The sequence below is a fragment of the Azospirillum largimobile genome, from assembly GCF_977007025.2.
The window spans coordinates 680570-911255 of sequence record NZ_CDRMUA020000001.1; the positions used below are offsets into that span (position 1 = coordinate 680570).

The following is a 230686-nucleotide window of genomic DNA, read 5'->3' on the forward strand; positions in this document are numbered from 1 at the left end:
GCCGGTCAGCCCAACACAATCCTCCAGCACGCGGGCGAGGGAGCAGGGGGCGACGTTGGGGTCGCGCTTGCGCACGAAGTCGTGGATTCGCCGCACCACCTGCCCGGCGCGCTTGGCCTGCGCGGCCAGCTTCTCCAGCGCCGCGGCGACCTCGTCGGTGTCGAACCGGCCGGAGCGCAGGCGGTTCAGGCAGCCGGTGCAATAGCTGGCGATGGCCGACAGCGGCTGGTTCAGCTCATGCGCCAGGGTGGAGGCCATCTCGCCCATCGTGATCAGGCGGGAGGTCTGCTGCAGCCGCTCCTGCTGCTGGCGGGCCAGCTCCTCGGCATGCTTGCGTTCGGTGATGTCGAGGACGGAGCCCATCCAGCCGGTCTGGCGCCCGTTGGCGTCGATCAGCGGCGCCTCGTAGATCAGCGCGTCGAACCGCTCGCCGTTGGCGCGCCGGAACCGCATCTCCAGCCCGGTTTCCGGCGCGCGCCCGGCCAGCACGTCCTGCAGGGCGGCCTCCGCCCGGTCGATCTCCTCCGGCAGCCAATAGGGCATCGGCGGGCCGCGCCCGACCAGATCCTCGGCCGCCAGGCCGACCATCCGGCAGAAGGCCGGGTTGACGTAGGTGATGCGCCCTTCCAGGTCGCGGGCGCGCATGCCCACGGTCAGGCTGTCCTCCATCGCCTTGCGGAAGGCATGCTCCTCTCGCAGGGCCTCCTCGGCGCGCAGGCGACCGGCGATGTGGCGGCGCAGCGACCACAGGCTCCACAGCGCCGATCCGGTCAGCGCGAAGATCGCCGCGACCAGGACGGTGCGGGTGACGTTGGACTCGCTGGGGTAGGCGGTGGCGACCAGAGCCAGCCCGTGGCCGGGCGGATCGAAGGGGATGACATGGCTCCTGGCCGGATCGGGTGCCGGACCTGTCATGGACCCGGGCACCACCATGCGCGATTTCGCCCCCAGCACGGTGCCTGTGACGTCGATCACCTCCAGCTGGTAGCGCTGGGCGAACCACCAGGGGACATGGTGGGTCAGCATCGCCTCGAACGAGAAGACGCCGACCAGCGCACCGGCGAAGACGCCGTCGCGGAACAGCGGGAAGGCGACGTCGAACCCGCGGTCGGTGACGTCGATCCGGTAGGGCGCGCCATAGGCCCTGAGGCCGGTGGACCGGGCGATGCGCATCGCGTCATGGCGGGTCAGCCTGTCGTCGGGCGGGCCGTCCGCGCCCGGCGTGCCGTCCTGGGGCAGCGGCGGCTCCGCCAGCATGGTGCGGCCCTGGGGGTCGAGCCAGAGCACCCGTTCGATCGCCGGGTTGGTGTTCACCACCAGCCGGGCCATTGCGGCGAACTGCCGCAGGTCCACCTCCGTCCGGCCCAGCGTCTCCGCCAGTCTCTCCAGCTTGTCCTCGTCGGATGCCAGCTGGAAATGCAGGTTCTGCTCCACCCACAGCGCGTCCTTGATCAGGGCCAGCGCCTCCTCGTCCCGCTCGTTGCGCTGCAGCAGCCACAGGAAGGCACCCAGCAGGACGACGACCAGCGCCATCGCCACCAGCGGCATGGCGTGCGGCACCGCCCGCCCGGATCGGGAGGCGGGCAGGGCGGCGGAGCCGGGGGTGCGGTCGGGCTGCGGCATCGGGATCGACACGAAAGTGTGGAGGCGGAGGACGATAGGGCCGGACGAAAGTGGGATAGGCCGACTCTGCGGATATCCACAATAGCCGCAATTCGTCAGATCATGAACAATGCGCAACAAGTTCAAGGCGGGACATTCCGCCCGACGGATAATCAACACCAGAGGGGAACGCACCTATGAAACTCGTGAAGCTCCTGTGCGCGGTGGCGGTCGGCGGCATGATGTCGGCCCCGATGGCGTTGTCCACGGCCTGGGCCCAGGACCAGATCGTGATCAAGTTCAGCCACGTCGTCGCTCCGGAGACGCCGAAGGGCAAGGGTGCCGAGAAGTTCAAGGAACTTGCCGAGAAGGCGACCAACGGCAAGGTCAAGGTCGAGGTCTATCCGAACAGCCAGCTCTACAAGGACAAGGAAGAACTTGAGGCTCTGCAGCTGGGCGCGGTGCAGATGCTGGCCCCGTCGCTGGCCAAGTTCGGTCCGCTGGGCGCCAAGGAATTCGAGGTCTTCGACCTGCCCTACATCTTCCCGAACAAGGACGTCCTGCGCCGCGTGACCGAGGGTCCGATCGGCAAGCAGCTGTTCCAGAAGCTGGAAACCAAGGGCATCATCGGCCTGGCTTATTGGGACAACGGCTTCAAGATCATGAGCGCCAACAAGCCGGTCACCAAGCCGGAGGACGTGAAGGGCCTGAAGATGCGCATCCAGTCGTCCAAGGTGCTGGACGCCCAGATGCGCGCGCTGGGCGCCCTGCCGCAGGTGATGGCCTTCTCCGAAGTGTACCAGGCGCTGCAGACCGGCGTCGTCGACGGCACCGAAAACCCGCCGTCGAACATGTACACCCAGAAGATGCATGAGGTGCAGAAGAACGCCACGCTGACCGACCACGGCTATCTCGGCTATGCGGTCATCGTGAACAAGAAGTTCTGGGAAGGCCTGCCGGCCGATGTCCGCACCGGCCTGGAAGGTGCGATGAAGGAGGCGACCGCCTACGCCAACGACATCGCCCAGAACGAGAACGACGTCTCGCTGGCCCAGATGAAGGCGTCGGGCAAGACCGCCTTCCACACCCCGACCAAGGAAGAGCGCGAAGCCTGGATCAAGGCCCTGAAGCCGGTCCACAAGGACGCCGAATCCCGCGTCGGCAAGGACCTGATCGAATCGATCTACAAGGAAGCCGCCGCCGCCGGCTTCAAGATGTAAGGGCTTGCGGGCGGGCGGCGTCTTCCCGCCGGAAGGCGCGCCCGCACCGAACCGGCATCCGCCTCATTCGGCCGTCATTCCCGCGAAGGCGGGGATCCGGACTTCCCGATACGTGAGCTCCGGCAGCCGCCCGGATCCCCGCCTTCGCGGGGATGACGGCCGAATGGCGCGCCGCGGGTTGTGCCGCGGCTCTCCAGCATACCTGACACCATCTCCGCCGACCGGGAGATCCCCCCGACATGCTTATGAAAATACTCGACCGCCTTGAGGAGACGTTGATCGCCTCCCTCATGGCGGCGGCGACGCTCGTCATCTTCGTGGCGGTCATGCACCGCTATTTGTCCGGCGTGGCCGTCATCCAGGATTACGTCATCCACTGGAACCTCGCCTGGGCCCAGGAAGTCTGCATCTACATGTTCGTGTGGATGGCCAAGTTCGGCGCCGCCTATGGCGTGCGCACCGGCATCCATGTGGGCGTGGACGTGGTGATCAACCGGCTGCGGCCGGACATCCGCGGCCGCTTCGTCGTCTTCGGCCTGCTGGCCGGCGCCCTGTTCACCGGCGTCGTCGGCGCTCTCGGCGCCAATTTCGTCTACCACATCGCCGAGACCGAACAGGTGTCGGCCGACATGGAACTGCCGATGTGGCTGGTCTATCTGGCCATTCCGCTCGGTTCCTTCCTGATGTGCTTCCGCTTCCTCCAGGTCGCCTGGACCTTCATCCGGACCGGCGAACTGCCCCACCACGATCATGCCCAGGTCGACGGCATCGACCCGGTCGAAGCCGCCAACGAGGGAGGCCCGGCGTGAACGCGCTCATCATCTTCGGGCTGCTGATTGCCCTCATGCTCACCGGCATGCCGATCTCCATCTCGCTCGGCCTGACCGTTCTGTCCTTCCTGTTCCTGATGACCGACGTGCCGGTCGCCGCGGTGGCGCTGAAGCTGTTCACGGGCATCGAGAAGTTCGAGATCATGGCGATCCCGTTCTTCATCCTGGCCGGCAACTTCCTGACCCATGGCGGCGTCGCCCGGCGCATGATCAACTTCGCCACGTCCATGGTCGGGCACTGGCACGGCGGGCTCGGCATGGCCGGCGTGCTGGCCTGCGCCCTGTTCGCGGCGGTGTCGGGCTCCAGCCCGGCGACGGTGGTCGCCATCGGCTCCATCATCCTGCCGGCCATGGTGGCGCAGGGCTTCCCGCGGAACTTCGGCGCCGGCGTCGTCACCACCTCGGGCGCGCTCGGCATCCTGATCCCGCCGTCGATCGTGATGGTGATGTACTGCGTCGCCACCACCGGCCATCCGCAGGCGCCCTCCATCGGCCAGATGTTCCTGGCCGGCGTGGTGCCGGGCCTGATGCTGGCGGCCTTCCTCGGCTTCACCACCTGGTACCGCGCCCGCAAGTTCGGCTATCCCCGCCTGCCCAAGGCGAGCGCCCGGCAGCGCTGGCTGGCGTTCCGGGAGAGCTTCTGGGGCCTGCTGCTGATCGTCGTCGTGATGGGCGGCATCTACACCGGCATCTTCACCCCGACCGAGGCGGCGGCGATGGCCGCGGTCTATGCCTTCATCGTGGCGGTGTTCATCTACCGCGACATGCCGCTCACCCGCGTGCCGAAGGTGCTGCTGGACAGCGCCAGCATGTCGGCGATGCTGCTCTACATCATCACCAACGCGGTCCTCTTCTCCTTCGTCATGACGTCGGAGCAGATCCCGCAGAGCATGGCGGCCTGGATCCAGGGCCAGAACCTGAGCGTCTGGGTCTTCCTGCTGGTCGTGAACATCGTGCTGCTGATGGCCGGCAACTTCATGGAGCCGTCGTCCATCGTCCTGATCATGGCGCCGATCCTGTTCCCGGTGGCGATGTCGCTGGGCATCGACCCGGTGCATTTCGGCATCCTGATCATCGTGAACATGGAGGTCGGCATGTGCCACCCGCCGGTGGGCCTGAACCTCTACGTCGCTTCGGGCATCACCAAGATGGGCATTACGGAGCTGACGGTCGCGGTGTGGCCGTGGCTGCTGACGATGCTGATCTTCCTCGGTCTCGTCACCTATGTGCCGGCGATCTCGCTTTGGTTCCCGCGCCTGATCGGCGTGATGTAAAGCCGCAAGTCGTCTGGGGATTTTTCGCCCGAGCGGTTGGGGCCGCGAAGTTCGGAAGGGGACTTCGCGGCCCCTCTTTATTGTACCCATACATTGTTGTGCATTGAAGCGGGCGCGCGGCAGGGCCTAAACTTGCAGTTCTCCCGCCGCCAGCCAGACCAGAGGTTAGCCTTGTCGGCCCAGTTCCTGCCCACAGCCTGCCCGCACGACTGCCCCAGCACCTGCGCCCTGGAGGTGGAACGCCTCGCCCCCGATCGCATCGGCAAGGTGCGGGGGGCGGCGGAGAACAGCTACACCGCCGGCGTCATCTGCGCGAAGGTCAGCCGCTATGCCGAGCGCGTCCATTCCCCCGACCGGCTGAAGACCCCGCTGCTGCGGACCGGCCCCAAGGGCTCCGGCCAGTGGGCGGAGATCGGCTGGGACGAGGCGCTGGACCGCATCGCCGATGCCTTCCTGACCGCCGAGCGCACTCACGGCCCCGAAGCCGTCTGGCCCTATTTCTACGCCGGCACCATGGGTCTGGTGCAGCGCGGCGCCATCCAGCGGCTGCGCCACGCCAAGGGCTATTCGCGCCAGACCAGCACCGTGTGCGACACGCCGGCCAACATGGGCTGGCTCGCCGGCTATGGCGACATCCGCGGCGCCGACCCGCGCGAGATGGCGGAAAGCGACCTGATCGTCAACTGGGGCGGCAACCCGGTGGCGACCCAGGTCAACGTCATGACCCATGTCAGCCGCGCCCGCAAAGGCCGCGGCGCCAAGCTGGTCACCATCGACCCCTATCGCACCGGCACGGCCGAAGTTTCCGACCTGCACCTGATGCTGCGGCCGGGCACCGACGGGGCGTTGGCCTGCGCGGTGATGCATGTGCTGTTCCGCGACGGCTACGCCGACCGCGCCTATCTGGACCGCCTCGCCGCCGGCACCGACCGGCTGGAGGCGCATCTCGCCACCCGCACCCCCGAATGGGCGGCCGGGATCACCGGCCTGACCGTGGCGGAGATCGAGGAGTTTGCCCGCCTCTACGGCACCACCAAGCGCAGCTACCTGCGCGTCGGCTACGGCCTGTCGCGCGCCCACAACGGCGCGGCGCAGGTTCATGCCGTCTCCTGCCTGCCGGTGGTCACCGGGGCGTGGCAGCACAAGGGCGGCGGCGCGCTCTACTGCTCGTCCGGCATCTACAAGCTGGACAAGACCCTGTCGGAGGGGCTGGACCGTCTCGACACGTCGGTGCGCAGCTTCGACCAGTCGCGCATCGGTGCGGTGCTGACCGGCGACCCGCGCGACCTGACCAGCGGCCCGCCGGTGACGGCGATGCTGATCCAGAACACCAACCCGGTGACGATCTGCCCGGATTCGACCCGGGTCCGCCAGGGCTTCCTGCGCGAAGATCTGTTCGTCGCGGTGCATGAGCAATTCATGACCGACACGGCCAAGCTGGCCGATCTGGTGATCCCCGCCACCACTTTCCTGGAGCATGACGACATCTACCGCGGCGGCGGCCAGATGCACATCCTGATCGGCCGCAAGGTGATCGAGCCGCAGTTCGAGGCGCGCGAGAACCACTGGGTGATCTCCGAACTCGCCCGCCGCGTCGGCGCCGAGCATCAGGGATTCGGCAAGACCGCGCTGGAGATCATCGACGCCATGCTGAAGGCGTCCGACCTGGGCGACGCGGCGACGCTGACCGAGCAGCGCTGGATCGACGCCCAGCCGGATTTCGAGACTTCGCATTTCCTCAACGGCTTCGCGCATCCCGACGACAAGTTCCGCTTCGCCCCCGACTGGGCGGCGCTCGGCCCCTATGGCGGCATGCCGGAGCTTCCCGACCACATGCCTCCCGGCCGCGATGCCGACGCCGAGCATCCGTTCCGTCTCGTCACCGCCCCGGCGCGCCAGTTCCTCAACACCTCCTTCACCGAGACGCTGACCGCCCAGCGCCGCGAAGGCCGGCCCACCGCGCTGATCCACCCGGACGACGCGGCCGGGCTCGGTCTGGCCGACGGCGACGCGGTGCGGCTGGGCAACCCGCAGGGCAGCGTCGTGGTCCATGCCAAGCCCTTCGCCGGCGTGCCGCGCGGCGTGGTGATCGTCGAAGGCATCTGGCCCAACAGCGCCTTCGTCGAGGGCATGGGCATCAACAGCCTGACCTCGCCGGAGCCGGTTCCGCCCGCGGGCGGCGCGGCGTTCCACGACACGGCGGTGTGGATGCGGGCGGCGTAGGTTCTGTAGCGGGTGCCCCCTCCCTAACCCTCCCCCGCGTTCCGCGGGAGAGGGAACTCCGCCACACTCCCGCAAAGCTCCTACTCCCTCTCCCGCGAAGCGGGGGAGGGATGGGGAGGGGGCACCCAACTCGACAACTCCCCACCCCCACATCCCACCCTTGCCCACACCCGCCGTGCGCCGCGCGCCCATCTCTGCTATGGCTGTGCCCCCATCCCAGAGAGACCGTGCAGCACCGCCATGACCGAAGCCGCCGCCTTCCTCAACGTCGCCAACTCCCTGTCCGGCAAGCGCTGGCAGGCGCGGCCCTGCGACGAGCGGCAGGCGCAGGCGCTGACCCAGGGGCGCGGGCTGCCGGAGATCGTCGGCCGGGTGCTGGCCGCCCGTGGCGTCACCGACGAGACCTGCGACACCTTCCTCAACCCGACGCTGAAGGCTCTGCTGCCCGACCCTTCGCGCTTCCGCGACATGGACCCGGCGGCCGAGCGCATCGCCCGCGCCATCCGCGACGGCGAGCCGGTGGCGGTGTTCGGCGACTACGACGTCGACGGCGCCACCTCCGCCGCTCTGCTGCGCCGCTTCTTCCGCGCGCTCGGCGCCGACATCCGCGTCTATGTCCCCGACCGGATCACCGAAGGCTATGGCCCGAACGCCGCGGCGCTGCTGCGGCTGAAAGGGGAGGGGGTGCGGCTGGTGGTGACCGTCGATTGCGGCATCTCCGCCTTTGCGGCGCTGGAGGCTGCCGCCGACGCCGGGCTGGAGGTCGTCGTTCTCGACCACCACGCCGCCGAACCGCGCCTGCCTCCCGCCGTCGCCCTGGTCAACCCCAACCGGCTTGACGAGGACGGCACCTATCGCACGCTCTGCGCCGCCGGTGTCACCTTCATCACCATCGTCGCCGTCAACCGCGCCCTGCGCCAGTCCGGCTTCTACAGCGGCCGGACAGAACCCAACCTGATGGAATGGCTGGACCTCGTGGCGCTCGGCACGGTGTGCGACGTGGTCCCGCTGACCGGCCTCAACCGCGCGCTGGTGGCACAGGGGCTGAAGGTGATGGCGCGGCGCGCGAACCCAGGCCTTGCCGCCCTGTCCGATGTGGCCGGGGTAAAGGACAAGCCCGACGCTTACCATGCCGGCTACGTCCTCGGCCCCCGCGTCAATGCCGGCGGCCGGGTGGGGGCGTCCGACCTTGGCGCCCGCCTGCTCTCCACCGACGATCCCATCGAGGCGATGGAACTCGCCCAGCGGCTGGAAGGCCACAACGCTGAACGCCGCACAATCGAACAGGCGGTTCTCGACGAAGCGCTTGAGCGCGTCGCCGCCGAGGCCGGGCGCGAGACCGATCTGGTCTTCGTCACCGGCGTCGGCTGGCACCCCGGCGTCATCGGCATCGTCGCCGCCCGCCTGAAGGAGCGCTACAGCCGCCCTGCTTGCGTCGTCGCCCTGGAGGAAACCGCCGACGGCACCGTCATCGGCAAGGCGTCGGGCCGCTCCGTGCGCGGTGTCGATCTGGGATCCGCGGTGATCGCCGCCCGGCAGGAAGGGCTGCTGCTGGCCGGCGGCGGCCACCGCATGGCGGCCGGCTTTACCGTGGCCGGCGACAAGATCGACGCGTTGCGCGATTTCCTGCACGGCCGCATCTCCGAACAGGTGGCATCCGCGCCGCTGGTGCCGACGCTGGAACTGGACGGCGCCCTGTCGGTCGGCGGCGCCAGCGTCGGTCTGGTGACCACCCTCGACAAGCTCGGCCCCTACGGCACCGGCAACTCCGAACCGCGCTTCGCCATCGCCGACGCCCGCGTCGTGCGCGCCGACGTGGTTGGCGCCAACCATGTCCGCTGCATCCTGCAGGGGAATGACGGCGCCCGGCTGAAGTCCATCGCCTTCCGCGCGTTGGACAGCGACATGGGGCAGGCGCTGCTCACCGGCCGCGGCACCCCCTTCCACCTCGCCGGGGTGCTGCGCATCGACCGCTGGAACGGGTCCGAGGGCGTGCAGTTGTTGATCGACGACGCGGCGCCTGCGCGGTCGGCGTAGAGGAACATCGTCGGCTGGCGATACCCCCACCTAACCTCCCCCGCTGGGCGGGGGAGGGACTGCCGCTGCCTTTCCAAACAAGCACTTGTCCCCTCCCCCGCCCAGCGGGGGAGGGTTAGGGTGGGGGGTTAACTTTGCCGACCGCCTGGAAGACCTCCTCAAACACCGCCACCAATGCCGATCCCCATGACCTCCATGACACCACGCCCACAAAAAAGTATCGGAGGATGCGAAAAAGCGCTTGCGCTCCCCGCCTCCGATCTTTAGAAACCGCGTCACCGCGAACGACGTCCCCGTCGTCTAGAGGCCTAGGACACCGCCCTTTCACGGCGGCGACACGGGTTCGACTCCCGTCGGGGACGCCACCTTCTCGAAGGTGCGCGACAAGCTTAGAAGGCCCGGCTGCATAGCCGGGCCTTTTGCTTTTGGCGAGTTTTGCGTCCGGCGGTTGCTCGCCGATCCTGTTTCGCCCATCCTGATTTTTCCGGCCGCAGCAGAGCTGACCGCTATGACCGCTCCGAACCCGTCCACCCCCGCCATCCCCCTCAGTGTCGCCCCGATGATGGACTGGACCGACCGGCATTGCCGGTACTTCCACCGTCTGCTGTCGCGCTCGACCCTGCTCTATACCGAGATGGTGACCACGGGCGCCGTGCTGCATGGCGACCGCGAGCGGCTGCTCGGCTTCGACGCGGCGGAACACCCAGTGGCGCTCCAACTCGGCGGCTCCGACCCGGCCGACCTCGCCGCCTGCGCCCGCATCGCGCAGGAGTGGGGCTATGACGAGGTGAACCTGAACGTCGGCTGCCCCAGCGACCGTGTGCAGTCCGGCCGCTTCGGCGCCTGCCTGATGGCGGAACCCGATCTGGTGGCCCGGCTGGTCGGCGCCATGCGCGATGCCGTCTCGATCCCCGTCACCGTCAAGTCGCGCATCGCCATCGACCAGATGGAGGAATGGCCGACGCTCGACCATTTCATCCGCACCGTCTCCGCCGCCGGCTGCAGCCACTTCATCGTCCATGCCCGCAAGGCCTGGCTGAAGGGCCTCAGCCCCAAGGAGAACCGCGACATCCCGCCGCTGCGCTACGACCTCGTCCACCGGCTGAAGGCGGAATATCCGCATCTGACCATCGCCATCAATGGCGGCATCAAGACTCTGGACGAGGCTTCGCTGCATCTCGGCAAGGTCGACAGCGTGATGATCGGCCGCGCCGCCTATGAAACCCCCTACCTCCTGGCCGATGCCGACCGCCGCCTGATGGACGGACAACCCGGCCCCGACCGCCATGCGGTGATCGAGGCCATGCTGCCCTACATCGAGGCGCGCATGGCGCGAGGCACGCCGCTGTCCTCCATCACCCGCCACATGCTGGGCCTGTTCCAGGGGCTGCCCGGCGCCCGCGCCTACCGCCGCCACATCGCCGAGAACGCTCACCGCCCCGGTGCCGGGCCGGAGGTGCTGGAACGCGCCGCTTCCCTGGTGCGGCGGCGTGCGGCCGATGAAATGACGGACGGGGCGGTGGAGGAGGCCGCGTGAAAGGCGCAGGCCCGGATGGAACACTGAACAGCCCCCGGAAAACCGTTTCACGGCGTTCCAAACGTTCCATCGGTTCTCACCGGGCGCCCCAACCGGACGGAATATGCGCCGTGCGTCCCGCATCGCTTGCGTGCGGGCAGGGTCCTCGCTAACTATGCCCACTTCATCGGACGGAGTGTAAGCGGTGCGGTACGTCAGCACGCGGGGCGCGGCCCCGGTCTTGGGTTTCGAGGACGTCCTTCTTGCCGGGCTGGCGCGCGACGGCGGCCTCTATGTGCCGGAGACCTGGCCGCAGTTCACGGCCGACGACATCCGCGCCATGCGCGGTCTGCCCTACAGCGAGATCGCCGTCCGCGTGATGCTGCCCTTCCTGGGCGGCGCCATTGCGGAGGACGACTTCCGCGCCATCGTCCGCGACGCCTATGCCAGCTTCGACCATGCCGCCGTGACTCCGCTGGTGCAGGTCGATCCGACCACCTGGGTGCTGGAGCTGTTCCACGGTCCGACGCTGGCATTCAAGGACGTGGCGCTGCAACTGCTCGGCCGCCTGTTCGACCATGTGCTGGCCAAGCGCGGGCAGCGGGTGACCATCGTCGGCGCCACCTCCGGCGACACCGGCTCCGCCGCCATCGAGGCCTGCCGCGACCGCCAGAACGTCGACATCTTCATCCTGCACCCCAAGGGCCGCACGTCCGAGGTGCAGCGCCGGCAGATGACCAGCGTGCTGTCGTCCAACGTCCACAACATCGCGCTGGACGGCACCTTCGACGACTGCCAGGACCTCGTGAAGGCGATGTTCAACGACGGCGCCTTCCGCGACCGGATGGGGCTGTCGGCGGTGAACTCGATCAACTGGGCCCGCATCATGGCCCAGATCGTCTATTACTTCACCGCCGCGGTGGCGCTGGGTGCCCCCGACCGCAAGGTCGCCTTCACCGTGCCGACCGGCAATTTCGGCAACGTCTATGCCGCCTATGGCGCCCGCGCCATGGGGCTGCCGGTGGAGACGCTGGTGGTGGGGTCCAACAGCAACGACATCCTGGCGCGCTTTTTCGCCAGTGGGAGCATGGTCGCGGCGCCCGTCGTGCCTACCTTGTCTCCCAGCATGGACATCCAGATCTCTTCCAACTTCGAACGGCTGCTGTTCGACCTGCTCGACCGCGACGGCACCGCGGTGACGGAAGCGCTGAACCGCTTCCGCGCCGAGGGCAAGTTCGCGGTGACCGACGCGCAGCTCGCCCGTGCGCTGGACATCTTCTCCGGCCACCGGGTGGACGAGGCCGCCACCATGGCGACCATCGCCGACACCTGGAAGGGCAGCCTCTATCTGCTCGACCCGCACACGGCGGTCGGCATCGGGGCGGCCAAGGCCGCGGTCGCGGCCGGCCGGGTCGATCCGTCCGTTCCCATGGTGGTTCTCGCCACCGCCCATCCCGCCAAGTTCCCCGATGCGGTGGAAAAGGCGACCGGCCGCCGGCCGGACCTGCCGCCGCGTCTGTCCGATCTTTATGTGCGCGAGGAGCGCCTGTCCGAACTGCCGAACGATCTGGCGGCGGTCCAGGACTTCGTCATCGCGCGCGCCCGCGCCGCCCAGGAGGCCGCATGAGTTCCATTCGTGTGACGACGTTGCCCAACGGGCTTCGCGTCGCGACCGACACCATGCCCGACGTGCAGTCCGTTTCGCTCGGCTGCTGGGTCGGGGTTGGCACCCGCAACGAGGCGGCGAGCGTCAACGGCGTCGCCCACCTCGTCGAGCATATGCTGTTCAAGGGCACCCGCCGCCGTTCGGCCTTCCGCATCTCCGAAGAGATCGAGAATGTCGGCGGGCAGCTGAACGCCTACACCACCCGCGAGCAGACGGCCTATTACGCCAAGGTCCTGCACGAGGATGCGCCGCTGGCGCTCGACATCCTGTCCGACATGATCCAGCACTCCACGCTGGACGCCGAGGAACTGGTGCGCGAGCGCACCGTGGTGCTTCAGGAGATCGGCCAGAGCGCCGACACGCCCGACGACATCATCTTCGACCATTTCCAGTCCACCGCCTATCCGGGGCAGGCCATCGGCCGTCCGGTGCTGGGCTCCGCCGAGATCGTCGGCGCCCTACCGCGCGAGGCGCTGGTCGACTACATCGCCGGGCATTACGGCGCCCCTGGCATGGTGCTGAGCGCCGCCGGCCGGATCGAGCATGACCGCATGGTCGATCTCGCATTCAAGGCCTTCGGCGACCTGCCGAGCGGCGCCCCGCCAAAGCCGGAGTCGGCCCACTATGCCGGCGGCGACTTCCGCGAGGACCGCGACCTGGAGCAGATGCACCTCGTGCTCGGCTTCGACGGGGTGGGGGTCCATGATCCCGACTTCTACGCCCATTCGGTGCTCTCCACCCTGCTCGGCGGCGGCATGTCGTCCCGGCTGTTCCAGGAGGTGCGGGAGAAGCGCGGGCTGGTCTATTCCATCTACACCTTCACCGGCGGCTACCATGACGGCGGCCTGTTCGGCGTCTACGCCGGCACCGGCGAGGACGAGGTGGCGGAACTGGTCCCGGTCGTCTGCGACGAGATCGCCAAGGTCGGCGCCGACGTGACGGAGGACGAGGTCGCCCGCGCCCGCGCCCAGCTGAAGGCCGGGACGCTGATGGCGCTGGAAAGCACGATGTCGCGCTGCGAACAGTTGGGCCAGCAGATGCTGATCTACGACCGCCCGGTTCCGGTGGAGGAGATCGTGGCGAAGATCGACGGTGTCGATCGCGACGCCGTGGTCAAGGCAGCCAGCCGCCTGCGAGCCAGCCGCCCGACCGTCGCCGCCCTCGGCCCGATCGCCAAGCTGGAAAGCTACGACCGCATAGCGGAGCGTCTCGCCTGACGATGAAGACGGTGGCCGCCTCCCCTCTGCCCCCGGGCTGTTCCCCCTCTCCCCCCCGGGGAGAGGGTCGGGGTGAGGGGGATGCATTGCGTGGATCGTTCGGCCAGCGGATCCCCCTCACCCTAACCCTCTCCCCGGGGGGGAGAGGGGATACAAAGGTGGGAGAGGGGCCGCAATCATGATCCGCCTTCTCGGCAGCGGCCTCATCAGCCCGCCCGCGGTCCGGCTCGACGGTCCGCATTGCTACATCCGGCCGCCGTTGCCGCGCGACTGGCGGGAATGGGCGGATCTCCGCGCCGCCTCGCGCGACTTCCTCACCCCGTGGGAACCCACCTGGCCGGCCGATGCCCTGACGCGGACCGCTTTCTCGCGTCGGCTGCGGCGGCAGGCGCAGGAGTGGCGGGACGATCTCGGCTACAGCTTCCTGATCTTCGACCGGGGAACCGATGCGCTGGTCGGTGGGCTCGGCCTCACCAACATCCGGCGCGGCGTCGCCCAGATGGGGACGCTCGGCTATTGGGCCGGCCAGCCCTACGCCCGCAACGGCTATGTGTCGGGCGGTACCCGGCTGGTCCTGGAGTTCGCGTTCGGCCAACTCGGACTGCACCGGGTCGAGGCCGCCTGCCTGCCGACCAACCTGCCGAGCCGCGGCCTGCTGGAAAAGGTCGGCTTCAGCCACGAAGGCTATGCCCGCGGCTATCTGCGCATCGACGGCGCATGGCGCGACCATGTCCTCTACGCCATCCTGCGCGAGGAATGGAAAGGCTGACCCCTCCGGTCCTTATCGCTGGTCCAGCTTGATCTCGATCCGGCGGTTCTTCGCCAGCGCCTCGTCCGAGGTGCCGGGGTCGATGGGCTGGAATTCGCCGAAGGCGGCGGCTGCCAGCCGTTCCGCCGGAATACCCTGGTCGATCAGGAATCTCACCACCGACAGCGCGCGTGCCGACGAGAGTTCCCAGTTGGAGGCGAACTGGAAGCGCACCGGCTTGATGTCGGTGTGGCCGTCCACCCGCAGGACCCAGTTGATATCGGACGGGATCGCCTTGCCGATCTCGATCAGCGTGCGGGCAAGATCGGCCAACCGCTGCTTGCCGGCCTCCTCAAGGGTCGCCGAGCCCGAGGGGAACAGCAGTTCCGACTGGAAGACGAAGCGGTCGCCGACGATCCGCACGTCCGGCCGGCTGCCCAGCGCCTCGCGGACCCGGCCGAAGAACTCCGACCGGTAGCGGGCGAGGTCCTGAACCTTGGCGGCGAGCGCCTGATTGAGACGCGCCCCCAACTCCGCGATCTGCACCTTCTGCTCGGCCGACGCCTTTTCCGACACCTCCAGTGCCGCCCCGATGCGGGCGAGCTGCTCGCGGAGCGCCAGAAGCTGCTGGTTCAGCAGGTCGATCTGCTGCCTGCTCCGGGTGCCCTCGGCCTGCTCGCCGGTCAGGGAGGCCATCAGGTCGCGGATGCGGATGTCGCGCTGCTCCAGATCCTTCCGGGCCTGGGTTTGATTGTCGGTCAGCTGCGATTCGAGCGACTTCAGCCGGATGTCGCGCTGGTCGATCTCCTTCTGCGCCAGCATCGTCTTCTCGGCGGCGGAGGCGAGTTCCGATTCCAGCGCCTTCGCCCGGTCACGGGTGGTGCCGAGTTCCGCCAGCAAAGCCTGACGCTGCTGTTCGGTCAGCTTGGCGGCGGCAGCGGCGGCGGCCAGTTCGCCCTCCAGCTTCTGCCGGGCGTCGCGCAGGGCCTTGATGTCGGCCTGCAGGCTGAGGATCTCCTTCAGCTTCAGGTCCAGCGTCTCGCGGTCGACACGGACGTTGCGCTGCAATTCCTCCAGCGTGCGGGCGGTGCGGTCGCGGTCCTCCTGCAACTGGCTCAGCGACAGCGTCATGTCGTCGCGCGCAGCGACGGAGGTCTGCAGCTCGGTCGACAGCTGGGTGATGTTGATGCGCAGGTCGGCGTTCGCCTCTCGCTCCATCGCCAGCAGGTCGTTCATCTCCGCGATCTTGCGGTTGAGCACGGTCAGCTGCTCGTCACGGCCGGTCAGCGCGGTGGCGAGGTAGAACTGGGTGACGATGAAGACCATCAGCAGGAAGATGACGACCATCACCAGGGACGACAGGGCGTCGACCCAGCCGGGCCAGGCGCTGGCGTCGCGATGGCCGTTGCGGCGGCTGATGCTGGCCATGGGGGCTCCCGGCGTTGGCCTTGGGGGTTCTGGGTGTCAGCGCTGCTGCTGGTCGGCTTCTTCGGCCAAGGCCGCGATGGTGCGGGCCAGCAGCTTGATCTCGCTGCGGATCTCCTGCACCGCCTGGACGCGGCCGTTGGAGGATTCCTCGACGATGCGGGCAAGGTAGATGTCCATGTTGCGCAGATGCTGGCGCGAGGCGTCGTCGAAGCCGCCCCCGGCGGTTTCCGCCAATCGGTCGAGCAGGCTTCTCACCTCCAGCTGGTTTTCGCCCAGCCGCAGGAGAAGCTGCTGTTCGGCCCGCATATGGTCGGTGAGGCTCGACAGCCGCTCGGTCAGCGCCATCAGGTTGGCGTTGGCGGCGCGCCGGCCTTCCTCGGCAGTGGCGACGGTACGCTGGAGGGAGTCGAGATTCTCCGCGGTCTGCTCCAGCAGGGCGGTCAGGTAGGCCGAGGCCGAGTGATCACCCGACTCGAGGCCGCTGGCCGCACCGCTCGACAGCCGGGTGGCGCTGGACAGCCAGTCCTCCAGATCCTGGAAGAAGCGGTTGTGGGCCTGGCTGGCCTGGAGTTCCAGGAAACCCAGCACCAGCGACCCGGCAAGGCCGAACAGCGAGGAGGAAAAGGCCGTTCCCATGCCGACCAGCGGCGCTTCCAGCCCCTGCTGGAGATGGGAGAACATGGTACCGACGTCGCCGCCCTGCACCGACAGGCTGCCGATCACGCCGCCCACCGATTGCACCGTGTGCAGCAGGCCCCAGAAGGTGCCGAGCAGCCCGAGGAAGATCAGCAGCCCGATCAGGTAGCGCGACAACTCCCGCGATTCGTCCAGGCGTGAGGCGATGCCGTCCAGCAGCGAGCGCATCGACAGCGCCGACAGGGTCAGCCGGCCGCGCCGCTCGCCCAACATGCGGGCCATCGGGGCCAGCAGCACCGGCTCCTGCAGCGAGGCGGGAGCGACGCCGCTCTGATACTGCTCCAGCCACGCCACTTCCGGGCGCAGCATCAGGACTTGGCGGAAGATGAAGGCGATGCCGGCGAGCAGCGTCGCCAGGATGACGCCGTTCAACGGCGCGTTGTTGAGGAAGGCGGCGCGCAAGGCCGGGAACAGCAGTCCGCACACGGCACCGACCACCACCAGGAACAGGATCATCCGGGTCAGGAACCGCTCCGGGCGTGTCATGAGGGAGGATACCTCCAGCGGTCGGGTCGTCGGGGTTGTGGCGGTCATGATGCTCCGAAGGGGTGTTCCGATCAGACCTCGCCCACGGGTGGGCCCACGGGTGGAGCGCTACTCGTTCAAGAAGACAACATCGATCCGGTCCGGCGTTCCGCCGGCCTCGTCGAGCCCCAGCGCGCGGACATCGACCCGGCTGCTGCGGATGCCGAAGGCGGTCAGCCGCTCGCGCAGGGCCAGCGCCCGGGCGAGCGACCGCTGCCGTGCCTCACGCGCCGTGTCCGCGGTGCCGCTGGCGTAGGAGCGCAGCTGCAGACGGGCGGTGTCGCTGGCGCGCAGCCGTTCGACGATCCGGTCGACCGTGGCGTCCGCGGTATCCGGCAGATTGGTGGTGTCGGCCGGGAACACAAGGCTCAAAACGCTCGAAGGTGGCAGCGTCGCCGCAGGAGGTGCCGCTTCCGGGGGAGGGGGCAGCGCCGCGGTGTCGGTCCGCGGAGAGGCCGGCTCGGTTCCGGGCATCGGTGCGGGGACTGCCTGCGTCGGCGCGGTGGCGACGGCCGGGGCGGACGGCGCTGCCGGCTGGGAGGCCGGCGGCTGGGCCGGGCCTTCGGTCATCTCCGGCGGGGGAGGTGCTTCGATCGGCTGCGGCAGGACGAGGCGCGGCGGCGCCTTCACGGCCGGCGGGGTGCGCAGGTTGGGGCGGGGCGGCACGGACAGCGGAACCGCGTTTTCCAGCGTCAGCCCGGCGGCAATCTGTGCGTTCGCCGGAGCCGCTTTCGCCGGTGCTGCGGCCGACAGGGCGGCAGGATGCAGCGCCCAGGCCGCGCACAGCGCGGCGGCGACGGCACGGTGTTTGCGGTCGGCGTGTCCCCAGCGGCCCAAAACGATGCGTCCCGTTAAACCCTTGTCTTGCAAACCATAGCCTATCGATCGCACCAGCGACAACCGCTCATCCGTCCCGCCCCGGTGTGGGGCAGGGCGGGCGGGCCGGTGCGGGCGAGGGGCTCAGCCCTTGGCGGACTTCAGCAGGCGGGCGACCGGGACCTGGAGGTGGCTGTTGGCGGCCAGCACATTGCCGGTGAACACCGGGTTGCGGCCACCCTCGATCTCGCCGACGAAGCCGCCGGCCTCGGTGACCATCAGCACGCCGGCCGCACAGTCCCACGGAGCCAGTCCGCGCTCCCAGTAGGCGTCGAATCGGCCCGCGGCGGTATAGGCGAGGTCGAGCGAAGCGGCGCCGAAGCGGCGAATGCCCGCGACTTCCTTCATCACCGCTTCCTGTTCCTTCAGGAAGGCGGCGTGGTCGCCCCGGCCCTTGAAGGGGATGCCGGTGGCCAGAACGCAGTCCTCCAGCCGGCGCCGTTCGGAGACGCGCAGGCGGGTGTGGTTGACGAAGGCGCCGGCACCCTTCTCGGCCCAGAACAGCTGGTCGCCGATGGGGGCGTAGATGACGCCGGCGACGATCTCGCCGTTGCGCTCGGCGGCGATGGAGATCGCCCAGTGCGGCAGGCCGTGCAGGAAATTGGTGGTGCCGTCGAGCGGATCGACGATCCAGCGCGCCTCGGCGTCGCTGCCCTTGGACGCGCCGCTCTCCTCCATCAGGAAGCCGAATTCGGGACGCGCCTTCTGCAGTTCCTCGCGCAGGGTGCGTTCGGCCTTCAGGTCGGCGGCGGACACGAAGTCGGCCGGCCCCTTGCGCGACACCTGGAGGTGTTCGACCTCGCCGAAGTCGCGGACGAGACCCCGGGCAGCCTTTTCGGCGGCGCGGACCATGACGTTGATGAGAGCGGAGCGGGTGGCCATGGGTGTTGGTGTACCGTTTTATGCAGGAACCAGAAAACAATACACCGGCCTCCGCGCATGGCGAAGACCGGTGATGGCAGAACCGACCTGGGAAGGATCAGTCCTTCGCGCGCTCGACATACTCGCCGGTGGCGGTATCGACGACGACGCGGGTCCCGGCCTCGATGTGCGGCGGAACCAGGATCGACACGCCGTTCTCCAGCTTGGCCGGCTTGTAGGAGGAAGAGGCCGTCTGGCCCTTCACCACCGGGTCGGATTCGGTGATCAGCAGCGTGACCTTGCCGGGGATCTCGACGCCCAGCGGCGAGCCTTCATGGCTCTGCACCGTGACTTCCATGCCGTCCTGCAGGAAGACGGCCGGCTCGCCGATGATGTCGCGCGGGATGGCGACCTGCTCGAAGCTTTCCTTGTCCATGAAGGTGAAGCTGTCACCTTCGGCGAAGAGGAAGGTCATCTCATGCTCGTCCAGGCGAGCGCGCTCAACGGTCTCCTGGGTGCGGAACCGCTCGATCGACTTGTTGCCGGTGCGAACGTCCTTCATTTCCAGCTGGATGAAGGCGCCGCCCTTGCCAGGCTGCACGATGGCGGTTTTGGTGATGACCCAGAGCTTACCGTTGTGCTCCAGCACATGGCCGGGGCGCATCGTGTTGGCATTGACCTTCATGGCGTACTCGTGAATTCCAGAATCAGGGCGGCGCGGACCCTACCAGCTTGACCGCCCATAGGCAACGGCGCGGAACGGTAACGGCGGGCGATCCGGGCGATTCGCAAACGATTCTTCAGCGAATCGGGGCGGCCAGTTTAGAATTTTTCCAGCGATGCGACGTTTGAAACGGTTTTGCCGCCCCTGTTCACTGTTCCATTCGTCCCGATCGCCACGGCTGGCCCGCGATGGGCGGAGTTTACCACGGTGCGGCCCCCGGCGGTAAGCGGGGGCGGCAAAACTGTGGGGCAGGGCCGGGGGCTGTGACCAATGGCGAGCCGGCTTGAGTACGCCGCCCGTGGGTGCTCTGATGCGCCGGCACCCCTTTCGACTTTGCAGAAGAGCGCGCCGCATGCCCGCCCACCGATCCCCCGAGCTTCCCCCCTGGCACCCCGAGGCGCTGGCTCGGCGCCGGCCCTATCTGGCAGCGCGCGGCCGGGTGCTGAACGCCGTCCGCCGCGTGTTCGAGGAGCTTGCCTTCGTCGAGGTCGACACGCCCGCCCTGCAGGTGTCGCCGGGAATGGAGCCGCATCTCCGGGCCTTTGCCACCGAACTGCAGGGTCCCCATCCGGACGACCGCCGGCCGCTGTACCTGCACACCAGCCCGGAATTCGCCATGAAGAAGCTGCTGGTTGCGGGCATGCCGCGGCTGTGGCAGCTGGCGCATGTCTACCGCAACGGCGAACGGTCGGGCACCCACGCGCCGGAATTCTCCATGCTGGAATGGTATCGGGCGGGCGACGGCTACCGCACCCTGATCGAGGATTGCCAGGAGCTGCTGCGGGCCGGGGCGGAAGCCGGCGGGCGGCGGAGCTTCACGTTCCGCGGCATGACCTGCGATCCCTTCGGCGTCTGGCGGGTGCTGACCGTACCGGAGGCGTTTCGGGAATATGCGGGCATCGACCTGATGGCGACCTATGACGGCAGCCACGATCCCGATCCGGCGGCGCTGGCGGCGGAGGCCGCACGCATCGGCATCGCCCCCCATCACGGCGACCGCTGGGAGGACATCGTGTTCCGCATCATGTTCGACCGGATCGAGCCGCATCTGGGCGACGGCGTTCCCTGCGTGCTGACCGACTATCCGCTGTGCATGGCGGCGCTGTCGCGGCCGAAGCCGGAGGATCCGCGGCTGGCCGAACGGTTCGAGCTGTATGCCTGCGGGCTGGAACTGGCGAACGCCTTCGGCGAGTTGACCGATCCGGCGGTGCAGCGCGCCCGCTTCGAGGCCGACATGGAATTGAAGGAGCGGCTGTACGGCGAGCGCTTCCCGGTGGACGAGGATTTCCTCGCGGCGCTGGAGCATGGCATGCCGCAGAGCAGCGGGATCGCCATGGGCTTCGACCGGCTGGCGATGCTGTGCAGCGGGGCCGAGAGCATCGAGCAGGTGCTGTGGCTGCCGGTGGCGGGGGTGTGAAGGAGGTGGGGGTGTCCCCCTCTCCCCCCTGGGGAGAGGGAAGGGGTGAGGGGGATGCACATGGTGAACTTTTGAGGAAAGCCTGGCACCGCGATTCTTGAAGATCCCGGCAACGAGTCCCCCTCACCCCAACCCCTCTCCCGCAAGGGGAGAGGGGCTTCTGCCAGAGATGGGAGAGGGTACTTAACTTCAGAACGTGAACTTCGCCTGCAGGCCGATCAGGTCGATGCCGTTCTTGTACTCCGCGGTCAGGTTGCCGCGGCCGGCTTCGGGACCGGTCAGGTCGTCGGTCAGGTTGACGGACGCCTTCGGCACGAAGACATGGGAGTAGGCGGCGTCGATGCGCAGGCTGTCGGTCACCTGATAACCGGCGCCCACCGACAGCCAGTAACGGTTCTGCTCCGGAATGCGGGGCGTGCGGAATTCGACGTCGACCGCACTCTTGTCGAAGGCGATGCCGCCGCGCAGCGTCAGCTTGTCGGTCACCTTGTAGGAGGTGCCCAGCGCGTAGTACCAGGTGTCCTTCCAGTGCTCTTCCGTGACCGAGGTGAGCGCCGGGTTGGCGATGTTGACGCGCAGTTCCTTGAAGCGCGACCAGTTGGTCCACTGCACGTCGGCCATCACCGCCCAGCGGTCGTTCACCTCGTGGTACAGGCCGATGGAGGCGATTTCCGGTGTGATCAGGTCGGCATTGGCGCTCTGGGAGGGCAGGGCGCCCGCCAGCGCCGGCGGCAGGCCGGTGAAGGAAATGTTGCCGGTCAGCGTGTGCTTGACCGCCGACCGGTAGCCGATGCCGATGCGCGTGCCCTTCACCGGCTCGATCAGGGCGCCCAACGAGACGCCCCAGCCCCAATCGTCGCCGTTCACGTCGCTCTTGACGTCCAGCGCGCCCGGACGGCCCAGCCGGCTGGCGCCGAAGTCGGACGACTGCGACAGCTTGGCCTTGGCGTATTGGATCTGCACGCCGCCGCCGATGGTGATCATCGGGTTGATCCGGTACGACACCGTCGGCACGAAGTTATAGGTGCGCAGGTCCGACCGGATGCCGTGATAGCGGCCGATCCAGCTGTCGCCGTAATCGGTGACGAGGCCCCAGGGGCCGTTGGCCGACAGGCCGACCTTCAGGTCGTCATTGATCGAATAGACGAAATAGCCGGCCGGGACGATGGCGTCCTGCGCGATGTCGCCGGGCGACGCGTTGCCGCTGATCGCGGTGCCGCCCAGCCGCCGGGCGCGGGTGGCGCTGGCGCTTTCGACCTTCGACTTCACGATGACGCCGGTGGCGGTCTGCACCGCCTCGATCCCCGTGACCAGGCCCATGGTCGCCGGATTGTAATACATGGAGCTGGCGTCGCCGTTGCCGCCGGCGGTCACGCCGGCAAAGGCGGTGCCCTGGCCCGATACGCTCTGCTCCTTCAACGCGAAACCGGCGGCGAACGACGTGGAGGCGGTCGCGATCGGTGCGGTCACCGCAAGGGCGGCAGCGGCGGTCATCAGGCGTGTCTTGAGCGTCATCGGAGACATGGTTCCTTCCCCAAATTGTGTTGTTGACGCAATGATACACAAACTGACGCTTACGTAAAGAGCCGCCCACCACTTTTTGTTGGCTGCACAAGCAGTGTTGCGGCCCTGCATCGGAAGCGGAAGTCGGCAAAGGGAAATAGCCGCAAGGCGGCACCACCGGCGGGAGAGGGGGCTCCGGCCGTGGCGCCGCCAGGCGGCGAAATTATCCAGTGATCTCAGTGGGAAAAAACGTGGGCGAAGCGCGGCGCGTCAGGCGATCCAGGCAACCGCGGCCGCGAAGATCTCGCGCAGGATGTTGTGCTCGTCGCTCCAAACCAGCTTTGCGGTGATGACGATGGAGGCGACGACCAGCATCGGACGGACGACTCGGGCGCCGTTGCGGATCACCATATGGGCGCCGAGCTGGGCGCCGACGTATTGCGCGACCCCCATCAGCAGCCCCACCGTCCACAGCACATGGCCGCCGACGATGAAGAACAGCAGCGAGGCGACGTTGCTGGTCAGGTTCAGCACCTTGGTGTGGGCGGTCGCCTTGCGCAGGTTGTGACCCAGCAGCGAGACGAAGGCGATGGCGAAGAAGGTGCCGGTGCCCGGCCCGAAGAAGCCGTCGTAGAAGCCGATGCCGGTGCCGATGCTGAGCGCGAAGGCATGCTCGCCGATGCGCTGGTGGGCATCGACGTCGCCGGCCTTGGGCGACAGCAGCAGATAGATGGCGATGCCGATCAGCAGGACCGGGATGACGTCGCGCAGGAAGCTGGCGTCGAGCATCTGCACCAGCGTGGCGCCGATGGCGGCGCCGATGAAGGTACAGACGATCATCGTGCGCATCGCCGCCGGATTGACCTCGCCGCGGCGGACGAACTTGATGGTGGCGGACAGCGACCCGAAGCTGGACTGCAGCTTGTTGGTGGCCAGCGCCTCGGCCGGCGACATGCCCGACGCCAGCAAGGCGGGGATTGTCAGCAGGCCGCCGCCGCCGGCGATCGAGTCGACGAAGCCGGCCAGCAGGCCGACGGCGAACAGGATGCCCAGCGACTCGGGCGTCAGAAGATCCATGATTTTGGGGAAGTCCAGGTAATCGGCCGGGCAATCGTCCAGCTCAGCCGGCGAGTGCGGCCCCGGTGGAAGCCTCGATGGCGGCGTTCAGCGCCCGGACCCCGGCGCCCGGACCCTGGGGGTGGCCCCAGACGGCGTTGACGACGGCCAGGAAATCGGCGCCGGCCGCGACCAGCGGGGCGCAGTTTTCGGCGGTGATGCCGCCGATGGCCACGCAGGGGACCTCCATCAGCTCCGACCACCAGCTCAGCAGTTCCGGCTCCGCCTTGTACTCGGCCGTCTTGGTGGCGGTGGGGAAGAAGGCGCCGAAGGCGACGTAGTCGGCCCCCTCCTCGCCGGCGATCATGGCGAGATGGCGGCTGTCATGGCAGGTGACGCCGACGATGGCGTCGTTGCCCATGATCTTGCGGGCGTCGCGATAGGGGGTGTCCTGCTGACCGACATGGACGCCGTCGCAGCCGGTCTCCCGCGCGAGGCGCGGATGGTCGTTGAGGATGAAGGCCACGTCACGCTCCTGCGCGATCGGGCGCAGCAGGTCGCAGGCGCGACGGATGTCGTCCTCGGAACAGTCCTTGAGGCGCAGCTGCACGCAGGCGACGTCGCCGGCATCCAGCGCTTCCCGAAGAAGCGGCGCGAACGCCGCCGGCTCCAGGGCCGGCGGCGTCACGAGGTACAGACGGCAGGCGGGAGGTTCCGCCTGCGCCGGCTTTCCCTTGGCCAAGTGTTACTCCCGGCCCTGGTAGATCTTCATGATCCGGTCGAGCAGCTTGAGGGCATCCTCGCGCGGGCGCTGGAAGGCGTTGCGGCCGATGATCGAGCCGTTGCCGCCGCCGTCACGGATGGCGCGGGCATCCTCGAACACCGCGTCCTCGCCCTTGGTGGCGCCGCCGGAGAAGACCACGATGCGGCGACCGTTGAAGGTGCACTGCATGATGTGCTTCACCCGCTCCGCCTGGGTGGCGATCGGGATGTTCTTGGACTCGTAGATCTTCTTGGCTTCGGCCTGCTCCAGCGTGGCCGACGGCAGCTTCACCTTGATGATGTGGGCGCCCAGCAGGGCGGCCATGTGGGCGGCATAGCCGATCACGTCGATGGCCAGCTCGCCGTCCTTGGTGACGGCGCCGCCGCGCGGGTAGGACCACAGCACGGTGGCGAGGCCGTAGGACTTCGCCTCCTTCGACAGCTCGCGGAACTCCTCGTACTGGGAGTACATGGCGTCGGAGCCGGGATAGATGGTGAAGCCGATGGCCGAGCAGCCGAGGCGCAGGGCGTCCTGGACCGAGGCGGTGACGGCCTGGTCGGCCGCTTCCTTCTGGGTGGACAGCGAGTTGGCGCTGTTCATCTTCAGGATCAGCGGGATCGAGCCGGCGAAGGTGCCGGCGCCGGCTTCCAGCGAGCCCAGGGGGGCGGCGTAGGCGTTGCAGCCCGCGTCGATGGCCAGCTGGTAGTGGTAGTGCGGGTCGTAACCGGCATCGTTCGGGCCGAAGCTGCGGGCGGGCCCGTGCTCGAAGCCCTGGTCGACCGGCAGGATCACCAGCTTGCCGGTGCCGCCGAGCTTGCCTTCCATCAGGATGCGGGCGAGGTTCGCCTTGGTGCCGGGATTGTCGCTCTCGTAGTTGGCGAGAATGTCTTTGACGCGGCGCGTGAGCTTCATTGTGGCTCTTCCCTGGGGCATTCTTGGAATGGCGCCGTATTAGCCCGTATTCGGCCGTTTTGCAACGGCGGGAGGGGCATAAAGCGGCCATTTGCCACGTCTGAACGGCCTAGGGCATGCGGAGTGGCCGGTCCCGCATGGTGGGTGCGGCCTTCACCAAGGAGTTAGGGCAGAAGGGTGTGCAGTGCGATGTACAACCCGTAGCCGGCACCGCCCAGCACCGCCCAGGCGCCCGCCGTCAATCCGATCCAGACCGCCAGCAGGCGGATGCCGCGCATCTTCTCCGGCCCGGCGCCGGGACCGGTGGCCCCCAGCCCGCTTCGGTCCGCCGGCCGGCCGCTTGCGGCGTGCCCCGGACGGCGAGGTTGCGCGATCGTCTGGTCCGGCGTGGTCAGCGAGGTGATGCTCATGGGCGGGTCATCCGGCATCGGAGGGAGGGTGTCGTGTCACAAAAATATCCTAACGCGACGGTACACCACCTTTGCGCGGCGAGGCTGTGCGAAAAAGCGGTAGTCCCGCCCTAACCTTGGTCGCGTGCCAGCCAGCCGCGCCATAGTGCCTCCAGCGACGGGCCGCGGTGCCGGCCCCGACCTTCGGCGGAGGATTGTGCGGCGAGGTCGAGGGCTGGCGGGCGGCGGGTCAGCAGCGTCGCGCCGCGCGCGGCGGCGATGGCGGCCAGCCGGCCCGCCATGTCGGGTCGGCCGGTGAACAGGACCAGCCGCAGCCCGGCCGCCAGCGCCCCCTGCGCCTCGCCGGCGCGGTCGCCGCAATCGAGCAGGCCGGCGACCTCCAGCCCCGGGTGAGCCTTGCGGACCCGCTCCACCACCCCGCGCAACCATAGGGCGCCGGCCGCGGGCGGGGCCATCAGCACGAGAGGCTTCCCGGTCGAGTCGGCGGCGGCGGCGGCGGCCAGCGCGTCGTCCAGGCCGCGAATCAGGATGGGGTGGATTGGCGGAGGGGCGGTCATCGGCGCATTGCGGCGGCGGGGGAGGGCGGCGGCGGGGGAGGGCGGCGCACTCTAGCCGCGACCGGAAGCGGCGGGAACGGGCGAATCGGAGATCCGGTCGGGCGTGATCTTGCGGTTGAGAGAATTGAGGCAGGTCAAACCCTATGATCGCGGTCCCGGAGTATGGTTGGTCACATCGGACCCAATCTCTGGGGACAGGGTGCCAGCGCGCCGGGTCCGTTTCATGGGAATTGATCCCCCGGGAATGCCGCGATGATGGAATACAAGGGTTACAAGGCCCAGATCGACTTCGACAACGAAGCGGGCGTCTTCGTCGGCGAGGTCATCAACACCCACGACGGCATCACCTTTTCCGGCCGGTCTGTGGACGAACTGCGCGAGTCCTTCCGCCGTGCGGTGGACGATTATCTCGACCTTTCCTGCGACATGGGCGGGGATGGGGAGCAGCCCTTTTCCGGCCGCCTCGCCATCCGCATCAACCCCATCCTGCACCGGGCCATCGCCGATTGCGCCGCGCGCGAGGGCAAGAGCCTGTCGGCCTGGATCGCCGAATGTCTCGGCCGCGCGGCCGGGGTGACGAAGGTGAAGGCGGGCTGAAGATTCGCAAAATGCGATGCCGATTGCCTGCGCCGATCCGGCGGCTTGGCATTTTGGCATTCAGGCTGCGGGCGGGGATTGCGCGCATGCGTTGAGATGCATGGGTATGTTCCTCTTGCCGAACTGGCATTGCGCTTGCTCATATCTCCCCAAAGGTTAAAGGGGGATTGCCTATGAGCGGACTGAAACTGACCCTGCGGACGAAGCTTTGGGCTCTGGTCGGGCTGGCCGGCGCCATCTGCATCGCGCTCGCCGCCTCGGCGCTGTGGCTGAACCAGCGCAGCACGCTGGAGGACCGCAAGGAGACGCTGCGCTCCGTCGTGCAGACCGCCCATGGGCTCGCCGCCGGCTACGATGCCGAGGTGAAGGCCGGACGCCTGACCCGCGAGCAGGCGTTCGAGCGGTTCAAGGCGAACATCAACACGATGTTCTACAACGGCAGGGACTATCTCTTCGTCCTCGGCACCGGCTATCAGGCGGTCATCCACCCGGTCCGCCCCGACGTGATCGGCAAGGACCAGCGTGACATGAAGGATGCCAACGGCGTCTTCTTCTCCCGCGAGATGGTCGACACCGCCCGCAACAAGGGCGAGGGCTTCGTCGGCTACAGCTATCCCAAGGCAGGCGGCGACCAGCCGCTGCCCAAGCTCAGCTACGTCAAGATGTTCGAGCCGTGGCAGGTGATCATCGGCACCGGCGTCTACATCGACGACCTGGACGCCCGCTTCATGCGCAGCCTGTGGACCATGGCGGCCATCGTCGGTGGGCTGGCGCTGCCGGTGGTGGCGCTGATCGCGCTGGTCGGCAACTCCATCAGCCGCCGCATCCGCCGCCTGTCCGACAGCATGCGCAGCCTCGCCGACGGCAACCTGTCGGCCGCCGTTCCCGAGACCGGCAGCGGCGACGAGCTGGGCGACATGGGCCGCGCCGTGGAGGTGTTCAAGCTGAACGCCGAGGCGAGCCGGCGCCTGGAGGCCGAGCAGGCCGAGGCCGCCCGCCGGGCCGAGGAGGACAAGCGGCAGGCGATGGACCGGCTGGCAGCCCGATTCGAAGGGACGGTCGGCGGCATGATCCGCTCGGTCTCCACCACCACCGATGCGCTGGGGCAGAAGGTGCGGGCGATGTCGCACGCGGCCGAACAGACCAGCCAGCTTGCCGGGCTCGTCGCCAGCGCCAGCGACGGCACCGCCGCCAACGTGCAGACCGTGGCCGCCGCGTCGGAACAGCTGTCCAGTTCCATCGTCGAGATCGGCCGGCAGGTGTCGGAGGCCAGCCGCGTCGCCAACGAGGCCGTCGGCATGGCGCAGGAGGCGACGGGCCGCATCGGCAGCCTGGCCGAGGCGGTGGACCGGATCGGCACGGTGGTCGGGCTGATCAACTCCATCGCCGGCCAGACCAACCTGCTGGCACTCAACGCCACCATCGAGGCGGCGCGGGCCGGCGAGGCGGGCAAGGGCTTCGCGGTGGTCGCCAGCGAGGTGAAGGCGCTGGCCAACCAGACGGCGAAGGCGACCGACGAGATCGGCGGCCAGATGAACGGCATCCAGTCGGTGACCGGTCTGGCGGTGACGGAGATCCAGAAGGTGTCCGCCGTCATCGAGCGGCTGAGCGCCATCGCCACGACGATTTCCGCCGCGGTGGACCAGCAGAACGCCGCCACCGCGGAGATCTCCCGCTCGGTCCAGCAGGCCGCGGCCGGAACGGGGGAGGTGTCGTCGAGCATCTCCGGCGTCACCGCCGCATCGGACGAGAGCGGCCGCACCGCCCGCGAACTGGTGGAGGCGCTGGGCAAGCTGTCCGACGAGGCCGCCGGGCTGAACGCCCAGGTTGGGACCTTCCTGGCGACGGTGCGGGCGGCGTGAGGCAAGGCGTCGGCTTGCGAATGCCCCCTCCCTAACCCTCCCCCGCGTTCCGCGGGAGAGGGGACTGCCGCCGCCCCGCGAATCTACCCTCTCCCGCGAAGCGGGGGAGGGAGGGACCCACGCGCCAGCGTGGGAGGGAGGGGGCCCCGAACCCCACCCAACAAAAAAGGCGCCTCCCTTGCGGAAGGCGCCCTTTTCTTGGTCCGGCGAGGCTTACTTGGCGTTCGCCATGGCGACGGCGGTGTCGCTCATGCGGTTGGAGAAGCCCCACTCGTTGTCGTACCAGGTCATGATGCGGACGAAGTTGCCGTCGATGACCTTGGTCTCGTTCAGCGCGAAGATCGAGCTGTTCGGGTCGTGGTTGAAGTCGGTCGAAACCAGATCTTCGGTGTAGGCGGCCAGCACGCCCTTCAGCGGGCCGTTGGCGGCATCGCTGATCGCCTTGGTGATCTCTTCCACCGAGGTGGCGCGCTTGGACGTGAACTTGAAGTCGACGACCGACACGTTCGGGGTCGGAACGCGCATGGCGGTGCCGTCCAGCTTGCCCTTCAGTTCCGGCAGCACCTTGCCGACGGCCTTGGCGGCGCCGGTGGAGGTCGGGATCATGTTCAGGGCCGCGGCGCGGGCGCGATGCAGGTCCTTGTGGTTGGTGTCGACGATCCGCTGGTCACCCGTGTAGGAGTGGATCGTGGTCATGAAGCCCTTCTCGATGCCCACCAGGTTGTGGAGGACATGGGCGACCGGCGCCAGGCAGTTGGTGGTGCAGGAGGCGTTCGAGACGATCTTGTGCTCGGCCGTCAGCTTGTCGTGGTTGACGCCGTAGACGACGGTGATGTCCTCGTCGGTGGCCGGGGCGGAGATCAGCACCTTCTCGGCGCCGGCTTCCAGATGCTTGGCGGCATCGGCGCGCTTGGTGAAGATGCCCGAGCATTCCATGGCGATCTGGACGCCCAGGTCCTTCCACGGCAGCTTGGCCGGGTCACGCTCCTGCACGACCTTGATGGAGTGGCCGTTGACGATCAGGACGCCGTCACCCGTCTCGATGGTGCCGGGGAAGCGGCCGTGGACGCTGTCGTACTTCAGCAGGTGCGCGTTGGCCTTCAGATCGGCCAGGTCGTTGATCGCCACGACCTCCACGTCCTTGCGGCCGCTCTCGTAGATGGCGCGCAGAACCAGACGGCCGATGCGGCCAAAACCGTTGATCGCTACCCGTACAGCCATGACTTCCTCCAGTTGGATATGGGGCGCCCGAATTCGGCTGGACGCCCCTTCGGCTTCTCTCAGAGACGCGCCTTAACGGCGTCCACGACCGCTTCGGCGGTGATGCCGAAGTGCTTGTACAGTTCCTGGTAGGGGGCCGATTCGCCGAAGCCGGCCATGCCGACGAAGGCGCCGTTCGCGCCCAGCCAGCGGTCCCAGCCCAGTCGGATCGCCGCCTCGACGCCGACGCGCACGCCGGAGCCCAGCACCGATGCCTTGTACGCATCGTCCTGACGCTCGAACAGTTCCCAACTCGGCATAGACACAACGGCGGTGCCGATGCCCTGGGCCTGCAGGGCCTTGCGGGCCTCCATCGCCAGCGAAACTTCCGAACCGGTGGCGAGGATGGTCGCCTTGCGCTCGCCCTCGGCCTCGGCCAGGACGTAAGCGCCGCGGGCGGCCAGGTTCTCGGCCGTATGCTCGGTGCGCAGGGTCGGCACGTTCTGGCGGGTCAGCGCCAGAACCGACGGGGCGCCGGTGGCCTCAAGCGCGATCTGCCAGCACTCGGCGGTCTCGACCGCGTCGGCCGGGCGCAGAACCAGCAGGTTCGGGATGGCGCGCAACGCCGCCAGATGTTCCACCGGCTGGTGGGTCGGGCCGTCCTCGCCGAGACCGATCGAGTCGTGGGTCATCACGAAGATGGTGCGCTGCTTCATCAGCGCGGCCAGACGGATCGACGGACGGCAATAGTCGGCGAACTGCATGAAGGTGCCGCCGTAGGGGATGACGCCGCCGTGCAGCGTCATGCCGTTCATCAGCGTCGCCATGCCGTGCTCGCGCACGCCGTAACGGACGTAACGGCCGGCGAACTCGCCCTTGCCCTTCACGTCGGCGGTGTTCTTGACCTTGGTGTTGTTCGACGGGGTCAGGTCGGCGGAGCCGCCGATCATCTCCGGGATCGCCGGGACCAGAACCTCGAGCGTGTTGCCCGACGCGACGCGGGTCGCCCAGCTCGGCTTGTCGGCGCTGACCTTCTCCTTGAACGCGACGATGGCGTCGGTCAGGGCGGAGGGAACGCCGCGGCCGAAGGCCTCGTCGAAGGCCTTGCCGGCGGCCTCGGTCAGGCCGGCGCGGCGGCCGGCCCAGGCGGCGTAGGCGTCGGTGCTGCGGGTGCCCGCGGCGCGCCAGGCGGCCAGAACCTCGTCGGGAACGACGAAGGCCTCATGGGTCCAGCCGATGGCCTCGCGGGTCGCGGCGACCTCGTCGGCGCCCAGCGGCGAGCCGTGGCAGCCGTGGGTGTTGGCCTTGTTCGGCGCGCCCTTGCCGATGATGGTGCGGCAGGCGATCAGCGTCGGCTTGTCGGTGGAGGTCCGGGCCTGGGCGATGGCCTTCGACACGGCGTCGGTGTCGTGGCCGTCGACGGCGATGGTGTTCCAGCCGTAGGAGCGGAAGCGCGCCTGGGTGTCGTCGGTGAAGCTGAGGTCGGTCGAGCCGTCGATGGAGATGTGGTTGTCGTCCCACAGCACGATCAGGCGGTTCAGCCCGAGATGGCCGGCCAGCGAGCAGGCCTCGTGGCTGACGCCCTCCATCAGGTCGCCGTCGGAGGCGATGACGTAGGTGTAGTGGTCGATCAGCTCGTCGCCGAAGCGGGCGTTGGTGATCCGCTCCGCCAGCGCCATGCCGACGGCGGTAGAGACGCCCTGGCCCAGCGGACCGGTGGTCATCTCGATGCCCAGGCTGGGATCGACTTCCGGGTGGCCGGGGGTCAGGCTGCCCAGCTGGCGGAAGTTCTTGATCTCGTCGATGGTCATCCGCTCGTAGCCGGTCAGGTAGGCCAGCGAGTAGATCAGCATCGAGCCGTGGCCGGCCGACAGCACGAAGCGGTCGCGGTCAGGCCAGGACGGGTTCTTCGGATCGAACTTCAGATATTGGGTGAAGAGGACCGTGGCGACGTCGGCCATGCCCATCGGCATGCCCGGGTGGCCGGACTTCGCGGCCTCGACCGCGTCCATGGAGAGCGCGCGGATCGCGCTGGCCATCGTGTGGAGGGAGGGCTGGGCGGAGGCAGCGGACATCTGGCGTTTCCTGCGGAATCGGGCGCGGTGCGGCGTCGGCAACGATGGTTGCGCGGTCGCCTTGACAAGGCGCCGCGAAACGGGCGCACCATGCAGAACCGCCGTCCGGAGGTCAACATGGGAATGGGGTAGGAAATGGTATGGCAGAGGCCCCTCTTCCGTGTGGGAGGCGCTCCGTCCGGCATTGTTTGGTCACTGTCGCATCCGCTGCGGCCTTCCGTCACGTCCCGGTACTCCGTATGGGCATTCGGTGGAAGACTCCGTCGTGACGGTTGACGCGGCCGCTGTGCCGGCCCAACTCTATCCGCTCCGAACAGCAGCGGCTCGGCTTGGCGGACAGCCGGTCGGGCTCCGCCTGCCCCATGAACATGACGTGCCCACAGGTCGAGGTTGACGTCCATGGATTCCCTGAAAGCCGCTCTCGACCGTCTCGGCCGCTCCGTGGACCGGCTGGAACATGCCGCTGCGGCGCGCGAGGAGCGGGTCGGCCGGCGCGAACAGGACCTGTCGCAGGCGCTGGAAACCGCGCGGGCAGATCGCGCGACCGCCCAGGCCACCGCCGAGGCGGTGTCCCAGCGGCTGGAGGTCGCCATCGCCCGGCTGCAACAAGTGCTGGAGAGCTGACGCCATGGCCCAGGTCGACATCGAAGTGAACGGCCGTTTCTATCGGATGCTGTGCGAGGACGGGCAGGAGGCGCGGCTGCGCGAACTGGCGGCTTACGTCGACGACCGGCTGCGCCGTCTGACCGGCGGCGGGCGCAGCGGGTCGGAGGCGCAGATGATGCTGATGACCTGCCTGGTGCTGGCCGACGAGCTGCAGGACGTGATGTCCAACAAGGGGATCGCCCCCGCCGTGGACGAGGTCGCGGTGGTCGGCGAACTCGATCGTGTGGCAAAACGCATCGAAGAGGTTGCCGCGCGGCTCGAGCGCGCCTAGATTGGTACACGGAAGGACCGCTGCCTGGTTCGACAGGCTGCAATAATCCCCAGGGCCGATAACCTTGATCTCTAGGGAGCTGTCCCTGTCCGGCCCATCGGGCCGGGTATATGGCGCCCACCTGCTCATGCAGGCCATGGAGGATAGGCACATGGCCACCGGCCGAGGCGGCACCTTCCACCCTTTTCTTCCCCTGCGCAGTCCGCGATGACCGATCCGCAAGCCAAGGACGCCGCCCGACGCGAGGCGCGCGTCCGGCGCGACGCCATCGCCGTTTCCGACCGCCCCGCCGCATCCGCCGCCGTGCGCGACCGCATCGCCGAACTGGCGCGCGGCGGTCATCTGCCGCGCGGCGACGCCGGGGGATATTGGCCGCTCGGCTCCGAACTCGACGCGCGGCCGGCTTTGCTCCATCTTAAACACCTTGGTCACTCCGTCGGGCTGCCGGTCTCTGGGCCGCGCGGCACCGCGCTGGTCTTCCGGGATTGGGATCCGGAGGCACCGATGTCGGCCGGCCGCTACGGCATCCACGAGCCGGAGGAGGGTCGTGCCGTGCTGCGCCCGTCGCTGCTGCTGGTGCCGATGCTGGCCTTCGACCGCGGCGGGCACCGGCTGGGCTATGGCGCCGGCTATTACGACCGGACGCTGGACAGCCTGCGGGCGGGTGGGGCGGTTCTGGCGGTGGGCGTGGCCTTCGCGGCGCAGGAAATGCCGGCGGTGCCGGTGGACGTGCATGACGAGCGGCTGGACTGGATCGTGACGGAGCGGGAAACGCTCCGCATTCGTAAGTGAGATTATCGGGAAGGTTGGGGCGATGCGGATTCTGTTCTTCGGCGACGTGGTGGGCCGGGCCGGGCGCGATGCGGTGCTGGCGCACATGCCGATGCTGCGCGAGCGGCTGGACCCCGACCTGACCGTTGTGAACGGCGAGAATTCCGCCGGCGGCTATGGCGTCACGGTCAAGATCGCCGAGGAGTTCTTCGCCGCCGGTATCGACGTGGTCACGCTGGGCAACCACACCTGGGACCAGAAGGAACTGGTCGGCACCATCGAGCAGCAGCCGCGCATCATCCGCCCGCTGAACTACCCGGAGGGCACGCCCGGCCGCGGATTCGTCCTGCTGCAGGCGCGCGGCGGGCGCAAGGTGCTGGTCATCAACGTGCTGCTCCGCCTGTTCATGGAGCCGATGGACGACCCCTTCGCCGCGGTGGACCGGGTGCTGAAGGCGCATCGCCTCGGGCCGGGGGGCGTGGATGCCGTGCTGGTCGACATGCATGGCGAGGCGACCAGCGAGAAGATGATCATGGGCCATTTCTGCGACGGCCGCGCCTCGCTGGTGGTGGGCACCCACAGCCATGTGCCGACGGCCGACCACATGGTGCTGCCGAAGGGGACCGCCTATCAGTCGGACGCCGGCATGTGCGGCGATTACGACAGCGCCATCGGCATGAAGAAGGAGGTGGCGCTGGCCAAGATGGTGCGAAAGCTGCCGACCGAGCGGCTGTCCCCGGCGGAAGGGGAGGGCACCGTCTGCGGCTGCTACGTCGAGACCGACGACCGCAGCGGGCTGGCTGTCCGCATCGAACCGTTGCGCATCGGCGGGCGGCTGAGCCAGACTTTGCCGGAACGGATGCAGTAGGGCGTTCACGGCTTAGGCCCGGCCGCGCCGCAATCTCGCCATATTGACTTTCTAATCCCGTGGGTGTCGTCTCCCGCGCCGAAAAGGTGCGGTGGGGCGGCAGACCTGTTACATGTGTCGTGCGCTCACCCCGCCCGATTGACCATCTTCCGTTTCGAGGCTCGTTCGACCCATGGCCGGTCATTCCCAGTTCAAGAACATCATGCACCGCAAGGGCGCGCAGGACGCCAAGCGGTCCAAGATCTTCAACAAGCTCGCCCGCGAGATCACCGTCGCCGCCAAGAGCGGCCTGCCGGACCCGGCGGCCAACCCGCGCCTGCGCGCCGCCATCCTGGCCGGACGCGCGCAGAACATGCCGCGCGACCGCATCGACCGCGCCATCAAGCAGGGTACGCCCGGCGGCGGCGACGACGCGAACTATGAAGAGGTGCGGTACGAGGGCTACGGTCCCGGCGGCGTCGCGCTGATCGTCGAGGCGCTGACCGACAACCGCAACCGCACCGCCGCGGAAGTGCGCTCCAGCTTCACCAAGTATGGCGGCAGCCTGGGCGAGACCAACTCGGTCAGCTTCATGTTCAGCCGCATCGGCGCGATCTATTACCCGGCCGCCGCGGCGGATGCCGACGCCGTGTTCGAGGTGGCGCTGGAGGCCGGTGCCGACAACGTCGAATCCGACGAGCAGGGGCATGAGGTCACCACGACCGTCGAGAACTTCGGCGCCGTGCGCGACGCGCTGGAGGCCAAGTTCGGCGGTGCGGAGAGCGCGCGGCTGACCTGGCGTCCGCTGAACACCGTCGCCCCGTCCGAGGATGCCGCGGCCAGCCTGCTGAAGCTGCTGGACGTGCTGGAGGACAACGACGACGTCCAGGTGGTCGAAGGCAACTTCGACATCTCCGACGAACTGATGCAGAAGCTGACTGCGTAACATCGACGCGGGTCTTGCAGGCGGAGTGCGGGTGCCGTGTTTGCGCGGGCAGGACGAACTGAGGCGGGGGTGCCCTCGCCGGTGCGGCTGCTGGGGATCGATCCCGGCCTGCGCCACACCGGCTGGGGCATCATCGACGTGGCGGGCAACCGCCTGAGCCACGTCGCCGACGGCGCGGTGCATTCCGACGACTCCTGCCCGCTGGCCGAGCGGCTGGTGCAGCTTCACGACGCCCTGTCTGCGGTGGTGGAGCGCTACCATCCCGACGAGGCGGCGGTGGAGGAGACCTTCGTCAACAGCAACGCGGTGTCCACCCTGAAGCTGGGGCAGGCCCGCGCCGTGGCGCTGCTGGTGCCGGCCCAGGCCGGGCTGGCGGTGGCGGAATACGCCAACAACATGGTCAAGAAGGCGGTCGTCGGCCAGGGCCGCGCCGAAAAGGCGCAGGTCCAGACGATGGTGCGCCTGCTGCTGCCCGGCTGCGAGATCGGCAGCCCCGACGCCGCCGACGCGCTGGCCGTGGCGATCTGCCACGCGCACCACCGCGCCAGCTGGACGATGTGGCGGAAGAACGCCGAACCGATGCGACAAACCCTCTCCCCCCCGGGGAGAGGGCAGGGTGAGGGGGACGCGCGGCGTGCCTCCCCCAAGACGCCACGCAACGCCTCCCCCTCACCCCGACCCTCTCCACGGGGGGGAGAGGGGGGGAACGCCCTTGAGCGAGTGGGGGACATGGCGCGGGTTGCGAAAACGAAGCCCACCGAATACATCACGGAACGCGCGCGCGACCTGCGGATGAATGCCACGGATGTGGAAAAGATCGTCTGGCAGAAGCTGCGCAATGCCCAGCTCGGTGCGAAATTCCGGCGGCAGGAGCCGATCCTTGGCTTCGTTGCCGACTTCGTCGCCCATGACCATCGCCTGATCATCGAACTGGACGGCGGCCAGCACGCCGAGCAGCGCGCCGCCCATGACGAAAGGCGCGCGCGCATGCTGGAGCAGGCCGGCTTCCGCATCCTGCGCTTCTGGAACACAGATGTGATCGACAACCTTGACGGCGTGCTGGAGACCATCCGCGCGCGTCTCGAAGAGACCCCCATTCTTCGCAGCCAGCCCTCGGGCCGGGAGTTCCCATGATCGCCAAGCTGACCGGCATCGTCGATTCCACCGGCACCGACTGGGTCGTGCTCGACGTGAACGGCGTCGGTTACCTGTTGTCCTGCTCCAACCGCACGCTGTCGCGTCTGGCGGTGGGGGAGCGGGCGTCGCTGGTGGTGGAGACCTTCATCCGCGAGGAACGCATCGTCCTGCACGGCTTCGGCGATCAGGCGGACCGGGAGTGGTTCAAGCTGCTGACCACCATCCAGGGCGTCGGCGCGCGGCTGGCGCTGTCGATCCTCGGCGTGCTCGACCCCGACCAGCTGACCCGCGCCATCGCGTCGCAGGACAAGACCGCGCTGGTGCGGGCCGACGGCGTCGGGCCGAAGGTGGCGGCGCGCATCCTCAACGAACTCAAGGACAAGGTCGGCAATCTGGCGCTCGGCCCCGCGGCGACCACGGGCGCGCCGGCCGGCAAGGGCGCCCCCGCCGCCGTTCCAGGCGCCAGCCCGGCGCTGGCCGATGCAGTGTCGGCGCTGGTCAATCTCGGCTATGGCCGGTCGGAGGCCTTCGGCGCGGTCGTCGCCGCCGGGCGGGTGCTGGGCGATGATGCCGGCGTGTCCGATCTGATCCGCCAGGGCCTCAAGGAACTGAGCCAATGAGCGACCCCAATTCCGACCGTCTGGTCCAGCCGGGCCAGGGCCACGGCGATTCGGCCGAGGCGTCGATCCGTCCGTTGACGCTCGCCGAGTTCATCGGCCAGCGGCAGGCGCGCGAGAACCTGTCGATCTTCATCCAGGCCGCCCGCTCCCGCAACGAGGCGCTGGACCATGTGCTGCTGTTCGGGCCGCCTGGCCTCGGCAAGACCACGCTGGCGCAGATCGTGGCGCGCGAGCTTGGGGTGGGCTTCCGCGCCACCTCCGGGCCGGTCATCGCGCGGGCCGGCGATCTGGCGGCGCTGCTGACCAACCTGCAGCCGCACGACGTCCTCTTCATCGACGAGATTCATCGCCTTAATCCCGCCGTGGAAGAGGTGCTCTATCCCGCCATGGAGGATTTCCAGCTCGACCTCATCATCGGCGAAGGCCCGTCGGCACGGTCCATCCGGATCGATCTGCCGCCCTTCACCCTTGTCGGCGCCACGACGCGCAGCGGCCTGATCACGCGCCCCTTGCGCGAACGCTTCGGCATTCCCGTGCGTCTGCAGTTCTACGAGCCGGACGAGCTTGAACTGATCGTGCGCCGCGCCGCCGGCGTGCTGGGCATGGGGATCACGCCGGAGGGCGCGCGCGAGATCGCCAACCGGTCGCGCGGCACGCCGCGCGTATCGGGGCGGCTGCTGCGCCGGGTGCGTGATTTCGCCGCAGTGGCCGGGGTGGAGGAAGTCGACAAGCGGGTCGCCGACGCCGCGCTGACCCGGCTCGAGGTCGACCGGCTGGGGCTGGACAGCATGGACCGCCGCTACCTGGGGCTGGTCGCCAACAATTATGGCGGCGGGCCGGTGGGCGTGGAGACGCTGGGCGCTGCCCTGGGCGAGCAGCGCGACGTGCTGGAGGAGGTGGTGGAACCCTACCTGATCCAGCAGGGCTTCCTGCAGCGCACGCCACGCGGGCGCATGCTGACCGACCAGGGCTTCCGCTATCTCGGGCTCAACCCGCCGTACGCGCCGATCCGGCAGCTCGATCTGCTGGACCGGGTTCCCGACCCCACGGAGGGGGACGGCGATGAGTGAGCGCGCCGCCTCGCTGTCCGGCTGGTTCGCGGAGGACGGGACACACCGTTATCCGTTGCGGGTCTATTACGAGGACACCGACGCCGGCGGCATCGTTTATCACGCCAACTACCTCCGCTTTGCGGAGCGGGCGCGGACGGAGATGCTGTACCTGATGGGCTTCCGTCAGAAGGAGATGGCGGAGGGCTCGAGCGATGTCACAGGTGTGTCATTTGCGGTACGGCGTCTGACCATCGATTTTGACGCCCCTGCCAAGCTGGAGGACACGCTTGAAGTGGAAACCCGAATCGTCGATATCCGCGGTGCCTCCTTCGCAGTTGCACAAGTCATCCGCCGCGACGGTCGCGTGCTGGCGCGCGCCGACCTGCAGCTGGTGACGATCAGCCAAGCCGGCAACCGCGCCGGGCGGGCCGTGCGCCTTCCCGATGCGGTGAAAGCGGCGATGGAGACACTGCATGCAAAGCAATCCTCTTCACTGCCTGCCTGACCGCTCGACCCTTTCCCTTCCACTCCCCGTGCCAACAGCGCAAACGCGAGATTGACTGCGATGGACGCCCTGCAAACCGCCCAACTGGCCGGCAACGCCGCCGCCACGACGGCACATGAGATCACCATCCTTGGCCTGTTCTGGCAGGCGGATGCGGTCGTCAAGATCGTGATGCTGATGCTCATCGTCGCCTCGGTCTGGTGCTGGGCGATCATCATCGAGAAGCTGATGCGCATCCGCCGCCTGAACGCCCAGGCCGACGCCTTCGAGGAGGCGTTCTGGTCCGGCGGTTCGCTGGATGCGCTGTACGACCGCATCGGCCAGTCGCCGGCTGACCCGATGGCCGCGACCTTCGCCGCCGGCATGCGCGAATGGCGCCACGCCGCCGACCGCGGCATCGCCGGCACCATGAAGGGCTCGCTGCAGCAGCGGGTGGAGCGGGTGATGGCGGTGACCATCGGCCGCGAGATGGCGCGGGCCGAACGCTACATGACCTTCCTGGCCTCGGTCGGCTCCACCGCCCCCTTCATCGGCCTGTTCGGCACGGTGTGGGGCATCATGAACTCCTTCACCTCCATCGCCGGATCGGGCAACACCAGCCTCGCCGTGGTGGCGCCCGGCATCGCCGAGGCGCTGTTCGCCACCGCGATGGGCCTGCTGGCCGCCATCCCGGCGGTGCTGTCCTACAACAAGTTCTCCACCGACCTCGGCCGCTACGCCGACCGGCTGGACACCTTCTCGGGCGAGTTCTCGGCGATCCTGTCCCGCCACCTCGAGGAGCGGGGAGCCGCCTGAACCATGGCCGGACAACTCGCAGGCAAATCCCACGGGCGCGGCAAGCGCCGGGGCTATCGCGCGATGGCCGAGATCAACATGACGCCGTTCATCGACGTCATGCTGGTCCTGCTGATCGTCTTCATGGTGGCCGCCCCGATGCTGACCGTCGGCGTGCCGGTCGACCTGCCCAAGACCAATGCCGCTCCGCTGGAGCAGCAGAAGGATCCGCTGTTCGTCACCGTGCAGACCGACGGCCGCGTCTTCGTGCAGGAGACGCCGGTCGATCTGGGCAACATGGTGCCGCTGCTGATCGCGGTGACCAACAACAACCCCGAAGCCCGCATCCTGGTCCGCGGCGATGCCAAGATCGCATACGGCAAGATGCTGGAGGTGATGGGCACCATGAGCGCTGCCGGCTTCAAGAAGGTCGGTCTGGTCGCCGAGATGCCGAACGGTCCGACCGCGTCCAGCGCGCGGGTCGGCGCACCCAAGCCGGCGCGTTGAGGCGGGCGGAACTCCCATGCGCAAGCCCCTGATCGCCTCGGCGGTGCTGCACGTCGCGCTGGTCGCGCTGATGGTGCTCGGCATGCCGCCCAGCGATCGCAAGCTCGAAATCGCCTCCTCGATCCCGATCGAGATCGTCGACGTCGGCGAGGTCACCGAGGCCGCCCGCGTCGAGAAGGGCGAACCGAAGCCGGCCGCCAACGCCGCGCCGCGTCCGCCCGTGCCCGAAGCGAAGCCGGCGCCGCCGGCGCCCGAGCCGCCGGACGAGGAGGACGAACCGCCCCCTCCGCCCCCGCCGCCTGCCAAGACGCCGGAGCCGCCGAAGGTCGCCCAGGTGCCGCCGCCCCCGCGCGAGCCGACGCCTCCGCCCAAGCCTGCTCCGACGCCCCCTCCGCCTCCGCCGCCACCCCCGCCGCCGCCGCCCCCGGATCCGGCGCCGTCGCCGACTCCGAAGCCGCCCGAGCCGCCCAAACCGGAACCGCCGAAGCCTGAGCCTCCGAAACCGGAGCCGCCCAAGCCCGAGCCGCCGAAGCACGAGCCGAAGCCGGAACCGAAGAAGCCCGAGCCTCCGAAGCCGGAACCGCCCAAACCGGAGCCGCCGAAGGCCGAGCCGAAAAAGCCGGAGCCGCCGAAGGAGCCGCCCAAGGAGGTCGCGAAAGCCGAGCCGGCGAAGGATGCCAAGGCCGAGGCGAAGAAGACGGACGCTCCCGCCAAGCAGCCGGAGAAGCCGTCGGCCAAGACCGACCCGCTGTCCGACCTGCTGTCGAACGTCGGGAAGATCAAGCCGTCGGACAACCCGAAGGCGGACGGCAAGGCATCGGCCAGCGCCAACAGCGACGCCAAGCCCAGCCAGAAGACCGCATCCGCGGCTCCGGCCGGGGCGGCGAAGGCGACGACCGGTCCCGACCGGCCGTTCAAGCCGTCCGGCCGCGCGCTGGACGCCATCCGCGGGCAGCTGAGCAAGAACTGGAACTTCGACAGCGGCCGCAAGGACGCGGCCTCGATGCAGATCGAGATCCACGTCGAGGTCGGCCGCGACCACAGCGTGGTCCGTGCCTGGATCGACGACAAGTACCGGTCGCGCTACATGAGCGACGCCGCCTTCCGCGCGTCGGCGGATGCCGCCGTGCGCGCGGTCAAGCGGTCGAGCCCGCTGGAGTTGCTGTCCAGCGAGTTCACGGCGGATACTTACGAAAGCTGGCGCTACATCGTGTTCAATTTCGACCCGAGGGACATGTTCTGACCATGACGACGAAGACGAGGCTTCTGTTGAAGCTGGCCGGGGCCACCGGCGCGCTTCTCCTCTCCCTCGGCGTTGCCGCTCCGCAGGAGGCGCGCGCCGAGTTGCGCATCGACATCACGCGGGGCGTGTCCGAACCGCTGCCCATCGCGATCACCAGCTTCGCCGGATCCGGCGGGCGCGATGCGCAGATGGGCGCCGACATCTCCAAGGTCATCTCCGACGACCTGGAGCGGTCCGGCCTGTTCAAGCCGCTGGACCCGCGCGGCTTCCTGCAGACCCCCGACCAGCTGCGCACGGGTGAGCCGCGCTACCAGGATTGGAAGGCGCTGGGCGCCCAGGCGCTGGTCGCCGGCAACACCACCACGGGCGCCGACGGCCGCATGAAGGTCGACTTCCGCCTGTGGGACGTCGCCGCCGGCCAGTACATGCAGGGGCTGAGCTACAGCGCCTCGCCGCAGGAATGGCGCCGCATCGCCCATATCGTGGCCGACGCCATCTACAAGCGCCTGACCGGCGAGGACGGCTATTTCGACACGCGCATCGTCTATGTGGCCGAATCCGGCCCGGCGAATTCGCGCAAGAAGCAGCTGGCCATCATGGACCAGGACAGCGCCAACCATCAGTTCCTGACCGACGGGCAGACGCTCGTCCTGACGCCGCGCTTCTCGCCGACGTCCCAGGAAATCACGTACATGTCGTACTTCAACAAGAAGCCGCGCGTGTACCTGTTCAACATCGACACCGGCCGCCAGGAGGTCCTGGGCGACTTCCCCGGCATGACCTTCGCCCCGCGCTTCTCGCCGGACGGCAACAAGGTCATCATGTCGATGGCCCAGAACGGCAACACCGACATCTACACGCTGGACCTGCGCACCCGCCGCCAGACGCAGCTGACCGACGCGCCGGGCATCGACACCGGTCCCAGCTATTCGCCGGACGGCCAGCGGATCGTCTTCGAATCGGACCGCGGCGGCACCCAGCAGCTCTACACCATGAGCGCCGACGGGTCGGGCGTGAAGCGGCTGACCTTCGGCGAGGGCCGCTACGGTACGCCGGTGTGGTCGCCGCGCGGCGACCTGATCGCATTCACGCGCCAGCGTGGTAGCAGCTTTGCAATCGGCGTAATCCGTCCGGATGGGACGGGAGAACGAATCCTGACCGAGTCGTTCCACGTCGAAGGCCCGACCTGGGCGCCGAACGGCCGTGTTCTCATGTTCTTCAAGGACTTGCCGTCGGGTGACGGCCGTGGCCGCAATGCCAAGCTGTACAGCATCGACATCACCGGCGCCAACGAGCGCCGCGTCAGCAGCCCGGTCGACGCGTCGGACCCCGCGTGGTCGCCCTTGATTCCCTAGTGGAGTAGCCCTATTTTGCGGCCACGCGAGAGCAATGCTCAAGACATAGGTCGGACGTCGTCTTTTCGTCGGGGCTTGGCGGAAAGAAGCGGTTCTCGCGCTGACTAAGGATCCGGCCAATCAACAAGTTTCGTTCAAGGGGTCCCTGAACATGCGTATGAAGTTCCTCGCTCTCGCCGCGGTCGCTCTGCTCGCCGCTTGCGAATCCACTCCGAACGACGCCGCCAACGGCGCGAACACCGGTGCCCAGCAGTCGTCGGTCCGTCCGGGCTCGGCGGAAGATTTCGTCGTCAACGTCGGCGACCGCGTCTTCTTCGGCCTGGACCGCTACGACCTGTCGCCGGAGGCTCGCGCCACCCTGGACCGCCAGGCCAAGTGGCTGCAGACCTACGGCTCGGTCACCGTCACCGTCGAGGGCCATGCCGACGAGCGCGGCACCCGCGAGTACAACCTGGCTCTCGGTGAGCGCCGTGCCAACTCGGTGAAGAACTACCTGGCCGCCAAGGGCATCACCCCGAACCGCGTCAATGTCGTGTCCTACGGCAAGGAGCGTCCGGCGGTGGTTGGCTCGAACGAGGCCGCTTGGTCGCAGAACCGCCGTGGCGTGACCGTCGTCAACTAATGACGCCGGTCCCCGCCTGACGGGGAATGGGATAAGGCGCCGCTGCCGGGCAACCGGTGCGGCGCCTTTTCTTTTGGCGCCAGAGATTTCCGGCATGGGCATAGGACGACGGCGGTTCTTTGCGCCGCCGCGAAACTTCTGCTAAACAGCGGCCATTGCGTCGCCTTTTTCGTTTGCCATGGTCGCCGCGGGTGTTTCCGCCCTCCGGCCTCAGATCTCCTCAGGATCCCACGCGCATGACCCACATCCGTCCCGTCGCCGCCCTGCTGCTGGGTGGCATGTTCGCGGCAAGCCCCGCACTGGCCCAGTCCAAGGGGCAGATCGAGCGGCTGCAATCGCTGGAAACGCAGGTCGCGGCGCTGGGCGGGCCGGTGGAGGTGGCGCAGCTGTCGCCCTCCGTCGCGGCGGATTTCGAGATCCGGCTGCAGAACCTGGAACGCTCGATGCAGGAGCTGACCGGCAAGTACGAGGAGTCGACCTACCAGATCACCCAGCTGCGCGAGCGCCTGGAGAAGATCAACGGCGACATCGATTTCCGCCTGAAGGACCTGGAGAAGGGCGGCGGCGCCATGGGGGGTGCGATGGGCGGTGCCATGGGTGGCGCGATGTCCGACGCCGCTCCGCCCAAGGCCGCCGCGAAGGCGGACGACAAGAAGCCTGCCGACAAGCCGACGCAGACCGCTGCCGCCAACCCGCCGTCCACCGCCGGGCTGTCGCCGGAAAAGCAGTATGAGCAGGCTTTCGAACTGCTGCGCAACTCCGATTACGACCGGGCGGAGAAGGCGCTGCAGGAGTTCATCGTCAAGAACAAGAGCCATGCCTATGCCGGCAATGCGCAGTACTGGCTGGGCGAGAGCTATTACGTCCGCAACAAGTATCCGGAAGCGGCCCAGGCCTTCGCCGAAGTGCTGTCCAAGTACCGCACCAACCCGAAGGCGGCGGATAGCCTGCTGAAGCTTGGCATGACGCTGCAGCAGATGAACAAGAAGTCGGATGCCTGCACCGCCTTCAGCCAATTGCTGACCAAGTTCCCCGAAGCCTCGGCCAGCGTGAAGCGCCGCGCCGACACGGAGCGCAAGCGCATCAATTGCCCGGCCTGATGGCCGGTGCGGGCACCGCGTGGGGCGACGCTGCCCCGGTGACCCCGGGGGAGTTCGCCCGCGCGATGGCGGCGCTGGACGGCTTCGAGCCGGCGCCTGCCGTGGCGGTCGGCCTGTCCGGCGGCGGCGACAGTCTGGCGCTGGTCCTGCTGCTGCGGCATTGGGTCGCAGAGCGGGGCGGCAGTCTGCTGGCGCTCACCGTCGATCATGGTCTGCGCGCCGAGTCCGCTACCGAGGCGGTGTCGGTTGGACAGGCGATGGCCGGGCTCGGCGTTTCCCACCGCATCCTTCGCTGGGAGGGTGACAAGCCGGCCGCCGGACTGCAGGCGGCGGCACGGACGGCGCGACACCGGCTGCTGGCCGATGCCTGCGTCGAGGCCGGCATTCTGCATCTGGCGCTGGCCCATCACCGCGACGATCAGGCGGAGACTGTGCTGCTGCGGCTGGCCCGCGGCTCCGGCACCGACGGGCTGGCGGGAATGGCGGCGGTGCGCGCCGACGGCGCCGTTCGGGTGATCCGTCCGCTGCTGGGCTTCTCCCATGGCCGGCTGCTGGCGACCTGCCACGCCGCCGAATTGGAGTGGATCGAGGATCCCTCCAACCACAACCCGCGCTTCGCCCGTGCCCGCCTGCGTGCCGCCCGCGATCTGCTGGGCGGGGAGGGGCTGGACGGCGACCGGCTGTGCGAGGTCGCCCGCCGGGCCGGTCGCGCCCGCGCCGCGCTGGAACAGGCGACCGCGGATTTGCTGGCGGAGACCGCGACCATCCATCCCGAAGGCTGGGTTACGCTGGCCCCGGCCCCGCTGCTGGCCGCGCCGGAAGAGATCGCGTTGCGGGGGCTGGCGCAGGCACTGGCGACGGTCGGCGGACCCGGCCCGGTGCGGGACGAGGCGTTGGACCGTCTGCTCGGCTTGCTGGCCGATGGGCAGGGCGGGACCTTGGGCGGATGCGTGGTGCGGATGCGCCGCGGTGCGGTCATGGTCGCGCGTGAACCGGCGGCGGTGGAACGGCGGCTGGTGCAGCCCGGCAGTCGCATCCTGTGGGATGGGCGCTTCGACCTGCGGGTGTCGAGCCGATGGGATCAGCCCGTCGAAGTCGCGGCACTTGGAGCCGCGGGATGGCGCAAAGGGGCGGGGCAGGGTGGGCATTCGGGATTGTCCGACCTGCCGGTTCCGGTGCGCGAATCGCTGCCAAGCCTTTGGTTGGGAACGGAAATGCTTGCCATACCGACGATCGGTGGCGCATACGGGGTCGACGCGGAAGGACAGGCCCCGATGGATCGCGCGAACTTCCGTCCAATTTCGCCGTTGGGAAGACCAGCTTTTACGGTTGTTTCGGACCGGCGCGGCATTATTTAATCTGGGAACGTGCCCGTAGGAGTCCGGGGTGCGGCCTTGTCGGCGCACCGCATGGCGATGGGTTCGCAGAAAGGCGTGTGACGTGAACAATTTCGGCAAGAACCTCGCGCTCTGGATCATCATAGGGCTGCTGCTCGTGGCCCTGTTCAATCTGTTCCAGAGTTCCTCCACCCGCAGCCCGCAAACGACCGTTCCGTTCAGCGAGCTTCTCGCCGAAGTGGACCGGGGCCAGGTCGCCGACGTGACGATCAAGGGCAACCAGGTTTCGGGCCATTTCTCGGACGGCCGCTCCTTCAGCACCTATGTCCCGCCCGAGGCGGGGCTGGTCGAGCGCCTGACCAACAAGAACGTCCGTATCAACGCGGTCCCCGACGACAGCAACGTGCCGTCGCTGTTCTCGGTGCTGCTGTCCTGGTTCCCGATGCTGCTGCTGATCGGCGTCTGGATCTTCTTCATGCGCCAGATGCAGTCCGGCGGCGGCAAGGCGATGGGCTTCGGCAAGTCGCGGGCCCGCCTGCTGACCGAGAAGGTCGGGCGCGTGACCTTCGACGACGTCGCCGGCATCGACGAGGCCAAGCAGGAGCTGACGGAGATCGTCGAGTTCCTGAAGGACCCGCAGAAGTTCCAGCGGCTGGGCGGCAAGATTCCGAAGGGCTGCCTTCTGGTCGGCCCGCCGGGTACCGGCAAGACGCTGACCGCCCGCGCGGTCGCCGGCGAAGCCAATGTCCCGTTCTTCACCATTTCCGGTTCGGACTTCGTCGAAATGTTCGTCGGTGTCGGCGCCAGCCGCGTCCGCGACATGTTCGAACAGGGCAAGAAGAACGCCCCCTGCATCATCTTCATCGACGAAATCGACGCGGTCGGCCGCCATCGCGGTGCCGGCCTGGGCGGTGGCAACGACGAGCGTGAGCAGACCCTCAACCAGCTGCTGGTCGAGATGGACGGCTTCGAGGCGAACGAGGGCGTCATCCTGATCGCCGCGACCAACCGTCCGGACGTTCTCGATCCCGCGCTGCTGCGTCCGGGCCGCTTCGACCGTCAGGTCGTGGTGCCGAACCCCGACGTGCTGGGCCGCGAGAAGATCCTCAAGGTCCACATGCGCAAGGTGCCGCTGTCCCCGGACGTCGACGCCAAGGTCATCGCCCGCGGCACCCCCGGCTTCTCCGGCGCCGATCTGGCCAACCTGGTCAACGAGGCGGCGCTGCTCGCGGCCCGCATCGGCAAGCGCGTCGTCGGCATGGCCGAGTTCGAGGCCGCCAAGGACAAGGTCATGATGGGTGCGGAACGCCGCTCCATGGTGATGACCGAGGACGAGAAGAAGCTGACCGCCTACCACGAGGCCGGCCACGCCATCTGCGCCATCCATTGCGTCGACAGCGACCCGGTCCACAAGGCCACCATCATCCCGCGCGGCCGTGCGCTGGGCATGGTGATGCGCCTGCCGGAAGGCGACCGCATCAGCCTGTCGCAGGCCAAGCTGCTGGCCGACCTGTGCGTCGCCATGGGCGGCCGCATCGCCGAGGAGCTGATCTTCGGCAAGGAGCGGGTGACCACCGGCGCCTCAGGCGACATCAAGATGGCGACCGAAATGTCGCGCCGCATGGTGACGGAGTGGGGCATGAGCGACAAGCTCGGCCCGCTGCTCTACGGCGAGCCGACGCAGGAGGTGTTCCTGGGCCATTCCGTGACCCAGCACAAGAACATGTCCGACCGCACCGCCCAGTTGGTCGACGAGGAAATCCGCCGCATCGTGGACGAGAGCTACGAGCGCGCCCGGGTGATCCTGACCGAGAACATCGACCAGCTGCACACCCTGGCCAAGGGCCTGCTGGAGTACGAGACGCTGAGCGGCGACGAGATCAACCGTCTGCTGCGCGGCGAACCGATCCTGCGCGACGACGACCGCGACACGGTCGCCGCTCCCCCGCCGCGCCCGACCGCCGGCGGCCGCCGCTCCTCCGTTCCGCCCAGCAGTGGGCAGGAAAGCGGTGGCATGGGTCCGGAGCCGCAGGGTACGTAAGGCTTCGAATAGCTAGACATGAAGAAGGCGGCGCTGCGAGGCGCCGCCTTTTTTCTTGATGGGATGTTCGCAGTGGGTGAGCACATTGCCCCCTCCCTAACCCTCCCCCGCTTTGCGGGAGAGGGAACTTGGCAGCTCTTGTGCTTGCCCCCTCTCCCGCGATCGGACCGGCCTTCGGCCGGCCGAGAGCAGGGGAGGGATGGGGAGGGGGCAGGCTGGCGGAAAAGCCCTCAGAACGCGCCCTTCTGCTCGCGGCGGCGGTCGAGAGCCACGTCGAACTGGCGGAGCAGCTTCTGCATGCCTTCGAAGTAGAGCTTGCGCGAGGGCGTGTTCTTCATGCAGCGGGCATCCAGATGGGCGACGCTGGTCAGCGCCGAGACGCAGTAGCCGAGCAGCCAGTATCGTGAGCGGATGCTGCGCAGATAGTCGCGGAACGGTTCCGGCTGGCCGTTCATGAAGCTGCTGAAGGCGGTCTCGTAGTCCGACAGGATGGTGCGGATGTCCATCAGCGTCGTTTCCAGCAGCTTGCCCACCTTTTCGATGTGCATCAGCAGCTGGGTCTCGTAGGGCTTGTGCATGCGGATGTCGACCGGAATGCATTCCCGCGACTTCAGCCAGGTCAGGATGATGCGGGCGCGCGGGGCGATGCGGCGCAGCTGGTATTCGTAGAAGGTGGTGCCCTTCCAAGCGCTGAAAATGGTGTCGGCTTCCGACCGTTCGATGCCGAAGGCGGACACGAACAGGCCGGCTTCCTCCAGGTTCGGATTCCAGATCGCTTCCAGGAAGCGCTCGATGCTCTGGGCGCTGCCCTGGCTGCCGGACAGCGCCTTGCGGACGATCGGCTCGATGCGGGCGCGGATCAGGCGGCGGAGCTGGTGGTCCTCCTCGTTGCTGATCAGCCAGTGGCGCGGATCGACGTTGACCTTCTCCCCCTCGAAGCAGGTCTTGAGCAGGAAGGCGTCGAGCGACGGGACTTCGTCGATCATCTGCAGCATCTTCATGTCGCCGATGATGCCGTTTTCCTGCGGCCCGTGCTTGATGCCGAACTGCTCTTCCAGCAGCGCCTCGCTGTTGCGGCCGCGCAGATAGACCGCGACACCACCGGATTCGGGCGACTTGGCGTTGTGCGGCACATAGATGCCGGTCTCCACCGGCCGGCTGCCGCCCTCCAGATCCTCGTCCTCCGCCATCGGATCGCCGCCGTCGTCGTCGCGGTCGTCGAAGTTCGGATATTTGAAGAGGATGCAGTTGTTCAGGCCCTGCGCCTTGAACATGCGCTGCTCTTCGGGGATCTCGCGCGTGATGGCGATGAGATTCATCGACACGCTGGAGCCGCCGTAAAGGATCTGCTCAAGAATCGGAGAAACCGAGTCCATTTTCTTACGAGCGCGCATGAATATTACCCAAGTCCGCGAATATTGCGCAAATCATAAACGCCGCCCTCGCAAACGCAAAGAGGGATCGGCGGGCCGATCCCTCTCTTCTTCATGCGATTGCAGGCGCGTTGCCGCCGATCAACCGGGCTGGCCTCAGCCGGCCTTCGGCGTGCCGCCCAGCGAGCCCAGCAGGCTGGCGACCTCGGCCGCCTCGTCCACCGCGACCATGCCGACGGTGTGATAGCCGCTGTCGACATGCATCACCTCGCCGGTGACGCCGCTGCCGAGATCCGACATCAGGAACAGGCCGGCGCCGCCGACCTCCTGGATGGTGACGTTGCGCTTCAGCGGGGCATTCAGCTCGTTCCACTTCAGGATGTAGCGGAAGTCGCCGATGCCGCTGGCGGCCAGGGTCTTGATCGGACCGGCGGAGATGGCGTTGACACGGATGTTGCGGCCACCCAGATCGACGGCCAGATAGCGCACGCTGGCTTCCAGCGCCGCCTTGGCGACACCCATCACGTTGTAATGGGGCATGACGCGCTCGGCGCCGTAATAGGATAGAGTGAGCAGGCTGCCGCCGTCCTTCATGAGCGGCACGGCGCGTTGCGCCACCGCGGTGAAGGAATAGCAGGAGATGTCCATCGTGCGCAGGAAGTTGGCCCGCGTCGTGTCCAGGTACAGCCCGTCCAGTTCGTTCTTGTCGGAAAAGGCGATGGCATGAACCACGAAGTCCAGCCTGCCCCATTCCTTTTCGATGGCGGCGAAGGTCGCATCGATGCTGCCCTCGTCCGTCACGTCGCAGGGCAGGACCAGCTTGGCGCCGACCTGTTCGGCCAGCGGCTTCACCCGCTTCAGCAGCGCATCGCCCTGATAGGTGAAGGCAAGCTCCGCCCCGTGCTGGGCCAGGGTGGAGGCGATCCCCCAGGCGATCGAACGATCGTTGGCCACGCCCATGATCAGGCCACGCTTGCCGGCCATGAGCGGCATCGGATTGGACATCGGAACCTCGTGAACGACGGATGTGCCGCGGCTCCAGCCGCGAAAAGTGCGGCGCATCCTACACGAAAGCGCCCACCGGTCAAACCGACGCGGGTGGTCTTGCCGCAGGAGGCGTCGCATGTCTCTCCTTAAGGACAAGCCCCGCCCCGAGGAGGAGGAGCGCAGCCGCATCTTCGGCGGCCTGAGGGAGCTGGGCGGCTTCTTCGGCCACTCGATGCTGCGCTTCTACAACGACAACTGCTTCCAGACCGCGGCGGCGCTGACCTACACCTCGCTGCTGGCGATCGTGCCGATCATGACCATCGGCTTCGCCATCTTCTCGGCCTTTCCGGCCTTCAGCGCGCTGCAGATGCGCATCCAGACCGCCGTCATCAAGAATCTGGTGCCGGAGATCGGCGACGCGATCCTGGAATATCTCGGCCGCTTCATGGCGAATGCCGGCCAGATGCCGATCTTCGGCGTGATCGGGCTGGCGATATCTGCGGTTCTGCTGATCTGGACCATAGAGGGGTCCTTCGCCACCGTCTGGCGGGTGCGGGAGCCGCGCTCCTACGTCACCCGCATCCTGTCCTTCTGGGCGGTGGTGTCGCTGACGCCGCTGCTCGCCGGGGCCAGCCTGTCGCTGTCCAGCACGCTGTGGACCGCGCTGGAACTGGCGCATCTGGAGGGCGTGGTCCATCCGCTGGCCGGCATCGGCATGCTGCTGCCCTTCGCCCTGCAGCTGATCGGCTGCACGCTGCTGTATCTCGTCATTCCCAACCGCGACGTCTTCTGGCTGGACGCCCTGTGCGGCGGCGCCATCGGATCGGTCCTGCTGGAGGGATCGAAGGCGATCTTCGGCTGGTACATGCGCGAATACCCGGCCTACCAGACCATCTACGGCGCCTTGTCGGTGGTGCCGATCTTCCTGTTCTGGCTGTACATCGCGTGGTCGACGGTGCTGTTCGGCGCGGTGGTCGCCGCCTCCCTGCCGGAATGGCGGGCCGGCAAGGTCACCCGCGGCGGCATGGAGGGGCTGCTGCCGGCCCAGCGGCTGGCGCTGGCGCTCGCCGTCCTGCACGAACTGATGGAGGCGAGCCGGCTGGGGGTGGGCCTGCGCCGCCGTACGCTGGTCGGCCGCGTGCCGGTTGGCACGCTTCTGATCGACGGCATCCTGGAACAGCTGCGCGACGCCCATTGGGTCGCCCACACCACGCGCGACGCCTGGGTGGTGACCCGCGACATGGGCGAGGCGACGCTGCTGGAGTTGATGAAGGCGTTGGGCATCGGCATGCGCGGCTCCGTCCATGGGCTGGGCGGGCTGAACCTGCCATGGCAGGAGCGCACCGCCCGGCTGCTGGATGCTGCGGAAGCCAGCCAGACCGACCTGCTAAGCGTGCCGCTGAAAACGCTGCTGAACGATGACCTGCCGCCCGAAGGGCAGCCGGCCGGGCAGGGGGATCGGCAGGGCGATCGGCAAGGGGCGGCGGGGCCGGTGCCGCTGCGGGCGGTGAAGAAGTAGGCGGTCAGGCCACTGCGGTCGAGCCGGCGGTCGACTGCGGCGGCGGGCCGAACCGGTTTGCCGCGGCATCGCCCTTGGTCACCGTCCAGATCAGGAGGATGATCCAGCCAATCACCGGAACAATCGCCAGCAGCAACCACCAGCCGGACCGGCCGACATCGTGCAGGCGGCGGGCCGACACAGCCAGACCCGGCAGCAGAAGCGCCAAGTTGGTGATGGAACTCAGGGGGCTGACATCGTCGAACGGAAAGAGTGCGACATCGATGATGCTGGTGACGATGCTGAGCAGCACGGTGAACAGGACCCAGAACCAATATTCGGATCGCAATGCGCGACCTGAGAACCCGACATATTGGGAAAGCACCGACCTGACGGCGTCGAAGAAATTCATTGTCCACTACCTCGGCGAATGGCCTGCCGCGATTGGAAAGCCTGATGACGTCACGATCCGCAGGCAATCGGTGCGGTGCAACACTCTCGGTCGACGCAAGTCGGCCCTGGCAGCGGCGTGGTGCCGCGCATCAGGGGTCGGCGCATACGAAAACGGCCCGCCCCGGAGGGCAGGCCGCCTGTCGAAGCCGCCGCATGCACGGCGACCCGATGCTCTCGCTTACTCCAGCCCAGCCTTCTTGCGGACGTCGTAGCTGCGGGTCTTGGCCCACTGTTCGACGAACTTGACCAGTTCGGCATCGGGCGGGTCGGGCAGGACGACCTTCAGCTTCACATACTGGTCGCCCGGCTGCTTGGTGGCTTGGTTCACCACCCCCTTGCCGCGCAGGCGCAGGACGGAGCCGGTGTTGGCGCCGGGCGGCACCTTCACCGCCACCTTGCCACTGATGGTCGGGACATTGACGGTGGCGCCCAGCACCGCCTCGTTCAGGGTGATCGGCACCTCGACGTGGATGTCGCTGTCCTGCCGGGTAAAATGGGGGTGGGATTCGACATGCACCTCGACGATGGCGTCGCCGTTGGGCATGCCGCCCATGCCGGGCAGGCCCTGGCCCTTCAGGCGAAGCTTCGTCTCGTTCTCCGTCCCCGGCGGAATGGCGACGTCGATGCTCTTGCCGTTGGACAGGTTGATGCGGCGCTTCGATCCGTTCGCCGCCTCCACGAAGGGGACGGTGACCGAATAGGAGATGTCGCTGCCGCGAACCTTCGGCCCCGTGGAACCGCCGGTGGAGCCGCCGCCCATCCCGGCCCCGGCCGCGCCGGGGCGGCGCCGGCCGCCGCCGAACAGGTCGGAGAACCAGTCGTCACCGCCGCCGAAGAAGCTGTCGTCGGCGGTGCCGCTGTAGGCCTTGCCCCTGCTGGTCCGGCCGCGGTTGCCGAAGCCCGCGTGCCGCTCCTGCCCCGATGGGTCGATCTCGCCCCGGTCGTAGCGGGCGCGCTTCTCGGTATCCGACAGCAGCGTGTAGGCGGCCGAGATTTCCTTGAACCGCTCCTCGTTGGCGGCATCGCCCGGCTTCAGGTCCGGGTGATGCAGCTTGGCGAGCTTGCGGTACGCCTTCTTGATGTCGTCGGCACTGGCGGACCGGCTGACGCCGAGAACGCTGTAGGGATCGCGCGTAGCCACGGGCAGAGAATTCCCGCCCCAAGGGGGCTCAAGGGTTGCAGGTCGGACGTGTTACGAGTTGCCGATGATCTTCCACGTACCGTCGGCCTGTTTGCAAGTGGTTCCGTACGCCTGCTCCGTCCGGCCCTTGACCACGATGGTCTGCTGGAACTCGCGGCAGTAGGTGCCGGTGTTGCTGTAGCCGTCGCGGGTGGTGACGATGGTGCCGGAATTGCCCGACTGCGGGTTGTTCCAGTTGATGCGGTCGCCGACCGGTGCGGCATAGGCCTGACGGGCCGCGGTTTCGGCATAGCCGGCATCGGCCTTGTCGAGAGAGCTGCCGACCTCGCGGCCGATGAAGGCGCCCAGCAGCGTGCCGACGCCGGTCGCCACCAGCTTGCCCGTTCCGCCGCCGATCTGCGAACCGATCAGGCCGCCGGCGACCGCGCCGCCGACCGTGCCGACCGTTTCCTTCTGACCGCCCGTCTGGCATCCGGCCAGCAGGCCCACGACGATCACGGCCGGAACGACTTTCTTCACGAACATCCTTGCGCCTCGAAAAGGTTGGTTGCCGCGGCACCTTATCGGTGGCTTCGCGGTAGACAGTGATATAAGCGACCCTATCCTTGCTGTGAATTGTGATGAGGCTGTGACCCTTTCGCTTTTGCACAAAGGAAAGCCCCCGCACCCCGCCTGCGGGCGGTGCGGGACCCATCGAAACAGGATCCACCGGCATGACCGACAGCAGCGAGCGCGACCCTTACGAACTCTTCTCCGAATGGATGAAGGAAGCCGAGCAGAGCGAGCCCAACGACCCCAACGCCATGGCGCTGGCGACCGCCGATGCCGGCGGCATTCCGTCGGTGCGCATGGTGCTGCTGAAGGGCATCGATCCGCGCGGTTTCGTCTTCTACACCAACTCCGAAAGCCGGAAGGGCGAGCAGATGCTCGCGAATCGGAACGCCGCCCTGTGCTTCCATTGGAAGACCCTGCGCCGGCAGGTGCGGGTTGAAGGGGCGGTGGAGGTCGTGACCGACGCCGAGGCCGACGCCTATTTCGAAAGCCGCGCGCGCGAAAGCCGCATCGGCGCCTGGGCCTCGCAGCAGTCGCGCCCGCTGGAGGGCCGGTGGGAGCTGGAAAAGCGCGTGGCCCAGTTCACCGCGAAATACGCCATCGGCACCGTGCCGCGGCCGCCGCACTGGACCGGCTTCCGCGTCCTGCCGTTGCGCATCGAGTTCTGGCGCGACCGGCCCTTCCGCCTGCACGACCGGCTCGTCTACCGCCGGGCCGCGGAGGCGACGGACGCGACCTCGCCGGTCTGGACGACCGAGCGGCTCTATCCCTGAACAGAAGCCCTGAACGAAAGCCCGGAAAAGAAGGCAGGTCGTGAGCGAAACCCTGGACAGCGGCGCTCGGGCGGACCGCCTGCGCCGTCGCGCCACCTATGCCAGCGTGGCGGTGGCCTCCACCCTGATCGCGGCGAAACTGGCAGCCTATCTGCTGACCGAATCGGTCAGCATCCTGTCGTCGCTGATCGATTCGAGCACCGACCTGATGGCGTCGCTGGTGACGCTGCTGGCGGTGCGCCAGGCCTTGCGGCCGGCCGACGCCAATCACCGCTACGGCCATGGCAAGGCGGAGGCGCTGGCGGCGCTGGCCCAGGCGGCCTTCATCGCCGGTTCGGCCGTGCTGCTGAGCGTCGAGGCGGTGCGGCGCCTTTTCCGGCCGGAGCCGATCGCCGAGGGGACGATCGGCGTTGCGGTGATGCTGCTGTCGATCGTGCTGACGGCCGGCCTCATCACCTTCCAGCGCCGGGTGCAGGCGGCCACCGGCTCCGTCGCCATCGGGGCCGACCGGCTGCATTATGCCGGCGACCTGCTGATGAACAGCGCCGTCATCGCCGCCATCCTGCTGACGGAAGCGACCGGGCTCGCCATCGTCGATCCGCTGTTCGGCATCGGCATCGCGCTGTTCCTGCTGAACGGTGCCCGCGGCGTGGCGCGCGACGCGCTGGACGTCCTGATGGACCGCGAACTGGGGCAGGACGAGCGCGACCGCATCGCCGCGCTCGCCCGGGCCGAGCCGGGCGTGCGCGGCCTGCACGACCTGCGCACCCGCAACGCCGGCACCGGCTGCTTCATCGAGCTGCATCTGGAACTGGACGGAGCCCTGACCCTGACCGCTGCGCACGAGATCGCCGACCGGGTGGAGCGGCGGCTGCGGGACGCCTTCGTCAACGCCGAGGTTCTGGTCCATCAGGAGCCCGCCGGGCTTGCCGACGACCGGCTGGACAACCGCATCGCCGGCTGAGGGCTTGCCTGCGCGGCCGGCCCTTTCCGCTTCCCTGGAACGCTTGCGGGATGGCCCGTGTGATACGGATCCGTATTGCGGGTAGATCCGTATTCCGCGATCAACCTGTTATGCTGCACAATCCCCAGGCGTAGCCTCTCCTAAAGGTATCCTACCAAAGGACAGGGGGTGCCGGGCCCGTCTCGGACCGCCGGTTCATTGCGAACATGTCTCAAAAGCGCAATAATAGTGCTTGGGAGAAAGCGCTCGGTTATAAAACAGCAAGAATGGTGGGCATAATGGATGGAAGCTTTACGCTTCGGCCGCATCTGATCGCGGACATCGCGACGGAAGCCGGCAATCTCGGCATCGAGATCGCGGACATCGCCGGCCACATCGAGGATGTGAACGCCCGCGTCACCCACCAGTCGGAGGTCTTCACGCAGTTGCGGGACACCGGCGCCAAGATGTCGCGCAGCACGCAGCGCATCTCCGAAGCCTCGTCGGTCGCGCGGTCGGTGACGGAACAGGCCCGGCAGGAGGTCGACAGCTCGCACGACCGGGTGCAGCGGTCGCTGTCCGACATCCATGCGCTGGTGTCCTCGGTGACGGGGATCGAGGGGCAGATCGCCGGGCTGCGCGACGCGCTGGACCGCGTCGGCAAGGTTGCCAAGGAGATCTTCACCATCGCCAAGCAGACCAACCTGCTGGCGCTGAACGCCACAATCGAGGCGGCGCGGGCCGGCGATGCCGGGCGCGGCTTCGCCGTGGTCGCCAACGAGGTGAAGTCGCTGTCCACCAAGACCAGCGAAGCGACGACGGAGATCGACGCGACGCTGAAGTACCTCAACGAGCAGGCCCAGCGCCTGATGACCGAAAGTGCCGCCAGCGCCGCCAAGGCCCGTGCGGTCAGCGAGGGCACGACCGCCATCGGCACGGTGATCGAGACGGTGGGACGCGCCATGCGCGAGCTGAACGGCGAGACCGACAAGATCGACGCCGCCTCCGCCGAGATCGGCGCCAATTGCGGCGAGCTGGAGCACGAGATCGCCGATCTGGCCGCCGGCGTGAAGCTGTCCAGCGACAACCTGGCCCAGGCCCGCGACCGCGTGAACAACCTGGTCGGCATGAGCGAGCGGCTGATCGGCGTCACCGCGGAGCTGAACATCGAGACGGTCGACACCCCATTCATCGCCGCGGTGAAGGACGCCGCCGCCAAGGTGTCCGCCGCCTTCGAGGAGGCGCTGGCCCGCGGCGACATCAGCGAGGCCGATCTGTTTGACCGCAGCTACCAGCCGGTCGCCGGATCGGATCCCCAGCAGGTGATGACCCGCTTCACCCAGCTGTGCGACCGCCTGCTGCCCGGCATCCAGGAACCGGTGCTGTCCTCCAGCGGCCGGATCGTCTTCTGCGCGGCGGTGGACGACAACGGCTATCTGCCCACCCACAACCGGCAATTCAGCCAGCCGCAGGGGCGCGACCCGGTGTGGAACGCCGCCAATTGCCGCAACCGGCGCCTCTTCAACGACCGCGTCGGGCTGGCCGCCGGCCGCAACACCAAGCCCTTCCTGCTGCAGACCTACCGCCGCGACATGGGCGGCGGGAAATACGCCCTGATGAAGGACGTCTCCGCGCCCGTCACGGTGCGCGGCCGCCATTGGGGCGGGCTGCGGCTGGCCTACAAGGTGTGAGGAAAGTCTAGGATCGCGGCTTTCCCCCTCCCTAACCCTCCACCTTACGGTGGGAGAGGGAACCTCGCCCTTCTTGCACTCAGCCCCCTCTCCCGCGCGAGCGGGGGAGGGTCGGGGGAGGGGGCAAGCCCGCTTCGACTTCCTCCCAAGGCTCCTACGGCACCACCATCGTGTACATGGCGGTGAATCGCGCTAAACTCGGCCGACAAAGGGGTTGAGACGGCGCGAACCGGCGCTCTGGAGGCGGGGGAATGGGCTTTACGGTTACCTTCTGGGGCGTGCGCGGCACGATTCCCTGCCCGATGGCCTCGCATCTGGGCTTCGGCGGCAACACCTCCTGCGTCGAGGTGCGGGCCGGCAAGCAGTGCATTATCATCGACGCGGGAACCGGGCTGCGCGCGCTGGGGCGCAAGCTGCTGGCCGAGGGAGTGACCAGCGCCACGCTGCTGCTGAGCCACACCCACCTGGACCACATCAGCGGTTTTCCCTTCTTCGCACCGGCCTACACCAAGGGATTCAGCCTGCGGGTGATCTCCGGCCATCTCACCGGCAGCCCGGACATCGAATCGGTGATGGCGCGCCAGATGGAGCGTCCGCTGTTCCCGGTGCCGCTGCGCACGATGGGCGGCGACCTCAGCTTCCTGGAGGTGCCGCCCGGCCACAGCTTCAAGCTGGAGGGCGGGGTGCGCATCCACACGGCGGCGCTGAACCACCCGGACGGCGCCACCGGCTACCGCATCGAGTATCAGGGGCACTCGCTCGCCTATGTCACCGACACCGAGCATGTGCCGGACCAGCCCGACCGCAACATCCTGAACCTGGTGGATGGGGTCGACCTGCTGCTCTACGATTCGACCTACACCGACGACGAGTGGGCGCAGCGCGTCGGCTGGGGCCATTCCACCTGGATGGAGGCGGTGCGGATCGCCCGCGCCGCCCATGTGAAGACGCTGGGCCTGTTCCACCACGATCCCGACCACGACGACGCCACCATGGAACGGATCGAAGCCGCGGCGAAGGCGGAATTCCCCGACTGCTTCGCCGCGCGCGAGGGCACGACGATCTCACTGATTTGAATGCCCCGATAAAATGACGGCCACAATCCTGATCCTGTTCGGCGCCACCTATCTGGGCATGGCGCTGGGCCGCTTTCCCGGTCTCAGCATCGACCGAACCGGCATCGCGCTGGTCGCCGCCATCCTGCTGCTGGCGATCGGGGCGCTCGACACCGGCCAGCTGGTGGAGGCGGTCGATTTTCCGACGATCTTCATCCTGCTGGGGCTGATGATCCTGTCGGCGCAATATGCCGGCAGCGGCTTCTACGACTGGTGCGCGCTGAAGGTGGCGCAGGCGGCGCGGTCGCCGGCGCGGCTGCTGGCGGTGATCGTGCTGGTCGCCGGCGGGCTGTCGGCGGTGCTGGCGAACGACGTGGTCGTCTTCGCCATGACGCCGATGCTGTGCCTGGGCCTGCTGGCGCGCAAGCTGGACCCGCGGCCCTACCTGATCGCGCTGGCGGGTGCAGCCAATGCCGGATCGGCGGCGACGGTGATCGGCAACCCGCAGAACATCCTGATCGGGCAGGTCGGGCATCTCGATTTCTGGCGCTTCCTGGCGGTGTGCGGCGGTCCGGCGCTGGCCGCCATGCTGATCGTCTACGCCACCGTCTGGCTGGTCTGGCGCGGCCGCTTCGGCGAGCCCGAAGGGGTGGAGGCGAGGGAGGTGGCGCCGGTGCCGCTCGACCGCTGGCAATTGGCCAAGGCGGTGGCGGCGACGCTGGCGCTGCTGGTGCTGTTCACCCGCGACATCCCGCAGGAGCATTCGGTGCTGCTGGTGGCCGGCGTGATGATGGTCAGCCGGCGCATGGCCAGCCGCGACATGCTGGGCATGGTCGATTGGCACCTGCTGGTCCTGTTCGCGGCCCTGTTCGCCGTCAACCATGCGCTGGGCCTGACCGGCATCCCGGCGGCGCTGGTCGGCGACCTCCAGGCGGCGGGGTGGCTGCCCGACCGGCTGGCGGTGATGGTGCCGCTGGCGCTCGCCGGCAGCAACAGCATCGGCAACGTGCCGGCGGTGATCCTGCTGCTGGCCGCCTGGCCGAACCCGCCGGAAGGGGCGCTGTACGGGCTGGCTCTGCTGTCGACGCTGGCCGGCAACCTGCTGCTGCCGGGAAGCCTCGCCAACATCATCGTGGCGGAACGGGCGGCGGCGTCCGGCGTCCGGCTGGGCTTCGTCGAGCATGCCCGCTGCGGCGTGCCGATGGCGCTGCTGTCGATGGCGGTGGCGGCGGTCTGGCTGTGGGCCGGCGGCTGGATGGCCCCGTAAGCGCGAAATTGCAGCCGAAGAGCTGTGACCTGTGATCGTATCGTAACTTTTTAAAGTGCAAGGCTCTTCTTCGAACTGCGACAATTGGGGTAATCTCTTCGCGCACCGGGGGAGGGCGCGCTGTGAGTTTGGTCGTCCAGTTCATGGAATTTATCGAGAGCGCGCCGAATCAGTCGCTTCGCGCGCTGAGCGACCGCGTGCTGCGCAAATGCCGCGAGGTGACGGGGGCAGAGGCCGGAACGGTCTTCATGCTGCGCGGGCAGGGGCGAAGCCGCCATCTGGAAGCGGTCAGCGCCCAGAACGACGTGATCCGCGCCAAATCCGCCTTGTTCACGATGCCGGTGGACCAGACCTCCATCGTCGGCTATGTCGCGGCCACCGGCGAGACGCTGCTGCTCGACGACGCCTACGTGATTCCGGAGGAGCGGCCCTACCGATTCAATCCCGCCTTCGACCAGCGCACCGGCTTCCGTACCCGCTCGATCATGGCCTTTGCGCTGAAGGGGGCCCGCGACCGGCCCATCGGGGTGGTGCAGCTGATCAATCGCCGGCCGGTGCCGGGGGAGGCGGGGCCGCCGGCCTTCCTGTCCGACCATGAGCAGATGATCGCCCCGGTCAACCACATCGTCGGCCGTGCCCTGGAGCGTGCCGCGACGCTGGAGCGGCTGACCGAGCGCAACCGCGCCCTGACCAGGGAGCGCCGCCGCGTCGCGGAACTGCAGGCGGAGACGGAACGCGCCTTCATGGTGTCGGTCAACCTGCTGGCCCGCGCCGCCGAGGTGCATGACGAGGACACCGGCAACCACATCCTGCGCGTCAACGAATATTCCTACGCGCTTGCCGGCTGGGCCGGCTGCAGCCGCGCCTTCTGCAAGGAAATCCGCTTTTCCGCCGCCCTGCACGATGTCGGCAAGATGAGCGTCGATCAAGCGGTCCTGCACAAGAAGGGCCGGCTGGACGAACGTGAACTGGCGGAGATGCAGCGCCATCCCGTCTACGGCCACGACATCCTGATTGCGTCCGACCGGCTGAAGATGGCCGCGGACATCGCGCTGTGCCATCACGAGCAGTGGGCCGGCACCGGCTATCCCCACGGGCTGAAGGGGGAGGAGATCCCGCTCGCCGCCCGCATCGTGGCCATCGCCGACTGCTACGACGCCCTGCGCAGCGCCCGTCCCTACAAGCCGTCCTTCAGCCATGAGAAGACGGTGGACATCCTGTTGAACGGCGACGACCGGCTGGACCCGAAGGTGCATTTCGACCCCCGCCTGCTCGCCCTGTTCGCCGCCCGCCATGCGGAATTCGATGCGATCTGGGTGGCGCTGAAAGACCAGGAGAAGGTCGAAGCCTGAAGAAGGGCGGAGGCGAAAGGCCGCCCATGACGGACACTCCCCTTGATCCGTATCAACGCAAACGGTCAGTGTTGCGGGTGAAATGGCGGGGCAGAGGGAGCGACCATGAAGTATGTCGAAGAGTTCCGTGATCCGGTCCTTGCCCGCAACGTCGCCGCCGCCATCGCGCGGGAGGTTCGGGCCGACCGCTCCTATCATCTGATGGAGTTCTGCGGCGGGCACACCCATGCCATTTCCCGCTACGGCATCCCCGATCTTCTGCCAAGCAACGTCCGCATGATCCATGGGCCGGGCTGCCCGGTCTGCGTTCTGCCGGTGGGGCGGATCGACGATGCCATCGCGCTTGCCCGCCGGCCGGAGGTGACGCTGTGCACCTATGGCGACGTCATGCGTGTGCCCGGATCGGGACGGCTCAGCCTGCTGAAGGCCAAGGCGCAGGGCGCCGATGTCCGCATGGTGGTGTCGGCCGACGCCGCGGTGCGCATCGCCGCGGAGAATCCGGGCCGCCAGGTCGTGTTCCTCGCCATCGGCTTCGAGACGACGACCCCGCCCACCGCGCTGGCGGTGCGGGCCGCGGCGGCGCAGGGGCTGACCAACTTCACCGTCTTCTGCAACCATGTGCTGACCCCCTCGGCCATCCAGGGCATCCTGTCGGGTACGGAGGAGGGACTGTCGCTGGACGGCTTCGTCGGCCCGGCCCATGTGTCGGTCGTCATCGGGTCGGAAGCCTATGCCCCGGCCGCGGCGGAGCATGGCAAGCCGGTGGTGATCTCCGGATTCGAACCGCTGGACGTGCTGCAGTCGATCCTGATGCTGGTCCGCCAGATCAACGACGGGCGGGCGGAGGTGGAGAACCAGTTCACCCGCGCCGTCACCGCCGACGGCAACCGCAAGGCCCAGGCGCTGGTGGCCGAAATCTTCGAGACGCGCCCGTCCTTCGAATGGCGCGGCCTGGGCAGCATCCCGCACAGCGGGCTGAAGCTGCGGGACGCCTATGCCGCCTTCGACGCCGAACGGCGCTTCCCCATCGCCGGGGCCAGCGTTCCCGACCACAAGGGCTGCGATTGCGGCGCAATCCTGCGCGGCGTGAAGCGGCCGGTCGACTGCAAGCTGTTCGACACCGTCTGCACGCCGGAGAATCCGATGGGCTCCTGCATGGTCTCGGCCGAAGGGGCTTGTGCCGCGCATTACACCTATGGGCGGTTCCGAGACGCCTGACCGGACGGCATCCGGCCGGCCGGGCGGTTGCGACCTTTCACCGCAGACCGTCCACCGCAGGCTGGACGAATGCCATGCGGTTCAACATGATGCATATGAAACAATCCGCCAGACCCCTGATCGGTCCGGTGGAGAACGGCAGACGTCGAAAGACATCGCACTTCATTCCGGGAGGGTCCGCATGACCTACAAGCACATTCTCGTCCACCTCGACAGCAGCCCGCATGTCGAGGCGCGGCTCGACGCCGCCATCGCGCTGGCGCAGCGCCACGGCGCTTTCCTGCGCGGGCTGTTCGCCCAGGGCGACCGCAACGCCACCAGCGTGATCGCCCGCCGGTCGAGCGACCATCTGGTCGAAGCCTCGGCACGCAGCGAGGCACTGTTCCGGGAGAAGCTGGCGGCGGCCGGTCTGCAGGGCCAATGGCACGGCCTGACCCACGGCGAATACAACCACGTCATCCGCGAGGTCATCATCTGGTCGCGCTTTGCCGACCTGACCGTGCTGGGCCAGTATGATCGCGAGGCCGGATCGCAGGCGGCGCCGGAGGAACTGAACGAGCAGGTGGTGCTGAACTCCGGCCGTCCGGTTCTGGTCGTTCCCTATGCCGGCCGCTTCCCGGTGATCGGCAAGCGCGTCGCCGTCGCCTGGAACGCCGAGCGCGAGGCCGCCCGCGCCCTGTCCGACGCCATGCCGATGCTGGAGAAGGCCGACGAGGTGACGGTGATCACGGTTCTGACCCAGGCCTCGGGCTCCACGGCGGAGGCGCCGCGGGTCGGTCTTCTCGACCATCTCGCCTTCCACGGCGTGACGGCGGAGCAGACCCATTTCACCGTCACCGACATCGGCGCGATGGACGCCCTGCTGGCCCGCGCCATGGACACCGGCGCCGACCTGCTGGTGATGGGCGCCCACGGCCATTACGGCTTCCCGTTCCTGCACCGCGGCAGCGGGACCCGGCACGTCCTGCGTACCTGCCCGGTGCCGCTGCTGCTGTCGCATTGAGCGTGGGGATGGGGGCTGAGGTGAGAGCGTGCCCTTTTGCCCCCTCCCCATCCCTCCCCCGCTTCGAGGGAGAGGGGGCAGGACGCTTGCGGGAGTTCTGCAGGTGAGCGGCGGAAGTCCCCTCTCCCGCTCTCGGCGGACCGAAGGTCCGTCCGATGGCGGGGGAGGGTTAGGGAGGGGGCAAATCGCGCCCTCCTCCCCCAACAGGTCACGCCATCTTCACCCCGCCCAGGAAGCTCTCCACCTCCTGGCGCAGGCGGGTGGATTCGCTGCTGAGATGGTCGGCGACGCTGCGGACCTCCCCGGCGGCGCGGCCGGTATCGCCGGCGGCGCGGGTGACACCGACGATGTTGCTGGTCACCTGCTGGGTGCCCTGCGCGGCTTCCTGTACGTTGCGGCTGATTTCCTGGGTCGCGGCGCTCTGTTGTTCCACTGCGGAGGCGATGGTCGCGGAGATCTGGCTGATCTCCGTGATGATGCGGCCGATCTCGTCGATGGCGGCGACAGCCTCGCGGGTGGCGCCCTGGATGGTGGCGATCTGGCCGGTGATGTCCTCGGTCGCCTTGGCGGTCTGGTTGGCGAGGCTCTTCACCTCGCTTGCCACCACGGCGAAGCCCTTGCCGGCCTCGCCGGCGCGGGCGGCCTCGATGGTCGCGTTCAGCGCCAGCAGATTGGTTTGCGACGCGATGTTGTTGATGAGGTCAACCACCTCGCCGATCTTCTGGGCGCCTTCGGCAAGGCTGGAGACGACGGTGTTGGCGCGGCCGGCGCCGCTGACCGCCTGTTCGGCGACGCGGGTCGATTGCGAGACCTGGCGGCCGATCTCGGCGATGGAGGAGGACAGCTCTTCCGCCGCCGCGGCGACGGTCTGGACGTTGGCGGAAGCTTGCTCGGCGGCCGACGCCACCGTGGTGCTCTGGCGGTTGGTCTCGTCGGCGGTGGAGGTCATCGTTCCGGCAGACTGCTGCATCTGGGTGGCCGCACCCGACAGGCTCTGGACCACCGCGGTCACATTGCTTTCGAAGGCGCGCGTCAGCTCTTCCAGCCGGGCGGCGCGGCGGGCCTTGGCCTCCTCTTCGGCGCGCTGGGCGGCGGCGAGGCGGTCGGCCTCGATGGCGTTGCGCTTGAACACGTCGACGGCCTCGGCCATGGCGCCGACCTCGTCGCCGCGGCCGACGCCGGGAACCTCGACCGACCGGTCGCCGCCGGCCAGCCGGCTCATCGCGGCGGTCATGGCGACGATCGGGCTGGCGATGGCGCCGCGCAGGAGCATGCCGGCGGCGATGGCGACCAGAACGGAGGCGAGCGCGCCGACGATGGCGGTTGTGTAGCCGGTGGAGAAGGCAGACCGCTGTTCGGCACTCCGCTCGCTCAACAGCGCACGTTCCGCATCCTCGATCTGCACCACCAGCGCGCGGATGCCGTCCATCGACGATTTGCCGAGCGCCTTGGCCTCCATCGCGCGGGCTTCCTCGCGCGTTTCGGCCTTGGACATCAGGGCGATTTCCTTCTCGGCCACGGTCCGGCGCCAGGTTTCGGCGTGCTTGCGCAGATCCTCCAGCCGGGCCTGCTGCTGCGGATTGTCGGCGGTCAGCGACTTCACCTCCGCCAGCGCGCGGTCAAAGTCCTGCCCGCCCTTGCGATAGGGGGCCAGGAACGCATCGTCACCGCTGACCAGATAGCCGCGCAGGCCGGTTTCCTGGTCGATCATCGCCGCCAGCACCGCATCGGTGGTCTGTAGCACCCGGTAGGTGTGGATCGTCCAGCCGATCGAGGACTGGATCGAAGATAAGGTCGAATAGTTGGCGATGCTGATGATGCCGGTGATGGTGATCAGGGCGGCAAAGGCGGCAAGAAGCTTTCCGCCGATACGAAGGTTGATGAACCAGGACATCTTATTGCGCCTCATGTGACCGAATGGGCTACTTGCGTGCGCGGACAATCGCCTCGCCCGAGGAATTGGACCCGAACGGGTAAGTTCCTAACCCGATCGAATGTTCCGTCTGATACGGCGGCGGCCCTGATTCCGATCATCGAAAATTTTACGTATGTCGAAATCTTCGGTCTATTACATAGAGACTATACCAGTTTTCCAGGTCAAGCGGCAGCAACGGTCCGGCACCGTCCTGCAGCCGAGGAACGCGTTATTTGCGATACAGGGGGATGGATAGGTCAAAGTGTCGCATGGACTTGGCGACAGCCTGGATCAGCGACGCAGCCGCATGTCGATGTGGGGAATCCCGAAATCGTCGTAGGACTCGGTGATGCGGACGAAGCCGAATCCGCCGTAGAAACGCTCCAGATGCTGCTGTGCACCGATGACGACATCGCGCTCCGGCCAGCGCTCCGCCAGCACTGCCAGGGATTCGGCGACGAGCGCGCGCCCCAGTCCGGTGGAACGCTGCGACGGATCGACCGCCAGCCTCCCGAAAGAGACCGGGGCATCCGGGCCTTCCTCTTCGGGATCGAGACAGCGGGCGCAGCCGACGACGGCGCCGGACGCGTCGGTGGCGATCAGGTGCAGGGCGCCGGGATCGCGGCCGTCGATGTCGGGATAGGGCGAGGCCTGCTCGACCACGAACACCCGGCTGCGCAGGGCCAGCAGGTCATGGAGTTCGCGAAGGCCGAGCGCGTCGAAAGCGACGCGGCGGATGGGCGGACTGGACATTGGGACGGTGTACCGGTCAGGCGATCGCGTTGCGGATCATGTAGTCGGCGATGTCCTTGGGCTTGACCTTGACCTCGGTCAGCGGCTCGTCGGCGGTCATCGCCTTGGCGACCAGCAGGCTGTTCTGCACATTGGTCATGGCGATGCGGAAGACGCCGGCGGCGCCCTTCAGACGCGGGTAGTAGGTGGGGTCGATCACCTTCTCGCGCCGGCCGAGACGGGCCAGCGCGGTCTCCTCGTCCAGCCCGTCGATCTCCTTGGACTCGATCAGCTTCCAGTCGGTCTCGCCGCCCCAGCCGGCGGAGACGGCGGATTTGACCGCCGCCTCATCCTCGGCGACGCCCAGCTTGAAGATGTGCTTTCCCTGTCCGACGTCGGACGCCCATTTGGTCAGGGCGGCGCTGCGCGCAACGAAGACGACGGCCATGACGACTCGATCCTCTTGAGGAGAAAAGGTTGGAAGCGGGTTACTGCAGCGACGACTGGCGCGCGATCGGCGTGATCAGGATGCGGGTGACCACGTCCTTGCCGAACATGGCGACCACCGATTCGTCGATGCGGCGGCGCAGGGCCGGGACGTTGGCGATGTTGCCGCGGACGATCCAGCCCTCGTCGATGCCCTTGTAGATGGCGGTCAGCACGGCGTCGTGCAGACGGGGAATGCTCAACTGCACCTCTCCCAGCCGCAAGGCGTCGCCGATCTCCAGGTTCACTTCCACCTGGGTGTATTTCTCGATCCGGCCGGCGTTCACTACCGGAACCATCAGCGGCTTGATCCGCACCGACGGGGGCAGGGCGCCCGGCGCCCCTTCGGCCGCGGACGCGGGCAAGGCGGCGGTCAGGACGCCGGCCAGCGACAGCACTCCGACCAGAGCGGCGCGGGCGGCGCCGGAAAAGCAGCGGGCCGGCGTGCTGTTCGAAAGGAAATCGGCAGGCTGAAGGCTGCGCATCAAGGAGCACCGCGAAGGACCGGAAGGTGTTGAATCCTACCGGTCCGGCGCGGTGCTTGCAACCTTGGCCCGGGCCCCTGGGGTCGGCCCTGATGCGGCCGGTCAGCGCATAGGCGCGTTCGTCAGGCGGCCTTCTTGCCGCTGGCGGCGATGGCCTTCTTGTTGACGTCGCCGATGGCCAGCTTGTTCAGCAGCGAGTCCGTGTCCTTCTCTTCCTGGAGGGTCTCGTCCAGCAGCTGGGCGACCTTGTCCAAGCCGCAGGCGGTGGCATAGGCGTGCAGCGTGCCGTAGCTGGCGATCTCGTAATGCTCCACCTTCTGGGCGGCGGCGATCAGGGCGGCGTCCTGCACCTCCGGGGCGAGGCCCATTTCGAGGATTTCCTGGGCTTCGCTGATCAGCCCCTCCATCGCGTCGCAATGCTTGCCGCGGGGGCGGGTGTCCAGTTCCTCGAAGACCTGCTGAAGCCGCTCGATCTGGCCGTTGGTCTGTTCGAGGTGGGTTTCGAAGGCCTGGCGGAGCTGGTCGGAATGGGCAGCCTTGATCATCTTGGGGAGGGCCTTCGTGATCTGCTTCTCGGCGTGGTAAATGTCGCGGAGATCCTCGATCAGCAGATCCTGCATCGTCTTGGCAGCCATGGTGACGGTCCTTCCTCGCTGTGGATGTCCGTCCGGCGGGCGTTTGCGGAGCGGGGAGCTCCTGCGCGCCGGATCGGCAGCGTGGACAACAGCGGCGACGGCCGGGTGTTGCAGTCTCGAACGGGGACTGGCCATCGGGCAAATGGGCAGGCGAATGGGTGCCGAAGGAGGGTTCATATGACGGCAGGCAATGGGGACGGCGAGGTTCTGTTCGAGTTTCAGCGGGTCGGCAGCTATCTGCGGGTCACGGCCATCGACGCCCAGACCGGCGTGGAGGTGACCGTGGCCGGTCCGGCCACCGGCAGCCAGGAACTGCTGAAGCGGACGGCGATCAACAAGCTGCGCTTTGTTCAGAACAAGGGGGTCCAGAACAAGGAGGCCCAGAACAAGGAAGCCAAGGCGGCGCCGGGCCAGAAGCCGGGCACCAAGACGCGGCCGGGCGGGCTCTACTGACTTTCGAACGGGGCCAGAAATCGGAAAGCGCGATCGGAAAAAAGAAAACGCGCCGCCGGTCGGGACCGGACGGCGCGGATCGAAGTCTGGCTTTGCTGATGGTGAGCGCCGGCATGCCCCCGCCGACGGTCCAAGCTGTAACGCCGGATCGCCGGTCGTAGAGCGAACCGCTCGACCCCGACAGTAGACCTATGCCTGCCCGTTGGCACTGGCGCAGGGGGTGTAACGCTTGTAGAACCGCGCATCGCTGAACGAATGGCGCATAAGAAGGGCGTTCTTCCGCGCCGTCCGTTCGGATCGCGATCGGCGGATTTGGGCGGATCGCTTCCGGACCGACCTCGCGGGGGCGGCTGTTCTCCGGAGCAAAGGACCGAAACACCAGAGGATCGAGGCCATGGTTCGTGTGACGGCTTTCCTGCGCGCGTCATTCATGTCGACGGCGCTGGCGGCAACCCTGCTGGCTTCCCAGGCGGCGATCGCCGCCGGGCCGGTGCAGGGCGGACAAGGACATGGCGGGCAGGCGGGTCCGCGGTCCGGCGGCGACAAGCAGGCCGGCCCGGCCAACGCGGCGCCGCTTTCCACGGCTCCCCAGCCGACGACGCCGGCCGCCGGTTGCCTGAAGCCGGGTGTACCACTGTGCATGGACGATCAGGCCACCTTCCTCAGCGCCGACAGGATGTCGTCCTGCCAGGGCGAGGTGAAGGAGTATGTCGACAAGTCGATGGCCTACCTGACTTGCCTGAATGACGAGAATATCGCCACGGGGCGCGAGTTGAGCCGCAATGTCGACCGCTTCAACTGCCGCCTGTCGGGCCGGAAGGGCTGCGCCAACTGAGACGCGCCGCCCGCCGGCCGGGTGGGCCCGAACATTGTGCCGGTTCTTGACGCCGACCAATGGCGACCGTGAGAGTCGGTCGCGTCTTCAATCAATCCGATATGGCCTGTACCGGCCGGACACGCACACGGGCCGGATCCCGGCAGGGACCGGCCCGCGTTGCATACGGACTTTACTCGTTCAGCCGGCCTTGCGGCGGGTCTGGCGGCCGGAGCTGCGGCCCAGGCCGATGCGCTTGGCGAATTCCGAACGCTGCGCGGCATAGTTCGGCGCGACCATCGGATAGTCGGGCGGAAGTCCCCAACGGGCGCGGTACTCGTCCGGCGACATGTTGTAGGTCGAGCGAAGGTGCCGTTTCAGCATCTTCAACTTCTTCCCGTCTTCCAGGCAGACGATGTATTCGGGCGTCACCGACTTGCGAATCGGAACGGCCGGCTTCAGCGGTTCCGCCGCGACCTCGCGGGGCTGACCATTCAGTCCGGTCAGCGACGAGTAGACCGTATTGATCACGTCGGGGATTTGCTGAGCAGGCAACACGTTCTTGCTGACATACGCCGATACGATGTCGGCGGTCATCCGCAGCAGCGCATTGTCCGGTACATCGGCGCGAAGCTGGTCGCTCATTGCACTGTGTCCTGGTTTTTCATTTGTCCGTACGAACCAAGTTGCATACCGTGATTTGGGTGTCAATATAATTTCGGCAAGCGTCAAATTAGTTGCTCTTGCAATTCAGAACAAAGGAGCAAGGTGCAAATCAGCTTTCGCTGAAAACCGTCATCGCGTCGTGGCTGTGTCGCGGCTTTAAGGGGCGTCTAGTAAGCGCCGGCTTGCGATTTTCCGACGACAGGGATGCGGTAATTGGCTGATTTCCCACTCCTATAACGAATCGGTTATCTCCCTTGCTTCCACGGTTCGGCAACGAAGGGGTGAAAACCGTGTCTAAACTTTCGCGGGAGTTGGGGTGCCACGCCGCTTGGAGCCGATTGAGGCCGGCGGGGAGGGGGCGGGACCTGTGCGACAGGTCCGTCCAAGCGGGCCGGACCCCGCCCCGATCCTAGCCCCGATCCTAGCCATGCATCCACGTCATGGTGTGGCTGTGGCGGTTTGCACCGACATCTGGTAGGGTGCGGGCGTCTTTTCCCCGCTTCGCCCATCACCGCACCCGCGACCGCACGCACCGGAGTTTCCGTCGTCATGACCGTCAGCACTGTGGCACTCGCCTCCGATCACGCCGGCTACGAGCTGAAGGCTCAGATCGCCCGGCAACTGGAGGCCGCCGGCTACACCGTCCTCGATCTCGGCACCGACGGTCCGGCTTCGGTCGACTACCCGGATTTCGCCGCGGCGCTGGCAGCCGCCGTCACCGACGGCCGGGCACAGCGGGGCGTGCTGATCTGCGGCAGCGGCATCGGCATCAGCATCGCAGCCAACCGCCATCCCGGCATCCGTGCCGCCCTGGTCCATGACGTCACCACCGCGCGCCTGTCGCGCGAGCACAACGACGCCAACGTGATCGCGCTGGGCGCCCGTATCATCGGGCCGGAAATTGCCAAGGATTGCGTGGACGCCTTCCTGAAGGCCGAATTCGAAGGCGGTGAGCGGCACAGCCGCCGCATCGCCAAGATGGGCTGAGCGCGCCGCCGGCGCCGCCCTATCCTGGCCCAGCATTCGGCCGCAGAGGCCCGCAACCGGGGCGCGACAGAACCCGGACCGACCAGCATGGAAGCCGCCAGTCCGGGCCGCCCGGACCGCTTCATGCCCTGCGATGAGGAACCTTCCGCCATGACCAGCAGCAACACCGCCGAGATCGGCCGCTTCTTCGCCGCCTCGCTTGCCGAGACCGATCCCGAACTGGCCCGCGCGGTGCGCGACGAGCTGGTCCGCCAGCAGGAGCAGATCGAACTGATCGCGTCCGAGAACATCGTCTCGCAGGCGGTGCTGGAGGCGCAGGGCTCGGTCCTGACCAACAAGTATGCCGAAGGCTATCCGGGCAAGCGTTACTACGGCGGCTGCGAGTTCGTCGACGTGGCGGAGAACCTGGCGATCGAGCGCGCCTGCAAGCTGTTCGGCTGCGAGTTCGCCAACGTTCAGCCCAACTCCGGCTCCCAGGCCAACCAGGCGGTGCTGCTGGCCCTGCTGCAGCCGGGCGACTGCGTGCTGGGCATGTCGCTGGCCGCCGGCGGCCACCTGACCCACGGTGCCGCGCCGAACATGTCGGGCAAGTGGTTCAAGGCCGTGCAGTACGGCGTCCGCAAGGACGACCACCTGATCGACTTCGACCAGGTCGAGGCGCTGGCCCGCGAGCACAAGCCGAAGCTGATCATCGCCGGCGGCTCCGCCTATCCGCGCGTTCTGGACTATGAGCGTTTCCGCGCCATCGCGGACGAGGTCGGCGCCATCTTCATGGTGGACATCGCCCACTATGCCGGCCTGATCGCCGGCGGCGTCTATCCGAACCCGTTCCCCTACGCCGACGTGGTCACCACCACCACCCACAAGACGCTGCGCGGCCCGCGTGGCGGCATGGTGCTGACCAACAAGGAAGACATCGCCAAGAAGATCAATTCGGCGGTGTTCCCCGGCCTGCAGGGCGGCCCGCTGATGCATGTCATCGCCGCCAAGGCGGTGGCCTTCGCCGAGGCGCTGCGTCCGGAGTTCAAGACCTACGCCCAGGCGGTGGTCGACAACGCCCAGATCCTGGCCAAGACGCTGATCGCCGGCGGGCTGGACATCGTGTCGGGCGGCACCGACAGCCACATCGTGCTGGTCGACCTGCGTCCGAAGAACCTGACCGGCAAGGCGGCGGAAGCCAGCCTGGAGCATGCCGGCATGACCTGCAACAAGAACGGCGTGCCCTTCGACCCGCAGAAGCCGATGATCACCTCCGGCGTCCGTCTGGGCAGCCCGGCGGCGACCACCCGCGGTTTCGGCACCGCCGAGTTCAAGCAGGTCGGCGAGATGATCGTCGAGACGCTGGACGGGCTGGCCGCCAGCAACTCCGGCGACAACACGGCGGTGGAAGCGGCGATGCGCGAGCGCGTGCGCGGCCTGTGCCGTCAGTTCCCGATCTATCCGACCCTCTGACGCGACAAGGTGATCGACAGATGCGCTGCCCGTTCTGCGGAAACGAGGATACCCAGGTCAAGGACTCGCGCCCGACCGAAGACAACTCGGCAATCCGCCGGCGGCGCTTCTGTCCCAGTTGCAGCGCCCGCTTCACCACCTTCGAACGCGTCCAGCTGCGCGAACTGACGGTGGTGAAGAGCAATGGCCAGCGCGAAGCCTTCGACCGCGAGAAGCTCCTGCGGTCGATGCGCATCGCGCTGCGCAAGCGCCCGATCGATGCCGACCGTATCGACCGGGTGGTGAACAGCATGGTCCGCCAGTTGGAGTCCTCCGGCGAAAGCGAGATTCCGTCGAAGCAGATCGGCGAGAAGATCATGGAGGCGCTGCAGACGATGGATCAGGTCGCCTACATCCGCTACGCCTCGGTCTACAAGGACTTCCGCGAAGCCTCGGACTTCAACGAGTTCGTCGAACAGTTGGCGCCGGAAGCCTCGCCGGGGATGTGAGGTGTCGAGGGAGGGGGCGTGCGGTTGCCCCCTCCCTGACTTCTCACCCGAACTGCGCCAGGATCGCCAGCAGCAGGATCGCCACGATGTTGGTGATCTTGATCATCGGGTTCACCGCCGGGCCGGCGGTGTCCTTGTAGGGGTCGCCGACGGTATCGCCGGTCACCGCCGCCTTGTGCGCGTCGGAGCCCTTGCCGCCGTGGTTGCCTTCCTCGATGTACTTCTTGGCATTGTCCCAGGCGCCGCCGCCGGACGTCATCGAGATGGCGACGAAGATGCCGGTGACGATGGTCCCCAGCAGCATCGCGCCCAGCGAGGCGAATCCCGCCGCCTGACCGCCGATGGCGGCGATGACGAAATACAGAACCACGGGGGCCAGCACCGGCAGCAGCGAGGGGATCACCATCTCCTTGATCGCCGCACGGGTCAGCATGTCCACCGCCCGGCCGTAATCGGGCTTGGCGGTGCCCTCCATGATGCCGGGGATCTCGCGGAACTGGCGGCGCACCTCCACCACCACCGACCCGGCGGCGCGGCCGACGGCGGTCATGCCCATGGCGCCGAACAGGTAGGGCAGAAGACCGCCCACCAGCAGGCCGACGACGACATAGGGGTCGTTCAGCCGGAACTCCACCGGCACGTTCGGGAAGTAATGGCCCAAGTCCTGGACATAGGCCGCGAACAGGACCAGCGCCGCCAGTCCGGCGGAACCGATGGCGTAGCCCTTGGTCACCGCCTTGGTGGTGTTGCCGACGGCGTCCAGTGCGTCGGTGGTGACGCGGATGTTGGCGGGCATGTCCGACATCTCGGCGATGCCGCCGGCATTGTCGGTGACAGGGCCATAGGCGTCGAGTGCGACCACCATGCCGGCCAGCGCCAGCATCGTCGTGGCGGCGATGCCGATGCCGAAGACGCCGGCCTGACCATGGGCGATCAGGATGCCGGCACAGATGACGATCACCGGCAGGGCGGTCGATTCCATCGACACGGCCAGCCCCTGGATGACATTGGTGCCGTGCCCGGTTTCCGATGCCTTGGCGACGCTGCGCACCGGGCGGAAGGCCGTGGAGGTGTAGAACTCCGTGATCCAGACCAGCAGCCCGGTGACGCCCAGCCCGACCAGGGCCGAGACGAACAGGTTGAAGCCGGTGATCGCGGTGCCGTCGGACATGGGGATGGCGCGGGTGAAGCCGAACAGGATCGCGGTGACGATCAGGATCAGCACCAGCGACAGCCCTGCCGCGACGATCAGCCCCTTGTACAGCGCCTTCATGATGGCGTTGTCGGCACCGAGCTTCACCGCGAAGGTGCCGGCAATGGAGGCCAGGATGCAGACCGCGCAGATCAGCAGCGGATAGATCAGCATCAGCCGCAACCCGTCCCCGGAAAAGAAAATCGCCGCCAACAACATGGTGGCGACGATCGTGACGGCGTAGGTTTCGAACAGGTCGGCGGCCATACCGGCACAGTCGCCGACATTGTCTCCGACATTGTCCGCGATGACCGCGGGATTGCGCGGGTCATCCTCCGGAATGCCGGCCTCCACCTTGCCGACGAGGTCGGCGCCGACGTCCGCCCCCTTGGTGAAGATGCCGCCGCCCAGCCGCGCGAAGATGGAGATCAGCGACGCGCCGAAGCTGAGCGCAACCAGCGCCTCCAGGATCGTGCGGACCTCCACCGGGTCGCTGATCCGGTAGATCAACGTCAGGACGCCGAAATAGCCGCCGACGCCCAGCAGACCCAGCCCGACCACCAGCATGCCGGTGATCGCCCCCGACTTGAAGGCGATGTCCAGCGCCGGTGCCAGTCCATTGGTCGCGGCCTGTGCCGTGCGGACGTTGGCGCGGACCGACACGTTCATGCCGACATAGCCGGCGCTGCCCGACAGCACGGCGCCGATCAAAAAGCCCAAAGCCACCGGAAAGCCCAGCGTCACCCACAGGATGACCAGCAGGACGGCGCCGGCGATGGCGATGGTGGTGTATTGGCGGTTCAGATAGGCACGCGCCCCTTCCTGCACCGCTGCGGCGATGGCCTGCATCCGCTCCGACCCCGGCGAAGCGGCCATGACTTCTTTTCCGGTGCGAAAACCGTAGGCCAGCGCGAGCAGGCCGGCGGCGATGATGACGATGAACGCTAAAGCCATCGCATCCCCCGATTGATTTCAAGGACGCGCCCAGGAAAGGCTGTCTCCCATCCGTAATCAAATGGGGGAGAAGTCGGGCGCAAGTATTCCCGGAAAAAGCATGCTCCCGGTGCCGCCGCTTTGCAACCGCCGGCCGGTCAGAGGCGACGCGGCGAAATGGCCGTAGGGGGGCCTGGCCTTTGCTGGGCGGCCTGTTCTTCTGCACTGCACAATAGGCGCGGATTTCAGGCAAATAAGCGGCAGATCAGAGATTACGTTGCGTAACCGCCTGAACCAGAACGTCCTGAACGGCGTCCTTGCCGATGACTTTGCCGGCCGCCTCCACCAATTTGGCCTTTACGGCAGGAATATTGACCAAAGCGCCGTTGAGGATCGACTGGTCGGCGATGCCCCCGTAAAGGGCGGTCAGGAAAGCGTCGGTCAGGCGCGGCTGATTGGCTTGGGCCATTGGCTGCTTGTCCAGAAGCACCTCGACCGCCACGACGACGGTCACGAACTGCTCGACTCGGGATGGGCCGATCATCGGCACCACCAGCGGGGCCAAGCGGACGAAGGCGGTGGGCGGCTTCGGCGGCGGTTCCACCTTCTTCGGCGGCGCGTCCGGATGTTCGGTGAAGTATTTCTGATAGACGAACCAGCCGCCGAAACTGGCGCCGCCCAGCAGCACGATGCCCAGGACGAGAACGATCAGGGCCTTGACCACCGCAGCACACCTTCGCAGACACCGAACCGCCGCACCCTGCGCCGGTCATGCTTTCGATTGTCTTAAAGAAGCGGGGAGGGTAACAGGCGGTCAGAAATGGTCCCAGCCGCGGCGGGCCAGCGGCAGGGGGGCTCCGGCGGCGTCCAGCACCGTGACCTCGCCGGGCGGGCCGGGATTGAATTCGCCGATCTCGGTGATGGCGACCCCGCTGTCTGCGGCGAGGGCGGCGAGCGCATCGCTGGCCGACGGCGGAGCGGTGAACAGGAGCTCGTAATCGTCGCCGCCGGTGATGGCGAGCGCCAGCCGGACGGGATCGCCGTCGATGGCGCCACGCGCCGCGTCCGACAGCGGCACCGTGCCGGCTCGCAGCAGGGCGGCGCAGCCCGACTCCTCGCAGAGATGGCCGAGGTCGGCGACCAGCCCGTCCGATACGTCCATGGCGCCGCTGGCGAGCCCGATCAGGCGCGTCCCCACCGTCGTGCGGGGGTCCGGCCGGCGCATACGGCGCAGCAGATGGGCGCGGGTTTCCTCATCCGGGATGTCGAGCCGGCCATAAGCGATCTCCAGCCCCAGGGCTGCGTCGCCGATGGTGCCGGTGACGAAGACGCGATCGCCCGGACGCCCACCCCAGCGCGGCAGGGCGCGGCCGGTGGGAACCAGCCCGAATGCGGTGACCGACAGCGTGATCGGACCGGCTGTGGAGACCGAATCGCCGCCGGCCAGCGCGATGCCGAACTGCCGCTGGTCCTCGCCCAGGCCGGCCGCGAAGGCCTCCAGCCAGGATTCCTCCAGGCCGCGGGGCAGGGCGGTCACCAACGTGTAGGCCAGCGGTTCCGCCCCCATGGCGGCGAGGTCGGACAGGTTGCTGCGCATCAGCTTGGCCGCGATGTCGGCCGGCGCGTCGTCGGGAAAGAAATGCACCCCGGCCACCATCGCGTCGGTGGTGACCACCAGCTCCCGCCCCTCCGGCACGCCGAACACGGCGGCATCGTCCCGCAGGCCGCGGGCACCGGGAAACCCGGCGGCCAGCGGCTTGAAGTAACGGGTGATGCGGCCGAACTCGCCGAGGGTGGGGGTGGTCATGGCGATGGGCAGCCGAAATCCCCTCTCCCCTCCGGGGAGAGGGTCAGGGTGAGGGGGATGCAATGTGTGGTGTATGCCGGAAACCTGCAATCAGCAAACGCGCGTTCCCTCACCCGGCTGCTGGCGCAGCCACCCTCTCCCGCAAGCGGGCGAGGGTCCGCCCCCCTCACCCGGACGGCTATCGCCGTCCGACCTCTCCCCGGGGGGGAGAGGCTAAAGTGAGGAGGGTTGCGCATGTTCACTCCTCGGTCGTGCCGCGGCCGGGGTCGGGCTTGGCGAGGTCGTCGGCGCGGAGCGCGCGGGCGACATGGTCGAGCACGCCGTTCACCATCGCCGGCTCGCGGCCGGAGAAGAAGGCGCGGGCGACGTCGACATACTCGCTGATGAGGATGCGCGGATGGGTGTCCATATGGACCGCGATCTCATAGGCGCCGGCGCGCAGGATGGCACGCAGCAGCAATTCCAGCCGGTCGAGCGGGAAGCGCGGGTCGAGCGCGGCGCCCAGCACCCCGTCCACCTCGGCCCGGCGATGGATCGCGCCGCGGACGATGTCGGCGAACAGCTGCGGATCGCCGGAAACGAACTTGTCGCCGTCGATCTCCTCGCCCAGCCGGTGGGCGACGAACTCGCCGACGACATTCTCGACCGGGGCCTGGGCCAGATCGATCTGGTACAGCGCCTGGGCCGCGGCCAGACGGGCGGCCTTGCGGCGCGCCTTGGCGGAGCCGCCGCCGGTCTTGTTCTTGCGGGACTTCGATTTGCCCTTGGAGTCGCCGCCCTTGGGGGCGTGATCGGGTGTCACGGGGCTGCCCGCGTCGTCGTTGCTCATGATCTGCAGTCGCTAAAAGAGAGGAGATGTCGGGATCAGCGCGGATAGAGGCGGAATTTGCGCTTCAGGTCAATCATGTCAAGACAGGCCCGTGCGGCGCGGCCCCCCATATTGACCGATCCGACATTGGCACGCGCCCAGGCCTGCTCGCGGTTTTCCACCGTCAGGATGCCGTTTCCGACCGCCAGACTGTAGCGCAGGGCAAGATCCTGCAGGCCGCGGGCGCTTTCGGCACAGATCGTTTCGTAGCGCGTGGTCTCGCCCCGGATCACGCAGCCCAGCGCGACATAGCCGTCGAAACGCTTGCGGGCGGTGAAGAAGTCCATGGAGCGGATGGCGTACATGATCGCCGCCGGAAGCTCCAGACAGCCGGGCACGCCGTAGCGGATGTGCGTGGCGCCGGCGCGGTCGAGTTCCGCGACGGCGCCGCGCGCCAGCTCATCGGCGATGTCCTCGTGGACGCGGGCGTCCACGACCATGATATGGGGCGTGTCGGTCATCCGGCGGCGTTCAGCCCCTTGCTCAATCGTCGCCGGGGTCGGCGGCACCCGGAGTGATGGCGCGGTGGCCGACCACGGTCAGGCCGTAGCCCTCCAGCCCGATGATCGGCTTCTTGCGGTTGGACAGCAGCACCATCTTGCGAACGCCGAGATCCAGCAGGATCTGCGCGCCGATGCCGTAGTCGCGCAATTCCGGCGCGCTGCCGGACTGGCCTTCCAGCCGGGCCTTCAGCACGGTGGACAGGCCGTTCGGGTTCGGTTCGCGCAGCAGCACGACGACGCCGCGGCCTTCCTTGGCGATCAGTTCCATCGAGGCATGGAGGTCGGCGTCGCGGCCGGAGTTGCGGTCGCCCAGCACGTCGTCCAGCACCGATTGGGCATGCATGCGCACCAGCACCGGCTCGTCGCCGGAGATGTCGCCGCGCACCAGCGCGATGTGCTCCGCATACTGGATCTTGTTGATGTAGACGTAGGACTGGAAGCGGCCGCCGAAGCGGCTGTCCAGCGTGCCGGCCAGCACCTGCTCGACGATGGTCTCGGTGCGGCGGCGATAGGCGATCAGGTCGGCGATGGTGCCCACCTTCAGCCCGTGGAACTGGGCGAACTGCACCAGATCCGGCAGGCGGGCCATGCTGCCGTCGTCGTTCATGATCTCGCAGATCACCGCCGACGAGGAATGGCCGGACAGCCGGGCGATGTCGACCGACGCCTCGGTATGGCCGGCGCGGACCAGAACGCCTCCGTCACGCGCCAGCAGCGGGAAGATGTGGCCGGGGGTGGCAAGGTCCTGCGGGCCGGACGCCGGGTCAATGGCGACCGCGATGGTGCGGGCGCGGTCGGCGGCGGAGATGCCGGTGGTCACCCCCTCGCGCGCCTCGATCGAGACGGTGAAGGCGGTCTGGTGGCGCGACGCGTTCTGCTGCGCCATCAGCGGCAGGCGCAGCCGCTCGATGTTCGGCCGGTCCATGGTGAGGCAGATCAGGCCGCGGCCATGCTTGGCCATGAAGTTCACCGCTTCCGGCGTGGCGCAGGAGGCGGGGATCACCAGATCGCCCTCGTTCTCCCGGTCCTCGTCGTCGACCAGGATGAACATCCTGCCCTGACGCGCCTCTTCGATGATCTCTTCGGCCGTCGACAGGTATTGGTGAAACTCGGACGTCATTCCTGCCCCGCGAGCCGGGCGACATAGCGCGCCAGCATATCGATTTCGAGATTGACCGCATCGCCCTCCTTCAGTCCGCCGAAGGTGGTGGCGGTCTGGGTGTGGGGGATGATGTTGACGCCGAAGCGGCTGCCGTCGACCTCGTTGACGGTCAGCGACACGCCGTCGATGGCGACCGAGCCCTTGGGCGCGATGTATTTGGCGAGATTGGCCGGCGCCTCGAAGGTCAGGCGCAGCGATTCGCCTTCGGGACGGATCGACAGCAGCCGGCCGACGCCGTCGACATGGCCGGACACGATGTGCCCGCCCAGTTCGTCGCCGACCTTCAGCGCGCGTTCCAGGTTGACGCGCGTGCCGGGTTCCCACCCGCCGAGCGTCGTCTTCGACAGGGTTTCCCCCGACGCCTGGATGGCGTATGTCCCCGGCCCCTTTTCGATGACCGTCAGACAGACGCCGTTGTGGGCGATGGACGCCCCGATCGCGATCGTCTCCGTGTCGAAGGCGGTCTCGATGGTGAACCGGGTGTCGCCCTGCCGCTCCACGGCCCGGACGCGCCCGACATCGGTTATGATTCCGGTGAACATGGCGGCGAATTTAGCAGGTTTCACGGCCAGGGGAAGCGCGCGCGACACCGCAAGCAACGCAACGGTCTGTTGCGTGGCCTGAACCGACGGCCAAACCGATCCTTAGGAAGCGATGCGGCGATAACTTTCAGCGAGATCGGCGCCGGCGCTGCGGACCGCGGTGCGTTCGAAGCGGGTCATCGCCGACAGCGCATCGATTCCAAAGCCGGCGACCGCCGGCAACCCGTCGCCGCCGATCAGCGAAGCGGCGCGGAACCACTCCAGCCGGTCGATCAAATCGGCGCCAAGCAAGGCGCCGGCCATCGCCGCGCCGCCCTCCACCAGCACGCGGGTGATGCCGCGGGAGGCGAGGGCGGAGAGGGCGGCGGCGGGATCGACGCGGCCGTCCATACCCGCAGGAACGGGGAGCACCTCGACACCAAGCGCCGTCAGAGCCTCGAGACGGGCGGAGTCGGGGGTGGGGCCGGTGACGACCCAGGTCGGGATGCGGCCGGCGCCGGTCGCGAGCTTGGCCGCAGGGGGCAGGCGAAGGCTGCTGTCGACCACCACGCGCACCGGGCTGCGGTCTTCCAGGCCGGGCAGGCGGCAGGTCAGTTCGGGATCGTCGGCCAACGCGGTGCCGATGCCCACCAGGATCGCATCATGGCTGGCGCGCAGGCGGTGGCCCCAGGCGCGGGCGGTGGGGCCGGTGATCCATTGCGACTCGCCGGTGCGGGTGGCGATGCGGCCGTCCAGCGTGCTGGCGACTTTCAGCGTGATCAGCGGGCGGCCCAGCGTGATGCGGTTGAAGAAGCCCTCGTTGAGGGCAAGCGCCTCGGTCTCGCAGACGCCGGTGACGACTTCGATCCCGGCGTCGCGCAGGCGGGCCAGCCCGCCGCCGGCAACCCTCGGATCCGGATCCTGGCAGGCGACGACGACGCGCGCCACCTTCGCCTCCACCAGCGCCAGGGCGCAGGGCGGCGTCTTGCCGTAGTGGTTGCAGGGTTCGAGCGTGACGTAGGCGTTGGCCCCCTCCGCCCCGCCGGAGAGGATGCGGGCATGGACCAGCGCCTCCGTCTCGGCATGGGGGCGGCCGCCGGGCTGGGTCCAGCCGCGGCCGATCACGGCGCCATCGCGGACCAGCACGCAGCCGACCGCCGGATTCGGCCAGGTCCGCCCCAGCCCGCGTGCGGCGAGCGTCAAGGCGGCGCGCATGAAGTGCCGGTCGGTGTCGGATGAAACGGGCACGGTAACGGTCAGGCGATCAGCTGCCGGGGCCCTTGCCCTTGGTGTCCTTGGCGGAGAAGCGGCCGACGTTGCCCATCATCTGTTCCAGGAAGCCCATCTCGCGGCCGGCAGTGGGCGTCGAGCGCTCGACCAGATCGATGTCCTGGCCGTTCGACTTGTCCAGCGTCTTGATCTCGCGCAGGACGCCGGCATCGTCGAAGCGGGCGATGACGACGCGACGCTCCGTCACTTCCGGCTCAAAGAAGGCGGTCTTCTCGGTCTTCTGGCCGATGTAGTACCAGACATTCTGATCGAAGGTGCCCACCGAGGTCGGCGTGCCCAGAACCGCGGCGACGTCGTCGCGCCGGCTCTGGCCCGGCTGCAGCTCTGCCACCAGCTGCGGGTCCGTCAGGTTGCCGCGGGTGGCGACGACGGGAGAGCAGCCGGTCGCGGCGAGGCCGGCGAACAGGATGCTTCCCAGAAGGGCGGTGCGAATGACGGCGCGCGGGGCGGAAAAGTTCGATCTGGTCATGGTGCTCGGGCTATGATGGAGCCGGCGGGGCATAGGACTGCCCGCTGGCGCGGATAGTCGCTAAGGCGGGACAATCGCACCGGGCGCTTCGCCCTGTCAACGAGACTCCGAATCGGGGAAGGGCTGCCGTTCGTGTCTGAGAGCTTCATGGATCGCCTGCTGGGTCCTCTGCTGAATGGCCTGGGCGGCGCGCGCGCGCGCAATGCCGAGGCGGTGGGCGGGCTGTTCACCGGCATCGTCGCCCAGGCCCGCCAACCGGGCTTCTACGCCGCACTGGGCGTGCCGGACACTCTGGACGGCCGGTTCGAGATGGTGGCGCTGCACCTGTTCCTGGTCATGCGCCGGCTGAAGGGGCAGGGAGCGGCGGCGGCCAAACTGTCGCAGCGCCTCTACGAGACGATGGTCGACGATTTCGAGAAGTCGATCATGGAGCTGGGGGCCGGCGACAGCGGCATCGCCCGGAGGGTGAAGACGATGGCGCGCGGCATGGCCGGGCGAATCCGCGCCTATGACGAGGCGCTCGCCGAATCCGACGACGGCCGGTTGGAAGTGGCGCTGGACAACAACCTCTATGGGACGGTGGATCCGGTGCCGGACGGGGCGCTTCCCACCATGGCCGCCTATGTGCGGGCCTGCGCCGCGGCGCTCGATGCCCAGCCGCTGGAGTCGCTGATGCGCGGCGAGTTGCGCTTCGCCCCTGCGCCCGCCTGACGGCACACTATATATACTGCGCCTGAGTATACTGCGCCTTATGGGCCGCCGGGATCGCGGAGGGCTTGCCTTTCGCGGCCGGCGGCTGCATGTGACTCGATGCGGGTGGGTGCCGGTTGCTCCCGCCAGCGCGTTTCGACCGCCGCCTTGGTTTCATCAGAGAGTCTTTCGCCATGAGTCCTGTGAACGGTGCCCTGCCGGCCCCGGAATTCTCGCGCATCGTCAATGCAGACACGGTGCGCCGCGCCGACGTGACCGAGACCATCGAGGCGACGGAGACGGAGCGCCGCGCGCTCGCCGAGCGGCTGGAACTGGAGGCGATCGGCAGCCTGACCGCCACGGTGAAGCTGCGCGCGGTGCGCGGCGGCCAGATGATCCGCGTGTCCGGCAAGCTGGAGGCCGACGTGGTCCAGACCTGCGTTGTCACGCTGGAGCCGGTGCCGGCCCATGTCAGCGAGAGCTTCGAGGCGCTGTTCGCCCCGTCCTCGATGGTCGAGGACCTGGGACTGGAGATCGATTTCGATCCCTCATTGTCGGACGAGGACATCCCCGAGCCGATGGACAACAACCGAATCGATATTGGCGAACTGACCGCGCAGCACCTGTCGCTGGGCCTCGACCCCTATCCGCATGCCGAGGGTGTGGAATTCGAGGGCTATGACGAGGGTGATGAAGGCGGGGCTGCCGAAGAAGAGGTGGCGGAGGAGCCGGAAAAGCCGAACCCGTTCGCCGTTCTGCAGCAATTGAAGCAGCAGAAGTGACTGCGGTCTTGCGTCCCCCGCGGTTCCTTGTATAAGGGCCGGCATTTCCACCCCCTCCAATGAGCGGCGCGGGGTTGCGAAATGGGGGTTGTTCGGGCTTGCCCTTTGGGGGCATTTGCCTTATTGAATGCCGCTCGCGCTGGGCGGCCCCTGTTCGGGCCGCCCTTTCCAATGAAGAGAGTTTACGGTCATGGCTGTTCCGAAGAAGAAGACCTCCAAGTCGCGGCGCAACATGCGGCGTTCGCACCACGCTCTGCCGACCTCGGCCTACAACGAGTGCCCGAGCTGCGGTGAGCTGAAGCGTCCGCACCACGTCTGCGGGTCTTGCGGCCAGTACGACCAGCGCGAAGTGGTTCAGAGCGGCACCGCGGCCGCTTGATCCCGATCGCGTTGTCTGAGGTCCCGATGATCAGGGGCGTACTTCGCCCCTGCCGGGGTCCTAGCCGGGGAGCCTGTTCGCGGTGAGCCAGCGCCTGACCATCGCCCTGGATGCCATGGGTGGCGATCTCGGTCCCGACATGGTCATTGCCGGGGCGGACATCGCGCGGGAGCGCCATCCCGATGTGCGTTTTCTGCTGTATGGCGACCGGGATCGGATCGAGCCGCTGCTGAGCCAGCGGCCCGCGTTGAAGGCGGTGGCGGAGATCCGCCATACCGCCGACTTCGTGGCCGGGGACGCCAAGCCCGCAGTGGCCCTGCGCGCCGGACGCCAGTCCAGCATGAGGCTTGCCATCGACGCCGTGGCGTCGGGCGAGGCCGCCTGCGTGGTCTCGGCCGGCAACACCGGCGCCCTGATGGCGATGGCGAAGTTCGTGTTGAAGACGCTGCCGGGCATCGACCGGCCGGCGATGGCTTCCTTCTTCCCGACGCAACGGGGCGAGAGCGTGATGCTGGACCTCGGCGCCAACGCCGAATGCCAGCCGGAAAACCTCGTCCAGTTCGCCGTGATGGGGGCCGTCTTCGCGCGCGCCATCCTGGGTCTGCCGGAGCCGTCGATCGGCGTGCTGAACATCGGCTCGGAAGACATGAAGGGCAACGAGGTGGTGCGTGCCGCGGCGGCGAGCCTGCGCGACATGCCGCTGCCCGGCCGCTTCCACGGCTTCGTCGAAGGCACCGACATCGGGCTGGGCACGGTGGACGTCATCGTCACCGATGGCTTCACCGGCAATGTCGCGCTGAAGACGGCGGAGGGGACGGCCAAGCTCTTCTCCGAGTTTTTGCGCCGCACCTTCGCGACGTCCTTCCTGGCACGGATCGGCTATCTGCTGGCACGCGGCGCCTTCAAGCGCTTCCGCGAGCGGATCGATCCGCGGCGCTACAACGGCGCGATGTTCCTGGGCCTGCGCGGCGTCTGCGTGAAGAGCCATGGCGGCACCGACCCGGTCGGATTCGCCAATGCCGTCGCGGTCGCCATCAATCTGGCGACTCACGGTTTCAACGAGCGCATCAAGGAAGAGATGGGGCGCATTGCCGACGCGAACCCTCTTCCCGACACGAAGGCGGCGGCGGGCTGAACCATGGTCATGCGTTCCCGAGTTCTTGGTTGCGGTATCTTCCTGCCGGCCAACGTCGTCACCAACCAGGATCTGGAACAGCGGGTCGACACGACGGACGAGTGGATCGTCCAGCGCACCGGCATCAAGTCCCGCCACATCGCCGCGGAGGGGGAGAAGACCTCCGATCTCGCCATCGCCGCGGCGACTCGCGCCCTTGAGCATGCCGGCGTGCCGGGCGATAGCATCGACTGCATCATCTTGGCCACCACCACACCGGACAACACCTTCCCGGCAACGGCGACCAAGGTGCAGGCGGCGCTGGGGACCAAGGGCTTCGCCATGGACATCCAGGCGGTCTGCGCCGGGTTCGTCTATGCCATGTCGGTCGCCGACAATTTCCTGCGCAACGGTCAGGCGCGCCGCGCCCTGGTGATCGGGGCGGAGACCTTCTCCCGTCTGCTGGACTGGAACGACCGCACCACCTGCGTGCTGTTTGGCGACGGCGCCGGCGCCATCGTGCTTGAGGCCTATGAGGCCAAGGGCGATTCGACGGATCGCGGCGTGCTGTCCACCCATCTGCATTCCGACGGCAGCCAGTACGACCTGCTCTATGTCGATGGCGGCGCGTCCTCGACCGGCACCATCGGCCATGTCCGCATGCACGGGCAGGAGATCTTCCGCCACGCCGTCTCCAAGTTGTCGGCGGTGGTGGAGGAGGCTTTGGTTGCCAACGGTCTGGAGTCCACCGACATCGATTGGATGGTTCCGCATCAGGCGAACCGGCGCATCATCGACGGGCTGGCCCGCAAGATGAAGCTGTCGCCGGAAAAGGTCGTGCTGACGGTGGACCGCCACGGCAACACGTCGGCTGCGTCGATCCCGCTGGCGCTGGGCGAGGCGGTGGCCGACGGCCGGGTCAAGCGCGGCGACCTGATCTTGATGGAAGCCATCGGCGGCGGCCTGACCTGGGGTTCGGCGCTGATCCGCTGGTAAGCGGCCCCTCCTTTTTCCGCGCCTGCTTCAATGCTGCACCGCACGCCCGGCCCGGCTTCGGCCGGGCTGTATGCGGCTGCCAAGCTTTTGAATTGACGGACCTTCTTTCCCCGGATTACCGTCTTCGCAATGGTTGCGGGGGAGGTCGAACCATGTCTCAGAACACCGTCACGCGCGCCCAATTGAGCGAGGCCGTCTACCAGGAAGTCGGTCTTTCGCGCAACGAATCGGCCGATCTGGTCGAAACCGTCCTGGACGAGATTTCCGACGCGCTCGCCCGGGGGGAGATGGTGAAGATTTCCTCCTTCGGCAGTTTCCAGGTTCGCCAGAAGGGTGAGCGGGTCGGCCGGAACCCGAAGACCGGCGAAGAAGTGCCGATCCTGCCGCGGCGGGTGCTGGTCTTCCGTGCCAGCCATGTGCTGAAGAACCGCATCAACGATGTCCAGGAGGGTGGGGCGCCGACGCCCGCGCGGGCTCTCTCCTGACGCCGGCCGTCTGTTATGACGCCGCTTTCAGTGGAATGGGCACCCCGTCCAACGCCGTGCCGTGCCTGTCCGCGGATCGTCGCATCCGGCCACTGCCGGGCGGCGGCCTGATCCTGCCATGAAGTCCGCCACGGCCTATCGCACCATCAGCGAGGTGTCGACCGACCTGAACGTGCCTCAGCATGTGCTGCGGTTCTGGGAGACGAAGTTCCCCCAGATCCGCCCGCTGAAGCGCGGCGGAGGCCGGCGCTATTACCGGCCGGAGGATGTGGAGCTTCTGCGCCGCATCCAGGCGCTGCTGTATGAGGACCGCTATACCATCAAGGGCGTGCAGCGCCTGCTGAAGGAAGGGCGCATGTCCGACCCCACGCCGCCGTTGCCCGAGGATGCCGATGAACCCGGCGACTCCGGCGGCGGACCGATGGGCGGGGAGACGTTGGATGACGGTATGGAGGACGGTGGCCTGGATGACGGGCCGGACTATGGGGCGCAGCCGCCTTTGTCCGCCGCCCTGCGGCACGAGATCACCATGGTGGTGGACGAGCTGAAATCGCTGCGGTCGGTTCTGTCGCGCCTGTCCGAAATCGGGGACAAAAAAAGCTGAAAAAGCATCACGGGAGATGTTGCATCGGCAAAAGTCCGCGGCTATAGTCCCGTTCCCTTCCGGAGCCAAGCCGCAAGCACTGCGGTGAAGTTGACGGAGCGTAGCGCAGCCTGGTAGCGCATCAGACTGGGGGTCTGGGGGTCGCAGGTTCGAATCCTGTCGCTCCGACCAGTTCCGGAAGGTGAAAGAAGCCTCGAAGTCCTTGGACTTCGGGGCTTTTTTATTGCGCTCGATTAGGCCCGTATTCAGAGCCGAGCGGTGGTGCCGGCGCGGGGCGCCATGCGCAGGAAGCATTGCGCACAATCTCATCGCGCATAATCAAATACATTGCGCACAATCTAATTGTGAGCGATATTCAGACCCACGAGATCACCAGCGGCGGTGCTTCCTGCCGCTCCGCCAACCAAACCCCGATATCCATTAAGGAGAGCGCACCATGAAGACCCTGTATTCGACGAAGGTGTCCGCCACCGGTGGCCGCGACGGCAAGGCCGTCAGCGAGGATGGCCTGCTGTCGGTCGCGCTGGCCGCGCCGAAGGAGTTGGGCGGGCAGGGCGGGGCCACCAACCCCGAGCAGCTGTTCGCCGCCGGCTATTCCGCCTGCTTCATCGGCGCCATCAAGTTCGTCGGAAACCGCGACAAGATCGCCGTTCCGGCCGACCTGTCGGTGACCGCCACGGTCGGCATCGGCGCCCGCGACGATGGCGAGGGCTTCGGCCTGACGGTGGACTTCGTCGTGTCGCTGCCGGGCATGGACAAGGCCGCCGCCGAGGATCTGCTGGCCCGCGCGCACAAGGTCTGCCCGTACAGCCATGCCACCAAGGGCAACATCCCGGTCACCACGACCGTTGCCTGAGGCGCTTGCCCAAGGTCGTTTCATAGGGTGATCGCCTGAAGCGAAACGTCTTCAGGATTGCGCCGCCGGGCTGTTGCGCGCGATTGTGCCGAACGCATGATCGACCGGCGCGTTGCAGCACGGCGGTTCGCGCCGTTTTGAAGGTTCCGCAAAGCCATGACTGCCGACAGGAACGATCCGCTTCTGCTGTCCAACCAAGCCTGTTTCGCCCTCTACTCGGCGAATCTGGCGATGACCCGTGTCTATCGTCCGCTGCTGGAGTCGCTCGGACTGACCTACCCGCAATATCTGGCGATGTTGCTGCTGTGGGAGGAGGACGGGCAGTCGATGAAGGCGCTGGGGGAAAGGCTGGGGCTGGACAGCGGCACGCTTACCCCGCTGCTGAAGCGGATGGAAGGGCAGGGGCTGGTCACCCGCGCCCGCGATCCTCAGGACGAACGGCTTGTCCGCATTCGCCTGACCCCCGACGGCGCGGCGTTGCGCGGCAAGGCCGAATGCCTGCCGACCCACATCGCTGCCGCCGCCGGATGTTCGGTTGCGGAATTGACCTCCCTGCGCGAGGCGTTGCTGAAACTTCGCGACGATCTCAATCGGGCCGCTGACCACAACTGAACCGGCGCCCTCGAACCGGCGCCCTCGAAAGGGACTGGAAATCGGCGGCAGGACGGCCTTTCCTATCCGGCCGCTCCCCGGAAGGAAGGTGCCTGCCGTGACTTCTCACATCATTCACGACCGTCTCCGCATCCGTGCGGCCGATGCCGACGACGCACCGGGCCTCGCCCGGCTGATCGATATTGCCGGCGGCGGGGTCTACGGCTTTCTGCTGGACGGGCTGATGCCGGGGCTGACGGCGGCGGAAATGCTGATGCCGGGCCTTGCCGGGCGCAGCGGTTCGCTGTCGCATCGGCAGAGCGGGGTCGCCGAACTGGATGGCCGGGTCGTCGGCGTCGCCCACGGCTATCCCACCGACTGGATCCGGACGGAGGATTACAGCGGCCTGCCGCCCGACCGGATCGCCCACATGGCCGCATTCTCCGAAACGCTGGACTGGGGCAGCTATTTCCTGTCGGCCCTGGCGGTCGATCCGGCGCAGCGCCGCCACGGCATCGCCGGGCGGCTGCTCGGCTGGTTCTACGAGCGGGCGCGGACCGGCGGGTTCGACCGCGTCACCCTGCATGTCTGGGCCGACAACGATCCGGCCCGCCGTCTTTATGCCGGCGAGGGGTTCGAGGAGATCGGCCGCGCCGACATCCCCTGGCACCCCCGCCTGCCGCACCAGGGCGGCAGCATCCTGATGCGGCGCTATCTCTGAGCGGCGACGCGCAGCGGTACGCTTTCGGCCGACAACTCGTCGATACGGCGCACCACCAGATCGGGGGCGGCGTAATGCACCATATGTCCGCAGTCCGGCACCCAATGCAGGGTGCTGTTCGGCAGGACATGATGCAGGCGGCCGCTCTGTTCCTCCTGTGAAACGATGCGGTCCTCGTGGCCGGCGAAGATCGCCACCGGGACCGTCACGTCGGCATAGCGGTGCTGCAGCCGGTCGGCGCCCGGTGCCAGGGTGACGCCGTCCTGGGCGTTGGCGCGCAGCTGGCCGGGGCGGGTGGTCAGGGCGACGGGGAAGGTCTCCGTCAGATGGTCGGGCACCGGCCGGGGCGAGAACAGGGTCTTCAGCATCGCCGGCATCACCGCCTTGGAGAAGGGCGGCGACACGGTGTAGCGCAGCAGGTCGCCCAGCACCGGGGCTGCAACCGGCGCCACCATCACCGCGTCCACCCGCTTGGTCGGGAAGTAATAGCCGGAGATCAGCGCCAGCCCCTTCACCGTCCGCGGATGGTCGAGCGCCAGGGCCAGCCCGATCAGGGTGGCATAGGAATGGCCGGCGACCACTGCGTTTTCGATGCCCAGGATCGCGAAGGCCTTGGCCAGCAGGTCCGCCTGATCCTCGGGGGTCCAGGCGCGATCGCGGGGACGGTCGCTGTGGCCCATGCCGGGACGGTCGAAGGCGATCACCCGGTGATTGCGCGCCAGCCGGTCGAACAGCCCGCTCGCCAGCGAATCGCCGAGAGCGGAGACATTGCCGTGCAGCAACACGACCGGCGGACCCTCGCCGGCTTCCATGTAATGCAGCCGGACGCCGTCGACGGTCACGAAGCGGCCTTCGGGCGGATAGCGCCGCTCCGCCGCGCGGGCCGCCAGCGTGTTGGCGACGGCCAGCCCACCCAAGGCAAGCGCGGTGATGCCGAGGGTCTTGAAGATGGTGGATTGGTGGTCGGTCATGGTGGTCGTCCTCTCAAGCGGCTGCTGCGATGCAGCATAGTCGAGAGGACAACCGGGGGCGGGGGGAAGGGTTCCCGGCTGTGAGGACGTTAGCCCCTCACTTCCCCGCCTTCAACTGCTCCCGCGTCAGCCAGAACACCTCGCCGAAGCTGTTGGCGGTCTGCAGCCACAGGAAGTCCAGGTGGGGGTATTCCGCCTCCAGGATCTCGCGGCCGGTGCCGAATTCGCAGAGCAGGCCACCCTCCGGGGTCAGGTGCTTGGGCGCTTCCTTCAGGATGCGGCGGACGATGTCCAGCCCGTCGTCGCCGCCGGCCAGCGCCATCTCCGGTTCAGCCCGGAACTCGGGTGGCAGGGCGTCCATCGCTTCGGCGTCGACATAGGGCGGGTTGGTGATGATGACATCGTATTTCCGCGTCTTCAGCGGCGCGAACAGGTCGCCCTGATGCAGGGCGATGCGGTCCTCGAACCCGCTGTCGGCGACGTTGCGCTTGGCCACCTCCAGCGCGTCGGGCGACAGGTCGACCGCGTCCACCTGCGCCTCCGGGAAGATGCGCGCCGCCAGGATGGCGAGACAGCCGGAACCGGTGCAGAGATCCAGCACCCGCTCCACCGAGGTCGGATCGTCCACCAGCGTGAAGTCGTCGCCGCCGAACAGGTCGGAGAACAGCAACTCCCCGATGTAGGAGCGCGGGACGATCACCCGCTCGTCCACATAGAAGGGGATGCCCTGGATGTAGGCCTTGTTCAGCAGGTAGGGCGCTGGCTTGCGGGTGTCGATGCGGGCATGGAGGATGCCGGCCACCGCCTCACGCTCCGCCGCGGTCAGGCGGGAGTCGAGATAGGGGTCGAGCTGGTCGACCGGCAGGTGCAGGGACTCCAGCACCAGGAACACCGCCTCGTCGAAGGCCGTGGTGGTGCCGTGGCCGTAATCGAGGTCGGCCTCGTTGAAGCGGCTGACGCCGTAGCGCAGGAAATCGCGGATGGTCGACAGCTCGGCGGCGGCGGCGGCGGCGGTGTGCTTGGCAGTCACGGGCGGAAGGCTCCGGTCAGGGACGGGAAAGGGTCAGAGGAGGTCCAGCACCGATTCCGGCGGCCGGCCGACGCGGGCGCGGTCGCCCTTCACCACGATGGGGCGTTCGATGGCGGACGGATTGGCGGACAGGGCGGCGACCAGCGCCTCACCGTCGAGGTCTTTGGCGATTCCGGCCTCCGCCGCCTCCTTGGCGCGGGTGATGTCGCGCGGACCCTTGCCCAGCTTGGCGAGGATGGCCGACAGTTCCGCCAGGGAGGGCGGGGTCTTCAGATACTCGATCACCGCCGGCTCGACGCCGCGGGAGCGCAGGAGTTCCAGCGTCTCGCGCGACTTGCTGCAGCGCGGATTGTGGTAGATCGTCACGTCGCTCATGGCGGGTTTCCAAATTGGAAGGTCGGTCCGACTGATACACCCAACCCGCGTCCCGCGCCAATCCGGCATGCGGAAAGCTCTGTGGCGGCGCAACATCCGTCAGGTGACAAGGGCTGCCTTTGGTATTATTTTGCGCGCTCGCTTTTCCGTGGCCCATCGCGCCGTTTCCGGCAGGCGGGCTGCCGATCAGTCCCGATGCCCAGATACGGAAGCCGGCCGTGACCAAGCTCTCGCTCTCCAAGGACAAGATCAACATCCTTCTTCTGGAAGGTGTCCACGACAACGCCATCGACGAGCTGGCCCGCGGCGGCTATGCCTCTGTCGAGCGGCTGCCGCGCGCCCTGGACGAGGATGAGCTGCTGGAGCGCATCGGGTCCGTCCACATCCTCGGCATCCGGTCGCGCACCCACCTGACCGCCAAGGTGTTCGAGGCGGCCAACAAGCTGATCACCGTCGGCTGTTTCTGCATCGGCACCAACCAGGTCGATCTGAAGGCGGCGCGCCGCACCGGCATCCCGGTGTTCAACGCCCCCTATTCCAACACCCGGTCGGTGGCGGAGCTGGTGATCGGCGAGATCATCATGCTGATGCGCGGCATCTTCGAGAAGTCGCAGCTGGTCCATGGCGGCGGTTGGATGAAGTCGGCCAAGGACTCCTACGAGATCCGCGGCAAGACGCTGGGCATCGTCGGCTACGGCCATATCGGCACCCAGGTGTCGATCCTGGCCGAGGCGATGGGCATGCAGGTCCGCTTCTACGACGTCGTGCGCAAGCTGGCGCTCGGCAACGCGCGCGCCTGCGACTCGCTGGAGGAACTGCTGTCGGTCTCCGACGTGGTGACCCTGCATGTGCCGGACACCCCGCAGACCCGCGACATGATCGGCGAGCGTGAACTGGCGACGATGAAGAAGGGCAGCCACCTGATCAACGCCGCCCGCGGCCAAGTGGTGGACATCGAGGCGCTGGCCGCCGCGATGAACAGCGGCCACATCATCGGTGCCGCCATCGACGTCTTCCCGGTCGAGCCCGGTTCGGACAAGGAAGAGTTCCAGAGCGCGCTGCGCGGCATCAAGACCGCCATCCTGACTCCGCACATCGGCGGTTCGACCATGGAGGCGCAGGCCAACATCGGCACCGAGGTGGCGCAGAAGCTGCTCGAGTATTCGGACAACGGCTCCACCGTCGGCGCGGTCAACTTCCCGCAGGTGGCACTGCCGGTTCAGGCCGGCTGCACCCGCTTCCTGCACGTCCACGAGAACCGTCCGGGCATCCTGCGCAAGGTGAACGAGGTGTTCTCCGGCCGCGACCTGAACATCGCCGCCCAGTATCTCCAGACCGATCCGGAGCTGGGCTATGTGGTGGTCGACGTGAACGGCGACGTGGAGGAGATGGAGGTCGTCAACGACCTGCGCGCCATCGAAGGCACCCTGAAGGCGCGTTTCCTGTTCCCGGCGCATCAGTGAGGGGTTTGGGGCTGCCGGCGAAGATCCTTCGACGGCACCCCGATCTTCCACTCCATGTCTCTTGTCGGCGGACGGTTTCCTGATATCTGTATCGGGATGACCGTTCGCCTCCTGTTCCTCTTCCTTTCGGGCATGCTGCTCGCCACCCTGCCGGCCGCCTCGCCGGCTGCGGCGCAGTCCAACGGCTGCAGCGGGTTTCCGCCGACCAAGCTCGTGTTCGACACCGTGCTGGCGCCGATCCAGCGTGACGACGGGCGAACGGTCGCGCAACTCACCCGGCTGCCGGGACGCACGCCGGGACCGGCCGGGAGTGCCGATGGCCATGTGCTGGGGCTGACCCTGGCCCGCTATGGCGAGCAGTCGCAGGTCTCCGCCCTGTTCAGGACCATGAGCGACGGCACCTATTGCGCATCGGCCAGCACGGTGACCATAAGCTTTGGCTTCCAGCAGCGCATCGTCCATGTCGCCAGCGAAATCCCGGTGAACTCCTGCCTGCATGGCGAGGTGCTGGCCCATGAGATGCGCCATGTCGCGGTGGACGAGGCGTTGCTGCGCGAGATGATGCCGATGATCCGCATCCGGCTGGACCAGGTGCTGGAGGGCATGGCGCCGGTGCGCTCGCGCAGTCAGGCCCAGGCGATGGCGGCGATCCGCCGGCCGCTCGAATCGGCGATGCGGCGGATCATGCAGGAGTTCGGGCGCGAGCGCGACCGCCGGCAGGCGCAGGTCGATACGGTGGAGGAGTATGAGCGGGTCAGCCGCGTCTGCAACGGCGAGGCCCGCAATTATCTGCCGAAACCCGCCCAGCGCCAGACCGTCCGCCGGGGGTAAACCACTGTCAGCGCTTGCGCCGCCGCCGGTCGGTTGCGTGACCGTCGGTGAACTCCGGCGGCTTGCGCCGCACCCAGCGGATGAAGGCGGCGATGTCGGGATGGCCGCGCAGCGCCTCGATCTCGTGGTAATGGTCGCGCAGTTGCTGCTCGGTCAGCACCGCGTGGATCTTGGCGTGGCAGATGCGGTGCATCGTCACGGTGTCCCGGCCGCCATAGGTGCGCGGGACCAGATGGTGTTCGTTCAGGCTTGCGCCGGGAACCATCGGCCGACCGCAGAGCGGGCAGGCGGGATGCTCCTCCTGTGGGGCGGCGGGGATGGCGATCGGCGGGGGCGGCAGTCGGCGCATGGAGTCCGGGGCAGGGGGCGGGCGTGCCGGGGGCCTCGATGATATGGCGCGATCCCGCCACCCCGGAAAGCCCGCCTTCAACTCCGCGCGTCCGCCGTTGCATCGACTGGCGCTGCCGGTGCGGCCTGCGCCCGCTGGCCGACCCAGACGCTGCCGAGCGCCAGTGCGATCCCGGCAATCTGATATCCGGTCAGCGATTGGCCGAGCAGCGCCCAGCCCAGCACCACCGCCGTGACCGGGCTGAGGAAACCCAGCGGCGCCACCGCGGACGGCTCCAGCCGCGACAGGCCGCGGAACCACAGGATGTAGGTCAGCGCCGCGCCGATCAGGCCGAGATAAACGAAGCCCAACAGGTTGGCCGTCGTCGGCAGCGGCAGCGCGGGTTCGAGCAGCAGCGCCACCGGCACCAGCAGCACCCCGCCCGCGGTCAGCTGCCAGGCGGTGAAGGTCAGCGGCGACACCGGCGGGAGCCAGCGCCGGCTCAGCACCGTGCCCGCGGCCATCGACCCGGCGCCGGCCAGCGCCGCGAGCACGCCGATCCCGTCCAGAGTGGCGCTGGGCTTCAGGACCAGCAGGGCCACCCCGCCGATGCCGGCCATGGCGGCTGCGACCGCCAGCGGGCGGATCGGGGTGCCCAGCAGTGGGCGCGACAGCGCGATGACGATCAGCGGCTGCACCGCTCCCACCGTGGCGGCGACGCCGCCGGGCAGGCGGTAGGCCGACACGAACAGCATCGCCCAGAAGAAGGAGAAGTTCAGCGCCCCCAGCACCAGCGAGCGTCCCCACCAGCATCCCCAGGGCAGCCGGCGGACCAGCAGCAGCAACAGAAGCCCGGCCGGCAGGGCACGCAGCAGCGCGACCGTCATCGGGTAGCCCTGCGGCAGCAGTTCGGTGGTGACGATGTAGGTGCTGCCCCAGATCGCCGGAGCGATGGCGGTCAGCAGCAGGTCGGTGGACCGGGCCATGATCCGGCGTTCCCAAAAAGAGGGGCGTCAACAAAAAGGGCGCCCCACCGGGACGCCCTCTTCAGCGGGTTGGTTCCGCTCGACCGTCAGGCCGCCTTTTTCTCGGCGATCAGCTGGACGAAGCGGTCGAACAGATAGTGGCTGTCCTGCGGGCCGGGCGAGGCTTCCGGGTGGTACTGCACCGAGAAGACAGGCTTGCCCTTCAGGCGGATGCCCTCGTTGGTGCCGTCGAACAGGCTGACATGGGTGACCTCGGCGTCGGCCGGCAGAGTCTCCGGCACCACGACGAAGCCGTGGTTCTGGCTGGTGATCTCCACCCGGCCGGAGGCGAGGTCCTTGACCGGGTGATTGGCGCCGCGGTGGCCCTGCTGCATCTTGGTGGTCTTGGCGCCCAGCGCCAGCGACAGCATCTGGTGGCCGAGGCAGATGCCGAACATCGGCACGCCGGTGTCGAGCAGGCCCTTGATGGTCGGGACGGCGTACTCGCCGGTGGCGGCGGGGTCGCCGGGGCCGTTGGACAGGAAGACACCGTCCGGCTGGTGGCGCATCACATCCTCGACCGTGGCGGTCGACGGCACCACCGTCACCTTGCAGCCGGATGCCGCGAGGCAGCGCAGGATGTTGCGCTTGGCGCCGTAATCGATGGCGACGACATGATACTGCGGCTTGTCCTGGGTGGCGTAGCCGCCGCCGATGGTCCAGCCGGCCTCGGTCCAGTCATAGGTCTGGCGGCAGGACACGTCCTTGGACAGGTCCATGCCCTCCAGCCCCGGCCAGCCCTTGGCCTTGGCGACCAGCGCCTCGATGTCGAACTTGCCGTCCGGTGCATGGGCGACGACGCCGTTGGGCGCGCCCAGGTCGCGGATGCGACGGGTCAGGCGGCGGGTGTCGACGCCGGCCAGACCGACCAGGCCGTAGCTCTTCAGCCAGTCGTCCAAATGGCGGGTGGCGCGCCAGTTCGACGGGTCGGTGATGTCGGCGCGCAGGATCAGGCCGCGGGCGGCCGGGGTGATCGTCTCGATATCTTCGGTGTTGGCGCCGGTGTTGCCGATGTGCGGGAAGGTGAAGGTGATGATCTGGCCGGCATAGCTGGGATCGGTCAGGATCTCCTGATAGCCGGTCATGGAGGTGTTGAAGCACACCTCGCCCACCGAATCCCCCGTGGCGCCGATGCCTCGGCCGCGGAACACCGTGCCGTCGGCCAGAACAAGCACGCCGGTGTGAACCGCATTGTCGGAGGGGGGAGTGGCGAGAGTCATTCCTGTGAACCTTCCCAAAAACCGCGGCCGGCGACGGATCGGGTGATCGGCGGAACGGCGACGGCCTAGCGTCCCGCCGGGCGCGCACACGGAACCGCTCGCACCCCACCTCCGCCGGTACGGGCGGTGACGCGGGATCGAGTGGGCTGATCGGGTGGGCCGGACATCCTATATGACGATTGGATGCCGGATTTCCAGCAATAGCTTTGCAAGGCGGCCCTGAACCGGCGGCAAAGTCGGACGGCTCATGCGCGGCCATTCGCCGGCTGGGGCTTTTGCCATGGAAATCGGCGGCCTTTTTCGGAATAGTCGGCTGTCCGGCCGGGGCCTTCCATCCCGGCCCGACGAACCAAGGAAGACGGGACATGACGTTGCGCACGCAGTTCAATGACAGCCTCAAGGATGCGATGCGCGCGAAGGACCAGCGCGCGGTGTCCACCATCCGCATGATTCTCGCCGGGCTGAAGGACCGCGACATCGCCGCCCGCCCGCGCGGCGTGACCGACGGCATCGACGAGGCGGAGATCCTGTCCATGCTCCAGGCGCTGATTAAGCAGCGCAACGAGTCGGCGGCGCTGTACGAGCAGGGAAACCGTCCGGAGTTGGCCCAGCAGGAGCGCGAGGAGATCGCGGTCATCGAGCGCTTCCTGCCCAAGCAGATGAGCGACGAGGAATCCGCCGCCTCCATCGACGCCATCGTCACCGAGCTTGGCGCCGCCAGCATCAAGGACATGGGCAAGGTGATGGCCGAGCTGAAGGCCCGCCATGCCGGCCAGATGGACTTCGCCAAGGCCGGCGGTCTGGTGAAGGCGCGGCTGTCGGGGAAGTGAAGTAAGGGTTGCTGGCCGCAGAGGGGCGACTCAGGCTAGTCTGAGGTCTGGCGCCTCTTCGGCGATCGGGGTGGCGGCAGGAGGACAGTCGAATGGTCGCGGTCCGCAAATCCACCTTTTCGGGCATGACCGTCGCCCAGTTCCTGGACTGGAGCGGCGACGGCACTGACACGCGCTTTGAGTTGGTGAACGGTGAACCGCGCGCCATGGCGCCGGCGAGCATCACCCATGGCATCCTGCAAAGCACTGTCGCCCGCCTGATCGGCAACTATCTGGCCGACCGCGCCCCCGGCTGCCATGTCGTGACCGCACCGGGCGTTCAGCCGCGTGTCCGGTCCAGCCACAATCTGCGCATTCCCGATTTGGGCGTGACCTGTGCCGCCGATGAAAGGGGGCTGCGCACACTGCCCGATCCGGTCCTGCTGGTCGAAATCCTGTCGCCCAGCAACGAGGCCGAGACCTGGGAGAATGTCTGGACCTACACCACGCTGCCGTCGGTCCGCGAGATCCTGGTGCTGTGGACTGCCGGCATCGGTGCGGAGCTCTTGCGCCGGCAGGCGGATGGAAGCTGGCCGGAAAGCCCGCTGGTGATCGTCGGGGATGACGCACTGAGTCTGGACAGCATCGGCTATCAGGCGCCCCTGCGCGCGCTCTATGCCGGGACGCATCTTGTCCGCCAGCCGGACTGACGCATTGCACCTGCGCCATCTGCCCCCTTGGGTCCGGCGGTGCTGGTTCCCATACTATGCCTCTGCTATAGCCTGGCGCCCGTCGCGCCCCTCCTTCGTTCCCCGGTGACCGTTCGACCATGGCTTTCCCGCCCCAATTCCTGGAAGAACTGCGCAGCCGGCTGGCCCTGTCGGAGGTGGTTTCCAAGCGCCTGCGCCTGATTCGTGCCGGCCGCGAGTACAAGGCCCCCTGTCCGTTCCACAATGAGAAGTCGCCGTCCTTCTACGTCAACGACCAGAAGGGCTTCTTCCATTGCTTCGGCTGCGGCGCCCACGGCGACGTCATCGGTTTCGTCATGCGTCACGACAATCTCGGCTTCCCCGAGGCGGTCGAGCATTTGGCCGGAGAGGCCGGACTGCCGGTGCCGCGCCCGACGGAGGAGGACCGGCAGCGCTACGAGCGGCGCAAGACCCTGCACGACCTCGTCGAGCAGGCGGCCCGCTGGTTCGAGCAGCAATTGCACAGCTCCGCCGGACGGGCGGGGCTGGATTACTTCATGCGGCGCGGGCTGGATGGCGACACCATCGCGCGCTTCAGGCTGGGCTATGCGCCCGGCGATTCGAACGCGCTGCGCACCTATCTGGGCAAGCAGGGGTTCTCCGACGAGGACATGGTCAATGCCGGGCTGCTGAAGCGGCCGGACGACGGCCGGTCGCCCTACAGCTTCTTCCGCAACCGGGTGATGTTCCCGGTCACCGACCGGCGCGGGCAGGTGGTGGCCTTCGGCGGGCGCATCCTGGAGGGAGACGGGCCGAAATACGTCAACACCGCCGACACGCCGCTCTTCCATAAGGGCACGCTGCTCTACGGCCTGTCGCGGGCGCGGCAGGCGGCGGCGGACGGCAAGCCGGTGATCGTCGCCGAAGGCTACATGGACGTGATCGCCCTGGTCCGCGCCGGCTTCGAGGGGGCGGTGGCGCCGCTGGGCACCGCGCTGACCGAGACGCAGGTGCAGGAGCTGTGGAAGCTGATCCCGGCGGCGGAGAAGGTGCCGTTCCTGTGCTTCGACGGCGACAACGCCGGCCGGCGCGCGGCGTGGCGGGCGGTGGAGCGCATCCTGCCGCACCTTGCCCCCGGCCAGTCGGCCCGCGTCGCCTTCCTGCCGGAGGGCGAGGATCCCGACAGCCTGATCCGCGCCCAAGGCCCCAAGGCGATGGGCGCGGTGCTGGAGGCCGCCATCCCGCTGTCCGACGCCCTGTGGCGGATGGAGAGCGAGGGCCGGCCGACCGACACCCCGGAGGCCAAGGCCGCGGTGAAGGCGGCGCTGGAGGCCCGCGTCGCCACCATCGCCGACCGCGACGTGCAGGGCTTCTACCGGACCGAGATGCGCCGCCGCGTCGACGAGGCCTTCGCCCCCGCGCGTCCGGCCTACAACCGCGGCCCCTGGGTGCCGGGGCAGGGGCGGGGGCGTTTCGGCGAACCGCCGCGCCGCCATGTGCCGGGCGTGCCCGGTCGCCTGACCTCCAAGCCGGTGGGGGAGGGGCGCGGCCGCGCCTCCCGCCTCGCCTCGATGCGGGAGCGGATTCTGCTGGCGACGATCATCAACCATCCCGAGCTGTTCGGCGAATTGGCCGAGCCGTTGGGGCTGTTGCCGTTCGGTGACCCGGAGCTCGAAAAACTGCGCTGGGCGGTGATCGAATGTCTTTCGGACGATCGTAACCACGACTCGACACTTGACGCCGCTGCGCTTTGTCTCCACTTGTCATCCGCCGGCCATGAGACGATGGTCGGTGCTTTGCTAGGCGAGTCGACCTATGTCCATGCCGGCTTCGCCCGTCCGGATGCCTCCACGGAGGATGCCCGGAAGGGATGGTGGCCTGCGTGGCGGCATCTGCATCAAGAGCGGGTGCTCGACGATCTTAGGGAAGCGAAGGCGGCTTTGACCCGTGACAACAGCGAGGCGAACTTCGCGAGGGTCGTGGCTCTTCAGCAGGAGGTCATAAAGTCCGGTCTGGGTATGACGGATGATGGTGACTTTGACGATGTCTGACGGTTGATGGCTTGTGTCGTCGGCCGCAGGATGTCGGTTGATGGGGCACGGAATTGACAGGAAGCAGTCAACAGGACAGGGCCGCATGACAGTTTCTGTGATGGCGGGTTCTGGGTAGATACATGGTTGGGGGTGGGGCGGACGGGCCGGGCAACCGGGACCGGGCGCTCCTTTCGTCTTTTTCAATGGGGTAATGCGGGGGCACCGAACGCATGGCCACGAAAGCTGCGAACAGCGTGGAAGTTTCCGAAACGCGGGAGGAATCCGCAGACGGTCCTCTGATGGACGGCATGGGCTTGGCCGTCAAGAAGATGATCGCCCGTGGCAAGGAGCGCGGGTATGTCACCTATGACGAGCTGAACGCAGCGCTGCCGCAGGATTCGTCCTCGTCCGAGCAGATCGAAGACACGATGGCGATGCTGTCCGAAATGGGCATCAACATCGTCGAATCGGAAGAGCAGGATTCAGAGAACAGCGGCGAGGGGGCAGGCGAAGGCGAAGGCCGTTCGTCGGGCAATCTCGACGACGACGACATCGGTCGTACCGACGACCCCGTGCGCATGTACCTGCGCGAAATGGGGTCGGTGGAGCTGCTGTCGCGCGAAGGCGAAATCGCCATCGCCAAGCGGATCGAAGCCGGCCGCGAGATGATGATCGGCGCGATCTGCGAATCGCCCCTGACCATCCGCGCCATTCTGGAGTGGCATGATTCCCTTATGGAAGGGAAGATGCTGCTCCGTGACATCATCGACCTGGACGCCACCTATGGCGGCGGCCCGGACGGCGAGGAGATGCCGGAAGGCCTGGCCGAGGTGGTGGAAGCCGCCGGCACCGGGCCCGCGGCTGCGCCCGCCGCCGATGCGCCGGCCGGCGAGGACGGCGACGAGCCGCGTCCGCCGCGCGCCGAAGGCGAGGGCGAGGAAGGCGACGAGGGCGACGAGGGCGACAACAGCCTGTCGCTGTCCGCGATGGAAGCCGCCCTGAAGCCGCAGGTCATCGAGACCTTCGAGAACATCAAGGCGACCTACGACAAGCTGCACAAGCTGCACGAGGCCCGCATGGCCGCGATGCAGCGCGGCGAGGACATGGGCAAGCAGACGGACAAGAAGTACGAAAAGCTCAAGACCGAGATGGTCGAGCTGATGAATACCGTCCGCCTGAACAACCAGCGCATCGAGCAGCTGGTCGAGCAGCTCTATGGCCTGAACCGCAAGCTGACCGGTTTCGAAGGCCGCCTGCTGCGCATGGCGACCGACTGCCGTGTGAAGCGCGAGGACTTCCTGAACCAGTATTTCGGCCACGAGCTGGACCCGAACTGGCAGGAGCGCATCCGCGGCCTGAACCCCAAGACCTGGGGCAAGTTCGCCGAGAAGTACGACGGCGACATCCGCAAGACGCGCGAGTCGATCGCCCAGGTGGCTGAAGAGGCCCGCCTGCCGATCAACGAGTTCCGCCGCATCGTCTCCACCGTCCAGAAGGGCGAGAAGGAAGCGAGCCGCGCGAAGAAGGAGATGGTCGAGGCCAACCTGCGCCTCGTGATCTCCATCGCCAAGAAGTACACGAACCGCGGCTTGCAGTTCCTGGACCTGATCCAGGAGGGCAACATCGGCCTGATGAAGGCGGTGGACAAGTTCGAGTACCGGCGCGGCTACAAGTTCTCGACTTACGCCACCTGGTGGATTCGCCAGGCCATCACCCGTTCCATCGCGGATCAGGCGCGGACCATCCGCATCCCGGTCCACATGATCGAGACGATCAACAAGCTGGTCCGCACCAGCCGCCAGATGCTGCACGAGATCGGCCGCGAGCCGACCCCGGAGGAGCTGGCCGAGCGTCTGATGATGCCGCTGGAGAAGGTGCGCAAGGTCCTGAAGATCGCCAAGGAGCCGATCTCCCTCGAGACGCCGATCGGCGACGAAGAGGATTCGCATCTCGGCGACTTCATCGAGGACAAGAACGCGGTCCTGCCGCTCGACGCCGCCATCCAGGCGAACCTGCGCGAGACGACGACACGCGTCCTGGCCTCGCTGACCCCGCGCGAGGAGCGCGTGCTGCGCATGCGCTTCGGCATCGGAATGAACACCGACCACACGTTGGAAGAGGTGGGTCAGCAGTTCAATGTGACCCGCGAGCGTATCCGCCAGATCGAGGCGAAGGCGCTGCGCAAGCTGAAGCACCCGTCGCGGTCGCGCAAGCTGCGCAGCTTCCTCGATACCTGATTGGGACACCTGATCCGGAAGCCGTATCGTTCGAGACGAAGCGGGGGCCGAAAGGCCCCCGTTTTCGTTTTCGGACTTATGCGTCGGAACGATGAACGAGGGGTTGCATTTCCCCAAAGCTTTGTCGCAAAGTGCGCCCCGCGGTAGGGCCTGTAGTTCAGCGGTTAGAACGCGCCGCTCATAACGGTGTTGTCGTCGGTTCGAATCCGGCCGGGCCCACCAACCTTTCCAGGGGTTTCCGACAGGCTGTCGGCGTCCTCGTCACCATCGCGGCACGCAAGCGGCACGCAATCGCCGAACTCCGTGTTCCGGTAGAGCGGCATGGCCGCCTTCAGCTCCTGCCGGATTGCGCTCACCGTGCCGCTCGACACGCCCGTCCGTCGGACCACCTCGGCATGTGGCAGGCCGGACAAGATGAGTTGCCAGACCTCCTGCCGCTTGTCTTCGCCTATCCCGTGCCGGCGCGCGCGGCCGGTGAGGCTGATCTCGATCTCGGAACCGAGCGCCGCCTGTGGGTGGTCGATCTGGACGCGCTTCAGGTGCTTGCGCACCTCTCCCATGACCTCCTCGATGGCCTCCAGAGCATCGGCCAGGAAGCCTGGCTCGTAGGGTGCGTAGATCGACGTGGTTGCGGCCGAGCCGTCCGGCAGGTGACCAAGGAACAGGCTGATCTGCTCAGTGGGTACCCGCCGCTTGCGCATCTCCCGGGCCATGCCGTGCCGGATCGAGTACGGAGTGACGCGCTCATCCAACCCCGCCGCTTCGCGGGTGATCCGCCACATGTGGAGAATGGAGCGGATCGGCTGGTTCCGATAGCTGACGTACCGTCCGCTCTTCCCCACCGGCTGACTGAGCCATGGGCGCAGCGTCGGTGAGACCGGGACCACCGGACGGAACTTCTTGTTCTGGATGCGGCCGGGGGGATTGAGGTCGAGAAGCCCATGCTCCGAGTCGTGCTGTGCTGGTTCGATATCCAGAACGGCCGCTGGGCGGGCCAACGTGTTGGAGGCGATCAGCAGGAACAGCAGCATGTGGCGCGATTGCGCCGCATCGATAAGACGCGCCAGCTCCTCGGGCGTGATCGGGCGGCCTTTCGGTTGGCGCGCCCGCTTTGCTTCGGCCGTGACGGTCCCGAAGATGTGCGGGACTTCGGCCAACTCCTGCCACTTCTTGGCCCGGTTCAGCGCAGCCCGCCCGACCGACAGGATGCGGTCGATGCCGCTGGTGCCGGTTCCCCGGTTGGCCAGCCATTCACGGAATCGGCGCTGCTCGTGTGGCGTGATCTCGGCAACCGTCCGCCCCGTCCAGAATTCCTGCCAGTAGGACAAGCCGAGCCATTGGGTCGGCGCGCTCGGCAGGTTCTTGGCATGATCGTTCCAGTAGTTCAGCAAGACGGTTTCTATGAGGACGCGATCGGGGGCGGCGTGCCGGGGGCGCTCATTCTCGACGACCCACGCCGCGAGCTGGAGGGTTGCCTTCTGAAAGTCTGTTGTGCCAAGGCTGACACGGCGTGTCTGTCGCGTTCGGGACTCGTACCAAGTGCGACACCACGCGTCGTCAATGCCGTCGCGGCCGGGCTTCTTACTGAGCCAGTATTGTCCGATCTGACCAAGTCGGTGTTCGGGGTGCTTGCGCATGGGGGGACCGTCTGCATCTCCAGGTATTCGCGAAGCTGCTGCACCGTATAGAAGATGCGGCAGCCTACGAGGATGTATCCCAGCTTTCCTTGTTCTCGTTCATCGCGGATGGTGCTCGGCTTAACCCTGAGCAGATCCGCCGCCTCACGTTCGGTCAGCAGCTGCGGGAAAGGAAGGCTGGCGTGATCGTTCATGATCTGCGGGTGCCGGGCTACGTAGTCGCGTTCTGGTGCGACAGAACGGCGCCGATAAGGTCCGGAAGGCTGGTCTGCCAAGCGGTCGACATGTGCAACATCTCTTCGAGATGAGCAATCCGCTGGAGCGCTTCGTCGAGTTGCTTGGTAGCTCCTTCGTACTTTGCAGCAGTCACGAGAGCCGCATCGAGGTCCTCCTGGACGAGAAGCAACGACGTCTGGTGTGCGGCGCTCATCCCCCGTTCGCGCTCGAGCTGATCGCGAAGGTCAGAGTGGCGCCGTTCTTGTGCGTCGCGTTCCGAGCGGAGATGTTCCAGTTGCGCGGTGAGATCGATGATCCGCTCCTCGGCCGTAATACGGCCAGACTCTTCAGCCTCGAGTTCCGCTTCTAGCTTCCTGATCTGTACGGTCAGAGGTGCTGCACGATCTTCGGCATCGCGGAGCGCGCTGGCGAGCAGCCACGCATGCTTCTGCTCGTCCTCGGCGCGCTCCGCGCGGACGGCAGACACCATTCCATCAAGGAACTGCTCGAACGAAGCGCGCATAGCATCTGCGGCCGCAAGCACCACGGCGCTGACGTCGCCGCACGGGCCCCCTCCGGACGGCGGAGTGGCGGCGGACGTGTGGCCAGCCTGCTCGTCGCGCCATTCACGCATGAGGGGCTGAACATCGCGGCCGGACGCACCGACCTCCTCGCAGACCTTGCGGACGGTCGGATACTCGCCACGCGATATGAGGCTGTGGATTGCGGCGCGAACCTTGGGGCGAAGGCTAATCTGGTTGGGGGTAAACGTGTTGGCGGGCACGGACATAAGGGCCTCTCGTCGTTACCCATCGTCGGGCCCCGGCGAATATCGCCTCTTCTCCGCGCCGATCTACGGCACAACGTCACATTTATGAAGAATTTTTTGCCTGAGGATCGATTGTCCCCGGACCGGTAACGTGACCAGCGTTACCCCTTGACCAAATGGGGATGTCCGTCCACGCCAAAAAACCTAGCGACCTCCTGGTAGGATCGCGCCCGCCAGGGTGAGCCGCTCTTCGCGCTGGTGCCGGGCGCGATGCTCGTCCTGGTGCTGGCGGTGATGTGCGTCGCCGGCAGCACCGGCGCCTGTCCGGTGGCGCCCGGCGAGTTGGCGGCGCTGCTGTGGGCCAAGGCGACGAAGAGCGCGCTGCCGGTGTCGAAAGCGGTCGAGATGGTGATCTAGGACATCCGCGGCCCGCGCGTGCTCGCCGCGCTTCTGGTGGGTGCAGGGCTCGCCGCGTCGGGGGCGGCGTACCAGGGGCCGCTCTGCAACCCGCTGGTCTCGCCCGGCATCCTCGGCGTCTCCTCGGGGGGCGCTCGGCGCCGTGTTTGGCATCTTCGCCTTGCTGCCGTTGCTCGTCATGCAGGCCATGGCCTTCGCTGGCGGGCTGCTGGACAGCCTGTCGGCGGTCAACCGCACCGACCTCGCCGCGCTTGCGCCGCCGATGGCGGTGGCGCCCGTGCCTCCGGTGCCGCTGCGTTGGCGCTTGGACGTCATGACGCTGGGTCACGAGGAGGCCACATCATTGGGCGTGTCGGTGCGCATGGTGCGCACCGTGGTGATCGCTGCGGCGACGCTGATGACCGCTGCCGCGGTGTCGGTTAGTGGCATTGTCGGCCAGGTCGGGCTGCTGGTGCCGCACCTCGCCCGGCTGCTGATCGGCCCAGCCTTCGTGCGGCTACGGCTGCGACGGTGGATACGCTGACGCGCGGCCTGAGGTAGGTCGAACTGCCGCTGGGCGTGATGACCGCGGTGATCGGTACGCCGGTGTTCCTCTGGCGGCCGGCCTTCGCGCGGCGCGTCTGGTCAGGATCGCGCGTCTTGCCATCAAGGAGTTGGCGTTCGGCTACGGCGAGCGGACTGTCGGTGCCGGAGTTGGCTTCGCCGTCGGGGCTGGTGAGGTTCTGTGCCTGCTCGGCCCCAACGGTGGCAGCAAAACGACGCTGTTCAAGACGATCCTCGGCCTACGGCCGCCACGCGCCGGCCGCGTGCTCGTCCATGGCGACGACCTTGGCGGTTGGGAACGCGTCGGCGTGCGATGGCGTTCGGCTACGTGCCGCAGGCCTGTGCCGGGCAATTTCCCTTCAGCGTGCGCGAGATGGTGTTGACGGGGCGCACCGCCCACCGGAGCCCCTTCGCCGCGCCGTCGGCATGGACCACTCGGCGGCTGCGGAGGCGCTCGATCGGCTCGACATCGGTCCCCTGACGGAGAGCGACTGGCTGCGCATCAGCGGCGGGGGAGCAGCAACCGGCGCTGATCGCGCGGGGGCTGGCCCAAGCACCGCGCGTGCTGGTACTCAACCAACGGACCGCCAGCCTCGACTTTGCTAACCAAGTGCGGGTGCTGGAGCAGGTGCGGCGGCTGGCGCGGGAGGGCGGTTGGGCGGTGGTGTTTTCGACCCACCAACCCGAGCAGGCCTTCGCCATCGCGGACCGTGGCGCCCTGCCGCAAGAAGGCCGCCTCGCCCGCCTCGGAACGCCGGACGCTGTGATCACCACCGCTATGATGCGCGAGGTCTAAGGCACCGAGGTGGACGTGTTGCCGGTCGGCGACACCGGCCTGCGCGTCTGCGTGCCCAAGGGGCTGCGGTGCCGCGCCTGAGCCGTAGCGGAACAGCATCACCCCGTCGCCGGGAGGCGTGCGGCGACCGAGGGCGCCTGCGCCAGCGCCGGCCAGTCCTCGCGCACCCGCGGGTCATCGTCCAAGCGCGCCAGGGTGAGGGTGGCGCAGAGCATCGGGCCGGACGCGTCGACATGCTGGAGATCCCGTCGTCCGCCGAACGCGCCGCCGAGAGGACGGCGGGAACTTCGTTCCCTGTTCCGTATGTACAGAGTTCTTCTGTTCCGCCTACCTTGGAGGCGGCTCCAATCCTAGACCGAATCGCGATGACGGGGTGAAAACTACGGGGGCATGGTGTCACGTGTGCGGCGATCCGGGGTGGAAAGTACGGGGTTGCTGGGTGCGAAGTACGGGCTCCTGGGGTGCAATGTTCGGGCTTGATCGGTGCGAAGGAGTCTGAGCCGATCTGGCGCTTGCTATGGTGCAGGTGTGACGCGCAACCCGTTGAATCGAAACCTTCATGTTGCTGCGTTCGCATTGCATTCGCTAATGCATTGGCATTTTTAACGAACGATAATTGTAATAATCCATGGCGCAGCATGCCTCTGCGCGGCTCCGTCGGGAGGGAACATCAGCTTCAGGTCCAGCTGGATTGTGGTGCTCTGCTGCGGCGCCGATCTCTGCCGATGAGAACCAAATGGAAGCTGTCGAGGACAGCCTGGGAGGCCGCGCGCCGGGTGGCGCGGCCTCCCAGGCTGTCCTCGACACGAGGTCGCGTCGGAAATCCTAACGGAGCTACCGATGAACTCTCTTTCGCAAGCGCTGGCCTGCAATGATTCCGTGCACCTGCTCTTCGCTCACGGCGTGTATCAGGTCGACGGACGGGCCGTCAACCCCAGCGACCCGATCCACGCCGGGGCGATCCGTTGGGTGCGTCAGCTCGCGCAGGTTCTCCCCGCTGATCTGATCGCGCTCGAAGCTCTCGTGCCTCCCCACGCGTCTGGGAAGCTCAATCACCAGCGCCTTCGGTCCCGTCTCGTCAATGGTCCGGCGACGCTCCGAAGGTTCGCCCCGCTATGGACAGAGGGCAACGATGTGAAGGCCCGCGCCGCTGCGACGCTTGTCGTACCGGTCTCGATGGGACCTGCGGTCGTGGTCAGTACGAGCGTCGAGGTCCGCGCCGCTGACCGCGCACCGCTGGCCATCGACAACGTAACCATTGCTGCGGCAACTGGGGCAATTGACGACGCTGTTTCGGCGGCTCTGCTCGGTGAAGCCGCATGGGCGCTGGCGTCGGGAATTCATGGGTTCGTTTTAGAGTTCTGCGTTCGGCGGCCCAATTCACCGCTTCCGTGCAGCCTCCCGCCCCAGGCCGCCCGATCACCATCTCTCCTCGTGCCCTGATCGAACCTGCCGGTGGACGCGGGCGCGGCGTCCACCGGCAAGCGAACAAGCTGCTCTGCGCACGCGTCACGCTTCTTGGGATGCGCGGCTTCGACCGCGGTGTCGAGCGCGGCGCTTGACCTCGAGACGGTCACCCTTCACCCAAGCATCCCGCATCAATTTTGTCCGAGGACAAGCACTCATGCCATACGACATCAAAACAGATACGACGGCGCCAACTCTGGTGGCGTCGTTCCCCCGCGCGGCCGCAATCAGCGCCGACCACCTCTGTGGCCAAGGTGCCGCGCGGCTGATCGAACAGGCAATCGCTCCGAGTCACCTCGATGTCTTCGACTCGCCGTGGTCGATCGACGGCACGACTAATTACAGACTCGTCGTGCAGCAAGTTGTAGACCTCGACAGCGAAATCGGTTTTGGCGTCGCCCACCTGCGAACGTTGCGCAGCCGCTGGTGATCGCGCTAGCCGTGCCACCAGAGACCAGCGGGAGGCTCACCACTCGGCTCCGTTGCAGGGTTAGGGTCGGAGCTGCTTTGGCGGGTGGGGTGGGTGGGTGATGCAGGGCAGCAAGAGCCCGTTCATGGGCCGTCTTTACGGCGGAGGTGATCCTGTGGGCGGTGCGCTGGTCCCCTGCAGTTTCCGATGAGTAACCTTGATTTGGACGCATGCTGGCCGACTGCGGCGTTTCGGTCGACCACACGACCCCTGTACTACTGGATGCAGGTCTACCCGGAGCTGGACCGGCGTCTGCGCCCGCACCTGCGGAGGACCACCGGCTCCTGGCGGGTGGACTAGACCGATGTGAAGGTGAAGGGGCGCTGGATGTATCTGTACCGCGCCGTCGATGCGCGCGGGCAGACGATCGACTTGCTGCTCAGCCGATGCCTCCGCCGCGCAGCGCTTCTTTCGCAAGGCGCTGAAGCAGGCGCACACGGTCAACCCGGGCACCCTCACCGTCGAATAAGAACGCCGCCTACCGGAGTGCAGCAAGGCGATGAAGGTGGACGGCGAGATGTGGCGCTTCGCCAAGCGTCGACAATGCAAGTATTTGAACAACATTGTTGAGCAGGACCACCGACGAGTTGAACGACTGATCCGGCCGGGGCGTGGCTTCCAGAGCTTTCACACGGCGGGCCGGACCATCATCGGCTACGAGATCATGGCGATAGTCCGCAAGGGACAGGTCCTCGCCGCCCCCGTCAACGACAGGCCCGCCGAGGCTGCCCTCATCGCCGCTCTGTTCGGGGCTGTCGCCTAAAGTTGCTGGACCGGAGGCACGATCACCTTCGTCCAGACTTTGCAACGAAACCGGCGAGTCGGCGCTGGTCCTGGCTGGAGCGGGCGCGTCGGTGGTCATCCTTCCGTGATAGTGCTCCTAGGGAATTGCCGCGGCGCATCACGCGGGTCCAATAATTAAAGTCATGAAGGCGGCCGTCTTTTGCGGTGATGTCGCCGATCCCCAGGAAACACTTCAAATACCTTGGATTTCTTGAGCCGCGGGGGTGCCGGATGAGTCATTCGGATGACACGCGGGAATCCGACGAAGAGGACCCGCCGGATTCAGCGGCGACGTCCGACGACCGCGCGTTGTGCCTGCGGCTCGGCTTGGTCGGCCGATCCACGTCGTTCCAGACGGCCTTCGCGTTGGCCCGGCGGTTCGCCCGGTGCGCCGCGCCCGTGCTGATCCGCGGGCAGACCGGCAACGGCAAGGAGTTGTTCGCCCGCGCCGTCCATCATCTGAGCGACCGCCGCGGCGGCCCTTTCGTGCCGGTCAATTGCGGCGCATTGCCCGACACTCTGGTCGAATCCGAACTGTTCGGCCACGCCCGCGGCGCATTCACTGACGCCAAGGGCGAGCGCACGGGGTTGGTTGCCCTCGCCAACGGCGGCACGCTCTTCCTGGACGAGGTGGACAGCCTGTCGGCCAGGGCGCAGGTGGCGCTGTTGCGCTTCCTGCAGGACCACGAGTTCCGCCGCGTCGGCGGCTCGAAGGTGGAGCGGACGGACGTGCGCGTCCTAGCCGCGACCAACGGCGACCTGCAGGCCTGCATCGCGCTCGGGCGCTTCCGCGAGGACCTGTACTTCCGGCTGGACGTGCTGAGCCTGGACCTGCCGCCGCTTGCCGAGCGGCGCGAGGATATCGGCCTGCTCGCCCGGCACTTCCTGGCGCGCTTCGCCGGCCTCTACGCCGGCGCCGTGCCCCGGCTCGACCATGACGCCGAGGAGTGGCTGGCTGCCCAGCCCTGGCCGGGCAACGTCCGCCAACTCGAGAACCTGATGCACAGGGCCTACGTACTGGCGCGGGACGGCCGGGTGCGGCGTGCCGACGTGATCCCCGGACCGGCGCCGGCGTCATTGCCCGGTGCGGAGGCTGCCGCGGTGATGCACGAAGGCGGGTTGAAGGCCGGCCGTGAACGGCAGGCGCGGGAGTTCGAGGTGGCCTATCTGCGCCGCCTGCTGGCCCTGACCCACGGCAACGTCACCGAGGCGGCGCGGCGCGCCGGCACCGAGCGGCGCGCCATGGGCCGGCTGCTCAAGCGCCACGGAATCGACAAGGAGGGTTTCCGGTGAGCGGAACGGCGTGCGCTATGTCCACAGAGGGTCCGATACGAGCCGGATCTTGACGCCCCGCTGCCGCGCGAACTCCCGCAACGCCGGGCTGACGAGCTGTTCGTTCCACGGCCTCACCGGCATGACGCGCCCACCGAGAGCGGAGTCGAAGGTTAGGCTTTCGGCGGCGGGGAAGCTCCCTTGCCACCGGATGTAGAAGACGAGCGTTTTGTCGTCGCTGAAGCGTGCCAGGTTGACCAAACCGCGGGTCTGGCCATCGATGGGAACGCGCCCGGCCAGGTATTTGCTGTCGCCGACGAAACGTGCGGAAAAGCGCCGCCCCGTCGCCGCCTTGTGGCCTTTCGCGTCGAGGAAGACCTCGCCCGCTCCAGGGGGGAGATGGTCCGGAATGACCGGGTCGCCGTGCGGGTTCGGGTAGACCGCCGTATTCGAACTGGATGGCGGCAGCCGCGTGTCGACGATCTTCTGCATGGCTCGCCCGGCCTCCTGCTCGATAGCCCCCGTACGTCCGAGATCCGTCGGTCCGGCGTGCGCTCCACGCCGGAGCAGGCCGGAGTCGTAGCCCCACCGCGCCCGGATGTAGTCGTCTTCCGACAGGATCGGACGGCCTGATCCCGTGCCGGCGGCGATCTCGCGCTGGCGCCGGGCCACATACCGCGGGTAGGCCGTTCGGTAACGCGCGGCCTCGCCCGGCGGGATGCTGGCCGGATCGATCTGGCGCAGGCTGGTGTACACGGGCCGCTGAGGGGGGGCCGGAGGCTGGAACTCCGCCGGATTCAGGGGAGCAGACGGTTCCGGAGAATGGCCTGCCAGCGACTCCTCGATGAGCTGCTCGATCGTCGCCTCCCGTTCGGCCCCACCGGCCGCCGCCGCTGCGGTCCCGGAGGGCGGGGAAGCAGGGCCTTCACTCGCGGACGGTATTCCGGGCTGCGCCGCCTTTTGCTCGGCGGGCGTGGCCGGGGCCTTGACGACATCGTCGTTCAGCCGCGCCGACTCGGTATCGAGCTGGGCCGCATCGTCGGCGAGGTCGCCGATGGTGGCGGGGTCCTCGGGTTGCCGGGGGGGATCGTTGGTCAGGTTGTGCTCGACGGTGCCAAGATCCTCGGCCAGCGCCGCGCCGCGGGCCTGTTGTGCCACGCCGCGTTCCCGCCAGAAGCGGCGCTGGTCGCTCCAGAACCGCTGCTCGGCGGCGAGCTGCTCGGCGGCCAGATCGCCCACGGCCCCGGCCGCCGCGCCGGCCTGCCGGCGCAGGTACTGCCAATAGCCGACATCCTCCGCGGCGATCAGCACGACGCGCAGGCGGGTATTGATGGCCTGTGCCAGGGCCAGCGGCTGTTTCACCACCTGGATGAACTTCCCGGCAGCTTCCGCGCTGGCGGTCACGAACCTGCCAAGCCGCCGGGCGGCGATGCGCGCCCCGGCCGACACGACACCGCGTATGCCGACGGCTTCGACCAGCTCCGCCGTCCCGGCTGCCGTCCTGGCACCGGAGACGGCACCCTTGGCGAGACCGTAACCGGCGACCAGGATCAGCACGACATTGACGATGCCGGAAACGATCTTGCGCACCCAGAACTCGGCACGGCGGCAGTCCGCCAGCGGCCCTTCCACGGTGCGGAATTCCAGCGCCTGCTCCTCCCAGTATTGGTCCCAGACCTTGCCGGTGTCGGTGAACAGACTGCCGACACCGGTGAAGAAGGTCTTCACCCGAAGCCAGTTGTCGCTGCCGGCGGCACCGCCGGAGAAGAGGTAGACCAGTGACCAGAGGATGTCCCACACAGCGACGGCGATGTCCTTGAGTCCAACTGCGAGGTCCCAGAGCACGGACAGAAGGCCCGTGACGATCCCGCCCAGTCCGCAAGCCACCCACTCCAGCACCACCATGGTCCATTCCGCCTTCGCAACGACCTTCTCGGCGGTCGTGCGGGTGTCGACGTACGGGGCGAGCGTCAGCCCGCCCATGGTCCGCAGCGTCTCGTAGTCGCCGGCGTGCATGTCGTGCATCAGCGCATCCTGGGCGGATTGGTTGTTGCGCGAGGCCCGGCACAGTTCGTCCAGGCGGACCTGGACGAGGCCGCGGAACTCCTGCGGCGTCGTGTCGAAGTTCCGGACGATGGCGGTGCTGTCGGAACCGCTGGTGTAGCCGGCGAGCAGGTCCATGATCTTGCCGGCGGTCCATGCGGTGGCGTAGCCGGTGGCGATGGGGCCGCCCTGGCGGAAGAATAGCTGGCGCAGCCGCTCCGCGTTAATCCGGTCGAGGTCGCCGAAGAGCTGGTCACGGACCGAGTTCCGGCTGCGTCCGGTCGAGGTCTCAATGCGGACCAGGAGGCCGTCGAGCGCCATGCCGGAGAAGCCGGTGCAGAGCTGGACAATCTCGGTGCTGTCCGCCTCGCTGGTGTAGCCGGCCAGAAGGTCGACGATTTCGCCGGCCACGATGCGCTCGACATCGGGGTTGCGGCTCTGGATGAGGATCCGGCGCAGTTCGCGGCGGTTTTCCTCCGTTAGATCGCCCAGCAGCCAGTCGACCATCTGGTCGCCGTTCTTCCCGTGCCGGTGGCCGCGGCCCTTGACGCCGTCCACCAGAGCGTTGACATGGGCGGCGCCCTTGCCCCGGAAACGGCCGAGGATTGTTTCGCTGTCCCCGGCGGTCGTGTAGCCCTCGAGCGCGTCGATGATGACGTCCACCGCCGCCGTGACCGTCCCGGAGTCTGGCGCGGGTTCCGGTGCCGGCGCGTTTGCCGGTGCGGCGGCTTGCCGGCGCACGGGAGAGCCGCCGGCGTGCCCGCGGCTGACGTGGGCGAGCTCATGGGCGAGCAGGCGCATGCCGCCGGCCGTGTCGGGAGCGTATTGCCCAGCGGCGAAGGCGACGTCGGCGCGGTGCGTGAAGGCCCGTGCGCCGATCGAGCGGGCCGCGGCGGCGGCCCCTGGCCCGGTGTGAAGCCGCACGCCGGACAGGTCGGCGCCGAGCCGCGGCTCGAAAAAGCCGCGCAGGCGCGGGGACAGGGCCTCGCCGCCGCCGGCCAGCCCGCGGATGCGGGCGGCGGGCATGTGGGCCCGGTACGGCGCCGTTCCCGCGCCCGCCGTCCGCCGCACCGTGTCGCCCTGCCTCTGGTCGCCGCCAGCACAGGCCGCGCAGCAGGCACCCTCCGCGCTTTGCATTACCCTATCGGCGACGGCGTCGGCCTCCCGCTCCTCCGGGTCGTCGATTCCGCCGATTTCCAGCTTTGCGCGCACCGTGCCCCCGCGCAGCAGCGCCTGCATGGTCCGGTTGTCTGCCAGCGGATGCGGGTCGGGGGCGGGAGTCGCGCGCCGCGCGCCGCAGCCCGCCGGCGCCTTGGCGTCGGTGGTGCAGGCGGACGGGGCGCGGGCGGGCTTCACGCGACCTCCCGCCCGCCGGCCAACCCGGCAAGGCGGCCTTGCCGGCGGCTCTCGCGGGCCGCGGTGGTCGCCAGGATCTCCATGGTCACGGTGCTCCCGGCCGCGGCGGCGAGATAGGCGGCCTCCAGCGCCGCCTTGCGGATCTCACCCCCCGTCAGATCGAAGGTGAGCGCCAGCCAGCCCGGATCCACGTCGTCGGCGCAGGGCAGAGGCGGCTGCAGCATCCGCTGCCAGAGCCGCTCGCGCGCCAGGGCGTCAGGGCGCGGGAACTCGACGGTCTGGTGCAGGCGGCGGCTGAACGCCTGGTCCATGTTGCGCGACAGGTTCGTCGCCAGGATCATCGGGCCGTCATGTTCCTCCATGCGCTGGAGCAGATAGGCGACCTCCAGATTGGCGTAGCGGTCGTGCGCGTCCTTCACCTCCGACCGTTTGCCGAACAGGGCGTCGGCCTCGTCGAACAGCAGCACGGCGTTGGACCGGCGGGCGGCGCGGAAGATGCGGTCCAGGTTCTTCTCGGTCTCGCCGATGTATTTCGACACGACGCCCGCCAAGTCGACGCGGCAGAGGTCGAGACCGAGTTCTGCGGCGATGACGCCGGACGTCATGGTCTTGCCGGTGCCCGACGGCCCCTGGAACAGCGCCACCAGCCCGCCGCCCCCGCTGTGCCGCGCCATTCCCCAGTCCTCCTGCACGCGGCTGCGATGGGCGATGGCGTCGGCCACGGCGCGTACGCGGTCGATGGTGGCCGGCGGCAGCACGAGGTCGTCCCAGCCATACGGGCATGGCACCGCAGAGGCGAGGCGGCGCAGAAGCGAGCCCGACTGCTCCCGCGCCGCGCGGCAGAGGAGTGGCAGCGGATTCTCTCTTTGCGCGGGGCTGTCGAGGCCGACGGCGAAGGCGGCCGTCCGGCCGGCGAGAGCGATCCGCTCGGGCCCCAGGCGGAACCGCTCGGCCAGGACCTGCGCATGCTCGGCGGGGGCCGGAATGCCCGCGTTGGCGAGCGCCCGCGCCCACAGGCGGCGCTGGATGGCGGCGTCGGGCGGAGGCAACTCGACGCGCCACAGGGCCAGCCCGTCGAGCGCCGGGCACGGCGCCCCGCGCGGGTCGAGTGCCAGCAGCGTCGGGCCGGGCAGGGCGGCGAGCGCGGCGCCGAGACGCGATTGGGCGGGCCCATCCTCCGGCGCCAGCCCGTCGAGGCCGGCGATCAGCACGACGGCCCGCGTCAGGCGTGCGGTCAGCGCCGTGCGAAGCAACGTCCGCGGCGTGTCCTCGCACATCCCAAGGTCCACCGTCAGCAGCGGCCGCCCCAGGTGCCTGGCGAGCGCCTGCGCCGCCTGCCGCCGTCCCGTGCCCGCCGGCGCGGAGAGCGCCAGAGCGGGCGGCGGGATGGTGGTGTCCTCGCGCAACCGGGCGGCGACGGCGGCCAGTTGCGCCGGAAGCGTGTCGTCGGATGGAGCGTCCGTCCAAGAACAGCCCGCGGCCAAATCTGGCGGCAGGCCAAGGACGAAGCGGGTCAGGGCGGGACCGGCGGCGAAGGCGCGGGCGAGGCTGGACCGGCGGCCCGGCCCCTCCTCCGCGCCCTCTATCAGGCCGGAGGCCAGCAGCCGGCCCTCCTCCAGGAGGGCGGCGCGGGCACCGCGCGCGTCGCCGAGAAGCCGGGCGGCAAGGTCCACCGTCGGCCAGCGCCGCGTCACCTCATTGTTGAGGTAGGCGAACAGAGCCTCGTACTTGCGGTCCAGCTCGGGCGCCAGCGCCAGCACCAGTACGCCGCGCTCAACGGGCGCCAGTTCCAGGCGCCCGCACGCGACCGCCCATGCGGTGCCGGTCTGCGGGTCGGGCAATGGGCCGGGCGCGGGGGGGGCCGGAAGGCCCGCCGCCAGGTGGGCATCGACCTGTTCGTCGCTGACGTATATGCCGCGGAACTCGTCCACCGACAGTTCGTAGAGGGCGCGGATGCGCCGGACCTCCCGGTGCAGAAGCCCGTCCAGCCACGCCAGTTCCGCGTCGAGCCCAGGCTTCATCAGCACGCCTCCCGTTGGATGCGGATCGGGACGGGGCCGAGCCAGCCCAGGTCGAGCGTCGCGCCGGAGAGCGTGCTCATGGCGAGGACGACGTCCAGCGGCGGCCGGGCGAGCGTCGCGGTGATCGCCGCCGGGCTGCGCTCGACCTTCGCCGCGACGGACAAGAAATTCGCGCGGAGGTGCCCGGCGCTCGTTCCGGCAAAACCGGGAAGCCGCCAAGAGAAGGCCTGGAGCATGGCGGCGGCGGCGAGGCCGAGCGGCCGGGTGAGGGGGGTTCGCATCGCCCGAGCGCACGGAGGAGCCGAAGTATCCCCCTCACCCAACCCTCCCCCCGGGGGGGAGAGGGCTATCAGGGTTCGCGTCCAGGCGCTGGCCCGGCTTGGGGGGACGCTGCGCGCCCAAGCGGTCACGGCGGTGGGCGAAAGCCGTGGCGGCAGGCCGAACAGGCGTCGCCACACCGGATCGCCGAATACGCCGGGCGCCCGCTCCGGCCCCAGACCGTTGGCGAGCACTAGGAAGCGCACCAGCGCGTCCGTTGCCATCTCCGGCGGCTCCGGCCAGCGGTCCGGATCGGGGAGCGGCAACCCGTCGAGGGCGTCCAGCAGCAGGAAAAGACCGCCGTGGACGGTGTACTCGGCGTCCGGGGGCGTCGCGGCTGCCCCGACCGATTCCACAAGTGCGCGGCGTTGCCCGGGCGACAGCGTCCGCAGGGCGAGCGCCAGCGCCGCTCCCTCGCTCCCGCCCGCCGCTACAGCGGCGCCGAGCGCGCCGTCCGCGAGTGCGTCCAGGAGCGCCCGGTCGTCGAAGGCAGCTGCCCGGATTCGGGCGATGGCGCCGGCGAGCGCCGCCGTGGCCGGGCCTGGCCGGACGCCTCCGGGACCGCAGGCCGCAAGGTAGAGTTCCAGCGCCGCACGCCCCGGCATGGCCGGAGTGGACCGGCACAGGGGGGCCTCCTCCACGATCCGGGCGGGGTCGGCCTCCCCGTCACCCCTGGCGGCGAGATCATCGAGGACGCGGCGGCACCCGGTCTCGCCCAGCGTGTCGAGGATGCGGAACCGTGCCCAGCCGTCGAGCCGCCGGAGCGCTTCGATCGCCGGCGCGGGGTCGGCCAGGATGGCTGTGCGCAAGGCCATGGATGCCGGCAGCACGCGCAGGCCGGCGAACGCCTCGTGGTACCACAGCGACCAGGCGTCGCCCGCCGCCAACCGGTCGAGGAAGTGCGCGAGCTGGCCGGCGCGGTCGGCGAAGCGGACAATCCCGTCCCCATCGCTCGACAGCCGGCGCGCAAGCGCCGTCGCGATAGCGCCCGCCCAGGCGGTACGCTGCTCGGCCTCGTCGCCGTTGGGGTCGAGCGCCACGTCCAGGTCGAGCCGGCGGATCAGGCAGACGGCGCCGTCGGGTTGGTCGGCGAACAGCCCCTCCAGGACCGGGCCGAGCGCCGAGCCGAGCCTCTCGGCCATCCGGTCGAGCCGCCCGCAGACAGCCTCCAGGCGCGGGTGGTCCCTGTCCACGAGACCGATCGTGGACAGCCGGCCGATCGTAAGGCGCGCGGCAACCATCTAGGCGCTCCCGCGTGGGCGCTTGGGCGGTCGCGCGGATTTGGAGGGTCCGGGGGCGTCCGCCCGGCCCGCCAGCGCCGCCTCCAGCCGCGCGATCCGTCCTTCCAACTCCTCCACCCGCCCGGCCAGCGCCTCGTTCTCCCGCATCCGGCGGTCCAGCTCGCGGAACGCCTCGACGGCGAGGCCTTCGAAGCCGCGGGCACTCATACGTTTCAAACCGTCCGGTCCCTCGCGCACCCATTGCGGGAAGACCGCCTCGACCTCGTCCGCCAGCATTCCGACCTGCGGGCGCCGGTCCTCGTCGGCGTCGGGCCGCCAGACGAAGCGTACGCCGCGCAGGCGGAGCAGCGTCGCGAGCGCGTCCTCGATAGGAGTTACATCGTTCTTCAACCGGCTGTCCGAGGGTGGCCAGAAGGTCCCCGTGGAGTAGAGCTGGCCGTAGACCGTAACGTCGTTCCCGAAACGGGCTGTGCCGGCCACATCAAGCGTGGCCGCGGGGACCGCGGTGCCGATGCCGATGCGGTCGCCACCGTCGAACGCCACGGTGTTGCCGCCGCTGGCGATCCGCAGAACCCCGTCGCCGCCATCCCGGATCACGGAGCCCAGCAGCCGCACGAAGGCCGGTCCCTGGCTGGAGCCGATGCCACCCTGGACGTCGAGCCTGAGGTCGGCGGCCGGCGCGTCGGTGCCGATCCCGACGCGGTCGTTCCCGTCGAAGGCGACGGTGGCGCCGCCGCTGGCGATGCGCAGCACGCCGTCGCCGCTGTCCCGGATGAGGGAGCCGAGCAGGCGCATGAAGGCCGGTCCCTGGCTGGACCCGATCCCGCCCTTGACGTCCAGCAGCAGGTCGCCCGCCGGGGCGTCGGTGCCGATGCCGACGCGGTCGCCGCCGTCGAACGCCACGGTGTTGCCGCCGCTGGCGATCCGGAGAACCCCGTCGCCGCCGTCCCGGATGGTCGAGCCCAGCAGCGTCACCGCGGCCGGTACTGCCGTCAGCCCGACGGTTCCTTTGACCTCTAGCGCGAAGGCGGGGGAGGGGGCGGCGGTGTTGATCCCGACGTGGTGGTCCGCATCGCCCAGCACGATGGACCGCGCCCCCGCCCTGAGGACCAGCCGGCCGTCGCCGGCGTCACCGACACGGGACTGCTGGAGGTGCACCGTCGCCGGCCCGTCGTCGCGCCCGAAGTCGCCCTTGACGTCGAGCGTCAGGTCGGGCGTCGCCGTCCCCACGCCGACGCGCCCGTCGGCCTCGACCGCCAGGACGGGGCGGAGTCTGCGCGGTGCGGCGTTGGCGTCGACGACCGGGCCGACGATCAGGCGGTTTTTCAGCCCGGCTCCCGTCGCCGTGCCGATGGCGACCTCCAGCTCCTGGGAGACGGTGGGGATGGCGTCGCGCCGGCCGAGGGTGAACGGCCCCTGAGGCTCGCCGCCATCGCCCCCCCGCAATTCCAGCCGCCCGCCGAACAGCCGCGCGTCGCCGTAGGCGCGCAGGTGCCCCTCGACCCAGACGAGGTCGCGCGGCAGCGTCCGCCCGTCCTCCTCGACCAGATCGGCGGCGCCGAGCGCCCGCTCCGCGCACACGGCGTCGACGTCGCCGTCCGTCTTGCCCTTGGCAAGGGCGAGGCGCGGGCGCAGGCGCAGCAGCCCGCCGGGTGCCATGATGCTTTCGGCCACCGCGCCCGCGTACCGGCGCAAGGTGCGCGCGCCGAGCCGTTCCGGCGGCGCGAGCGGCCGCAACCTCCCGGTCCCGGAGTCCCAGCCGACGAGGCCCAGCGGCAGCAGCCAGACCGCCTTGGCACCGCCCGGCGGCGCCCCCTGCTCGGGTACGGAGCCGTCGCACAGGAAGGGCCCCGCGGGATCGAAGACCCGGCGGACGAGGCGCGGGTCGGGGCGGGTGGCGCCGCCGAAGGCGACCCCGCCCACCCGCTCGTCGAGCCGCAGATCGCCGGTGACGCGCAGCTCGCAGCTCTCCATGACCCGGAGATAGAGGTCCAACCCCTCGCACAGGCCGTAGGCGGCGCGGGCGGCGCTCTGCCCGGTCTCGCGGTAGGCCAGCCAGACGAACCATGCGCCCGACGGGAACCCCTTCAGCGCGTCGGGCGCGACCGGGACGGGGCTGCGCACGGTCATGACGCGCCCGTAGCCGTCCCAGCCGTACCCCGGCTGCACCCAGGCGTCCACGGCGCCGTCGGGCCGGAGCTTCTCGACGATGTCGAGCCCCGCCGCGATCCCCCAGGTGTGCCCGCCCAGCAGATGCTCGCGCAGGCGCGCGTCGCCGTAGGCGCCGATGGCCTCCAGATCGTCGGCGCCGATGTACTGGCCGTCGAAGAACTGCGGACGGACGGACGGGTCCATGGCGGTCTCCTTTTTGGAGCAATAGCCCCTCTCCACTTGCAGGAGGGGGGTGGGTGAGGTGTTCAAATCTCCGCCGCCGAACACCGACAATGCCGCGTCCGGCTCTTTTCCGCCCTTCCGGGGATAATTTCCCCATCCCAACCCTTCTCCCGCAAGGGAAGAAGAGTTCGATCACAGGTTGCGTTTCAGCTCCTCGACCTCCGCCTTCAGCGCGTCGAGTTGCGCCTTCAGTTCGGCGGTCCCGCCCACGCCGATCACGTCACCGAGCGCCTGGAGCGCCTGGTTGGGGGCGGGCTGCATCGTCTTCAGCCAGTCGCCGACGATGCCGAACTGCGCGAAGTCGAAGTCGAACGGGACGGCACCCGGAGGCACGCCCGCGTGCTGGTCTTCCGCCGGAGCCGTGCCGCAGCAGAAGCAGAACAGCGCCGTGCGGATCCGTTCGATCACGCCGAAGGCGGACAGCCAGTAGGCGACGTTCGGGAAGGTGCCGACGACCGGACGCAGCGGCGTCGTGTTGCAGACCTCGACCACGCGGCAGGCCGCACCCCCCTCTACGGTGACGAGCGCCAGCGGCAGGCGCGGGTCGTGCACCGGCTCGGGGCAGGGGGGCAGGGCGGCCAGGCACAGGCAGTCCTTGACCGCAGCGTTCAGGATGGGGACGACGTGGGCGAGCGCGGCGGACATGGCATCGACGAAGGCCTGCTCTTCCAGATCGGGGCTGGCGCAGGGCACCGCGCACAGCTCCTCCACCAGCGCACAGGCCGTGGTCCCCTCGTGGATCAGGTGCTCGCGCAGGCCGGCCTTCAGGCGCACGCAGAACTCGTTCCAGGCGCGCCGTCCCGCGCGGTCGAGCGCGGCGTTCAGCGGCGCCTGCGGCGGCCTGCGGACGACCTCCAGAAGGTCCTCCAGGCAGGCCTGCAGACGCTGGACCAGCCGCCCGGGCTGCGGCGTCCGGTTGCCGCGCGGCCGGCAGTCGGGTTGCGGCGGGGCGCGGAACACCTCGTAGCGGTAGGTCTCGCACAGCACCGTGGGCAGGCAGGCGGTGGGGATCTCACGGCGGACTTGTTTCGGAGGCTTCGTGCCGCACCCGCAGGAGCCGTCGCAGCCCCCTTCGCAGCCCCCTTCGCAGCCGGTGCCGCAGTCGCGTTTGCCGGCGCGCAGCATGGGGGAGTTACGGCTCGGCCGCTCGTCGTAGCGGACCGCCAGCACCCAGGCCTCGCGTACGTCGCGGCAGGCGCGGTCGTCACCCCATGGGCGGCACTCGACGTCGCGCCGCTCCAGCGACCGGCATTTCCGGATGAGGGCGCAGACGTCCACTGCGTCTTCGTCGCAGACGACGATGTCCTCGCCGCAGGGGCCGAGCGCGTAGCCCGGCGACACCCGCACCACTCCCTCGCCGCACGGGTGGCAGGTCACCACCAGCCCGCAGACCACGCCCACGCCGTGGACGAAGCGGTTGTGCAGGCGCTGTTTGGCGGTGATGTAGTGGTCAAGCCGGTTCAGGTCCGAATCCTGGATCACCATGCCCGCCACCCAGCGCGGCCGGCACAGGCATTCGAGGCCGCCGCAGGCGCAGCCGCAGGGGTCGGGCTCGCACACCGGGGCGGCGTCGGGCGCCGGCCGGGGCGCATACCGGGGGAGATTGGTCCGAGCGGAGGAGGCGTGGCGGGCTCCGCCGTGGCCGGAACAGTGGGCGCAGGCCATTCAACCCTCCCTTCCCAGGCGGAACCAGCTCTCGAACATGCCGCCCTCGATGAAGTCGCCGGACTCGCGGTTCGACACCCAGGGCGGCAGATGGTCGGCGTCGACGCCGCGGTGCTTGCGCACCCCGCCGATGACGACGTCGTCGCGCACGAGGTCGCCGTTGAAGAGGACGCGGACGCGCAACTGCCCTTCGGCGACGAGGTTCCGGAGCCGCTCGGCCACGCGGTCGGCGAACAAGTACAGCGCGGCGTTGGCGCTCGATCCCCCAGGCAGGACGTCGAGCTCCGTCACCGGGGGCGGAATCGTGCAACGCTGTTCGAGCCTCACCCCGAAGACCTCGCCCGGAATCTGGCACCAGCAGCTGCGCTGGAACTCCTGGGCTTCCTGTTCCGGAGTCTCCATGAGCGGCATGAAGCTGATGTCGTTCAGGTCCTCGACCAGCACCTCGTTGGTGAAGGCGATCACCAGCCCGAAGCCGCGGCGCTCCCACCCCGGCCCGCGGGCGTGGACGCCGAGGCGGTCCATCGGCCAGTCGCGGGTGTGCTCCCAGTTGATGGCGCAGATGCGCGTCAGCGTCAGGTCGACGGCTGACAGGCCGTCCTTGCCGGGAGACCCCCGCTTTCCTTCCGGCCCTTCCTTGCCAGGAGGCCCTTCCTTGCCCGGCGGTCCCTCCATCCCGGGCGGCCCGGCGGCACCGCCGCCGCCGGCATTCTCGATGAAGCACCTCAGCGCGGCGGCGATGGCCTGGGTGCTCGGCAGGACGGAGCGTTCCGCGTCATTGTCGATGCGCGCGATCCCTGCCGCGGCGTCGGCCCTCGGGTCGTGCAGTCCGGGCGGCGGATCGGTCAGCCGAAGCGTCGGCTGCCAGTTGTCCACCCGCGCCACCACGAGGCAGTCGGCCTCCAGGCAGCCGGGGCAATCGCCGCCTTCCAGCAGCGACGCGCAGTCCACGTCGCCCACGTCGATCACCGCGATGCCGTTGGCGAGCGGCACGTACAGCCGGTCCCCCTTGGCTGTGATCGCCGGGGTGCCGGCCTTCGGCCCGACGGTGAACGCCGGGCCGGCGTTCACGCTCTTGCCCAGGCGCATGGCGTGCAGGCTGACGGGCTGGACGTGGCCGTCCCCCGCGCCGTCGGCAACCACCACATAGGCCCAGCGCCCGTCAGGCGAGACGACCGCGTCCACCGGCGGGTGCTCCAGCACCACGCTGTTCTCGACCGTGCCGGTGGCCGGATCGACGAGGTGCAGCGACGACGTCGCACGCTCCAGCCCCACCACCCGGTCGGGACCGTCGGCCGTCAGGGCGCGGACGAGGTCGAGCGGCACCGGGGTCGTCGCCCCACCCTGGCCGACGCGCTTCACCCCGACCTTCGCCGCGGTAGGCGCCGGGACATCGAGCGTCACGGCGTGCAGGCTCGGCTGCCCGGGCTCGGCCAGCCAGGCGGTGCGGCCGTCGCCGGACAATGCGAGGCCAGCGGTCTTGACGCCGAGGTCCACCTGCCGGTCCGGGGCTCCTGGAGCGGCCACACCGGCTGCGAACCAGCGCACGCCACCCTTCGGCTCGATCACCGACACCAACTCGCCGGCGGCGGTCTCGGTCAGCGCCACGCTCCCGGCCAGTGCGCCGGCCAGCGCCCCATCACGCAGCGCCGCTGTGGCCAGCGGCGTCGGCCCGCCGATGTCGAGCACCGTCAGCTTCGGGTCGCTGCCGGCGCCGCTCCCGACGACGAGGTCGAGGCGGGAGCCGCCGGCCCCAAGCGCCATGGCCCGCACCGGGGCGCCGAGGTCGCGCGCCGGCAGGCTCGGGAGCTGGGTGGCCGCGTCGAGTTCCATCACCGTGTCGCCGACGGCGGCGAACAGCCGGCCACCCGCCTCATCCAGGGTGACGGCCGAAGCCCCCGGAATCAGCAGCGTCCCGGCGCGCTCCAGGCGCGGCTGGGCGTATGCGCGGACGAGCCGCGGCGGGTCGATCTCCACCTCCAGTGCCCAGGTCTCCAGGATGCGGTTCGGTGCGCAGCGCGTGTCATCGCAGGCGCACTCGTCGTAGAGGACCGGCACCTCCTCCGTCGGGCACTCGCGATAACGGATGCAGAACCGCAGCGTGTGCGGCTTGCCGTCGAGGTCGGCCTTGAGGGCACGCACCTCCTCGAATGCGTCGAGATCGACGACCTCCTCCTCCAGGACCAGGATGTGGTGGCCGCAACAGTCGATGGCGCTGCCGGGCTCCAGCACCACCAGCCGGTCGCGGCAGGCCGGATTCGGGTGCTGGACCAGCCGCAGGCCGCAGACGATGCCGGTGCCGTGCAGGCGCTGGTGGTGCAGCCGGATGTGCTCGGCCACCCAGTTCTGCTCGTCAGTCATGTCCCGGGGGACAACGGACTTGCCCCAGAACCAGTGGTTCTTCAGCATCGGCCGCGGCTCGCAGTCCGGGCACAGTGCCATATCCGGGTGTGTGGTCAGCATCGCCCCCTCCTATGTGCCTGCACCGCCCCGGTCGAACCGGGTGTCCACCCCCAGCCGGCCGCTCATCCCGGCACCGCCCCCGGCCCCGGCGAGCCGGGTGGCGTGGCCCAGCCTGGCCTCGCCCACCGCCGGCGGCGGCGCGCAGGGCGTGCCGAGCACCGCGTCGAAGCCGAGCGTGGATTGGATGCCGAGCCTCATGTTGGGCTCGACCCAGTGGACAACGGCCCGCGTGTGGGCCGGCGCCTCGCGCACCACCAGCGCCTCAATGCGCCGGCGCCGCGCCGGGGTGGCTCCCCGGCCGGCAGGCAGGAAGACGCTGAAGGCGTGCGCCTCGGCGTGAAACGGGTCGCGCAGCGGATCGCGCTCCAGTGCCAACCGCGTCCCGCCGAGCCGCATGCCCTCGCCGACGCGGCTGCGGTCGAGGACCGCCTCGCCCCACAGGCGCGAGGCTTCGCCCAGCCGTCCACGGCCGAGGAAGAGCCAGCGCCGCAGCCGCCAGTGCTCCAGGATCAGCCTGGGGGGTTCGGGCGGGTGCGGCGGCGGCGCGCAGGCAGGTCCGCACAAGACCGTGCGCTGCCGGCAGGCGGCACGGTCGAGGCCGAGCTGCAGCATCAGGAACTGGCGCAAGCCCTCCAACGTGCCGCGCTCGGCGTAGAGCCGCGGTGCATGGCGCAGCAGCCGGCGCTTCTCCGCCGCGCCCAGTCCCTGCGGAAAGCCGAGGCCGACCCAGGAGGCCAGCCAGTCCAGCATCGGCTCCGGCGCGGAGCGCGGGTCGAACAGGTAGCCGACCTCGTCCAGGCGGCTCTCTATCCCTCGGAACCCCTGGTCGAAGATGGCGAGCAGCCGGTCGGTCAGATCGGCCGCCACTGGGTTTTCGCCGACGACGGCCGGCAGGTAGCGGCGCAGCGGGACGCGCGGGAACTCCACGTCGAGCGTCCACAGGGCCGGCGTCGCCGACCCGTTGCCGGCCAGCGCGACCTCCACCCAGAGGAACCGGCCGGGCGGGCTGACGACGAGGCATTCCGGAGCCGGATCGCCCGAGACCCAGGTCTGGGGCTCCGACCACCCGGCGTCGGCCGGGTCGGCGACGCCGGCGATGGGCCACTCGATCTCGTCGCTGCGCGTGCGCAGCGTCAGGCGCGTCCCCGGCGGCAGCTCGGCCCGAAAGGCGAGGCGGTGCCACCGGCAGGCGTGGATGCGGCTGTCGAGCGCGGTGGTCACGAAGCGACCGACTTTCGTGAAGATCGCCGGGGCGAAGGGGGCGGGGGCTTCGGCGAGCGGCGTGCCGTCCTCGGCGAACAGCCCCGCGCCCCGCGGCGTCCCGCCCGCGGCCCGGCAGAGGTCCCCCAGCACGAAGCGCCCGCGGGCGTCGAGCCGGAAGGGCAGGGGCGGGAAGGGGCCGATACCCTCTCCCCCCCGGGGAGAGGGTGGCTCATCCAAGCGCCGGGTAAGGGAGCCTCGTACCTCCCGCACGTTGCGTCGTGGCGAATCCCCGTCACCCAACCCTCTCTCCGGAGAGGAAGGGGCCTTTTTCAACTGGATCAATCCCGTCTCCGTGGCGGCCCACGGCATGCCGGCGCAATCCACCGCGAGCCCATGAACCACTCCCACCGGCACGCTCCAGGACGGCCGGCCGCCCGCGGCGAAGCGGTGGACTACGCCATGCTTCCGGTCGGCCACGTACAGTCCCCCACGCCGGTCGAAGGCGAGCGCGTTCGGCTCCCAGTCCCGGTCGAGCACCAGCCGGGGCGTTAGGTCACGCCGGCCCATAACGGCGACCCGGCCTCCCTTGGGCGTGGTCCCGCCGACTGCCAACATCGTCTCGTCGGCGGCAAAGGCGAGTGGCCTGTCGGGCATGCGGACGTCCCCTGGCGCGTCGCCCAGGCACGGCAGCGGCACGAAGCGGCAGCAGCAGGCGTCGAACCACAGGATGCGCCGCCCCTTGCGGTCCAGCGCGTAGAACTGCCCGTCCGGCGTGTACGCGGCGGTGACCGGCGGCACCAGCCCGCCGAAGGTGCCGCGCGGGTCGAGCGGGCCGGGCTCGGCCGGGGTGACGGTCTCCAGGCGGAGCGCCAGCCCGTCGCCGCCGGCGGTCAAGCCGTCCAGCAGGGCGTCCGCCAAGCGCCAGCCGTCGGTCCCCGACAGGCGCATCGCCAGCGGGTCGTGGGGCGGCCGCGGCGGGAGCGGCAGATGGGGGCCGGCGCTGCTCATCCGTCGTCCTCCTCGCCGGCGATCAGGACCGTGACGTCGTGTTCGCCCGACTGCAGCAGAGCGCCGGCCGGGACAGGGACGTCGGTGCAGACCGGGTGCGTGGTGCCGTCCAGCGCGATCTCGACCGTGCCCAACCGGTCCACGCCGGGCAGCAGCAGCACGTGGTGGACGCGCGAGAAGTGGATGTCGCCGCCGAACGGCCAGCCATTCCCGTCAGGGCCGCCGCGCAAGGGATGGAAGAAGCCGGCGAGGGCGTCGAGGGCCGCCTCCTTCAGGCCGGCGGGGTCGGCGTCCGGGGTTGCGTACAGCTCCGCCGTCACCTGCACGGTCAGATAGCAGGGCGGCACCACATAGACCTCGGTCGTCAGCAGCCGCGCCTTGTCGAGCGCCGCGCAGACGCAGCGCAGCAGCACCTCGCCCGGGCGCGGGGCCGGACCTTGCTTGTCGGGGACGACGACGACGGTGACGACGCCCGGCACGGGGGTGTCGGGAAAGTCCGGATGGTGGAGCGGCAGCGCCTTCGCCCGGGCGACCGGCCCGGCGCCCATCGCGATGTGCTCGAAGTCCTCGGCCGTCACGGCGCGGTTGCGGCTGCGGATAACTCGCGCGCCGCGCATCTCGGCGGCTTCCAGCGTCTCCTCGTCGGTGCCGCCTTCGGCGGCGAAGAGGTTGGCCGTCGCGGCTGCGTCGAGCCCTGGAACCGGCGTCAGCAGCATCGCCAGCGCCCCCGCCGGGACGTTGCCGCGGGTCCCGCCGCCGGCGCGGTAGCGGTCGGCGCGAACGCTGGAGGTCGGCCGGTCGGGGTTGGCCGCCGGGGCGTGGGCGCGGTACCCGTCCAGGCGGACGTCGCCGACCGTCCGGTCGAGCACGTAGAAGCGCCGCTCCCGCCGGACCTCCGGATCCAGGCCGGGCGTGTCGGCCGGGTCGACGAAGTCGTCCACCTCCTGCCAGCGCGCGAACCCTTCGCCCTCGTCGATGGAGAGCTCCAGCGTCCCCTCCAGCACCGGGGCGTTGCCCAGCCGGAAGATCTGACGCACGGTGCCGTCGCTTCCGCCCAGGATCTCGCCTTCGATGGTCTCGCCCTGGGTGGCCTCAACCGTGTTGATGCGGACGGCCAGCGCCAGCGGCGGCCGGTCCCAGCCGCCACGCTCGACCCGCGCGCGCAGCCAGTATTGCGGCTCGGCCACTCCATTCATGGCCGCGCGGCGGAGCAACCCCTCGGCCGGGGTCTTCAGGAAAATCTGGCCGGTGCGGAAGAAGCCGGCCGTCTCGTCCTTGAGCACGGAGATCCGCCGCCAGTCGCGCCCGTCGAACCCTTCCCATGCGATGCGCACGCCGCTGGAGACCGGTCCGCCCCCGCAGACGACGGGCGTCAGTCCCTGCCCGTCGGCAAGCCAGACGGTGACGGCGAGTTCGGTGCGCGCCGGGAACGCACCGTCGTAGACGAAGCCCAGCAGCAGCGCCGTTCCCGGGTCCGGGGCGTCGGTGAAGAGCGTCCAGGGGGCATCGGCCCGCGCGCTGTCGGTCGTGTGGTCGATCACCGCCCCGCCGACGAAACTCTGCACGACGGCCAACTCCGGCGCGAAGGCCACGAGCCGGCGCGACGTTTCGAAGATCACCGGCCCGTCGTCTGCCGGCGCGGCCACCCGGGTGCGGCGCGGCACCTCGACGGCCGCCGCCGGCCAGGGCTTCTCGACGCCGACGGTGACGTAGGTCCGCGCCGGGCGGGCGGCTTCGGGGACGATGCCGACCATCTCCAGGAACTTCAGGCGGGCGTGGCGCGGCAGCCGGTTCAGCCGGTAGAGCAGCAGGTCCGTCATGAAGGCGAAGACCTCCACCAGCGCCATGCCGCAGTCGCCGTCGTTGAAGTCGGTCCATTCCGGCGTGTAGCGCGCGATGCGCTGACGCGCCTCGCGGCGGAGGTCGTCATAGGTCCGATCGTCGAGGCGGGGAAGCCGGTCCGCGATTGCCATGGCTCACGCCCCCTCGGTGATGAAGTACGGGTAGACGAGGTTCGTCACCGCGTTGTTTTCGCGGATGCGGTAGGCGACGCGGATCAGCAGCAGGTTCGGTGCTCCGTGCGGGCTTTCGGCGGTCACCTCCAGCACGTCGATGCGCGGCTCGTGCAGCACCAGCGCCTGCCGGACGGAGTCGGTGACGCGCGTCCGTGTCGCCGTGCCGCCCGGCGAGAAGACGAGATCGTGCACGCCGCACCCCATCTGCGGCCGCATCACCCGCTCGCCGCGCGCCGTGCCCAGGATGAAACGGATCGATTCCTCGATCTTGCGCTCGCCGTGCGACAGCGCGAGCCGGCCGCCCACCACTTCCAGCGGGAAGCGCAGGCCCTGGCCGAGGAAGGGGCGGGGGGTCCGGTCGGCGGGTCTCATGGCAGCGCGTCCACGACGGCCTGGAGCGTGTCCAGGGCCGATTGCAGGCTGGCGAGGTTCGCCTCGACGGCTGCGAGATCGTCCGGGGCGGCCATCGCCGGCAGCGCGATGGGGTCTACCTTGGCGATCGCCATGAAGGGCTTGGCGAGCTCCAGCAGCACGCTGATCGGCTCGATGCCCATCATGGTGCTGTCCATCGCGGCCTGCGCGTTCTCCCGCGCGCATTGCAGGGTGGCGAGCAGGTCGGCGTTGCCGTTCGACCGTGCGCTGGCGATCTTCAGCTCCAACCCGGACATCAGCGCCAGGATGCTTCGGAGCTGCTGGACGAGGCAGCGCAACAGCGCGATGACCAGCGCCAGGATGTCCTTCACGAAGGGCACCATGGCTACCGGCGTCGGCACAAGGAGGCACGACGTCATCTTGCCGGCCGCCTCCAGGAAATCGGGCACCGCGTCCGCCAGTTTCGGCACGTCGAACGGGGCCAGCCCCTTGACCACCTCGATCAGCGGCGCGACAAGCGCCAGCACCTTCACTAGGCACTCAATGCTCGCCATGACCGGGGCGAGCTGGAGCGCGATGCTGACGTTGAGCGAGCAGTCGCCGGGCACGCCGCGGGTCAGGTCGGCAATGGCCTTGATGGAGCCGCCGGTCGGCAACCGGATCTCCGGCAGCTTGGGCTTGGGCAGGCGCAGGTCGGCGCACAGGGGCAGGGCGAGCTGGTCCTGCAGATCCTTGGGAAGCCGGACGTCGATGCGGGCCATGGCGCTCCTCAGATCGGGCTGGGGCTGGGCTGCACGACCCGGCCGTTGATGGTGACGACCGGGGCGCGAATCTCCAGCACCGCGGTGGCGCTCAGCGAGACCTTGCCGTTGGACAGCGTGATGCGGTTGCCATGCGCGTCCTCGATCACCAGGGCGCCAAGGTCGCCGGCGGACGGCGTGCTGTCGATGAAGCGGATCCTATGGCCGTTCTTGGAGCAGATCACCCGCTCGCGCGGGTCGTCGGCCGGCGGCTTGTCGACGCCATTCCACAGGAAGCCGACGACGACCGGGTGTTCGAAGTCGCCATGCTGGAAGGCCACCAGCACCTCGTCCCCGATCTCCGGCATCATGAACAGGCCGCGCCCTCCGCCCGCCATCGCCGAGGCGATGGGGATCCAGTCGCTGCGCAGATCGCGGTCGAGCCACGGGTATTCCAGCCGAACGCGCCCTTGCCCGTCGCGTTCGCGGACGAGCCCGACGGCCACCCCTGGCATGCCGATGCGCGTGTTCGCGGCGCCATTGCTCATGCCTGCCTCCGGTCGTCCTCGCGCCGCGCCTTGAAGCGGGTCGTGTAGCCGGCATCGGAGAAGGCGTGCGTGGTCTCGGTGACGAAGTACCGCCCGCTCATCCGGGCGCCGACGCCGGCGATGTCGAGCCGGCTGCCAGCGCGCAGGTCGGGCAGGCCCACCGTGCCGCCCTCGGCGGTCACCATCTGCTTCATCTGGTCGAGCATGATGGCGCGCGCCCGCTGGCGCGCCTCGGCCTCGCTCGACACCGGCTCCTCCACCACCATCTCCTCGCGCCCGCCGGCCTGCTCGACGAGGCGGTGGAGATCGGGGTTGATGCGCTGGACCTCGCGGTCCTTGGTATCAATCGTGGCGGACACTGCCGCCTTGCGGCGGCGGTCCCAGCCGCGCACGGTGACCTTGGCGACCTGCCGCGCGGTGGTCAGCTTCGGCTTGAAGTCGACCAGCGTCTCGCCCCAGACCAGACGGTAGTCGGCCTGCCGTGCCGTGCTCTTGGACGGGGCGAAGCGCAGATGCTCGGGTTCCCGCGCCGTGCGTTCGACCACCACAACCTCGTAGCCGAAGCGCCGCGCGAGGTTCAGGAGGAAGTCCACGTCGTACTCGTTGTCTTGCGCGATGAAGGGAATAGGCTCCTCGCGCGCCCGCACCGCGTCGTCGATGTGGACCTTCAGGGGCAGGCGCCGCGCGCCGCCGTCGGTGAGCTGCCCGAGCTGCTCGGCGACGGTGCTCGGCTTCTCGCCGTACCAGGCGTGGCTGTGCTGCTTCTTACGCAACGTATGCAGGACGTTGAGCCCGCGCACCTGGAGGGTCGGCGCGCCCGACGAGGTGAAACCCACCTCCAGCGTGGTGAGGGTCACCGTGGTGACGAGGCGCAGGGCGCCCAGGTAGCCGAGCCAGACCTCCACCTTCTCCGTGCCCGGCTCGAACAGGGTCGCCATGGGATCGAGGTGGCCGCCGCCCGGCAGGTCGTCGGCGGTCTCGGATCCCACGTATTTGAACCGGCGGCGCGTCTCGTCCCAGTTGCCGACGGTGATGTCAACGCTGTCGATCTCCCGTATGTTGTCCTTGTAGGTGATCTGGACGACATCGTCGACGGCCGCCTCGGGCAGGGCGCGACCGGCGATCCGGATCTCGAAATGGGGGACGTAGAACCCGCGGTAGGCCGGGTTGCGCGACAGGGCGTCGAGGGTCTCGAAGCTCATGGCACCCTCCGGTCGGCGACCAGCGCCGGCACGCGCAGCAGCCGGCCGGGGGGCAGCCGGCGCGGGTCGTCGATGGCGTTCTCCTCGGCAATAGGACGCCACACCTGCGGACGCAGGTAGTAGGCGCCGGCGACGTGGCTCAGCGTTTCCCCTTCGCGCAGCACATGGGCGTGGGTCTTGTCGGGGGAGGACTTGTTGGCGCGCGGGAGCTGTTCGTGCAGCGGTACGAACTCCCGGATGCTCAGCGTGACCAGGGCGCGCAGCGGCACGCCTTCCGGGCTGAACAGCGTAAAGCGCTGCTTGACGCTCTCCACCACCCCCTTGAAGCTCTCGCGGCGTTGGTTGCCGGAACCGGCCGGCAGGTGTCGTCCGGGCACCGCCTCGCCCCAGACGAAGCTGACGAGCGGCGGGGCGTGGCCGGCCGGCTCGATGCGCGTGAGCGCGTAGACGCGGTCGGTCTCCTCGGTGACGCTGCGCGCCCCCGCCCCCATGCCCTGGTCGGTGGTGTCGAAGAACAGCTCCACCGACAGCTTCTCGGCCTGCCCGCGTACGAACTGCTGGAGCGGCGCGTTCAACCCGGGGATGGCGATCTCGGCGAGTTGCACCCCCTTGTCGAAGGTCAGTTCGCCGGGGTTGTATGCGAGCGCGACCGCCTCCTCGGCGCGGGCGGTCCAGTGGACGATCAGCGTGGCCTTCATGGAATCCGCCATGGTCAAGGGCTCCGTCCGGGCGACGGAGTGCGGGTGCCGGTGTCGGCCGCGCGGTCGCGCTCCAGGCGCCGTTCCTCCTCGACGGCCACCAGCACGGCACGGACGATGCGGGCCAGGGTGCGCTCGTCGAGCAGGCTGTCGCCGGAGACGGCGCGTACAGTGCTGACCACTTCCTGAATGACGACGTCCATGGTCAACCTCTCAGGTCAGAAGGTCGAAGACGGCCTGGGCGGCCGAGGCGAGTGGGTCGGGCCCGGGGATCCGGTAGAGGCCCTGGTGGGTGATCTCGATGGTCTCTATGGCGACGTTGGACTGCATGGCGTTCATCGGCGGGCCGGAGTACTTCACCGGTAGTCCGGCGCGGAAACCCCAGACGGTGTGCGGTTCGTGTTGCTCGTTCTGGAGCACGATGATGCCGTCGCGCCGCGTACCCGTCCCGACGACGAAGCCGTGGAACCAGTCCCACAGCAGCGTCCCCTGGCCGAGGCCGCGCTTCAGTGTGACGTTCGACCATTTGATCCGCGTCGGGAACCGCAGCGAGCCGCCGTTGACGCCGCCCGCTTGGTACTCGTGCGTCTCCAGCGTGCCTTCCAGCCCCGTGCACTCGGAGAAGCCGGCGACGCGCGTCAGGCCCACGCCGGACAGGGCCACGGTGGTCGGCGCCCCGCCACGGCCGCGCCCCGACTCCATCAGGCTGACCTGGAAGTTGAAGGCGAGCAGGGGATCCTTGCGGTCGGCGACTGTCATGGGGCGAGGCCTCCGGTTGCGGCGGGTCTGACCACCCGCTCGTCGATCTCAATCGCGTTGCTGACGCGGCCGATGCGCAGGACCACGAACTCGTACGGGACGACCGGCGCAACAGCGACGTCGCAGCGCAGGCGCCCATCGGCGCGCTCGGCCGGCGGGTTGTTGCCCTCGTCGCAGCGCACGGCGTACGCGGCATCCGGCGTGTCGCCGGCAAGCGCTCCTTCCCGCCACAGGGCGTTCAGGAACCCGTCGATGGCGTGGGCGAGCGCCGAGCGCGTCTCGTGGCTGTTCGTCTCGAACACCATCCAGCGGGTCGAGCGGTCGAAGGAGCGCAGCAGGAACATCACGAGCCGCCGCACGGGCACGTAGCGGGCGTCCGGGTCGCTCGACAGGGTGCGGGCGCCCAGGATGCGCAGCGGCCGTCCCAGTCTGGGCTTGATCACGTTGATCCCTTTGCCGTTCAGAAGCCCGTGGCGGGCCGGGTCGATGGCGAGGCTGGCGGCCTCCGCCCAGGCGAGATCGCGGTTGGCCGGGGCGCGGTGCACGCCCTCCAGCGCCTCGGCCAGCGCGTACTGCCCGGCGACGTGGCCGGATGGCGGGACGAAGCGGGTCTCCGACGGCCGTTCCGGGTCGACGACGGCGATCCACGGGGCGTAGAGCGCGGCGTGGCGGGTGTCGAACAGGCGGCGCCAGTCCTCCAGGCCGGTGGTCCCGGCGACGGGCGACGACACGCGCGGGAAGGGCGGGTCGATCAGCGCGAAGCGGTCGCGGTGCGCCTCGCAATGCTCCACCATCGCCTGCTGCACGCGGGCGATGTCGGCGTCGGAGAAGACCGGCGGCAGGTCGCCGGCAGGACGCGGGGCGAGGGGGGCGGGGTGTTCCGGCGGGCCGCAGGGGTTGCATGGGTCGGGTGGTTCGACGGGAAGCGCCTCGATTTCGGGCGGGGGCAGGGGGCGGATGCAGATGTCGGGGATCGCGACGATGGCCGGCTCGAAAAGGTCGTCGAGCACCCGCAGCCCGTTGATGAAGTCGTCGGCGGCGAGATCTGCCAGCCCGTCTCGCCCGCCGGCGAGCGGCAGGACCAGCACGCCGGCGCCGTCGAGCGCAGCGTCCGCGGGCGCCGGCCCCGACAGCGCTTCCAGCGTGACCGGAAAGGGGGCGGCGGGCGGCGGATCGGCTTCGCTGCGCGCGCCGGGTCCTTCGGCGAAGGGCGCGAGCACGGTGGGGCCGTAGCGTGGGTCGTTCGGCACCGGCGCCAGATCCTCCGCGAGGCCGACAAGCCGCCCGCCTTCGCGCACCGTTAATGTCCAGCGCAGGGCCTCCACGCGCACGGGTGAGGACGGGTCGGGCGGCGCCAGCGGGAGGTCCGTTGCGCGCCAGAGCCGCGCGTCGGGGTGGACGAGGTGCAGCAGCCCTTCTGCCGCGTCCACCCCGGCCAGCACGCGCAACACGCCCGCCGCCCCTTGCGTCACGCGCACGAGCGTGTCGCGCGCAAAGCCGGCGACCGAGGGGACCTTCAGGCTCCGGGCGGAACTGCCGGTCGGGTGGCCGACGATCGCGACCCGGCGGCTGGGCGCCAGCGTGACGGCCAGCCCGTTGCCCCAGGCGCCGGGGCTGGACGCGGCAACGCGCCAGCACGTGCCCACCGCGTCCAGACCGGGGATGGCCGGCAGGCTCACGTGGATGGCGGCGGCGGCGGCGGGGTTCGCGGTCTCCCAGGCCGCCACGCGGACGATCCAGGCCCGCCGGCCGCCGTTGTCGAAGAATCCCTTGACCGCATAGGCCAAGTAGCCGGCCCCGGTGAAGCCACCGAACTGGGCCTGGAATTGGGCGAGGCTCTCGACCGGCACCGCCCGCCCCAGGGGGCCGCGGCGCGCGATCCCGACCAGCGCCGGTACGTCCATGCGCGCCGCCGCGACGGCCGGTCCAGCCGTGTCCAGATGTTCCCAAGAAAGTCCCGGCGTCTCGTAGGTCGGCATGGTCAGCGCACCGATTCCAGGGTGACGCCTTCATGGACGAGCTCGACGGTCTCGATCAGCACCTCGCTGGCGTTCGCCTTGAAGCCGCCGGTCTCTATCTTGTTGACCCAAGCCGCCCGCACCCGCCAGCGCAGAACGGGGCGGCGCTGCTCGTCGAGGAGCGTGATGGTGCCGTCGCGGCGGTCGTTCCGGCCGTTGGCCGCGCTGGCGTACCACTGCCACAGCCGGTCGTTCTTCGTGAATCCGCGCTTGAGCTGGATGTTGGTGTATTTGCGCAGCCCCAGAAGCTTGCGGACGCTGTTCACCTTGTCCGTCCCCTCGCGGTAGTCGGCGGCGTCGCCGTCGGCGTTGAGGCCCGTGACCTCGGTGAAGCCGGCAATGGTCTGGTCGCCGAAATCGACCTCGAAGTTGAAGCTCCGGTAGGGATCGTTGCGGTCGTCGGTGGCGGCCATGGCGGGTCTCCGTTGTCGGAACAGGCGCTTCAAAACCCTCTCCCCAGGGGGAGAGGAGCCTAACTCCCTACTCCTCGCCTCCGGCCGTCTTCAGGCCGATGCGGATGATCACGAACTCGGCCGGCTTCACCGGGGCGACGGCGACCGCGCAGATCAGCCGGCCGTTGTCGATGTCGGCCTGGGTCATGGTCGAGCGGTCGCAGGCGACGAAGAACGCTTCCCCGGTCGTCGTCCCCTCCAGCGCGCCGTTGCGCCAGACCGTCTCCAGGAAGGCTTCGATGGCGAAGCGCACGCGCGCCCACAGCGGTTCGGCGTTGGGTTCGAAGACGACCCAGTTCAAACCGCGCTCGATCGACTTCTCGATGAAGAGGAGGAGCCGCCGCACCGGCACGTACTTGAAGTCAGGGTCGCTGGTCAGCACCCGCGCGCCCCATACCCGGATCGCCCGGTTTTCCGGCCGGAAGTCGCGTATGACGTTGATGTTGGTCGGGAACGGGTTCAGCAGGTCGTGCTCGGCCTTGTTCAGCGCGCGGCGCAGCCCCGCGACACCGCCGCGCACCACCTCGTTGGCGGGGGCCTTGTGGACGCCGCGCTCGATGTCCGTGCGGGCGTAGATCCCCATGACGTGCCCGGAGGGCGGGATCGCCACCTGGACCACGGCGGCCGGGTTGGCCGGCTGTGGGTCGGGGATCGTCAGCCAGGGATGGTAGAGAGCGGCGTGCCGGGTGTCGTAGTTCTGGCGCAGTGCCTGGACGTCGGCGATGGAGTCGTTGCGCGGCGGCGGCCCGTCGAGCACGGCGAAGCGGTAGCGCATCTCCTCGCAGTGGTTGATCAGCGCCTGCTGGATGTCCACCGCCACCAGTCCGGGGGCGGCGACGATGGCGATGTCGTCCTCATTCTTCAGGCTGAAGATGCCCCGGCGGTTGACCGGCTCGCGGTCGTCGACGCCGATGATCGCAGCGCTGCCCAGCGCGGCCAGCCCGTCGTCGCCGCCCGACAGTGGGTGCCGCGCGGCGCGGAGCGTGCCGCTGGGCAGGCGGTCGACCAGAGGCTCCGGCCCCGGGCGGGTCGCGTGGCGCGGATCCGCCGGGCCGGGGACCACCGGAGTGTCCCGGTCGCTGACCCGGATGAGGAGGGATTCCCCCTCCGGACGGCGGTCCCACAGGCGCGGTGGGCCCCCGATCCGGCCGATCACGGTTTCGACATAGCGGCTGTGGCGCGGGTCCATCGACAGATGGCGGAAGCTCTCGCCGGCCTCGACGGTCTCCTCGCGCACCGGCACCGCCGGGTCGGGCCGCCGCATCAGCAGGACCCCCAGGCGGAACTCCAGCGACCGCACGGCCACGCGCGCGCCCGGCGCGCCGACCGCGGCGAGCTGGGCGGCATCCATCGGCCCCGCCAGGTTGGCCGTGCCGGCGGCGCGGTCCACCGCATCGACCTTCAGGAGGCCGCCGATCCGCGCGCCCTCCGGCGTCCGCATCTCCAGCACCGTGCCCGGCTCCACCCCGGCGAGGCTGGACAGCCGCAGCCGGTCGGTGCCAATGGCACCGATGGCGCTGCCGCGAGCCACCAGCCCATTCGCCTCCTCCTCGACCGTGATCCGCAGCCGGTCGCCCCAGCCGCCGACATCCAGTGCCTCCACGTCGATCAGGGGGCCGCGCTCTACCACAGTGGCGCCGACCGGGTGGTTGCCGACGGTTGGGGCAGCCAGCGTCAGCGCCCGGACCGTTACAGGGGCGACCGCCGCGCCGTCGATTCGGTACAGGTAGGCGCCGCCGTCCGGCGCGGTGACGCGGATGACTGTGCCGGCGACGTTGAAGGCGGTGACGTGGCTGACGAGCAGACCCGGGGCGTCCGGTCCCGCAGGCAGGAGAAGGAGGCCGGCGGCCGTCGCCGTGACGGCGACGGTCTGCAGCACGACCATGCTGCCGGCGGCGTACGCCCGGGCGAGGCCGTGCGCGAGCGCCAAGGGCCCCGGTCCGGCCACAGTGGTGCCGGTTTCGACGCCCGGCAGGGCAAGGACTGTCGCGTACTCTGGGTCGGCCGCCGGGCCGAGCCGGACGATGGTGCCGGCCTGTATTCCCGACCGGTCGCCGACCTGGATAAGGCGCGCCCCGGTCTCTGCGTCCATGGTCAGGGTGGGCGGAGTTCCGGCGGCGTCGGCCGGGGCCAAATGCTCCACCATGCTGCCGCGGGGCAGGACCCGGCCTGCCGGGGCGAGCAGCGGGATGCGTCCAGGCTGACCGGCGAGCCGCATCTCCACGCGTGTGCCGTTGGCGATCTCCACGATGCCTCCGGGAGCGGCAGCGAGCGCGGTGAAAACGACCTCGTCGCCCGCCGCGACCGCGGCGGTGATGGCTTTGCCGGCGACCGCCGCCGGATCGGCGGTAAGAATCTGCACCTCGGCGTCCGCGGCGTGGGGCAGTCCCAGCGGACGCGCCAGGGTAAGCCGGAACAACCGCTCCTCTCCGATGCGGGCGGCGGTGAGCACGCGGACGACTTCGCGCGGTGCCCCGGCGGTCATCAGCCGGACGGCGTGCTTGGCCGGATCGATCCGGTCCAGCCGGTTGGCGGCGGCGGCGGCCTGCACGAACAGCGTGGTGGCGCCCACGGCGGCGGCCGTTTCCAGGCTGTGCGTGCCCGACAGGTCGGCCCCGCCGGCCAAGCTGACGGGATAACCGCGGACGACAGTGCCGGCGGTCGGGTAGGGATCGGACAGCGGCAGGCCCAGCGCGATGTGCGCCGCCGGCGCGGCGAGGCCGACGGCCGTCGGCCATTCGGCATCACTGCCGTCGCCGAGACGGATGCGGTCTCCGGCGGCGAGGCCGCCCGCGTGGAGGACCAGCAATGGGTTTCCTCCCGTTCCCTGGCCGAGCGTGGCCGTGCGGACGAGGACGCTTTCCGGCGCCGCCGGGTCGGTGCCGCGGTCGAACAGGGTCAGGGTTGCCGCTCCGGCGGTCGGGGAGGCGACGCGGCAGACGAACAGCCGCCGCCCGCCGTTGCGAAAGAACCCGTCGGCGGCCAGCGGCAGGAAGGCGTGTGCGCCGAACTCCCGGAGGTCGAGCAGCCCGCCGAACAGGCGCCCATAGTCGCCGGTTCCGGTCACCAGGATCGGCAGGCCGACCGGCCCGCGCTCGGCGACGCCGACCATGGCCGCAGTGCTGGTGCCGACGCCCTCGATCGGCTTGGAGCCCGTGCTCACCTCTTCGACATAGACGGCCGGCGACAGGTACTCGGGCATCAGCATGCCTCCAAAGGTGGGTGGCGCCGTGCGGGCGGGGGTCAGGGCAGGCGGAAATCGACGATCATGTCCGGGTCGGCGTAGTCCGGCGAGACGGTGCGCGCGGTGCTGGCCGCGCCGGAGGTGGTGGTGATGGTGACCGACAGGGCGCGGGCAAAAGCCGGGAGCCGGTAGTCCCCTTGCGCGTCCGTTGTCACGGACAGGGCGGTGAAGACCGCAACGGCTGGCGGTGCCGGCGTGGCGCCCGCCAGCGCGCGCACCGGCACGGCGGCGGTGACCTTGACGGTGGCTCCGGAGACGGGCTGGAGGGCCGTACCGACGAGGCGCAGGACGCGGCCGCGGATCGTCACGGCCCGGCGCCGGAGGCGCCGGACACCGAGATCGAGCGGCTGGAACGCGGCCGGGTAGCTTGGCTGAGGACCTAGCGTCCCGGCGAGCGGCAGGTCATCGTAGCCAAGCGCCGTGACTGTGACGGCGACCGGCGTCCCGGCCACCTGGGCCGACGGCAGGTGGCGGGCTGGCGTTCCGATTAGCCCAACGAGCCCGTCCGGACCGACCCGTCCAGCCAACGGCGGGGTGTCGCTGCGCGCCGTCAGCGGCCCGCGCGGCGGAGCCAGCGTCAGGTCATCGAGGATGCGGGCGAAGGCCACGGTGCGCAGTCGTCCGGCGTCCGGCGGCGAGGCCACCGGGCTGAAGCGCCAGCGCCGGCCGTTGGCCGTCAGGATCACCGCGCTCATGGGATGGCCTCCGCACCGACGCCGACGTTGGCAACCAGCACGCCGACCGGCGGGCCGGTGGGGATGTCGCGGCGCGCCTCGATCGGCAGAACGCTGACCTCGTAGGACAGGCAGAGCTGGTAGGCGCGGTCGAGCGCGTCCCAGACCCGGGTCACCTCGTCAAGGTCCAGCGTCTCCAGCCGCACCGCCAATTCCAGGTCGCGCCCGGCAAGCCCGCCGACGAGGGCGCCTCCGCCGACGAACGGCTCCTCATGGAAGTGCTGGAGCACCTTGCCCAGCAGCGTCTGTTCGAACTCCGGGGCGGACACTCCCTGCGGGCCGGGAAAGACAGGCGTGACGAGGTAGTGCAACCGCAACGGCAGCGGCGTCAGGCGCACGCGGTCCGGCGCCACGCGGCGAGGCGGGGCGTTCAGCGTGGAATCGTCCCGTACGATCCGGTAGAGCCAGACCGAGAGACCGCGCTCGCTTGCGTCGCCCATCTCCTCCGGCGTGTTGAGCGACACGTCGAGCGACCCGCCTGGCGGCAACATGGCCTGCACGTCGGCGTCGGCGTTGAGCCGGGTCTCCAGGACCGTCTTGAGGCTGACGCTGGCGTCACGGATGGCTGTCGACACGGGGCGCCCCTTCACGGCTTGCGGCGGTGCGGTGCGGTTGGTGTTCCCGGCGTGTGGACCGGGGCGCGGTAGAGCGCACCTCCATCGGACTTGCGGACGACCTCCAGCTTCCCCTGCGCGACCAGCCGCGCGAGGGCTTGGTCCAGGGCCCTGAGGCCGCGCAGGAAGCGGCTCTGGAGGATCCAGAACTGGAATATGCCGTCCCGCGACTCCGCCGCCGAAGGGTTGGCGCGGATGTAGTCGAGGATTTCGGTCTCGATTTCGTCAACCCAGGCATCCTCATCATTCATCACACCCTCGGGATTGCTCCTGGGCATTCGCAACCGCCGTGCCAAGCGGCGCTATGTCATGGAATCAAGGACTTGCCGTCGGGCGAAAGATGTTTGCCGGGTCATCAAGGACCCACCGCCTCCGCCGTCCCGCGGCTTAGTCCGGGTCGGCGGGCGCCCACCCCTGAGTGCGCGGCGACCCACCTCGCGGGCGACAGTTCCGTTGCAGGTTTAGTCGCCCAGGCGGGATCGAGTAGGATCGGGGCTGTTTTGGCAGGTGGGGTGGGTGGGTGAAGCCCCCAACTGATAAAATAATGGTCGATAATTTCAGCTATCGGCCATCATTTTATCAGTCGGGGGCGCAAGAATGGCGGATTACAAGGAAGGCACCATATCGTGACGGTCACACTTACAAGCTGTGACGGTCACAACATGGCAAAGAAACGCAAAACGTGACTGTCACGGATGGTAAAACTGTGACTGTCACGGTTGCGGGAAGCCCGAAACCTCACAATGCTCCCTTCCGACGGAAAGCATGGAGGCAACGTGGCGTCGACAACGGTTGCAGAGCGCAAGAAGCGGGAGCGGCGACGACGCCAAGCGCGCCCGTGGGAATATCGGGACGAGTTGGCCAGGGCTGTGGGAGAAGCCGCGCTCGGATACTGGTTCGGGTTGCCAGAAGCCTCGCGCAAGCACTTGGAATGGGTCGTGGCGAGGATGTTTCGCGAGGCGCATGATGCCGCGCCGTTGGAATTCCAGATCTCCCCCAAGCCGCTGTTGACGGACTTCGACCGCATGGTTCAGGCCGCGGTGCGGAAAGGGGGGCTCAAGGCACGAGGGGTGTGACGTCGCACCCCTTACCGTCCGTCGCGGATGTTTCCAGAGGCAGGCCCCCAAGCTGTCGGATGTCTGCTTCGGCGACGTGCTCCTGGTCGGCCGCGCGGCTCGCGCAAAGCGTGAGCAGCGCATTGAGATCCTCGTTGCCGCTGGTCCAGGTCCTCTGCCCGGTCTTGCCGACGGCCCATGTGTACGGATGGCCGCCGCCCGAGCGGAGCAGGTCAATCATCGGCCCCATGAGCGCGCTCAGGCGGATGGCCGGCAGGCGCGTCCTCACTCGATGGAAGATGTGCAACCCGCTGGTGTCTAGATCGCCCCAATAGAACAGGTTCGGATGCGTCAGGAGGTCCACCAGCGCCGGCGGGGCTCCGCTGCGCACAGCAGTGACCACGCGGGCCGGACGCTCAATGCCGTCCGCGAGGCGCTGCCCCGCCTCAAGGACCGAGGCGCCGAAGCCGTAGGCCGACACCCAGCACAGCGGCAGATCGGCGGTGGCGGTGAGCGCGCGCTCGAAGGCGTTCGGGTTCTCGACCAGAACGACGGCGTCCGGCGCCGCGGCCCCAGCGATCAGGAAGCACAGCGGCCCCGGATCGATGGCGTCCATATCGATGCCGAGTTTCTTCAGCGCCGCCTTCGGCAGCGCCGACAGCAGTTTGGACGAGGCCAGCCGCCCCGACGCGCTCAGCAGGTAAGAGGGACGGCTGTGATCGGCGCGGCGCAGCGCCTCGATCTCGGCGATGAGGGCGGCGTGCGTCTCCACCGGCCAGTCCTCGATGGCCGACCACAGCGCGTGGTAGGCCACCCGCTCTTCGTCGCCCAGCTCCGGCTTGGCGTCCACGCTGGCCCGCCACGCCGCCTCCGCCGGCGCTAGCGGCGCCTCGGCGAGGTGAATGTGCAGCCGCGCCAGAGGCTCGTGCCGCGCCCAGTTGTCGCACGACACCTCGCCGAGGCGCTGCATCTCCTGCAAGCACTTGCTGACGGTGAGGACCGAGGGCAGCCCGGTGGCGGCGCGGATGCGCTCCAGCAGGCCGTGGGGGTTGAGGAAGCTCGCCCCGCTGCGCCGCAGCCAGGAGCGGACCGCCTCGATGTCCTGGGGTCGTGCGTTCACCGCGCGCCCTCGGTTGCCGCCTCATCCTCGCCCAGTGGCGTACTGGCGATAACGCTGTCGAAGATGTCGAGACTTTCGCCATCGGCCCCGCCCTTCGCCGCCGACGAGCGGCCCCTGGACGCGGCCTCGGCCAGGGTGTTGCGCGCCCGCAGGCCGGCGATACCGACCCGGCCGGCGCGGTCGCGGGTGTGCGACTGGATCGTCACCATCTTGCCTTCGACCCCGTCCTCGCCGACCGTTGACACCTTGCGGCCGAACAGGCAGGTCGGGAAGAGGTCGAAGTCGTTGCGGTAGAACGGCGAATGGATCAGGCCAATCAACTGGTAGTTCCCGCGCACCCGCTTCATCGCCTCCATCGATTCGCGGATCAGCGGCGGATCGGAGAGATCCGAGAACAAGCCGTCCACGACGATGATGCTGTGCGACGCGCGGCGCAGGCGTCGGCGCGCCTCGCCCTGGCGCTTCACGGCGGAGCGCTCGACGGAGTAGGTCGCCGCCTTGATGGTCCACAGCAGCATCAAGGCCGTGGCCTGCCCGCCGCTGATGCCCTGCTTGACGAAGTGGAACGGCCGGCCCTCGCGCATCAGCGGGTGGACGACCTTGACCCGCGCGCCGGGGAACATGCTCTCGTGGATGCGGTTGCGCACGGAGCGCGACAGGCTCTGCCGGAACTCCTCCTCGCGGCGGTGGTCGCGGCCGGCGCTGGTGTCCTCGTCGAAGCGCTTGCGCTGCACCTCGACCTGCTCGACGAGGTCGGTCAGCAGTTTTTCGATATGCTCGTTTTCGGCGATCTTCGCCTCGATCAGGAAGCCGGCGTTGTCCTTCGTCGGCGCCATGACGCGCTGCATGATGGCGAGGTTGTCCGCCGAGGAGATCGCCAGCCCCTTGAGAATGCCGACGAGTTCGTTGCGGCTCTTCTCCTCGTTGATGACGGCCTCCTGCCAGGTCTGCTTCTCGCGCTCGATGCCGGCGTCGATGGTGTCGAGGATTCCTTGAACCTCTTCCGGCTTGGCGGCGCGCAGGCGGACGAGCGTCGGCTGATCGAGGTGGCTGGCCTTGGTATGGCGATCGACGGTCTCGGCATACGCCCTCTCGGTCGCCGCCAGGGCATCACGCACCCGCCGGATGTCGGCGTTTGCGTTCTTCAAGCCGAAGCCGCGCACGATCTCGATGATCCTGTCATAGGCGTTGACCACGGCGTCCCGATCTTCCGGAGCGCCATCGGCCTCCAACCGGTTTTCCAGCAGGTCGATGGCCTCCTGGATCTCCGCTGGAACCGTCCCGCTGGGCGACGAGCCAGCCAGGGAGGCCAGGTCGATGCTCGTCTCCATCCTGATCTCCTGGATAATCAGGGTGTTGTTCTCGATCTCCCTGGTGATGGCGTGCACCGTCCGTTCGATGTCGCGGCAATAGTCCTGGAGGACCTCCTTGCGTTCCTTGTGGGCTTCGATGAAGGCGCTCTTCTCGCCGATGGACCGCTCCAGAACGGCAACCTCGGACTTGAGGCGCGCGTGCTCAACGCGGTCCTGGTTGACGGCGCCGTCCGTGGTTTCCTTGAACTTCGCGGCGCTCTCGAAGTCGAAGCGCAGGCGAGCATCAAAGGAGGCAACGGTCTGCCGCAGGCTGGCGGCGGTAGCGGCCTCGTGATCGAGAAAGTCGATGCCGCCGTCCTTTAGGAAGGAGGATGCTTCTTTGAGCCGGCTGACCCAGGCGTCGCTGCGGGACTGCGCTGCGGATCGCTCCGCCGCGGCGGTCGCGGCGGCATGGCGATGCTGCTGCTCGGCCAGAACGAGGGCGCGAAGGTCGCGATCGTTCGCCGCCACCGTCCCCTCGGCGTCCGTCAGCGCATCGTGCAGCGCGCGCACCCGCTGGCGGCCGCCGGCGTCAAGGAACGCCTGCGCCCTCTCCGCGGTGGGGAGCCAGTGCTTCAACTCCATCCCGCGCTCGACGCGCGTCTGCGCGTCCTGATGCCGGTTGGTCCAGGAATTGATGGCGGCCGCCGCGGTATCCATGGCGGTCCTGGCGGAGCGCAGAGCCGCGCTGGCGGCTTCCGCGGCGGCCTTGAGGCTCGCGACCGCCGCATCGCCGCCGCGCCGCCGGTAGGCGGCGGCGTCGCGCGCCAGGCGACGGTTGTCCTGCGTCCTCAGCGCCTCGGCCTTGCTCTCCTCTTCGCGCAGCGCGGCAATGGCTTCATCCAGCGCGCGCACGCGGTCAACCGCACGTTCGGCGACGGCGGTCTGGGCGGCGCGCGCGAGGGTGAGCAGCGGCCCTTCGGGGGACAGGATCTCGATCTCTCCCAGGAGCCGCTCGCACGTCTGCGCCAGGGATGCGATCTCGGCGCGCAGGTCGGCCTTCTCCTGCTCAAGGCGAGCCGGATCGAGGACGGCCTCGACCTTGCGGGAGGTTATGCCCGCCACCACGCCGTGGTACAGAGCGCCGGATACCGTGGTGCGCAGAGTGCCGCCCGTCACCAGCCGGTCGACGTCGTCCGTCAGGAAAACCGGCATCGGAATGTCGCGCGCGGCCAGGGCCGTCGCCGCCCCGACGGCGTGCTCCGGATTGGCGAAGACGGGCGCGAACAGCAGCGCCGAGAACTGCGACAGGAAGGCCCGGCGCCGATTCGCGTCCGGCTCGCGGTCCGTGATGGCCTGGTGCAAAGGCGTGGCGCCGTCTTGGAGGCCAGCCGCAACCATGGCTTTGCGTACCGCAGCGTCGGTGGCGCTCGGTGCCGTCGGGCTCGATTCCAGGGCGGTCAGTTTCTCCTGCGCGCCCTCCAGAGCCGCGCGCGTCTCGCGCTCCGTCGCGAGCAGGCGCTCGCGCTCCGGTCCCTTCTCCAGAAGCCAGCCGGTGGGATCGGTCGATCCGGCGCGCTCCGTAAAGGCTGCCAACGCTTCCGCAAGCGTTTGCAGCCGGCCACGTTCCGCTTCGGCCAAGGACCGGCGCCCTTGCAGGTCGCCGATCGTTTTTGCCACATCCTCCTCAAACGTGAGCGGGTCGTGGTTGGGCTGGCGCTCCCGGAACGCCAGTTCGGCCTCCGCCAGTTCGGCCATCTCCGCCAAGCCGGCCAGCGCCGTGTCGAGGTCCCGCTGCTCCTTGGCGATCGCCGCTTCGGCCACCCTGTGCTCGTCGCGCGCCTTCACCAGCATGGCGCCGGCGTGCGTCCGGTCCGCCTTGGCGGTGGCAAGATCATCGGCAATGCCCTGCGCGATGGCGCCGGGCGGGCGCTCCACTCCGAACGCGTCTTCGATCTGGTCGAGGTGGCTTGCTTGCTTGGCGAAGGTCTCGTAAGCGGTTCTCGCGGCGTCGCATACCGTTTTCGCGGTGTCCAGCCGTGCTTCCCCGTCCTTGAGGGCGGCCGTCGACCGCGTGAGTGCCTCGCTGGCTTCTCCGGCCTTCTGCTCGGCATCGTCGGCAGCCTGCGTCAGCATTTCCACACGCAGGTCGAAGTCTTCATTCCCGAACTCAGCGACAACGGCGTCGTAAGTCCGCTTCTTGGCCCGGAAATCGGCGATTTTCGTGGTGTGATCGTCGCGTGCGCGCTCGGCCTCAGCCTTATCCCGTTCAAGCCTGGCCTTCAGGGCGCGCGGCGCATTGAGGTCTGCGTCCTCGAAGAGGTCGCTGGCCTTCATGGCGATGAAGGCGTTCTCCAGCGCCTCGAAGTTGTTGAGACGTTCCGCGATGGTGTTGATGAGACGGAGTTTGCTATTCAGCGAGTCCTGAAGGTCGCTCCATTCCCGCTCGGCACGGCGCAGGTCGTGCAGCAGGATCTCGAAACGGCGGCGCACCGGGAAAGGGCACTGGGCGAATAGAACCCGCTGAACGTCCTCCACGAACGCCGCGTTGCGGCTTCTGATCACCTCATCGTGCGACGGACGCATGAAAAACGCGAGGTCCGCCGCGCGGTTGTCGCTTCGGAACGGCGCCGGCCAGGACGTAAACAACGCATTCCGCAAGGCGCGGTCGCTTTCCATGTCCTTACGAGTCGGGATGCTGTACGCCTCGAAGAGGCCGGCGTGAACGCGGACAGTGCCGTCAAAGCAGATGTGCCGCAGGATCTCCGGCACAGGGACCCGCGTGCCGGGCACCGCGTCGTCGGCGATCTTCCTCAATTGGCTGGCCGCTAGCGGCATGCCCGGAATCTTGCCGCTCTCCAGGATCAGCCGGGCGAGGTTGAGGTTGGTGCTGTGACGGCCGATGACGTCGATCTGGTCCTTGCGGGCCTTCAGCAGATCCTGGGCGGCGCGGGCGATGCCGTCCAACTCCAGGCGGCCCGCCGTCAGGCGATCGAGCCGGCGCTTCTTATCCTCGGTCGCCAGTTTGGCGCGTACCACCTCGTTGGCCTGGTCCACCAGACCGCTCTCGAAGGTCACGTCCTGCGCTCCCTTGTCGCCGTCGCTCTCCTCGATGACGCCGCTCAGGATCTCGGGAGCCACGTGTAGGCGGAAGAACGCTTGGTCGAAGGACTCCTTCGGCCGCGGCTCGACGTTGTAGAAACTGGCCGCCTTGTCGCCGCCGCCGCGCTTCTGGTACTCGACCATCTGCTTGACCTGTTGCCACGGGATGAACTCATCCACGCGCACGCGCCAGTCGCTCACCTTGTGGACGAGGCTGCCCGGCGGCAGGATGTCGAGGAACTCGTCGTCCGGCAGGATGGACTTCATCACCGAGCCGTCGTCGTCGATCATCTCGCGGTGGACCGGAACATCCTCCAGGACCCCCTTGTAGGTGTAGAACTTGCGCTCGACGCTGAACTTGGTCGGGTCGTTGCTCGCCGCCTCACGGTTGGCGTAGATGCCGAACACGTGGTGCTCTCCGGCGACGCGCTCTCCCATGGTCGCGAACAGGTCGCTGTCCGCGCTTGACGGAATCACGAACTCGACGCGGATGTGGCTGAAGGCGCCGGATGACGTCGGAGCCAAGCGCCCGGCGGTGTTGGCCTGGAGCATCTGGTCCAGCGACAGCACCCACAGCATGGCGTCAGCCACCGAGGTCTTGCCGGTGCCGTTGTCCATGACCACGGCCGACGGCTGGCCGCCGAAGTCGAAGGTCTCCCCGATGAAGTCGGGGGTCCAGGACGGGCGCTTGGCGCTGTCGAGGAAGTTCGAGACCTGCCAGCGGGAAATCAGGGCCATGGGAGGATCTTTCGGTGGGGATGCCGGGCGTCGGATCGGGCAGCTAGGCGGCGTCGGCGGTGTCGCCGGGTGCAGTCTCAGCAGCGAGACGGCGGTCCATCTCCGCCAGGGTCTGCTCGACCGGGACCAGATGGATTAGACCGCTGCTGTAACTCTGGTTGATCTGCACGGCGCCGAGCAGCGTCTGCCGGTAGCGTTCCGAGCCCGCGTCGGAGGCGATGCGCTCGATCATGAAGCCGTCCTCCATCACCTTGAGGAAGGCGCCGACGCGGCGGCGGATGTCGGAGGCGCGGGTGTGCCCGTCCTCGCCGGCGAGCAGCGTCTGGGCGATGGGCAGACGCTGCCGTTCAGTGGCGTCGCCCTCCTGGGGGCCGGCGACCATCACCCGGTCGCCGAGCGCGCGGATCTCGTCGAGACGCTCTTGGATGCGCTCCTCCAATTCGTCGCGGTCGATAATCGCGGAGACGTACTCAGACACCGCAGAGACCGGCCGGTTGATCCGCTCGTAGAGGAAGGAGAGCGTCTGGAGCCAGATGAACATGAACCAGTAGATCGTCGTGGCGCGGGTCTCGTTGGACCGCAGCGCCAGTCGGAGCCAAGCGGGCTCCAGGCTGAGCGGCGATCCCTCGCGGGCTTCGGCGTCGCGGATCAGAACCCAGACGCGGGCGCGGGGGGCGACGCCCGGCATCGCGTCGTCATACTCCTGCAGCTCCCAGCCGCTGCCGCGCAGCAGGGCATCCAGCGCTTCGCGCTCGTCGTCGCGCAGGCTCCGCAGGATCTCGGAGGCTTCGATCTCGATGTCCCGGACGCGGCCTTCCTGCGCCGCAGAGCGGATGATCCGCTGCCGCTTCAGCAAGTCGCTGACGCGCCCGAGGCGCTCGTAGTCGATCAGCCCGCTCATGCTGCTCTCCCCTTACTCTTTACACCGTCCTTCGAGCCGGGCGGCTCATAGCGCATGATCAGTTCGCGGCCGCTCATCTCCCACCCGTCCGGCAACGTCCAAGTCGTCCAGTCGCCAAGCCCTATGCGGATGCGCATCTTCGGGTCGTCGTGGAACATGATGAGTGGGCTGACCAGCAGCGATGCCGCCTCGGCCATGTACTGGAGGTCCTGAAAGTCGATGCGGTCATCCTCCATCAGCCTCGTCAGCGACACCGGTCCCTCGCCCAGCATGTCGAGCAGCAGCGCGCGGTTGCGCTCCACGAAGGTGTCGAGGCGGTCCTTCACGACCACGGGCACGCCGATCCGCCGGAAGCCGGGGGGATTCTTCTCGTGCCGGCGCTGGATCTTGATGGTGCGCTCCAACTGCGCCGGCGCGAAGGCCACCAGATCCGGCAGCAGCGGGCCGGCGCCCGCCAGGACGCCCTCCAGGTAATCCGCGGCGCTGCGCACGTCGGTGTCGGGCAGCATGAGCAGGCCCTTGGCGATGCTGTCGAAACGGATCAGGCCGACCAGCGCGCGGTCGCGCTTCTGCACGTCGACGGTGAAGGTGGACAGGCGCATCTGCAGCGTGCGCAGGGCCGAGAAGGCGATGCGGATCAGCTCGTTCATGTCCGACACCGTGACCGCGTCCTCGGCCCGCTGGCCGGCGCTCCAGGAGTCGATGTCCTCGCGCACCTCGGGGCGCAGCAGTTCGTTCTGCACATCGTCCAAGACCTTGCGGACCTCGGTGATGGTGGCGGTGAACTTCTTGGCGTCGCGCAGGTAGATGGTGCGCATCTCATCGACCTCGGGGCGCTCGATGGCGCGCAGCACCTCCAGGCTTTCCGAGCGGATGCGCGTGATCAGACGCTGGGCCATCGAGCGGAACGACAGGTACTCGCCGTTGCGCAGGTCGATCAGCAGTTTCTGGGCTTCGGCACTGGCGTGGATCCACTTGAAGTAGCCGCCGGCGAAGCCGATCGCCTCGCGCCCGACCCGCGTCAGCCGGTAAGCGTGGCCGCGGCGCTGCTTGTCGAGGAGTGCGGTATCGCTGGTCGATTTGACGTGGAAGACGCTCGCCTCGGCGTCCGGCCGGTCGGCGTAGCGCAGCAGTGTCGGCGTGGCGAGCAGGGTGGCGATGTACTGCACGTCTGTCGCCGCGAGACCGAACAGCGGGGCGATGTCGTCGATAAATGGCGTAATGTCCGTGTAATCGAGCGCCCCTTCCGTTTCGCGGTCGCGCAGCCACTCCAGAAGCCGCCACGCCACCGTCGGGAACACGCCGCTGTCCAGGCCGGGGCGCTGCTCGGACGGCGCGATTACCTGCGGGGCGCCGATCTGCCGCGCGCAGTCGTGCGCGTCCACAAGGCGGGTCACTGAGGCGAGAAAGTGGACCCATGAAGGGTGACGATTCAGGCGGGGTATCGTCACCGTGGGTGTTGGATTCGCTTCACCAGGAGACGACAGGGTCGCTCCGCTTTGCACACCAGCATCGCCAATTTCGGCGTCGAGGGATACGTCGTCGTGATTCTGGCCGGATGCGGATAAGGGCTCAATTCTGTTATTCACACTTCCCCCCATAATTCGAGCCACAGTATCGCTCCGACGCTGAGCTGCTGCTTTCAAACACGGTATCACAGTCTGTTGGCAGTCTCGGTCATTCGAAAGGGGGCGCCTGCAACCCGGGCGAGCGTTGTATTCGGCGGTGGTCATGATGCGATTGGCCCTGGGCGGCGGTGCGGGACGGATGCCCGACAACACGCTCAGCCGGAAGGATGCCGGCTGCTTCGCTGCGCCTTGGAAGGATGTCATCACGCCCATGGAGTTGCCCTTCACGACGCTGGAAAGAGTGTCCCTCGGCCAAGCCGCCGCGCTCGTCGCAGACAACCTGCACCTCAGACTGACGTGACCGGCCGACATCGCATTCTGCACGACGGACGGTCTTCGGGGCTCTCGCGGCAGCGCCAAGCTGGAACAAAGCCGAGAAGGAGCACTTCGCTCCAATGGCCCCCAGCCTCGGCATCATGGCCGCCGTGAGCGCCGCCCTGGTGCTCGTCGCGCTGTCCCTGAATGCGTTGGCCCGCGCTTACCAACAAGGCAGTCGGACGTGGCGGATGGTGGCGCGGCGGGGGCGGCGGACAAGGTCAAACCGCTGGCGTCCGCTCGCGTGCCGACGCCGCGTCCGACTACAGGAAGCGGCCGCGCGGCCCTGCATGGGAAGGCGGTTACTGCCTCGCCACCGGGGTGGTTTCACTTCGCAGCGCCTGGATCTCAGCCTCAATGGTCCTCCGCGCCGAAGCCTTCGTCCTCCTCACCGTTGGACCATATCCTTCCGTAGATCGCGGTCCGTGGCTGTGCGCGGGAGGGAGGGGGGGTGATCTGGACCGAGACCAGCAGCGGGTTGTTTCCCGGCGAGACCGCCCGCGTCGGCCGTTGGACGCTCACGCTCTGGCGGTCGTGGCGCGGGTGCGGCTGGTCCGCCGCCGCCGCCGGTCACCGCTTTATCGACGGGGTCGAGGGCACCCGGGACGCGGCGCGCGCGGCCGCAGCCGCGGCGGTCCTCGCGCGGGCGGCCGACAGCGACCTGAGCGCGCACGAGCGCGCGGCGCTGACCGTCATCGCCCAGCAGCGCGACTGACGCCCAGGCCAAGCCTCGTCCTATTCGTGGTCGGTTCGGCGGACATGGCAAACGCTCGCCGGTGGCGCCGCGCTGATGGCGGACCCACCGGTGTGTCACTTGCGGCGCCGCAAGTCGTCGGGATCTGGGAAGTTCTCCGTCAGTCGGGCGGAGGATCTTTCATCAGGGTCCGTCCGCGAACCGTCCGCTAATCGGGTGTCGCGCGAGTCAGGTTCGGGTCCGCAGCCAAGCGATGTCGCGGGACTGCTCGCTCTTGTGGGACACGAGAACATCCCAGACGCGGTCCTCTCGGTTCAGCCGCGCGTAGATACGTCCGGCATCGTCCAAGCCGTTCGATATGTGCCGTTCCAGCCAATCGCCGGGTCCCTTGAGCTTTTTCCAGTTGGCCGGCATGCCGTCGACCTTGCCGGTAAGCTCGGCCAAGGCAACGTACAGGAAGCGTCTGTCCGAATACTCGGCGGCGACGACGTCCAAACTGCTGCGGAGCAAGCGGATACGGGGAAGCAGGCTCTCGAATACACCCGTTATCTCGTCCTTGAGGCGGGCCGACGGCGCGGCCCGCGGCTGCTGGGCGGCCTCCAGGACCATGGCCTCCGCCGTCGCGCGGCTGCGGGCCTCCTCGATTAGCGCCTGCTGAAGCACGTCGAATTCAGCCCGGGCTCGGCCTTCCTGCGCCACGTCCGACGCGTGGCGTTCCGCCAGATTCCACGTGAGACGTGCAACTTCCGATCGGAGAGCCGCCTCTCTGGCCTTCGCCGAAGCCAGCTCCGACTCTACGAGGCGGAGGCGCAGTTCGGCAGCGGAACCGCCAGTACCGGCGGGCGAGAGGACCTCGTCCAGAATCGTTCCGACCCGCTGTGTCAGAGAGCCTGATCCCGCCGGGCCGATCTCTAGACGGACGAACCAGTCGGCAAGGAGATCGTCGACGGGATCGCCAAGATAGCGGCCGGTCCTGATGACGCGTACGCCCGCTGCTGCGAGCCGCGCGGCGGCCTGCTCGCAGTCGAGGACTGATCCCTCGATGAGAAGGTAGGCGTCGTCTGCACCTTCAATGATGGCGAACCGGCCGGGAAGCTGTCGCGGGGATTGGTCCGCCGGCGTGGTGCCCGGTACGAACGCGGACCCGGCGATGTCGATGCGGTTGCCCTTGAACACGGGATAAGCCAAACCACGCCAGAGCACGCCAAGTGTCTCACCCGATAATCGGGTGGTGCGGCACGTCCGCGTCTCCAGAAGTTGCTCATTTTCGTAAACATCTATACTAATGGTTGGAGTGATCGAATTGGATCGCATGACGCAGGCTCATCCACCCGGTGGAACATTCCACGGTACGTCTTGATGGTCTCATACAACCCATGAACATACTGCAGTCTTTCGCGCCGGTCATCTCCCATCCTGCCACCATCGGTACGGTCGTCGGCCTGCTCTTCATCTGGGCGGCGTGGTCAGGCCTGCAACTTCACATGCGCGCCGGGCGTCTGGTGAAGGCGCTCCGCAGGGCCAGGGACGAACTCGACAAGGCTCCGGACGAACTGGCCTTCGCCGAACGGTACGAGGAAACCAATGCAGTCCTCGCCCGCGACCCCATACTCGGCGGACGCTGGCGCGAGTTCCGGGACTCGCTCGTGCTTCCCCGCGCCGCCGGGCGGCCGGTGCGCGCCACCACCCGGCCCGAGGCGTGGTTCGATCTCGGCCTCTTGCGGGCGCCGGGCGTCGGCATCGATCCGCGCTACCACGCCGCCATGCCCAACCTGCTGGTCGGCGCGGGGCTTCTATTCACGTTCCTAGGACTGTCCGTGGCGCTCGGTACCGCAGGCGGGGTGGTGACGGGGACCGCCGCGGTGCGCAACGACTCTCTCCGGCTGCTGCTGGAGACGGCGTCGTTCAAGTTCGTTACGTCGCTGTGCGGCATGCTGCTGTCCATTGCCTATGCCCTGCATCGCAAAGCACGTCTGAAGGTCGTGGAACTGGCCCTCGACGGTTTCCAGTCTGCCCTGGGGGCCCGCATCCCCTTGCTGACCCCAGCCGCCTTGCAGCAGGAGGCCAATGGGCTGCTGGAGCGGCAGGCGAGCCAGCTCGAGACGTTCTCGACCGACCTCGCCCTCAATCTCGGCGCGGCCTTCGACCGAGCCTTCGACGAGCGGCTCGGCGAGCACATCGGTCCGCTCACCGAGGCCATGCGGACCCTCGCCGACGGCATGGCCTCGCGCAACGAGCAGGCAATGGGGTCCATGCTCGACGCCTTCCTCCAGCGCCTTCAGGGCGGCACCGGCGACCGCATGCACGAGGTTGCTGAGAGCCTTGGGGGGCTAGGAGCGAAGCTGGAGGGCTTGCAGCAGGGTCTGGGCGAGGCCGCCGTCCGGATGTCGCAATCCGCGGACGCCATGGCGACCCGCATGGGCGAGGGCGCGGAAGCGGCGCTGTCGCGGATCACCGACCAGATGGGCGGGTTGACAGAGACACTTAGGCAGGTGGCCGAGCAGAGCCGGGCGGCGGGCGCCGAGGCGGGCGAGCAGATGGCTTCGCGCATTGAGACCGCCGCCGCGGGATTCGAGGAGTCGGCCCGCGGCGTCGCCGCCACACTCGCTCGCGCGGCCGAGAACATGGAAAGCACCATGGGGCGTCAGGCGGAGGCTAGCGGCGCCAAGCTGGCAGAGAGCGTGGAGACGATGGCGGCGCACCTCGCCGCGCTGGCCGAGAACAGCCGGACCGCGGGGGCAAACGCGTTCGATCAGCTCGCCGAACGGGTGGCGGAGACGACCGCCGGACTCGAGCGGACGGTCGAGCGGATCTCCGCCCTGCTGGAGCGGTCGGCCACCGAGGGCGGTAGCGCACTGGGCCGTGGGGCCGAACAGGCCGTGACGCGCATCGCGGACGCGACCGAGGGCATGCGCACCGAGTTGCAGGCCATGATGGCGGAGTTGCGCACTTCGCTGGGCAAGGCGGGCGAAGAGCTGCGGGAGAGCGGGAGCGCGGGGGCCGCAACCCTGCGTACCGCCCTGGGCGAGGCCGGCGGCACCGTGGCAACGGCGCTCACCGGCGCCGCCGACCATCTGAGCCGCGCGGGGTTGGAGGCGGGGGACGCGATCAGCCGCGGCGGCGAGGCGGCGGGCGGATCGCTCCGCGAGGCGGGCGGCACCGTCGGCGAACGGGCCGCTGGCCTAGCCCGGCAGATTGCGATGCTGACCGAAGCCGCGGGCACGGTGGCGGCACGCAGCGCGGAGTTCGAGCGCGCCGCGGCCGCGGCCGCCGGCCCGCTGGTCCAGACCTCGGCCAACCTGAACGCGGCGAGTCAATCGGTCCGGTCCGCGGTGGAGCCGATGCAGGCGGTGGCCCGAGACGTCGGGCGGGCGATCGAGCAGGTCACGGGCACCGTCGCCCGATTCGACGCGGCGGCAGCCTCGGCGTCCCGGCTGACCGACAGCCTGAACGGAGCCGTCGCCCGCTTCGAGGGGGTCGACCGCGAGCTGGCCAACACTCTGAAGGCGCTTCAAGGCGGCCTCCAGACCTTCACGCGCGACATCACCGCCTTCGTCAACCAGACGGACCAGAACCTCGCCAAGGCGGCCACCCAGTTGGGCAGCTTGGTGAAGAGCCTTGAGGCGACGCTCGAAGACTTCGAGCCGGCTCTACAGCGCTGACGGAGGGGGAGCGTGGCCACCACGGCGGGTACCGAAGACGAAGCCGGCGAAGGCTACTTCGCTTCCATCAGCGACCTGATGGTGGGGGTGCTGTTCGTCTTTCTCCTGATGCTGACCGTCTTCGCGCTCAACTTCCGCGACGCTGAGGAGGAGCAGGTCATCGAGCGGGCACGCTACGAGGAGGCGCTGCGGCGCGCCGAGGCGGCGGAGCATGAGGCGCTCCGGCAGCAGGAGCGCGCCCGGCGCGAGGCCGAGGAGGCGGCGCGGCAGCGCACACGGAACGAGGAGTTGCGCCGCCTGCTGTCCGAGGCAGTGGCCCAACTCGAACGGGACATCGAGAGTCGGCAGGTCATGCGCAACCAGCTTCTGCTGTCCCTGGAGCAGGCACTGCTGAAGCAGGGGGTACGGGTCACCCTCGATCCGGAGGCCGGGGTCCTCCGGCTGTCGGGCGACCTGCTGTTCGAGACGGGGCAGGCGGTCTACCGGCAGGAGGCGGCGGGGACCGTGCTGGCCCTGGCCGATGTGCTGGCCGGTGTGCTGCCGTGCTACACCGACGGCGGCGCGGCGACCGGATGTGGCGGCGACACGATGCCGATCTTGGAGACGGTGCTGGTAGAGGGGCATACCGACCGTCAGCCTTACCGCAACTTGGCGCAGGATCAGTCGCGGGCGCGGAACGACCGGCTGTCCACCGACCGGGCGTTGGCGGTGTTCCAGAGCCTGCGCCAGACGCAGCCGGTGTTGGACGGGCTGCGCAACAGCGGCGGCCTGCCTCTGCTGGGCGTCTCGGGATACGGTGAGCGGCGCCCCCTGCCCGAAGCCCGAGGCACGTCCGAGGAGGACTACCGGCAGAACCGGCGCATCGACCTGCGGTTCGTCCTGTCCGCCCGCACGTCCGAGGAGCTGCAGCGGCTGCGTGACCAAATCCGCAATGTCCTCGGAGCGGCCCGATGAACCACACGCGGCAGGCCCTGGACGCCCTGTCGGCGTCGGTGCATCTCCTGGCCCGCGGCACGAAGCTGCCGACCGTGTCGGCGACCACCAAGCTGGTCGAGGCCTTGGCTGCGCGCGACGCGGCGCCCGTGGCGCCCGCCGGGGACGTCCTCCTTCAGGTGCGGCGGCGCTTGAACCAAGCCGCGCGCGAGGCGGCCGGAGTAGCCTCCGCCGCGTCGCGGGACCTGCGCGACGCGCCCTGGTTGATGTGGACCGAAAAGGACCCCATGGCCGGCATGACAGGGCTATTAGAATCGGTGGTGGCCTTGGCCGAGCGCCGCGCGGGGGTGCGGCGGTCGCTCATCGAGGCGTGGATCAAGGACTTCTCCGCCGGCGCGCCGCGGATCGCCGACGCAGGGCACGGCATTCGACGCTTCCTGAAGGCCGGCAGCGACGCGCGCTTCGAGATCTGGCGCGCGGCGGACGCTTGGTGCCACCTGTTCGATGCCGCGGAAGGGCCACGGACGCTGGCGCGTCGGGTCGTGCAGGGTCCCGAACCGGTGGCCGACATCCTCGCCAGATCCTGCCTCGACGATCCTCTTCGCGCCGTCTCGGGTTATGCGAGCGCGGTCCAGGAGGAGGTGCTCTGCCTCGCGCCGGAGGGGCTGGCCGGCCGTTCCGGCGAGGACGCCATGGAGCGCCTAGCCGGGTTCCTGGCGCCCGGAGGCACCCTGCGCTTCCAGGAGCCAGAGGCGCGCGGCCGTGTCGTCCGGGGACTTCTGGGCCCTTGGCTGGCGGGGCGTACCGAGCCGGCTGAGCCGACGCGCGCAGCGGTGCAGGCGTTTCTCCTGTCCCATCTGGGCGATCCCCGCACCCGTGCAAGCCATTGGAGCCGGGCCGGTGATGACGCCGTCGCCCTGATGCGGCGCTGGCTGGCGCGTGCGTCGCTGAACGCCTTCTTCGAAGTGATCGGGGAGCATGCCTACGACCATCACTGGCGCTACCGCGAGGCATTCTGGTCCGCCTACCTCAAGGCCGGCGCCATCGACGACGCTTGGCTGGCGCTCGGCAGCTTGGTCCATGCGTCGGCCCGCGCGTTGCGCGACCTGAACGGGGCCTATGCGCGCCTGAGCGGCCACACCGACCAGTCGATCCTGCTCATGCGGATCCGCAATACCATCTTTTGCGAATGGAGCCACAACGGCAAGCTTCGGGCTTGGCCGATGGATTGGAAGACCGCGCCCAAGCTTAATCAGACCAGCTACACGAGGGACAACGTGACCGGGGTGGGCCTGCCGTTTCCCCGGAACCCGGACTACGGATCGGGTGGCAGCAGCGATTCCAACGGGCTAAGCCACATGGGTTCTGACCGGGGCCGCTGGCAGGGGAGCGTCGCACGGATGCTGGCGGACCGGGCGGGCATCCGCCTCACCCACGATGACTGGATGCCGAGATGAGCGTTCGTTTCCAGACGGAACCACAGGCGGCGGGCGTCGAGATCCGCTTGGTCGGGGCGGACGGGGCGGTGCCGACGGATCTCTGGCCGGTCGCCGCACCGGCGGCGTTGCTCCCCGGCGTCGACTTGGCGCAACGGCTGGTGGCGGCCGACAGTGCTATCGCGGACGGGGATATGCTCCTGGTCGAACACCGGACGGTCGCCGGTCTGTCGGGGCGCGAAGCGGCGAGCCTGGGGTTGCCGACGCAAGCCCCCGTGGTCGCCCGGATCGAGACCAGAGGCACCATCGCGAGCACCGGCTTCGCCGCCGATCTGGAATGGCGCCGGCCGACCGGCCAGCCCGTCGTTGGAGCCCGGCGGGTCGGCGCTTTCCTCCGGATCGGGGAGGCGTGGTGGCGCGTCTCCGACGCGCTCTTCCACATCGCGGAGGCCGTGGACCGGCTAAACCAAGCGCCAGCCGACGACCAGGGCGCGCGCTTCGCTGCGGTGGCCGCGCTGCGCGAGGCGCTGCCCCCCGCCGTCCAGGCCGGCGCGGCCGAGACCGGCGGGCTAATCGGCGCGATGACCATCGCCATCGCCGACGCCTTCTCGCTCGACCTCAAGGGAGAGGGCGACGCCGCGAAGCTGGTCCCCATCCTGCACCGCTCCGGCGGCGAGCCGGACGAGCCGCTGCTTCCCGATGAGCGCCAGCGTGCCTTCGGTGAAGACCAATTCAACCGCTACGGAACTGTCCGCTCGGTCTACACGCTCGGGGGCAACTGGTACGCCGTGGTGACGCCGATGCTCCGTCGCGCGCTGGCGGAGGTGCGCCGTGTCCAGTCGGCACCGCCGGCGGCGCGGCGGGCGCTGTTCGCCTCCCCGCGGGCGTTCCTGCGCGACGCGCTGGGTCCCGACGTCGACGACACGGTGCTCGAAGCGGTGTTCCGCGAGACCCCCTCCTACGCCGACCGCGTCGTCGGGCTTGGCCTGTGGAAGCCGCGGGTGGTGCCCTGGATCGCGCTCGATCCTACGGAATGGTTCGGCGACGGCGGAGCTGGGGCGGGGAGAGAGGGACCGGAGGGATCCCGCTCCGACTCATGCCGAGGCCCGTCCGGCATCGTCGTCGGCGACCGGACGATTCCCCTGTCCCTGGAGAATGCCGATGCCCTGCGGGCGCGGGTGGAGGACGCCATCGGTGCCGGCCGCCCATCGGTGCCTGTGGAGGTGGATGGTGCGACCGTCCCCGTCCCAGCCACCGTCGAGACACTGGCGGCCCTGAACGACCTCGCCGCCGCCCGCCGGGCGAAGGAGGACCACGTCCCGGGCGCGCCCGAGCCCGATGCTCCGGCGAAGGCGGCACCCGAGGTCCTGCTAATCCGCCCCAACGAGGAGGAGGTAGAGGTCGAGGGGGCGTTTGTCCTACGCCCCGCGCCGCTGTCGGCCGCGTCCCGGGGCTTGGCCACGCCGCTGAAGCCTCACCAGGAGGAGGGGCTGTCTTGGCTGCAGAAGGCATGGGCGATGGGGCGGCCGGGCGTGCTGCTCGCCGACGACATGGGCTTAGGCAAAACCTTGCAGGGTCTCGCCTTTCTCGCTTGGCTTCGGGGCGGCATGGAGGATGGCACTATCCAGCGGGCGCCGGTTGCCGTGGTCGCCCCCACCGGCCTGCTGCAGAACTGGCGTGCGGAGGCGGATCGCCACCTCTCCGGCGTTGGACTGGGCCGGTGCACCGAGGCGTTTGGGCGCGGTCTGGCGGCACTGAAGCGGCAGTCGCCCGACGGACGGCCGGCGCTGGACACTGACGCCTTGGCCGCCGCCGACTGGGTGCTGACCACCTACGAGACCCTGCGCGATTACGACCGCGATTTCGGGAAGGTCCGGTTTGCGGCCATGTTGTTCGACGAGGCGCAGAAGATCAAGACCCCCGGGGTCCGCCTGACCGACGCCGCCAAGGCGATGAACGCCGATTTCCGGATCGCCATGACCGGGACGCCGGTTGAGAACCGCCTGTCGGACCTCTGGTGCATCACCGACGCGGTCCACCCCGCTGTGTTGGGCGATCTGAAGGCGTTCAGCGCGGAATACGAGCGCTCGCCCGACGCCGACCGGCTGCGGCGGCTGAAATCATCTCTTGACGCTTGGCACGGCGGTCGTCCGCCGCTGCTTCTGCGTCGGCTGAAGCAGGACCGCCTGCCAGACCTGCCGATCCCTCGGGAAGACGTGCGGGAAATACTGATGCCGGCGACCCAGCGCACCGCGTACGAGGAGGTGATCGCCGCCGCCCGCGGCGCCGACAAGCCCGGCGTCGTGCTGGAAGCTCTGCAACGGTTGCGCGCCATCTCGCTCCACCCCGATCCGGATGTCCCGCAATCCGACGACGCGTTCATCGCTGCGTCGGCGCGGCTCCAAGGTGCATTCGCAGCGCTCGACACGGTTGCGGCGAGCGGCGAGCGCGCCCTGGTCTTCCTGGACGATCTGGCCATGCAGGCCCGTCTGGCCGGCGTCATCCAGCGCCGCTACCGGCTCGCCGCACCGCCGATGATCATCAGCGGGCAGGTGGCCGGCGGCATCCGCCAAGCGCGGGTGGACCGGTTTCAGGCTGGTCCCGACGGCTTCGACGCCATGATCCTGTCGCCGCGTGCCGGCGGCGTCGGCCTGACGCTTACGCGGGCGAACCACGTCGTCCACCTCTCGCGCTGGTGGAACCCGGCGGTGGAAGACCAGTGCACCGGCCGCGTGCTGCGCATCGGCCAGACGCGGCCCGTCCACATTCACATCCCCATGGCGGTGCTGGGGGAAGGGTGCGCGGCCTTCGACCGCAACCTCCACGCTTTATTGAACCGCAAGCGGCGCTTGTTCCGGGACGCGCTGATGCCACCTGCTGCGACTGACGAGGAGCGGAATGAACTGTTCAACGCAACGGTTTCCTGACGCCGATGCATATGATGGTATGCGACGAGAAAATATCTGCGCTTCAATCTGCGGTGTTGCTGGATTTGGCCAACTTTCCTCGTTACCGTACCCCGAAAGAAAAGGTTAGGGGATGCGAGGCATGCCTGTGGGAAAGTACGTGACGCGCCGCTCGCGCATAGCGCTGCGACATCGGCCGATCCAACAGTAGACGCCGCTCCGGTGAAGGGCAGCACCGCTTCCAGTCTTCCCCTCCACCCCCCTTCCGTTTCGATGAGTCCTACGAGAGCGCGCGACGAAATGGGTCGACAAGCGAACATCTCTTTGAACGGCCCATCCTCGATTTTCTTCGCGAGGCGCACTGGTGAACCGGCCCGGTCCTTCGCAACCAGCAAGGCAGACTGATGTTCGACTCCACCAAGGAAGACCTGAAGGATATCCTCCGCTGGGCGGAGGAGGGGCGTCTCCAGCTCCCCGAATTCCAGCGTGACTACGTTTGGGGCGACTCCGACGTACGCAGTCTCGTCGCCTCGGTGGCCAAGGGCTTCCCGGTGGGCGCCCTGCTCACGCTGGAGACCGGCGGCGAAATCGAGTTCAAGCCCCGCCTGCTGGCCGGAGTCCCGGCCAAGGACGTGCGGCCGACGGAACTGCTGCTGGATGGGCAACAGCGGGTTACCTCCTTGTACCAAGCGACCCGCTCGACGAAGCCGGTCCGCACCCGTACGCCCAAGGGAACGGAGGTCGAGCGCTTCTACTTCCTAGACATCAAGGCGGCCGTTGCCGCGGGCATGGAGTTCGAGGACGCGATCATCGGCGTCCCTGCCGACAGGATCGTCCGCCGCAACTTCGGCAAGGAGATCGTGCTCGACCTGTCCACGCCGGAGGGACAGTTCGAGCACGACGCCTTCCCGCTGAATTGCATCTTCGATAGCCGCAACTGGTTCTACGACTGGCGCGACTACTGGAAGGCGCGCGGACGTGACGTCTCCGACCTCGAACGCGACTTCGACCGCGGGGTCGTCGATCGCGTCACCCGCTACAAGATGCCGATCATCCGCCTTGGCCGCAGCAACAGCCGCGAGGCCATCTGCTTGGTGTTCGAGAAGGTGAACGTCGGCGGCAAGAAGCTCGACGCCTTCGAACTCGTCACCGCCATCTACGCGGCCAGCGGCTTCGACCTGCGGGAGGACTGGGCCGGTCCCGCCGACAAGGCGACACCCGGACGCCGCGCCCGCCTCATCGGCTCGCCCAACCGGCGCGACGTGCTGGCCGAGATTGCCAGTACCGACTTCCTCCAGGCCTGCACCCTTCTGCACACGCGCGAGGTGCGGCTCGCCCGCGCCGAGGAACTGGCGAAGACCAAGGACCGGCCCGACGCGAAGGAACTGCCGCGGGTGAGCTGCAACCGCGACGCGCTGCTCGGGCTGCCCCTGCACGCCTACCGCAAGCACGCCGACGCTGTGGAGCGGGGCTTCGTCGAGGCCGCCGGTTTCCTGAACGAGCACAAGATCATCTGGCACCGCGACGTGCCCTATCCGCCGCAGATCGTCGGGCTCGCCGCCACCTTCGCCATTCTCGGCAAGTCGGCGCAGACGGCCGCGACGAAGGAGAAGCTGTCCCGCTGGTTCTGGTCGGTGACGCTGGGTGAACTCTACGGATCGAGCACGGAATCTCGCCTTGCCCGTGACGTGCCGGAACTGGTGGATTGGCTATCCGGATCCGCCGGCCATCCGCGTTCCATTGACGAGGCGCTGTTCCAGCGCGACCGGTTGCGCTCGCTGCGAACGCGCATCTCCGCCGCCTACAAGGGAATTCAGGCGCTGCTGATGCGCTCCGGCTGCCGCGACTTCATCAACGGCCGCCCAACGGACCTTATGACCTTCTTCAACGACAAGATCGACATCCATCACATTTTCCCGCAGAGCTGGTGCAGGAAGAAGGGGATCCCGCCGGGCGTTTTCGACTCCATCGTGAACAAGACGCCGCTCTCAAAGGCCTCGAACATCGCCATCGGTGGCGACGCGCCCTCGGCCTACCTGAGGCGGATCGAGCAGCGGCAGGGAATCAGCCCCGATGCGCTTGACGAGATCCTGCGAACCCACCTCATAGACCCGGTTCACCTGCGCAACGACGACTTCGACGCTTTCTTCGAGGCGCGCATTGCAGCGCTCGCGGGGGTCGTCTCTGCGGCCATGGGCAAGGCCATCGTGGACGAACACGGGACGGATGAGGCCGAGCAGGATGCCGTCGATTTCGGCGCCGCTGAGGACGTCACCGAGCTGGAAATCGTGTGATGCCGTACGACGGCAAAGATATCGCCTCTCCGTGCCACGAGGAAACGAGCCGGAAGGCGACCTTCGGGAGGGACTGCCACAGCCCAAGCTCCCGCTGGACCTGACGGAGGCAGGAGGAAGCGGGTGGCCCGAGGATCGACGGACAAGAACGATAATCCCGAAGGGAGCTGCCGACCGTGAGCAAAGCGGACTATCTCGCCATGCGCTGGCTGAACGATGAGTTCCTCTCGGAGCGCTCCCTCGCCGAACCGGACGGGCGCCCGCTCCACGCCTACCGCTGCACCGACGCGGAGCTGGCAGCGATGACGAGCCGGCTGACCGAAGCCGGGATCGGGGGCGCATCGGCGGAGCGCCACTTAGCCGCCCTGTTCTGCCTCTTCACCGCGGAGTGGTGGCGCCGCCGCTATGATGGCAGCGCCTGGGGATGGGAGGCGGTGTTCCACGACCTTGGAACCGATTACGACTGGCAGACGGCGAGCGCGCTGACGACGCGGGGCCTCGCGTTCTGGAAGCGGGACCTGCGTCGCTCGGCCCATGGCCGCGAGTTCCTGCTGACCCTGGTCCTGGAGGGCGGGCTTCCCCTCGGCCTGCTCGCCGCCGGCAAGGGCAGGCTGACGGACCACCTGCGTCGGGTGCTCGGCGAACTTGACCGCCTGGGTCCCGACGCGGAGCTGGGGCGGCGCCTGTCGGAGCAGCACGCCCACGTTCTGCCGGCGAGCTTCCGCCGGCCGGAGGTCCATGCCCTGATCGGCGACCTGCTCGCCGCGGTGCTATCCCGACGCGATGGGATCCCCGCTTCCGTGCCCGCCGCCGACGCCGTCGCCTGGCTCGACGCGAACGCGCCGCGATGGCGGGACGAACTGCCGCTGCCCGTGGACGACGATGCGGCGCACGGCCTGCTCGCCGGGCTGATCCGCGACACTGTAGCCCTTCGCGACCGCGCTCCCGGTCTGAACGCTCTGGTCGGCCGCATCCTGGTGACCGATGGTGCGACGTGGCGGCCGATGCTGGCCTTCACCATGGATGGCATCCTGTCCCGCGGCGGCCCGGTCCCGCTGGAGGCGCTTCCCGGAACCGCCACACGCGCCCGGCTACGCGCGGTTGGCGATCTGGAAGGTCTAGTGCCAGGCCCGCTCGCGCTCTTGCAGGCCGAAGGCGCGGACCGGAAGGAGTGGCGTGTCGAGCCACTCTCGGCGGCACGGAGGATGGTCGCCTGGCCGCTCGAAGCGCCGGCCGCGCTCAGCCTTCGGGTGGACGGCGCCACCGTGCACACCTTCGCGCCGCGCGGCGGCGAACCGGCGGTGCAGCCGCCGCTCGTCTTCGACGCCGCTGACGACGACGTCGAGCCGACGAGGCTCCGGTTGGTCGGCGGCGGCAGTATGCGCACCCGCAAGGAGCGCCTCTACGTTGCCTGCCGAGGAGGCGCGGAGCTGGTTCCCGCCGATGGGGCCACGGTGCGGACCCTGGGACCGGTCGCCGGGACGGACCTCACGCTCCACGAGATCACCGGGACCGTCCGTTGGGCAGGGGGTGGGGATGGGCTTTCCATAGTCTTCCGGACGCGCAGCGAGGACGAAGAGCGCAGCCGCCTGTCCGTCGAGGGGCGACCGCCAACATGGGACGTCGCGGCCCCTGTGACCGTGCTCGGCCGGCCGCTTCTGCTGGAGATGAGCGGTGGCCCGGCCGCGTCGGGCCGGCCGGTGCCCGTCGGCGACCTCCGCTGGAGGCCGGCACGCGGCGGTCCCTGGCGTCCGCTTCCCCACGACGGCTCGTGGCCGCTGGGGCTCCTCGACATCGTCCTCGTACGGGGGGAGGAGGCGCTGGACCGCCTCCGCCTCGCCGTGCTGCCCGACACCGCGCGGGTGCGGACGGAGCATGAGGGGGCCAGCAGCGGGCGGTTGCTGCTGGACGGATTCGGCGACGCCGAACTGCGCGTCGAGCGAACCGAGCTTGGCCCGGGCGTGGAGCACATGGTCGACCGGAAGGATGGCGGTACGGCCATCCGCCTTCTGGCGAGCGGCAAGCCGCCGAGCCGGGTGCCCGTCGTCGCGTCCTGGCCGGGGCAGGGCGACGTTTGCTGCCTGTTGCACTTCCCGGTGCGCGGGGGCGGGTTCATCGATGCGCGCGGGCGCTGGCTGCCGCCGCGCGCGCGGCTGCATCTCGATCAACTCCACGGCGTGCGCGCGCTCGCCGATCCCGGAGGCGACGCCGAGATCTTCGGATGGCTGAGGGCGCCCGACCTTCCTGACGAGCGGCGGCTGTGGATCCGGCACCGCTTCCAGGGGGCCTGTTCCCTGGCGACGCTGCGCGCGTCGCTGCTGAACCTGCTGGCAGCGTCGCAGGAGCTGGATGCCGTTGTCCAACTCTTCGTCCGTTGCGCCGGCATCGAGAGCGCCCCGGTGCATGTGAGCCGCGTCGATCTGGAGCTTACGATCCACGGCGAACGGGTATGCATCGGCAAGGACGGCCTCGCCACCCTTGACGAGGCCGACCGCGCGGACATCGAACTCGTCTGCAGGCCGTTCGCCGACCCCGGCACCCCCGAGGAGCCGCTGCCGGCCGGGCTGCCGGGTGGGGATGGGGCCCCGTCCTGGATGTTCCGCAAGGACGGTCGCGCGCCGGGGTCGTGGTTGATCTACGGCCGTGTGGGCGGCCGACACCGCATCCGGCCGCGCACCACGCCGGTGGCCGAACCCACGGCCTTCACGGCTGCCGGGACCGAGCCGCCGGAGACCGCCGAGAGTCTTGCCGCCATCAGCCGCATCGCCGATCACAATGAACGGCAGGAAGCGCTCTGCAGGCTGCTCGACGCCTCGACTGCCGATCCGATGCACCGCGTTTGGCCGGAAGTCGATCGATGGTTGCAAGTGATCCAGGGGCGCCTGCCGTTCGCTACTTTGAACCTGCTGCAGCGCCTGTCGGAGCGGCCGGACGCTCTGCTTGTCTTCTTGGCCCGCGCACCCACCCCGCTGGTCGGAAGTATCCTTGCCATGCAGGACGAGTTGCCGTTCCTGTGGGCGGCACTGCCAATCCGCTCCTGGCTGCGCGCCTTCGCCGCGGTCGAGCGCGGCCTCGCCACGCTTTTGACTGCGGGAGGGCAGGCTGAGGAGACTGCGCGCTCCCTCGCCGCGCGCGTGGTGGACGCCACCCTGGTGCAGGTGGAGGAGGAGCATCCGGCCCTGAGCTGCACTTCGGTTCTCGTCCGCGAGCACTTGGGGCGGGCGCGGGCCGACGACTGCACTCTGGCCCATTTGCGCGTGCCCTTCATTCGGAATTCCGTGGCCGCGCGGCTGGCCGATCTGCGCATGGCCGTCAGGCGCCGGAATGACGGGCCGGAGTGGCCGGTCTGTCCCGATTTCCGCGATACGGTCACCGGGCTTCCGCAGGAGCATCTTGATCTGCCGGAGTCGGTCCGCCCCGTGCTCGACGCTCCCTTCGCCGCGGCCCGCATGGCGGCTGCCGGAACCCGCGTCGGCGGCGGTACCCTGCGTGCGCTGCGCCTGTGCCGTGCCTTCGATCCCGAGTGGTTCGACGACGCCTATGCGTTTGCCCTCGGCCTCACCCTATCCGAACCGGACATGATCCCGTGCTGGAGCGACTGATGCAGACCTCCCTCAACAGCCTGCTTTCCGCCCTCGCCGAACGCTCCGCCTATGCGGTGATCAGCCAGAGCGGCCTCGCGTCGGAGCCCCTGCGCGAACACCTGCGCCACCAGCTCGTCGATTTCCCCGGGATGGGTGACTCGTACCTCGCCGACCCGGTTCTCGAGGCCGCATTCGGTTGGCAGCCGGCCGATCGCACGATGGAGGAGCTTGCCGGCGGGTTGCTCGACCCGCTGCTCGTCCGGATCCTCGATGGCGAGGGCATGGAGCGCCCCGACCCGGATCGGGAACCCTACCGGTTCGGCAAGACCTGGCGCCCCCACACGCACCAGCTTGAGGCTTGGCGGCGCCTCGCGGAGGATCCGCCACGCTCGGTGCTGGTCGCCAGCGGCACGGGGTCGGGTAAGACGGAGTGCTTCCTTATCCCGATTCTCAATGACCTCGCCCGGCAGGCGGCTGGGGGCGGCACGTTGACCGGCGTGCAGGCGCTGTTCCTCTACCCTTTGAATGCGCTTATCAACAGCCAGCGCGACCGCCTGACCGACTGGACACACGGGTTCGACGGACGGGTGCGCTTCTGCCTCTACAACGGCGAGACGCCGAATGAGGAGAAAGAGGACGTGCAGCGGCGCCGTCCTTCCGAGGTCCTCTCGCGCAAGCGGCTGCGCCAAGACCCGCCGCCGATCCTGGTCACCAACGTGACCATGCTGGAATACATGCTGGTCCGCACCGAGGACGCGCCGATCCTCGCCAAATCGCGGGGCAAGCTGCGCTGGATCGTGCTTGACGAGGCGCACACCTACATCGGCTCGCAGGCGGCGGAGCTGGCGCTTTTGCTGCGCCGGGTCATGCGGGCATTCGGCGTCGACGGAACCGAGGTGCGCTTCGTCGCGACGTCAGCGACGATCGGCGAAGGGCCGGAGGTCGAAGGACGGCTGCGGCGCTTTCTGGCCGATCTGGCCGGGGTTCCGGAGGATCGGGTTCTGGTGATCACCGGCGCACGCGCAGTGCCCGACCTGCCGCGGCTGCCCGATGCGGACGCGGACTCGCCGGCGGAGCTCGCGGTGCTGTCGCCGGAGGAGGCCTTTGCCCGGCTGACGGCGGATCCGGCGATGCGCGAGCTTCGCCGCCGCCTTGTCGATGCGCCGATGAAGCTGAGCGATGCGGCCGGCATCGTGCTCGGCCGCCGGGCCGAGCCGGCCGGCGACGCGGCGCGCCGGGAAAGGGCGCTTGCCATGATCGAGCAGGCGGGACGGGCACGGGCTGGCGGGCATCCCTTCCTGCCGCTGCGCCTCCACCTGTTCCACCGGGCACAGGCCGGTTTCGGGGCCTGCGTGAATCCCGGCTGCCCGGGGCGTGCCGGAACGCCTCTCGATACTCCGGCATGGCGCTACGGCGCCGTGTTCGCACATGAGACGGAACGCTGCCCGCACTGCAACACGCCGGTCTTCGAGATCGTCGCCTGCACCGACTGCGGCGTGCCCTTGCTGATGGCCGAGGAGACCGAGGACGGCACCTTGCGCGCCTGCCGGACCCTGGAGGGCGTCGACGAGTTCAGCCAGGACATCGATCCGCCAACGGCCGAGGGTGACGGGGACGGCGATGGCGGAGAAGACGGAGATGATGCGGCGATCGCGCTGGCACGGCGGCTCATCGTCGATCCCTCGCATCCCGACGCCAAGCGGGTCTGGCTCGACGGGACGCAGTCGCGCCTGCTCGACGGCGAAGCGCAGGGCGCGCTGCCGGTGGGGCTGTGTCACGACGGCGAATGCCCGGCTTGTGGATGCCGACGTGACGCGTCCGCAGCAGACCTGTTCCGCCCGGCACGGTTCGGCGCGCCCTTCCTGCTCGGCAACGCCGTGCCACAGCTCCTGGAGGCGTCGCCCGCCCGGGGCGGCGAGGAGCGCCTGCCGTTCGACGGACGCCAGCTCATCACCTTCACCGACAGCCGCCAGGGTACCGCGCGGTTCGCAGCGAAGATTCAGCAGGACGCCGAGCGGAATTTCGTCCGCGGCGCCATCTATCACGCCGTCCAGGCCGCCGCCGCAGGTGGGCGCGAGGCCGAGATCGCCAAGATAGAGACCGAGATGAAGGCGTTCGAGGCAGCCTTGCACGTCGACGCGATCCGTGCCCTGTACGAGCAGAAACAGCGCGAGATCGAGGTCTTGAAGGCTGACGTTCCGGCTCCGGCTTGGCGGGACGTGCAGCAGGTCCTGGCCGAGCTGGACGACCTGCGGGTGTCGATGGTCGATCTCTGGCGGCGGTACGACAGCGACTTCAGCGACCCCTCGCGTCTGGCTGACTTCCAGCTCCTGCGCGAATTCGTTCGCCGGCCGAAGCGGCAGAACAGCGCCGAGACGATGGGACTCGTGTCGCTTCGCTTCGACACGATTGAGAACCTCAAGCCCTCGACGGTACCGGGGCCGTTCGTCGAACGCGGACTCGGGATCGCGGAGTGGCGGGATTTCCTCTACGTCGTGGTCACGCACTTGATCCGCGGCCGGTCGGTGGTGGGACTCGAACCCAAGCTCGCGCACTGGATCGGCCGGAAGATCTTCACAAAGCGGCTGAAGCGGCCGGGTGAGCCGGCGGCCGTACGGAGTGGCGAGATCGCTTGGCCCCGGGCAACGCGGGCGAGCCACACCAGCGGGATCATCCGGTTGCTGGCTGCTGGATTGAGGCTGGACCTCGCCGACCCCGCGGATCGCGACCGAATCAACGAGTGCCTGGACGCCGCCTACAGCCAACTCCTCGGGTTGCGTGATCCCCAACGCCCGGATTTCGTGCTCGACCTGCGCAAGGCCCGCTTCGCTCCTATCGAGAAGGCTTGGCTCTGCCCGAGGACCCGCCGGGTGCTGGATCGCGCCTTCCTCGGCATCACGCCCTACATGCCGCTCGGCTCGCGCATCGAGGCGTTGCGCTGCGAACCCGTCTTGCTGCCGCGATTGCCCTTCCCGTGGCGGCGGAGCCGGGATGGCGCGGAGATCGCGGCGGATGCCGTCAAGGACTGGCTTTCCCGCGACGAACGGGTGCTTGCCGCCCGCGACAAGGGCATCTGGACGAACCTTCACGACCGCATCACCGAGGGCGCTCCCTACGTGCGTTCGGTCGAGCATTCGGCGCAACAGCCGAGCAGCCGCCTAAAGCGCTATGAACGAGCGTTCAAGGAGGGCCGGATCAACGTCCTCAACTGCTCCACGACCATGGAGATGGGCGTCGACATCGGCGGCCTCACGACCGTCGTCATGACCAACGTCCCGCCGGCTCCGGCGAATTACCGCCAGCGCGTCGGGCGCGCAGGGCGCCGCGGCGAGGCACTGGCGATCGGGTTCACCTTCTGCAAGGACAACCCGCTGGGCTGGGCGGTCTTCCGCGAGCCGACTTGGCCCTTCCGGCACACCATCCGGCCGCCGTCGGTGTCGCTGGACAGCCCGGTCATCGTACAGCGGCACGTCAACGCGCTGCTGCTCAGCGCCTTCCTCCGGGACCATGCCACCGGATCGAACATCCCCAAACTGGAGGCAGGCGCCTTCTTCGAGCCGTCTCCCGAGGCGGAGGCCGAAGGGCGCGACGATTCGCTCGTCGCTGCGTTCCAGGCTTGGTGTGAAAACCCGGCCGGGCTTCCGGAGCGGGTCGCCACTGACGTCACGGTGCTGGTGTCCGGCACTTGTCTGGAGGGCCGCGCCGGTCTCCGCTTCGATACGGCGGTCGCGGTCGCCGAGGCCACCGCCGCCTGGCGGCGTGAGTGGCAGGCGCTCAAGGACACCAGGGCGGCGCTTGCCACCACCGAGGATGGTGCCCGCAAGGCGCTGGATGTCCAGCTCAAACGCCTGCGGGGAGCCTATCTCCTGTCTGAGCTTGCGTCGCGCAGCGTGCTGCCCGGCTACGGCTTTCCGACGGATGTTGTCTCGTTCGTCAACACGACCGCCGTCCGGCTGGCGGAAGCGGAGGGCGACGGCGGCTCCCGCGACGACAACCGGTTCACGGCACGCGGCTATCCGACCCGTCAGCTCAACTTGGCGATCCGCGACTACGCGCCAGGGTCGGACGTTGTCGTGGACGGTCTCGTCTACCGGTCGGCGGGCGTGACACTGAACTGGAAGCGTCCCGCCTCGGACGAGGGGGTGCGGGAGATCCAGGCGATCGGGTTCGCCTGGAAATGCCCGAGCTGCGGTGTTACGGACACCGCGCCTACGCAGCCGGAGCTGTGCAGCTCCTGCGGCAGCGAAGCGGTTGAGACCCACACCTATCTCCAGCCGGCCGGCTTCTCGGTCGACCTGCGCGAGAAACCCCACGCCGACATCACGCAGACGACTTACCTCCAGCCGATCAAGCCTTGGATTTCCGCGCGCAGCGGTCAGTGGATGTCGCTGCCGGATCCGGAGCTGGGGCGCTTCCGGGTGACGCGGACCGGGCACGTCTTCCACTTCGCACCTGGTGCCGGTGGCCATGGCTACGCCGTCTGTCTGCACTGCGGGCGCGCCGCCGCCGAGGGCGCGCGGGCCGGACAACCGGACGCGGTCATGCCCAAGGACCTTGTCAATCACTTGCCCTTGCGCGGTGCGACGAAGGCGATGCAGCATGACGGCGTCTGCCCGGGCGCGGACGCGACGTTCGGCATCAAGCGCCATTTGATGCTGGGCCACGGCATCGGCACGGACGTCCTTGAGCTGCAGATGCCGGAGTTGATGGACGATGCCGTAGCGACGTCGCTTGCGGTGGCTTTGCGTGAGGCGCTGGCGCGCCGCCTGGGTGTCGAGTCTTCGGAACTCGGGTGGGCATCGGTGCTGTCCCGCGCCGAGGGGCACGGGACGTGCTACTCCCTGTTCCTCTACGATCTGGCGTCGGGGGGCGCCGGGTTCGCCAGCGCTGCCGGTGAGTTCGTCGACGACCTCCTTCGGGACGCCGACAGGATCCTTGATTGCCGGAACCCCGATTGCCTTTCGTCCTGCCACGCTTGTCTCTTGTCCCGTGATACTCAGTACGACGAGCCTAAGCTGGACCGGCGGAAGGCGCGGGAGTTCCTGCGAAACTCCGTCCTGCGCCGGCTTGACCTGCCGGCGGAGTTGGCCTTCTTCGGTTCGGGAGTGTCCAGTGCCGAGGTGCGGCCGCTGGTCCAGGCGATCGACCGGGCGATGCAGGCGCGTCCAGACGCCGCTCTGCAACTCTGGCTGGGCGGCTCGCCCGCCGACTGGGACTTTGTCTCCTGGCCTGCCCGCCCTCTGCTCGAAAAGTGGGGGGCCAAGGATCGCAACATCGTGCTGACCGTCTTGGAAAGCACGGCCGCGACGCTGACGTTCGGACAGAAGGTCGCACTGCGCAGCCTTTTGGAGCGGTCACGCGCCGGCCTGTCCTCCGCCCCGGCCCTGCCCGAGGCCAGCGGGGCGGCGGTTCTCGCCCAGGTGCGTAGCGCCCTTGGCAATGAAGTCTGGGCCGTGGCCGATCCTGCGGCGCGGGTGCCCGATGCGGGTTGGGGTGAAGGACACGATGCTCCGGTGATCGTTGGACGTGGACCGGGATTGGGCACCGGCCCGGCACGGCGCCTCGATCCGGACGAGCTGTTCAGGACGGAAACGGAACGGGCAGACCTGATCGAGATGGGCGGTGAAGCCAACGGTTCCGTCGACGGTTTTGGCCGACGCTTCTGGGCGCTGGTCCTCGAACGGAAGCCGGAGATTGGGCAGCTGTTGCAGTCGGGCGGGCGCCTCGTCGAGGTCGTCTACCACGACCGTTACCTCTCCAGCCCCCTGCCGGTACGCCTGCTCTGCGAGGTGTTGCGGCCAGTGGCGGCGACCGGTCCGGCGGGACGAGTGGATGTTCTCGTGCGGACGCGTGGCCGCCGCTCTTTCGACCATGCTCCGCCGCCGGTCCAACTACGAGATGATTGGGCGCATGTTGATCACAGGGACGCTGTGGTCGAGGCGGCGCTCGCCCACATCGGCCTGCGCGGGCGCATCGAAACCGGACAGACCCGGGATCTGCCGCATGGCCGTACCCTGTACCTACGCTGGGACAACGGCGGGGAGCTGAAGGTTCACCTCGACCAGGGCTTCGGGCATTGGGAAACTACACGTTCCGTCATGTTCCCCTTCACGGCACGCCCTGATGCGCAGAGCCGGGCTCTGCTCGATGCGCGCTTTGACATTCGCAACCGCACGGAGCACCCGATGCCGATCTTCGTGCTCGATATCGTCCTCGCCGCGACGGCCGGTGCGACGCAAGGAAATGAGCATCCGAGGTGATCAAGGTCCACGTTAGGTGATCGCATCCACCATGAATCCCGAATCGTAATCTACGACTGGTCACAGATGGACACTAGGAAAGGCGAATGGTGGTTTTGCTCTGAGGAGGAAGTGCAGGACGCTGGCTGGTGCCGAGCAAGCCGTTGATGGCCTGGGTACAAGACCGTTCTCATTGAGGAGAAGTGAGTAGGTCCCCGCTCGGCACGCACCAGAACAGGCACCAGAAAAGCAGTTGGCGATTGGCGGCACGCAAGCGGCACGCAACCACACTCAAGGGCGCGGAAACGCTTGCAGCCATCTTGAGCGCTACGTCGAGAAACCCTAGCGTTTCCGGCGCTGTCCGGGTACTTTGCCGCCGCTCATAACGGTGTTGTCGTCGGTTCGAATCCGGCCGGGCCCACCAATCCTTTCCTTCCAGCTGAATCCTCCGCCATCGTGGTGCACGCGCGCAGTCCCGGGGACTGATACCGCGAACGGTGTCGTATGGGATCATCGATGCGGCCTGCCTGAAGCCTTTTCGGCACAAGCTTGGCGGTTCGCCATAAATTTTGCTGCAAGCCTGAGAAAGTCTGGAATAAAGGATGCGCGGCGCGCGTTCGCACCCATATGCATCGGGTCTCCGCTTCGGTTGAAAGGCCGAACGGGCCGGCCCGGCCCTGGACATGCGACGCCGTGTCGTCCCGTCCGGCCTTGCGGCTGGAGGGTGAGGCCATGGCGTGAGCCGTGGCGTGATCGGTAAGGATCGGGTGCGCGGTTGAGCAAATTCGGGGTCGATCTGGAAGTCCACATCGCGTCCTTGCGGCGCTACGCGCGTGCGCTGATGCGCAACAGCGCCGATGCGGAGGATCTGGTGCAGGAAGCGCTGACGCGCGCGGTGGCGCGCGCCGACAGCTTCCAGGCGGGGACGAACCTGCGGGCATGGCTTTTTACCATCCTGCACAACGTCCACGTCAATCAGGTCCGTTCCAAGGCCGCCCGGCCGCAGGAGGTCGACGTCGCCGACGTCGAATCGAAGCTGGTCACCCCGGCCCGGCAGGAAGAGCGTGTCGAACTGCGCGAAATGATGCGCGCGGTCGACGAATTGCCGGAGGAACAGCGCAAGGTGCTGCTTCTGGTGGCGCTGGAGGGCCTGAAATACGACGAGGTCGCCGACATGCTCGGCGTGCCGATCGGGACCGTCATGTCGCGCCTGTCACGGGCGCGCGAGGCGGTGCGGGCGAAACTGGCGAACGAGGGTGGCGTCACCCTCCGGCGGGTGAAGTGATGAACGCGCATCAGGGCATAGGGCGGGTCACCGAGGACGAACTCCACGCTTACGTGGACGGACAGCTGGACGGCAGCCGCCGTCTGGCGGTGGAACGATGGCTGGCCGAGGATCCCGACGCGGCGCGCCGGGCGGATGATTACCGCGCCCAGGCGATGCTTCTGCACGAGATGCTCGACACCGTCCTGCGCGAGCCGCCGAGCGATACGGTTCAGGAACTGTCCGACAAGCTGAAGGGGCGTATCGCCTTCAACGACAACCGCCCGGCCTGGCACGCCCGCCCGCTGGTCCGGTTCGCCGCTGCGGTGATGCTGGTTGTTGCCGGTGCGGCCGGCGGCTGGATGGGCCGCGGCGCCGAACAGCAGGCCGGCGCCCCCGTCGCCCAGCAGCGCCAGACGCTCGCCACCTTCGCCCAGGAAGCCACCCAGGCGCACCGTTTCTATACGTCGGACGAACGCTTCCAGGTGGAGCTCGGCGCCGACAACCAGGACGAACTGAACGGCTGGCTGTCCAAGCGGGTCGGCCGCGACGTGTTCGGCCCCGATCTGGGCCGCGTCGGCTATCGGCTGATCGGCGGCCGGTCGCTGCCGACCGACATGGGCGCCGGCGCGCAATACATGTACGCCAACGACGCCAACAAGCGGATCACCCTGTTCGTCGGCGCTCCCCAGAGCGGCAACCAGTCCAGCTTCAGCTTTACCCAGAACGGCGACGTCGCCACCTTCTACTGGGTGGAAGGGCAGCTGGCCTATGCGCTGGCCGGCCGCCTGTCGAAGGAGGAACTGCTGGAGATCGCCAAGGCCGTCTACCAGGACGTCAAGGCCGGCCCGCCGCGCCGCGAGCCGCCGCCGGAGCAGCAGCAACAGCAGCAACCCCAGCCGCAGCAGCAGGAGCAGCCTGCGGGCGTGCAGCCGATCAGCGACACGCACAAGCCGAAGGAAAGCTGAGGGGAGGTGAGACCCCCACCTATCCTCCCCCGCTGGGCGGGGGAGGGACTGCCGCTGCTCTTCTGTGCAAGCACTTGCTCCCTCCCCCGTCCAGCTCTCGCACAAAGCTATGCTTTGTGCTGACGCGACAGGCGGACCGGAGGTCCGCTGAGAGCGGGGGAGGGGTGGGGTGGGGGTTGAACTTTTCCCCTTACCGCCGCAGCAGATACGCTTTCAGCCAGTCGCGCACCTCGCGGCAGACCGCTTCGGAGGCCTCCTCCATCGCGTGGCCGGTGCCGGGGACCAAGACCAGCTTCTTTGGTTCCCGCGCCTTGCGGTGGACGTGCATGGAGCAGCTTGGCGACAGGATCTCGTCCGCTTCGCCGTGGACCAGCAGGATGGGACAGGCCAGGTCGGTCACCGGGTCGGTGCCGTAGCCCTGGGTCGCCAGCGTTACCACGGTGCAGACGGCGCCGCGGTTGGAGGCCGCAGCCTGGATGACCACGGCGCCGCCGAAGGAATGGCCGACCAGCGCCACATGGTGGATGCCCTGGCGGCCGAGGAAGCTCAGCCCGCACAGCACGTCGTACACCGCCTGCTCCAGGTCGCGCGGATCGCGGAAGCGCAGCCGCAGCGACGCGATGCCGTCCGCGGTCAGGTCGGCGGCCAGCCGTGGATAGAGCCCGCGTGCCGGCGTGTCGAAACCGCCGCCCACCCCGCCGACCCACAGCACCGCCAACTCCCCGTCCGGAACCGGATAGTAGCGGGCCTCCAGCGGGCCGCGGTCGGTTTCCAGGGATGCCGGCCGGAACCCTTCGGCGTCGGCGATGCCCACGGTGGCGTCCAGAAGTGGCACGGCCATCCTCCCTTCCGATCTTTGCTGCCGATGGTAACAGGCGGAACGCCGCAGGGTTGCTGCGCATCAGGTCATGCGTAAGGCAACGAAGCCGCAACCCGGCTGTTCTCTGTCCACAGGTATTGCACAGACGGGAAAGGAGCGGCGATGGCGTCGAACAGTTTGACCGGGCGGGGCCGTTGGCCACAGTCGGACTCCCTGCGGTCGGGCATGAGCCTGATCGGATCGGGCGATGCCGCGACCGGCGGCCGCTGGCTCGCCATGGTGGGCGGCACCGCGCTGGGTGTGCTTGGACTCCGGCGGACGGGTTGGAGCGGAGCGATGCTGGCGCTGGGCGGCGCCGGCCTGTTCGCCGCAGGTGCCTTGGGTCTGCGGCCCTTCGGCAACCGTGCCTTGAAGGCGGTACCCGATGCCGGCGCCTGGCGCAGCCATGTCCCGGCATCGCGCCGCCGGTCGCTGACGCCGGAACGCACGCAGGCTGTCGTTACCATCGCATCGGAACCGGGAACCGTGTTCCGCTTCTGGCGCAACTTCGCCAACCTGCCGAAGCTGATGCCGCAACTGGAGCGGGTCGACGTGCTTTCGGCCACCGAAAGCCGGTGGATCGCCATGTCCGGGGGGGCGCCGGGCGGGGAGGAGCTGAGCTGGCGCTGCGTGCTCGACCGCGTCGACGAGGACCGGCTGCTGACCTGGCACACGGTGGGCGAGACGACGCTTCCGCACCGCGCCTCGCTGATGCTGACCCCGGCACCGGGCGACCGCGGGACGGAGGTGCGGCTGACGCTGGTCTACCGCGTCCCGGCCACGGAGGTCGCGGCGCGTCTGGGCATCACCCCGGAAGCGCAGGCGGAGGAGGCGCTGCGCCGGCTGAAGCAGCGGGTGGAGACCGGGGAGCTGTCCACCATCGACCGCCAGCCCCGCGGGAACGGGAGTGGGAATGGAGCGGCCAACGGCTCGTTCCGGGAGGCGATGGAATGAAGGCGCTCTGCTGGAACGGAACCAACGACCTACGGGTGGAACGCGTGCCCGACCCGGTTCTGGTCAATCCGCATGACGTGATCGTCAAGGTGGCGCTGTCGTCGGTCTGCGGGTCCGACCTGCATCTGATCGACGGCTATGTCCCCACAATGCGGCCCGGCGACATCATCGGCCACGAATTTCTCGGCGAGATCGTCGAGAAGGGGCCGGAGGTCCGCTACCTGAACCGGGGCGACCGGGTCATCACCATCTCGGTGATCGGCTGCGGCCATTGCGGCCATTGCCAGCATGGCGAAAGCTCGCTGTGCGACAACTCCAACCCCAACCCGGACTATGCCCGCACCGCCTACGGCCATTGCGGCGCCGGCATCTTCGGCTACAGCCACGCCTTCGGCGGCTATGCCGGCAGCCATGCCGAGTATGTCCGAGTGCCCTACGCCGACTTCAACGCCGTCCGCGTGCCCGACGGGGTGAGCGACGAGAAAGCGCTGTTCGTGTCCGACGCGGTGCCGACCGGCTACATGGCCGCCGACATGGCCGGCATCAAGCCGGGCGACGTGGTGGCGGTGTGGGGCTGCGGCGGCGTCGGCCAGATGGCGATCCGCAGCGCACTGCTGCTGGGGGCGGAGCGGGTGATCGGCATCGACCGCTTCCCCGACCGGCTGCGCGCCGCCCAGATGAAGGCGGGGGCGGAGACGCTGGACTACAGCCGCGTCGACATCTTCGACGCGCTGCAGGCGATGACCGGCGGGCGCGGCCCCGACGTGTGCATCGACGCCGTCGGCATGGAGGCCGACAGCGCGTCCAACCCGGTGGAGGACCTGTACGACCGGGCCAAGCAGGCGGTTGGGCTGCAGACCGACCGGCCGGCGGTGCTGCGCCAGATGATCGAGAGCTGCCGCAAGGGTGGCACCCTGTCGATCGTCGGCGTCTATGGCGGGCTGATCGACAAGTTCCCGATGGGGGCGGCGATGAACAAGGGCCTGACCTTCCGCATGGGCCAGCAGAACGGCCAGCGCTATGCCGAGCGGCTGTTCGAGCACATCCGCAAGGGTGAACTGGACCCGTCATACCTGCTGACGCACCGGATGCCGCTGGACGAAGGACCGCAGGGCTACCGCATGTTCAAGGAGAAGACCGACGACTGCATGCGCGTCGTCTTCGCCCCGCAAGGTTAGCAGAGAAGGGAGAGCGCGATGGAACTGGTCTACGCCTATCCCGCCGAACGCGGCCGGGGTGTGGAGGCCGAGATCGTCGGCAGCCTGCGCGACCGCTTCGGCACCGTCGTGCAGACGGGGCGGGAGGAGCGCGATGCCGAACGCGGCAACCGCTCGGACGTGCTGGTGACGCTGGAGGTCGCCGACGACAAGGTGGAAGCGGCGCTGAGCGCGCTCCGCGCCCATCCGCTGGTGATCGACGCCGCCGCGGGGAGCTTCGGCGAGCGGGTTTGAAGGGGGCGGCGGTTGCCCCCTTGCGATGTTAGACCCCCACCTATCCTCCCCCACTGGGTGGGGGGGGGACTGCCGCCGCACGTCGACAAAGCTCCAATTCCCTCCCCTGCCCAGCTCTCGCACAAAGCTATGCTTTGTGCTGACGCGGCAGGCGGACCATAGGTCCGCTGAGAGCGGGGGAGGGTTAGGGTGGGGGCATTCGAAGCCGACACGCTCCCAAAATCCTTAGCTTCCGAAACAATTTCCCCTTACCGCCGTGACCACACCGCCCAGTTCCTGTTGACCATGACCGTAAGGCAAGTCCGCATCACTCACCGGGGGCCAGTCGCAGTGAAGATGTCCGCCGCAGTACCGCCTGTCGAGCAGGCGCAGTCCACCGTCGAAAGGCGCTGGTCCATCGGTGTCGAACTGCTGCCCGGCGGTGCCCATGCACGGGTCTGGGCACCGAAGGCGAAGCGGGTCGAACTGGTGGTGGAGCCGGACGGGCCGGTGACGGTGCTGGAGGGTGAGGGGAACGGCTATTTTGCCGGTGCCGTGACGGGGCTGGAGGCCGGCGGGCTCTACCGGTTCCGGCTCGATGGCCGCGAGACGCTCTATCCCGATCCGATGTCGCGCTTCCAGCCCGACGGGCCGCACGGTCCCTCGCAGCTGGTCGATCCGCATCGGTTCGACTGGACCGACCGGGATTGGCGTGGCCTGTCCATCAGGGGCCAAGTGATCTACGAGATGCACATCGGCACCTTCACGCCGGAAGGCAGCTGGGACGCGGCGTTGCGGGAACTGCCGGCGCTGGCCGAACTCGGCGTCACGGTGCTGGAGCTGATGCCGGTGTCGGAGTTTCCCGGCCGCTTCGGCTGGGGCTATGACGGGGTGAACCTGTTCGCGCCGACACGGCTCTATGGCGATCCCGACGCCATGCGCCGCTTCGTGGACGGGGCGCACCGGCTGGGGCTCGCCGTCATTCTCGACGTCGTCTACAACCATCTGGGACCCGACGGCAATTACCTGAAATGCTTCGCCGACGAGTATTTCACCGACCGCTACAAGAACGACTGGGGCGAGGCGATCAATTTCGACGGTCCCGATTCCGGGCCGGTGCGGGAGTTCTTCCTGTCGAACGCCGCCTACTGGATCGAGGAATATCATTTGGACGGGCTGCGGCTGGACGCGACCCAGTCGATCTTCGACAGCGGTGAACCGCATATCCTGACGGAGATCTCCCGCACCGTGCGCAAGGCCGCCGGCGACCGCGCCGCCATCCTGGTGGGGGAGAACGAGCCGCAGCATGCCAGCATGGTGAAGCCGGCGGACGAGGGCGGCTGCGGGCTCTGCGCCATCTGGAACGACGATTTCCATCACTCGGCCATGGTGGCGCTGACCGGCCGGATGGAGGCCTACTACACCGATTATCGCGGCACGCCGCAGGAGTTCGTGTCGGCGATGAAGCACGGTTTCCTCTATCAGGGGCAGTGGTATCGCTGGCAGGGCAAGCGGCGCGGCATGCCTGCCTTCGGCCTGCCGCGGCCGGCGTTCGTCACCTTCCTGCAGAACCACGACCAGATCGCCAATTCCGCCCGCGGGCTGCGCGTGCACGCGCTGACCTCGCCGGGCCGGCTGCGCGCGATGACGGCGCTTACCCTGCTGGGTCCCGGCACGCCGATGCTGTTTCAGGGGCAGGAGTTCGCGGCCGGCACGCCTTTCCTCTATTTCGCCGACCACAAGCCGGAACTGGCCGGACTGGTGGAGAACGGACGGGCGGAGTTCCTGGCCCAGTTTCCCAGCATCGCTTCCTCGCCGATGCGCGACGGACTGCCCAAGCCGCATGCGGAGGAGAGCTTCACCCGCTGCAAGCTGGACCATGGGGAGCGGGAGGCGAACGCCCATGTCTGGGCGCTGCACCGTGACCTGCTGCGCCTGCGCCGGGAGGACAGGGTCTTCGCCGCCCAGCGCGTCGGCGGGCTGGACGGGGCCGTTCTGGGGGAGGAGGCCTTTGTCCTGCGCATCTTTGGTGATGAGGAGGGCGACGACCGGCTGCTGCTGGTCAATCTGGGGCGCGACCTGACCCTGAGGGTTCTGGCGGAGCCGCTGCTCGCGCCGCCAAGGGACGGTGCCTGGACGGTTCTGTGGTCGAGCGAGGAGCCGCTCTATGGCGGCTGCGGCACGGGACCGGTGGAACAGCCGGGCGGTGCGTGGCGACTGCCGGGGCAAGCCGCGCTGGTTTTGGGCCCGGCGCGTGATTTTCCGACGAAAAGCGACGGCACCGGGGGCAACACAACCCCCGTCATCGTGGTTTCCAAAGGGTAGGAAACCGAAAGCAGATCGTAGGCTCACCATGGCTGATTTCGTTCGTACCCTGTCGCACGACGTGCTGGCCACCGGTCCCGACAGTACGGGAACCCGGGAGTGGCTCGTCGCAAACGGCCTCGGCGGCTATGCCTCAGGCGCCGTGTCGGGGGCGGTGACCCGGCGCTACCACGGGCTTCTGATCGCGGCGCTGCCGGCTCCGCTGGGCCGGGTCCTGATGTTGAGCCAGCTGAGCGACGTCGTCGTCGGCGCCGACGGACATGAATACTGGCTGAGCAGCCGCGAGGCGAACGGCAACCCGCGGGAGGATGCGCAGACCGCCGCCCTGCAGGAATTCCGCATGGAGGCGGGGCTTCCCGTCTGGCGTTTCCGGGCCGGTGGTGCGGTGATCGAGAAGCAGGTCGTCCTGCCGCATGGCCAGAACATCGTCCATGTCACCTACCGCGTGCTGGAAGCCAAGGAGCCCGTACAGTTGCGGTTGCGGCCCGTGCTGGCCTTCCGCACGCTGGAATCGGCGGTGGACCAGCCCTTGGCCGGAGCCTACCGCATCACCGCGGCGGGGCAGCGCTACGAGGTGTCGGCCGGTCCCGACCTGCCGGTTCTGCGCATGGCGATCGAGGGCGGCGACTTCCCGATGACGCTCGACGGCGGCATTCGCCGCGAGGTCTATTACCAGGTCGAGGACGAGCGCGGCTACCAAGCCCGCGGCTCGCTGTGGACGCCCGGCTATTTCAGCGGCGAGGTCGGGGCCGGACAGAGCATCACCTTCGCCGCCGCGACCGAGGAGTGGTGGCGGCTGGAGGCACTGCCGCCGACCGACGTGCTGGGGTTCGAGACCGAACGCCGCCGCCGCATCATCCAGAACGCCCATCCCAGCCTGCGGCACGGTGCGATGGCGGAACTGGTGCTGTCCGCCGACAGCTTCCTGTTCGTGCCGGCCGGCCGTGTCGCCGACCAGATGCGGGCACGGGCCGAGGGGGACGAGGTGCGGACGGTGATCGCCGGCTACCACTGGTTCACCGACTGGGGCCGCGACACCATGATCGCGCTGGAAGGGCTGACGCTGGCCACCGGCCGCCATATGGAGGCGGGATGGATCCTGCACACTTTCGGCCATTACATCCGCGACGGCCTGATCCCCAACATGTTCCCCGACGGCAAGGATCGCGGGCTGTACCACACCGCCGATGCGACGCTGTGGTTCTTCCACGCGCTGCACCGCTATCTGAGCGTCACCGGCGACCGCGACACGTTGCGCCTGCTGCTGCCGAAGCTGCGCGAGGTGATCGACTTCCACCGCCGCGGCACCCGGTTCGGCATCGGCGTCGATCCCAAGGACGGGCTGCTGCGCCAGGGGCAGGAGGGATACCAGCTGACCTGGATGGACGCCAAGGTGGACGACTGGGTCGTCACGCCGCGGCGGGGCAAGGCGGTGGAGATCAACGCGCTGTGGCACAACGCCCTGCGCCTGATGACGGACTGGCTGCGCGAGGAGGACGGCGAGACTGCCGCCCGGCCGCTGGAGGAGTTGGCCGACCAGGCGCGCGCCTCCTTCAACGCGCGGTTCTGGTGTCCGTCGGCGGGGCACCTGTTCGACGTGGTGGATGGCGAGCACGGCGACGACATCGCCTGCCGCCCCAACCAGATCTTCGCCGTCTCGCTCGACCATCCGGTGCTGGAACGGGAGCGGTGGGAGCCGGTGGTGGAGACTGTGCGCAAGCACCTGCTGACCCCGGTCGGGCTGCGGTCGCTGGCGCCCGGCTGCCGCGACTACAAGGCGAAATACTTCGGCGACCTGCGGGCGCGCGACGCCGCCTATCACCAGGGCACTGTCTGGGGCTGGCTGATCGGCCCCTATGTCGATGCGTGGCTGAAGCTGCACCCGCAGGACAAGGAGGGAGCGCGCCGGCTGCTGGAGGGCTTCCTGCCGCATCTGGACGAGGGCGGTATCGGAACCATCAGCGAGATCTTCGATGCGGAACCCCCCTTCGCCCCGCGGGGCTGCATATCCCAGGCCTGGAGCGTGGCGGAGGTGCTGCGCTGTTGGGTGAAGACCGACGGCTAGGCGGGACAAAGGTTGCGGAACCGCTTCTTTACCAAAGTCATAGGGCGGCGGACCAAGGTCGCTCCACCCGTAACGATGGTGCAATGCCCTTGGAAGCAGTTGTCAACAGGGCACAACCGGGTGTGAAATCCAGGGGCATGGCGGAATGTGACAGATTTCGGTTGACACGCCGGCCAAGCCCCTGGGGCTCTGAATGGAAGTTTCTTCTTACGGATCAAGTGCTTAACAGAAATGCCTGATTTTTGGGCAAACATCACGGGGGCCTTGAATCGCCTAGTGCGAATCGGGGCTGCCCACGGCTTGCCCACACAGTTATCCACAGCCTCTGTGGAGACCGCGGGTTCTGCCGGCGGCCATGGCCAATGGCGTGCCCGCATTCCGAACCTGTACCTTCGATGCCTGTACTTTAGGCAGACAGGCAGCGTGGGGCATGCGCAAGGGGGTAATCGGTTTGGATTTTAGCCAAGCCGGAAAAAGCATCCTATAGTTCCCGCACCGGTTCCTTCGGTACCCCGACCAATCCAGTTGGCAATACGGTCGGGTGGCCGGTCTGGTTCGGTAGAACGGGCATGCGGAAGAACAGCCAGAACGGAGGTGCCCATGCGGAGCGTTGTGCGAGGCGTCGCCGGCATGCCGTACCCGGCAGTGCGGTCTGCCACTATCCGATCTTCGGCGGTCCGGTCCGATTGGCCGAAGAGCGGTGGCGAGGATGCCGGACAGCCCCGGCAGGCGGGCGCCATGGCCCTGCTGACCGCCCTTATCGGCCCGTTGCTGGCGACGTCGGTCCTGGGTGCGCTGATACTCCATCTGCTGGCCGGTCTGGCCGCACGGCTTCCCGCCTCCGACGCGTTGGGGGCGCTGTCGATCATGGCCGGAATGGCGATGGTCCTCGTCACCCTGCTGCCTTTCGCCCTGCTGTCGGTCAGGCGGGCGCATCGCGCCTGGGCGGATATGCAAGGTGCGTTGCGCCGCTGACGTTGCGCCGCTGAGCTTCCACCCACTCAGGGTTTTGCCTGAACGGACTACCCCAAAGGCAGGAATCGATTGCCCCCGGCATCGTGCCCGCGTTTAATCGCGGGACATGGACGGCAGGTGGATGGCAAATGGGCGGCACTCGCCCGTTCCCTGGCTGTGCGGGGCGGTTTTCTGGGGGCGCGGGATGGGGCTTTTCGACTTCCTGAAGGTCACGGTGAAGGATCAGAAGCCGGCCAAACCGGCCGCCCGCATGGCGGTCAGTGTCGTGGAGTGCGACGGCAAGAGCTTCCCCATCGTGTCGCTGACGCCCAAGGGCTTCGTCGCCCGCGGCTTCGACGGATCGCTGATCGTCGGGCAGAATGCCCGCGTGTCGGTGCGCGTCGACGATCCGGCCGGCAAATTCGCCTTTGCCGCGACCGTCGCGGTGGTGGAGGTGAAGGGACCCACCTTCGGCGCCACCTGGACGATCCTGCCGCCGGAGGTGGAAGGCGCGATCCGGCAATATGCCCAGAACCGTAAGCAGCAGGATGCCAAGAGCACCCGTTAGGCGCGCCCGATAGGGACACCCGGCAGGGCGATCCCGCTCCTTACTGGGGGTCGGCCGGGGCGCCGCCGGCGGGTGTCGGCATGCCGGCATTGATGATCTTCGGCAGAGCCAGATTGCGGGCGCGATCCAACCACTCCGACAATGTGACGAACTCGCAGCCCTTGGCCCGCAACTCCGCGATCACGCGCGGCAGAGCCTGCGCGGTGCTGGGATAGGTCGAGTGCATCAGGAAGACGTTGCCCGGCATGCCGCCCAGCTTGATCTGGCTGACGATCTTGTCGGCGTTGCGCACCTGCCAGTCGCGCGTATCGACGGACCACAGGACCGACCCCATGCGTTCCTCGCGCGCGACGGCCAGAAGCTCCTCCGAATAGCGACCGTAGGGCGGGCGGAACAGCACCGGGTTGGCGCCGAATTCCCGGAGGATGCGGTTGGTCTCGGCAATCTCGTACCGCGCGGCGACCGTGTCCATCTTGCGCAGGTCGGAGTGGGTCAGGCTGTGATTGCCGATCTCGTGCCCACCGGCGACGAAATCCTGAATCAGCTCGCCCTGCCGTTCGGCGATGCGGCCGACCGGGAAATAGGTTGCGCGCACGCCCTCCCGGTTCAGGATGTCCAAGACCTGCCGGGTCACCGTGCGGTGCGGCCCATCATCGAAGGTCAGGGCGCAGAGGTTCCAGTTTTCCTTCTTCAGCGTCGCCGGCATCACGTCATAGCGCGAATCGGGCATCACCGAGCGGAGCCGGCCCTTGCGGCGGCTGTGCTGCTCGATGTCCGCCATCGTGCGGGCGTCTTCCTCGTTGTAGATGATCAGCCCTTCGGCCGGCGGGATGGCGGCGGCGACCGCCGGAGGCGGGGGCGCCAGCGGTGCGGCGGCGGCTGAACCGATCGGCGCCAGCACGGAGGTCGTCGTCCCGGACGGTGCTTCGGGCTTGGCCGCAGGCTGCGGCTTCGCCTCGGCGGTTGCCGCGGCGGGCGGCGCCACGGCCACGGTCACGGCCGGCGGCTTGGGCGGTTCGGTAGTTGCCGGTGCGGTGACCGTGGCAGCGGCCGGAGCCTTGGCGCCGGAAGCGACGTTGGCGGAAGCGACGTTGGCGATGGCGGCCGGTAGGGGCTCTGCCTTAGCAGGCGTTGCCGAGGCCGGCGGACGGTCGACGACGAGGCAGCCGAACCCGGCACCGACGATGCGGCGGCACAGCACCTTCGGATCGGTCCCGTTGGCCACCTCGGCGTAGAGCGCCACGCCCCCGGCCTCGCTCTTGCCGTCCAGCAGCGTGACGGTCGCGGTCAGGCCGGCGGCCAGCTCGGGCTGGCGCTGCTGCAGGCTCTTCCAACTCCACCACGCGTCGCCGTCGCGGGAATAGATGCCCAGTTGCAGAACCGGCCCGTTGGCCGGCTTGTCTTCCGCCTTCGCGGGCGCGGCACTGGATTTCTCCGGCTCCGCCTTGGCGGTGGGCGGGCGCTGGGGACGGGTGTCGGGCGCGGCGGCGGCGGGAAGGGCAGGCAGGCTGAGAACGCAGGCCAGCAGCGCGGCGCTCATCAGGCCGCCGCCGGAACGGCCGGTCCGGAACCCGGCGGCCGAAGCGGCGCCAAGGTCGCGGACGGCGCCGGCTGCCCGAACGGGGGAGGCGGTGGAAACGGCGTTCGGCCGGAAGATGCGCAACATATCGGTCCCGTCGCTTGGCCCAGCCACAATCTGCGGGACCGCCGGTTGATCGCGGTGCAATATCATCCCAAAGGTATTAATTCAAACGACAAGCGGCGGAATTGGGGCAATTCCGGCGGTTTTCGGGCAGGCGTTGCCATTCGGAAACGGTGGGATGCCGCGCGGCCGGATACCGGTCGAAACCGCTGTGCGAAGACGGGACCGGAACCGGCAGGGTAGTGGCGGGGTTCATTAGGGGAAACCCCAGCCGTGAAGGAGAGGACCCGTATGGCCGAGGATTTGGAAAGCCGCATCCGTCGGCGCGCGCATGAGATCTGGGAACGCGAAGGCCGGCCGGAGGGCCGCGCCGAAGCCAATTGGGAACTGGCCAGCGAAGAGATTGCGATCCAGGACAATTATCTGGATACGCTGAAGCCCAACCCGGCCGGCGGCCCGGAAGCGACCGCGATGCGGACCGAGCCGGTGGAGCCGGTGCTGGCCGTCGCCAACCAGGGCGAACAGCCCGGGCTGGCCGATCAGGGCGACGAGTTCGGCCTGCCCATGCGCGGCGACCGCGATGCCTGGCCCACGCCGGAAGAAGCGGCCTCTACCGCGGTGCCGCCCAACCGCAGCAAGAAAACCCGCCGCCGGGCATAGCCCTCACCGTCCGATCGGATGCCCCGGCCGTCAGGCCGGGGACTTCTCCGTTGCAGCCGGCCCGCCCTCGGCGGTGCCGGACTTGTCCACCGGAGCGGCGGCACGGCCGGTGTCGGCCGGCTGGGTTGCCGGTGCCGGCGCAGGAGCGGCCGCGGGCGCAATGGCCGGCGCCGACGGATCGGGCGCGGACGAGGGAGCGGACGCGGTGGCCGGTGCGTCGTCCAGCCGGTCGTAGATGTCCGGATGCAGGCGGACGGCGCCGTCGGCTTCGACGGTCGCGATCCAATAGACGAACTGGACCGGCATCGGCGTCGCCAGCTTCACCCATTGCGGCTGCATTCTTTCCAGCATGCGGTCGATCCGCGCGGGCGTCACCGTGGTGCCCTGCAGCAGCAGCTCGGCGAGACGTCGCGGGTCCTCCAGCCGAACGCAGCCGGAACTGATCGAGCGAAGTTCCCGCGAGAACAGGCGCGGTTCGTTGGTGCCGTGCAGATAGATGTCGTAGGGGTTGGTTAGGTTGAAGCGGAAGCGGCCCAGCGCATTGTGGTCGCCCGGCTGCTGGACGATGCGGACCCGTCCGGGAGTGACACCGTACCAGTCGACCGTTTCCGGGGCCACTTCCTGCCCGTCGAGATAGACGATGGCGTTCTGGATGCCGGGAACCCCCTTGGCCCGCAGCATCGGCAGCTTGTCTTCTTTCAGGATGGTGGGCGGCACGGTCCAGGTCGGGTTGACGATGATGTGGGTGATGCGATCGGTCAGCAGCGGCGTCTCGCGCGACGGCCGGCCGACGATGGCGCGCATCGTCAGCTCTTCCTCCCCGCCGCGGACCAGCGTGGTGGTCTGGTCGGTCAGGTTTACCACCAGCACATTGTCAGGAGCGGCGTCGCGGAAGCTGCGCATGGCCGCCGCGCTCTGCCGCATCAGGCTTGCCGCCTCGGCCGGCGTGCGGTCCAGCGCGGCACGGGTGCCGGCGCCGACCAGCCCGTCCGGCTTCATCCGCTGCGAAAGCTGGAAAGCCTTCACCGCGTGGTCGACGTCCGTCGTAAAGGTGTCGGACAGCTTGTCGGCCGGCAGCAAGCCGAGTTCCAACAGCCGCTGGGACAGGCGGGCGACCCGCTCCCCCCGGCTTCCCAGCTTGATCGTCCCGCCTTCGCCGATGCGGGTGGAGACCTGGGTTGGAGCGCGGTCCAGTTCCGTCGCGGCGCCGTCCAGCCGGTCGGCCCATTGGGTCAGCGTATCGCGGTAGGGCAGGGCGTCCGCCGGCGCCGGTCCGAGCAGCGCCAGCGCCGATGCGGCAGCCATGTACAGGACGGCCAGCTTGCGGGGCTTGCGGAAGTCGGCGGATACGGTCATGTCGGAACCCTCTGTCGCGGCGGGCCTGTTGCACATCGGAAGGGGTGCTGCACGGCCCTTATGATCAATTTATGCAACGCAATAATGGAAGGCGAGGCGTACGGAGCGAAATCTCAGCGAACACTCGTCCAGTGTGGCTTTCCCGTCGCCGTCCTATGACCTCGCCTATGCAATAAGGTCACAGTGCGAAATTTTTTGATTGCCTAGGCAGATGACCTTCCCTATACGAATAGCCGTTCGGAGACGTTTCCCGCCAGACGGAGCGCTCCGAAACAGCGTTGGTTACAAGGTTTACACCTAACGTGGGCGCCAAGCGACCCGCCAGACGCCAAACGGCCACATCGTAGAACGGCCAAAACGCAAAACGACGAGGTTCGGGGATGCTTTTGGGGGATGACGAGCGTGCCGCTCCGGCCATGGGGCGGCGCGGGTTCCTGGGTTTTGCCGCCGCGGCGGTGTCTGCGGCCGTTCCGGTCGCATCGGGGATGGTGACGAGCGTCGCGGCCAGGGTCGTGACGGGTGGCGTGGTGACCGGCGTAACGGCGGCTCCGGTCCTTCTGGGATCGGGTTCGGCCGAAGCGGCGCCTCTGGCCGGCGGTGTCCGGCGCCTCAGCCTTCACAACATCAACACCAACGAGCGCTTCGACGGCGTCTATTGGGCCGATGGCCATTACAAGCCCGATGCCCTGCGCAAGCTGGATGTGCTCCTGCGCGACCACCGCGCCAAGCAGGTCTGCCACTACGACCCACGCTTGTTCGATTTGCTCGCCCGCGTGCACCAGAGCGTCGGGTCCGACGATCCCTTCGAAGTGATCTGCGGCTTCCGCTCCCGCCGTACCAATGCGATGGCGCGCCGCCGGTCGCGTGGGGTGGCGAAGGAAAGCTACCATACCCGCGGCATGGCCATCGACATCCGCCTTCCCGACACGCAACTGCGCGCCATTTCCGAGACGGCGAAGGCCATGCAGGGCGGCGGCGTCGGCTTCTACCCGCGCAGTGGTTTCGTCCACCTCGACGTCGGCCCCGTGCGCAGCTGGTAAGGCCGCGCGCCGGCGCTTGCGACTTGCCGATTTTAGGCATTCGAACTGAAAAGCCCCGCATCAGGCGATGCGGGGCTTTTCGTATAGGGCGACTGCGAAGACTCACCGCATTGGCGAAACCGGCAACGGCCTTCTTTCGTCAACTGCGGGGCGACGGTTTGGACGCGCGGAGGATGTCGGTCGGGTCCCACACCGCACCATGGCGGCGGCGCTTCCCCTTGCCTTTGCCCGATGCATCGGCCGATCCGGCCGCTTTGACCCGTGGCGTGTCGCTGCGGACCACCCGGCTGGAGGCGCGGGTTCCATCCGCCTCAATCATCGGGCCTGTCACCGCGCTGCTCCGGCCATCACTCTGGCCGGTGTCGCCGGACGGCGGAGCGCCATCGAAGGACGGCGGTTCGCCATCATCGTCGCCATCCTCGCCGGATCCCTCCGGTGGTTCCCTGATTTCCGGGGAAAGGGCAGAGAGCAGAGACAGCATCTCGTCAGACACATGAGAGGGAGCGGCACGCCACAGGCGCAGCAGACGCGCCTCGCGCCGGCTGATCTGCGTGTCGTTGTCGTCGGATTCCTCGAAGCCGCGGCGGCGGCGTGACCCGTCGGGATCGTTGTAGGTGTCGAAGAAGAAGCTGACCGGAACGTCCAGGACTTGGCCCAGGCGATAAAGGGTTCCGGCTGAAATGCGGTTGGAACCGCGTTCGTATTTCTGGACCTGCTGAAAGGTCAGGCCGATGGCCTCGCCCAGCTTTTCCTGGCTCATCCCCAGCAAGGTCCGGCGCATCCGCACGCGCTGCCCGACATGGGCATCCACAGACCAGGACTCCGGCGATCCGCGTCGTCCTCTTTTGCGCGCCGTCGGTTCACTCATGTCCATTGGTCTCCGATAGCCAGTCTTCCATCGCCTCTCTTTGCGAGAATGAAAAGATTGTTTGCACGTTCTTTTCCAATTTTCAAGAGAAAACTTTTGAATATTGGTATACGGGCGCCATATTCCGATAGGTATCGGTGGTGTAGAAACATTCGCAGGAGTTGCTTTGTTACAGGTTTGAATTATTCCCGGCGTTGCCAGAGTCAATTCCGCAAGCGCTTTGTCCACACCCTACACCCATCCCTTGGCGGAAATCTCCGTGTCTTTCGACTCATCCAATGGTTGGATCGATAGCTTACGAAATTCAGCCGTCAACCATTCGAAACCAGACTGGATTAGAACTGCTACAAATGGTGATGGCAAACCTTCTGGTTGCGGCAAATAATCATGCGCAAGCAAAGCAATCTTTCATATGATTCAGCCCGATACAAGACGTCACGCGCCGCCGTGCTCAGGGCAAAGGGCGGAATCGTTGGCCAGGGAAGCGTTAATAGATAATTAACCATATTAACCGGCCCTGCGGAGAGGGTTCCGGCTCCGGAATCACCGGCGTTCCGGCCGTGATGCGTGACTATCCGTATCGGCCTTGGCGGTGCCCTTCGTTCGGACAGGTGTCGGCGCAGCGGCGGTGCGGGTTGCCCAAGGCCCGCCGGGCGCGGCGAACGCCTCCACATGGTCGCGCAGCTTCTGGACCTGGGAGGGCGTGACGCTGTGGCCGAAGCGTGACTTCAGCAGGGCCGCGAGTGCGCCGCGTGTGGGCCGGTCGCCTCCGGCCGAGAGGGTGCGGTAGACGACGAAGGCCTCGGCATAGAGCCGGATGCGTTCCGGCCGGCGGCGCAACTGCACGGCCTGCGCATCGGTGCTTCGCTCCAGATGAAGCGTCAGGCGCCGGGCGGCTTCGGCCTCGGTCAGGTCGGGCAGGGGAACCGCAGGGGAGCCGGACGGCTCCGGACGGCCTATGGACTCGCGCAGACGGCGTCGGCGCTGGCGCTCGCGGTCGCCGGCGCGCAGCCGCTCGGCATAGGCGGGATCAGCCCCGCGGCGTTCGGTGCGGTTGCGGTTGGAACGTGCGGCGCGCTCGGTCTCGCGCGCTCTCGCCGCCGGATCGCGCAGCAGGAAGGCGAGTTCCTCCGCGGTCAGCCGGTGCTCCTCCTCCGATGCGGGGAGGGGAGGTGCGGAAGGGGGATCGTCGATGCCGCCGTCGTTGTCCATTCAAGGACAACGTTCCGCTTCCGCTTCCTGTTCCACCGATGCCGCGCCTTCCATGCGGCCCCACCGATGGTCCCCCGCATGGAGTATGAGGGAGATTTCATGTCCGGGCGCCGCCCCGCCCGTGCTAGAAGGGCCGGACTGAACCGGGCCGGCGCCCCGCCGCATCCGGCCCAAGTCTCGCGCCCCGTGCCCTGTGCCCCGTGCCATTGTGGAACCAGACCGACCATGACCCCCCGGCAAGCCCTTCAGCAGCGCCTTGCGGCCCTGGATGCCCATCTGCGCGCGGAAAACCCCAACCTGCTGCCGGTCCTCCCGACCTTCCGTGCCTTCGACCGGATCCTGGCCGGGCTGGGTCTGATCGACCGTCATGAATCGCTGACCACCCGCATTCCCTGGTGGCCGATGGTCGCGGTGCTCGGCACCTTCTCGGCCGGCAAGTCGACCTTCCTGAACGGCTATCTCGGCGAGGTTCTGCAGAACACCGGCAACCAGGCGGTCGACGACAAGTTCACCGTCATCTGCCACGGGCCGGAGACACGGAAGGAGGCGCTGCCGGGCACCGCGCTGAACGCGGACCCGCGCTTTCCCTTCTACCGCATCGCCGACGAGATCGAGAAGGTGGCGGCCGGCGAAGGCAAGCGGATCGACAACTACCTGCAGCTGAAGACGCTGGCCGGACCGCGCACCAAGGGCAAGATCTTCATCGATTCGCCCGGTTTCGACGCCGACGACCAGCGCCGCTCCGTCCTGCGGCTGGTGGACCATATCGTGGAGCTGTCGGACCTCGTGCTGGTCTTCTTCGACGCCCGCCATCCCGAACCGGGCGCCATGCAGGACACGCTGCGCCATCTGGTCGCCAAGACGGTGAACCGCGCCGACGCCCGCAAGGTCTGCTACATCCTGAACCAGGTCGACACCACGGCCAAGGAAGACAATCTGGAGGCGGTGTTCGGCGCCTGGCAGCGGGCGATCGCCCAGGCCGGGCTGGTTTCGGGCCGCTTCTACGCCATCTACGACCAGCGCTCCTCCGTCGCCATCGAGGACGACGGCCGCCGTGCCCGCTATGAGGCCCGGCGCGACCACGACCTTGCCGAACTCCACACCCGCATCAACGAGGTGGAGGTCGCGCGGGCCTATCGCATCATCGGCTCCATCGACAGCCTGACCAAGGAGCTGGAGGGCGAGGTGATCCCCAAGCTGCGCGAGGCGATGGCGGCATGGCGCCGGCGGGTGCTGATCGGCGATGCGGTTTGGGGCGTCCTCCTTCTGGCGCTGCTGGGAACCGTCGTGCAGACGATGGGCGGCGGGTTCGGCGCCTTGCTCGGCTGGATGTTCGACAATCCCGACGGCGGTGTGCCGCTACGCCTGGTCGGCACCGTTCTGCTGCTGGGCGGGCTGTTCCTGGCCGGCCATTTCAAGATCCGGCAATTCTTCGCCAACCGCGTCGCCGCGAGCTTGAGCGACCGCTTCGGCGACGTCGACCTGAACCTGCGGCAGGCCTTCCTCGCCAACACCCGCTTCTTCCGGTCGATCTTCGCCAAGCAGCCGGCCGGCTGGGGCGGCAGGGCGCGCAAGGCGATCTTCGCCATCCGCGAAGCGACGGCGGTGCATGTCCAACGCATCAACGACCTCTACACCGACCCGGCCGGCCGTCGGGCGCGGGAGGCCGCCTCCACCCCCGCCACCGCCGCCGAGTGACCCTGGATCGCCGGCCGCTCTTTACAGGATCACGGAAAGGCCGTTAGATCCCTGGACCTTCCGGACGATGACTAACGGTCCGCGAAGGGGCGGGAGAGGGCAGGAATGGGCGTTCGAATGGCGGGCGGAAAGGTCGCGGAAAGGGCCGGCGCTGCCATGCTGGCCGTCGTTCCGGCTGTCGCGCTGCTGCTCGCTGCGCCGACTGGCGGGCAGGCGCTCGAATCCGGTGCCGAGCCGGTCCGGGCTCCCTATACCGGCCTCGACCTGGTGACCGGCGGCGACTACGCGCCCTATACGGGGGAGGAGTTGCCGGGCGGCGGGCTGGTGACCGATCTGGCCCGCCGGGCCTTCGCGGTGTCCGGCCGCCATTACGATGTCCGGTTCATGCCGTGGAAGCGTGGATACGACGGGGTGGTCGCCGGCCGCTTCCTCGCCACCTTTCCCTATGTCCGCACACCGGAACGGGAGCAGGAGGTGCTGTTCTCCGACCCGGTGATCGAGGTGCGGCAGTTCGTCTACCTGTCGAACCGCACGGCGATGACCTTCGATGGGCGCTTGGGCGACGGGAGATCGGTGCGCGACCCCCGCGGCCTGGAGGGGTTCCACGGCCGGACCGTCTGCCAGCCGGTGGGCTATGCCCTGCCGCCGGAGTTGGAGGCGCTGGTCGGACAGGGGCAGCTGACTCGGCAGACCCCGTCCGACCTGGGGGCCTGCGTGCGCATGGTGGCGACCGGGCGGGCCGATGCCCTCGTCATCGACGAGTACAGCGCCGCCGCCGCCATCGCCCGGTCCGGACTGGCGGACGACATCCGGGTTTCGGAACACCCTTATGCCGTAGTCGCCTTCCATCTGGTGATCGGGCGCGCCACGCCGGGAGCCGAGACGACGCTCGCCGCCTTCAACGACGGGCTCAAGGCGTTGAAGGCGCAGGGCGTCTACCGCGAACTGCTGTCCGGCCACACCGTCCCGCCACTCCCCTGAGCCCCGGCGGCTTGCCGGCGCGGACGGGACCGGCGCGAAGCGGAGCGGGGGCCCAGGCCACGCTTTTCCGCGCCGAAGGCCCGCGTCGCCATGGACAGGACGGTGCTTCGTGCTATAAACGCGCGGTTTCGATCATGGAAAAGGGGCGCGGGCCGTGGCCATCGACGCGTCGATTCTGGTCCTCAATGGGCCGAACCTCAACATGCTGGGCGTGCGGGAGCCGCAAATCTACGGGTCGATGACCCTGGACGACCTGGAGGCCGCCTGCCACGAGCGTGCCGACCAGCTGGGTCTGACCGTGGATTTCCGGCAATCCAACCACGAAGGCGAACTGGTCTCGTGGATTCAGCAGGCCCGCACGGAGAATGACGGCATCGTCATCAACGCCGGCGCCTACACCCACACCTCGGTCGCGATCATGGACAGTCTGATCCTGTCGGAACTGCCGGTGATCGAGGTCCATCTGTCGAACATCTTCAAGCGCGAGCCGGTCCGCCATCACTCCTACATCTCGCCGGTGGCGAGGGGGATGATCTGCGGGTTCGGGCCGCACGGGTATCTTCTGGCGCTGGACGCCATCGCGAACATCATCGACCGCGATTAAGGAAACGGGAACGACTGACATCATGGCGAGCTTCGACATCGACGGCGATCTGGTCCGCAAGCTGGCGGACCTCCTGCGTGAGACGGGCTTGAGCGAGATCGAGTTCGCCGAGGGCGAAAAGCGCATCCGCGTCACCCGCCCGACCGCCGCCCAGACGGTCGCCGTCCAGGCTGCCCCGGTCCTGGCGGCCGCCCCGGTCGCCGCCGCGGCCGCTCCGGCCTCGGCCAAGCCGGCGAGCCATCCGGGCGCGGTGACCTCGCCGATGGTCGGCACCGCCTATCTGGCGGCCGAGCCGGGCGGCACGCCCTTCGTCCGTCCGGGCGACGTGGTCAAGGCCGGCCAGACCATCATGATCATCGAGGCGATGAAGGTCATGAACCCGATCAAGGCCCCGCGCGGCGGCACGGTCGCCGAGGTGCTGGTGTCCGACGCCCAGCCGGTCGAATTCGGCGAAGTTCTCCTCATCATCGAGTAAGCGGGGCATTCCCTTGGCGATGTTCGAAAAGGTCCTGATCGCGAACCGTGGTGAGATCGCTCTGCGCATCCACCGCGCCTGCCGCGAAATGGGGATCCAGACCGTGGCGGTGCATTCCACCGCCGACGCCGACGCCATGCACGTCCGCCTCGCCGACGAGAGCGTGTGCATCGGACCGGCGTCTGCGCGCGAGAGCTACCTCAACATTCCGGCCATCCTGTCGGCGGCGTCGATCACCAATGTCGACGCCATCCATCCCGGCATCGGCTTCCTGTCCGAAAACGCCCAGTTCGCCGAGATGGTGGAGGAGCACGGCTTCACCTTCATCGGCCCGACGCCGGAGCATATCCGGATCATGGGCGACAAGGTCACCGCCAAGAAGACGGTGATGGAGCAGGGTCTTCCGGTGGTTCCCGGCTCCGACGGCCCGGTGACGACGCTGGAAGACGCGGAGAAGATCGCCCACGAGACCGGCTATCCGGTGCTGATCAAGGCGGCGGCGGGCGGCGGCGGCAAGGGCATGAAGGTCGCCCGCAACCCCGACCAGCTGAAGGAAGCCTATCAGCTGGCCCGTGGCGAGGCGCGTGCCGCCTTCGGCAACGACGAGGTCTATCTGGAGAAGTATCTCGGCCATCCGCGGCACATCGAGATCCAGCTCCTGGGCGACACCCACGGCACCTGCGTGCATTTCGGCGAGCGCGACTGCTCCGTCCAGCGCCGGCACCAGAAGGTGATCGAGGAGGCGCCGAGCCCGGCCCTGAACGCCGAGCAGCGCGAGTATATCGGCGCCCTGGCGGCCAAGACCGCGGCGGCCATCGGCTATCGCGGCGTCGGCACGATGGAGTTCCTGTTCGAAGACGGGCAGTTCTATTTCATTGAAATGAACACCCGCCTGCAGGTGGAACACACCATCACCGAGATGATCACCGGCATCGATCTGGTCCGCGAGCAGATCCGCGTCGCCGCCGGCGCGCCGCTGGGCTACGGGCAGTCGGACATCCGCTTCGAAGGCCACGCGATCGAATGCCGCGTGAACGCCGAGAATCCGGAGACCTTCATGCCGTCGCCGGGCAAGATCGACGGCTATCACGCGCCGGGCGGCCTGGGCGTCCGGGTGGATTCGGCGCTGTATGACGGCTACCGCGTGCCGTCGCATTACGACAGCCTGATCGCCAAGCTGGTCGTCCACGGCACCACCCGCAACGAGTGCCTGATGCGCCTGCGCCGCTCCATCGAGGAGTATGTGATCGGCGGCATCCAGACCACGCTGCCGCTGCATGACCGCATCATTGCCCAGCAGGCCTTCATCGACGGCAATTACGACATCCATTGGCTGGAACAGCTGATGGCGAAGTCCTGACCAGCTGTTGGCTTCGACTGTATAGCGATAGGCACTGCGACAATACGCCGCAGTCCTGAAGCCCCTCTCTCAAGTCGAGAGAGGGGCTTTTTCTTTATAAGATCTTTCTTTTGAAAGAGATCCGCCGCCCTTGGGGTGTGTTTGATACTTTGCATTTTAGGAATTTGGCCGCTTTCTCGCGTTTCTATTCGCAAACTGCGAGGCCGGCTGCATGCCCCGACGATTGCCGGTGCATGCCCGTCGCTGCACGACCCTTGGAGTTCATAGGGGTTTCCCCCAAAGGCCATTCTCGGGCCCGGCTGTTGTGCATGGCACGCCTCTTGCTCTTTTGATCTGGGTCAGTGCGGACCTGCATCCACCCAGGGTAGATGAACAGGCTCCCCGCTCTCCGTACCCAGCAATCGCCCGGTCCGGCGGTGTCGCGCCGTCCTGTTCGTGCCCCCCTGTCTCAAGCCCTTTGTTTGACGAGGCCCCGTCCATGCGCGTGAACGAACCGATCACCGACCGCGAAATCGTGATGGAGGACGGCGTCCTGCTGGTGTCGCGTACCGACACAGGCGGGCGCATCACCTTCGTCAACAAGGCCTTCGTCGACATCAGCGGCTATACGGAGGCCGAACTGATCGGCGCGCCGCACAACCTGATCCGCCACCCCCACATGCCGAAGGAGGCCTTCGCCGACCTGTGGGCGACGATCAAGGACGGGCGGCCGTGGGAAGGGCTGGTGAAGAACCGCACCAAGTCCGGCGACTTCTATTGGGTGCGCGCCAACGTCACGCCGGTGATCGAGGACGGCAAGGTGACCGGCTTCATCTCCATCCGCACCAAGCCCTCGCGCGAGCAGGTGGCGGCGACGGAGAGGCTCTATGCCGATATCCGCGAGGGCCGGGCGCGCCATCTGATGGTGCGCGACGGGCAGGCGGTGGGCCGTGGCGCCGGTGCGGCGTTCAGGCGCTGGACCGCGAGCGTGACCGGCCGGCTGACCCTGATCTTCGCCTTCATGATCCTGGCGATGCTGGTCGTGGGTGGCGTCACCCTGCGCGGCATGGCCGACAGCAACGCCTCGCTGAAGACGGTGTACGAGGACCGGACGGTGCCGGCGGTGCAGATCGGCGAGATTCTGGACCACATGCGCGACAATGTGCAGACGCTGCAGCGCCTGATCATCGACACCCGCGACGGCACCGACGCCAAGGTGATGGCGGGGCGCGAGGCGCGGATCACCGGCAACATCGCCACCATCGACCGCCTGTGGGCGGACTATCTCACCACCTATCTGACGCCGGAGGAGGCGGTGCTGGCGGAACGTTTCGCCAAGCAGCGCGCCGCCTTCCTGAACGAAGGCCTGAGGCCGGCGGTGGAACTGGCACGCCAGGGCGATTCGCTGCGGCTGGAGGTTCTGGTTCGCGACCGCGTCGAGCCGCTGTTCCAGGAGGCCTTCCAGACCAACAAGAACCTGCTGCAACTGCAGCTGACCGTCGCCAAGGCCGAGTACGAGGGGGCGCTGGAGGATTTCCAGTGGCATCTGGTGTTCGCCTTGGCCGCCGGGATGGGCGTGCTGGCGGCGGCGGTGCTGTGCGGGCTTCTGCTGCTGCGCACGGTGCGCCGGCCCTTGGCCGACTTCTCCGGTGATTTCGACGCCATCGCCCGCAACGATCAGGCCCACATCATCGACCTGCCGGCGGCGACCGAGTTCCATCCCGTCGCCGGCCAGCTGCGCGGGCTGAAGGCCCGGCTCTGCTACGCCGTGCAGGAGCGTGTCGAGCGCGCCCGGCAGGCGGACGAGGAGCGGCGCCGCGCCCTGGAGGCGATGGCGTCGACCGTGGAGCGCGAGGCCGGCCGTGCGGTGGAGGAGGTGGCCCAGCGCACCGGCTCCATGGCCGACGATGCCGAAGGCATGTCCGGCTCTGCCGAGCGGGTCAGCATCAATGCGCAGACGGTGGCGTCGGCGGCGGGCCAAGCGCTGGCCAACGCCCAGACCGTGGCCGCGGCCAGCGAGCAGTTGGCCGCATCGATCCGCGAAATCTCGTCCCAGGTCGCCCATTCCAGCGCGGTGACCCGCCGCGCGGTGGAGAGCGGCCACCACACCCAGGCCACCATCCGCTCCCTGTCGGAGACGGTGGCGAAGGTGGGCGAGGTGGTGAACCTGATCCAGTCGATCGCCGGCCAGACCAACCTGCTGGCGCTCAACGCCACCATTGAGGCGGCGCGGGCGGGGGAGGCCGGAAAGGGCTTCGCCGTCGTGGCGCAGGAGGTGAAGAACCTCGCCAACCAGACCGCGTCCTCGACCGAGGAGATCACCCGTCAGATCACCGCGATCCAGGCCGTGACCGACGAGGCCGTGAAGGCGGTGGAGGAGATCGGCCATACCATCGCCGAGATCGACCACATCTCCGGGTCCATCGCCGCCGCGATGGAGGAGCAGTCGGCCGCCACCCAGGAAATCAGCCGCAACGTGGTGGAGACCTCGACCGCCGCGCAGGAGGTGTCGTTCCGCATCGCTGCGGTGTCCGAGGAAGCCGACCGCACCGGCGAACAGGCCACCCACGTCAAGAACGGTTCCGGCGACGTCGCCCGCTCCATCGAGTCCCTGCGGCAGGTCCTGGTGCGCATCGTCCGCACCTCCACCGGCGACGCCGACCGTCGGCGCAAGCCGCGCTACCAGGTGGAGGAGACGGGAACGCTTCTGATCGGCGGCGACCGTCTGGCGGTGACCGTCCGCAACCTGTCCATCGGCGGCGCCATGATCGATCCGGTGACCGCGACCGACGGCCGTTCGCTCGCCGGCACCATCGGCCATCTGCGCCTCGACCGCTACGGGGCGGAGGCGGCGGTCGTGGTCAAGGCGGTGGAACACAACCGCATCCATCTGGCCTTCGAGACGGATAGCATGTCGCGGGACTTCAGCCGTGCGGTGGAAATTGCCACCAAGGATCGCGTACCCGTCGATGTGGCCGCCTGAACTATTCAGCGACATCCCATCATTCAGCGTTGGTAATGGTTAAGCATCTTCTTCTTCCCGCCCGGTGAAGACTGCGGCCCTGTGACAATTTCGCAAGGGATTACTTCGAGGTTGAAGGAGTATGCTTGCCGTACTGCCGGGGGATGCGCGTTTTTCCGCAACTCCTTCCGGGTGAATGGAAACGAGGTCCGACCGCAACCATGGTCGAAGCAACCACACTCGAAGCAACCACGCTCGAAGCAACCACGCTGCGCGCCCTCCCGGACGCCGGCGTGACGGCCGGCACCGCCGCGCCGAAGCTCCGCACCCGCCTGAAGTGGCGTCGCGGCAGGCTGGCCACGGCGGTGCCGCGCCTGCATCTGGCGACCGACGCCGCCGGCGACGGGATCTGGGACTGGGATCTTGCGACGGATGCGGTCTGGTACAGCCCGGGTTGGCAGACGATGCTGGGATTTTCGCCGGGCGAGGTGCCGCCGCATCTCGATTTCTGGTGCTCCCGCGTCCATCCGCAAGACCTGCCGCTGGCCCAGGCGGTGCTGCAGGCGCATCTTTCCGGCGAACGGCCCTTCTACGAGTGCGAGCACCGTGTCCGCGCCAAATCGGGGGACTGGCTGTGGATCCTCGACCGCGGCCGGGTGGTGTCCTGGGATGCGGAAGGCCGGCCGCGCCGCATGATCGGGACCCATGTCGACGTCACCGCCCGCAAGCGGATGGAGGAGGAGCTGGCCGAAAGCCGGCTCCAGCTGGACGCGATCCTCGACAATGCCCCGGTCGGCGTGCTGCTGGTCGATGGCGACCGGGTCATTCGCCGGGTCAACAAGGCGGCCGCCGCCACCTTCCGGTATCGGATGGAGGACATCGTCGGCTGCAGCTCCCGCATCATCTACGGCGATGACCGGGTGTTCGAGGATGTGGGTCGGCGCGCCTATCCGCGGATGCAGTCGGGCGGCCAGTTCGACGAGGAGGTGGCGATGCGCCGGGCCGACGGCACCGACATCCGGTGCCGCCTGATTGGCCGGCCGGTGAAGACGGGCGACCCGGCACGCGGTTTCGTCTGGGTGGTGGAGGACGTCACAGTGCGCTGGCGCGCCGAACAGGCGCTGAACGACCGCGCCGGATTCCAGCGCGTGCTGCTGGACACGGTGCCGGTGCCGATCTTCGTCCAGGACGTCATGGGCCATTACGTGGACGCCAACGACGCGTTCGAACGCTGGATGGGCATCGACCGGCAGGCCCTGTTCGGCCGCACCGTCTTCGACCTCGCCCCGCCGCACATCGCCGAGGCCGACGAGGCGGTCGACAAGGCGTTGCTGGCCGACCAGAAGCCGCAGAGCTACGAAACCCAGCTGCGCTGTGCCGACGGAACGCTGCGCGACGTGCTGTTCTCCAAGGCGGTCTATTGCCGCACCGGCGGCAAGCCGGCCGGCATCGTCGGCGCGGTGATGGACATCAGCGAGCGCAAGCATGCCGAGCAGGCCCTGCTGGAGCGCCAGCAGCTGTTCGAGCAGATCTTCGTCGCCAGCTGCGCGGTGAAGCTGCTGATCGATCCGGCGGACGGGAGGATCGTCGATGCCAACCCGGCGGCGGCGGAGTTCTACGGCCATCCGCTCGACCGGCTGCGCAGCATGCACATCCAGGACATCAACGTGGCGCCGCGCGGGGAGGTGGAGCGGGAACTGCGTCAGGCCCACAACGCCGAACGCAAGCAATTCCAGTTCCGCCATCGGCTGGCCTCCGGCGATGTCCGCGACGTCGAGGTCTATATCAGCAACATCGTCGTCAATGGCCGCACGCTGCTGATGTCGCTGATCCACGACATCACCGAACGCTGCATCGCGGAGGAGGCCCTGCGCGGCAAGACCCGCGAGCTGGAGCGCTCCAACGCCGAACTGGAGGCCTTCGCCTATGTCGCCTCCCACGACCTGCGCCAGCCGCTGCGCGTCATCACCAGCTACCTGACCCTGCTGGAGCGGGGCTTGGGCAAGTCGCTGGACGAGGAGGGCCGGGAGTGCATCGACTTCGCCCGCGACGGCGCCCAGCGCATGGACCGGCTGATCGTCGACCTGCTGGAGTACTCGCGGGTCGGGCGCAAGGCCAAGCCCTTCCGGCCGGTGCCGCTGGACGAACCGCTGCGGCTGGCTCTGCTGAACCTGGAGGTCGCGGTCCAGGATGCGGGGGCCACGGTCACGGTGGGTGGGCCGGACGGCGCCTCGCTTCCGGCGGTGGCCGGCGACGACAACGAACTGATGCGGCTGTTCCAGAACCTGATCGGCAATGCGGTGAAGTACCGTGAGCCCGGCCGCCCGCCGGTGGTGCGCGTCACTGTCACTTTGGGTCGGGCGGCGGATCGGGCGGGCGGTGTGCCGGAGGTGCGCATCGACATCCGCGACAACGGCATCGGCATCGCCGCGGAGGACCGCGACCGCGTCTTCGGCATCTTCCAGCGGCTGCACCGCCGCGACGAGTATGAGGGCACCGGCGTCGGGCTGGCCGTCTGCAAGAAGGTGGTCGAGCATCACGGCGGCCGGCTGTGGGTGGAAGGCCCGCCGGACGACGACCTGCGCGACGCTGACGGGCGGCCCTGCGGCAGCCTGTTCCGCATGGTCCTGCCGGCCCTGGCATCTCCGGCGGCCCCGGTGGATGCGGATGGGGAGGCACGGGACCGGCGATGACGGCGGAGCCCCTGATCGCGCCACGCCCGCCGGTGCAGGCCGTCCTGCGCCGCCTCATTGCGGGCGGCCAGCGGATCTGGAAGGCCGCCGCCGTCCAGGCCGCGGTGACGCTGGTGCTTGCGCTGGCCTATCTGTGGATAGGCGACGTCTATATCCGCGTCCTGGTGGCCGAGCACCGGGCGAACGCGGCGCTCACCGCCTCGTCGATGGCCAGCACCCTGTCCAGCGCGCTGAACGAACGTCTGGCTCTGGTCCGCGGCCTGACCGCCTTCGTCGAGGTGGCGGCGGCGGCCGGCAGCCTCACCGAACAGTTTCCGCGCTATGCCGAGGGCCTGCGGCGGTCGGTGGTGGGGGTGCGCAACATCTCCGCCGCGCCGGGCTTCGTCGTCCGCATCGTCTATCCGGTCGAGGGCAACGAGAGGGTGCTGGGCAACGATCTGCTGAAGGACGCGCGGCCCGGCTTCGCCGAAACGGTGCAGCGCGCCATCATCAGCCGTGACGTGACCATTCACGGTCCCGTGACGCTGCTCCAGGGCGGGCAGGGGCTGATCGCCCGGCAGATCGTCTACGGGCCGGGCAAACCCTGGGGGGCGGTCGGTCTGGTGTTCGATGTCGGCGCCATCCTCGGCGAGGTGCGCTTCGACCGGGTGCCGCCGCATCTGGGCTTTGCCGTCGTGACCGACAGCGGCCAGCAGGTGGCGGGCGATGTGCTGGCGCTGAAGGGCGACCCGCTGGTGGAGCGGATCAACCTGCCGGACGGCCATTGGGAACTGGCGCTGGCCCCGCGCACCAGCTGGGAAGGGCTGGCCTACGCCGACCCGACCTTCCGCGGATTCCAGGCGGCCTTCCTGCTGCTGGCCCTGTTGATCGAGGCGCTGACTTTCATGGCGGTCAGCCGCCGCTACACGCTGGAACGGCAGGTCGACCTGCGCACCGCCGAGTTGGGCCGCGCCAAGAACGAACTGGAGCAGTTCGCCTACGCCACCGCCCACGACCTGCAGGAGCCGCTGCGCGCCATCGCCAGCTATGCCCAGCTTCTGGAGAAGCAGCAGAGGGGCAAGCTGGACGAGGAAAGCGCCGGCTTCATCCGCGAGATCGTCGACGGGGCGGGGCGGCTGAAGATGCTGCTGCGCGACGTCCAGCTGTTCCTGGCGGAGGATCGGGTGCCGCTCGGCTGCGGCACGGTCGCGGCCGGGGACGCGCTGCAGGCGGCCCTGACCGCGCTGAAGCGGCGCATCGCCGATGCCGGCGCCACCGTCACCGTGGGCGAGCTGCCGGCGGTGCAGGCGGACGAGCGGCGCCTGCGCGAGATCTTCATCGTGCTGATCGCCAATGCGGTCGAATACCGCCATCCCTACCGCGCGGCGGAGGTTCATGTCTCCGGCCGGCGGAGCGACGGCTATGACGTGATCGACGTGCGCGACAACGGCATCGGCATCGAGCCGCGCTACCGCGATCAGATCTTCGAGGTGTTCCGCCGCCTGCATTCGCGCGACGAGCATCCCGGCACCGGCATGGGGCTCGCCATCGCCCGCAAGATGGTGGAGCGGCTGGGCGGCCGGATCACCGTCGTCTCCAGCCCCGGCGTCGGCAGCACCTTCTCCATCCATCTGCCCCATCCCGCCTTCCGAGGATTCCCCTGATGCAGGACCTGACGACTCCCTTCGAGATCCTGCTGGTCGAGGACGACCCGGCCGATGCCGGCCTCGCCAAGCGTGCGCTGCGCGACGGCCGCATCCTGTGCAACGTGGGCCATGTCCGCGACGGCGTGGAGGCGATGGAGTATCTGCGCCGCCAGGGGCCGTTCGCCGGCGCCACCCGGCCCGACCTGATCCTGCTGGACCTGAACATGCCGCGCATGGACGGCCGCGAGGTCCTGCAGGAGTTGAAGGCGGACGAGGAATTGAAGACCATTCCGGTGGTGATCCTCACCACCTCCGATGTCGACCGCGACGTGAACGCCAGCTATCTGCTGGGTGCCAACAGCTTCATCACCAAGCCGATGGACATGGACGCCTTCTTCGATGCGGTGAAGAGCATCGAGGAATATTGGTTCCGCGTCGTCCGGCTGCCACGGTGAAGGAGGCCAGACATGTCCATCGCCTTACCGGCCAAACCCGCCCCTTCCCACAACAGCCTGGAACCGGAAGAGGGGCGCACCGCCATCCTGCTGGTCGAGGATGACGACGCCGACGCGCGTCTGGTCATCCGCTCGCTGACGCCCTATGCCCGCCGCTCCACCGTGGCGCGCGCCACCTCGCTGAAGGAGGCGCGGGCCTGGCTGCACCGCAACGCCTGCGACGTCGTGCTGCTCGACCTGTCGCTGCCCGACAGCTTCGGGCTGGAGACGGTGACCCGCCTGCATGCCGACGCGCCGTCGCTGCCGCTGGTGGTGCTGACCGGCTATGACGACGAGGATTTCGCGCTGGAGATCCTGGCCCACGGCGCCCAGGACTATCTGGTGAAGGGGCAGACCGACGGGCCGCTGATGTGGCGCGCCGTCCAGCACGCCATGGCCCGCAAGCGGCTGGAGGAGGAGCTGCGCCTGTCGGAGGAGCGGCTGCAGGGCATCATCGGACTGGCGCAGGACGCCATCCTGACCACAGACGAGAATCTGAACATCACCCTGTTCAACCGGGCGGCGGAAAGCCTGTTCGGCTACGATGCCGACGACATCCTGGGGCGGCCGCTGTCGCTGCTGATTCCCGAACGATTCCGTCCCGACCACGATGCGCACATCGCCGGCTTCGCCGCGTCGGAGATGCAGGCGCAGGTGATGACCAACCGGCGCGAGGTGCAGGGGCTGACCGCCGACGGACGGGAGTTCCCGGCCGAGGTGTCGATCGCCAAGCTGCACCATGCCCGCGGCCTGCTGTTCACCGCCGTCATCCGCGACGTGTCGGAGCGCAAGCGGGTGGAGAGCGAGCTTCGCCGCATGGCGACCACCGATCCGCTGACCGGGCTGAACAACCGCCGCCGCTTCATGGAAATGGCGGAGGTCGAGATGGCGCGGCTGCGCCGCTATGGCCGGCCGGTGTCGGTGCTGATGCTGGACATCGACCGCTTCAAGGCGATCAACGACACCCACGGCCATGCCGTGGGAGACCGGGCGCTGATCCGGCTGGCGGAGGTCTGCAGCAGCGAGTTGCGCGACACCGACCATGTCGGCCGGCTGGGAGGGGAGGAGTTCGCGATCATCCTGCCCGAAACCCCGCTGGAGTCGGCGACCGAGGTGGCGGAACGGCTGCGCCAGCGTCTGGCGATTGCGGACGTGGCGCTGCAGCCCGGCGGCCAATCCGGTGGCCAATCTGGCGGCGGCACCCTGCGCATGACGGTCAGCATCGGCGTCGCCATGTGCGGCGACGAGGACGCCAGCATCGAGCGCTCACTGGGCCGCGCCGACCGCGCACTGTACGAGGCGAAGTCGCTGGGCCGCAACCGCGTCGTCGTCAGCGACGGCTATCCCGGCCCGGCCTTCGCCACCGCATCCATCCCCACCTCCATCGCGAGCTGACGGCATGTCCGAGGAAAAATGGCCGAAGGAATGATGACCGACACCTCCGGCCGGGACAGGGTTCTGCTGGTCTCCGGCGATGCGTTGCGCGCAAGGCAGCTCGCCATCGCGCTGGGCGGCATTCCCCCGCGGGTGGATAAGGTCGATGCGGCGCTGGACCGTTTGCGCCGCGGTGCAGCGGCAGGCGACGGCGTGGTCGTGATCGACGCCGCCGGCAGTGCCGCCGATGTCGCCCCTGGTCATGCCGCGGTTGAGGCGCTGGTCCGGCTTGACCCGGTCCCCGCCGTGCTGGTCCTGCTGCCGGATGGGCAGGAGGAGGCCGCGACATCCTTCATCGCGGCCGGCGCGCAGGATGCGCTGCCGGCCGGTGATGCCGCCGCCCTGCGCCGCGCCGTCGCCGCCGCCCCTCGGCGCCAGGCACGGGAAAACCGCCTGCGTGCGGCTCTGGCCGGGGCGGAGCGGGCAAGGGGCGAGGCGGGGGCGCTGTTCGACGCCGCCGCCGCCGCGGTGGAGGCGGCGCTCGATCCCATGCTGGCGCTGACCGCCGCGGCGCTGGAATCGCCTCTGCTGCCGAGCCAGCTGGACCGGCTGACCGGCGTCCGGACGGCGGGCAACACGCTGCGCGCGACGCTGCCGGCCCTGCGTGCGGCGAAGCCGGACTCCGGGGTGGTGGAGACGCTGACCCTTGGCGACCTGGCGGCCGGCGCGAAGGCGGTCGCGGTGGAGGGGGGCGCCGACCAACGGTTCATCGGCGATGCGGGCGGGTTGCGCTCCCTGCTGGTCCTCCTGACGGCGGAGACGGGGGTGGAGCTGTCGCTGTCTCTTCAGCCGGCGGGGGAGGCGGCCGAGCTAATCCTCCGCCGCCGGGGCGTGCCGCGGCTGCGCCCGCTGGCGCTGGCAGTGGCCGGACCGCAAGTCCGGCGGCTGGGGGGGCGCCTGCTTGCGGACGGCGCGGCCGGCGCGGGTGCGGATGGCGACGCCGGGGAATGGCTGACCGCCCGAATCCCTGTGCAGCTGCCGAACCGTCCCGTTGCCCCGCCGGCCACGCTTTCGGTCCTGCTGGTGGAGGACAATCCGATCGGCCGGCTGGTCGCCGCCGGTTTCTTCAAGGCGCTGGGCCATGCGGTGACGACGGCGGAGGACGGGGCCCAGGGCGTGGCCGCGGCGACCGAACGGCGGTTCGACCTGATCGTGATGGACGTGCAGATGCCGGTCATGGACGGCCACGAGGCGTCGCGCGCCATCCGTGCGCTGCCGGGCGAGGCGGGCCGCGTGCCGATCGTGGCTCTGACCGCCGGCACGGATGCCGAGGACGATGCCCAGTGCCGCGCCGCCGGCATGGACGACTGCCTGCACAAGCCGCTGACCATGGACCGGTTGGGCGCCGTGCTGGAGCGCCTGTTCCCCGGCCGCATTCCGCCGGGTGGCTGATGCCGCTCCGATACAAATTGTCGAAAAATTTACAGACCTAAAACCATATTCCACCTGACGGTAACCGGCCTTCGGTTGCCCGCCGACGGCTCGGACGGTATCAGTGGAAAGCGGCGAATTGGCTGGAGGATCGGGGATGGATATGCAGACGATCCACTACTCCCGGCACCGCATCCTGGTCGTGGAGGACCAGCCCTTCGTCCGCCGCACCATCGTCCAGATCCTGGGCCAGATCGGCTTCCGCGATGTCGCCGAGGCCGACAATGGCGAGTCCGCGATGTACGAGTGCATCCGCGTCAACCCCGACCTGATCGTCTGCGACATCGACATGAAGCCGGTCTCCGGCCTGCAATTCCTGGCCCATCTGCGCGCCAGCACCGAGGCCGCCAATCCGCGGGCCCCGGTGGTCTTCCTGACCAACCATACCGAATCCGAGATCGTGAAACAGGCGATGGCGCTGGGCGTCAACGGCTTCGTGGTCAAACCCCCGTCCTTCGCCGCGCTGAAGGAGCGGGTGGACAGGCTGCTGGGGGGACGGTGAGGCTCCGGCCGGGCATTCTGACGCTTGCGCTTATCCTGACGGCCTGCTCCGGCGAGCCATCGGAGGGTGACATGCGCAAGCTGGTCGAGACGCACACCCGCCGCACGCTGGAGCGGCAGGGGAATGCCGGCTTCCGCGCCTTCGACAATTTCCGCAAGCAGGGCTGCGTCGAGGCGAAGCTGAAGAACGGACAGGACGGCAGCGGGCAGTACGACTGCTACTACGCCGCCACCTTCGTGCCGCAGCCGGGGCAGCAGCCGCTGACCGTCAACGGCAAGGGGCGCTTCCGCCGCACCGACAAGGGAATGGCCTTCGAGGATCTGGGCGCCCAGCCGCGCTGAAGCCCTTCAGCCACTGCGGGCAAGGCGCGACAGGGTCGCCAGCGGATCGCCGGTCTCCTCGCCGAAACAGACATCCACATCGTCGCACACCTCGCAATTGGGCGATTTGCACAGCATCAGCCCCTCGCGCTCGCAAAGCTGCCGGTAGAAGAACTTCTTCCACTTCATGTCGCCGGCATTCAGCGCCACCAACGCCGGGAAATGGCGGCGGAACATCGTGTTCAGTTCGCCCCGGTCGTGGAACCCCATATCCTGCCACAGATGGTTCGGCTCCAACGACCGGCGGGCCAGGATGGCGGACAGCCAGCGCTCCTCATCCGTGCCGCGCGCGCCATGATCGGCCAGGAATGCACGCAGGTCGGCCTCCTCGATGGCATCCTCGCCGGCTTCCCCCCCGTCGGGGAGGGATGCAACGGCATCGGCGAATTGCGGGGCGTGGCGGGCCGCCATCTCCGCAAGGTCGGCCTTGGCCAGGGCGAGCGCCCGGGGCATCGTCCGCGCCCCGTCCGCGGCGGCAAGCGCCAGGATGCGGCCGAAGATCATGCGGTCGGCGGCGGGATCGTCCGGGTCCGTGCAATCCGGAGCGCAGGCAGGCGAATGGGCTGAGAGCTTGGACATGTCCATCTCCACCGGCTGGAAGCACCCGCGACGCCTGCTATCCTGACCCAGGATGCTGCATGTGCGAAAGACGCTCTCCCGGCCGCCGGCCTGCGGCATTGCGCCGCATCATTCGGAACGGGCGTCGATCTCCGCGGCGAAGCGCTCGAAGAAGGCGGCCAGCACCCGGTCGGTCTTGGCCTGCACCAGCTTCACCGCCAGCCGGCCGACGGCCCCGCCCAGCGCCACCGTCAGGCGGTAGGTCAGCAGGGTGCGTCCCTCCTCCTCCTCCAGGACCACCAGAGCCTCGCCCTTCACCGCGCCGGCCAGCCCGCCGTTGCCCTGGGCGATCAGCCGGTAGCGGTGGAGGCCATCCTCGGGCTCCAGTTTCAGCCGGCCGGAGAAGCGTGCCTTCATCGGCCCCAGCGTGGTCCGCACCCGCGCGGCATAGTCGGTGGGGGAGAGCCGCTCCATCTCTTCCAGCACGGGGATGCAGCGCATCAGCACCGCCGGGTCGCAGAGCGCCGCGAACACGCGGTCGCGCGGGCCGGGGACGCTGTGGGTGCCGGTGATGTCCATGCGCCGTCTTCCTCTTTCGCATTCCCGCAGGGTCGCAATCCCGGCCCAACGGCCGGGCAGACACATCTGGTATTGATTGCGGCCGGAACCAAGCCGCTGAACGCCAACACGAGGATGGATCCCATGCGACAAGCCGCCACGACGCTGACGATCGCCACCCGCGGCACCGGACTGGTCGAGGTGACGGCCCCGGTGCGGCACTGGGTGGCGGAGCAGGGGATGGCCACCGGCCTGCTGACGGTCTTCTGCCGCCACACCTCTGCCTCCCTGACCATCCAGGAGAATGCCGATCCCGACGTGCAGGCCGACCTGCTGCGATTCTTCCGCCGGCTGGTGGCGGAGGACCCGTCGCTCTACGACCACACCACCGAGGGACCGGACGACATGCCCGCGCATATCCGCTCGGCGCTGACCGGCGTCAGCCTGTCGATCCCGGTGATGGAAGGGGAGCCGGTGCTGGGCACCTGGCAGGGCATCTACCTGTTCGAACACCGCGCCCGTCCGCACCGGCGGGAGATCGCGTTGCATCTGTTGGGAGAATAGGTTGCAGTCCGTCTGAAATATCTTTCATCCCTTCGCAAGGCGCCGGTCAACGGCGGCACTCTAGATTGCGGACAACACCGGACAGCCGGAACCGCATCACTGGAGCGTTGTCGCCATGACCACCATTCCCTCCACCACGCCGAACCGTCCGAACCGCCTGCGACGCACCGTTGCCGCCCTTCTGCTGGGCTCCACGGTGCTGACGGGGCCGGCGCTGGCCGGATGGGCGGCATCGCACGCACAGCAGACGGCCACCCCGCCGGCCGTGGCGATGGTACAGGACACGCCCTCCACCTTCGCCGATCTCGCCGCCAAGGTCAGCCCCGCCGTCGTCAACATCGCCGCGACGCAGGAGGCCAAGCCCGACCCGCGGGCGCAGCGCGGCCCTGGAATCCCCGGCTTCCCGCCCGGCTCGCCCTTCGAGGAGTTCTTCCGCCAGTTCCAGGACCAGATGGGCCGGAACGGCGGTCCGGACGGCGATCAGGATGGGCAGGGCCCAGGGCCGCGGGGCAAGAGCGGGGCGCTCGGTTCCGGCTTCATCATCGATCCGGCCGGCTTCGTCGTGACCAACAACCACGTCATCGACGGTGCTAGCGAGATCACCGTCACCTTGCAGGACGGCACCGCCATGCCGGCCAAGGTGATCGGCCGCGACGCCAAGACCGACATCGCCCTGCTGAAGGTGGAGCCGAAGAAGCCGCTGCCGTCGGTCGACTGGGCCGACAGCGACAAGACCCGCGTCGGCGACTGGGTGATGGCCGTCGGCAATCCGTTCGGTCTGGGCGGCACCGTCACCAAGGGCATCGTGTCCGCCCGCGGGCGCGACATCCACAGCGGTCCGTATGACGACTACTTCCAGCTCGACGCCGCCATCAACCGCGGCAATTCGGGTGGCCCGACCTTCGACCTCGCCGGCCGGGTGATCGGCATCAACACCGCCATCTACTCCCCCAACGGCGGCTCGGTCGGCATCGGCTTCGCCATCCCGTCCAACCTCGCCAAGGACGTGGTGGCCCAACTGAAGGAGTCCGGCAAGGTCGAGCGCGGCTGGCTCGGCGTGAAGATCCAGGAGGTGACGCCCGACATCGCCGACAGCGTCGGCCTGCCCGCCGCCAAGGGTGCCCTGGTGGCCGACGTCACCGCCGACAGCCCGGCGCAGCGTGCCGGCCTGCGCCAGGGCGACGTGGTGCTGAGCTATTCCGGCAAGCCGGTCAACAGCCTGCGCGACCTGACCCGCAACGTGGCCGATACCAAGCCCGGCGACACGGTCGAGCTTAAGGTCATGCGCGGCGGCCGTGAAACGGCGGTGCAGGTCCGCATCGACCGCCTGAGCGAGCAGCCGCAGGTCGCGTCGGCCGAGACCGACGGCGGCAACGGCGCAGGCCAACAGGCCGAGGTCGCGCCGGTGAAGGGGCTGAAGCTCGCCCCGCTGGACCCGGCGGCGCGCAAGCGTCTGGGCATCGCCGATGATGTCCAGGGCGTGGTGGTGGTCGGCCTGTCGGGCAGCGTCGACGTGCCGATCCGTCCCGGCGACGTGATCGAGCGGATCGGCGATACCGAGGTGAAGAGCCCGGCCGACGTCGCCCGCCATGTGACCGAAGCCGAGAAGGCCGGCCAGAAGGCGCTGCTGATGCTGATCAACCGTCAGGGCAACGAATCCTTCGTCGCGCTGAAGCTGAAGGCTTGAGGCGGTCCGCCGCCTGAGTGACGGAAGTCCGGCCGGGCGTCACAAGAAGCCCCTCTCCCCTTGCGGGAGAGGGGTTTGGGGTGAGGGGTGCAGCCCGATCCGCAGGGGCGGGAGCAAAATTGCCGGCCGGCTGTCGCCGGCGCCACCCTCACCCCAACCCCTCTCCCATCGAGGGAGAGGGGCTTCAAGCGATTGGCCGGGCGCGGCACGCTCGCGCTTGGCCGGGCTGTTTTGGGAGGCTACACTCGTGCTCATGAAGATTCTCGTCATTGAAGATGATCGCCAAGCCGCCAGCTACCTCGCCAAGGGGTTGAAGGAGGCGGGCCATGTGGTGGACGTCGCCAACGACGGGAAGGAAGGCCTGTTCCTGGCCGGTGCCGAGCATTACGACGTGATGATCGTCGACCGCATGCTGCCCGGCCGCGACGGGCTTTCGCTGGTCCAGGTGCTGAGGGCGGCCGGCAACGACACGCCGGTCCTGTTCCTGTCGGCGCTGGGCAGCGTGGACGACCGGGTGAAGGGGTTGAAGGCCGGCGGCGACGATTACCTGACCAAGCCCTTCGCCTTCTCCGAACTTCTCGCCCGAATCGAGGTTCTGGTGCGCCGGCGCGGCGCGGCCCAGCCGCAGACCCGGCTGGTGGTGGGCGACCTGGAGTTGGACCTGCTGTCGCGCAGCGTGAAGCGCGCCGGCAAGGCCATCGACCTGCTGCCGCGCGAGTTCTCGCTGCTGGAGTACCTGATGCGCAACGCCGGCAGCGTGGTGACCCGCACCATGATGCTGGAGAATGTCTGGGACTATCACTTCGATCCGCAGACCAACGTCATCGACGTGCACATCGCCCGTCTGCGCCAGAAGATCGACAAGGATTTCCCCACCCCCCTGATCCACACCGTTCGCGGCGCCGGATACAGCCTGCGCGTGGCGGAGGGGTGATTGGGTTTGATTGCGATGCGTGACGTATGAAGCATGAAGGCGCGGCCGGCGGCCTGCACGGCTTCCTTGCCGCGGGCCTGCGGCTGGTGCGGACCACGGCGTTCCGGCTGGCGCTGCTCTATCTGGCGATGTTCGTGTTGTCGGTCGGTCTGATCCTGGGCGTGGTCTATCGCACCACCGCCGGCTTCCTGGAGCAGGAGATCGGCGAGACAATCGCGCTGGAGGTCGCCGGGCTGCAGGACCATTACCGCATCCACGGCCTGCCCGGCCTGGTGGACGTGGTGCGGGCGCGCAGCGCGGTTCCCAACAACAACTCCATCTATCTGCTGACCACCGCTGCCGGGGTGATCCTGGCCGGCAACCTGTCGGGCTGGCCGGCGGCGGTGCCCAATGCCAGCGGCTGGACCCATTTCAAGGTCGCCGACTATGGCGGGGTCACCGACCGGCCTTCGACCGCGCAGGCCGTAACCTTCACCCTGCCGGGGCAGTTCCGCCTGCTGGTCGGCCGCGACATGAGCGAGATCGACCAGCTGCGCACCCGCATGTTCCGCTCGCTCGGCTGGATCCTGGGTTCCACCGCCTTGCTGGGGCTGGGGGGCGGGCTGCTGATGAGCCGCGGCGCCATGCGGCGGATCGAGGCGATCAACCGCACCACCCGCCAGATCATGAGCGGCGACCTGAGCGACCGGGTGCCGCGCTTCGGCGGCGGCGACGAGATGGACCGGCTGGCCGGCAACCTCAACGCCATGCTGGACCGCATCGAGCGGTTGATGACCGGCATGCGGCAAGTGACCGACAGCGTCGCCCACGACCTGCGCACACCGCTGACCCGCCTGCGCTCCCGCATCGAGCTTGCTCTGCTGCACGAGACCGAGGACCCGGAGGTCTACCGGACCGTCCTGCAGGACACGATAGCCGAGGCCGACCGGCTGCTCGCCACCTTCAGCGCCCTGCTGTCGATCGCGGAGGCCGAATCGGGCGCCAAGCGGCAGGATTTCATGCCGGTCGATCTTGCAGAGGTGGTCGAGATGGCCGCCGACCTCTACGAGCCGGTGGCGGACGAGCGCGGCCAGCGGCTGAGCGTGGAGGTGCGGGGCAAGCCGACCGTGCGCGGCAACGGCCAGCTTCTCGCCCAGGCGGTGTCGAACCTTCTGGATAACGCCATCAAATACACGCCGGAAGGCGGCACCATCTCGCTGGTGCTGGAAGGAGCGGCGCCCGGCCGCGCCGCCTGCATCTCCGTGGCCGACAGCGGTCCCGGCATCCCGGCGGAGATGCGCGACAAGGTGCTGCAACGCTTCGTCCGGCTGGATACCGCCCGCGCGTCGCCCGGCAACGGGCTGGGGCTGAGCCTTGTCGATGCGGTGGCGACGCTGCACGGCGCACGTCTGGAGCTGGACGACAACGCGCCGGGCTTGCGGGTCAGCCTGGTGTTCCCGCCGGAAGCACGGCGCTAGGGGGGCCCCCCATAGGGACCCCAAGGTCGCCTTCATCGCCAAAAAAAAGCCCGCCATGCGGCGGGCTTTCAAAGTGACATCAGCGAGAATGACTCCTTGGCGTCCCTTCTGATATGGGGCGGTGCCGGCCGGCTTCCAGACTCATCTTCGGACTACCGCCGACGGCCTAGCCTGCTGACTTTCCGCAACGTTGGATGGGCTCGAGCGTTCTCCCCCAGGGCCGTCCGTCCGGCGGCCGCGCAAGTGCGGGAGTTCCGAGAGATGGCGATACCCAGCCGCTCAACCGCCCACCAGACCGCTTCCCCGGGTGCCGTCCCGCCCGGCCGGTCCGGCAGCGGGACGACGCAGGACGAGCCGCCGGCGCGGGCCAAGCGCGGCGAACTGGCCGTCTTCACCTGGAAGGTGCTGATCGTCGCCGGGGTGGCCGCGCTGACGCTGTTCCTGTGGAAGGTGTCGGGCACGCTGCTGCTGATCTTCACCGGCGTGCTGTTCGCCATCCTGCTGCAGCGGTTGACCGGCTATGTGCGGCAGGCGACGGGGCTGGGCCATGGCTGGGCGCTGGCCATCGTGCTGGTGGCGCTGGTGCTGCTGGTCGGCGGCGGCGGCTGGCTGATGGGCACCTCGATGGCGGCGCAGCTCGGCCAACTGCAGGAGCAGGTGACCAAGGCCATGGCCATGCTGCCCGACGAGTGGCGCCAGCGCATCATGGACGAGAGCAAGGACTGGCCCTGGATGAACCAGCTGAGCAGCTTCGCCTCCAGCCTCATCTATGTGATCGGCGACGCGGTGGTGGTGATGTTCGCCGCGCTCTATCTGGCGGCCTCGCCCGGCGTCTACCGGCGCGGCGTGGTGCTGCTGGTGCCGCCGCAGGGGCAGGAGCGGGCCTGGGAGGTGATGAACGTGGCCGGCGACAGCCTGTGGAAATGGCTGATCGGCCAGATGGTGGCGATGGCCGCGGTGGGCACGCTGACCGCGGTCGGGCTCTGGCTGCTGGGGATTCCGTCGGCGCTGGCCCTGGGCATGGTGGCCGGGCTGCTGGAGTTCATTCCGCTGGTCGGCCCCTTCCTGGCGGCGATCCCGGCGCTGCTGATCGCGTTTGCCCAATCGCCGCAGGATGCGTTGTGGGTCGCCGGGCTCTATCTGGTCATCCAGCAGGTGGAGGGGAACCTCGTCACCCCGCTGCTGCAGAAGCGGGTGGTCGATCTGCCGCCGGTGATCACCATCGGCGCCATCGCCGCCGGCGGCGTGCTGTTCGGCCTCATCGGCATGTTCCTGGCGACGCCGATCGCCGTGGTCGTGCTGGTGCTGGTCAACCTGCTCTACATCGAGGACAAGCTGGGCCAGCCCCGGCATTTCCCCAACAACGAGTCCTGACGCTTCAGTTTTCGGCAGCCGGGGCGGCGGCGGGCTGGTCCGTGCGGGAGGAGCGCAGCGGCAGTTCCTTCAGGAACAGGGTCATGGCGAAGGAAACGACCGCCAGGGCGGCCGCCAGCAGGAACAGGGTGGCGAAACCGTGCTCCAGCGTCGCCACCACCCCGCCGCGGACGGCCGGGGGCAGGTCGGCCAGCGCCGCGGCGCCATGGTCCAGAACCGCCCGGCCGGACAGGCCGGCCCCTTCCAACCGTTCGGACACTACGGCGTTGAACACGGCGCCGAACACCGCCACGCCGACCGAACCGCCGAGCGAGCGGAAGAAACCGACCGAGGCGGTGGCCGCCCCCAGGTCGCGCTGCTCCACCGCATTCTGCACGGCGACCGTCATCACCGGCATCACCAGCCCCAGCCCCATGCCGAGCGGCACCAGGATCAGCGTTGACCACAGCCCGCTGGCGGCCAGTTCCGGCAGGGTGCCGAGGAGCGCGTACATCACCCCCGACAACGCCAAGCCGACCAGCGGAAAGGCCTTGTAGCGCCCGGTGCGCGCGATCAGCCGGCCGCCGCCGACCGATCCGAAGGTCATGCCCAGCACCAGCGGCAGAAGCAGCAGGCCGGACACGGTGGCGCTGGCGCCCTGCACCAGCTGCAGGTGCAGCGGCAGATAGACGATGCCTGCGAACAGCACCATCGCCGAAACCGCGACCACCGGCGTCGCCACCGCGACCACCGGGCGGCGGAACAGGTGCAGCGGCAGGATCGGCTCCTCGATCCGGCGCTCGTGCCACAGGAAGACGGCCAGCATGGCAAGGCCCGCCGCCAGCAGGCCGAGCGCCGCCGGGCTGCCCCAGCCCATCGACTCGCCGCGGGTGGCGTAGACAAGCAGGCAGGTGACCGCCCCGGTCAGCAGCGCCGCGCCGGCCACGTCGATGCGCGGCTTGGCCCGGCCGGCGGGCAGGCGCGACAGGGTGCTGCGCGTCATGGCGAAGGCCGCGGCACCCAGCGGCAGGTTGATCAGGAAAATCCAGTGCCAGCCGATCGTCTCGGTGAAGATGCCGCCCAAGAGCGGCCCGGCGACGCTGGCCAGCGCGAAGACGCCGCCGATCATGCCCTGGTAGCGTCCGCGCTCGCGCGGGGCGACCACGTCGCCGATGATGGTGAAGGCCAGCGACATCAGCCCGCCGCCGCCCAACCCCTGCAGGCCGCGGAACAGGATCAGCTGGGTCATGCTCTGCGCCGCCGCGCACAGGACGGATCCCGCCAGGAACAGCAGGATCGCCGTCTGCAGCACGCGCTTGCGGCCGTAAAGGTCCGACAGCTTTCCGTAGATCGGCGTCGTGGTGGTGGAGGTCAGCAGATAGGCGGTGACCACCCATGGCAGCATCTCCAGCCCGCCGAACTGGCTCGCCATCGTCGGCAGCGCCGTGGCGACGATGGTCTGGTCCATCGCCGCCATCAGCATCGCCAGCGCGACCCCGCTGAACACGCGCAGGATCTCCTGGTGGGTGAAGACCGGCGGGACATCGTCGGGGGAGGCTGCAGCAGGCGTTGCGGAGCGGGCGGCGGTCTCGGTCATGGTCGGGCGTCTCGGCCGTTGAGGTCGTTGCACGGGGCACCGGAGGCGGTCCCACCATAGACTTGGAAGCGTTCCATGCAAGTCCGATGGCGCAAGTCTGTTGGCGCAAGTCCGATGGCGCAGGTCCGTTGGCGGTTCTACCGCATTCTCCAACGAACGCCTTGCCGCGCCGCGAAAGCGCCTCTATAAAGCGGCCCATCGGCGCCCCGGTTCAACCGGTGGCGCCTGCATGCTTTTTAATCGGCGAAAAGCCCAACCTGCAGGAGTCACCACCATGGCCGTCGAACGGACCCTCTCGATCATCAAGCCCGATGCCACCCGCCGCAACCTGACCGGCAAGATCAACGCCAAGTTCGAGGACGGTGGCCTGCGCATCGTCGCCCAGAAGCGCGTCCAGCTGTCGAAGGCCCAGGCCGAGCAGTTCTACGGCGTGCATCGCGAGCGTCCGTTCTTCAACGACCTGGTGTCCTTCATGATCTCCGGCCCGGTGGTCCTGCAGGTCCTGGAAGGCGAGAACGCCATCGCCCGCAACCGCGAGATCATGGGCGCCACCAACCCGGCCAACGCCGCCGAGGGCACCATCCGCAAGGAGTTCGCCGAATCGATCGAGGCCAACTCGGTCCACGGTTCGGACGCCCCGGAGACGGCCGCCCAGGAGATCGCCTTCTTCTTCGCCGGCATCGAGCTGGTGGGCTGATCCCGCAGGGTCGGGCATCGAGCCCGGCCGGCTGAGAAAAGGGCCGCTTCCGCAAGGAGGCGGCCTTTTTTGCGTTTTGCATCAGGCTCTGGCAGTATCGGGGGCCATAGACCTTTTGCCCCGCGAGCGCCGGGGCCGAATCCGACAGGAGTGCCCGCGATGGAATCCCAATCCGCAAAGCCGATCATCGCGGCGCTGCTGCAACCGCTGCCGATTCTGACCCAGCCGCAGGCCCGGAACGATCTGGCGGACGAGACGGTGGTGCGGCTGCTGGTCCGCCAGTTCATCGACCTCAGCCTAGACGCCTTCAACCAGGTCCTGCAGGGCAAGCTCGACCAGGACGAGGCGGTGGACGGCATCAACCGGCAGGCGACCGCGCTGAACGCCGTCTTCCTCGGCACCAGTGGCTTCGAGACCGTCATCACCCATCCCTGGAACACGCCGGAACATTTGGGCGCCTTCCTGAAGGAGATGGTGGCCCTGGAATATCCCGAGGACGATTGCGTCCGCGCCATGCTGATCCATCTGGCGACCCAGGTGATGCATGCGCTGCGCATTCCGGAGGAGGACCGCCACGAGGAGGTGGAGGCGCTGACCCTGGACGCCGCCGACCTGCTGCTCGGCCGTGCGCCGGAGGAAGAGGACGACCTCGAGATCGACGTCTGAGAAGCGAATTCGACGTCTGCGACCGACCGTGGCCCCGCGGCATCAGCCGGCGGGGTGCAGGTTCACCTCGACCAGCACCGTGTCCTCGACGAAATCGGCGCTGTGCCAAGCGTCGGGGTCGAAACGGATGACCATGCCCGGACGCAGGTCCACCGGCCCGGCCTCGCAGGTCAGCAGGGCGCGCCCCTCCACGACCATGACGAATTGTTCATGGGCGTGGCTGTGGCGCGGGGCGGCGGTCCCCGCCTTGAAGACCACATGGTTCAGCGATGCGCCTGCGCCAAGGAACTTGCGCCGTTCCGCTCCTCCGTCCGTCTGGGCCGGGAGATCCTTCCATGTGACGACGTCTGCCTTGGGCATGCCGGGTCCCCTTCCTGCGGTGGCGACCGGTTTATACGCGCGTCGGCACCATCCGGATCTCCATCCAATCCGGGAGATTTCGGATAGGGTCATGACTGACCGTAAGAACATCCATCTGAAAAGCAGGGTCCGGTGAACGAAACTTCGTCAGGTCTTCTGATGCGGTGCCGTAGTCCGCAGATGGGCTGAAATGATTCGATATGCCGGTTTCTGAAGGAAAGCTTAGCCTCGAAACCAGCTGTTAACGCCTGGCCTTCTAAGACGATAGGGTTAGACGCGACAGCGTCGGACAATCACCCTTCGGACCGGCGGAGGCACCGTGGACGTTGCAGACACCGACCACCCGCTCCGCACTGCGGGTGCCGTCGAACCGGCCGCCGGTCGCTCCCGTCTTTCCGCTTCAATCCCCGGCCTTCTCGCCGGGCTGGCCGGCTTCGGCACCCTGGCGGGGCTGGCCGCGACCGGGCAGGCCGCTTGGCCGGTGGCCGGCGCCCTCACCCTCGCTGGCGGACTGGCGCTGTGGAGCGCCCGGCGGGCCGGCGGCAGCGCTTCGGCGCTGGCGCGGTCGGAAGCGGCATTGCGGCAGGCACAGAGTGAATTGGCCTGGATGCAGGCCCGTGCCCGCGATTTCACCGCCGCTTCTCCCGGCTGGTTCTGGGAGACGGGGGCTGACCACCGCTATCTCACCCTGTCCGACCGGCTGGGGATGCTGTTGCGCTGCGATCCCGGCAGCGTGTTCGGCGAATCGTTGCTCGACCTCGGGGCTCTGGTCGATGACGAGGCGACCTGGGCCGAATACCGCGCCGACATCGAGGCGGGCCGGCCCTTCCGCGACCTGGAGGTGAGCTTCGAAGGGGTGGACGGCCGCGACCTCGTGCTGCGGCTCAGCGCCGTGCCGGTGCGCGACGCCGACGGGCGCTTCCGCGGCTATCGCGGCTGCGGCATCGACGCCACCGCCGAAACGCTGGCGCTGGTCGAAGCGCGATTCATGCAGGCGGTGGTGCATGACGCCATCGACAGCGTGTCGGAGGGCTTCGTGCTGTTCAGCGCCGACGGACGGCTGCTGATCTGCAACGAGCAGTACCGCCGCGCCTATCCCACCATCGCCGACCTGCTGACCCCCGGCCGCAGCTTTGCCGAGATCCTGCGGGCGGCGGCGGAACGCGGCGGCTATGAGGGCGAGGGCGACATCGGCGCCTGGGTGGAACAGCGGCTGACGCGCCACCTCCAGCACTCCGCCCCGGTGGACGGCCGGCTGTCCGATGGGCGCTGGTACCGCATCAGCGAGCATGCGACCGGCACCGGCGGCGTGGTGAAGATCCTGATGGACATCACCGAGCTGAAGACGCGGGAAGAGGAGCTGGCCGGCCAGACCGCCCGGCTGAAGCAGAGCGTGACCGCGCTCAGGGAAAGCGAACTGCGCTACCGCCAACTGGTGGAACTGGCGCCCTACGGCATCGTCATCTGGAGCCGCAGCGCCATCCGCTTCGCCAACGGCGCCGCCGCCGCGATCCTGGGCCTCACCGCCGATGCGCTGGAAGGCCTGTCCCTGGCAAGCTTCCTGGAGGATGGCGACGCGCTGGAGGCGACTTTCGCCGCCGCGGCGGAGGGGGAGCAGCAGCGGCTGGAATGCGACGCCCTGCGCCCGGACGGCGAACGCCGCCGGCTTGAGGTCGGGGCCAGCCCCGCGATCCATGGCGGCGGCCCGGCGGTCCTGCTGGTGTTGAACGACATCACCGACCGTCGCCGGGTGGAGGGCGAGCTGCAGCGCGCCCAGAAGATGGAGGCGGTCGGCCGAATGGCCGGCGGCATCGCCCACGAGTTCAACAACATGCTGACCGCCATCGGCGGCTTCGCCCGGCTGGCGGAACGCAATCCCGCCGATCCGGACCGCGTCCTGACCTGCGTGCAGGAAATCGCCAAGGCGTCCGAACGGGCGGCGGCGCTGACGGGGCAATTGCTGGATTTCTCCCACCGCCGGGTGACGGACGAACGGGAGGTGGTGGCGATCGCTCCGCTGGTGCGCGACATGCGGGTCTTCCTGAAGCCGCTGCTGAGCGCCGGCATCGACGTGGCGATCCAGGCCGGCGACGAGAGCGCCCCTTCGGAGGCCTATGCGCTGGTCAACCCGGTCACGCTGAACCAGGCGCTGCTGAATCTGGCACTGAACGGGCGGGACGCCATGCCGAACGGCGGCACCCTGACCATCGCCCTGACAATGGAGACGCCCGACGACGCCTTCTTCGCCCGTCACCGCGGGCTGAAGCCCGGCCGCCATGTCGCGATCCGGGTGACCGACCAGGGCGGCGGCGTTCCGGCGGCGATTCGCGACCGCATCTGGGAGCCCTTCTTCACCACGAAGGAGCCGGGCAAGGGCACCGGGCTCGGCCTGTGGATGGTCTATGGCACGGCACAGCAGGCCGGCGGCGCCGTGGAACTGGAGGGCGAGGAGGGACGCGGCGCCACCTTCGCCCTGTTCCTGCCGGCGGTCGATCCGCCCGCCGCCCCCGCCGGGCTCGACCCGCTGCATGTCGCGGAGGGGGAGGGGGCGGTCATCCTGCTGGTGGACGACGAGGATTCGGTGCGCCGCTATCTCCGCCTCGTGCTGGAGGAGGCCGGCTGCACCGTGGTCGAGGCATCGGACGGGCAGGAGGCGCTGGAGCGCTATGACCAGGCCGGCGGCCTGTTCGACGCGGTGGTCAGCGACGTGTCGATGCCTCGGATGAATGGGCTTGAGCTTGCCCGCGCCCTGGAGACGCGCAACCAGCTTCTGCCCATCCTGTTCCTGACCGGCTATGCCTCGCGCGAGACGGCGGCAGGGCTGACGGCCCAGGAAGGGCGGCAGATCGTGATGAAGCCGGTGGCGCCGGAGCGGCTGCTCCACGCCCTGCGCGACCTTCTGGCCTTGTGAGGACCGTGATGGAGCCCTCCCGCCACGACGACCGCGCCGACCCGGCCACTCCCTCCGTGCCGGACGAGGCCGACGGGTCCGCTCCCGACGTCTGCCGGGAGCCTGCGGATTTCTACGCGGCGGCCGGCCGGGACAGCGTCGGCCGCTTCTGCCGCCGCTTCCTCGACGAAAATGCGCTGACGGCGACGGAACTGCTGCACCATCCGCGCCATCAGGTCTCGCTGTCCAACACCGCCACCTTCGTCGCCATCCTGACCCAGGCGGAACGGGCGATGGAGAGGCCCGGCGGTCAGAAGGGCGCATTGACCCCGCTGGTCAACGAGATCGCCCGGTTGACGCGGGAAAGGCTGAAGGAAAACCCGCCACCCGATTTCCTGCCCGATGCCTATCCCGGCACGGCGGCGGAGCTTTTGTCCAACGGCGGCTTCCTCGGCCGCTTCCTGCTCGACGCCGCCATCACGCAGCACATCGCCACCGGCCGCAACTTTGCCGAAAAGGCGGAATCGCTGCTGGAACTGGCTGCGACCACCGAGCATCCCGACGCGCTGGTCCCGCTGGAGCGATTGTTGGGCGAAATCGTTCTGAGCGATGCCGGCACCGCGTCCTGCGCGCGAGACGCGCCCTTCGTCACGTTGATCGACCTGATCGTGACGCTGATCGCCGCCGACCGGCCGATGCCGGACGACGCACCGCCGGTCTTCCGCCGGCTGGACGCGCTGATGCGGCGGGTGCCGATGCCGGTCCTGCGCGAGGCGCTGACCGCCGCCTTCCGCCGCGAGATGGCCAGGCCCGCCTGCTTCACCATCGCCAGCGCCGGCGACATGTTCGGCATCGAGGCTGTGCAGCGCGAAATCCTGGCGCTGAGCGACCTGTCCGCCCGCCTGCGCGACCGCGAGGGCAACTACGCAGGCGGCGCCCGGACCGAAGCGGCGCTGCAACGGCGCACCGCCCTGCTGGTCAACGAGGACACGGTCCCGGAGATCACGCGCGGCCGCAACTTCATGCAGAAGCTGCGCATCCTGTTCGTACTGCAGAAGATGCCGCTGTCGCCCACCGCGGCCAAGGCGGTCACCGATTACCTGAAGAGCTTCTTCGACAGCCGCGACTTCGCCGGCCGGCTGCTGGATTGCTGGAAGGACCGCAACGAGAAGCTGAAGGGGCTGGCGGAGGTCCAGCGCATGGTGCAGTCCAGCGCCTTCCCGGAGGAGGAGCGCGAGTATCTGGCCGGCCAGATGGACGACATCCAGAACGCCTTCCTGCGCACCCAGCGCGTGCTGGCGCCGCTGATCCAGGCGAAGGACGACCCGCCGGCCGACGCCGTGCTGGACATCGTCCGTCTGGCGGGGGAGGGGGCCTTCTGCAACGGCAAGAGCCGGCTGGCGGTTGCCCGCGTCCTCTACCGCCACTGCCACCGGCCGCGCTTCGTCCGCCATGTGCTGCTGAACGCGCCGGGCCCGAAGGAGCGGGCGGCGCGGGCCGGCTGGTTGCGCCAGTCGCTGGCGATGGTCGGCGTGCCCTTCATCGACCTCGCCGCCCAGCGGGTGCTGGTGGTGGATGACGAGGACGGACCGCGTGCCTTCGTAACCTCGGTCCTTCGTGAACTGGGCATCGGGCAGGTCGACACCGCGGTCGACGGCCATGACGCGTTGCAGCGCTTTCAGGCGGACGGGGCGGCCTACGACCTGATCGTCTGCGACTGGATGATGCCGCGGCTGAACGGGCTGGACCTGCTGAAGCATGTGCGCGAAACGCGCAGCGACCTGCCATTCCTGATGGTCACCGCTCTCGCCACGCTGGAGGCGGTGAAGAAGGCGCTGGCCCATCAGGTCAGCGGCTATATCGCCAAGCCCTTCACGCCCGACCAGTTGGAGGAGAAGGTTTTCCTGGTCCTGGCGCAGAAGGGGATCGGGGAGTAGGGAGCCGATTCGGGGACGAAAGGGGGCGCCGGGCTGTTGTGGTGGGGAGACCTATGGAGGGAGCCGTCCCATGGCAGACAAGACAGCGAACGAGGGCCACGCCCTGTCCAACGAGCCGGACCGCGACATCGCCGACCCGCTCGAAGCGGCGAAGGCCGTATCGGACACCGGCAAGCCAATCACCATCGACACCGAGTCGGCGAAGCACATCGACCGTCCGGCGGAGAAGGGCAAGGCCGGGAAGAAGAAGTGAAAGGCATGGACGCCTGAGGAATGCTCAGCGCAGTTCCAGGCCCGCCTGCTTGAAGGCGCGGGCGAGGGCATCGACGATGGTCGGATCGACCTCGCCCGTTCCGTAATCGAGATTCATGACGGCGTACCACGGCACACCGGCCTTGTTCGCCAGCATCCGTGTCGACCAGCCAAGGCGCAGGCGTGCCTCTTGGCACTGCGTCCCGGTCATGATGCGTCGACTCCACACGTTAGCGTTCGCCTTCCATGTCCCGGTCCCCGTCGGACAGTGGTAGCCCGCTCTGGACCGATGGTCGGCGATAATAATGCTGTAAAAAGCCAAGCTTGTCATGTGTCGGTTTGTTGCAAAGCGGAACGCTCTGCTTTGCCGGATTGTCATGGAAGACAAGCGGCAGACGACCGGCAAGAGGTGCATAAAGTTCGCGGGGTAATCGATTTGACCTTGCGACTGTTGGGGACTTTGCCGGCGTGGCGGAGCGGAGCCGCTGTGCTCCCGATAGTCCGAAGGCCATATCCCCTACCTCTTCAGGGGATTGTCGGAGCGTTACCCGCCGCCAAAGGTTGCGGTCAGCCGAAGTGGTCAGCCGAAGTGGTCAGCCGAAGCTTTTGACGAGCTGGACCAGATTGCGGTCGCCCTCGCGCCGGTAGCTGGCGCGGTCCATCGTCTTCTTGACCAGGAACACGCCAAGGCCGCCGACGCGGCGGTCATCGACGTCGCTGGTGAGGTCGGGCGGCGGGGCGTCGGCGAAGGGATCGAAGGCGGCGGCATCGTCCTCCACCTCCGCCCGCAGTTCCGCGGTGTCCGCCTCCATCCGCACCCGGATCTCGTGCGGGCCGGCATCGTCGTAGCCGTAGGAGACGGTGTTGGTGATCAGCTCGTCGAAGCAGAGATTGAACTTGAAGGCAAGATCGGGCGGCAGCTGGTTGCGTTCGATGAACTCGTCCACCGCTTCGGCCAAGCGTCCCAGTTCGGACAGGTCGTTGCGCAGGAGCATGTCCAGGCGGTTCGCCACGGCACCGTCAATCCGCTCATCCATGCGCCGATCTCCCTTTGACCGTTGGTCCGTGTTTCCCGCATCGCGGGGAGCGTGTCAGGCCGCCGCTCCGGCGACCGCCCAGCGGCGCAGCGCCGTCACGGCGATCCGCTCGACCTCGCTCCAGCCCAGCCCGCTCGCCATCTCGGCCAGCGCCACCAGCCGGGTGCGGGCGCCAGTGTCGCCGACCGGCGCATTGCCGAGGTCGGCGGTCAGCCCGGCGACGAGGCCGTAGAGCATGGTCGACAGGCTGTGCATCAGCGGCGCGCAGTCCGGTGCGGTCAGGCGGGTGGCGAACAGATAAAGCTGGCCGACGCCGCGCAGCCGGGCGCCGAAGCTCTCGGGCGTTCCGGCGCCGGTCGTGACTTCCCCGCGCAGTTCCTCCACCGACAGGGTGGCGAAGCGGCCGGCCGCGGCGATGAACTCCGCCACCGCATCCTGGGGCAGGCCGCCGGTGGCCTGACCACCCGTCTCGAACAGGCGCTGGGCCATGACGATCAGTTCCTCGATGTTGGCGAGGATGATGGCGACGCCGAAGCGGGCCAGCCCGTCATTGCCGTCGGTGCAGGCGCGCAGGATCTGCGTCACCTTGCGGATGACCTGAACGGCGAACATCAGCATGGCGCTGCGGCTCTGCGCCAGTTCGGCCTCGGCGCCCAACTCCTCCAAAGCGTGCTGCAGAATTTCCAACCGCAGGAAGTCGAGCGACAGCATCTGGATGTCCGGGTTGTCGCCGTCCATCAGAACCCGGTTCAATTCGCCGGAATAGAGGAAGAAGCGGCCGGACAGGTCGAAGGCGATGCGCGCCGCCGACATCCGGGCGCGGTCGGCGGCCGGCGTTCCGGCCAGCGCGCGGTTCATCGCTGCGAACAGCCGGACCAGCGGCATCCAGTCGCGCCGCTGGCTTGCCGGGGCGGCGCGTGGGGCAGGGGTGGCCGAGACGATCAGTTCGGTCAGCGGCTCGATCCCGGAGCCGAGCAGCACCGACTGCCAGCGCTGGGCATCGCCGCCGGCCCCCGCCTGCCACTCCGCCAGCAGGTCGAGCAGCTCGGTCAGCTTGCGGGCGTCGATCGGCTGGCCGGGGATGGCGCGCAGGGCGGTTTCCAGCGCCGCGGCGATGGCGTCCCGGTCACGCGCCGGGGCGATGGCCGCCGGGATGTCGGCGTTGAACAGGGTCAGTTCGGCGGCCGGGGGCGCCGCCCGCATGGTGCCGGCGACGGCCAGCGCGTGGCGGAGCGCCTCGGCGAACTCCGCGGCGCTGCCATAGCGGTCGGCCGGCGCCTTCGCCAGTGCCTTGAGGATCACCGTGTCGAAGGGCGGCGGCAGCTCCGGATTGCCGTGGGAGGGCGGCGGCGGCTCGACGAACAGGATCTGCTGCATCACCGTGGCGACGGAGCCGGAGAAAGGCCGCCGCTGGGCCAGCAGGTAATAGAGCACCACTCCGGCGGAGAACAGGTCGCTGCGTGCGTCGGCCTTCTCGCCGCGCAGAACCTCCGGCGCCATGTAGGCGGGGGTGCCCAGCAGGTCGCCGGCCTGGGTCAGGTCGGAGGAAGAGATTTGCGCGATGCCGAAATCCGCCAGCTTCGGCGTCAGGTCGTCTTCCACCACGATGTTGGCCGGCTTGATGTCGCGGTGGATGATGTTGCGGGCGTGCGCGAAGGCCAGCGCGTCCAGCACCGCCGCCATCAGCGCGCCGCCCTGCTGGGTCGACAGCGGGGTGTCGGCCTCCAGATAGTGCTTCAGCTCCTTGCCCTGGATCAGCTCCATCGCGAGGTAGGGCGCGCCGCCATGGGCGGCATCCAGCACGCCGTAGTCGTGCACCCGCACGATGTTGCGGTGGTCGAGCTTCAGCCCGATCTCCGCCTCGCGCCCGAAGCGGGCGAGCACGGCGTTGCGCTCCGCCGCGGCCAGAAGTTCGCCGCGCAGCAGCTTCAGCGCCACCGGCTGCCCGGTCCGCCCATCGGTCGCGCGGTAGACCACGCTCATGGCACCCTGGCCCAGCACCCCTTCGACCCGGTAGGGGCCGATGGGACCAGGAAGCGCGCCGCCTACAGAGCCGTCGGGCATCGGAAACTCTCCAGCAGGTTCTTGCCGAAGGGGTTGTTCACGCTGTCGGCCCGCAGGGCGAACACCGCCTTGCGGGTGCCCACCGTCACCGCGAAGGTGAAGCGGTCGGGCTGCGGCGTGGACTCCAGCTTGCCGTCGGCGAGGAAATGGAACAGTGCCCAGGGACCCTGGCGCGAGATGCCGGCAGGCTCACCCGGCAGCGGCGGGCCGAAGCCGAGGCGCACGCTGCTGGTGCCCTCCGCCCCCGGCCACTTCATCACCTGCGGGCGGGGCGGGCCGTGCTGGTAGATCAGCGTCTGGCCGTCGACGTCCAGCGCCACCTGGGTCGCCTTGGCGTCCAGCTCCACCGGCGTGATCTCGAACACCACCTTGGCGGTGGCGGCACCGGCGGGGAACAGGCTGTCGCGGATCTTCGCGGCGCGTTCGAACTGGTCCAGCACGGCAGGCGGAATGCCGAGATCGACCTGATCCACCTTCTGCCAAGCCCAGGGGCTGACCGTCATGTCGACGAAGGGGCGCAGGTTGGTGTTGAAGAACTGGTCGATCATGCCGCCCGGCGCGAACAGCTTGGCGAAATCGGCCGCCGTCACATCCACCTGGCTGTTCGGCACCATGGGGAAGCGGTTGTCCAGCGCCGCCCGGCAGAAGGGCAGGACAGTGGATTGCCACGCCTTGTTGATCTGCGTCCGCGCGCCCCCGGCGCTGACGGTCGCGGCACTCTGCGCCACGGTGGCGACCATGCCGCCGATGGGGTCGGGCAGGTCGCGGGCGAGATTGCGCAGCTGCGCCGCCACCGCTCCCTTGTCGCCGCCGCCGGCAAGCCCGGCCAGCAGCGCGCCGTTCTGGTCGGGCGCGTTAGCCGCGCGGGCGATCTGCTGGTACAGCTCGCCCAGCAGCTTCAGCGATTCGTCCAGCTTGGGCGGAGCCCCGCCTTCGCCCTGCACGAGGTCGCGCACAGCCTTGAAGTGGTCGTTGATCGGCTGACCCGGCGGCGGACCTGCCGGCTGCAGCGAGACGCCGGCCAGCCGCGCCAGATAGGCGGCGTTGGTGCCGGTGGAGTCCACCGCCTTTTCGGCGGCCTGCGCCTGCTGCGCCACCCCGGCCAGCGGGCCGCCGGCAACCGGACCCTTGCCATCCGCGGGCTTGTCATTCGGGCCGGGGGCGAGCATGGTCTCGCGTACCATGGCGGTCAGCCACAGCTTCAGCGGCGATTGCAGACCGGACAGCGTGTTCAGCACGTCGGCGGCCTGGTTCAGGCTGCGCAGCGGCACGACCACCACGTCGCCCAGCAACTCGTCCCACTGGCGGGCGTAGCGGTCGAGATAGACGGCGAGGATGCCCTGTTCCAGCCGTTGCGCGCTGGCGACCGCCTGCGGGCCGCTGCTCGGCTGGCCCAGCACCCAGTTCTCGTCCACCAGCGCCTTGGCGACCTTGGGCAGCGCCGGAAGCACCGCCTTGTGGAAGCCGTCATAGCTGTAGAGGCCGGGCACCCCCTCCGACAGAGGCTTGCCCGACGGACGGATCAGCACGCGGCCGGCCAGCGGTCCGGCATGATCGACCAGCCGCCAGTCGGCCAGCGCCTGGATCTCCGGCCGATCGCGCAGGATGGCGAAACCGCGTTCGGCCAGCGGATAGCGCGTCAGGCTCTGGCGCGCCTCCTCCACCAGCGCCTCGTCCGGCTCCATGGATGAGAGAGGGGCGGCCAGCATGGCGTCGAGATGGATGCGCAGGTCGCGCCGCACGCCGTCATAGGCCGGGCCGGGCAGCGATGCCATCCAGTCCAGCGCCATCCATTCCGACACCAGCCCCTTGTCCAGCGGCCCCTTGCCGGCCAGCATCAGATAGACCTTCAGCGCCTGGAACAGGTATTCGGGCCGGCCGCGCTCGCGGCGCAGCTGCTCCTCCACCCGCAGGAAGACGCGCGGCAGCAGGATTGTCCGCAGCGCGCGATCGTAGACGGTCTCGCTCTGTCGGCCGAGCCGGCCGCCCTGATAGAGGCCGCCGGTCATCTCCAGCGGCGCCGGATCGGTCCAGCCGGCGGGGATGGCGCGCAGCGTGTTCAGCGGCGGCACGATGGTGATGAAATCGGTGTCGTCGACCTTGGTCAGCGACCGCGGCGCGGTGGCGAGCGGCGCCAGCTCGGCCTGTGCCTTGGCGGCGGCGGCATCGACCCCGGCGACCAGCGCGGCATTGCCGGTGAAGCTGTTGGCCCAGAAGGCGGCGACCCCCAGCCCGGCCAGCAGCATGGCGATCATCGCCCCGCCGCGCAGCAGGCGCCGCCGCCGCTCCAGCCCGGAATTGGTGCCGACCAGCCCGGCCTCGGCGAAGACCACCTCGCGCAGGGTGCGGGTCAGGAAGAAGCTGCGCCCGCCGCTGGCCGCCGGCAGGACCGGACGGTCGAGCCCGAAGGAGCCCGCCACCATTTCCGACAAACGGTCGACCGGCGCGCCGTCCTGGGTGCCGCTGGTCAGGTAGACGCCGCGCAGCAGCGCGCGCTCCTCGTAGCGGTTGGGCTCGAAGATGACCATCAGCAGGTCGGCAATGGCCGGCTTGAGCGCCGCGATCTGCGCCGGGAACAGGGTGTCGAGCGAGCGGCGCTGGATATCGGATTCGCCATGGACGCGGTCGAGCACGCGGCGGGCGATGCGCCCGGTCATTGCTTCGAACTCCGCACCGAACCGGTAGACTGGTGCGTCGTCGCCGGTCTTGCCGTCGTCCAGCGGGAAGGTGACGCCCCAGACCTGCTCGCGCTCCTCGCGGCTGAGATCGTCGAAGAACTCGGCGAAACCGGCGATCAGGTCGGCCTTGGTCAGCAGCACATAGACCGGGACCCGCGACCCGATCTGTCCGCGCAGCTCCTTCAGCCGCAGCTTCAGCTGTTCGGCGTGGCCCTTGCGCTCCGGCTCGCTCCAGACCGCGAGGTCGGCGAGGCTAACGGCCAGCAGGATGCCGTTGACCGGCTGGCGCGGGCGGTGGCGCTTCAGCAGGGCGATGAAGTTCTTCCAGACCTTGCCGTCGATGGCCGGCTGGCTGTCCTGGGTGATGTAGCGGCCGGCGGTGTCGATCAGCACCGCCTCGTCGGTGAACCACCAATCGCAGTTGCGGGTGCCGCCGACATCACGCAGCGCCGACCGTCCCATCTCGGCGGCGAGCGGGAAGCGCAGGCCCGAGTTCGCCAGCGCCGTCGTCTTGCCGGCCCCCGGTGCGCCGATCAGCAGATACCAGGGAAGCTGGTAGAGGTAGCGCTGCCCCCAGGTACCGCCGAAGCGCGCCTTGCGCAGCTGGTCCAGCGCCTCGCGCAGGCGGCCGCGCAGCAGGTCGGTCTCCTGGCCGACGGCGTCCGAATCCGGATCGCCCTTTGCGGCCGGCGTCGCCTTGGCGAGAGCCTGCACCATGCGGTCGTTGGCGCTGCGGTGGCGGTAGAGCGACCATTGCATCGCCAGCGCCCAGGCCAGCAGGATGCCGAAGACCACGGCCAGCCGAATGGTGGCGTCCTCCAGCGGGAAGGCGCCCGACACGGCGACGAGCGGTCCCAGGAACCAGACGATGGCGCCCAGGCACAGCGCCGCGACCAGCGTCAGGAACCAGCGGGAGGTCAGGGCGGACAGGATCGATTTCAGCATCGGTCAGGGCGCCAGAAGGATGTCGACGCGCCGGTTGGCCTGCCGGCCCTCCGCCGTCGTGTTCGGGGCGATCGGGTCGGTGTCGCCGCGCCCTTCGGCGCTCAAGCGGCTTCCATTCTCTTTTCCGGCATCGGCGCCCAGGATTTCCGTCATCAGCTGTTGCACCCGGAAGGCGCGCGCCTCCGACAATTCCTGGTTGGAGGGATAGCGCAGCGACCGGATGGCGACGTTGTCGGTGTTGCCGATCACGGAGATGCGGCCCGGCTCCTTGCGCAGCGCCTCGGCGACATGCCTGAACACCTCGACATAGCGCGGCTCGATGCGGTCGCTGCCCGACGCGAAGACGTTCAGGCGGGTGCGGACCAGCACCCGGCCGTCGGTGCCGCCGCTGACCTCGACCAGCCCCGCCTTGATGTCGGCGGCAAGCGCCAGGGCGACGCGCTCGGCCACGGTCTGGCGGGGCGGCGGGGTGGGAAGCGTGACCGGCGGCGCGATGCGGGCGATCTGCACCGGCTGGTCCGGGATCACCGTGGCCAGCCGGCGATAGGCGGCGTCGGACTGGTCGGACAGTGCGAAGACGAACCAGGCGTAGAGCGCGGCCAACAGCGCCGCGATCAGCACGACCGGCAACCACAGCGGCACCGTCGCCGCCAGCGGGCGGAAGCCGTCGGCCTGTCCGCGCCAATGGGGCGACAGGTCGCGCTCCGCCTCGCCACGCTGTTTGCGGATGACGCGGTAGAGCCGGTCGCGCAGCTTCGCCAACTCGCTGTAGCCGCGCTGGGAGACACGGAACTTGCCCTCGAAGCCCAGCGAAAGGCAGAGGTAGAACAGTTCCAACTCCATCAGGTGGCGGTCCGGCACTTCGGCCATCTGGTCGAGCAGGTCGAAGAAGCGCTCGCCGCCCCAGGTCTCCTTCTGGATGGTGGAGACGAGGCTCTTGTGCGCCCATAGGCTTTGATTGCCCCAGGTGGTCGCCAGCACCACGTCGTCCACCGTCGCGCACAGCGCGTAGCCGGCATTGCGGATCTGGGGGGCAGCCAGGCCGGCGCGTACGGTGGCTGCCTCGAAGCGCTGCATCTCGGCGATGACGCGTTCGCGCAAGGATTCCACGTCGCGGTGCTGTGTCAGGTCGCGCACCCGCACCACCATCGCCAGGATGGGGGCCGCGGCGGTGACCAGCGGGTTGTCGCTGACCGCCGTCAGCGCCGTCAGGGCGGCATCGTCGAGCGGTCGGAAGCCGGGCGAGAGCGGGGCCGACATCGCGGGCGCCGGGGCCTGCGTCTGGAAGGCCGGAGCCTGCGGGGCAGCCGGCTTCGGCGCGGTGAAGGCGGCGGGTGCGAAGGCGGACGGGGCGGCGAAGGGCTGCGCGCTCTGGCCGAAGGCCGGCGGCACCAGCCCGGCCGACCCGCCGGAGAAAGGCGGCGGAGAGGCGGGCGCGGCGCCGGGTGCGGCCGGGCGCTGGAAGGCCATCGGCTGCATCACCGTGGCGTCGATGTCGTCCGGCTCCTCGAACGGGTTCTTGTCGGGCGGCGGCCGGACGCTCATGACGCCCCCTTCAGGATCAGGTTGTGCGTTGCCGCGGGCGGCTGGTCGGCGGCGGGCTTCGGCGTGGCGTCCGGTTTTTCGGCGTTTGGCTTCTCGGTGCTGGGCTTATCGCCGGCCGGCTTTTCGGCCTCCGGCTTTCCGGCTTCCGGCTTGGCATCCTCCGCCTTGGCGTCAGCCGGGGCGTCGGTGCCGGCATTTGCGCCGTCGCCGGGGACGAGCGTGATGGTGCTGGCCGTGGCGGTCAGGACGAAGCTGTTGGCCTTGTTCGGCTCGATCGGCTGCATGGCGCGCCATCCTGCTTCCTCGTAGGCGCGGAAGGCGGCGGCGACGGCCAGCGTCTTCACGTCCGGCTTGGGCTGGACGGTCACGGTCTGCCGGCTGTCGGGCGGCACCGCCAGTTCCTGCCGGTCGAGCAGGGTGGGGCCGAGCGTCGCCTTGTCCTGGTCGATGACCTGGAAGAAATCGGCGTTGGCGAAAGCGTCGCTGGGGCCGAGCTGGTAGAGCCGCAGCATCACCGGAGATGGCCGGCCGTTGGGATCGGGATTCAGCGCCTTGGCCCCCACGACCGTCAATTGGATCGTGGTCGGCGGCGGGGGCGGCGGCGGAGCGGAGGAGCAGGCGGCAAGCGCCGGCACTGCGGCCAGGACGGCAGCGGACCAAATCGTCTTCCGGATCCGCATCCAGCCGGCAATCCTCAGCATCACCACACCTTTCCCCTTATACGAACGGGTATAGCAGGGCACGAATGGATGGTCATCCTTAACCAAAGGCGCCCGCGTGACAATTCCTCGACCGCCGGCTGGGGAGGTTGAACGCTGCGCGCCGGGGGGACAGACTCGGGCGCAGGGGCTGTTCCGCAACTGTGCAGAGAATGGAATAAAACCTGTTCGCGCGCTGTTGGTGGGACGAGAGCTCGGGGGACAATTGCCGAAGGTGCCAGCGCCATGTCCAAGCTTGCCATGCCCACGCTCTGGACCCGGATGAAAGCCGAACTGGGCAACAGCGAGGCGCAGTACCAACTCGCCGAATCGCTGCGGTCGGGCGATGTCGCCGCCGCGATTCCCTGGTATCGGCGTGCGGCCCGCCAGGGCCATGTCGCGGCCCAGACCATGCTGGCCTTCCTGCTCGCCAACGGCATCGGCGTGCCGCCCGATCCGGGCCGGGCGGTGTCCTGGTACCGCCGTGCCGCCGCGAAGGGCGATGTCGGGGCGCAGAACAACCTCGGCTACATGCACGAACATGGTGCCGGCGTGCCGTGCAACCCGGCGAAGGCGGCGCTGTGGTACCGGCTGGCCGCCCTGCAGCAGTCGGCTGCCGCCCAGGTCAACCTCGCCCTGCTTCTGCTCGATGGCCGCGGGGTGGACCGGGACGAGGCGGAGGCCGTCCATTGGCTGCGCGCCGCCGCCGGGCAGGGCCATCCCGCCGCCCAATACCGCCTTGCCCTGTGCCTGCACGAGGGTGTCGGCACTGGGCGCGACGCCGCCGAAGCCGCCCTGTGGATGCAGGCCGCGGCGGCTGCCGGCGACCGCGATGCGCTGGCCGCGCTCGCCGCCATGCGCGCGGACGCGGCTCCCGCCGTTCCTGACGACGTGGACGGCGAGGGCTGGGAAGAGGAGGCGATCGGCTGGCAGCATCAGGCGGAGCGCCGCCCCATGCAGGGCGCCCATGCCGGAGCGATGCCGCCGGGCTGACGCCCGGCGTGTGCGGGACGCCTCATCCGATCATGCCCAGCTTGCGCCAGACCGGCAGGCTGTTGGCCATGCACC

Annotated in this window: 196 protein-coding genes, 3 tRNA genes, 1 other RNA gene and 5 pseudogenes (2 of these 205 cut by a window edge); 120 read left to right on the top strand and 85 right to left on the bottom strand. The window is 68.6% G+C overall.

Annotation, left to right across the window (positions count from 1 at the left end):
- Positions 1 to 1623 carry the 5' portion of a PAS domain S-box protein gene (locus ACWPKK_RS03225; RefSeq protein WP_452001007.1) on the bottom strand. The gene continues 495 nt to the left of window position 1, outside the view, so 1623 of the gene's 2118 nt are visible here — the first part of the coding sequence; the start codon lies at positions 1621 to 1623; its stop codon lies beyond the left edge, outside the window.
- Positions 1624 to 1799: 176 nt separating this feature from the next.
- Here ACWPKK_RS03225 and ACWPKK_RS03230 point away from each other — a divergent pair, with 176 nt between their 5' ends.
- The 10 genes from ACWPKK_RS03230 (at position 1800) to ACWPKK_RS03275 (ending at position 14354) form a co-directional block, all read left to right on the top strand.
- Positions 1800 to 2822 carry a TRAP transporter substrate-binding protein gene (locus ACWPKK_RS03230; protein WP_452001009.1) on the top strand — a complete coding sequence of 341 codons (1023 nt, stop codon included), beginning with the start codon at positions 1800 to 1802 and terminating at the stop codon, positions 2820 to 2822.
- 239 nt (positions 2823 to 3061) lie between these two features.
- Positions 3062 to 3631, top strand: a complete 570-nt coding sequence (locus ACWPKK_RS03235; RefSeq protein WP_310114446.1) for a TRAP transporter small permease — start codon at positions 3062 to 3064, stop codon at positions 3629 to 3631.
- The gene (locus ACWPKK_RS03240; RefSeq protein ID WP_310114444.1) at positions 3628 to 4926 is read left to right on the top strand and encodes a TRAP transporter large permease; all 1299 of its coding nucleotides are present in this window, start codon (positions 3628 to 3630) and stop codon (positions 4924 to 4926) included. Before ACWPKK_RS03235 ends, ACWPKK_RS03240 begins: the two co-directional genes overlap by 4 nt.
- A gap of 171 nt (positions 4927 to 5097) precedes the next feature.
- A complete protein-coding gene (locus ACWPKK_RS03245) occupies positions 5098 to 7149 on the top strand; it encodes a molybdopterin-containing oxidoreductase family protein (protein ID WP_452001010.1) in 2052 nt (683 codons plus the stop codon).
- A gap of 240 nt (positions 7150 to 7389) precedes the next feature.
- A complete protein-coding gene (gene recJ / locus ACWPKK_RS03250) occupies positions 7390 to 9186 on the top strand; it encodes a single-stranded-DNA-specific exonuclease RecJ (protein WP_452001012.1) in 1797 nt (598 codons plus the stop codon).
- Between the two features lie 289 nt (positions 9187 to 9475).
- Positions 9476 to 9551, top strand: a tRNA-Glu gene (locus ACWPKK_RS03255).
- 143 nt (positions 9552 to 9694) lie between these two features.
- Positions 9695 to 10723 (top strand): tRNA dihydrouridine(20/20a) synthase DusA, encoded by a 1029-nt coding sequence (gene dusA, locus ACWPKK_RS03260; protein WP_452001014.1) that lies wholly within the window; start codon positions 9695 to 9697, stop codon positions 10721 to 10723.
- Positions 10724 to 10907: 184 nt separating this feature from the next.
- Positions 10908 to 12329, top strand: coding sequence for a threonine synthase (gene thrC, locus ACWPKK_RS03265; RefSeq protein WP_452001016.1), 1422 nt, complete (start codon positions 10908 to 10910; stop codon positions 12327 to 12329).
- Positions 12326 to 13585 carry a M16 family metallopeptidase gene (locus tag ACWPKK_RS03270; RefSeq protein ID WP_452001018.1) on the top strand — a complete coding sequence of 420 codons (1260 nt, stop codon included), beginning with the start codon at positions 12326 to 12328 and terminating at the stop codon, positions 13583 to 13585. Before thrC ends, ACWPKK_RS03270 begins: the two co-directional genes overlap by 4 nt.
- Positions 13586 to 13763: 178 nt before the next feature.
- Positions 13764 to 14354 carry a GNAT family N-acetyltransferase gene (locus tag ACWPKK_RS03275; protein WP_149223205.1) on the top strand — a complete coding sequence of 197 codons (591 nt, stop codon included), beginning with the start codon at positions 13764 to 13766 and terminating at the stop codon, positions 14352 to 14354.
- Between the two features lie 12 nt (positions 14355 to 14366).
- Here the strand turns inward: ACWPKK_RS03275 and ACWPKK_RS03280 are convergent, their stop codons facing one another.
- The 5 genes from ACWPKK_RS03280 to efp form a co-directional block, all read right to left on the bottom strand.
- Positions 14367 to 15761, bottom strand: a complete 1395-nt coding sequence (locus ACWPKK_RS03280) for a peptidoglycan -binding protein (RefSeq protein WP_452001020.1) — start codon at positions 15759 to 15761, stop codon at positions 14367 to 14369.
- Between the two features lie 36 nt (positions 15762 to 15797).
- Positions 15798 to 16991, bottom strand: a complete 1194-nt coding sequence (locus ACWPKK_RS03285) for a flagellar motor protein MotA (protein WP_452001022.1) — start codon at positions 16989 to 16991, stop codon at positions 15798 to 15800.
- A gap of 60 nt (positions 16992 to 17051) precedes the next feature.
- On the bottom strand, positions 17052 to 17819 hold the full coding sequence (locus ACWPKK_RS03290; RefSeq protein ID WP_452001023.1) for an OmpA family protein: 768 nt from the start codon (positions 17817 to 17819) through the stop codon (positions 17052 to 17054).
- Positions 17820 to 17942: 123 nt separating this feature from the next.
- Complete coding sequence (locus ACWPKK_RS03295) at positions 17943 to 18740, bottom strand: inositol monophosphatase family protein (protein WP_149223209.1); 798 nt, start codon at positions 18738 to 18740, stop codon at positions 17943 to 17945.
- A gap of 97 nt (positions 18741 to 18837) precedes the next feature.
- On the bottom strand, positions 18838 to 19404 hold the full coding sequence (efp, locus tag ACWPKK_RS03300) for an elongation factor P (protein ID WP_063634101.1): 567 nt from the start codon (positions 19402 to 19404) through the stop codon (positions 18838 to 18840).
- Positions 19405 to 19795: 391 nt separating this feature from the next.
- On the opposite strand from efp, the gene epmA reads away from it, so the two are divergent.
- Entirely contained in the window at positions 19796 to 20860 is a 1065-nt protein-coding gene (gene epmA / locus ACWPKK_RS03305; RefSeq protein WP_452001025.1) for an EF-P lysine aminoacylase EpmA, read from the top strand.
- A gap of 189 nt (positions 20861 to 21049) precedes the next feature.
- On the opposite strand, the gene ACWPKK_RS03310 is transcribed toward epmA, so the two are convergent.
- The 6 genes from ACWPKK_RS03310 to ACWPKK_RS03335 form a co-directional block, all read right to left on the bottom strand.
- The gene (locus ACWPKK_RS03310; protein WP_452001027.1) at positions 21050 to 22375 is read right to left on the bottom strand and encodes an OmpP1/FadL family transporter; all 1326 of its coding nucleotides are present in this window, start codon (positions 22373 to 22375) and stop codon (positions 21050 to 21052) included.
- Positions 22376 to 22633: 258 nt separating this feature from the next.
- Positions 22634 to 23440: a TSUP family transporter gene (locus ACWPKK_RS03315; protein WP_324867523.1), complete on the bottom strand. Its 807-nt coding sequence runs from the start codon at positions 23438 to 23440 to the stop codon at positions 22634 to 22636.
- A gap of 43 nt (positions 23441 to 23483) precedes the next feature.
- Complete coding sequence (gene thiE / locus ACWPKK_RS03320) at positions 23484 to 24161, bottom strand: thiamine phosphate synthase (RefSeq protein ID WP_452001029.1); 678 nt, start codon at positions 24159 to 24161, stop codon at positions 23484 to 23486.
- Between the two features lie 3 nt (positions 24162 to 24164).
- On the bottom strand, positions 24165 to 25094 hold the full coding sequence (locus tag ACWPKK_RS03325) for a class I fructose-bisphosphate aldolase (RefSeq protein ID WP_324867519.1): 930 nt from the start codon (positions 25092 to 25094) through the stop codon (positions 24165 to 24167).
- A 164-nt stretch (positions 25095 to 25258) separates the two neighbouring features.
- Positions 25259 to 25504 (bottom strand): hypothetical protein, encoded by a 246-nt coding sequence (locus ACWPKK_RS03330; RefSeq protein WP_324867517.1) that lies wholly within the window; start codon positions 25502 to 25504, stop codon positions 25259 to 25261.
- A 110-nt stretch (positions 25505 to 25614) separates the two neighbouring features.
- A complete protein-coding gene (locus ACWPKK_RS03335; RefSeq protein WP_452001031.1) occupies positions 25615 to 26061 on the bottom strand; it encodes a hypothetical protein in 447 nt (148 codons plus the stop codon).
- 252 nt (positions 26062 to 26313) lie between these two features.
- Here ACWPKK_RS03335 and ACWPKK_RS03340 point away from each other — a divergent pair, with 252 nt between their 5' ends.
- Positions 26314 to 26658, top strand: a complete 345-nt coding sequence (locus tag ACWPKK_RS03340) for a type II toxin-antitoxin system HicB family antitoxin (RefSeq protein ID WP_324867513.1) — start codon at positions 26314 to 26316, stop codon at positions 26656 to 26658.
- 173 nt (positions 26659 to 26831) lie between these two features.
- Entirely contained in the window at positions 26832 to 28520 is a 1689-nt protein-coding gene (locus tag ACWPKK_RS03345; RefSeq protein ID WP_452001032.1) for a methyl-accepting chemotaxis protein, read from the top strand.
- Positions 28521 to 28733: 213 nt separating this feature from the next.
- Here the strand turns inward: ACWPKK_RS03345 and gap are convergent, their stop codons facing one another.
- Together gap and tkt are read right to left on the bottom strand one after the other, a co-directional pair.
- Positions 28734 to 29741 carry a type I glyceraldehyde-3-phosphate dehydrogenase gene (gap, locus tag ACWPKK_RS03350; protein ID WP_452001033.1) on the bottom strand — a complete coding sequence of 336 codons (1008 nt, stop codon included), beginning with the start codon at positions 29739 to 29741 and terminating at the stop codon, positions 28734 to 28736.
- Positions 29742 to 29800: 59 nt separating this feature from the next.
- Complete coding sequence (gene tkt, locus ACWPKK_RS03355; protein WP_324865838.1) at positions 29801 to 31795, bottom strand: transketolase; 1995 nt, start codon at positions 31793 to 31795, stop codon at positions 29801 to 29803.
- Between the two features lie 399 nt (positions 31796 to 32194).
- Here tkt and ACWPKK_RS03360 point away from each other — a divergent pair, with 399 nt between their 5' ends.
- From ACWPKK_RS03360 to ftsH, 19 genes and pseudogenes are all read left to right on the top strand, one after another.
- Positions 32195 to 32419 carry a hypothetical protein gene (locus ACWPKK_RS03360; protein WP_324865840.1) on the top strand — a complete coding sequence of 75 codons (225 nt, stop codon included), beginning with the start codon at positions 32195 to 32197 and terminating at the stop codon, positions 32417 to 32419.
- Between the two features lie 4 nt (positions 32420 to 32423).
- Entirely contained in the window at positions 32424 to 32732 is a 309-nt protein-coding gene (locus ACWPKK_RS03365; protein WP_310114398.1) for a cell division protein ZapA, read from the top strand.
- Positions 32733 to 32746: 14 nt separating this feature from the next.
- A non-coding RNA gene (gene ssrS, locus ACWPKK_RS03370) (6S RNA) lies at positions 32747 to 32910 on the top strand.
- 29 nt (positions 32911 to 32939) lie between these two features.
- Positions 32940 to 33524, top strand: coding sequence for a 5-formyltetrahydrofolate cyclo-ligase (locus tag ACWPKK_RS03375; protein ID WP_452001036.1), 585 nt, complete (start codon positions 32940 to 32942; stop codon positions 33522 to 33524).
- Between the two features lie 22 nt (positions 33525 to 33546).
- Complete coding sequence (locus ACWPKK_RS03380; RefSeq protein ID WP_324865844.1) at positions 33547 to 34371, top strand: TIGR00282 family metallophosphoesterase; 825 nt, start codon at positions 33547 to 33549, stop codon at positions 34369 to 34371.
- Positions 34372 to 34543: 172 nt separating this feature from the next.
- Positions 34544 to 35296 carry a YebC/PmpR family DNA-binding transcriptional regulator gene (locus tag ACWPKK_RS03385; protein WP_310114392.1) on the top strand — a complete coding sequence of 251 codons (753 nt, stop codon included), beginning with the start codon at positions 34544 to 34546 and terminating at the stop codon, positions 35294 to 35296.
- A gap of 81 nt (positions 35297 to 35377) precedes the next feature.
- Positions 35378 to 35842, top strand: a pseudogene (gene ruvC, locus ACWPKK_RS03390) (crossover junction endodeoxyribonuclease RuvC); the annotation flags it as partial.
- Positions 35843 to 36025: 183 nt separating this feature from the next.
- Positions 36026 to 36430 carry an endonuclease domain-containing protein gene (locus ACWPKK_RS03395; RefSeq protein WP_324865884.1) on the top strand — a complete coding sequence of 135 codons (405 nt, stop codon included), beginning with the start codon at positions 36026 to 36028 and terminating at the stop codon, positions 36428 to 36430.
- Positions 36427 to 37053: a Holliday junction branch migration protein RuvA gene (gene ruvA, locus ACWPKK_RS03400; RefSeq protein WP_452001038.1), complete on the top strand. Its 627-nt coding sequence runs from the start codon at positions 36427 to 36429 to the stop codon at positions 37051 to 37053. Before ACWPKK_RS03395 ends, ruvA begins: the two co-directional genes overlap by 4 nt.
- Entirely contained in the window at positions 37050 to 38123 is a 1074-nt protein-coding gene (gene ruvB / locus ACWPKK_RS03405) for a Holliday junction branch migration DNA helicase RuvB (RefSeq protein WP_452001040.1), read from the top strand. Before ruvA ends, ruvB begins: the two co-directional genes overlap by 4 nt.
- On the top strand, positions 38116 to 38610 hold the full coding sequence (locus ACWPKK_RS03410; protein ID WP_452001042.1) for a YbgC/FadM family acyl-CoA thioesterase: 495 nt from the start codon (positions 38116 to 38118) through the stop codon (positions 38608 to 38610). The genes ruvB and ACWPKK_RS03410 overlap by 8 nt, the downstream gene beginning before the upstream one ends.
- Positions 38611 to 38670: 60 nt before the next feature.
- On the top strand, positions 38671 to 39405 hold the full coding sequence (tolQ, locus tag ACWPKK_RS03415; protein ID WP_149223228.1) for a protein TolQ: 735 nt from the start codon (positions 38671 to 38673) through the stop codon (positions 39403 to 39405).
- Between the two features lie 3 nt (positions 39406 to 39408).
- The gene (locus tag ACWPKK_RS03420; RefSeq protein WP_324865854.1) at positions 39409 to 39891 is read left to right on the top strand and encodes an ExbD/TolR family protein; all 483 of its coding nucleotides are present in this window, start codon (positions 39409 to 39411) and stop codon (positions 39889 to 39891) included.
- Positions 39892 to 39907: 16 nt separating this feature from the next.
- A complete protein-coding gene (locus ACWPKK_RS03425) occupies positions 39908 to 41134 on the top strand; it encodes a hypothetical protein (protein WP_452001044.1) in 1227 nt (408 codons plus the stop codon).
- Positions 41135 to 41136: 2 nt separating this feature from the next.
- Positions 41137 to 42489 (top strand): Tol-Pal system beta propeller repeat protein TolB, encoded by a 1353-nt coding sequence (gene tolB, locus ACWPKK_RS03430; protein WP_149223231.1) that lies wholly within the window; start codon positions 41137 to 41139, stop codon positions 42487 to 42489.
- Between the two features lie 151 nt (positions 42490 to 42640).
- Positions 42641 to 43111, top strand: a complete 471-nt coding sequence (gene pal / locus ACWPKK_RS03435) for a peptidoglycan-associated lipoprotein Pal (protein WP_044549598.1) — start codon at positions 42641 to 42643, stop codon at positions 43109 to 43111.
- 236 nt (positions 43112 to 43347) lie between these two features.
- Positions 43348 to 44211 carry a tol-pal system protein YbgF gene (ybgF, locus tag ACWPKK_RS03440; protein WP_452001046.1) on the top strand — a complete coding sequence of 288 codons (864 nt, stop codon included), beginning with the start codon at positions 43348 to 43350 and terminating at the stop codon, positions 44209 to 44211.
- A complete protein-coding gene (tilS, locus tag ACWPKK_RS03445; RefSeq protein ID WP_452001048.1) occupies positions 44199 to 45569 on the top strand; it encodes a tRNA lysidine(34) synthetase TilS in 1371 nt (456 codons plus the stop codon). Before ybgF ends, tilS begins: the two co-directional genes overlap by 13 nt.
- Positions 45570 to 45651: 82 nt before the next feature.
- Positions 45652 to 47589 (top strand): ATP-dependent zinc metalloprotease FtsH, encoded by a 1938-nt coding sequence (gene ftsH, locus ACWPKK_RS03450; RefSeq protein WP_324865864.1) that lies wholly within the window; start codon positions 45652 to 45654, stop codon positions 47587 to 47589.
- 230 nt (positions 47590 to 47819) lie between these two features.
- On the opposite strand, the gene ACWPKK_RS03455 is transcribed toward ftsH, so the two are convergent.
- Both ACWPKK_RS03455 and fabI read right to left on the bottom strand, forming a co-directional pair.
- A complete protein-coding gene (locus tag ACWPKK_RS03455; protein WP_452004708.1) occupies positions 47820 to 48908 on the bottom strand; it encodes a hypothetical protein in 1089 nt (362 codons plus the stop codon).
- 210 nt (positions 48909 to 49118) lie between these two features.
- The gene (gene fabI, locus ACWPKK_RS03460) at positions 49119 to 49967 is read right to left on the bottom strand and encodes an enoyl-ACP reductase FabI (protein WP_452001050.1); all 849 of its coding nucleotides are present in this window, start codon (positions 49965 to 49967) and stop codon (positions 49119 to 49121) included.
- 118 nt (positions 49968 to 50085) lie between these two features.
- Here fabI and ACWPKK_RS03465 point away from each other — a divergent pair, with 118 nt between their 5' ends.
- Complete coding sequence (locus ACWPKK_RS03465) at positions 50086 to 51468, top strand: YihY family inner membrane protein (RefSeq protein WP_452001051.1); 1383 nt, start codon at positions 50086 to 50088, stop codon at positions 51466 to 51468.
- 4 nt (positions 51469 to 51472) lie between these two features.
- Here ACWPKK_RS03465 and ACWPKK_RS03470 read toward each other — a convergent pair whose 3' ends face one another.
- The 3 genes from ACWPKK_RS03470 to ACWPKK_RS03480 form a co-directional block, all read right to left on the bottom strand.
- Complete coding sequence (locus ACWPKK_RS03470) at positions 51473 to 51859, bottom strand: DUF805 domain-containing protein (RefSeq protein WP_452001053.1); 387 nt, start codon at positions 51857 to 51859, stop codon at positions 51473 to 51475.
- A 219-nt stretch (positions 51860 to 52078) separates the two neighbouring features.
- Positions 52079 to 53041 carry a DnaJ C-terminal domain-containing protein gene (locus ACWPKK_RS03475; RefSeq protein ID WP_452001055.1) on the bottom strand — a complete coding sequence of 321 codons (963 nt, stop codon included), beginning with the start codon at positions 53039 to 53041 and terminating at the stop codon, positions 52079 to 52081.
- Between the two features lie 51 nt (positions 53042 to 53092).
- Positions 53093 to 53566 (bottom strand): RT0821/Lpp0805 family surface protein, encoded by a 474-nt coding sequence (locus ACWPKK_RS03480; protein ID WP_452001057.1) that lies wholly within the window; start codon positions 53564 to 53566, stop codon positions 53093 to 53095.
- A gap of 188 nt (positions 53567 to 53754) precedes the next feature.
- Between ACWPKK_RS03480 and pdxH the strand changes: the two genes are divergently transcribed.
- The 8 genes from pdxH to ACWPKK_RS03520 all read left to right on the top strand — a co-directional run bounded on the left by pdxH (position 53755) and on the right by ACWPKK_RS03520 (position 62895).
- Positions 53755 to 54366 carry a pyridoxamine 5'-phosphate oxidase gene (gene pdxH / locus ACWPKK_RS03485; RefSeq protein ID WP_452001059.1) on the top strand — a complete coding sequence of 204 codons (612 nt, stop codon included), beginning with the start codon at positions 53755 to 53757 and terminating at the stop codon, positions 54364 to 54366.
- Positions 54367 to 54406: 40 nt separating this feature from the next.
- Entirely contained in the window at positions 54407 to 55330 is a 924-nt protein-coding gene (locus ACWPKK_RS03490) for a cation diffusion facilitator family transporter (RefSeq protein ID WP_452001061.1), read from the top strand.
- A gap of 278 nt (positions 55331 to 55608) precedes the next feature.
- Entirely contained in the window at positions 55609 to 57000 is a 1392-nt protein-coding gene (locus ACWPKK_RS03495) for a methyl-accepting chemotaxis protein (protein ID WP_324864487.1), read from the top strand.
- 251 nt (positions 57001 to 57251) lie between these two features.
- On the top strand, positions 57252 to 58076 hold the full coding sequence (locus ACWPKK_RS03500; RefSeq protein WP_452001063.1) for an MBL fold metallo-hydrolase: 825 nt from the start codon (positions 57252 to 57254) through the stop codon (positions 58074 to 58076).
- Between the two features lie 13 nt (positions 58077 to 58089).
- Complete coding sequence (locus ACWPKK_RS03505; protein ID WP_452001065.1) at positions 58090 to 59322, top strand: SLC13 family permease; 1233 nt, start codon at positions 58090 to 58092, stop codon at positions 59320 to 59322.
- Between the two features lie 122 nt (positions 59323 to 59444).
- Positions 59445 to 60674, top strand: coding sequence for an HD domain-containing phosphohydrolase (locus tag ACWPKK_RS03510; RefSeq protein WP_324864493.1), 1230 nt, complete (start codon positions 59445 to 59447; stop codon positions 60672 to 60674).
- A gap of 105 nt (positions 60675 to 60779) precedes the next feature.
- Positions 60780 to 61892 (top strand): hydrogenase formation protein HypD, encoded by a 1113-nt coding sequence (hypD, locus tag ACWPKK_RS03515; protein ID WP_452001066.1) that lies wholly within the window; start codon positions 60780 to 60782, stop codon positions 61890 to 61892.
- Positions 61893 to 62073: 181 nt separating this feature from the next.
- Entirely contained in the window at positions 62074 to 62895 is an 822-nt protein-coding gene (locus ACWPKK_RS03520; protein ID WP_452001068.1) for a universal stress protein, read from the top strand.
- A gap of 208 nt (positions 62896 to 63103) precedes the next feature.
- Here the strand turns inward: ACWPKK_RS03520 and ACWPKK_RS03525 are convergent, their stop codons facing one another.
- The 5 genes from ACWPKK_RS03525 to ACWPKK_RS03545 form a co-directional block, all read right to left on the bottom strand.
- Positions 63104 to 64789 (bottom strand): methyl-accepting chemotaxis protein, encoded by a 1686-nt coding sequence (locus tag ACWPKK_RS03525; RefSeq protein ID WP_452001070.1) that lies wholly within the window; start codon positions 64787 to 64789, stop codon positions 63104 to 63106.
- 312 nt (positions 64790 to 65101) lie between these two features.
- Positions 65102 to 65563 (bottom strand): GNAT family N-acetyltransferase, encoded by a 462-nt coding sequence (locus ACWPKK_RS03530; RefSeq protein WP_452001072.1) that lies wholly within the window; start codon positions 65561 to 65563, stop codon positions 65102 to 65104.
- Between the two features lie 16 nt (positions 65564 to 65579).
- Positions 65580 to 65990, bottom strand: a complete 411-nt coding sequence (locus ACWPKK_RS03535; protein WP_452001074.1) for a hypothetical protein — start codon at positions 65988 to 65990, stop codon at positions 65580 to 65582.
- A 40-nt stretch (positions 65991 to 66030) separates the two neighbouring features.
- Complete coding sequence (locus ACWPKK_RS03540) at positions 66031 to 66513, bottom strand: hypothetical protein (protein WP_452001076.1); 483 nt, start codon at positions 66511 to 66513, stop codon at positions 66031 to 66033.
- A 122-nt stretch (positions 66514 to 66635) separates the two neighbouring features.
- Positions 66636 to 67148, bottom strand: coding sequence for a YciE/YciF ferroxidase family protein (locus ACWPKK_RS03545; RefSeq protein WP_149223252.1), 513 nt, complete (start codon positions 67146 to 67148; stop codon positions 66636 to 66638).
- Between the two features lie 177 nt (positions 67149 to 67325).
- On the opposite strand from ACWPKK_RS03545, the gene ACWPKK_RS03550 reads away from it, so the two are divergent.
- Entirely contained in the window at positions 67326 to 67601 is a 276-nt protein-coding gene (locus ACWPKK_RS03550) for a DUF6898 family protein (protein ID WP_452001077.1), read from the top strand.
- 394 nt (positions 67602 to 67995) lie between these two features.
- The gene (locus tag ACWPKK_RS03555) at positions 67996 to 68436 is read left to right on the top strand and encodes a hypothetical protein (protein ID WP_452001078.1); all 441 of its coding nucleotides are present in this window, start codon (positions 67996 to 67998) and stop codon (positions 68434 to 68436) included.
- Between the two features lie 180 nt (positions 68437 to 68616).
- Here the strand turns inward: ACWPKK_RS03555 and ACWPKK_RS03560 are convergent, their stop codons facing one another.
- Entirely contained in the window at positions 68617 to 69060 is a 444-nt protein-coding gene (locus tag ACWPKK_RS03560) for a MucR family transcriptional regulator (protein ID WP_014247241.1), read from the bottom strand.
- Positions 69061 to 69630: 570 nt separating this feature from the next.
- Between ACWPKK_RS03560 and rpiB the strand changes: the two genes are divergently transcribed.
- The 3 genes from rpiB to nrdR all read left to right on the top strand — a co-directional run bounded on the left by rpiB (position 69631) and on the right by nrdR (position 72008).
- Complete coding sequence (gene rpiB, locus ACWPKK_RS03565; protein ID WP_111065895.1) at positions 69631 to 70068, top strand: ribose 5-phosphate isomerase B; 438 nt, start codon at positions 69631 to 69633, stop codon at positions 70066 to 70068.
- 150 nt (positions 70069 to 70218) lie between these two features.
- Entirely contained in the window at positions 70219 to 71520 is a 1302-nt protein-coding gene (gene glyA, locus ACWPKK_RS03570) for a serine hydroxymethyltransferase (protein ID WP_149223256.1), read from the top strand.
- 20 nt (positions 71521 to 71540) lie between these two features.
- Positions 71541 to 72008 (top strand): transcriptional regulator NrdR, encoded by a 468-nt coding sequence (gene nrdR, locus ACWPKK_RS03575; RefSeq protein ID WP_149223257.1) that lies wholly within the window; start codon positions 71541 to 71543, stop codon positions 72006 to 72008.
- Positions 72009 to 72051: 43 nt separating this feature from the next.
- On the opposite strand, the gene ACWPKK_RS03580 is transcribed toward nrdR, so the two are convergent.
- The 9 genes from ACWPKK_RS03580 to ACWPKK_RS03620 form a co-directional block, all read right to left on the bottom strand.
- Positions 72052 to 74154 (bottom strand): sodium-translocating pyrophosphatase, encoded by a 2103-nt coding sequence (locus ACWPKK_RS03580; protein WP_452001080.1) that lies wholly within the window; start codon positions 74152 to 74154, stop codon positions 72052 to 72054.
- Positions 74155 to 74398: 244 nt separating this feature from the next.
- On the bottom strand, positions 74399 to 74857 hold the full coding sequence (locus ACWPKK_RS03585; protein ID WP_452001082.1) for a hypothetical protein: 459 nt from the start codon (positions 74855 to 74857) through the stop codon (positions 74399 to 74401).
- A gap of 90 nt (positions 74858 to 74947) precedes the next feature.
- Positions 74948 to 75940, bottom strand: coding sequence for a thiamine-phosphate kinase (thiL, locus tag ACWPKK_RS03590; RefSeq protein ID WP_452001084.1), 993 nt, complete (start codon positions 75938 to 75940; stop codon positions 74948 to 74950).
- Between the two features lie 238 nt (positions 75941 to 76178).
- Positions 76179 to 76769 carry a transcription antitermination factor NusB gene (nusB, locus tag ACWPKK_RS03595; RefSeq protein WP_452001086.1) on the bottom strand — a complete coding sequence of 197 codons (591 nt, stop codon included), beginning with the start codon at positions 76767 to 76769 and terminating at the stop codon, positions 76179 to 76181.
- A gap of 35 nt (positions 76770 to 76804) precedes the next feature.
- Positions 76805 to 77269 (bottom strand): 6,7-dimethyl-8-ribityllumazine synthase, encoded by a 465-nt coding sequence (gene ribH / locus ACWPKK_RS03600; protein WP_012973639.1) that lies wholly within the window; start codon positions 77267 to 77269, stop codon positions 76805 to 76807.
- 22 nt (positions 77270 to 77291) lie between these two features.
- Positions 77292 to 78431 carry a 3,4-dihydroxy-2-butanone-4-phosphate synthase gene (ribB, locus tag ACWPKK_RS03605; protein WP_452001089.1) on the bottom strand — a complete coding sequence of 380 codons (1140 nt, stop codon included), beginning with the start codon at positions 78429 to 78431 and terminating at the stop codon, positions 77292 to 77294.
- Positions 78428 to 79015 (bottom strand): riboflavin synthase, encoded by a 588-nt coding sequence (locus ACWPKK_RS03610; RefSeq protein WP_324864529.1) that lies wholly within the window; start codon positions 79013 to 79015, stop codon positions 78428 to 78430. Before ACWPKK_RS03610 ends, ribB begins: the two co-directional genes overlap by 4 nt.
- A gap of 102 nt (positions 79016 to 79117) precedes the next feature.
- Positions 79118 to 80242, bottom strand: coding sequence for a bifunctional diaminohydroxyphosphoribosylaminopyrimidine deaminase/5-amino-6-(5-phosphoribosylamino)uracil reductase RibD (ribD, locus tag ACWPKK_RS03615; protein WP_452001091.1), 1125 nt, complete (start codon positions 80240 to 80242; stop codon positions 79118 to 79120).
- Between the two features lie 16 nt (positions 80243 to 80258).
- On the bottom strand, positions 80259 to 80753 hold the full coding sequence (locus tag ACWPKK_RS03620) for an outer membrane protein assembly factor BamE (RefSeq protein WP_452001093.1): 495 nt from the start codon (positions 80751 to 80753) through the stop codon (positions 80259 to 80261).
- 147 nt (positions 80754 to 80900) lie between these two features.
- On the opposite strand from ACWPKK_RS03620, the gene ACWPKK_RS03625 reads away from it, so the two are divergent.
- From ACWPKK_RS03625 to ACWPKK_RS03675, 11 genes are all read left to right on the top strand, one after another.
- Positions 80901 to 81464 carry a ubiquinol-cytochrome C chaperone family protein gene (locus ACWPKK_RS03625; RefSeq protein ID WP_452001095.1) on the top strand — a complete coding sequence of 188 codons (564 nt, stop codon included), beginning with the start codon at positions 80901 to 80903 and terminating at the stop codon, positions 81462 to 81464.
- A 173-nt stretch (positions 81465 to 81637) separates the two neighbouring features.
- Entirely contained in the window at positions 81638 to 82225 is a 588-nt protein-coding gene (locus tag ACWPKK_RS03630; RefSeq protein ID WP_452001097.1) for a YceD family protein, read from the top strand.
- Positions 82226 to 82415: 190 nt separating this feature from the next.
- On the top strand, positions 82416 to 82604 hold the full coding sequence (gene rpmF / locus ACWPKK_RS03635) for a 50S ribosomal protein L32 (protein WP_111065907.1): 189 nt from the start codon (positions 82416 to 82418) through the stop codon (positions 82602 to 82604).
- Positions 82605 to 82686: 82 nt separating this feature from the next.
- Entirely contained in the window at positions 82687 to 83739 is a 1053-nt protein-coding gene (gene plsX / locus ACWPKK_RS03640; RefSeq protein WP_324864540.1) for a phosphate acyltransferase PlsX, read from the top strand.
- Between the two features lie 3 nt (positions 83740 to 83742).
- Positions 83743 to 84714: a beta-ketoacyl-ACP synthase III gene (locus ACWPKK_RS03645; RefSeq protein WP_452001099.1), complete on the top strand. Its 972-nt coding sequence runs from the start codon at positions 83743 to 83745 to the stop codon at positions 84712 to 84714.
- A gap of 152 nt (positions 84715 to 84866) precedes the next feature.
- The gene (locus tag ACWPKK_RS03650) at positions 84867 to 85199 is read left to right on the top strand and encodes an integration host factor subunit alpha (RefSeq protein WP_111065910.1); all 333 of its coding nucleotides are present in this window, start codon (positions 84867 to 84869) and stop codon (positions 85197 to 85199) included.
- 118 nt (positions 85200 to 85317) lie between these two features.
- Entirely contained in the window at positions 85318 to 85803 is a 486-nt protein-coding gene (locus tag ACWPKK_RS03655) for a MerR family transcriptional regulator (RefSeq protein WP_452001101.1), read from the top strand.
- Positions 85804 to 85897: 94 nt separating this feature from the next.
- Positions 85898 to 85974: transfer RNA gene (locus ACWPKK_RS03660), tRNA-Pro, on the top strand.
- 265 nt (positions 85975 to 86239) lie between these two features.
- The gene (locus tag ACWPKK_RS03665) at positions 86240 to 86659 is read left to right on the top strand and encodes an organic hydroperoxide resistance protein (protein ID WP_149223271.1); all 420 of its coding nucleotides are present in this window, start codon (positions 86240 to 86242) and stop codon (positions 86657 to 86659) included.
- A 156-nt stretch (positions 86660 to 86815) separates the two neighbouring features.
- The gene (locus tag ACWPKK_RS03670; RefSeq protein ID WP_452001103.1) at positions 86816 to 87271 is read left to right on the top strand and encodes a MarR family winged helix-turn-helix transcriptional regulator; all 456 of its coding nucleotides are present in this window, start codon (positions 86816 to 86818) and stop codon (positions 87269 to 87271) included.
- 97 nt (positions 87272 to 87368) lie between these two features.
- On the top strand, positions 87369 to 87971 hold the full coding sequence (locus ACWPKK_RS03675; protein WP_452001105.1) for an N-acetyltransferase family protein: 603 nt from the start codon (positions 87369 to 87371) through the stop codon (positions 87969 to 87971).
- On the opposite strand, the gene ACWPKK_RS03680 is transcribed toward ACWPKK_RS03675, so the two are convergent.
- From ACWPKK_RS03680 to arsC, 3 genes are all read right to left on the bottom strand, one after another.
- On the bottom strand, positions 87962 to 88942 hold the full coding sequence (locus ACWPKK_RS03680) for an alpha/beta fold hydrolase (RefSeq protein WP_452001107.1): 981 nt from the start codon (positions 88940 to 88942) through the stop codon (positions 87962 to 87964). The genes ACWPKK_RS03675 and ACWPKK_RS03680 overlap by 10 nt on opposite strands.
- Positions 88943 to 89039: 97 nt before the next feature.
- Positions 89040 to 89972: a 50S ribosomal protein L3 N(5)-glutamine methyltransferase gene (prmB, locus tag ACWPKK_RS03685; protein ID WP_452001109.1), complete on the bottom strand. Its 933-nt coding sequence runs from the start codon at positions 89970 to 89972 to the stop codon at positions 89040 to 89042.
- Between the two features lie 33 nt (positions 89973 to 90005).
- The gene (arsC, locus tag ACWPKK_RS03690) at positions 90006 to 90347 is read right to left on the bottom strand and encodes an arsenate reductase (glutaredoxin) (protein WP_452001111.1); all 342 of its coding nucleotides are present in this window, start codon (positions 90345 to 90347) and stop codon (positions 90006 to 90008) included.
- Positions 90348 to 90565: 218 nt separating this feature from the next.
- Between arsC and serA the strand changes: the two genes are divergently transcribed.
- Together serA and ACWPKK_RS03700 are read left to right on the top strand one after the other, a co-directional pair.
- Complete coding sequence (serA, locus tag ACWPKK_RS03695; RefSeq protein ID WP_452001113.1) at positions 90566 to 91810, top strand: phosphoglycerate dehydrogenase; 1245 nt, start codon at positions 90566 to 90568, stop codon at positions 91808 to 91810.
- Between the two features lie 96 nt (positions 91811 to 91906).
- The gene (locus ACWPKK_RS03700; RefSeq protein ID WP_452001115.1) at positions 91907 to 92641 is read left to right on the top strand and encodes a hypothetical protein; all 735 of its coding nucleotides are present in this window, start codon (positions 91907 to 91909) and stop codon (positions 92639 to 92641) included.
- Between the two features lie 7 nt (positions 92642 to 92648).
- Here the strand turns inward: ACWPKK_RS03700 and ACWPKK_RS03705 are convergent, their stop codons facing one another.
- From ACWPKK_RS03705 to carA, 3 genes are all read right to left on the bottom strand, one after another.
- A complete protein-coding gene (locus tag ACWPKK_RS03705) occupies positions 92649 to 92990 on the bottom strand; it encodes an HNH endonuclease (protein ID WP_452001117.1) in 342 nt (113 codons plus the stop codon).
- A 77-nt stretch (positions 92991 to 93067) separates the two neighbouring features.
- Positions 93068 to 93955 (bottom strand): EamA family transporter, encoded by an 888-nt coding sequence (locus ACWPKK_RS03710; protein ID WP_452001119.1) that lies wholly within the window; start codon positions 93953 to 93955, stop codon positions 93068 to 93070.
- A gap of 86 nt (positions 93956 to 94041) precedes the next feature.
- Complete coding sequence (gene carA / locus ACWPKK_RS03715; RefSeq protein ID WP_452001121.1) at positions 94042 to 95214, bottom strand: glutamine-hydrolyzing carbamoyl-phosphate synthase small subunit; 1173 nt, start codon at positions 95212 to 95214, stop codon at positions 94042 to 94044.
- Between the two features lie 365 nt (positions 95215 to 95579).
- On the opposite strand from carA, the gene ACWPKK_RS03720 reads away from it, so the two are divergent.
- The 5 genes from ACWPKK_RS03720 (at position 95580) to ACWPKK_RS03740 (ending at position 101204) form a co-directional block, all read left to right on the top strand.
- Entirely contained in the window at positions 95580 to 96044 is a 465-nt protein-coding gene (locus tag ACWPKK_RS03720; RefSeq protein WP_452001123.1) for a GatB/YqeY domain-containing protein, read from the top strand.
- 92 nt (positions 96045 to 96136) lie between these two features.
- Entirely contained in the window at positions 96137 to 96733 is a 597-nt protein-coding gene (locus ACWPKK_RS03725) for a Uma2 family endonuclease (protein WP_452001124.1), read from the top strand.
- Positions 96734 to 96852: 119 nt separating this feature from the next.
- The gene (gene dnaG, locus ACWPKK_RS03730; RefSeq protein ID WP_452001125.1) at positions 96853 to 98763 is read left to right on the top strand and encodes a DNA primase; all 1911 of its coding nucleotides are present in this window, start codon (positions 96853 to 96855) and stop codon (positions 98761 to 98763) included.
- 212 nt (positions 98764 to 98975) lie between these two features.
- Positions 98976 to 100982 carry an RNA polymerase sigma factor RpoD gene (rpoD, locus tag ACWPKK_RS03735; protein WP_452001127.1) on the top strand — a complete coding sequence of 669 codons (2007 nt, stop codon included), beginning with the start codon at positions 98976 to 98978 and terminating at the stop codon, positions 100980 to 100982.
- Between the two features lie 146 nt (positions 100983 to 101128).
- Positions 101129 to 101204: transfer RNA gene (locus ACWPKK_RS03740), tRNA-Ile, on the top strand.
- A gap of 449 nt (positions 101205 to 101653) precedes the next feature.
- Here the strand turns inward: ACWPKK_RS03740 and ACWPKK_RS03745 are convergent.
- Positions 101654 to 102013, bottom strand: a pseudogene (locus ACWPKK_RS03745) (hypothetical protein); the annotation flags it as partial.
- Here ACWPKK_RS03745 and ACWPKK_RS03750 point away from each other — a divergent pair.
- Entirely contained in the window at positions 101924 to 102670 is a 747-nt protein-coding gene (locus ACWPKK_RS03750) for a hypothetical protein (RefSeq protein WP_452004797.1), read from the top strand. The pseudogene ACWPKK_RS03745 and the gene ACWPKK_RS03750 sit on opposite strands and share 90 nt — an antisense overlap.
- Positions 102671 to 102690: 20 nt before the next feature.
- On the opposite strand, the pseudogene ACWPKK_RS03755 reads toward ACWPKK_RS03750, so the two are convergent.
- Positions 102691 to 102813 (bottom strand): annotated as a pseudogene (locus ACWPKK_RS03755) (hypothetical protein); the annotation flags it as partial.
- A 17-nt stretch (positions 102814 to 102830) separates the two neighbouring features.
- Positions 102831 to 103625: a hypothetical protein gene (locus ACWPKK_RS03760; RefSeq protein WP_452001129.1), complete on the bottom strand. Its 795-nt coding sequence runs from the start codon at positions 103623 to 103625 to the stop codon at positions 102831 to 102833.
- A gap of 249 nt (positions 103626 to 103874) precedes the next feature.
- Between ACWPKK_RS03760 and ACWPKK_RS03765 the strand changes: the two genes are divergently transcribed.
- The 10 genes and pseudogenes from ACWPKK_RS03765 to ACWPKK_RS03810 all read left to right on the top strand — a co-directional run bounded on the left by ACWPKK_RS03765 (position 103875) and on the right by ACWPKK_RS03810 (position 109372).
- Positions 103875 to 104021: a hypothetical protein gene (locus tag ACWPKK_RS03765; RefSeq protein WP_452001131.1), complete on the top strand. Its 147-nt coding sequence runs from the start codon at positions 103875 to 103877 to the stop codon at positions 104019 to 104021.
- Between the two features lie 3 nt (positions 104022 to 104024).
- Positions 104025 to 104144, top strand: a pseudogene (locus ACWPKK_RS03770) (iron chelate uptake ABC transporter family permease subunit); the annotation flags it as partial.
- A gap of 64 nt (positions 104145 to 104208) precedes the next feature.
- Positions 104209 to 104544, top strand: coding sequence for an iron chelate uptake ABC transporter family permease subunit (locus ACWPKK_RS03775; RefSeq protein WP_452001133.1), 336 nt, complete (start codon positions 104209 to 104211; stop codon positions 104542 to 104544).
- A gap of 130 nt (positions 104545 to 104674) precedes the next feature.
- Positions 104675 to 104947, top strand: coding sequence for an ATP-binding cassette domain-containing protein (locus ACWPKK_RS03780; RefSeq protein ID WP_452001135.1), 273 nt, complete (start codon positions 104675 to 104677; stop codon positions 104945 to 104947).
- Positions 104948 to 105126: 179 nt separating this feature from the next.
- Entirely contained in the window at positions 105127 to 105360 is a 234-nt protein-coding gene (locus tag ACWPKK_RS03785) for a hypothetical protein (RefSeq protein ID WP_452001137.1), read from the top strand.
- Between the two features lie 840 nt (positions 105361 to 106200).
- Positions 106201 to 106803, top strand: coding sequence for a hypothetical protein (locus tag ACWPKK_RS03790; RefSeq protein ID WP_452001138.1), 603 nt, complete (start codon positions 106201 to 106203; stop codon positions 106801 to 106803).
- A 181-nt stretch (positions 106804 to 106984) separates the two neighbouring features.
- A complete protein-coding gene (locus tag ACWPKK_RS03795) occupies positions 106985 to 107257 on the top strand; it encodes a hypothetical protein (protein WP_452001140.1) in 273 nt (90 codons plus the stop codon).
- Between the two features lie 351 nt (positions 107258 to 107608).
- Positions 107609 to 107866 carry a hypothetical protein gene (locus ACWPKK_RS03800; RefSeq protein WP_452004711.1) on the top strand — a complete coding sequence of 86 codons (258 nt, stop codon included), beginning with the start codon at positions 107609 to 107611 and terminating at the stop codon, positions 107864 to 107866.
- On the top strand, positions 107796 to 108059 hold the full coding sequence (locus ACWPKK_RS03805) for a DDE-type integrase/transposase/recombinase (RefSeq protein ID WP_452001142.1): 264 nt from the start codon (positions 107796 to 107798) through the stop codon (positions 108057 to 108059). The genes ACWPKK_RS03800 and ACWPKK_RS03805 overlap by 71 nt, the downstream gene beginning before the upstream one ends.
- 251 nt (positions 108060 to 108310) lie before the next feature.
- Positions 108311 to 109372 carry a sigma-54 interaction domain-containing protein gene (locus tag ACWPKK_RS03810; protein ID WP_452001144.1) on the top strand — a complete coding sequence of 354 codons (1062 nt, stop codon included), beginning with the start codon at positions 108311 to 108313 and terminating at the stop codon, positions 109370 to 109372.
- A 15-nt stretch (positions 109373 to 109387) separates the two neighbouring features.
- Here ACWPKK_RS03810 and ACWPKK_RS03815 read toward each other — a convergent pair whose 3' ends face one another.
- From ACWPKK_RS03815 to ACWPKK_RS03915, 21 genes are all read right to left on the bottom strand, one after another.
- A complete protein-coding gene (locus ACWPKK_RS03815) occupies positions 109388 to 112750 on the bottom strand; it encodes an eCIS core domain-containing protein (RefSeq protein WP_452001146.1) in 3363 nt (1120 codons plus the stop codon).
- Positions 112747 to 114771 carry an AAA family ATPase gene (locus ACWPKK_RS03820; RefSeq protein WP_452001147.1) on the bottom strand — a complete coding sequence of 675 codons (2025 nt, stop codon included), beginning with the start codon at positions 114769 to 114771 and terminating at the stop codon, positions 112747 to 112749. Before ACWPKK_RS03820 ends, ACWPKK_RS03815 begins: the two co-directional genes overlap by 4 nt.
- Positions 114771 to 116330 (bottom strand): hypothetical protein, encoded by a 1560-nt coding sequence (locus tag ACWPKK_RS03825; protein WP_452001148.1) that lies wholly within the window; start codon positions 116328 to 116330, stop codon positions 114771 to 114773. The genes ACWPKK_RS03820 and ACWPKK_RS03825 overlap by 1 nt, the downstream gene beginning before the upstream one ends.
- Positions 116331 to 118685: a tail fiber domain-containing protein gene (locus ACWPKK_RS03830; RefSeq protein ID WP_452001150.1), complete on the bottom strand. Its 2355-nt coding sequence runs from the start codon at positions 118683 to 118685 to the stop codon at positions 116331 to 116333.
- A 171-nt stretch (positions 118686 to 118856) separates the two neighbouring features.
- Positions 118857 to 120389, bottom strand: a complete 1533-nt coding sequence (locus tag ACWPKK_RS03835; protein ID WP_452001151.1) for a hypothetical protein — start codon at positions 120387 to 120389, stop codon at positions 118857 to 118859.
- A complete protein-coding gene (locus ACWPKK_RS03840; RefSeq protein WP_452001152.1) occupies positions 120390 to 122852 on the bottom strand; it encodes a YncE family protein in 2463 nt (820 codons plus the stop codon).
- A 9-nt stretch (positions 122853 to 122861) separates the two neighbouring features.
- Positions 122862 to 125063, bottom strand: coding sequence for a phage tail protein (locus ACWPKK_RS03845; RefSeq protein ID WP_452001154.1), 2202 nt, complete (start codon positions 125061 to 125063; stop codon positions 122862 to 122864).
- The gene (locus tag ACWPKK_RS03850) at positions 125060 to 127036 is read right to left on the bottom strand and encodes a putative baseplate assembly protein (RefSeq protein WP_452001156.1); all 1977 of its coding nucleotides are present in this window, start codon (positions 127034 to 127036) and stop codon (positions 125060 to 125062) included. Before ACWPKK_RS03850 ends, ACWPKK_RS03845 begins: the two co-directional genes overlap by 4 nt.
- 3 nt (positions 127037 to 127039) lie before the next feature.
- Positions 127040 to 127450 carry a GPW/gp25 family protein gene (locus ACWPKK_RS03855; RefSeq protein ID WP_452001157.1) on the bottom strand — a complete coding sequence of 137 codons (411 nt, stop codon included), beginning with the start codon at positions 127448 to 127450 and terminating at the stop codon, positions 127040 to 127042.
- Positions 127447 to 128211 carry a hypothetical protein gene (locus ACWPKK_RS03860; RefSeq protein WP_452001158.1) on the bottom strand — a complete coding sequence of 255 codons (765 nt, stop codon included), beginning with the start codon at positions 128209 to 128211 and terminating at the stop codon, positions 127447 to 127449. Before ACWPKK_RS03860 ends, ACWPKK_RS03855 begins: the two co-directional genes overlap by 4 nt.
- 8 nt (positions 128212 to 128219) lie before the next feature.
- Entirely contained in the window at positions 128220 to 128738 is a 519-nt protein-coding gene (locus tag ACWPKK_RS03865; RefSeq protein WP_452001160.1) for a phage baseplate assembly protein V, read from the bottom strand.
- Entirely contained in the window at positions 128735 to 129940 is a 1206-nt protein-coding gene (locus ACWPKK_RS03870; protein ID WP_452001161.1) for a phage late control D family protein, read from the bottom strand. The genes ACWPKK_RS03865 and ACWPKK_RS03870 overlap by 4 nt, the downstream gene beginning before the upstream one ends.
- Complete coding sequence (locus ACWPKK_RS03875; RefSeq protein WP_452001163.1) at positions 129937 to 130650, bottom strand: CIS tube protein; 714 nt, start codon at positions 130648 to 130650, stop codon at positions 129937 to 129939. Before ACWPKK_RS03875 ends, ACWPKK_RS03870 begins: the two co-directional genes overlap by 4 nt.
- Positions 130651 to 130652: 2 nt before the next feature.
- Positions 130653 to 130841 carry a hypothetical protein gene (locus ACWPKK_RS03880; protein WP_452001165.1) on the bottom strand — a complete coding sequence of 63 codons (189 nt, stop codon included), beginning with the start codon at positions 130839 to 130841 and terminating at the stop codon, positions 130653 to 130655.
- 10 nt (positions 130842 to 130851) lie between these two features.
- Positions 130852 to 131397 (bottom strand): phage tail protein, encoded by a 546-nt coding sequence (locus ACWPKK_RS03885; protein ID WP_452001166.1) that lies wholly within the window; start codon positions 131395 to 131397, stop codon positions 130852 to 130854.
- Positions 131394 to 133376 (bottom strand): phage tail sheath family protein, encoded by a 1983-nt coding sequence (locus tag ACWPKK_RS03890; RefSeq protein ID WP_452001168.1) that lies wholly within the window; start codon positions 133374 to 133376, stop codon positions 131394 to 131396. The genes ACWPKK_RS03885 and ACWPKK_RS03890 overlap by 4 nt, the downstream gene beginning before the upstream one ends.
- Positions 133377 to 133378: 2 nt before the next feature.
- The gene (locus ACWPKK_RS03895; RefSeq protein WP_452001170.1) at positions 133379 to 133828 is read right to left on the bottom strand and encodes a phage tail protein; all 450 of its coding nucleotides are present in this window, start codon (positions 133826 to 133828) and stop codon (positions 133379 to 133381) included.
- A 67-nt stretch (positions 133829 to 133895) separates the two neighbouring features.
- Positions 133896 to 137069 (bottom strand): phage tail sheath C-terminal domain-containing protein, encoded by a 3174-nt coding sequence (locus tag ACWPKK_RS03900; protein ID WP_452001172.1) that lies wholly within the window; start codon positions 137067 to 137069, stop codon positions 133896 to 133898.
- Between the two features lie 41 nt (positions 137070 to 137110).
- Positions 137111 to 137806: a hypothetical protein gene (locus tag ACWPKK_RS03905; RefSeq protein ID WP_452001173.1), complete on the bottom strand. Its 696-nt coding sequence runs from the start codon at positions 137804 to 137806 to the stop codon at positions 137111 to 137113.
- Positions 137803 to 138420, bottom strand: a complete 618-nt coding sequence (locus ACWPKK_RS03910) for a DUF4255 domain-containing protein (RefSeq protein WP_452001175.1) — start codon at positions 138418 to 138420, stop codon at positions 137803 to 137805. The genes ACWPKK_RS03905 and ACWPKK_RS03910 overlap by 4 nt, the downstream gene beginning before the upstream one ends.
- Positions 138421 to 138431: 11 nt before the next feature.
- Positions 138432 to 138710: a hypothetical protein gene (locus tag ACWPKK_RS03915; RefSeq protein WP_452001176.1), complete on the bottom strand. Its 279-nt coding sequence runs from the start codon at positions 138708 to 138710 to the stop codon at positions 138432 to 138434.
- 525 nt (positions 138711 to 139235) lie between these two features.
- Between ACWPKK_RS03915 and ACWPKK_RS03920 the strand changes: the two genes are divergently transcribed.
- Positions 139236 to 139535: a hypothetical protein gene (locus ACWPKK_RS03920; protein ID WP_452001178.1), complete on the top strand. Its 300-nt coding sequence runs from the start codon at positions 139236 to 139238 to the stop codon at positions 139533 to 139535.
- Here ACWPKK_RS03920 and ACWPKK_RS03925 read toward each other — a convergent pair.
- The 4 genes from ACWPKK_RS03925 to ACWPKK_RS03940 are packed head-to-tail and all read right to left on the bottom strand — an operon-like array spanning position 139516 to position 148052.
- Positions 139516 to 140634: a Wadjet anti-phage system protein JetD domain-containing protein gene (locus ACWPKK_RS03925; protein WP_452001180.1), complete on the bottom strand. Its 1119-nt coding sequence runs from the start codon at positions 140632 to 140634 to the stop codon at positions 139516 to 139518. The two genes, ACWPKK_RS03920 and ACWPKK_RS03925, sit on opposite strands and share 20 nt — an antisense overlap.
- Positions 140631 to 145766 (bottom strand): hypothetical protein, encoded by a 5136-nt coding sequence (locus ACWPKK_RS03930; protein ID WP_452001182.1) that lies wholly within the window; start codon positions 145764 to 145766, stop codon positions 140631 to 140633. The genes ACWPKK_RS03925 and ACWPKK_RS03930 overlap by 4 nt, the downstream gene beginning before the upstream one ends.
- Before the next feature lie 43 nt (positions 145767 to 145809).
- Complete coding sequence (locus ACWPKK_RS03935; protein ID WP_452001183.1) at positions 145810 to 146667, bottom strand: hypothetical protein; 858 nt, start codon at positions 146665 to 146667, stop codon at positions 145810 to 145812.
- Positions 146664 to 148052, bottom strand: a complete 1389-nt coding sequence (locus tag ACWPKK_RS03940; protein WP_452001185.1) for a hypothetical protein — start codon at positions 148050 to 148052, stop codon at positions 146664 to 146666. The genes ACWPKK_RS03935 and ACWPKK_RS03940 overlap by 4 nt, the downstream gene beginning before the upstream one ends.
- Before the next feature lie 382 nt (positions 148053 to 148434).
- Here ACWPKK_RS03940 and ACWPKK_RS03945 point away from each other — a divergent pair, with 382 nt between their 5' ends.
- Both ACWPKK_RS03945 and ACWPKK_RS03950 read left to right on the top strand, forming a co-directional pair.
- Entirely contained in the window at positions 148435 to 148596 is a 162-nt protein-coding gene (locus ACWPKK_RS03945) for a hypothetical protein (protein WP_452001187.1), read from the top strand.
- Between the two features lie 465 nt (positions 148597 to 149061).
- Entirely contained in the window at positions 149062 to 149325 is a 264-nt protein-coding gene (locus tag ACWPKK_RS03950; protein ID WP_452001189.1) for a hypothetical protein, read from the top strand.
- Positions 149326 to 149532: 207 nt separating this feature from the next.
- Here ACWPKK_RS03950 and ACWPKK_RS03955 read toward each other — a convergent pair whose 3' ends face one another.
- A complete protein-coding gene (locus ACWPKK_RS03955; RefSeq protein WP_452001191.1) occupies positions 149533 to 150618 on the bottom strand; it encodes a hypothetical protein in 1086 nt (361 codons plus the stop codon).
- Positions 150619 to 150680: 62 nt separating this feature from the next.
- Between ACWPKK_RS03955 and ACWPKK_RS03960 the strand changes: the two genes are divergently transcribed.
- From ACWPKK_RS03960 to ACWPKK_RS04000, 9 genes are all read left to right on the top strand, one after another.
- On the top strand, positions 150681 to 152966 hold the full coding sequence (locus tag ACWPKK_RS03960; protein ID WP_452001193.1) for a hypothetical protein: 2286 nt from the start codon (positions 150681 to 150683) through the stop codon (positions 152964 to 152966).
- A gap of 12 nt (positions 152967 to 152978) precedes the next feature.
- Entirely contained in the window at positions 152979 to 153920 is a 942-nt protein-coding gene (locus ACWPKK_RS03965) for an OmpA/MotB family protein (protein ID WP_452001194.1), read from the top strand.
- Positions 153917 to 155356, top strand: coding sequence for an EH signature domain-containing protein (locus ACWPKK_RS03970; protein ID WP_452001195.1), 1440 nt, complete (start codon positions 153917 to 153919; stop codon positions 155354 to 155356). Before ACWPKK_RS03965 ends, ACWPKK_RS03970 begins: the two co-directional genes overlap by 4 nt.
- A complete protein-coding gene (locus ACWPKK_RS03975; protein WP_452001197.1) occupies positions 155353 to 158262 on the top strand; it encodes a DEAD/DEAH box helicase in 2910 nt (969 codons plus the stop codon). The genes ACWPKK_RS03970 and ACWPKK_RS03975 overlap by 4 nt, the downstream gene beginning before the upstream one ends.
- Before the next feature lie 383 nt (positions 158263 to 158645).
- A complete protein-coding gene (locus ACWPKK_RS03980; protein ID WP_452001198.1) occupies positions 158646 to 160535 on the top strand; it encodes a GmrSD restriction endonuclease domain-containing protein in 1890 nt (629 codons plus the stop codon).
- A 176-nt stretch (positions 160536 to 160711) separates the two neighbouring features.
- Complete coding sequence (locus ACWPKK_RS03985) at positions 160712 to 164137, top strand: STY4851/ECs_5259 family protein (RefSeq protein WP_452001200.1); 3426 nt, start codon at positions 160712 to 160714, stop codon at positions 164135 to 164137.
- Positions 164137 to 170379, top strand: a complete 6243-nt coding sequence (locus ACWPKK_RS03990) for a DEAD/DEAH box helicase (protein WP_452001202.1) — start codon at positions 164137 to 164139, stop codon at positions 170377 to 170379. Before ACWPKK_RS03985 ends, ACWPKK_RS03990 begins: the two co-directional genes overlap by 1 nt.
- Positions 170380 to 171133: 754 nt before the next feature.
- Entirely contained in the window at positions 171134 to 171643 is a 510-nt protein-coding gene (locus tag ACWPKK_RS03995) for a sigma-70 family RNA polymerase sigma factor (protein WP_324871488.1), read from the top strand.
- Entirely contained in the window at positions 171643 to 172590 is a 948-nt protein-coding gene (locus ACWPKK_RS04000) for an anti-sigma factor family protein (RefSeq protein WP_452001204.1), read from the top strand. The genes ACWPKK_RS03995 and ACWPKK_RS04000 overlap by 1 nt, the downstream gene beginning before the upstream one ends.
- Positions 172591 to 172780: 190 nt before the next feature.
- Here the strand turns inward: ACWPKK_RS04000 and ACWPKK_RS04005 are convergent, their stop codons facing one another.
- Positions 172781 to 173431, bottom strand: coding sequence for an alpha/beta hydrolase (locus tag ACWPKK_RS04005; RefSeq protein WP_452001206.1), 651 nt, complete (start codon positions 173429 to 173431; stop codon positions 172781 to 172783).
- A 141-nt stretch (positions 173432 to 173572) separates the two neighbouring features.
- Between ACWPKK_RS04005 and ACWPKK_RS04010 the strand changes: the two genes are divergently transcribed.
- From ACWPKK_RS04010 to ACWPKK_RS04040, 7 genes are all read left to right on the top strand, one after another.
- On the top strand, positions 173573 to 174403 hold the full coding sequence (locus ACWPKK_RS04010) for an SRPBCC family protein (RefSeq protein WP_452001208.1): 831 nt from the start codon (positions 173573 to 173575) through the stop codon (positions 174401 to 174403).
- Entirely contained in the window at positions 174400 to 175581 is a 1182-nt protein-coding gene (locus ACWPKK_RS04015; RefSeq protein WP_452001210.1) for a zinc-dependent alcohol dehydrogenase, read from the top strand. The genes ACWPKK_RS04010 and ACWPKK_RS04015 overlap by 4 nt, the downstream gene beginning before the upstream one ends.
- A gap of 18 nt (positions 175582 to 175599) precedes the next feature.
- Positions 175600 to 175854, top strand: coding sequence for a hypothetical protein (locus ACWPKK_RS04020; RefSeq protein ID WP_452001212.1), 255 nt, complete (start codon positions 175600 to 175602; stop codon positions 175852 to 175854).
- 336 nt (positions 175855 to 176190) lie between these two features.
- The gene (gene treZ / locus ACWPKK_RS04025; protein WP_452004713.1) at positions 176191 to 178158 is read left to right on the top strand and encodes a malto-oligosyltrehalose trehalohydrolase; all 1968 of its coding nucleotides are present in this window, start codon (positions 176191 to 176193) and stop codon (positions 178156 to 178158) included.
- A gap of 28 nt (positions 178159 to 178186) precedes the next feature.
- On the top strand, positions 178187 to 180223 hold the full coding sequence (locus ACWPKK_RS04030) for an amylo-alpha-1,6-glucosidase (protein ID WP_452001213.1): 2037 nt from the start codon (positions 178187 to 178189) through the stop codon (positions 180221 to 180223).
- Positions 180224 to 180961: 738 nt separating this feature from the next.
- Complete coding sequence (locus ACWPKK_RS04035; RefSeq protein ID WP_324871752.1) at positions 180962 to 181198, top strand: hypothetical protein; 237 nt, start codon at positions 180962 to 180964, stop codon at positions 181196 to 181198.
- A 184-nt stretch (positions 181199 to 181382) separates the two neighbouring features.
- Positions 181383 to 181745: a hypothetical protein gene (locus ACWPKK_RS04040; RefSeq protein ID WP_452001215.1), complete on the top strand. Its 363-nt coding sequence runs from the start codon at positions 181383 to 181385 to the stop codon at positions 181743 to 181745.
- Between the two features lie 40 nt (positions 181746 to 181785).
- On the opposite strand, the gene ACWPKK_RS04045 is transcribed toward ACWPKK_RS04040, so the two are convergent.
- The gene (locus tag ACWPKK_RS04045) at positions 181786 to 183411 is read right to left on the bottom strand and encodes a polysaccharide deacetylase family protein (protein WP_452001217.1); all 1626 of its coding nucleotides are present in this window, start codon (positions 183409 to 183411) and stop codon (positions 181786 to 181788) included.
- 267 nt (positions 183412 to 183678) lie between these two features.
- Here ACWPKK_RS04045 and ACWPKK_RS04050 point away from each other — a divergent pair, with 267 nt between their 5' ends.
- A complete protein-coding gene (locus ACWPKK_RS04050) occupies positions 183679 to 184047 on the top strand; it encodes a DUF2934 domain-containing protein (RefSeq protein WP_310114261.1) in 369 nt (122 codons plus the stop codon).
- 30 nt (positions 184048 to 184077) lie between these two features.
- Here ACWPKK_RS04050 and ACWPKK_RS04055 read toward each other — a convergent pair whose 3' ends face one another.
- Entirely contained in the window at positions 184078 to 185403 is a 1326-nt protein-coding gene (locus tag ACWPKK_RS04055) for a L,D-transpeptidase family protein (RefSeq protein ID WP_452001218.1), read from the bottom strand.
- Between the two features lie 380 nt (positions 185404 to 185783).
- Here ACWPKK_RS04055 and ACWPKK_RS04060 point away from each other — a divergent pair, with 380 nt between their 5' ends.
- Positions 185784 to 186443, top strand: a complete 660-nt coding sequence (locus tag ACWPKK_RS04060; protein WP_324871758.1) for a DUF882 domain-containing protein — start codon at positions 185784 to 185786, stop codon at positions 186441 to 186443.
- A 609-nt stretch (positions 186444 to 187052) separates the two neighbouring features.
- Here the strand turns inward: ACWPKK_RS04060 and ACWPKK_RS04065 are convergent.
- Both ACWPKK_RS04065 and ACWPKK_RS04070 read right to left on the bottom strand, forming a co-directional pair.
- Positions 187053 to 187311 (bottom strand): annotated as a pseudogene (locus ACWPKK_RS04065) (helix-turn-helix domain-containing protein); the annotation flags it as partial.
- A 543-nt stretch (positions 187312 to 187854) separates the two neighbouring features.
- Complete coding sequence (locus ACWPKK_RS04070) at positions 187855 to 188523, bottom strand: hypothetical protein (RefSeq protein WP_452001219.1); 669 nt, start codon at positions 188521 to 188523, stop codon at positions 187855 to 187857.
- Positions 188524 to 188748: 225 nt separating this feature from the next.
- Here ACWPKK_RS04070 and ACWPKK_RS04075 point away from each other — a divergent pair, with 225 nt between their 5' ends.
- From ACWPKK_RS04075 to ACWPKK_RS04135, 13 genes are all read left to right on the top strand, one after another.
- Positions 188749 to 190221 carry a dynamin family protein gene (locus tag ACWPKK_RS04075; RefSeq protein ID WP_452001221.1) on the top strand — a complete coding sequence of 491 codons (1473 nt, stop codon included), beginning with the start codon at positions 188749 to 188751 and terminating at the stop codon, positions 190219 to 190221.
- 117 nt (positions 190222 to 190338) lie between these two features.
- Complete coding sequence (locus ACWPKK_RS04080; protein WP_452001223.1) at positions 190339 to 191202, top strand: substrate-binding periplasmic protein; 864 nt, start codon at positions 190339 to 190341, stop codon at positions 191200 to 191202.
- Between the two features lie 154 nt (positions 191203 to 191356).
- Positions 191357 to 191806: a type II 3-dehydroquinate dehydratase gene (aroQ, locus tag ACWPKK_RS04085; RefSeq protein WP_014247329.1), complete on the top strand. Its 450-nt coding sequence runs from the start codon at positions 191357 to 191359 to the stop codon at positions 191804 to 191806.
- A 22-nt stretch (positions 191807 to 191828) separates the two neighbouring features.
- Positions 191829 to 192281, top strand: a complete 453-nt coding sequence (gene accB / locus ACWPKK_RS04090) for an acetyl-CoA carboxylase biotin carboxyl carrier protein (protein ID WP_452001224.1) — start codon at positions 191829 to 191831, stop codon at positions 192279 to 192281.
- A 19-nt stretch (positions 192282 to 192300) separates the two neighbouring features.
- On the top strand, positions 192301 to 193641 hold the full coding sequence (gene accC / locus ACWPKK_RS04095; protein ID WP_324871846.1) for an acetyl-CoA carboxylase biotin carboxylase subunit: 1341 nt from the start codon (positions 192301 to 192303) through the stop codon (positions 193639 to 193641).
- 478 nt (positions 193642 to 194119) lie between these two features.
- Complete coding sequence (locus tag ACWPKK_RS04100) at positions 194120 to 196603, top strand: methyl-accepting chemotaxis protein (RefSeq protein ID WP_452001226.1); 2484 nt, start codon at positions 194120 to 194122, stop codon at positions 196601 to 196603.
- Between the two features lie 200 nt (positions 196604 to 196803).
- Positions 196804 to 199275 (top strand): PAS domain-containing sensor histidine kinase, encoded by a 2472-nt coding sequence (locus ACWPKK_RS04105; RefSeq protein WP_452001228.1) that lies wholly within the window; start codon positions 196804 to 196806, stop codon positions 199273 to 199275.
- Complete coding sequence (locus ACWPKK_RS04110) at positions 199272 to 200918, top strand: sensor histidine kinase (RefSeq protein ID WP_452001230.1); 1647 nt, start codon at positions 199272 to 199274, stop codon at positions 200916 to 200918. The genes ACWPKK_RS04105 and ACWPKK_RS04110 overlap by 4 nt, the downstream gene beginning before the upstream one ends.
- Positions 200918 to 201355 (top strand): response regulator, encoded by a 438-nt coding sequence (locus ACWPKK_RS04115; protein ID WP_014247336.1) that lies wholly within the window; start codon positions 200918 to 200920, stop codon positions 201353 to 201355. Before ACWPKK_RS04110 ends, ACWPKK_RS04115 begins: the two co-directional genes overlap by 1 nt.
- A 12-nt stretch (positions 201356 to 201367) precedes the next feature.
- Complete coding sequence (locus tag ACWPKK_RS04120; RefSeq protein ID WP_452001233.1) at positions 201368 to 202789, top strand: diguanylate cyclase; 1422 nt, start codon at positions 201368 to 201370, stop codon at positions 202787 to 202789.
- Positions 202790 to 202819: 30 nt separating this feature from the next.
- Positions 202820 to 204220, top strand: coding sequence for a response regulator (locus ACWPKK_RS04125; RefSeq protein ID WP_452001235.1), 1401 nt, complete (start codon positions 202820 to 202822; stop codon positions 204218 to 204220).
- 136 nt (positions 204221 to 204356) lie between these two features.
- A complete protein-coding gene (locus tag ACWPKK_RS04130) occupies positions 204357 to 204761 on the top strand; it encodes a response regulator (protein WP_452001237.1) in 405 nt (134 codons plus the stop codon).
- 71 nt (positions 204762 to 204832) lie between these two features.
- Positions 204833 to 205102: a hypothetical protein gene (locus ACWPKK_RS04135; RefSeq protein ID WP_452001239.1), complete on the top strand. Its 270-nt coding sequence runs from the start codon at positions 204833 to 204835 to the stop codon at positions 205100 to 205102.
- Positions 205103 to 205108: 6 nt separating this feature from the next.
- Here the strand turns inward: ACWPKK_RS04135 and ACWPKK_RS04140 are convergent, their stop codons facing one another.
- Positions 205109 to 205720, bottom strand: a complete 612-nt coding sequence (locus ACWPKK_RS04140; RefSeq protein WP_452001241.1) for a nitrogen fixation protein NifQ — start codon at positions 205718 to 205720, stop codon at positions 205109 to 205111.
- A 108-nt stretch (positions 205721 to 205828) separates the two neighbouring features.
- Positions 205829 to 206278 (bottom strand): CoxG family protein, encoded by a 450-nt coding sequence (locus ACWPKK_RS04145; RefSeq protein ID WP_452001243.1) that lies wholly within the window; start codon positions 206276 to 206278, stop codon positions 205829 to 205831.
- Between the two features lie 123 nt (positions 206279 to 206401).
- Between ACWPKK_RS04145 and ACWPKK_RS04150 the strand changes: the two genes are divergently transcribed.
- The 5 genes from ACWPKK_RS04150 (at position 206402) to ACWPKK_RS04170 (ending at position 212273) form a co-directional block, all read left to right on the top strand.
- Positions 206402 to 206821, top strand: coding sequence for a secondary thiamine-phosphate synthase enzyme YjbQ (locus ACWPKK_RS04150; RefSeq protein ID WP_324871773.1), 420 nt, complete (start codon positions 206402 to 206404; stop codon positions 206819 to 206821).
- Between the two features lie 115 nt (positions 206822 to 206936).
- Positions 206937 to 208508 (top strand): DegQ family serine endoprotease, encoded by a 1572-nt coding sequence (locus ACWPKK_RS04155; protein WP_452001245.1) that lies wholly within the window; start codon positions 206937 to 206939, stop codon positions 208506 to 208508.
- A 253-nt stretch (positions 208509 to 208761) separates the two neighbouring features.
- Positions 208762 to 209442 (top strand): winged helix-turn-helix domain-containing protein, encoded by a 681-nt coding sequence (locus ACWPKK_RS04160; RefSeq protein WP_149223611.1) that lies wholly within the window; start codon positions 208762 to 208764, stop codon positions 209440 to 209442.
- Positions 209443 to 209468: 26 nt separating this feature from the next.
- Positions 209469 to 210899: a HAMP domain-containing sensor histidine kinase gene (locus ACWPKK_RS04165; RefSeq protein ID WP_452001246.1), complete on the top strand. Its 1431-nt coding sequence runs from the start codon at positions 209469 to 209471 to the stop codon at positions 210897 to 210899.
- Positions 210900 to 211160: 261 nt separating this feature from the next.
- Positions 211161 to 212273 carry an AI-2E family transporter gene (locus tag ACWPKK_RS04170; RefSeq protein WP_452001248.1) on the top strand — a complete coding sequence of 371 codons (1113 nt, stop codon included), beginning with the start codon at positions 211161 to 211163 and terminating at the stop codon, positions 212271 to 212273.
- Positions 212274 to 212277: 4 nt separating this feature from the next.
- Here the strand turns inward: ACWPKK_RS04170 and ACWPKK_RS04175 are convergent, their stop codons facing one another.
- Positions 212278 to 213849: an MDR family MFS transporter gene (locus ACWPKK_RS04175; protein WP_452001250.1), complete on the bottom strand. Its 1572-nt coding sequence runs from the start codon at positions 213847 to 213849 to the stop codon at positions 212278 to 212280.
- A 274-nt stretch (positions 213850 to 214123) separates the two neighbouring features.
- On the opposite strand from ACWPKK_RS04175, the gene ndk reads away from it, so the two are divergent.
- Complete coding sequence (gene ndk / locus ACWPKK_RS04180) at positions 214124 to 214546, top strand: nucleoside-diphosphate kinase (RefSeq protein WP_014197473.1); 423 nt, start codon at positions 214124 to 214126, stop codon at positions 214544 to 214546.
- A 159-nt stretch (positions 214547 to 214705) separates the two neighbouring features.
- Positions 214706 to 215212 carry a hypothetical protein gene (locus tag ACWPKK_RS04185; protein WP_452001252.1) on the top strand — a complete coding sequence of 169 codons (507 nt, stop codon included), beginning with the start codon at positions 214706 to 214708 and terminating at the stop codon, positions 215210 to 215212.
- Between the two features lie 42 nt (positions 215213 to 215254).
- Here ACWPKK_RS04185 and ACWPKK_RS04190 read toward each other — a convergent pair whose 3' ends face one another.
- Positions 215255 to 215572, bottom strand: a complete 318-nt coding sequence (locus ACWPKK_RS04190) for a cupin domain-containing protein (protein WP_452001253.1) — start codon at positions 215570 to 215572, stop codon at positions 215255 to 215257.
- A gap of 319 nt (positions 215573 to 215891) precedes the next feature.
- On the opposite strand from ACWPKK_RS04190, the gene ACWPKK_RS04195 reads away from it, so the two are divergent.
- From ACWPKK_RS04195 to ACWPKK_RS04205, 3 genes are all read left to right on the top strand, one after another.
- Positions 215892 to 218483, top strand: coding sequence for a response regulator (locus tag ACWPKK_RS04195; protein ID WP_452001254.1), 2592 nt, complete (start codon positions 215892 to 215894; stop codon positions 218481 to 218483).
- An 8-nt stretch (positions 218484 to 218491) separates the two neighbouring features.
- On the top strand, positions 218492 to 220399 hold the full coding sequence (locus ACWPKK_RS04200) for a response regulator (protein ID WP_452001256.1): 1908 nt from the start codon (positions 218492 to 218494) through the stop codon (positions 220397 to 220399).
- Positions 220400 to 220469: 70 nt separating this feature from the next.
- A complete protein-coding gene (locus ACWPKK_RS04205) occupies positions 220470 to 220652 on the top strand; it encodes a hypothetical protein (protein ID WP_310114205.1) in 183 nt (60 codons plus the stop codon).
- Between the two features lie 24 nt (positions 220653 to 220676).
- Here the strand turns inward: ACWPKK_RS04205 and ACWPKK_RS04210 are convergent, their stop codons facing one another.
- The 6 genes from ACWPKK_RS04210 to tssJ form a co-directional block, all read right to left on the bottom strand.
- Entirely contained in the window at positions 220677 to 220862 is a 186-nt protein-coding gene (locus tag ACWPKK_RS04210) for a hypothetical protein (protein WP_452001257.1), read from the bottom strand.
- Positions 220863 to 221244: 382 nt separating this feature from the next.
- The gene (locus tag ACWPKK_RS04215) at positions 221245 to 221688 is read right to left on the bottom strand and encodes an ATP-binding protein (protein WP_324871783.1); all 444 of its coding nucleotides are present in this window, start codon (positions 221686 to 221688) and stop codon (positions 221245 to 221247) included.
- Between the two features lie 54 nt (positions 221689 to 221742).
- Complete coding sequence (locus ACWPKK_RS04220) at positions 221743 to 223752, bottom strand: protein kinase domain-containing protein (protein ID WP_452001259.1); 2010 nt, start codon at positions 223750 to 223752, stop codon at positions 221743 to 221745.
- Positions 223734 to 227375, bottom strand: coding sequence for a type VI secretion system membrane subunit TssM (tssM, locus tag ACWPKK_RS04225; protein ID WP_452001261.1), 3642 nt, complete (start codon positions 227373 to 227375; stop codon positions 223734 to 223736). The genes ACWPKK_RS04220 and tssM overlap by 19 nt, the downstream gene beginning before the upstream one ends.
- Positions 227376 to 227378: 3 nt before the next feature.
- Positions 227379 to 228920: a type IVB secretion system protein IcmH/DotU gene (icmH, locus tag ACWPKK_RS04230; RefSeq protein ID WP_452001263.1), complete on the bottom strand. Its 1542-nt coding sequence runs from the start codon at positions 228918 to 228920 to the stop codon at positions 227379 to 227381.
- The gene (gene tssJ, locus ACWPKK_RS04235; protein ID WP_452001264.1) at positions 228917 to 229621 is read right to left on the bottom strand and encodes a type VI secretion system lipoprotein TssJ; all 705 of its coding nucleotides are present in this window, start codon (positions 229619 to 229621) and stop codon (positions 228917 to 228919) included. Before tssJ ends, icmH begins: the two co-directional genes overlap by 4 nt.
- A gap of 243 nt (positions 229622 to 229864) precedes the next feature.
- Here tssJ and ACWPKK_RS04240 point away from each other — a divergent pair, with 243 nt between their 5' ends.
- Positions 229865 to 230611 carry a tetratricopeptide repeat protein gene (locus ACWPKK_RS04240; protein WP_452001266.1) on the top strand — a complete coding sequence of 249 codons (747 nt, stop codon included), beginning with the start codon at positions 229865 to 229867 and terminating at the stop codon, positions 230609 to 230611.
- A gap of 22 nt (positions 230612 to 230633) precedes the next feature.
- Here ACWPKK_RS04240 and ACWPKK_RS04245 read toward each other — a convergent pair whose 3' ends face one another.
- On the bottom strand, positions 230634 to 230686 hold the 3' end of the coding sequence (locus tag ACWPKK_RS04245) for a class I SAM-dependent methyltransferase (RefSeq protein ID WP_452001267.1). It continues 1489 nt past the right edge of the window; the window shows 53 of its 1542 coding nt (coding positions 1490-1542); its start codon lies beyond the right edge, outside the window — the gene reads right to left on this strand; it ends in the stop codon at positions 230634 to 230636.

Coding starts and splice junctions, on each gene's coding strand:
- ACWPKK_RS03230 (WP_452001009.1), top strand. CDS start 1,800: ATGAAACTCGTGAAGCTCCTGTGCGCGGTGGCGGTCGGCGGCATGATG.
- ACWPKK_RS03235 (WP_310114446.1), top strand. CDS start 3,062: ATGCTTATGAAAATACTCGACCGCCTTGAGGAGACGTTGATCGCCTCC.
- recJ (WP_452001012.1), top strand. CDS start 7,390: ATGACCGAAGCCGCCGCCTTCCTCAACGTCGCCAACTCCCTGTCCGGC.
- dusA (WP_452001014.1), top strand. CDS start 9,695: ATGACCGCTCCGAACCCGTCCACCCCCGCCATCCCCCTCAGTGTCGCC.
- ACWPKK_RS03270 (WP_452001018.1), top strand. CDS start 12,326: ATGAGTTCCATTCGTGTGACGACGTTGCCCAACGGGCTTCGCGTCGCG.
- ACWPKK_RS03275 (WP_149223205.1), top strand. CDS start 13,764: ATGATCCGCCTTCTCGGCAGCGGCCTCATCAGCCCGCCCGCGGTCCGG.
- ACWPKK_RS03280 (WP_452001020.1), bottom strand. CDS start 15,761: ATGGCCAGCATCAGCCGCCGCAACGGCCATCGCGACGCCAGCGCCTGG.
- ACWPKK_RS03285 (WP_452001022.1), bottom strand. CDS start 16,991: ATGACCGCCACAACCCCGACGACCCGACCGCTGGAGGTATCCTCCCTC.
- ACWPKK_RS03295 (WP_149223209.1), bottom strand. CDS start 18,740: ATGGCCACCCGCTCCGCTCTCATCAACGTCATGGTCCGCGCCGCCGAA.
- efp (WP_063634101.1), bottom strand. CDS start 19,404: ATGAAGGTCAATGCCAACACGATGCGCCCCGGCCATGTGCTGGAGCAC.
- epmA (WP_452001025.1), top strand. CDS start 19,796: ATGCCCGCCCACCGATCCCCCGAGCTTCCCCCCTGGCACCCCGAGGCG.
- ACWPKK_RS03310 (WP_452001027.1), bottom strand. CDS start 22,375: ATGACGCTCAAGACACGCCTGATGACCGCCGCTGCCGCCCTTGCGGTG.
- ACWPKK_RS03315 (WP_324867523.1), bottom strand. CDS start 23,440: ATGGATCTTCTGACGCCCGAGTCGCTGGGCATCCTGTTCGCCGTCGGC.
- ACWPKK_RS03325 (WP_324867519.1), bottom strand. CDS start 25,094: ATGAAGCTCACGCGCCGCGTCAAAGACATTCTCGCCAACTACGAGAGC.
- ACWPKK_RS03330 (WP_324867517.1), bottom strand. CDS start 25,504: ATGAGCATCACCTCGCTGACCACGCCGGACCAGACGATCGCGCAACCT.
- ACWPKK_RS03335 (WP_452001031.1), bottom strand. CDS start 26,061: ATGACCGCCCCTCCGCCAATCCACCCCATCCTGATTCGCGGCCTGGAC.
- ACWPKK_RS03340 (WP_324867513.1), top strand. CDS start 26,314: ATGATGGAATACAAGGGTTACAAGGCCCAGATCGACTTCGACAACGAA.
- ACWPKK_RS03345 (WP_452001032.1), top strand. CDS start 26,832: ATGAGCGGACTGAAACTGACCCTGCGGACGAAGCTTTGGGCTCTGGTC.
- gap (WP_452001033.1), bottom strand. CDS start 29,741: ATGGCTGTACGGGTAGCGATCAACGGTTTTGGCCGCATCGGCCGTCTG.
- tkt (WP_324865838.1), bottom strand. CDS start 31,795: ATGTCCGCTGCCTCCGCCCAGCCCTCCCTCCACACGATGGCCAGCGCG.
- ACWPKK_RS03360 (WP_324865840.1), top strand. CDS start 32,195: ATGGATTCCCTGAAAGCCGCTCTCGACCGTCTCGGCCGCTCCGTGGAC.
- ACWPKK_RS03365 (WP_310114398.1), top strand. CDS start 32,424: ATGGCCCAGGTCGACATCGAAGTGAACGGCCGTTTCTATCGGATGCTG.
- ACWPKK_RS03375 (WP_452001036.1), top strand. CDS start 32,940: ATGACCGATCCGCAAGCCAAGGACGCCGCCCGACGCGAGGCGCGCGTC.
- ACWPKK_RS03380 (WP_324865844.1), top strand. CDS start 33,547: ATGCGGATTCTGTTCTTCGGCGACGTGGTGGGCCGGGCCGGGCGCGAT.
- ACWPKK_RS03385 (WP_310114392.1), top strand. CDS start 34,544: ATGGCCGGTCATTCCCAGTTCAAGAACATCATGCACCGCAAGGGCGCG.
- ACWPKK_RS03395 (WP_324865884.1), top strand. CDS start 36,026: ATGGCGCGGGTTGCGAAAACGAAGCCCACCGAATACATCACGGAACGC.
- ruvA (WP_452001038.1), top strand. CDS start 36,427: ATGATCGCCAAGCTGACCGGCATCGTCGATTCCACCGGCACCGACTGG.
- ruvB (WP_452001040.1), top strand. CDS start 37,050: ATGAGCGACCCCAATTCCGACCGTCTGGTCCAGCCGGGCCAGGGCCAC.
- ACWPKK_RS03410 (WP_452001042.1), top strand. CDS start 38,116: ATGAGTGAGCGCGCCGCCTCGCTGTCCGGCTGGTTCGCGGAGGACGGG.
- tolQ (WP_149223228.1), top strand. CDS start 38,671: ATGGACGCCCTGCAAACCGCCCAACTGGCCGGCAACGCCGCCGCCACG.
- ACWPKK_RS03420 (WP_324865854.1), top strand. CDS start 39,409: ATGGCCGGACAACTCGCAGGCAAATCCCACGGGCGCGGCAAGCGCCGG.
- ACWPKK_RS03425 (WP_452001044.1), top strand. CDS start 39,908: ATGCGCAAGCCCCTGATCGCCTCGGCGGTGCTGCACGTCGCGCTGGTC.
- tolB (WP_149223231.1), top strand. CDS start 41,137: ATGACGACGAAGACGAGGCTTCTGTTGAAGCTGGCCGGGGCCACCGGC.
- pal (WP_044549598.1), top strand. CDS start 42,641: ATGCGTATGAAGTTCCTCGCTCTCGCCGCGGTCGCTCTGCTCGCCGCT.
- ybgF (WP_452001046.1), top strand. CDS start 43,348: ATGACCCACATCCGTCCCGTCGCCGCCCTGCTGCTGGGTGGCATGTTC.
- ACWPKK_RS03455 (WP_452004708.1), bottom strand. CDS start 48,908: ATGAATCTCATCGCCATCACGCGCGAGATCCCCGAAGAGCAGCGCATG.
- fabI (WP_452001050.1), bottom strand. CDS start 49,967: ATGTCCAATCCGATGCCGCTCATGGCCGGCAAGCGTGGCCTGATCATG.
- ACWPKK_RS03465 (WP_452001051.1), top strand. CDS start 50,086: ATGTCTCTCCTTAAGGACAAGCCCCGCCCCGAGGAGGAGGAGCGCAGC.
- ACWPKK_RS03470 (WP_452001053.1), bottom strand. CDS start 51,859: ATGAATTTCTTCGACGCCGTCAGGTCGGTGCTTTCCCAATATGTCGGG.
- ACWPKK_RS03480 (WP_452001057.1), bottom strand. CDS start 53,566: ATGTTCGTGAAGAAAGTCGTTCCGGCCGTGATCGTCGTGGGCCTGCTG.
- pdxH (WP_452001059.1), top strand. CDS start 53,755: ATGACCGACAGCAGCGAGCGCGACCCTTACGAACTCTTCTCCGAATGG.
- ACWPKK_RS03495 (WP_324864487.1), top strand. CDS start 55,609: ATGGATGGAAGCTTTACGCTTCGGCCGCATCTGATCGCGGACATCGCG.
- ACWPKK_RS03500 (WP_452001063.1), top strand. CDS start 57,252: ATGGGCTTTACGGTTACCTTCTGGGGCGTGCGCGGCACGATTCCCTGC.
- ACWPKK_RS03505 (WP_452001065.1), top strand. CDS start 58,090: ATGACGGCCACAATCCTGATCCTGTTCGGCGCCACCTATCTGGGCATG.
- hypD (WP_452001066.1), top strand. CDS start 60,780: ATGAAGTATGTCGAAGAGTTCCGTGATCCGGTCCTTGCCCGCAACGTC.
- ACWPKK_RS03520 (WP_452001068.1), top strand. CDS start 62,074: ATGACCTACAAGCACATTCTCGTCCACCTCGACAGCAGCCCGCATGTC.
- ACWPKK_RS03525 (WP_452001070.1), bottom strand. CDS start 64,789: ATGTCCTGGTTCATCAACCTTCGTATCGGCGGAAAGCTTCTTGCCGCC.
- ACWPKK_RS03530 (WP_452001072.1), bottom strand. CDS start 65,563: ATGTCCAGTCCGCCCATCCGCCGCGTCGCTTTCGACGCGCTCGGCCTT.
- ACWPKK_RS03535 (WP_452001074.1), bottom strand. CDS start 65,990: ATGGCCGTCGTCTTCGTTGCGCGCAGCGCCGCCCTGACCAAATGGGCG.
- ACWPKK_RS03540 (WP_452001076.1), bottom strand. CDS start 66,513: ATGCGCAGCCTTCAGCCTGCCGATTTCCTTTCGAACAGCACGCCGGCC.
- ACWPKK_RS03545 (WP_149223252.1), bottom strand. CDS start 67,148: ATGGCTGCCAAGACGATGCAGGATCTGCTGATCGAGGATCTCCGCGAC.
- ACWPKK_RS03550 (WP_452001077.1), top strand. CDS start 67,326: ATGACGGCAGGCAATGGGGACGGCGAGGTTCTGTTCGAGTTTCAGCGG.
- ACWPKK_RS03555 (WP_452001078.1), top strand. CDS start 67,996: ATGGTTCGTGTGACGGCTTTCCTGCGCGCGTCATTCATGTCGACGGCG.
- ACWPKK_RS03560 (WP_014247241.1), bottom strand. CDS start 69,060: ATGAGCGACCAGCTTCGCGCCGATGTACCGGACAATGCGCTGCTGCGG.
- rpiB (WP_111065895.1), top strand. CDS start 69,631: ATGACCGTCAGCACTGTGGCACTCGCCTCCGATCACGCCGGCTACGAG.
- glyA (WP_149223256.1), top strand. CDS start 70,219: ATGACCAGCAGCAACACCGCCGAGATCGGCCGCTTCTTCGCCGCCTCG.
- nrdR (WP_149223257.1), top strand. CDS start 71,541: ATGCGCTGCCCGTTCTGCGGAAACGAGGATACCCAGGTCAAGGACTCG.
- ACWPKK_RS03580 (WP_452001080.1), bottom strand. CDS start 74,154: ATGGCTTTAGCGTTCATCGTCATCATCGCCGCCGGCCTGCTCGCGCTG.
- thiL (WP_452001084.1), bottom strand. CDS start 75,940: ATGACCACCCCCACCCTCGGCGAGTTCGGCCGCATCACCCGTTACTTC.
- nusB (WP_452001086.1), bottom strand. CDS start 76,769: ATGAGCAACGACGACGCGGGCAGCCCCGTGACACCCGATCACGCCCCC.
- ribH (WP_012973639.1), bottom strand. CDS start 77,269: ATGACCGACACGCCCCATATCATGGTCGTGGACGCCCGCGTCCACGAG.
- ribB (WP_452001089.1), bottom strand. CDS start 78,431: ATGACGTCCGAGTTTCACCAATACCTGTCGACGGCCGAAGAGATCATC.
- ACWPKK_RS03610 (WP_324864529.1), bottom strand. CDS start 79,015: ATGTTCACCGGAATCATAACCGATGTCGGGCGCGTCCGGGCCGTGGAG.
- ACWPKK_RS03620 (WP_452001093.1), bottom strand. CDS start 80,753: ATGACCAGATCGAACTTTTCCGCCCCGCGCGCCGTCATTCGCACCGCC.
- ACWPKK_RS03625 (WP_452001095.1), top strand. CDS start 80,901: ATGGATCGCCTGCTGGGTCCTCTGCTGAATGGCCTGGGCGGCGCGCGC.
- ACWPKK_RS03630 (WP_452001097.1), top strand. CDS start 81,638: ATGAGTCCTGTGAACGGTGCCCTGCCGGCCCCGGAATTCTCGCGCATC.
- rpmF (WP_111065907.1), top strand. CDS start 82,416: ATGGCTGTTCCGAAGAAGAAGACCTCCAAGTCGCGGCGCAACATGCGG.
- ACWPKK_RS03645 (WP_452001099.1), top strand. CDS start 83,743: ATGGTCATGCGTTCCCGAGTTCTTGGTTGCGGTATCTTCCTGCCGGCC.
- ACWPKK_RS03650 (WP_111065910.1), top strand. CDS start 84,867: ATGTCTCAGAACACCGTCACGCGCGCCCAATTGAGCGAGGCCGTCTAC.
- ACWPKK_RS03655 (WP_452001101.1), top strand. CDS start 85,318: ATGAAGTCCGCCACGGCCTATCGCACCATCAGCGAGGTGTCGACCGAC.
- ACWPKK_RS03665 (WP_149223271.1), top strand. CDS start 86,240: ATGAAGACCCTGTATTCGACGAAGGTGTCCGCCACCGGTGGCCGCGAC.
- ACWPKK_RS03670 (WP_452001103.1), top strand. CDS start 86,816: ATGACTGCCGACAGGAACGATCCGCTTCTGCTGTCCAACCAAGCCTGT.
- ACWPKK_RS03680 (WP_452001107.1), bottom strand. CDS start 88,942: ATGACCGACCACCAATCCACCATCTTCAAGACCCTCGGCATCACCGCG.
- arsC (WP_452001111.1), bottom strand. CDS start 90,347: ATGAGCGACGTGACGATCTACCACAATCCGCGCTGCAGCAAGTCGCGC.
- ACWPKK_RS03700 (WP_452001115.1), top strand. CDS start 91,907: ATGACCGTTCGCCTCCTGTTCCTCTTCCTTTCGGGCATGCTGCTCGCC.
- ACWPKK_RS03705 (WP_452001117.1), bottom strand. CDS start 92,990: ATGCGCCGACTGCCGCCCCCGCCGATCGCCATCCCCGCCGCCCCACAG.
- ACWPKK_RS03710 (WP_452001119.1), bottom strand. CDS start 93,955: ATGGCCCGGTCCACCGACCTGCTGCTGACCGCCATCGCTCCGGCGATC.
- carA (WP_452001121.1), bottom strand. CDS start 95,214: ATGACTCTCGCCACTCCCCCCTCCGACAATGCGGTTCACACCGGCGTG.
- ACWPKK_RS03720 (WP_452001123.1), top strand. CDS start 95,580: ATGACGTTGCGCACGCAGTTCAATGACAGCCTCAAGGATGCGATGCGC.
- ACWPKK_RS03725 (WP_452001124.1), top strand. CDS start 96,137: ATGGTCGCGGTCCGCAAATCCACCTTTTCGGGCATGACCGTCGCCCAG.
- dnaG (WP_452001125.1), top strand. CDS start 96,853: ATGGCTTTCCCGCCCCAATTCCTGGAAGAACTGCGCAGCCGGCTGGCC.
- rpoD (WP_452001127.1), top strand. CDS start 98,976: ATGGCCACGAAAGCTGCGAACAGCGTGGAAGTTTCCGAAACGCGGGAG.
- ACWPKK_RS03750 (WP_452004797.1), top strand. CDS start 101,924: ATGCTCCGAGTCGTGCTGTGCTGGTTCGATATCCAGAACGGCCGCTGG.
- ACWPKK_RS03760 (WP_452001129.1), bottom strand. CDS start 103,625: ATGTCCGTGCCCGCCAACACGTTTACCCCCAACCAGATTAGCCTTCGC.
- ACWPKK_RS03765 (WP_452001131.1), top strand. CDS start 103,875: ATGCTCGTCCTGGTGCTGGCGGTGATGTGCGTCGCCGGCAGCACCGGC.
- ACWPKK_RS03775 (WP_452001133.1), top strand. CDS start 104,209: ATGGCCTTCGCTGGCGGGCTGCTGGACAGCCTGTCGGCGGTCAACCGC.
- ACWPKK_RS03790 (WP_452001138.1), top strand. CDS start 106,201: ATGAACTCTCTTTCGCAAGCGCTGGCCTGCAATGATTCCGTGCACCTG.
- ACWPKK_RS03795 (WP_452001140.1), top strand. CDS start 106,985: ATGCCATACGACATCAAAACAGATACGACGGCGCCAACTCTGGTGGCG.
- ACWPKK_RS03805 (WP_452001142.1), top strand. CDS start 107,796: ATGAAGGTGGACGGCGAGATGTGGCGCTTCGCCAAGCGTCGACAATGC.
- ACWPKK_RS03810 (WP_452001144.1), top strand. CDS start 108,311: ATGAGTCATTCGGATGACACGCGGGAATCCGACGAAGAGGACCCGCCG.
- ACWPKK_RS03820 (WP_452001147.1), bottom strand. CDS start 114,771: ATGAAGCCTGGGCTCGACGCGGAACTGGCGTGGCTGGACGGGCTTCTG.
- ACWPKK_RS03825 (WP_452001148.1), bottom strand. CDS start 116,330: ATGGTTGCCGCGCGCCTTACGATCGGCCGGCTGTCCACGATCGGTCTC.
- ACWPKK_RS03830 (WP_452001150.1), bottom strand. CDS start 118,685: ATGGACCCGTCCGTCCGTCCGCAGTTCTTCGACGGCCAGTACATCGGC.
- ACWPKK_RS03835 (WP_452001151.1), bottom strand. CDS start 120,389: ATGGCCTGCGCCCACTGTTCCGGCCACGGCGGAGCCCGCCACGCCTCC.
- ACWPKK_RS03840 (WP_452001152.1), bottom strand. CDS start 122,852: ATGCTGACCACACACCCGGATATGGCACTGTGCCCGGACTGCGAGCCG.
- ACWPKK_RS03845 (WP_452001154.1), bottom strand. CDS start 125,063: ATGAGCAGCGCCGGCCCCCATCTGCCGCTCCCGCCGCGGCCGCCCCAC.
- ACWPKK_RS03850 (WP_452001156.1), bottom strand. CDS start 127,036: ATGGCAATCGCGGACCGGCTTCCCCGCCTCGACGATCGGACCTATGAC.
- ACWPKK_RS03855 (WP_452001157.1), bottom strand. CDS start 127,450: ATGAGACCCGCCGACCGGACCCCCCGCCCCTTCCTCGGCCAGGGCCTG.
- ACWPKK_RS03860 (WP_452001158.1), bottom strand. CDS start 128,211: ATGGCCCGCATCGACGTCCGGCTTCCCAAGGATCTGCAGGACCAGCTC.
- ACWPKK_RS03865 (WP_452001160.1), bottom strand. CDS start 128,738: ATGAGCAATGGCGCCGCGAACACGCGCATCGGCATGCCAGGGGTGGCC.
- ACWPKK_RS03870 (WP_452001161.1), bottom strand. CDS start 129,940: ATGAGCTTCGAGACCCTCGACGCCCTGTCGCGCAACCCGGCCTACCGC.
- ACWPKK_RS03875 (WP_452001163.1), bottom strand. CDS start 130,650: ATGGCGGATTCCATGAAGGCCACGCTGATCGTCCACTGGACCGCCCGC.
- ACWPKK_RS03880 (WP_452001165.1), bottom strand. CDS start 130,841: ATGGACGTCGTCATTCAGGAAGTGGTCAGCACTGTACGCGCCGTCTCC.
- ACWPKK_RS03885 (WP_452001166.1), bottom strand. CDS start 131,397: ATGACAGTCGCCGACCGCAAGGATCCCCTGCTCGCCTTCAACTTCCAG.
- ACWPKK_RS03890 (WP_452001168.1), bottom strand. CDS start 133,376: ATGCCGACCTACGAGACGCCGGGACTTTCTTGGGAACATCTGGACACG.
- ACWPKK_RS03895 (WP_452001170.1), bottom strand. CDS start 133,828: ATGGCCGCCACCGACGACCGCAACGATCCCTACCGGAGCTTCAACTTC.
- ACWPKK_RS03900 (WP_452001172.1), bottom strand. CDS start 137,069: ATGCCCGAGTACCTGTCGCCGGCCGTCTATGTCGAAGAGGTGAGCACG.
- ACWPKK_RS03905 (WP_452001173.1), bottom strand. CDS start 137,806: ATGAGCGCGGTGATCCTGACGGCCAACGGCCGGCGCTGGCGCTTCAGC.
- ACWPKK_RS03915 (WP_452001176.1), bottom strand. CDS start 138,710: ATGAATGATGAGGATGCCTGGGTTGACGAAATCGAGACCGAAATCCTC.
- ACWPKK_RS03930 (WP_452001182.1), bottom strand. CDS start 145,766: ATGGCCCTGATTTCCCGCTGGCAGGTCTCGAACTTCCTCGACAGCGCC.
- ACWPKK_RS03935 (WP_452001183.1), bottom strand. CDS start 146,667: ATGAGCGGGCTGATCGACTACGAGCGCCTCGGGCGCGTCAGCGACTTG.
- ACWPKK_RS03945 (WP_452001187.1), top strand. CDS start 148,435: ATGCCCGACAACACGCTCAGCCGGAAGGATGCCGGCTGCTTCGCTGCG.
- ACWPKK_RS03955 (WP_452001191.1), bottom strand. CDS start 150,618: ATGCGATCCAATTCGATCACTCCAACCATTAGTATAGATGTTTACGAA.
- ACWPKK_RS03960 (WP_452001193.1), top strand. CDS start 150,681: ATGAACATACTGCAGTCTTTCGCGCCGGTCATCTCCCATCCTGCCACC.
- ACWPKK_RS03970 (WP_452001195.1), top strand. CDS start 153,917: ATGAACCACACGCGGCAGGCCCTGGACGCCCTGTCGGCGTCGGTGCAT.
- ACWPKK_RS03975 (WP_452001197.1), top strand. CDS start 155,353: ATGAGCGTTCGTTTCCAGACGGAACCACAGGCGGCGGGCGTCGAGATC.
- ACWPKK_RS03980 (WP_452001198.1), top strand. CDS start 158,646: ATGTTCGACTCCACCAAGGAAGACCTGAAGGATATCCTCCGCTGGGCG.
- ACWPKK_RS03990 (WP_452001202.1), top strand. CDS start 164,137: ATGCAGACCTCCCTCAACAGCCTGCTTTCCGCCCTCGCCGAACGCTCC.
- ACWPKK_RS04000 (WP_452001204.1), top strand. CDS start 171,643: ATGAACGCGCATCAGGGCATAGGGCGGGTCACCGAGGACGAACTCCAC.
- ACWPKK_RS04005 (WP_452001206.1), bottom strand. CDS start 173,431: ATGGCCGTGCCACTTCTGGACGCCACCGTGGGCATCGCCGACGCCGAA.
- ACWPKK_RS04010 (WP_452001208.1), top strand. CDS start 173,573: ATGGCGTCGAACAGTTTGACCGGGCGGGGCCGTTGGCCACAGTCGGAC.
- ACWPKK_RS04015 (WP_452001210.1), top strand. CDS start 174,400: ATGAAGGCGCTCTGCTGGAACGGAACCAACGACCTACGGGTGGAACGC.
- ACWPKK_RS04020 (WP_452001212.1), top strand. CDS start 175,600: ATGGAACTGGTCTACGCCTATCCCGCCGAACGCGGCCGGGGTGTGGAG.
- treZ (WP_452004713.1), top strand. CDS start 176,191: ATGTCCGCCGCAGTACCGCCTGTCGAGCAGGCGCAGTCCACCGTCGAA.
- ACWPKK_RS04030 (WP_452001213.1), top strand. CDS start 178,187: ATGGCTGATTTCGTTCGTACCCTGTCGCACGACGTGCTGGCCACCGGT.
- ACWPKK_RS04035 (WP_324871752.1), top strand. CDS start 180,962: ATGGCCCTGCTGACCGCCCTTATCGGCCCGTTGCTGGCGACGTCGGTC.
- ACWPKK_RS04040 (WP_452001215.1), top strand. CDS start 181,383: ATGGGGCTTTTCGACTTCCTGAAGGTCACGGTGAAGGATCAGAAGCCG.
- ACWPKK_RS04045 (WP_452001217.1), bottom strand. CDS start 183,411: ATGTTGCGCATCTTCCGGCCGAACGCCGTTTCCACCGCCTCCCCCGTT.
- ACWPKK_RS04050 (WP_310114261.1), top strand. CDS start 183,679: ATGGCCGAGGATTTGGAAAGCCGCATCCGTCGGCGCGCGCATGAGATC.
- ACWPKK_RS04055 (WP_452001218.1), bottom strand. CDS start 185,403: ATGACCGTATCCGCCGACTTCCGCAAGCCCCGCAAGCTGGCCGTCCTG.
- ACWPKK_RS04060 (WP_324871758.1), top strand. CDS start 185,784: ATGCTTTTGGGGGATGACGAGCGTGCCGCTCCGGCCATGGGGCGGCGC.
- ACWPKK_RS04070 (WP_452001219.1), bottom strand. CDS start 188,523: ATGGACAACGACGGCGGCATCGACGATCCCCCTTCCGCACCTCCCCTC.
- ACWPKK_RS04075 (WP_452001221.1), top strand. CDS start 188,749: ATGACCCCCCGGCAAGCCCTTCAGCAGCGCCTTGCGGCCCTGGATGCC.
- ACWPKK_RS04080 (WP_452001223.1), top strand. CDS start 190,339: ATGGCGGGCGGAAAGGTCGCGGAAAGGGCCGGCGCTGCCATGCTGGCC.
- accB (WP_452001224.1), top strand. CDS start 191,829: ATGGCGAGCTTCGACATCGACGGCGATCTGGTCCGCAAGCTGGCGGAC.
- accC (WP_324871846.1), top strand. CDS start 192,301: ATGTTCGAAAAGGTCCTGATCGCGAACCGTGGTGAGATCGCTCTGCGC.
- ACWPKK_RS04100 (WP_452001226.1), top strand. CDS start 194,120: ATGCGCGTGAACGAACCGATCACCGACCGCGAAATCGTGATGGAGGAC.
- ACWPKK_RS04105 (WP_452001228.1), top strand. CDS start 196,804: ATGGTCGAAGCAACCACACTCGAAGCAACCACGCTCGAAGCAACCACG.
- ACWPKK_RS04110 (WP_452001230.1), top strand. CDS start 199,272: ATGACGGCGGAGCCCCTGATCGCGCCACGCCCGCCGGTGCAGGCCGTC.
- ACWPKK_RS04115 (WP_014247336.1), top strand. CDS start 200,918: ATGCAGGACCTGACGACTCCCTTCGAGATCCTGCTGGTCGAGGACGAC.
- ACWPKK_RS04120 (WP_452001233.1), top strand. CDS start 201,368: ATGTCCATCGCCTTACCGGCCAAACCCGCCCCTTCCCACAACAGCCTG.
- ACWPKK_RS04125 (WP_452001235.1), top strand. CDS start 202,820: ATGATGACCGACACCTCCGGCCGGGACAGGGTTCTGCTGGTCTCCGGC.
- ACWPKK_RS04130 (WP_452001237.1), top strand. CDS start 204,357: ATGGATATGCAGACGATCCACTACTCCCGGCACCGCATCCTGGTCGTG.
- ACWPKK_RS04135 (WP_452001239.1), top strand. CDS start 204,833: ATGCGCAAGCTGGTCGAGACGCACACCCGCCGCACGCTGGAGCGGCAG.
- ACWPKK_RS04140 (WP_452001241.1), bottom strand. CDS start 205,720: ATGTCCAAGCTCTCAGCCCATTCGCCTGCCTGCGCTCCGGATTGCACG.
- ACWPKK_RS04145 (WP_452001243.1), bottom strand. CDS start 206,278: ATGGACATCACCGGCACCCACAGCGTCCCCGGCCCGCGCGACCGCGTG.
- ACWPKK_RS04150 (WP_324871773.1), top strand. CDS start 206,402: ATGCGACAAGCCGCCACGACGCTGACGATCGCCACCCGCGGCACCGGA.
- ACWPKK_RS04155 (WP_452001245.1), top strand. CDS start 206,937: ATGACCACCATTCCCTCCACCACGCCGAACCGTCCGAACCGCCTGCGA.
- ACWPKK_RS04160 (WP_149223611.1), top strand. CDS start 208,762: ATGAAGATTCTCGTCATTGAAGATGATCGCCAAGCCGCCAGCTACCTC.
- ACWPKK_RS04165 (WP_452001246.1), top strand. CDS start 209,469: ATGAAGCATGAAGGCGCGGCCGGCGGCCTGCACGGCTTCCTTGCCGCG.
- ACWPKK_RS04170 (WP_452001248.1), top strand. CDS start 211,161: ATGGCGATACCCAGCCGCTCAACCGCCCACCAGACCGCTTCCCCGGGT.
- ACWPKK_RS04175 (WP_452001250.1), bottom strand. CDS start 213,849: ATGACCGAGACCGCCGCCCGCTCCGCAACGCCTGCTGCAGCCTCCCCC.
- ndk (WP_014197473.1), top strand. CDS start 214,124: ATGGCCGTCGAACGGACCCTCTCGATCATCAAGCCCGATGCCACCCGC.
- ACWPKK_RS04185 (WP_452001252.1), top strand. CDS start 214,706: ATGGAATCCCAATCCGCAAAGCCGATCATCGCGGCGCTGCTGCAACCG.
- ACWPKK_RS04190 (WP_452001253.1), bottom strand. CDS start 215,572: ATGCCCAAGGCAGACGTCGTCACATGGAAGGATCTCCCGGCCCAGACG.
- ACWPKK_RS04200 (WP_452001256.1), top strand. CDS start 218,492: ATGGAGCCCTCCCGCCACGACGACCGCGCCGACCCGGCCACTCCCTCC.
- ACWPKK_RS04205 (WP_310114205.1), top strand. CDS start 220,470: ATGGCAGACAAGACAGCGAACGAGGGCCACGCCCTGTCCAACGAGCCG.
- ACWPKK_RS04210 (WP_452001257.1), bottom strand. CDS start 220,862: ATGACCGGGACGCAGTGCCAAGAGGCACGCCTGCGCCTTGGCTGGTCG.
- ACWPKK_RS04215 (WP_324871783.1), bottom strand. CDS start 221,688: ATGGATGAGCGGATTGACGGTGCCGTGGCGAACCGCCTGGACATGCTC.
- ACWPKK_RS04220 (WP_452001259.1), bottom strand. CDS start 223,752: ATGCCCGACGGCTCTGTAGGCGGCGCGCTTCCTGGTCCCATCGGCCCC.
- tssM (WP_452001261.1), bottom strand. CDS start 227,375: ATGCTGAAATCGATCCTGTCCGCCCTGACCTCCCGCTGGTTCCTGACG.
- icmH (WP_452001263.1), bottom strand. CDS start 228,920: ATGAGCGTCCGGCCGCCGCCCGACAAGAACCCGTTCGAGGAGCCGGAC.
- tssJ (WP_452001264.1), bottom strand. CDS start 229,621: ATGCTGAGGATTGCCGGCTGGATGCGGATCCGGAAGACGATTTGGTCC.
- ACWPKK_RS04240 (WP_452001266.1), top strand. CDS start 229,865: ATGTCCAAGCTTGCCATGCCCACGCTCTGGACCCGGATGAAAGCCGAA.